Annotated in this window: 151 protein-coding genes and 1 pseudogene; 70 read left to right on the forward strand and 82 right to left on the reverse strand. The window is 32.1% G+C overall.

The features are described 5' to 3' along the window. Positions 1 to 312 precede the first annotated feature (312 nt). From LPB87_RS13580 to LPB87_RS13620, 9 genes are all read right to left on the reverse strand, one after another. Positions 313 to 1,512 (reverse strand): FAD-dependent oxidoreductase, encoded by a 1,200-nt coding sequence (locus LPB87_RS13580; RefSeq protein ID WP_230728236.1) that lies wholly within the window; start codon positions 1,510 to 1,512, stop codon positions 313 to 315. Positions 1,513 to 1,596: 84 nt separating this feature from the next. Next, entirely contained in the window at positions 1,597 to 2,388 is a 792-nt protein-coding gene (locus LPB87_RS13585; protein ID WP_230728237.1) for an MlaD family protein, read from the reverse strand. A gap of 20 nt (positions 2,389 to 2,408) precedes the next feature. After that, positions 2,409 to 3,185 (reverse strand): ATP-binding cassette domain-containing protein, encoded by a 777-nt coding sequence (locus LPB87_RS13590; protein ID WP_230728238.1) that lies wholly within the window; start codon positions 3,183 to 3,185, stop codon positions 2,409 to 2,411. A 1-nt stretch (position 3,186) separates the two neighbouring features. Continuing rightward, positions 3,187 to 3,948 (reverse strand): ABC transporter permease, encoded by a 762-nt coding sequence (locus LPB87_RS13595; protein ID WP_129538799.1) that lies wholly within the window; start codon positions 3,946 to 3,948, stop codon positions 3,187 to 3,189. 421 nt (positions 3,949 to 4,369) lie between these two features. Next, positions 4,370 to 4,894, reverse strand: a complete 525-nt coding sequence (locus tag LPB87_RS13600) for a GNAT family N-acetyltransferase (RefSeq protein ID WP_230728239.1) — start codon at positions 4,892 to 4,894, stop codon at positions 4,370 to 4,372. 38 nt (positions 4,895 to 4,932) lie between these two features. Next, positions 4,933 to 5,502: a pentapeptide repeat-containing protein gene (locus LPB87_RS13605; protein WP_230728240.1), complete on the reverse strand. Its 570-nt coding sequence runs from the start codon at positions 5,500 to 5,502 to the stop codon at positions 4,933 to 4,935. 103 nt (positions 5,503 to 5,605) lie between these two features. Next, positions 5,606 to 6,097 carry a DNA-deoxyinosine glycosylase gene (locus LPB87_RS13610; protein WP_230728241.1) on the reverse strand — a complete coding sequence of 164 codons (492 nt, stop codon included), beginning with the start codon at positions 6,095 to 6,097 and terminating at the stop codon, positions 5,606 to 5,608. Between the two features lie 4 nt (positions 6,098 to 6,101). Then, on the reverse strand, positions 6,102 to 6,959 hold the full coding sequence (locus tag LPB87_RS13615; RefSeq protein WP_230728242.1) for an EamA/RhaT family transporter: 858 nt from the start codon (positions 6,957 to 6,959) through the stop codon (positions 6,102 to 6,104). 117 nt (positions 6,960 to 7,076) lie between these two features. Continuing rightward, positions 7,077 to 7,526: a GNAT family N-acetyltransferase gene (locus LPB87_RS13620; RefSeq protein ID WP_129538794.1), complete on the reverse strand. Its 450-nt coding sequence runs from the start codon at positions 7,524 to 7,526 to the stop codon at positions 7,077 to 7,079. A 243-nt stretch (positions 7,527 to 7,769) separates the two neighbouring features. Here LPB87_RS13620 and LPB87_RS13625 point away from each other — a divergent pair, with 243 nt between their 5' ends. Further along, on the forward strand, positions 7,770 to 8,396 hold the full coding sequence (locus tag LPB87_RS13625) for a hypothetical protein (RefSeq protein WP_230728243.1): 627 nt from the start codon (positions 7,770 to 7,772) through the stop codon (positions 8,394 to 8,396). Positions 8,397 to 8,531: 135 nt separating this feature from the next. On the opposite strand, the gene LPB87_RS13630 is transcribed toward LPB87_RS13625, so the two are convergent. The 3 genes from LPB87_RS13630 to LPB87_RS13640 all read right to left on the reverse strand — a co-directional run bounded on the left by LPB87_RS13630 (position 8,532) and on the right by LPB87_RS13640 (position 9,604). After that, complete coding sequence (locus tag LPB87_RS13630) at positions 8,532 to 8,831, reverse strand: type II toxin-antitoxin system RelE/ParE family toxin (RefSeq protein ID WP_129538792.1); 300 nt, start codon at positions 8,829 to 8,831, stop codon at positions 8,532 to 8,534. Then, positions 8,821 to 9,048, reverse strand: coding sequence for a DUF2683 family protein (locus tag LPB87_RS13635; protein ID WP_129538791.1), 228 nt, complete (start codon positions 9,046 to 9,048; stop codon positions 8,821 to 8,823). The genes LPB87_RS13630 and LPB87_RS13635 overlap by 11 nt, the downstream gene beginning before the upstream one ends. 112 nt (positions 9,049 to 9,160) lie before the next feature. Further along, positions 9,161 to 9,604: a hypothetical protein gene (locus LPB87_RS13640; RefSeq protein WP_230728244.1), complete on the reverse strand. Its 444-nt coding sequence runs from the start codon at positions 9,602 to 9,604 to the stop codon at positions 9,161 to 9,163. 305 nt (positions 9,605 to 9,909) lie between these two features. On the opposite strand from LPB87_RS13640, the gene LPB87_RS13645 reads away from it, so the two are divergent. Next, the gene (locus tag LPB87_RS13645) at positions 9,910 to 10,149 is read left to right on the forward strand and encodes a hypothetical protein (RefSeq protein WP_230728245.1); all 240 of its coding nucleotides are present in this window, start codon (positions 9,910 to 9,912) and stop codon (positions 10,147 to 10,149) included. A 54-nt stretch (positions 10,150 to 10,203) separates the two neighbouring features. On the opposite strand, the gene LPB87_RS13650 is transcribed toward LPB87_RS13645, so the two are convergent. The 14 genes from LPB87_RS13650 to LPB87_RS13715 form a co-directional block, all read right to left on the reverse strand. Further along, entirely contained in the window at positions 10,204 to 10,710 is a 507-nt protein-coding gene (locus LPB87_RS13650) for a hypothetical protein (protein ID WP_129538788.1), read from the reverse strand. A 120-nt stretch (positions 10,711 to 10,830) separates the two neighbouring features. Then, on the reverse strand, positions 10,831 to 11,457 hold the full coding sequence (locus tag LPB87_RS13655; RefSeq protein ID WP_230728246.1) for a hypothetical protein: 627 nt from the start codon (positions 11,455 to 11,457) through the stop codon (positions 10,831 to 10,833). A 157-nt stretch (positions 11,458 to 11,614) separates the two neighbouring features. Continuing rightward, positions 11,615 to 11,962, reverse strand: a complete 348-nt coding sequence (locus tag LPB87_RS13660) for a DUF4160 domain-containing protein (protein ID WP_230728247.1) — start codon at positions 11,960 to 11,962, stop codon at positions 11,615 to 11,617. A gap of 1,107 nt (positions 11,963 to 13,069) precedes the next feature. Beyond that, the gene (locus LPB87_RS13665) at positions 13,070 to 13,504 is read right to left on the reverse strand and encodes a DUF6526 family protein (protein ID WP_129538785.1); all 435 of its coding nucleotides are present in this window, start codon (positions 13,502 to 13,504) and stop codon (positions 13,070 to 13,072) included. Between the two features lie 168 nt (positions 13,505 to 13,672). Next, positions 13,673 to 14,233 carry a YdeI/OmpD-associated family protein gene (locus LPB87_RS13670; RefSeq protein WP_230728248.1) on the reverse strand — a complete coding sequence of 187 codons (561 nt, stop codon included), beginning with the start codon at positions 14,231 to 14,233 and terminating at the stop codon, positions 13,673 to 13,675. Continuing rightward, on the reverse strand, positions 14,234 to 14,689 hold the full coding sequence (locus LPB87_RS13675; RefSeq protein ID WP_230728249.1) for an SRPBCC domain-containing protein: 456 nt from the start codon (positions 14,687 to 14,689) through the stop codon (positions 14,234 to 14,236). A gap of 184 nt (positions 14,690 to 14,873) precedes the next feature. Further along, positions 14,874 to 15,566, reverse strand: a complete 693-nt coding sequence (locus LPB87_RS13680) for an alpha/beta hydrolase (RefSeq protein WP_129538782.1) — start codon at positions 15,564 to 15,566, stop codon at positions 14,874 to 14,876. A 67-nt stretch (positions 15,567 to 15,633) separates the two neighbouring features. After that, entirely contained in the window at positions 15,634 to 16,107 is a 474-nt protein-coding gene (locus LPB87_RS13685; RefSeq protein WP_230728250.1) for a DUF1440 domain-containing protein, read from the reverse strand. A 1,357-nt stretch (positions 16,108 to 17,464) separates the two neighbouring features. Then, positions 17,465 to 18,205, reverse strand: a complete 741-nt coding sequence (locus LPB87_RS13690; protein WP_230728251.1) for a GNAT family N-acetyltransferase — start codon at positions 18,203 to 18,205, stop codon at positions 17,465 to 17,467. Positions 18,206 to 18,278: 73 nt separating this feature from the next. Further along, positions 18,279 to 18,884: a Crp/Fnr family transcriptional regulator gene (locus LPB87_RS13695; RefSeq protein WP_230728252.1), complete on the reverse strand. Its 606-nt coding sequence runs from the start codon at positions 18,882 to 18,884 to the stop codon at positions 18,279 to 18,281. A 538-nt stretch (positions 18,885 to 19,422) separates the two neighbouring features. After that, positions 19,423 to 20,841, reverse strand: coding sequence for a TolC family protein (locus LPB87_RS13700; RefSeq protein ID WP_230728253.1), 1,419 nt, complete (start codon positions 20,839 to 20,841; stop codon positions 19,423 to 19,425). Between the two features lie 131 nt (positions 20,842 to 20,972). Beyond that, positions 20,973 to 24,134, reverse strand: a complete 3,162-nt coding sequence (locus LPB87_RS13705) for an efflux RND transporter permease subunit (RefSeq protein WP_230728254.1) — start codon at positions 24,132 to 24,134, stop codon at positions 20,973 to 20,975. Between the two features lie 10 nt (positions 24,135 to 24,144). Further along, positions 24,145 to 25,287: an efflux RND transporter periplasmic adaptor subunit gene (locus LPB87_RS13710; protein WP_129538776.1), complete on the reverse strand. Its 1,143-nt coding sequence runs from the start codon at positions 25,285 to 25,287 to the stop codon at positions 24,145 to 24,147. Positions 25,288 to 25,666: 379 nt separating this feature from the next. After that, positions 25,667 to 26,260 carry a TetR/AcrR family transcriptional regulator gene (locus LPB87_RS13715; RefSeq protein WP_129538775.1) on the reverse strand — a complete coding sequence of 198 codons (594 nt, stop codon included), beginning with the start codon at positions 26,258 to 26,260 and terminating at the stop codon, positions 25,667 to 25,669. Between the two features lie 336 nt (positions 26,261 to 26,596). Here LPB87_RS13715 and LPB87_RS13720 point away from each other — a divergent pair, with 336 nt between their 5' ends. Continuing rightward, entirely contained in the window at positions 26,597 to 30,250 is a 3,654-nt protein-coding gene (locus LPB87_RS13720) for a hypothetical protein (protein WP_230728255.1), read from the forward strand. Positions 30,251 to 30,314: 64 nt separating this feature from the next. Here LPB87_RS13720 and LPB87_RS13725 read toward each other — a convergent pair whose 3' ends face one another. Then, a complete protein-coding gene (locus tag LPB87_RS13725) occupies positions 30,315 to 31,244 on the reverse strand; it encodes a 2-dehydropantoate 2-reductase (RefSeq protein ID WP_230728256.1) in 930 nt (309 codons plus the stop codon). Positions 31,245 to 31,345: 101 nt separating this feature from the next. Here LPB87_RS13725 and LPB87_RS13730 point away from each other — a divergent pair, with 101 nt between their 5' ends. Beyond that, complete coding sequence (locus LPB87_RS13730; RefSeq protein ID WP_230728257.1) at positions 31,346 to 32,173, forward strand: helix-turn-helix transcriptional regulator; 828 nt, start codon at positions 31,346 to 31,348, stop codon at positions 32,171 to 32,173. Positions 32,174 to 32,415: 242 nt separating this feature from the next. Here LPB87_RS13730 and LPB87_RS13735 read toward each other — a convergent pair whose 3' ends face one another. The 5 genes from LPB87_RS13735 to LPB87_RS13755 form a co-directional block, all read right to left on the reverse strand. Continuing rightward, a complete protein-coding gene (locus LPB87_RS13735) occupies positions 32,416 to 35,520 on the reverse strand; it encodes a CusA/CzcA family heavy metal efflux RND transporter (protein WP_230728258.1) in 3,105 nt (1,034 codons plus the stop codon). 37 nt (positions 35,521 to 35,557) lie between these two features. Next, a complete protein-coding gene (locus LPB87_RS13740) occupies positions 35,558 to 36,646 on the reverse strand; it encodes an efflux RND transporter periplasmic adaptor subunit (RefSeq protein ID WP_230728259.1) in 1,089 nt (362 codons plus the stop codon). Between the two features lie 52 nt (positions 36,647 to 36,698). Then, positions 36,699 to 37,985: a TolC family protein gene (locus LPB87_RS13745; protein ID WP_230728260.1), complete on the reverse strand. Its 1,287-nt coding sequence runs from the start codon at positions 37,983 to 37,985 to the stop codon at positions 36,699 to 36,701. A 97-nt stretch (positions 37,986 to 38,082) separates the two neighbouring features. Next, entirely contained in the window at positions 38,083 to 39,441 is a 1,359-nt protein-coding gene (locus LPB87_RS13750; protein WP_230728261.1) for a HAMP domain-containing sensor histidine kinase, read from the reverse strand. Positions 39,442 to 39,443: 2 nt separating this feature from the next. Continuing rightward, positions 39,444 to 40,115, reverse strand: coding sequence for a response regulator transcription factor (locus LPB87_RS13755; protein ID WP_230728262.1), 672 nt, complete (start codon positions 40,113 to 40,115; stop codon positions 39,444 to 39,446). 187 nt (positions 40,116 to 40,302) lie between these two features. On the opposite strand from LPB87_RS13755, the gene LPB87_RS13760 reads away from it, so the two are divergent. Together LPB87_RS13760 and LPB87_RS13765 are read left to right on the forward strand one after the other, a co-directional pair. Continuing rightward, positions 40,303 to 41,139: a sulfite exporter TauE/SafE family protein gene (locus LPB87_RS13760; protein WP_230728263.1), complete on the forward strand. Its 837-nt coding sequence runs from the start codon at positions 40,303 to 40,305 to the stop codon at positions 41,137 to 41,139. Positions 41,140 to 41,143: 4 nt separating this feature from the next. Further along, positions 41,144 to 41,533 (forward strand): DUF1634 domain-containing protein, encoded by a 390-nt coding sequence (locus tag LPB87_RS13765; protein WP_230728264.1) that lies wholly within the window; start codon positions 41,144 to 41,146, stop codon positions 41,531 to 41,533. Between the two features lie 20 nt (positions 41,534 to 41,553). On the opposite strand, the gene LPB87_RS13770 is transcribed toward LPB87_RS13765, so the two are convergent. From LPB87_RS13770 to LPB87_RS13795, 6 genes are all read right to left on the reverse strand, one after another. After that, positions 41,554 to 42,255 (reverse strand): DUF4328 domain-containing protein, encoded by a 702-nt coding sequence (locus LPB87_RS13770; RefSeq protein ID WP_230728265.1) that lies wholly within the window; start codon positions 42,253 to 42,255, stop codon positions 41,554 to 41,556. A gap of 301 nt (positions 42,256 to 42,556) precedes the next feature. Beyond that, entirely contained in the window at positions 42,557 to 42,949 is a 393-nt protein-coding gene (locus tag LPB87_RS13775; RefSeq protein ID WP_230728266.1) for a VOC family protein, read from the reverse strand. A 345-nt stretch (positions 42,950 to 43,294) separates the two neighbouring features. Then, positions 43,295 to 44,314, reverse strand: coding sequence for a TQO small subunit DoxD (locus LPB87_RS13780; RefSeq protein ID WP_230728267.1), 1,020 nt, complete (start codon positions 44,312 to 44,314; stop codon positions 43,295 to 43,297). A 55-nt stretch (positions 44,315 to 44,369) separates the two neighbouring features. After that, on the reverse strand, positions 44,370 to 44,750 hold the full coding sequence (locus tag LPB87_RS13785; RefSeq protein WP_230728268.1) for a hypothetical protein: 381 nt from the start codon (positions 44,748 to 44,750) through the stop codon (positions 44,370 to 44,372). 216 nt (positions 44,751 to 44,966) lie between these two features. Beyond that, positions 44,967 to 45,380, reverse strand: coding sequence for a hypothetical protein (locus LPB87_RS13790; RefSeq protein WP_230728269.1), 414 nt, complete (start codon positions 45,378 to 45,380; stop codon positions 44,967 to 44,969). Positions 45,381 to 45,405: 25 nt separating this feature from the next. Continuing rightward, the gene (locus tag LPB87_RS13795; protein ID WP_230728270.1) at positions 45,406 to 45,951 is read right to left on the reverse strand and encodes a DUF2199 domain-containing protein; all 546 of its coding nucleotides are present in this window, start codon (positions 45,949 to 45,951) and stop codon (positions 45,406 to 45,408) included. 264 nt (positions 45,952 to 46,215) lie between these two features. On the opposite strand from LPB87_RS13795, the gene LPB87_RS13800 reads away from it, so the two are divergent. Continuing rightward, positions 46,216 to 46,974: a phosphatase PAP2 family protein gene (locus LPB87_RS13800; RefSeq protein WP_230728271.1), complete on the forward strand. Its 759-nt coding sequence runs from the start codon at positions 46,216 to 46,218 to the stop codon at positions 46,972 to 46,974. Between the two features lie 285 nt (positions 46,975 to 47,259). Here the strand turns inward: LPB87_RS13800 and LPB87_RS13805 are convergent, their stop codons facing one another. The 7 genes from LPB87_RS13805 to LPB87_RS13835 form a co-directional block, all read right to left on the reverse strand. Next, positions 47,260 to 48,090, reverse strand: coding sequence for an AraC family transcriptional regulator (locus LPB87_RS13805; protein ID WP_230728272.1), 831 nt, complete (start codon positions 48,088 to 48,090; stop codon positions 47,260 to 47,262). A gap of 156 nt (positions 48,091 to 48,246) precedes the next feature. Further along, on the reverse strand, positions 48,247 to 49,128 hold the full coding sequence (locus LPB87_RS13810; protein ID WP_230728273.1) for a diacylglycerol kinase family protein: 882 nt from the start codon (positions 49,126 to 49,128) through the stop codon (positions 48,247 to 48,249). A 92-nt stretch (positions 49,129 to 49,220) separates the two neighbouring features. Further along, positions 49,221 to 49,964 (reverse strand): hypothetical protein, encoded by a 744-nt coding sequence (locus LPB87_RS13815; RefSeq protein WP_230728274.1) that lies wholly within the window; start codon positions 49,962 to 49,964, stop codon positions 49,221 to 49,223. Positions 49,965 to 49,973: 9 nt separating this feature from the next. After that, positions 49,974 to 52,388 (reverse strand): outer membrane beta-barrel family protein, encoded by a 2,415-nt coding sequence (locus LPB87_RS13820; RefSeq protein ID WP_230728275.1) that lies wholly within the window; start codon positions 52,386 to 52,388, stop codon positions 49,974 to 49,976. Positions 52,389 to 52,557: 169 nt separating this feature from the next. Continuing rightward, a complete protein-coding gene (locus LPB87_RS13825) occupies positions 52,558 to 52,986 on the reverse strand; it encodes a PepSY-like domain-containing protein (protein ID WP_129538750.1) in 429 nt (142 codons plus the stop codon). 70 nt (positions 52,987 to 53,056) lie between these two features. Continuing rightward, entirely contained in the window at positions 53,057 to 54,319 is a 1,263-nt protein-coding gene (locus LPB87_RS13830; RefSeq protein ID WP_230728276.1) for a HAMP domain-containing sensor histidine kinase, read from the reverse strand. Then, a complete protein-coding gene (locus LPB87_RS13835; RefSeq protein WP_230728277.1) occupies positions 54,312 to 54,989 on the reverse strand; it encodes a response regulator transcription factor in 678 nt (225 codons plus the stop codon). Before LPB87_RS13835 ends, LPB87_RS13830 begins: the two co-directional genes overlap by 8 nt. Positions 54,990 to 55,334: 345 nt before the next feature. Here LPB87_RS13835 and LPB87_RS13840 point away from each other — a divergent pair, with 345 nt between their 5' ends. The 3 genes from LPB87_RS13840 to LPB87_RS13850 all read left to right on the forward strand — a co-directional run bounded on the left by LPB87_RS13840 (position 55,335) and on the right by LPB87_RS13850 (position 61,096). Next, on the forward strand, positions 55,335 to 56,882 hold the full coding sequence (locus tag LPB87_RS13840) for a DUF6377 domain-containing protein (protein WP_347349794.1): 1,548 nt from the start codon (positions 55,335 to 55,337) through the stop codon (positions 56,880 to 56,882). Positions 56,883 to 57,102: 220 nt separating this feature from the next. Continuing rightward, positions 57,103 to 59,319, forward strand: coding sequence for a glycoside hydrolase family 3 C-terminal domain-containing protein (locus LPB87_RS13845; protein WP_230728279.1), 2,217 nt, complete (start codon positions 57,103 to 57,105; stop codon positions 59,317 to 59,319). Between the two features lie 310 nt (positions 59,320 to 59,629). Beyond that, positions 59,630 to 61,096 (forward strand): DUF1254 domain-containing protein, encoded by a 1,467-nt coding sequence (locus LPB87_RS13850; protein ID WP_230728280.1) that lies wholly within the window; start codon positions 59,630 to 59,632, stop codon positions 61,094 to 61,096. A 131-nt stretch (positions 61,097 to 61,227) separates the two neighbouring features. Here the strand turns inward: LPB87_RS13850 and LPB87_RS13855 are convergent, their stop codons facing one another. Both LPB87_RS13855 and LPB87_RS13860 read right to left on the reverse strand, forming a co-directional pair. Further along, a complete protein-coding gene (locus LPB87_RS13855; RefSeq protein WP_129538744.1) occupies positions 61,228 to 61,677 on the reverse strand; it encodes a GNAT family N-acetyltransferase in 450 nt (149 codons plus the stop codon). Between the two features lie 83 nt (positions 61,678 to 61,760). Then, positions 61,761 to 61,991 carry a DUF4287 domain-containing protein gene (locus tag LPB87_RS13860; RefSeq protein ID WP_129538743.1) on the reverse strand — a complete coding sequence of 77 codons (231 nt, stop codon included), beginning with the start codon at positions 61,989 to 61,991 and terminating at the stop codon, positions 61,761 to 61,763. A gap of 196 nt (positions 61,992 to 62,187) precedes the next feature. On the opposite strand from LPB87_RS13860, the gene LPB87_RS13865 reads away from it, so the two are divergent. The 3 genes from LPB87_RS13865 to LPB87_RS13875 all read left to right on the forward strand — a co-directional run bounded on the left by LPB87_RS13865 (position 62,188) and on the right by LPB87_RS13875 (position 66,098). Beyond that, positions 62,188 to 62,760: a Crp/Fnr family transcriptional regulator gene (locus tag LPB87_RS13865; protein ID WP_230728281.1), complete on the forward strand. Its 573-nt coding sequence runs from the start codon at positions 62,188 to 62,190 to the stop codon at positions 62,758 to 62,760. Between the two features lie 60 nt (positions 62,761 to 62,820). Beyond that, positions 62,821 to 63,609: an SDR family oxidoreductase gene (locus tag LPB87_RS13870; protein WP_230728282.1), complete on the forward strand. Its 789-nt coding sequence runs from the start codon at positions 62,821 to 62,823 to the stop codon at positions 63,607 to 63,609. Positions 63,610 to 63,839: 230 nt separating this feature from the next. Beyond that, on the forward strand, positions 63,840 to 66,098 hold the full coding sequence (locus tag LPB87_RS13875; RefSeq protein WP_230728283.1) for an acyl-CoA dehydrogenase: 2,259 nt from the start codon (positions 63,840 to 63,842) through the stop codon (positions 66,096 to 66,098). A gap of 184 nt (positions 66,099 to 66,282) precedes the next feature. Here LPB87_RS13875 and LPB87_RS13880 read toward each other — a convergent pair whose 3' ends face one another. From LPB87_RS13880 to LPB87_RS13890, 3 genes are all read right to left on the reverse strand, one after another. Continuing rightward, positions 66,283 to 66,768: an acyl-CoA thioesterase gene (locus tag LPB87_RS13880; RefSeq protein ID WP_129538740.1), complete on the reverse strand. Its 486-nt coding sequence runs from the start codon at positions 66,766 to 66,768 to the stop codon at positions 66,283 to 66,285. 53 nt (positions 66,769 to 66,821) lie between these two features. Then, positions 66,822 to 67,403 (reverse strand): TetR/AcrR family transcriptional regulator, encoded by a 582-nt coding sequence (locus LPB87_RS13885; protein WP_230728284.1) that lies wholly within the window; start codon positions 67,401 to 67,403, stop codon positions 66,822 to 66,824. 122 nt (positions 67,404 to 67,525) lie between these two features. After that, positions 67,526 to 68,947, reverse strand: a complete 1,422-nt coding sequence (locus LPB87_RS13890; protein ID WP_129538738.1) for a PLP-dependent aminotransferase family protein — start codon at positions 68,945 to 68,947, stop codon at positions 67,526 to 67,528. 107 nt (positions 68,948 to 69,054) lie between these two features. Here LPB87_RS13890 and LPB87_RS13895 point away from each other — a divergent pair, with 107 nt between their 5' ends. Then, complete coding sequence (locus LPB87_RS13895) at positions 69,055 to 69,969, forward strand: EamA family transporter (protein ID WP_129538737.1); 915 nt, start codon at positions 69,055 to 69,057, stop codon at positions 69,967 to 69,969. Position 69,970: 1 nt separating this feature from the next. Here LPB87_RS13895 and LPB87_RS13900 read toward each other — a convergent pair whose 3' ends face one another. The 7 genes from LPB87_RS13900 to LPB87_RS13930 form a co-directional block, all read right to left on the reverse strand. Then, positions 69,971 to 70,426 (reverse strand): DoxX family protein, encoded by a 456-nt coding sequence (locus LPB87_RS13900; RefSeq protein WP_230728285.1) that lies wholly within the window; start codon positions 70,424 to 70,426, stop codon positions 69,971 to 69,973. A 5-nt stretch (positions 70,427 to 70,431) separates the two neighbouring features. Beyond that, entirely contained in the window at positions 70,432 to 71,712 is a 1,281-nt protein-coding gene (locus LPB87_RS13905; RefSeq protein WP_230728286.1) for an acetyl-CoA C-acetyltransferase, read from the reverse strand. A gap of 165 nt (positions 71,713 to 71,877) precedes the next feature. Beyond that, on the reverse strand, positions 71,878 to 72,615 hold the full coding sequence (locus LPB87_RS13910) for a DsbA family oxidoreductase (RefSeq protein WP_230728287.1): 738 nt from the start codon (positions 72,613 to 72,615) through the stop codon (positions 71,878 to 71,880). Positions 72,616 to 73,032: 417 nt separating this feature from the next. Next, positions 73,033 to 74,139, reverse strand: coding sequence for an NADH:flavin oxidoreductase (locus LPB87_RS13915; protein ID WP_230728288.1), 1,107 nt, complete (start codon positions 74,137 to 74,139; stop codon positions 73,033 to 73,035). 11 nt (positions 74,140 to 74,150) lie between these two features. Continuing rightward, entirely contained in the window at positions 74,151 to 74,450 is a 300-nt protein-coding gene (locus LPB87_RS13920) for a metalloregulator ArsR/SmtB family transcription factor (protein ID WP_129538733.1), read from the reverse strand. Between the two features lie 394 nt (positions 74,451 to 74,844). Next, positions 74,845 to 75,552 (reverse strand): ATP-binding protein, encoded by a 708-nt coding sequence (locus tag LPB87_RS13925; protein ID WP_129538732.1) that lies wholly within the window; start codon positions 75,550 to 75,552, stop codon positions 74,845 to 74,847. 29 nt (positions 75,553 to 75,581) lie between these two features. Further along, positions 75,582 to 76,313, reverse strand: coding sequence for a YggS family pyridoxal phosphate-dependent enzyme (locus LPB87_RS13930; protein ID WP_129538731.1), 732 nt, complete (start codon positions 76,311 to 76,313; stop codon positions 75,582 to 75,584). Positions 76,314 to 76,737: 424 nt separating this feature from the next. Here LPB87_RS13930 and LPB87_RS13935 point away from each other — a divergent pair, with 424 nt between their 5' ends. From LPB87_RS13935 to LPB87_RS13945, 3 genes are read left to right on the forward strand one after another with little or no spacing between them, the layout of a single operon-like run. After that, positions 76,738 to 77,334: a TetR/AcrR family transcriptional regulator gene (locus tag LPB87_RS13935; protein ID WP_129538730.1), complete on the forward strand. Its 597-nt coding sequence runs from the start codon at positions 76,738 to 76,740 to the stop codon at positions 77,332 to 77,334. A 9-nt stretch (positions 77,335 to 77,343) separates the two neighbouring features. Then, positions 77,344 to 77,571, forward strand: a complete 228-nt coding sequence (locus LPB87_RS13940) for a hypothetical protein (RefSeq protein WP_129538729.1) — start codon at positions 77,344 to 77,346, stop codon at positions 77,569 to 77,571. Positions 77,572 to 77,591: 20 nt separating this feature from the next. Continuing rightward, positions 77,592 to 78,845 carry an MFS transporter gene (locus tag LPB87_RS13945; protein WP_230728289.1) on the forward strand — a complete coding sequence of 418 codons (1,254 nt, stop codon included), beginning with the start codon at positions 77,592 to 77,594 and terminating at the stop codon, positions 78,843 to 78,845. Positions 78,846 to 79,073: 228 nt separating this feature from the next. Here the strand turns inward: LPB87_RS13945 and nadB are convergent, their stop codons facing one another. From nadB to LPB87_RS13970, 5 genes are all read right to left on the reverse strand, one after another. Beyond that, on the reverse strand, positions 79,074 to 80,597 hold the full coding sequence (nadB, locus tag LPB87_RS13950) for an L-aspartate oxidase (RefSeq protein ID WP_129538727.1): 1,524 nt from the start codon (positions 80,595 to 80,597) through the stop codon (positions 79,074 to 79,076). 18 nt (positions 80,598 to 80,615) lie between these two features. Beyond that, positions 80,616 to 81,548: a quinolinate synthase NadA gene (gene nadA / locus LPB87_RS13955; protein WP_230728290.1), complete on the reverse strand. Its 933-nt coding sequence runs from the start codon at positions 81,546 to 81,548 to the stop codon at positions 80,616 to 80,618. A gap of 454 nt (positions 81,549 to 82,002) precedes the next feature. Further along, positions 82,003 to 82,629, reverse strand: coding sequence for an MCP four helix bundle domain-containing protein (locus LPB87_RS13960; RefSeq protein ID WP_129538725.1), 627 nt, complete (start codon positions 82,627 to 82,629; stop codon positions 82,003 to 82,005). Positions 82,630 to 82,799: 170 nt separating this feature from the next. Further along, entirely contained in the window at positions 82,800 to 83,555 is a 756-nt protein-coding gene (locus tag LPB87_RS13965; protein WP_129538724.1) for a metallophosphoesterase family protein, read from the reverse strand. Beyond that, entirely contained in the window at positions 83,552 to 84,718 is a 1,167-nt protein-coding gene (locus tag LPB87_RS13970) for an MFS transporter (protein ID WP_230728291.1), read from the reverse strand. Before LPB87_RS13970 ends, LPB87_RS13965 begins: the two co-directional genes overlap by 4 nt. A gap of 82 nt (positions 84,719 to 84,800) precedes the next feature. On the opposite strand from LPB87_RS13970, the gene LPB87_RS13975 reads away from it, so the two are divergent. Then, positions 84,801 to 85,649 carry a helix-turn-helix domain-containing protein gene (locus LPB87_RS13975; RefSeq protein ID WP_129538722.1) on the forward strand — a complete coding sequence of 283 codons (849 nt, stop codon included), beginning with the start codon at positions 84,801 to 84,803 and terminating at the stop codon, positions 85,647 to 85,649. Between the two features lie 82 nt (positions 85,650 to 85,731). On the opposite strand, the gene LPB87_RS13980 is transcribed toward LPB87_RS13975, so the two are convergent. From LPB87_RS13980 to LPB87_RS13995, 4 genes are all read right to left on the reverse strand, one after another. Continuing rightward, on the reverse strand, positions 85,732 to 86,292 hold the full coding sequence (locus LPB87_RS13980) for a DUF2911 domain-containing protein (protein WP_230728292.1): 561 nt from the start codon (positions 86,290 to 86,292) through the stop codon (positions 85,732 to 85,734). A gap of 75 nt (positions 86,293 to 86,367) precedes the next feature. Continuing rightward, positions 86,368 to 87,180 (reverse strand): SDR family oxidoreductase, encoded by an 813-nt coding sequence (locus tag LPB87_RS13985; RefSeq protein WP_230728293.1) that lies wholly within the window; start codon positions 87,178 to 87,180, stop codon positions 86,368 to 86,370. Positions 87,181 to 87,185: 5 nt separating this feature from the next. After that, complete coding sequence (locus LPB87_RS13990; RefSeq protein WP_129538719.1) at positions 87,186 to 87,854, reverse strand: bifunctional 4-hydroxy-2-oxoglutarate aldolase/2-dehydro-3-deoxy-phosphogluconate aldolase; 669 nt, start codon at positions 87,852 to 87,854, stop codon at positions 87,186 to 87,188. 4 nt (positions 87,855 to 87,858) lie between these two features. Next, complete coding sequence (locus tag LPB87_RS13995) at positions 87,859 to 88,308, reverse strand: YhcH/YjgK/YiaL family protein (protein ID WP_230728294.1); 450 nt, start codon at positions 88,306 to 88,308, stop codon at positions 87,859 to 87,861. Positions 88,309 to 88,541: 233 nt separating this feature from the next. On the opposite strand from LPB87_RS13995, the gene LPB87_RS14000 reads away from it, so the two are divergent. Then, entirely contained in the window at positions 88,542 to 89,603 is a 1,062-nt protein-coding gene (locus LPB87_RS14000) for a LacI family DNA-binding transcriptional regulator (protein ID WP_230728295.1), read from the forward strand. A gap of 52 nt (positions 89,604 to 89,655) precedes the next feature. On the opposite strand, the gene LPB87_RS14005 is transcribed toward LPB87_RS14000, so the two are convergent. Then, a complete protein-coding gene (locus tag LPB87_RS14005) occupies positions 89,656 to 90,600 on the reverse strand; it encodes an alpha/beta hydrolase (RefSeq protein ID WP_230728296.1) in 945 nt (314 codons plus the stop codon). 518 nt (positions 90,601 to 91,118) lie between these two features. On the opposite strand from LPB87_RS14005, the gene LPB87_RS14010 reads away from it, so the two are divergent. The 8 genes from LPB87_RS14010 to LPB87_RS14045 all read left to right on the forward strand — a co-directional run bounded on the left by LPB87_RS14010 (position 91,119) and on the right by LPB87_RS14045 (position 101,073). Then, on the forward strand, positions 91,119 to 92,564 hold the full coding sequence (locus LPB87_RS14010) for an MFS transporter (protein ID WP_129538716.1): 1,446 nt from the start codon (positions 91,119 to 91,121) through the stop codon (positions 92,562 to 92,564). Positions 92,565 to 92,647: 83 nt separating this feature from the next. Further along, on the forward strand, positions 92,648 to 93,484 hold the full coding sequence (gene kduI, locus LPB87_RS14015; RefSeq protein ID WP_129538715.1) for a 5-dehydro-4-deoxy-D-glucuronate isomerase: 837 nt from the start codon (positions 92,648 to 92,650) through the stop codon (positions 93,482 to 93,484). 6 nt (positions 93,485 to 93,490) lie between these two features. Next, complete coding sequence (locus LPB87_RS14020; RefSeq protein WP_230728297.1) at positions 93,491 to 94,273, forward strand: gluconate 5-dehydrogenase; 783 nt, start codon at positions 93,491 to 93,493, stop codon at positions 94,271 to 94,273. Between the two features lie 20 nt (positions 94,274 to 94,293). Next, positions 94,294 to 95,700, forward strand: coding sequence for a glucuronate isomerase (uxaC, locus tag LPB87_RS14025; RefSeq protein WP_129538713.1), 1,407 nt, complete (start codon positions 94,294 to 94,296; stop codon positions 95,698 to 95,700). A gap of 388 nt (positions 95,701 to 96,088) precedes the next feature. Beyond that, positions 96,089 to 97,111 carry a sugar kinase gene (locus tag LPB87_RS14030; protein ID WP_129538712.1) on the forward strand — a complete coding sequence of 341 codons (1,023 nt, stop codon included), beginning with the start codon at positions 96,089 to 96,091 and terminating at the stop codon, positions 97,109 to 97,111. 10 nt (positions 97,112 to 97,121) lie between these two features. Next, positions 97,122 to 97,790 (forward strand): bifunctional 4-hydroxy-2-oxoglutarate aldolase/2-dehydro-3-deoxy-phosphogluconate aldolase, encoded by a 669-nt coding sequence (locus tag LPB87_RS14035; RefSeq protein WP_230728298.1) that lies wholly within the window; start codon positions 97,122 to 97,124, stop codon positions 97,788 to 97,790. A gap of 198 nt (positions 97,791 to 97,988) precedes the next feature. Continuing rightward, complete coding sequence (locus LPB87_RS14040) at positions 97,989 to 99,437, forward strand: tagaturonate reductase (RefSeq protein WP_230728299.1); 1,449 nt, start codon at positions 97,989 to 97,991, stop codon at positions 99,435 to 99,437. 19 nt (positions 99,438 to 99,456) lie between these two features. After that, on the forward strand, positions 99,457 to 101,073 hold the full coding sequence (locus LPB87_RS14045; protein WP_230728300.1) for an altronate dehydratase family protein: 1,617 nt from the start codon (positions 99,457 to 99,459) through the stop codon (positions 101,071 to 101,073). Positions 101,074 to 101,649: 576 nt separating this feature from the next. Here LPB87_RS14045 and LPB87_RS14050 read toward each other — a convergent pair. Beyond that, positions 101,650 to 102,678: a LacI family DNA-binding transcriptional regulator gene (locus LPB87_RS14050; RefSeq protein WP_230728301.1), complete on the reverse strand. Its 1,029-nt coding sequence runs from the start codon at positions 102,676 to 102,678 to the stop codon at positions 101,650 to 101,652. Between the two features lie 268 nt (positions 102,679 to 102,946). Here LPB87_RS14050 and LPB87_RS14055 point away from each other — a divergent pair, with 268 nt between their 5' ends. From LPB87_RS14055 to LPB87_RS14110, 12 genes are all read left to right on the forward strand, one after another. Further along, entirely contained in the window at positions 102,947 to 104,404 is a 1,458-nt protein-coding gene (locus LPB87_RS14055; protein WP_230728302.1) for a glycoside hydrolase family 28 protein, read from the forward strand. A 108-nt stretch (positions 104,405 to 104,512) separates the two neighbouring features. Beyond that, complete coding sequence (locus LPB87_RS14060; protein ID WP_230728303.1) at positions 104,513 to 107,650, forward strand: TonB-dependent receptor; 3,138 nt, start codon at positions 104,513 to 104,515, stop codon at positions 107,648 to 107,650. An 18-nt stretch (positions 107,651 to 107,668) separates the two neighbouring features. Next, positions 107,669 to 109,480 (forward strand): RagB/SusD family nutrient uptake outer membrane protein, encoded by a 1,812-nt coding sequence (locus LPB87_RS14065; RefSeq protein ID WP_230728304.1) that lies wholly within the window; start codon positions 107,669 to 107,671, stop codon positions 109,478 to 109,480. A gap of 35 nt (positions 109,481 to 109,515) precedes the next feature. Next, positions 109,516 to 111,072 carry a DUF4957 domain-containing protein gene (locus LPB87_RS14070; protein WP_230728305.1) on the forward strand — a complete coding sequence of 519 codons (1,557 nt, stop codon included), beginning with the start codon at positions 109,516 to 109,518 and terminating at the stop codon, positions 111,070 to 111,072. A 673-nt stretch (positions 111,073 to 111,745) separates the two neighbouring features. Next, complete coding sequence (locus LPB87_RS14075; RefSeq protein WP_129538705.1) at positions 111,746 to 114,841, forward strand: TonB-dependent receptor; 3,096 nt, start codon at positions 111,746 to 111,748, stop codon at positions 114,839 to 114,841. Between the two features lie 11 nt (positions 114,842 to 114,852). Next, positions 114,853 to 116,508 (forward strand): RagB/SusD family nutrient uptake outer membrane protein, encoded by a 1,656-nt coding sequence (locus LPB87_RS14080; protein WP_129538704.1) that lies wholly within the window; start codon positions 114,853 to 114,855, stop codon positions 116,506 to 116,508. Positions 116,509 to 116,651: 143 nt separating this feature from the next. Continuing rightward, positions 116,652 to 117,590 carry an alpha/beta hydrolase gene (locus LPB87_RS14085; protein WP_230728306.1) on the forward strand — a complete coding sequence of 313 codons (939 nt, stop codon included), beginning with the start codon at positions 116,652 to 116,654 and terminating at the stop codon, positions 117,588 to 117,590. An 11-nt stretch (positions 117,591 to 117,601) separates the two neighbouring features. Further along, positions 117,602 to 118,570: a DUF4861 family protein gene (locus tag LPB87_RS14090; protein ID WP_129538702.1), complete on the forward strand. Its 969-nt coding sequence runs from the start codon at positions 117,602 to 117,604 to the stop codon at positions 118,568 to 118,570. Between the two features lie 62 nt (positions 118,571 to 118,632). Continuing rightward, positions 118,633 to 119,856, forward strand: a complete 1,224-nt coding sequence (locus LPB87_RS14095; RefSeq protein WP_230728307.1) for a glycoside hydrolase family 88 protein — start codon at positions 118,633 to 118,635, stop codon at positions 119,854 to 119,856. 265 nt (positions 119,857 to 120,121) lie between these two features. Next, positions 120,122 to 122,134, forward strand: coding sequence for a pectate lyase (pelA, locus tag LPB87_RS14100; RefSeq protein WP_230728308.1), 2,013 nt, complete (start codon positions 120,122 to 120,124; stop codon positions 122,132 to 122,134). A gap of 305 nt (positions 122,135 to 122,439) precedes the next feature. Then, positions 122,440 to 123,795, forward strand: a complete 1,356-nt coding sequence (locus LPB87_RS14105) for a glycoside hydrolase family 28 protein (RefSeq protein WP_230728309.1) — start codon at positions 122,440 to 122,442, stop codon at positions 123,793 to 123,795. Between the two features lie 323 nt (positions 123,796 to 124,118). Next, entirely contained in the window at positions 124,119 to 124,865 is a 747-nt protein-coding gene (locus tag LPB87_RS14110) for a rhamnogalacturonan acetylesterase (protein WP_230728310.1), read from the forward strand. 8 nt (positions 124,866 to 124,873) lie between these two features. On the opposite strand, the gene LPB87_RS14115 is transcribed toward LPB87_RS14110, so the two are convergent. Together LPB87_RS14115 and LPB87_RS14120 are read right to left on the reverse strand one after the other, a co-directional pair. Next, on the reverse strand, positions 124,874 to 125,560 hold the full coding sequence (locus tag LPB87_RS14115) for a VIT family protein (RefSeq protein WP_230728311.1): 687 nt from the start codon (positions 125,558 to 125,560) through the stop codon (positions 124,874 to 124,876). Position 125,561: 1 nt separating this feature from the next. Continuing rightward, positions 125,562 to 125,990 carry a hypothetical protein gene (locus LPB87_RS14120; protein WP_230728312.1) on the reverse strand — a complete coding sequence of 143 codons (429 nt, stop codon included), beginning with the start codon at positions 125,988 to 125,990 and terminating at the stop codon, positions 125,562 to 125,564. Positions 125,991 to 126,300: 310 nt separating this feature from the next. On the opposite strand from LPB87_RS14120, the gene LPB87_RS14125 reads away from it, so the two are divergent. Beyond that, positions 126,301 to 126,753, forward strand: a complete 453-nt coding sequence (locus LPB87_RS14125) for an Hsp20/alpha crystallin family protein (protein ID WP_129538697.1) — start codon at positions 126,301 to 126,303, stop codon at positions 126,751 to 126,753. 245 nt (positions 126,754 to 126,998) lie between these two features. After that, entirely contained in the window at positions 126,999 to 127,394 is a 396-nt protein-coding gene (locus LPB87_RS14130; RefSeq protein ID WP_230728313.1) for a DoxX family protein, read from the forward strand. A gap of 40 nt (positions 127,395 to 127,434) precedes the next feature. On the opposite strand, the gene LPB87_RS14135 is transcribed toward LPB87_RS14130, so the two are convergent. After that, on the reverse strand, positions 127,435 to 129,219 hold the full coding sequence (locus tag LPB87_RS14135; protein ID WP_230728314.1) for an ABC transporter ATP-binding protein: 1,785 nt from the start codon (positions 129,217 to 129,219) through the stop codon (positions 127,435 to 127,437). Between the two features lie 487 nt (positions 129,220 to 129,706). Between LPB87_RS14135 and galK the strand changes: the two genes are divergently transcribed. The 3 genes from galK (at position 129,707) to LPB87_RS14150 (ending at position 132,900) form a co-directional block, all read left to right on the forward strand. Continuing rightward, positions 129,707 to 130,879 (forward strand): galactokinase, encoded by a 1,173-nt coding sequence (galK, locus tag LPB87_RS14140; protein WP_230728315.1) that lies wholly within the window; start codon positions 129,707 to 129,709, stop codon positions 130,877 to 130,879. After that, positions 130,880 to 131,932 (forward strand): UDP-glucose--hexose-1-phosphate uridylyltransferase, encoded by a 1,053-nt coding sequence (locus tag LPB87_RS14145; protein WP_230728316.1) that lies wholly within the window; start codon positions 130,880 to 130,882, stop codon positions 131,930 to 131,932. Between the two features lie 212 nt (positions 131,933 to 132,144). Further along, on the forward strand, positions 132,145 to 132,900 hold the full coding sequence (locus tag LPB87_RS14150) for a dihydrodipicolinate reductase C-terminal domain-containing protein (protein ID WP_230728317.1): 756 nt from the start codon (positions 132,145 to 132,147) through the stop codon (positions 132,898 to 132,900). 101 nt (positions 132,901 to 133,001) lie between these two features. Here LPB87_RS14150 and LPB87_RS14155 read toward each other — a convergent pair whose 3' ends face one another. Both LPB87_RS14155 and LPB87_RS14160 read right to left on the reverse strand, forming a co-directional pair. Then, complete coding sequence (locus tag LPB87_RS14155; RefSeq protein ID WP_129538692.1) at positions 133,002 to 133,391, reverse strand: hypothetical protein; 390 nt, start codon at positions 133,389 to 133,391, stop codon at positions 133,002 to 133,004. Positions 133,392 to 133,491: 100 nt separating this feature from the next. Then, positions 133,492 to 134,295: a DNA alkylation repair protein gene (locus LPB87_RS14160; protein WP_230728318.1), complete on the reverse strand. Its 804-nt coding sequence runs from the start codon at positions 134,293 to 134,295 to the stop codon at positions 133,492 to 133,494. 163 nt (positions 134,296 to 134,458) lie between these two features. Here LPB87_RS14160 and LPB87_RS14165 point away from each other — a divergent pair, with 163 nt between their 5' ends. Beyond that, complete coding sequence (locus LPB87_RS14165; RefSeq protein ID WP_230728319.1) at positions 134,459 to 134,797, forward strand: helix-turn-helix domain-containing protein; 339 nt, start codon at positions 134,459 to 134,461, stop codon at positions 134,795 to 134,797. A gap of 55 nt (positions 134,798 to 134,852) precedes the next feature. On the opposite strand, the gene LPB87_RS14170 is transcribed toward LPB87_RS14165, so the two are convergent. Further along, entirely contained in the window at positions 134,853 to 135,374 is a 522-nt protein-coding gene (locus LPB87_RS14170) for a GNAT family N-acetyltransferase (protein WP_230728320.1), read from the reverse strand. A gap of 470 nt (positions 135,375 to 135,844) precedes the next feature. Between LPB87_RS14170 and LPB87_RS14175 the strand changes: the two genes are divergently transcribed. After that, a complete protein-coding gene (locus tag LPB87_RS14175) occupies positions 135,845 to 136,948 on the forward strand; it encodes a lipase family protein (protein ID WP_230728321.1) in 1,104 nt (367 codons plus the stop codon). 280 nt (positions 136,949 to 137,228) lie between these two features. Here the strand turns inward: LPB87_RS14175 and LPB87_RS14180 are convergent, their stop codons facing one another. Then, positions 137,229 to 137,840, reverse strand: coding sequence for a metalloregulator ArsR/SmtB family transcription factor (locus tag LPB87_RS14180; protein ID WP_230728322.1), 612 nt, complete (start codon positions 137,838 to 137,840; stop codon positions 137,229 to 137,231). Between the two features lie 434 nt (positions 137,841 to 138,274). Here LPB87_RS14180 and LPB87_RS14185 point away from each other — a divergent pair, with 434 nt between their 5' ends. From LPB87_RS14185 to LPB87_RS14200, 4 genes are all read left to right on the forward strand, one after another. Beyond that, positions 138,275 to 138,772, forward strand: a complete 498-nt coding sequence (locus LPB87_RS14185; RefSeq protein WP_230728323.1) for a DUF2480 family protein — start codon at positions 138,275 to 138,277, stop codon at positions 138,770 to 138,772. Positions 138,773 to 138,780: 8 nt separating this feature from the next. Then, positions 138,781 to 139,905, forward strand: coding sequence for an efflux RND transporter periplasmic adaptor subunit (locus LPB87_RS14190; RefSeq protein WP_230728324.1), 1,125 nt, complete (start codon positions 138,781 to 138,783; stop codon positions 139,903 to 139,905). A gap of 6 nt (positions 139,906 to 139,911) precedes the next feature. After that, complete coding sequence (locus LPB87_RS14195; RefSeq protein ID WP_230728325.1) at positions 139,912 to 143,061, forward strand: efflux RND transporter permease subunit; 3,150 nt, start codon at positions 139,912 to 139,914, stop codon at positions 143,059 to 143,061. Between the two features lie 405 nt (positions 143,062 to 143,466). Continuing rightward, positions 143,467 to 144,852, forward strand: a complete 1,386-nt coding sequence (locus LPB87_RS14200; protein WP_230728326.1) for an efflux transporter outer membrane subunit — start codon at positions 143,467 to 143,469, stop codon at positions 144,850 to 144,852. A gap of 93 nt (positions 144,853 to 144,945) precedes the next feature. Here LPB87_RS14200 and LPB87_RS14205 read toward each other — a convergent pair whose 3' ends face one another. From LPB87_RS14205 to LPB87_RS14215, 3 genes are all read right to left on the reverse strand, one after another. Next, positions 144,946 to 146,940, reverse strand: coding sequence for a TonB-dependent receptor (locus LPB87_RS14205; protein ID WP_230728327.1), 1,995 nt, complete (start codon positions 146,938 to 146,940; stop codon positions 144,946 to 144,948). Positions 146,941 to 147,003: 63 nt separating this feature from the next. Then, positions 147,004 to 147,855, reverse strand: a complete 852-nt coding sequence (locus LPB87_RS14210; RefSeq protein ID WP_230728328.1) for a hypothetical protein — start codon at positions 147,853 to 147,855, stop codon at positions 147,004 to 147,006. 78 nt (positions 147,856 to 147,933) lie between these two features. Then, the gene (locus tag LPB87_RS14215; RefSeq protein ID WP_129538680.1) at positions 147,934 to 148,305 is read right to left on the reverse strand and encodes a hypothetical protein; all 372 of its coding nucleotides are present in this window, start codon (positions 148,303 to 148,305) and stop codon (positions 147,934 to 147,936) included. Between the two features lie 238 nt (positions 148,306 to 148,543). Here LPB87_RS14215 and LPB87_RS14220 point away from each other — a divergent pair, with 238 nt between their 5' ends. The 4 genes from LPB87_RS14220 (at position 148,544) to LPB87_RS14235 (ending at position 154,893) form a co-directional block, all read left to right on the forward strand. Next, a complete protein-coding gene (locus tag LPB87_RS14220; RefSeq protein WP_129538679.1) occupies positions 148,544 to 148,930 on the forward strand; it encodes a hypothetical protein in 387 nt (128 codons plus the stop codon). A gap of 176 nt (positions 148,931 to 149,106) precedes the next feature. Continuing rightward, positions 149,107 to 150,189 (forward strand): efflux RND transporter periplasmic adaptor subunit, encoded by a 1,083-nt coding sequence (locus tag LPB87_RS14225; protein WP_230728329.1) that lies wholly within the window; start codon positions 149,107 to 149,109, stop codon positions 150,187 to 150,189. 110 nt (positions 150,190 to 150,299) lie between these two features. Beyond that, positions 150,300 to 153,467: an efflux RND transporter permease subunit gene (locus LPB87_RS14230; RefSeq protein ID WP_129538677.1), complete on the forward strand. Its 3,168-nt coding sequence runs from the start codon at positions 150,300 to 150,302 to the stop codon at positions 153,465 to 153,467. Then, positions 153,460 to 154,893, forward strand: a complete 1,434-nt coding sequence (locus tag LPB87_RS14235) for a TolC family protein (RefSeq protein WP_230728330.1) — start codon at positions 153,460 to 153,462, stop codon at positions 154,891 to 154,893. Before LPB87_RS14230 ends, LPB87_RS14235 begins: the two co-directional genes overlap by 8 nt. Before the next feature lie 250 nt (positions 154,894 to 155,143). On the opposite strand, the gene LPB87_RS14240 is transcribed toward LPB87_RS14235, so the two are convergent. Beyond that, positions 155,144 to 155,893 (reverse strand): DeoR/GlpR family DNA-binding transcription regulator, encoded by a 750-nt coding sequence (locus LPB87_RS14240; protein WP_129538675.1) that lies wholly within the window; start codon positions 155,891 to 155,893, stop codon positions 155,144 to 155,146. An 84-nt stretch (positions 155,894 to 155,977) separates the two neighbouring features. Between LPB87_RS14240 and LPB87_RS14245 the strand changes: the two genes are divergently transcribed. Next, the gene (locus LPB87_RS14245; RefSeq protein WP_129538674.1) at positions 155,978 to 156,511 is read left to right on the forward strand and encodes a 5'(3')-deoxyribonucleotidase; all 534 of its coding nucleotides are present in this window, start codon (positions 155,978 to 155,980) and stop codon (positions 156,509 to 156,511) included. Positions 156,512 to 156,611: 100 nt separating this feature from the next. Here LPB87_RS14245 and LPB87_RS14250 read toward each other — a convergent pair whose 3' ends face one another. Continuing rightward, positions 156,612 to 157,208, reverse strand: coding sequence for a methyltransferase domain-containing protein (locus LPB87_RS14250; protein ID WP_230728331.1), 597 nt, complete (start codon positions 157,206 to 157,208; stop codon positions 156,612 to 156,614). A gap of 178 nt (positions 157,209 to 157,386) precedes the next feature. On the opposite strand from LPB87_RS14250, the gene LPB87_RS14255 reads away from it, so the two are divergent. The 4 genes from LPB87_RS14255 (at position 157,387) to LPB87_RS14270 (ending at position 161,133) form a co-directional block, all read left to right on the forward strand. Next, on the forward strand, positions 157,387 to 158,259 hold the full coding sequence (locus tag LPB87_RS14255) for a helix-turn-helix domain-containing protein (protein ID WP_230728332.1): 873 nt from the start codon (positions 157,387 to 157,389) through the stop codon (positions 158,257 to 158,259). Between the two features lie 179 nt (positions 158,260 to 158,438). Continuing rightward, positions 158,439 to 158,855, forward strand: a complete 417-nt coding sequence (locus LPB87_RS14260; protein ID WP_230728333.1) for a cupin domain-containing protein — start codon at positions 158,439 to 158,441, stop codon at positions 158,853 to 158,855. A 191-nt stretch (positions 158,856 to 159,046) separates the two neighbouring features. Then, positions 159,047 to 159,454: a cupin domain-containing protein gene (locus LPB87_RS14265; RefSeq protein ID WP_230728334.1), complete on the forward strand. Its 408-nt coding sequence runs from the start codon at positions 159,047 to 159,049 to the stop codon at positions 159,452 to 159,454. Between the two features lie 623 nt (positions 159,455 to 160,077). Next, on the forward strand, positions 160,078 to 161,133 hold the full coding sequence (locus tag LPB87_RS14270; protein ID WP_129538669.1) for an NAD(P)-dependent alcohol dehydrogenase: 1,056 nt from the start codon (positions 160,078 to 160,080) through the stop codon (positions 161,131 to 161,133). 65 nt (positions 161,134 to 161,198) lie between these two features. On the opposite strand, the gene LPB87_RS14275 is transcribed toward LPB87_RS14270, so the two are convergent. Further along, on the reverse strand, positions 161,199 to 162,086 hold the full coding sequence (locus LPB87_RS14275) for an S-adenosyl-l-methionine hydroxide adenosyltransferase family protein (protein WP_230728335.1): 888 nt from the start codon (positions 162,084 to 162,086) through the stop codon (positions 161,199 to 161,201). Between the two features lie 199 nt (positions 162,087 to 162,285). Here LPB87_RS14275 and LPB87_RS14280 point away from each other — a divergent pair, with 199 nt between their 5' ends. From LPB87_RS14280 to LPB87_RS14295, 4 genes are all read left to right on the forward strand, one after another. Beyond that, positions 162,286 to 164,940 carry a TonB-dependent receptor gene (locus LPB87_RS14280; RefSeq protein ID WP_230728336.1) on the forward strand — a complete coding sequence of 885 codons (2,655 nt, stop codon included), beginning with the start codon at positions 162,286 to 162,288 and terminating at the stop codon, positions 164,938 to 164,940. A 333-nt stretch (positions 164,941 to 165,273) separates the two neighbouring features. Next, positions 165,274 to 165,696, forward strand: a complete 423-nt coding sequence (locus LPB87_RS14285; protein ID WP_129538661.1) for an MgtC/SapB family protein — start codon at positions 165,274 to 165,276, stop codon at positions 165,694 to 165,696. 321 nt (positions 165,697 to 166,017) lie between these two features. After that, positions 166,018 to 166,890, forward strand: coding sequence for an AraC family transcriptional regulator (locus LPB87_RS14290; RefSeq protein WP_230728337.1), 873 nt, complete (start codon positions 166,018 to 166,020; stop codon positions 166,888 to 166,890). 115 nt (positions 166,891 to 167,005) lie between these two features. Beyond that, the gene (locus LPB87_RS14295; RefSeq protein WP_230728338.1) at positions 167,006 to 167,860 is read left to right on the forward strand and encodes an MBL fold metallo-hydrolase; all 855 of its coding nucleotides are present in this window, start codon (positions 167,006 to 167,008) and stop codon (positions 167,858 to 167,860) included. Positions 167,861 to 168,037: 177 nt separating this feature from the next. Here LPB87_RS14295 and LPB87_RS14300 read toward each other — a convergent pair whose 3' ends face one another. After that, positions 168,038 to 168,583, reverse strand: a complete 546-nt coding sequence (locus LPB87_RS14300) for a DUF4494 domain-containing protein (protein ID WP_230728339.1) — start codon at positions 168,581 to 168,583, stop codon at positions 168,038 to 168,040. A gap of 322 nt (positions 168,584 to 168,905) precedes the next feature. On the opposite strand from LPB87_RS14300, the gene LPB87_RS14305 reads away from it, so the two are divergent. From LPB87_RS14305 to LPB87_RS14335, 7 genes and pseudogenes are all read left to right on the forward strand, one after another. Beyond that, on the forward strand, positions 168,906 to 169,898 hold the full coding sequence (locus tag LPB87_RS14305) for a helix-turn-helix transcriptional regulator (RefSeq protein WP_129538657.1): 993 nt from the start codon (positions 168,906 to 168,908) through the stop codon (positions 169,896 to 169,898). A gap of 8 nt (positions 169,899 to 169,906) precedes the next feature. Continuing rightward, positions 169,907 to 170,896: an AraC family transcriptional regulator gene (locus tag LPB87_RS14310; protein ID WP_230728340.1), complete on the forward strand. Its 990-nt coding sequence runs from the start codon at positions 169,907 to 169,909 to the stop codon at positions 170,894 to 170,896. 662 nt (positions 170,897 to 171,558) lie between these two features. Further along, a complete protein-coding gene (locus LPB87_RS14315) occupies positions 171,559 to 172,539 on the forward strand; it encodes a helix-turn-helix transcriptional regulator (RefSeq protein ID WP_230728341.1) in 981 nt (326 codons plus the stop codon). Between the two features lie 9 nt (positions 172,540 to 172,548). Beyond that, on the forward strand, positions 172,549 to 173,547 hold the full coding sequence (locus LPB87_RS14320) for an AraC family transcriptional regulator (RefSeq protein ID WP_129538654.1): 999 nt from the start codon (positions 172,549 to 172,551) through the stop codon (positions 173,545 to 173,547). Between the two features lie 310 nt (positions 173,548 to 173,857). Next, on the forward strand, positions 173,858 to 174,793 hold the full coding sequence (locus LPB87_RS14325) for a type IX secretion system membrane protein PorP/SprF (protein WP_230728342.1): 936 nt from the start codon (positions 173,858 to 173,860) through the stop codon (positions 174,791 to 174,793). Between the two features lie 21 nt (positions 174,794 to 174,814). Continuing rightward, positions 174,815 to 177,049: an OmpA family protein gene (locus LPB87_RS14330; protein ID WP_230728343.1), complete on the forward strand. Its 2,235-nt coding sequence runs from the start codon at positions 174,815 to 174,817 to the stop codon at positions 177,047 to 177,049. Between the two features lie 373 nt (positions 177,050 to 177,422). After that, positions 177,423 to 178,031, forward strand: a pseudogene (locus LPB87_RS14335) (hypothetical protein); the annotation flags it as partial.

Below are 178,031 nucleotides of genomic sequence, written 5' to 3' on the forward strand. Positions count from 1 at the left end.
AAATACCGCAAAGTACACCAAGAATAAAAACACAAAGGTTCGCAAAGTTTAATTAATAGGCTTTGCGCTCTTTGCGGTAAAATTATGGTTGTTTTGTGTTTAAACAAAGCCTTTGTGTCTCTGCTACTTTGCGAGAACGAAAGATCTATCCTAAGCTAGTGGAGTTATAAAAAACAAGATCTCATTTAAATCTTTTTAAAAGACATATAATTATTTTTGCTTACCAAGGAATCAATTTAGTTAAATAAGCGTTTTTAGAGTTTTATATTGGGCTTATATTTGATGATTCTGGATTTGTTACGACATTAAAAATTATCTATTAAATTTATAATACTCTAAATCTTGGTGAGGAGTGCCGTTTAATGAGGCAATAATAGAATTCATAGCCATTACACTAAAAGTAATTCCATTTCCGCCAAAGCCTAAAACGTAATGTTCTTTTTTTTGAGAATCAGGTTTGCCAAAATAGGGCAGTGCATCCTGAGTTTCTCCAAAGGTACCAGCCCATGAATAATCAAGTTTAAATTTTATATCCGGAAAGCATTTTTTAAATTGCTTTAAAAGGTAGCTTTCTTTTCTTGGTAATAGTTTATCCCGTTTTTCGGGGTTGTGGAATTCTTCATCTCCGCCACCCATTATTATTCTATTATCGGATGTTGCTCGAAAATACAAATAGGGTTCTGATGTATTCCAATAAATAGCATTCTTAAATACTTCTGGGACTTTTGTAAAACTCTCTGAAGCCAATGCATATGTACTTTTTAAATCTACTACTTTTTCAGTAAGTGTTTGGGTACTTTCATAACCACTACAATGAATACTATTTTCGGTTGTAATTGTGAACTTATCTTCTGTTATGGCAAGTGTTTTTCCGTTTTGCTGTTTAAATGCTATGATATTTGTGCGGTCATATATTTGCATTCCTTTTTGTGTGCAATATTTTAAAAGATCATAAGCCAGTTTATAGGGATCCATTACGGCTCCCGACTCAGATTCTATTGCTACAAAACCATTTATCCCTTGTTTTTTTAATTCAATTTCATCTAACCATTTTATTTTAAAACCGTTTTCTTTACGCGCTTTAAATTCTCTTTCTAAAAACGGAATATCTTTTTTTACAGAACAAAAATAAACGCTTTTTTTAAATTCAAATTGGCAATCACTTTTTATTGAATCTATTATTTTTTTGAGGTCAAAGATTGCTTTTTCACAATTCTTATAACTAGATACTGCACAATCAAAACCTCTTTTTTCTATTAGTTGATGCAAAGAAATATCAATTTCATATTGCAATAATGCAGTGCTTGCAGCTGTACTGCCATTACAGATATCACGTTTGTCTACAAGAGTTACTTTTTTCCCTTCGGTTATCAATTTATAGGCTATTAATGCTCCAGTAATTCCGCCGCCGATAATTAAAATTGGTGTGGTGATATCAGCATTCAAAGAGGGATAACTTGTATCCATAGCATTTTTGATTGGCCAAAAAGTTTCGGTTGAATGTAGTTTCATGATATTATCTTTTGATACTAATTATTATGACTGTTTTTAGAACTAATAATTTTATTTGAAGCCAAAGTAGAAATGTTTCCTATATTATTTTTTTACGTTGTCTTTTTCCTTCGGGGCTTCCTCTTTTTTATCTTTTTCTTTGGCTTTTTCTTTTTCCTTCTCTAATTTTTCATGTTCATCCTTAGCTTTTTTATCCGCTTCTTCTTTTTCCTTTTCCTTTTTTTTGAAATATCCTCTAAACAGGAAATTACTTTTGGCTGCTTCCATGTTTTGGCTAAATCCCTGCGTGCCACTTTCAAGATTGGTAATTGTTTTAGTTAATGTGTTTGCAAGCTTAGGATCGGTCATTAATCTTGATAATGCACCATCTCCATTATTCATATTATGAGTAAATACGGCAAGCTCCTCGGATATTATTCCTGCATTATCTACACTTTTCTTTACACTTTTCATAATGTCATCCATTTCGATGGCATCTATAGAGGCTATTTTTCCATCATCAGCAATAATTCTGTTAGATTTATTACCTGGAGAAATAGTTAGTACTTTGTCTCCCATTAATCCCTCAGAACCAATACTGGCTCTGGCGTCTGTTTTTATAAATTGTCTGACTTCATCTTTGATAATCAGTTTTACTACTACTGACGAATCATTTATTAATTGTATGTCTTCAACAGTACCTATATTAATTCCTGAGAAACGCACATTATTACCTACTTGTAAACCACTTACGGTTTTAAAAGTCGATGTTATATGGAATGTCGAACCAAATAAATTTTGTTGTTTTCCAATAAAATAAATGGTTAGCATAAAAAGGATTAAACCTATTGTTACAAACATTCCTAGTTTCCATTTAAATCCAGATTCCTTATTCATAATTTCTTATTGTTAAATGTTTATATAAAAAATGATCTTACCCATTCATCTTCACTTTTTTCTAATTCTTCGTATTTTCCTTCGGCATGTATTACGCCATCTTTTAATATCATAACCCGATCGGCCGTTAATTTGGCACAAGACATATCGTGTGTGATGATTATAGATGTTGTTTTGCGTTTCTTTTTGATATCTAATATTAGTTCGCTTATTTCTTTTGATGTAATTGTGTCTAGTCCGGTAGTAGGTTCATCATATAAAATAATTTCTGGTTTTAGAATTAATGTACGGGCAAGACCAATTCGTTTTCGCATACCGCCAGATAATTCTGAGGGCATCTTATCTACAGCATCTTCCAAACCCACACTATCAAGGACATCCATAACTTGGGATTCAATTTCCTGAGCTGTTAATTCTTTAGAATGTCGCTTTAATGTGAATTCTAAATTTTCTCTTACCGACATTGAATCATATAAAGCGCCACTTTGAAAAAGAAACCCAATTTTGATTCTTATTTTATTTAGTTCACTTCTTTTTAATCCAATTATTTCCTCTCCTAAAACACTTATATTTCCTTTATCTGGAATTACCAATCCTACAATACATTTTATTGTAATAGATTTTCCTTCGCCAGATCTTCCTAAAATTACTAAGTCTTCCCCTTTGTTTACAGTGAGATTTACCCCTTTTAAAACATCATTATCGCCAAAAGACTTATGCAAGTCTTTAATCTCGATTACGGGAGTTCGTTTATTAGGAGTAGTTTTTTTTGCTATATTTTCTTGTTCGGTTTTCATACTAAAAGAATAAATCTGTGATTTGTACTGCGAGCATATCTAAAATAAAAATGGTTAATGAGGCGGTTACTACAGCCGAATTTGCTGCTTTACCAACGCTCTCGGTACCATTTGAAGCATTAAAACCTTTATAACAGCCTATCATTCCTATAAAAAAACCAAAGAAAAAAGTTTTGATAGTAGCAGGAATGATATCTATAAAGTCTAATGATTCAAAAACTTGTGAGATGTATCGGTATGCATTTACATCACTATGAATTGTTATTCCGACATAACCACCTAATATTCCGATTGCATCTGCAAAAATCACTAAAATCGGAACCATTAGCGTTGTCGCCAAAATGCGTGTAACTACTAAATATTTAAAGGGATTTATGGCAGCAACTTCCATCGCATCTATTTGTTCTGTTACTTTCATAGAACCTAGTTCGGCTCCAATTCCTGATGAAATTTTCCCAGCACAAATCAATGCTGTAATTACGGGAGCAATTTCTCGAATTAATGATAAAGCAACCATACCAGGCAACCATGATTCTGCTCCAAAAGTAGCCAATGTAGGTCTTGTTTGTAATGTGAGTACTAATCCCATTATAAAGCCTGTAACAGCCACCAACGGCAACGATTTATATCCCATGAGATAACATTGCCTAAAGAATTCTTTGGTTTCGTAAGGAGGTATAAATACTTCCTTGAAGAACCTTTTAGTAAAAAGTGTTACATCACCTATATCTGTAAATGTATTTTTAAAGTATAAAGTTGGCATAATATATTTTTAATGGTGAAAATTATTTTATATTCTTCCTGAGTATAAAAAATGTAAAAAAATCTTGTGTTTATACTAAAGTATGCCCTTCTTAGAGATTCCTATAATTGAAGATTGGCTGCCTTTAAAAATCAAATTATTTTAGTTTGTATTTTAAATAATTGATTTGTGTGAGTTATGCTTAAAAGCATATTGATAAAGGTCAGTATTTTATATACGGTTTGCTTTATATAACTTTAAAAAATAGTTATATAATTAACATAATGCGAATATAATTGTTTGTAAAAACAGAATTAGAGTGTGCTAAATGCAAAATATGTTGACTTAGCTAAAAGTAGAATAGTAAAGAATTGTGATTTATAGAACGAGATAATTTCGTAATTTAAATCATATTAGGTGTTTAGGGAATGCTTTTTTAGGTTTAAAGCAATAGTCTAAATCCAAAAACAGGAAGCTCTCCTTGCATGAAATCTAAATCTTCGGATCTTTTAAAACCTAATCTTTCATACATTTTCCATGCAGTTTGCATTGCCATAGTCGAATGGATAATCAACTGTTGCTGTTTTTTTTCTTTTGCTTTTTCAATACAATCCTTTATTAAGAGCTTGCCAATGCCTTGTTCTCTGTTCATCGGATTTACAGCTAGTAATCTAAAACCCGAAGTGTTTTTTTCTTTGGTTGCAATTCCTCCTGAACCATAATATTGCATATCGCCAAAATAAACTACGCCACCAACTATCTTATCATCAGAAGTAACTGCAACCAAAAGTTCTGTATCGGGATTGGTAGTTAAGTCACCAATGTTAGCAAGCATTTTGTAATAATTGGGCTGTTCCGATTCTTTTGGAAAACCTTCTAATTGCGAATAAACCAGAACCATTAATTTTCCGATTTCCTCAAATTCATTTGCTTTAGCATTTCGGATGGTATGTTCTTGGTTGGTCATGATTTAATATGGTTTTGAATATTAGATAGGTAAATATATTAATTAACTATAATATCATGTTTAAAAAGCAATCCTTTGACTTCTTTTAAAGAAAAAATTGCTTTTTTTAGTTTTACTCTCGACGGGTCTAAGGTATAATTGTAACTGGTTTTAAAGTCGGTTTTGTTTGCAATTGCTTTATCAAATTCGGCGCGGTATAAGTCGCAATTATCAAAAACTACATTTGTGATATCGCTAGCCATAAAATCTACAGCTACCAAACTGCAATCGGTAAAGGAAGTTCCTTTTATTTTTAAGGTATAAAACTTCGAAAAATCTAAAACACAATTATTAAAATTTACTTCGAATATAAGTTTATCACACATGGCAAAATTTACATCTTTAATTTCGCAGTCATTAAAAGTAGCAGTTCTAAAAGCAACATAATTTATTTTGGCTTCGCTAAAAGTACAATTGTTAAATATACAATCGATAAAAGTAACGGCTAAGAAAGTACAGGCTGAGAAATTACAATTGCTAAAAGTACAGCATTCAAAATCCTTGAAATTCAGATCATCTCTGTTGTAAGTGATGTCTTTGTATTCTTTATCAAGGAAATAGTCTGTCATGTTTGTTGTGATGCAAAAAAGTAAATGGTTGTTGCAAATAAACAAAATTATTTAGTTGCGTATTCTAGATTTGAATTTAATTTTTTTGTGTTTTTTATTGAAATTAATCCTGTTGTAATTCTAAAATAACTTCCCATTCCTTACGTTTTATTTCAAATGATTTACTGGCATTGGCAGGACTTGTAGAGGGTAGGGTAATTAGTTTATAATCATCACTTACTGGAATGTATTTCTTGAAAAATGCAGCCGCTTTTTGTCCATTAAATAAGATGGTTTTAATATGGGAATGTTCTTTTAAGAATGCTTCAAAATCGTTTGTGATTTCATTTTTAATGGCGCTATCGAGACTTCCAACTCGGTCGCAATATTTTAAAACATCCCATAAAGCAATGTTGTTTTTTAAAAGAATTTCTTTTTTAGTTTCGTAATCATCCGTTACATCTTCTTTAAAAATGCTGAATACTAATTTCCAAAAGTTATTTTGTTTATGTCCATAGTATTGCCCTAATTCCAAAGATTTTATTCCAGGCATGGTTCCTAGAATTAAAATTGTGGCATTTGGTGACGCTATAGGTTCAAAGGAATAACTTTCCATTAGATTATTTGCTATTTTGAGAAATTACAATTAAAACTATTGCTATTAAGGCTAAGAAAAGACCAAGGTAATTCATCTTGGATTGTTTTTCTTTAAAGATTAAAATACCAATAAGACTTCCTAAAATGATGACTCCCATGTTCATTCCTGCAAAAACAGTCGATGGATTATCGGCAAACTCTTTATGTGCTTTTAGATAAAAGAGGATATTACCAAAATTAAGAATACCTACCAATCCGCCAAAAAGGATATTATTTGCAGTTAGTTTTACTTTCTTAAAAATGATTTCATAAATAACAACTGCAATCATTATAGTCAATGAGATTGCAAAAATAGCAAACAATGAAGTAGTGTAGGGAAGATCGGTATAGGTTGCAATTTGCTTAAAAAGAATATCGATTACTCCAAAACCTAACAATACAACTGCAGGATAAATCCATTTATTGGTTGTTTTATCAGTGGGTTTGTTTAGGATAAGCAATAAGGCAGGTAAGGCAATTAAAAGGGATATGATTTTAAGGATATTAAAATCTTCTTTAAATAATAACCAGGCGGCTAGAATAGGGATAAATAACGAAAGGCGCTGTGCAGCATCTGTTTTTACAATTCCCATATGTTTTATAGAAAGTGCCAAAAACAGAAATATAGAAGGCAATAAAATCCCAATTACAATATAAAGATTCCAAGGAGCAGCAACTGTAATTGCTGTAATATCTGGACTGAATGACAGGTAACAAAGTAATAGCGCAAAAATATAATTGTAAGCCACAATTTGTGTATTGCTGGTATTGTATTTTCGAGCTATTTTAAATAAAACACCAACACTCACACTGCATAAAATACTTAATATTAGAAATAACATATATTTTCGGGTTTATTTTCGACGAAATAATTCGCTCCCAAATTTACTTCTATTTTAATTAAAAAAGCCTTCAAAAATTGCTATTTTGAAGGCTTTGTATTTGGCTGAAAATCAGTTTTATTTAATGAAATCCATTTCAACATGATCGATTCCTGCATCTACAAAATAATTGTCGGTTACTTTAAAACCATTCTTTATATAAAATTGTTGAGCAACAACCTGAGCATGTAAGTATATTTTTTCTTCTGATTTTACATCATCTAAGATTTTAAGCAATAGCGCTTCTCCAATACCTTTTCCTCTATAGTTTTTTAATACTGCAATGCGCTCTATTTTGGTTCCTTTCTCTGTTTTTCTGTATCTGGCTGCACCAGCCGGTAACTCATTGTAAGTAGCTAAATAATGAACCGATTCGTTGTCATCCATCGATTCGCGTTCTACAGATACATGCTGTTCTTCTACAAAAACTTGTCTGCGAATAAAGAAAGCCAGATCTATTTGATCTTTGTCATTAACTAATTCTGTTTTGATTATATTGGGCAAAGTGTGATTTGATTTAGTCTCCATTTTATTGATTTTATACTGTCAAAAAATAATTTATATGCAAATATACGTAGTTGACTACATATATTCAAAATCAAAGATGAAATTTTAAGTTTTATTAATATTCAAAACCGATATCTTTTGATAAACGAATAAAAACAGAGAATAAACGAGGAATTTATTTTTTTGAATATTATAATTCTTTATTTTTGATTAGAACACTTTTGAATATGAATTATCAGAATTAGTCTGTAAAAAAGGATATAAATGAAAAAAGAAATTTTAGATAGAATTCAACAACTAGGAGGGAACATAAGTAAAGTAAAAGGATTGTCTTCGAATAACGATATTTTGTCTATTACTTTTGATACTGTTCTTTATAAAAGACCAATTGATACTCCATGGGAAAAAGCAGAGGATTCGGAGCCAATTTATGGAATTTCGGAGTTTATTAACGAAAATCAAGAACTATTTAAAAAAGACCCAAAAGCTTTTTATGATAAGATAATCGAAAAATATTATCGATTAACTATTGAAGGCTATGGGCAGATGTTTTGGGAAGGCCAGCCTTTTACCCCTTTTAAAGTAGGTACAGAAGACTATGAGGAATGGAATGATGAGTTTATAGATGAAGATATTGATCTAAGCGAAATAACTAAGGTAACGAATGATCCTGCTCCAGATTTTATTTACCTTTTTTCTAGTTATGGCTTTCCTGATAATTACTATATATGCTTATCAGATCCAAATCCAGAGAATCCTACATTATTTGGTACCGATCACGAAGTCTTTTTTAGAGAAGTTACCAATGAAGGAAATCTAGAAGATTTCTTAAATACTTTTATGACGAAAGAAGAACTTTTAGAAATAGTAAAAAAACGAATTGAAAGTTAAATAATCTCAATAGGTTTAGGCGATAAAAACGTGAGGTTTTTTTCGTGTCCGTTATGATAAGATGTTAGATAGTTTAAATCTGTGTATTAAAAACAACAACTTTGTTTGCGTACACGAAGATAATTTCTGTGCTATTTATTTTTTAGGATATTTTTCAGGACTTTGAGAAGTATGAAAAATTGCATTCAAAAATACAGTTTTTGATTGTTCATCAACAATAAAAAATGCTATATATGGAAATTTTTTAAAAGGTAAAAAGCTATAATTATTATCGTGAAATTGGTAAAAAGGGTTTCTTTGTATAGATTTAATAGTCTTTTTGTAATCATTAAGAAAATCTAATGCTACTTTTTTATTTGCTTTCAAAATATAATATTCAATTGCGTCTTCAATATTTTTGGAAGCTATAGGTGAAACAATAATCTTATAGCTCATACTTCTTTTTTAAATCAGTATAAAGTGATTCAGCGTCCGTGTAAAGATTTTTGTCTAAGTTTATTTGACTATCTAATATATCCTGTTGCTCAGAAGATAAGTTATAGGGTTTTGTATTTGCAATTTCGAATTTTATCTTTAATGCTTTCATAAAAGCTTTTACAGCTTCAATTTGAGAAGCATCCTCTGTGTATGCTGTGATGTTTATTACTTGCATGATATAAAATTTTAATAATGTTCATTGCTAACAAAGTTAAGACAAAATTATTTAATTAAGATTATAACAGAAAATAATAAGGGGAGGAGTTTTTATTATGACTTTACACATATTAAATTATTTTATGGACGCAAAGTGGTTCTTGAATAACTCTATATTCCATAAATACGCATCCAAAAGAAGTTCCTTCTATTCCTTCTATAACTAACCAACTTAATATCTCTCTATTTATAAGTTGATATAATTGATATTCAATATAATCAGGAGTATAATTTAATTTTTGATAATCAGGATGAGTTCGAATAAACTCTGAAAATCCCCATTGAGAAAATTGAATTTCATTGATTTCAATATCATAAGCATAAATCACTCCATTTTTTTGGGCTGTGCATCCAGCTCCGTGAAACCAATATTCAATTTCATTGATAGTACCTTTTCTTTCAAAAAAAGTTCTAGAAAATGAACATGGGTTTATGTCTTGTTTATATTTATTTTTTAGTAAAGCTTCAAAATCTCTTATGAAATTGATGTAGTCAGTTAAAATTGTTTCGATCATAATGTGGAGCAAATTTACTAATTACAATCCAATATAAATCATTTTATATGATGCTTAGAATTAATGGAGAAGTTTCTTTTTTTGCTTTTTAGTCGATATCAAAACTAACTGCTTTTTTATTGAAGTGGAAAGTCCTTTTGATTACAAGGGTTTTTCTTATATTTGCGGTTCTTAAACTACGACCTTAAGAACTAAATAAATTGCCCTTGTATTATGTGTGCGGTATCGGAAACGACTGTAAGCGCTGTCGTAGGCGTTAGAAACACTAACATGCAAGGGTTTTTATATTCTTAAATTACGACATTATGAGTACAAACACAAACCACCTTTCAGAAGAAGCCAAAACAAGGCTTATGAATTTTTTTAGCCATGTAATAGAACCAAAAGAGATGGCTAAAGTAATTAGGCAAGCAAACTATCTTCTTGCTATAAGTGCTATTAGAGAAAATCAAGATCTTCAGAACGAAATGATCAATTTTGAAAACAGCTTTTATTGGCTCAATGAATTAGCCGAAACTTTAAATCCTTATTTGAGTGTAGAATAAGTTTTAATTAGCATATTTTAAAAACCCTCGATTTTAAAAGTCGAGGGTTTTTGTTTATTTTTTATCATTTAGTGTTTTCAGAAGTAATCTATAATAATCGGGTATTGCTTTTTCAAGTAATGATTTTATTTCAATGAATTCTTTTATGCTATTATTTTTTTCAAGGAAAAAATCATTTCCGTAACTATCATTAATTATTTTTTTACAGGGTTCATAATCTAAATTTTTAAGATGATATGTTTTGACCTGTGATAAAATTGTTTCTAAGTTTTCTAATGAGAAATAATTATCTTCTTCATTTATTTTTGTAATTATGTTTTCAATATGATTGATTACAATATCTTTCATTTCATCTGAAAAAATAAATTCAGTAAAATTTAGAAAACCAAACGTATACTCTAATATATTATCAATATTTGTAACTAACTCATTTTGTAGATCAGTAAATTCTTTATTTTCATTTTTAAGTTGGTCAAAAAGGAAAATATAAAATGGCAACAAGAATGCATCATTGATCCAAAGTTGCCTGCCTCTAAATTTTAATTGACTTTCTGATGACATTTTACAGGATTTTTTTTTTTATTATTACTAGGATTTAGTAGTGTTTTTTGACTAAGCGTAAATAGAAATGCAAACTTTTTTCAGTACGAGACAGGTATATGAAGATTTCGTAGAGTTGGATTAAATATTCAGACCAGTAGGTAGTAGGGGGGTAAAATTATGATAATACGGATGATTATTCCATGAGAAGATATTCATCTCATCACTTACTAAAAATTCATTTAGTCTATAGTCTTCATCATGTACAAATATTGTTTCGATTTCATGATTTTCATAATTGAATGTATAATATGCATATTTAGAATTTATTCTTTTAAAGACATTTATATCTCCATAAAAATATTTTCTTTTTTCATCAATTTCATTCGTTATTAAATCTTTAATACAAGAAGCTAAAAGTTGCCCATTTTTATTATACACTTCTATACCTTTTCTTTCCAAAATACCGTTATAAAAAAACTGATATTCCCATTTTTCATCATTATTAGCATTGGTCTCTTTATTGTAATAAAAGAACCAACTTATTCCTATTGGGAGATATTGATTAATTATATTATCAAGATTTTCATCTGGTGACAAATAATATTCTCCACCACTATAGGATATCTCTCCTTTTCTCCCTTTAAACCAATATTTCTGAATTAATTTAAGTTCTCCATTTTCATAAGTTTCCTTATGATATTCTTTTGATTTATCAATTTGCTGTTGAGTAATCTCTTCAAAATCGGTGTTTGTATATTTAATCATTGCAGTAAGAATTATGAAGTTGATATTGTTTCATTAGTGAGATACTCGTGGTAGGGGAGGCTTAAAGTTGTTTTCTTTTGCTCTATTGAGAGATTTAAAAAATTTCGTTATCTTCCTAGGTCATAATTGATTTATAAATTAAAATTATTAATTCTGTTTAATTTTGATATTTCTTCCAAATAATTTCCATTAAAATTTTTCCTTTTGGACTTTGATAGAATGCTTTAATTTTTTTGATGTCTTTCGTATCAATTTTACCTTTATAAAATTCGCCTGTTTCAATTAAGAATTTAGCGTCAATTTTTAAATCTTTTGATTTTACGTGGAAATGAGGCGGATTATGGTCGTTAGGATAGATAATAATTTCGAGATGTTCAATCGTTTCTATTCGTTGTTTGTCCACTACATTTGGATTCTCTAGAAGAAATTCAATGAAAGAATCATCATAGCTTAAATAAGTACGAAGTGTTTGTGTTATTGCATTGAGTATAATTTCATTTGACATAATTTGATTTTAGACGTTTAGAAAATCATCTCTAATTCATAATTTATTCACTCATAAATGGCTACAATCTAATCAATTTAGACTGGCTTTATGTCACTAAATGTAAATATTTATTTAGCTAATATAGAGAAAATTTGTATAAATTATCATTTACTCGAGTAGGGAATCTAAATCGATGATGTCAAATATTATCTCTCTAAAAAATACCTTTTCGAGAAACTATTGATAGCTTTATTTTCTAAAAAAAAAAGCAAATTAATTTCCATTAAACACCATTTTCTAATATAAACAACCACGTATTTATACTTGTTTATTCTATATGGACACAAGATTTCTAGTCCTGTCTCGATAGCTAGCACAATAGCTCCTAAAGAAACTCTAAGAGCTTTCATTTGATTAAAAATTTTAAAAAAATATAACAGAAAGTATGTCATTTCGAGGAACGAGACCCGAGCGATAGCGAATAGACGAAGTAAATCTTGGAGAGTATCTCTACAAAGATTGACGATTTTCTATGCGGAGCTTCTAGTGGAGATTTCTCCTGTGTCGAAATGACAAAAAATGAGAATCCAACTTTCGTAGAGTTAGTTGGGAAGATTGTTTCGGCATTTCGTTATCGCTTGGGTTTCCGATTGTGCTCAGAACGGCAAAAAATGAGAATTTAATCTTTGTAGAGTTACTCGTGAAGATTTCTCGTTCCTCGAAATGACAAGATTGGGGAGAAACTTTGTGAATCTTTGCGCTTTTTCGCGAATCTCTGCGAAACTTTTAAATATAAAAAAAGGGCGATACTAAATAAAGTATCGCCCTTTAAGGCAAAATTTAATTTGCATTCTAAAAACAGATTTTAAAATGCGGGATTTAAAGATTGCGTACAGTTCCTGTTATCTATAAAAAGAAAGCTAGTTATTCTTTAATGACATCACCTTCTTTAATTTCTTCGCTGGCAATTTTTATCAGTTTATCATTGGTATTTAAATCGCTGTAGGTTTCGATTTTTAAAAGATTATATTTTTTTGTAAATGCAAGTTTTTAAATATTTGAATCATCTTCTTCATCAAAAGAGTTATTACTTTAATTTCTGAAAATTATTTAGTTTAATATAATCTAAACCCTTTCGTAATCGCCTTTCCAATCGTTGATTGATTTTTTTATAGAATTTCCAGAAAGATTTTCATTCAATGCTTTTTCGGTAAGTATAACCATTTCATTATCTGGACTAAATCGTAAAGCAAACAATTGTTCATCGGTTAATTGCTCTTCAAATTCTTCTAGTCTTTTACCTGTTATGACAAAATACCGATATCGAAGTTCTAATTTTACTATTCGGTTTTGTAATGTTAGTGCATAATGCTGACGTAGCATAAATGCTAATCCAAATAAAACTATAAAAATGAAACTAATAAATATCCAAATTAGTTTTTCTTCTGATGTAAACGAAAAGTAAATGCTAAATAGGAGCAAAATTAGTAGTACAGGATAATATACAAAATGATGGGGTGGGTAGTACTGAACATGATTCTTATAAGATTGAGTTTTCATAAGTATTAGTTTTTTTTAAAGGTAATCAAAACAGTAGTTTCCTAAGTGGTATTTATCAATACGTTAAGAGTTAAAAGTTTTGTTAAAAAAAACTAATCTATCATTTAATTAATTTGGGTATTGGTAAAGCAAGCTGAATTTGTGCTAAAGACTTATTGTTTTAAATTCCTATTTCCATTTATTCTTGAATGCTTCACTATCAAGAATAAGTTCATTAAGTCTTTTTATTCGGGTAATTTCTTGTTTGGCACTCATGACCCAATTTTTAGAAACTTTTTTATAAGACGGAGCTAGGGCCTGAAAGTAATCCCATGCTTTTTTATTGGCTTTAAAGATTTTCTCAAATTCTTCTGAAAAATGTACTTCGGGAATTTCGTGTGTATATATTCTGGATTTATCTTCTTTTCGTAATTTAAAACTAGCAATTCCTGCGGCTTGCATTAATCCTAGTTGGGTTAAATCTTCGACCTTTTTGATATTTATAGCACTCCAGATACTTGTTGCTTTTCTGGGTGTAAAACGTATAGAATAACTATCCTTGTCTATCGATCTGCGTACACCATCAATCCATCCAAAACAAAGTGCTTGATCTACAGATTGCGACCATGTCATACTCGGTTTATTGGTGTTTATTTTATAAAAACCTACTAGTAATTCGGTTTCGTGTAGGTGATTTTGTATTAGCCATTCTCTAAATTCAGATTGGTTTTCGAAAAATAATGGTATCATTTAATTTGTTTCTACTAGTTTTTTTATTTCTATCAAAATCGGATTCCATCCTTCTCCGTTATTTAATGCCTCGCAATATCTCCTTTGACCGTCTGCTACCTTAGAGTAATCGCCTTGCGAAACATTCAAAATTGTTTTCCCGCTATTTTCGGTCAATTCATAAGTTACATTCAGATAATTTTCTGGTATATCTGCTATTGTTGAATTTGGGTCGAAAGTAGAATAAATAAGTTTTTTATTAGGTTCGATGTTTACAATATGTCCTTTTACAAAAACTAAGTTTTGACCTTCGTAATTGGCTTGCCAAAGAAGTTCGCTTCCAATTTTCCAGTCGGATAAAGCTTCACAACCGAACATATAAACTTTTGTTTTCTCTGGATTTGTTAATGCATCCCATACTTTTAATGCGGGAGCATTTATCTCGATGCTGTTGTTAATCGTTAATTGATTCGACATGATTATTTTGTTTTAGCCTGTTGTCTGTGTAAAAAAATAACACATAGAAACATAAAATTTAAATTATAACCTAAGATGAGTTTCTAGAAACTTCTGGGTCATTTTATTTGAGCTATGTTGCTATGTGTTAAACTAAATTTCTATAACAGCTCACTATTTACTTTAAGTAAAATCTGTTATAAAATTATACTGCTTTTGCTGCTTCCAGAATTAGCTCTAATACTCCTTTTGGATGTGATGCTAATGATGCATGGCTTGCATCTAAATGAATTATTTTCTTCGGATTCATTCTGTTTGCCATTTCTATTTGAGTGGCAGGAGGAATCATATGATCGTTATTAGACACTTGATACCAACTTGGTTTAGTTTTCCATGCTGGTTCGCCAGATTCTGCTCCAAAGCAGCTGCCATGAATTGGTTTTTGTGCCAAAGCCATGGTTAAGGTTTCATTTTCATTGAGATCTTGACAGAAACTTTTGTGATATTCATCGTATTTAATCCATAAAAAACCTTTGCTATCTGGATATATGCTTGCTCCGCCCGCTGGTTGCTCTCTGCGTGCAAATATACCTCCCAGACTTTCACCTTTATCAGGTGCAAATGCTGCGATGTAAACTAAGCCTACTACTTTATCATGATGTCCTGCGCCACTTATTACCGAACCTCCATATGAATGACCTACTAATAGTACTTTACCATCTTGTGCATCGATTAAATCTTTTGTTCTCTGGATATCATCATCGAGAGATGTTAGTGGGTTTTGCACACTTCGAACTTTGTATCCTTCTTTATGTAAAGCAGGAATAATATGCTGCCAATGTGAGCCGTCGCCCCAAGCACCATGAACCAATACAATGTTTAAATCTTTTGTTGCCATGATAATAATTTTTTAAGTTATTTTTTTTTAAAGTACAGGTTTTATCTCATAGGGATTTCTTCGATAATCAGTTGTTTGATGTTTTTGGATAGTATTTTTTTGTTATAAAAGCAATGGGAAGTCCAATGCAAAAAACATGTATTAAAATGGATAATAATAAAGGGAAATCTAAATTTTTAGCTGGTAAAACGGGAAATACAATTGGAAGAACAATTAGGTTCATTACAATCCATACAAAAATGCCATATGCAAATCCTGAGATTATGGGTTTGGTTTTTAAAAACGGAATAAATGGATAAATTATAAAATAGAATAAAGCAAAGATAGTAGCAATTATAAAATGAAAAATCAATCCGTAAATTGCCATTTTTGGATCACCTGAGTAGGCATCTTGTTTAAAAACTCCACTTGCAATAGATTGTAAAATTTTAATTGCAGTAGTTTTTTGAAGTATAACTGCATAAATGAGAATAGGGGTAACAATATCCAATATACCAGCAACTAATCCTGATAATAAAACTGCTCCAACTTTTGATTTCATATAAATGATTGTTTTTAGCGCTTAAAAATACTGGATAAACTCACTGACTTGTTACAGCTCGGAAAATAGCATTTAATTGCTTTATATGTCTTTGCATATGAATAAGTGTGAAATTAATCCATTCGTAAATTGTAAATTTTCCAAATGATGGAATCTCAAAACTGAGACACGTTAAAGTTAAATCATAAGTTTCGGATATGTGTAATAAATCTTCTTCTATTTTTTGAAGAGATAAAGTTAGCGAATTCTTATTGTTTTTAAATATTCTGAAGTATTATAAATTCTATATGATTGTGTTTTTTATGTATTGTTGTAAGTAATTAAGTGTTTAGGACTTAATGGTTTTGCCACAGATTAAAAGGATTAGAAGGATTTTTATAAAATGGAGTATTTGCTCTATTGGTTTTATCGTAATCTTGTTTCTTTGAGAAGAACCGAAGAGTTGTATGGGGCTTCGACTCCGCTCAGCCTGACAAAAAGGAGAGAAGAAAGGATTAAGTTTTTTTACCATTAAGACATTAAGGGAAATTAAGTTTAATGCCAGAGATTAAAAGCATTAGAAGGATTTTTTATAAAATAGAGTATTTACTCTATTGGTTTTATAGTAATCTTGTTTCTCTGAGAGAAACCGAAGAGTTGTATGGGCTTCGACTCCGCTCAGCCTGACAAAATCCGCTCAGCCTGACAAATAAGGAGAGAAGAAAGGATTAAGTTTTTTTACCATTAAGACATTAAGGAAAATTAAGTTTAATGCTAGAGATTAATAGCATTAGAAGGGTTTTTATAAAATAGAGTATTTACTCTATTGGTTTTATCGTAATCTTGTTTCTCTGAGAGAAACCGAAGGGTTGTATGGGCTTCGACTCCGCTCAGCCTGACAAAAAGGATAGAAAAAAGGATTAAGTTTTTTTATCATTAAGACATTAAGGGAAATTAAGTTTAATGCCAGAGATTAATAGCATTAGAAGGGTTTTTATAAAATAGAGTATTTACTCTATTGGTTTTATCGTAATCTTGTTTCTTTGAGCGGAGCCGAAGAGTTGTATGGGCTTCGACTCCACTCAGCCTGACAAAAGGGAGAGTAGAAAGGATTAAGTTTTTTTACCATTAAGACATTAAGGAAAATTAAGTTTAATGCCAGAGATTAATAGCATTAGAAGGATTTTTTATCTTTTCACTCACATTTACTCACATTTTTTGTCACCCTGACGTAGGAAGGGTCTCCGCTAGTAGCTCGACATAGATTATGGAGTTTCTGGTGGAGATTCTTCGTTCCTCAGAAAGACAATATTATGAGAATTAGATTGTCAAAAACGTAGCGGTCTTTACAGTTAATTTTCCTTAATGGTTAAAAAAATCACTCGCTTTTTAAAATGTAATTTTTTATGATAAACAAGTCTTCAAAGCCAAGTTTGGTATAGATTCCTTTTCCCATTACAGATGCTTGCAATAAAGCATATTCGGCATTCAAATCTATAGCAAGATTGAGTGCATATTTCATTATTTCTTCGGCAAAACCTTTTCTTCTCATTTCTGGGATAACACCAACTCCATGGATTCCAATATTATTTTCGGTTTGGAATAACATAAAAGTACCGATTGGTTGGTTTTGGTATGTAACTAAATGAAATTGTACTTCATTGTAATTATGTACTAGAATTTCTTTACTAATTATATAACCAAATGCATTGGGATATAAGTCGGACCAGATTTTTGTATCTTCGTCATTCCATATACGTTTGAATTCTAGTGTGTTTTGTAGCTCAAATGGATTGTCTAGTCTTAATGCCATGGCTACTTGTTCTGTTTTTTTTACCAAACCTTTGGCTTCTAGTATTTCATTAGAACTTGTTCCGTAAATATCCCAATACGGAATTACCAAATTAGGGTTGGCTTGTAGTGTTTCAATTGCTTTATCGGCACTATGTTGATTAACATCCTGACTAAACCATAATTTATTTGGCCAACCTGAATTTTCTATTTTGCAATATTCGAAAGTATCATTTTTATGATTCGATTGAAAAGGAGTTCCTACTGTTTTCCATAAACTGGTAAGATTGTTAATGTTGTCTGTTATAAGATTTGTATTTTTTTCCATTTTCAATAAAGTTTAGAAGAATTTAAGTCAAAGATAAGTTTGGTATTTTATTTAAACCTTTACCTATGTTGATTTAGGTTTTCTGATCTAAACTTTTTCTTATTCGGCTTAATTGTGTTGGAGTAATTCCTAAATGTGATGCTATATGGAGTAGGGGGATTCTATGCGAAATATCTGGATGCTTTGCTAGTAAATCGAGGTATCTTTCGGTAGCATTTTCCATAACGAGCGAAATCTCTCTTTGTTCTTTTTCGATTACCCAATTTTTTTCGAGATAAGCAATATAATAGTTTTTTAAATCTTCATTTTGGTTAATTAACTCTCTGTATTTTTTGTAGTTAATAGCAATAAGAACACAATCTTCTAACGCTTCGATTGTAAAATTAGAAGGTGTTTGTTGTAATAATGAAACTGTTGACCCTGCCAAAAAGCCTTCTAAGAAAATGTTCTTGTTATAGATATTTCCTTCTTTATCGGTAATATAAGCTCTTAAAGCGCCTTTGCATATAAAGTAAATCTCTTTGGCAATTTGTCCATTCCGTAAAAGGATTTCGCCCTTTTCTAAAAGTTGAAATTCAGCAATGTTTTCTATTAATTTCCAAGAGGTTTCTGTAATAGGTGCATAGCTTTGGAGCTTTAATTTTAAATCGCTGCCATATTTATCTTTATTGATTGTCATTTTGTGGTTTTTTCGACTTATCAAAAGTAAGGAAATAAAATGGCTTGTGAGTAAATGGTACGTGGATGAGGCGGATTCGCTATCGCGAAAGCGCAGATTTGCGTGGATTTTTTTTATTGCTGGTTACTTAGATTGCGGAGTTTCTTGTGCGACTTCTCGTTCCTGGAAGTGACAAGTTTGGAGTGATCTTTGTCAAAGTTTTTTAACTTTGACAAAGATTTACGTATTCAAAGTCATTTGGATCTCTTTAGAAAGCTGCATGATGGCATATGTGATTAATAATTACGGAGTTTCTTGTGTAATTTTTCGTTCCTCGAAGTGACAAGTTTGTGAGGATATACTCTTTGTCTTTTTTAGCCCTGATGGAAACGGCATCCTTTTGTGGCGGTGTTCGCCATAAAAGATATAGTGAACAGCAGGTCCCGATAGCTATCGGGATAGCTCCTTATTCTGCTTAATTTTGGATAATAAAAAACGCTGCAAAACATAAGTCTTACAGCGCCTTCTCAAAAAATAAATAATTAACGGGTAACAGGTATTATTTCCATCCTCCACCGAGTGCTCTATATAATTCGGTATTGGCGGTTAATTGTTCGCGTTTGATGTTGGCTAGTTCCAACTCGCTTTGTAATATATTTGCTTGTGCTGTAATAACTTCCAGATAATCTGCCATTCCGTTTTTGAATAGCATATTTGAGTTGGTTGTTGCTTGCTGCAATGTTTTTACACGCTCTTTAAGAAAATATTGTTGACTTTCTAATTTTTCAATTTTAACCAAAGCATCTGATACTTCACTTACGGCAACGAGTACTGATTGTCTGAAGTTTAAGACTGCTTTTTCTCTCTCCGCTTTAGCAATATTGTACTGTGTTCTTATTCTTTTACTGTTTAACAAAGGTTGTGTCAATCCGCCAAGTGCAGTTCCGAATAAAGAAGCTGGGATATTAAACCAATTACTTGTTTCGAATGAATTTAATCCTCCGCTTGCTGTAATTTTAAGAGCTGGGTATAAGTTTGCTTTTGTAATTCCAACAGTAGCATTTGCTTTAACCAATGCTAATTCGGCACTTTTTACATCGGGTCTCTGTCTTACTAATGATGATGGAATTCCAGTTGTTAAATTTTGTTTTAATTCGATTGAATTCAGTGTAATTGTTCTTTCTTTTGAGCTAGGGAATGAACCTGTTAATACGCTTAATGCGTTTTCCTGAATGGCGATATTTTGCTCCAATAAAGGGATCAATTGTGCGGCAATTAGTTTTTGTGCCTCTGATTGCTGAATTGCTAATGATGTTACCTGACCTGCATCGTATTTTAATTTGATGATGAAAGTGGTACTATCATTTAATTTCAGGTTTTTTTTGGCAATTTCTAATTGTGAATCTAGCATCAAAAGATTGTAATATCCTTTGGAAACATTAGAAACTATAGTCGTTTGCAATGCTTTTTTTACTTCTTCTGATTGAAGATATCCTGCATAAGCTTCTTTTTTCTGACTGCGAATTTTGCCCCAAATATCTGCTTCCCATGATAGTCCTATTCCAGCGGAATAATCTTCGATATGACTTTTATTTAAAGATTGATTCAGATTATGTCCATTGAAACTATTCTTAGATGGATTATTGATGCTCCCGTTTATAAAAGCATTTACTTCGGGGATATTTCCCCATTTTGTCTGCGTTAATTGATATTGTGCAATTTCAATATTTTTAGTTGCGATTTGCAAATCATTATTTTTTGTAATTGCACTGTCTATCAGTTTTACGATGTCTTTCTCTGTAAAGAACGTTTTCCATTCCATAGTAGCAGTACTTGTAGTATCGCTTGAAGCGGATGCACCCCTGAAATTATCAGGAAATGCATCTTTTGGAACTTCAATATCCTTTGAAACTTTACAGGATATGAATGTTGTGATGAGTAACAATACCACAACAGTTTTTGTTATATAATTTTTCATTTTATATGGTATCATTAATTTTTTTGACATTTATCTTCTGGTGCTTCAAGTACTTTTGAAACTTTCCAGGATATTAATGTAAAGACAACAAATACTGTTATCAGAACTGATGTTATATAATTTTCCATTTTTTATTTTTCTTCGTTATGTATTACGGCTAATGATTTTCCAGAAACCTTTTCTTGTAAATGTTGGAATACGATAAACAGAACCGGTATGATTAATACCCCAAGAATTACTCCTGAAACCATTCCGCCTGCGGCACCAATACTGATAGAGTGGTTTCCTTTTGCAGATGGACCTGTAGCGCTCATCATCGGTATTATTCCTACGACAAATGCTAATGATGTCATGATAATTGGTCGTAGTCTTAGTTTAGCGGCTTCTATCGATGATGCCACTAACGATTTTCCTGCTTTTCTTCGTTGTGAAGCAAATTCGACAATAAGAATGGCATTCTTGGCGAGTAATCCTATAAGCATGACCAAAGCTACTTGTACGTAAATGTTATTTTCTATACCTGCTAATCCAATGGCTATAAATACTCCAAATACTCCAACCGGTATTGATAAAATTACTGCCAAAGGCAAGATGTAACTTTCGTATTGTGCAGCAAGTAGGAAGTATATGAATATAAGACAAAGTAAGAAAATCGTTGTTGATTGTCCTCCTGAAGATATTTCTTCACGTGTTTGTCCTGAAAATTCATAGCTATAACCTGTTGGCAATTGTTGTGCAGCAACTTCTTCAATTGCTTTAATGGCATCTCCTGAACTAAATCCTGGCTTTGGAATGGCATTAATTGAAATGGAGTTGAACAAGTTATATCTCGAAGCAGTTTCAGATCCATAAATACGAGTCAGTTTTACCAAAGTATTGATTGGAACCATTCCGCCATTTTTGTTTTTTACAAATACATTATTAATTGATGATGGTTCAGCTCTATCTGCAATATCTGCTTGTACAACAACTCTATAATATTTACCAAATCGGTTAAAATCGGATGCTTGTGCACTACCAAAGTAGGCTTGCATTGTTTGTAGAATGTCTTTTACATTAACGCCTAACTGATCTGCTTTTTCATCATCGATATCCAATTGTAATTGTGGATAATCGGCTTTAAAGGTGGTAAATGCTACAGCAATTTCTGGTCGTTTCATCAATTCACCGATAAAGGCTTGTGAGATTCCGCTAAATTTATCTAGCTTACCTCCAGTTTTATCTTGAAGTACTAAATCTAACGCTTCTACATTACTGAAACCTGGGACAGTTGGGAAGCTAAATACGAAGAAACTACCTCCAGAAATTGTACCTAGTTTTGCTTGAACATCGGCCATAATTTGATCGATATTTTTAACTGCTCCACGTTCTTCATTTGGTTTTAGTAATACGAAAATTACTGCAGATGATGGACTTGTTGAATTTGTTAATAGGTTAAATCCTGAAATCGCAGTTACAAATCTTGATGGATCTAAACCTCTTAATGTGTTTTCTGCCTCAGTCATTACTTTTTGAGTTCCATCTAATGATGTTCCTGATGGTGTATTAACTGCAATTGCAATAAATCCTTGATCTTCTGTTGGTATAAATCCTGCAGGAGTAGTTTTTACCATTAAGATAGTTGCTGCTGTTATTACAGCTAATCCTCCTAAACTAACCCATTTATTACGGATTAAGAATCTTAAACTTCCAACATAACGGTTGGTTAATGAGTTGAAGCTTTTATTGAATCCTATAAAGAATTTTTCTTTAAACCCTTTTTTAGCTTCAGGATCAGTTGCATGCGTTGCATGATTATTTTTTAAGAATAAAGCAGCAAGTGCAGGACTTAAAGTTAATGCATTAACTGCCGAAATTAGAATTGCAATTGCTAATGTAAAGGCAAACTGGCGATAGAAAACTCCTGTAGAACCTTCCATAAAACCTACTGGCAAGAATACCGCAGCCATTACCAAGGTAATAGAGATAATTGCTCCTGTAATTTCGTGCATTGCTTCATTTGTAGCTGCTTTAGCCGATAAATTCTTGTGTTTCATTTTAGCATGCACTGCTTCGACGACGACAATTGCATCATCGACGACAATACCAATTGCAAGAATCAAGGCAAATAATGTTAGCAGATTTATCGAAAACCCAAATAGCTGCATGAAGAAAAACGTACCCAAAATTGCAACTGGAACTGCAATTGCAGGAATTAATGTTGATCTAAAATCTTGAAGGAATATAAATACTACAATAAATACTAATATAAACGCTTCTACCAAAGTGTGTTTTACCTGATCGATAGATTGGTCTAATGAAACTTTTGTGCTATAGAATACATTTTGTTTTATTCCTGCAGGGAAGCTTTTAGCCGATTTTTCCATCAGCTTGTTAATTGCTACCTGAATATCATTTGAGTTCGATCCTGCTAATTGTATGATACCTATTACAACCCCTTTTTTACCATTTAAACGAGTTAAACTATTGTATGAATAAGCTCCAAGTTCCACTCTTGCAACGTCTTTTACACGAAGTATTGAACCATCGGCATTAGCGCGTATAGCTATTTTTTCATATTCTTCAGGTTTTGTTAATTTACCTTTATACTTGATAACGTATTCAAAAACTTCTTTACTGCGTTCTCCAAATTTACCTGGAGCTGCTTCTAAGCTTTTATCTTGTATCGCTTTCATTACTTCGTTTGGCGTAACCTGATAGGTTGCCATTTGTGTTGGATTTAGCCATACACGCATCGAGTAATCTCTTACTCCACCAAATATGCTCGCTGAACCTACTCCAGGAATACGTTTTATTTCAGGAATAATATTGATTTGAGCATAATTGGCAATAAATGTCTGATCATATTTAGCTTCGTCTTCGGTATATAAACCTATACCCATGATAAAGCTATTTTGTTGTTTTGCAGTTGTTACTCCTTGCTGCACTACCTCTGATGGCAATTGACTTGTTGCTTGTGAAACTCTGTTTTGAACGTTAACTGCAGCCTGATCTGCATCTGTACCCAATTTAAAGAAAATAGTAATGGCTAGCGTACCATCATTACTAGCTGTTGAGCTCATATAGGTCATGTTCTCAACACCATTTATAGACTCTTCTAGTGATGGTGCTACCGAACGTAAGACAGTTTCGGCACTTGCTCCCGGATATACTGCTGTTACCAAAACCGATGGAGGTGCAATATCGGGAAACTGTTGTAAGGGTAGTTTTGTAAGTCCAAGTACACCCAATATCACCAATAAAATGGAGATAACAGTTGCCAGTACAGGTCTTTGTATGAATATTTTGAACATTTTCGTTAAATTATTTTTTGTTAATTATTTGGGCAACTTTAGCAGTCGATTTCTCTGGCTGAATTACTTGACCTTCCTGAAGTTTATCGATACCACTTAATACAATTTGATCACCAGATTTAACACCATCTTTGATCAGGTAATCTGTTCCCATTTTTCCGATAATTGTGATCGGCATTTTGTTTACTTTGTTTTCTTTACTTAGTGTATAAACAAAAACTTTGTCTTGCATTTCTATAGTAGCCGATTGCGGTACTAAAATGGCATCATCATGCTGAATTCCTAAACGAATTTTCCCTGTATTTCCTGAACGTAATGTTCCATTTGAATTAGGGAAAGTTGCTCTAAGTGTTATTGCACCAGTATTTTTATCGAATTGACCATCAACCATATCGATTTTTCCTAATTGTGTATAAGCATTACCATCTGCAAGTATTAACGATACTGGTGGTAAGTTTTTGATTTTATCTCCAACAGTATTTCCAGAATATTGAGTTTTGAAATTGATAAAATCGGTCTCTCCTAATGAGAAATAGGCATATACTTCATGAACATCTGATAATTTTGTTAATGGTTCTATATCAGATACAGAAACTAAGCTTCCTTGTTTTTTTGGAAGTCTTCCGATGTATCCGCTTACTGGAGCTGTAATTGTGGTATAACTTAAATTAATTTTTGCAGATTCTACCATTGCTCTGGCTTGTTCAATATTTGCAGCAGCAATTCTATGAGAGGCTTTTGCCGTTTTTAATTGATAATCAGAAACTACTTTGTTTTGTACCAATGGAGTTAGTTTATCAATTTCTAGTTGAGCATTGATTAATGCTGCTTCGGCTCCGTGGAGGTTTGCTAATGCATTGTTAAGTTGCTCACGAAATGGTCGTTCGTTTATTTTGAATAGTGATTGTCCTTTTGAAACGTAAGCTCCTTCATCAACTAAAACCCGGTCTAGGTTACCGCTCACTTGTGGACGAATTTCTACATCAATCGTTCCTTGTATCGAAGCAGGATATTCAGAATCTGTTGTAGCATTTGTGTTTTTAATAGCAAGTATTGGTAATAATGGGGCAGTAGGAGCAGGCGCTTGAGCCTTATCTGCACATCCTATTACAACTAAGGCAATAAGGACACTGGTAATTATTATTTTTTTCATTTTAGCATTGATTTTAATTTGTTGAACATTTGAGTTATTTAAATTTGGATTGGGTTTTGTATTAATTTGATTCACATTTAATTGTATTAAACTATTTAACGATGTTAAGTATAAAAGCGTAAAAATTCATATAATTATTCCTTCCAGTTATAATGAATTATAATTGGTATTAAATTATTTATCACTGTTAAGTGAAGCCTTAAAAAAAATCCGATTCCGTTCAAAACGATATGATGGGATTCGAAAACTCTATTAAATTATTTATCAGTGTTAAGTAGAATGATGAAAAAAAAATTTTGGCTCCGCTTTGGATGACAAAATTTGGTTCAAATTTACTACATTAAATTATTTATCAGTGTTAAGTGGAGATTAAATTTTTTTAACGTATCGATTTTATGATTCCACCAATGGCGTCTTTTAAAATTTGAGTGTTAATTGTTTCTAAAACTTCACTTTTATTGATGATATTGATAGAGATTAAACCGTGTATTACTGAAAAGAATGTAAAATATTTTTGTTTTATTACATCTTCAGTAGGCTTACTTTCTTTCATTATTTCGGCAATAACGGCAGTAAATAGTTTGTAAGGTGCTTCTGAAGCCGAACATCGCTCATTACAGCAAGTCATTTGCACACCAAACATTAACTGATACATATCGGTATTGGTAAAAGCAAAGTCCCAATAAGCCATCCACATAGCTTCTAGTTGCTCTTCAGGGTTGTCAAATTTACTTTTTGCTTTTTCGAGTTCAATAGTTAACTTAACAAAACCTCTACCAGTTAATTCTTGTAATATTGCTTCTTTATTCGAAAAGTATTCATAAATAATAGGGGCTGTATATTCAATCTTGTCTGCGATTTTTCGCATACTAAGACCTTGCCATCCATCCTCTTTTACAATAGTACAGGCAGCGTCCAGAATGTTTTTTCTGGTCTCTTCTTTTTGTCTTAAAATTCGATCTTTGCTTGCCATTTTGATAGAGTATTAAATTGTTTAACACCGTTAGGCAAATGTATGGCAATTTTTAGGATTAAAAAATATTTCTCTCATAGTTTTTTCTTATTGCTGAATAAAGAAAATTTTTAGAATGTATTTTTTTAAGAAAATAAACATGTTAACTTGTTGATTGTTACTGAATTATATGTTTTATTGTTTTTAATTATGGCTTTCTAGGCTTGTTTGGTATAATTCATTTATAATCATTATGTTGGGTTATTTTTGGAGTAGTTTTATTCTAACAAAATAAAATGGTTTGGTGAATTTAAAATTGCTAATAATTCTTACATTTGGCGATTCTAAATTTAAACTATGGTAGGTTTTATTGTTTTTGCTTTAATTATATGTGTTGTTATCTTGTTTTATAATTTTTCTATATTAAAAAGGGAGAACGAATATTTAGATTCTCTTTATAGAAAAAATAACGGAGAGTACAACTCTTTGAAGAAAGAGATTGAAGACCTCAGAAAACAAATTATGCAACCTGATTTTGTTACTCGAGATTTAGCTTCAAAAGCTGATGAAGTCCAAATCATTTCAGAACCAATCCAAGAGGCTTCTCCTCAAATCATTCCAGATATTTTGAATGTTATTGATGATTCTCCTCAAGAAGAAGATGTCATTATTGATGAGCCTATAGAAAAAGCTGCTTTTAGCTTTGAATCCCGAACGATTCATATACTTGATAAAGAAGAAAGCGTTAACGATAAAGAAACTCCAGAACTAGAAGAAAACCTTGAAACACAAGCTGTTCACGAACCTGAACCTCAGCCTGAGTCTCAGGTTTATGAAGAAGAGGTTTATGTAGAAAGTGCTTTTTCTATCCTAATTAAAAAGATAGAACATCAATTTGCTGAAAATTGGACAGGTATTTTGGGTACTGCAATAATGGTTTTAGGAATTGGTTATTTAAGCATTTATACTGCTTTAAAAGTTTCACCAATGTTCCGAATCTTAATTCTTTGGCTTTATGCCGGAATTTTAGTTGGATCCTATTTCTTTTTAAAAACAAAAGAAAAATGGTTTAAAACAGGACTTTGGCTTCGCAGTGCTGGAGCGAGTTTGTTTTTGTTTGGCTGTTTTGGTGCTTCGCAAATTCCCGCACTTACTTTTATACATAGTATTCCAATTGCTTATTCACTCATCGGAATTGGAATTGCAATCAATTTATATGTTGGTTACATTATAAGGCAGCAAACTTTTTTATCGCTTCACGTAATTTTGAGCATTTTGATTTTATGTGTAATTCCCGAAAAACTCTTAATTACATTCTTACTGGCGTCGATTACAGCAACGGCAGGAATTATTCTATCCTATAAAGAAAAGTGGGAATATCATTTATTGATTGTTATTTCGTGCTTTATCATATTTGATATTTGGTTTACCCAAGGAACAAATACGTTGAGTGCTTCTCAAAATATTTTTGCAATACTTGGTATTATCTTGGTTTCAGTAAGCTGTATGTATATGCAGTATCGAAATATTTATGCTAACACCCATTTTGATAGAATTGCTTTCGTAACGCATCTTACTAACTGGGTTTTATTTGCTTTAGGCTTAATTTTACATTCAACAGGAAGTAAGATCAAAATTTTCGTTTTATTTATTGCGGGAGTTCTTTGCCTTTTTGCGGCTCTTTTTGCAAGAAAGAAAAAGATATTTTGGCTGTATCATTTAGACGGGATGGTTTCGTTTTTGCTTTTTGCATTGAGTATCATCATGCTTAATGATTGGAGAGTTGGCTCTGATATTATCGCTTGCGGATTGTATGCTTTAGTAATTACTTGTTTGTTTATTGTTTATAAAAATAAGGAAGTCTTGTTGTCTAAAATATTCTTAGGACTCAATCATATTTTCTGTTTGTTTATTTTCGGCTTTTTTGTTCTGCATATTAATCCATCTACTGAACAAACCAATATTACAAACTCTTTTGCTTGCTTGATTGTTATGATGTTCATGACGTTATTAGTTCCTGTTTTTTGCTCTATTAAAAAAGAGTTCTTAAAAATAGATTCTTTTATTGCTAAAAAAGATTTGAGTTTAAACGGAGTTTTCTCTGTACTATTTTCAATATTATTTTTCTTAAGTTGGTACCATACGATTGAAATTTCGTTTTATTACCCTCTTTTATTTATTGCTTTATTGTGGTGCTTTTTACGATTTAAGTTCAAAACAAATACTTTTGATTTTGGAAGATTCACTTTTTTAATCATTACCATTGCTACAGGACTAACATTAATTCTTACCGAACCAAAATCTAATTTAGATGTGGTATTTGCTTTAGGAATAGTTTCTGTAATAACATTCAACTGGTTTGTGAAATTATTATACACAGATGATTCTACCATCAAAACTATTGGAATCATTGGTGTAAACATTTTATTAGTTTCGTTATTGTATAAATATTTTGTTCTTTATTATATTATTCAAATTTTTGGATTGTTTGTTATAGCTCTGCTAAATCACGAATTTTTATGGATTCAATTTAAAAGAAATACGCTTTCAGTTAGCAACCAAATCTTGCTCTACGGATTTTGTATTGCTCTTTCGATATTTGGAAGTTTCTTATTTTTATACAATACCCAATTTTTAAATAATACTGAAATTGGATTAATTGCTATTGGACTTTCTGTAATCGAAACGTATATTTTATTTGCAGATAAAATCAGAAACAAATCAAATGCTATTATCTCTGGTTGGGGAAATTTAAGTGTTCTTAATTCAGAATTTATTCTTTTTAATGCTTTAGTTTTTGGATTTTCTTGCATCGAAATCGACTATATTCCTGTTTATTTAGGTGCTTTGGCATTGCTTACTTTTTGGGTTTATCAAAAAACTGAAAAAATTAAACGTTATAATATTTACTCCTTTATATTATTAATGAGTTCTATACTTGTAAGTGTTTATTTAGCTATTGATGAAGTAAATGCTGCTAATAAAACGATGCTTTATGTGACACAAGCTACATGCATTTTGTTGTCTGTTGTTTATAGTTATTTACAGATTAAATGCTTGAAAGAAAAAGGAAAAATGTTTATTGCTATTTTACCTATTCTTCAAAACCTATGGATTATAACTTTATTATTTATTCAGGTAGAGATGGCTTATTTACCGCTATTATTTATGCTTTTGGCAATTCTTAATTTTGGTTTAATCGCATACAAAAAAATAGATTTAGTCCCAGAATCGGTACTTATGATTGGGTTATTGTCTATTTTAATCTCCGTTTTATATAGTATCAAAGAACTAAATCAGTTTAGCTTGTTAGACTGGGTGTTACAACTTTCTAGTATTGCTTTATTGATTGTTTTAGTGCTTTTGATGAATAAAAAAGATTTTGTTAAATCATTTAAAATTGATTATCAAATTGTCATAAATATTTGGCTTTCGATTATTATGTTCTCTCAATTAGAACACAAATGGCTTCCTGTATTTTGGGCAGTAACAGCTATAATAAACTTATGTCTTTATTATAAAAAAATCGGCACTAAGAAAGAGATTAGTATTGTTTATTATTTATTAGCAAATTTTCATCTGGCGTTTATTAGTTTTAATTATTACGAATCTAAATTTGAATTTGTTTACCTGATTATATTTGCCTTATTAGCGCTATACATTTTTATTATCTATAAATATATTGAAGATTTCAAATTCAGAAATAGTATTATTATCTATCCTGCTACTTTTAGTATTGGATTGTTTTTGTTTCTTTCGTTTGACAAAGGAATCTTAACGTTCTTCTGGATTTTAGAATCTCTTGGATTACTAATACTCGGAATTATTTTGAAAGAAAAATATTTCCGTTATGTTTCGCTTTCCTTAGTAGGGGTTTGCGTAATTCGACTAATGTTTTTTGATTTATCGAATGCGGATTTCCTAATAAGAGCTTTAGTTTTATTGGGCGTTGGAGTAGTGCTTTTGATAATGAATACTTTGTTCAAAAAATATAAAGAGAGATTTGATTAAAAATAGGTGAATTTTATTTCTGCAAGATTTTTTTGACCTTGCAGAAATCTATTCAAAATTAATCTTAGTGCTGACTTTGCAAAATAATTCTTTCGTTGACACTTTCGTAAAAGGGAGTTGGGATTCCGTTTTTAGTGCAATTTTCGATGACGTAATCTACTAAGAAAGCTTTTTCAGTTTGATTGTTGTTTTCAAAATCCAATTGTAAAGATGATTTGGACTCAAATGGAAATTTAGTCAATAAATCTTTTGAGGTTTCGATATCTTCTTTCGTCAGGTTGATATTATTTTTGCGTGCAAGTGACTGAATCTCGATCATCATATTTTCTAGAATATGCATTAGATTTTTATCTTCTAAGAGTTGCCCAAAAGTGACTTTGTAAGCTGAAGTTATTGCAGCAACTGGAGCTACAAATAAGTATTTTTTCCAAAGTATCTGATTAATATCAGCTACATAAGCTATGTCTAAACCTCCTGTTGTTAATAGATCTATTAGCCATTTATTCTCTTTTTCTCCTCCAACGAAAATTTTTCCTGGTCCTCCAATATGCTGAATATGTCCTGGGTTTTTAACATTTGAGGCTACATAAATACAACCTTCCATAATTTGCCCTAATTCGGGCAATGTTTCATGAATAATTTCTCTAGCATTTACAACATTCTGCAAAGTGATTATTATGGTATTAGTACCTATGCAATCTTTATAAGTAGTTAGGATTTCGCTTAATGAATAAGATTTGCTGGTAACAATCAATACATCTAAGATTCCAATTTCTGTTGGATCATCTGATACTAAATCGGGAAATATAGTTTCTTTAGTCCCTTTAGATTCAAATATTAATCCGCTTTTTTGGATGGCATTTTTAGTTGCGCCTCTGCAAATGAATATAATTTGGGTTGTACTGTCTTTGTACTTTTTTGCCAATGGTGCGCCTACAAATCCGCCGATTCCACCAATCCCAAGAATTCCTATTTTTATTGTATCTGAGTTCATCTTTTAGTATTTACCGTTTTAGGTTATTGATACAAAGTAAATAGGTTTGTATTTATATATTGATGTAAAATTATAGGTTATATTTGTATAATTTAAGGATTATGAATAACACTTTTTTTATATATAAAGATTTCGAAATTTATTCGGTTGAAGAATTAACTTGGAAGAAAGAGGTGCATAGGCATAACTTTTTTGAGCTGTTATATATTGAGTATGGCACAGGCAATCATATTCTTAATTCAATTCATCATAATTATAAACAGCATGATATTTATTTGCTTACGCCAAAAGATTACCATTCTTTTAAAACATTAGAACCTACAAAGTTTCATTGCTTGCGTTTCTTGCCTAATTTTTTTTCGAATAGGAGTGAAATTGAAGAAATTGAAAAATTATTTTATTACCACAATCAGCTCAAAGGAAATTTGATTTTGCCAGATGATGATAAGACATTTTGTGAATTGGTGATTTTAAAAATATTAGATGAAGTAGCTAAGCAAAAGGGGCAGAACGAAATTATAATCAAGAGTTTGATGATGTCACTTATTCAAATAATTAGAAGGAATGCGAGCGTAAATGAAAGCGATATAAATATCCAAACTACTGAGGTTCTTAAGATAGATACTATTCTAAGCTATATTCGTTTTAATATTGCTAATCCACATTTGCTAAAGAAAAAAGAAATGGCCAGCTATTTTAATGTTTCTATACATTATATTGGTGAATATTTTAAAACTCATTTAAATATTACTTTAAGAGATTATATTGTACAAACCAAACTGAAGGTAGTAACTGAAAAATTGAGTAAAAGCAATTTGACTTTTTCAGAAATTAGCAATGATTTGGGTTTTATAGATAGCAGTCATTTTAATAAATTCATTATGCGAAGTACCGGAGTTTCTCCATCTGAGTTTAGGAAGAGGATTTAAGTATTTAAGGTTAAAAGGTTCAAAGGTGCAGAGGTGCAGAGTTACAAAGTTACAAAGGTTTTTTGTAGAGGTGTATAGCAGTGCATGTTTAGTATGCGATAAAGGAACACGATACGGATTTTTTAGTTTCATTATTAAAGAGATTCGTTTAATCCGCGTTTCATTTCTAGACAATCTAATTTTAAAAAAAACACCTTTAAACATTACGCTTAAAGGTGTTTTAGAAATTTAAATTATTGTGATTATGAATCTGTATTGCTCATATCTTTTTTGCGATACACTAGATAAAATACTTGTGGTAATACTGTTAAAGATAATATCATACAAACAATTAGCCCTCCTACAATCATAATTGCCAATGGTTTTTGTACCTCTGATCCCATTCCTGTAGATAATGCCGCAGGTAATAATCCAAGAGATCCCATAAGTGCAATCATTACAATAGGACGTATTCTGGCATAAATACCATTCGATATTGCATCCTTTAAATGCATTCCGGATCGCATATTCTCTTGGATGATTCCGATGAGGACAATACTATCAATTGCGCTGACTCCAAAGAGTATAATGAAACCGATTCCTGCTGATATTCCAAACACTGTTCCTGTTATCCATAACGATAAGAAACCTCCAATAAAAGCATATGGCATGGCACTCACTGCGACCATAGTATCTTTGAAATTACCGAAATTGAAATACAATAGACATAAAATCAGAATTAGTACTACTGGAACAATCATCGCTAATTGTTTAGATGCTCTTTCTTTACTTTCAAATTCTCCTGCCCATTTCATTACATTTTCTTTAGGTAGTTTTACTTCGGCGGCCACTTTTTTCTGTGCTTCTTCAATTGTGCTACCTAAATCTCTGCCCTCGATACTAAATCCTACTGCTATATAACGGCTGTTTCCTTCACGATATATAAACGTTGGACCCGTTTTATATTCTACAGTAGCGATTTCTTTTAAAGGGACCTTTTTTCCATTCATGGTTGGAATAAGAATATCTTCTATCTTTTCTTTTGAGTCACGGTATTCTTTTTCGAAACGTATGCTAATATCAAATATCTTTTCGTCATCATAAAACTGGGTTGCCGCTTGTCCTCCAATTGTCATTCGAATAACTGCTTGCGCATCGGCAGTTGTAATAGCATAACGCGCCATTTTTTCGTCATGGAGTTGAATTCTTAATTCTGGTAAACCTATATTTTTATATACATTTATATCTTCTATTCCTTTTACATCTTTGATTGACTTAGCAACTTTTGCTGCCATTTCTTCCAATTGAAATAAGTCATTTCCGAAAATCTTTATAACAAGAGGACTTTTTACACCTGCGACATATTCTTCTACATTATCCTGAATAGGTTGGCTAAAACCAAAGCCAATTCCAGGATACACATCCAGCTCCTTTTTAATCTCGGCGATTAAGTCCTCTTTGCTAATTTTACGTTTCCATTCATCCTGATGCAACAATTCGATATGCAATTCGATATTAAAAAAACCTGTTGGATCAGTTCCATCATTTGGTCTTCCTGTTTGCGTAAGTATAAATTTTACTTCTTCAAATTTTCTTATTTTCTCTTTCATCTCTTTTGTAAGACGTACCGCTTCATCAAGATTTATACTGTTAGGCAAAGTAGCTCTTACATAGATCGCTCCTTCATTTAATTTCGGGATGAATTCGGAACCATAAAAAGCAAATTTGGCACAACATACAGCAAGTAATACCAAGAATCCGTATAATGTTGCTTTACGATTTCGAGTACTCCATTTAAATAATTTAAATAGGTTTTCTCTAAAGAAACGCGAAATCATATTTTCTTTTTCAACGATATTTTTTGTCAACATTACTTTACACATTGCTGGTACGTAGGTAAGTGACAAAATTAATGACCCTAATAGCGCATAACTCAATGTAAAAGCTAGGGGAGAGAACATTTTTCCTTCTACTTTACTAAAAGAGAATATTGGCATAAGCGCTACAATCAAAATGATTAGAGCAAAGAAAATATAAGTAGCTACACTACCAATACTTTTCTTGATAAGCCCCATTTTACTCATTTTGTTAAAACGTTCCATACCTACTTTGTGTGCCTTCTTTTCCAGCGATACAAAGACCTGTTCGACTATGACTAGGGTTCCCTCGAGCAACAGCCCAAAATCCAGAGCTCCCATAGATATTAAGTTGGCTGGTAACCCTTGTATTCGTAACATTATAATTGCGAATAAGAATGAAAGCGGTATTACCGATGCAACAATTAATGATGTACGCCAATTGTAAAGGAAAATAAATACTATTAATGATACTAGTAATATTCCTTCAACAAGGTTTTTTGTTACCGTTTTTACAGTTGTGTTTACCAACTCGGTACGGTCTATAAACGGAACAATTTTTACATTATCCGGCAGTACTCTTTCATTAAGTTCGTTTAAACGATCTTTAAGTCGCTTTATAACTTCACCTGGATTTTCTCCACGAAGCATAATTACAATACCTTCTACAACATCATTTTCATCATCTAAGCCTACCTGTCCTAGTCTTGGTTTAGCCGCTATTTTAACTTCGGCTACGTGTTTTACCAATATTGGTGATGCCCCTTTGGTTTCTATTAGTATATTACCAATATCTTCTATTTTATTGATAAGACCAACTCCTCTTACTACATATGCCTGATCACCACGTTGGATTACATCACCACCAACGTTTACGTTACTTTTGGAGACAGCTTCGTAAACATCAAGTGCTGATAGATTATAATTTTCTAATTGTGTAGGGTTAATTTTTATTTCGAAGATTTTCTCTTCTCCACCAAAACTTACTACATCGGCAACTCCAGGAACTGATACCAGTTCTCTTTCGATCACCCAATCCTGAATGGCTTTTATTTCTTTAATTGGTAGGTCACTTTTTATGACATATCTAAATATTTCACCTGTTGCTCCGGATGGCGGTTCAATATCTACATCTGCACCTTCTGGAAGATCTAATCCGTTAAGGCGATTGGATGCATATTGCTGTGCGTAAAAATCCTCAACATCATCATCAAATAATACGGTTACAACTGATAACCCAAAAAGCGAAATAGAACGTACTTCGGATTTTTTTGGTATCGTATTCATTTGTTTGGAAATAGGAAGTGTAATAAACTTTTCTACTTCTTCGGCGCTTCTTCCTGGCCATTGTGTAATTATCCTTGCTCGGGTATTGGTTACGTCGGGAAAAGCTTCTATAGGCGTATTGATATAGCTTACTATTCCGGCTACTAGTAGTACTGCAGTCAAGAAAAACACTATGAGTGAGTTTTTTAACGAGAATGCTACTAAACCTTGTACAAATTTTTTCATGTCTTGTATTGTGTTTATCCGTTTTTATGGAGGATACTTAGTTTTTTAATCTTTCGTGAATTAACAAGTGATTTTTAGTAATAACCTTTTCTCCTTCGTTAACTCCTTTATCAAAATAAATCCAGTTGTTATTTTTTATGGTAGGATTAATTTCTCTGGTTTCGATTGTGCAGTCATCTTTATAGATTAAGATGTAATTACGATTATTATCAAAGATGGCCGCTTTTGCAGGAACTGCAGCAAGCATTTCTCCTCCTAAGCTTTTATCGATAACAATATCAGCTGTCATTCCTGGTTTTAATTTTAAATTTTTATTCTCCATTACAATTCTGGCTTTTAGTACATGCTCTTCGGCATCAAAAACTTTAGAAAGCATGGTTATTTTTCCTTTAAATATTTCTCCAGGGTAAGCTGGAGTAGTAACATCTACAAGCATGTTTTCGGTTACGTTTTTTAGATTACTGGTATAAACATTTACCAATACCCAAATTTCTTTTAAATCAGAAATTGTAAAAAGAGGTTCGCTGTCATCAGTTATCTGCATTCCAGGACTAATATTTTTAGCCACAACATATCCTTCTGTTGGCGCTTTTATCTGAAAAACGGCTCTTTCGCTGCTAGCACTAAACATGGCAAGGTTTGCTTTTACATTTTCTAACGAAGACTTTAAAACATCTAATTCGCTTTGTGCTTGCATTAAGTCTTTTTGCGAAGCAATTCCATCATCAAACATTGATTTTGTTGCTTGTAATTGACGTTGAGCAACGGATAATTGTGATTGCAATGATTTACTTTCTGATTGCATACCGTTTAGCTCTGTACTTTTTATTTCTGCTAGTACTTGCCCTTTTTTCACATAATCACCTAATGAAAAAGTAGTTTTGGTTATAATTCCTTCTACAAGGCTATTAAATTGTACTACATGATCATTATTATAGGTAATATTTCCTGTAAGATTTATGGATTCACTAACCGTACGTTTTTGTACAGGATCGATAGTAATTTTTTCTTTTAGATTTTTGTCAATACAAAATTTTTCATCTGTTGTATCTTTAATTGCTTCTTTTTTTTCACACCCGTAAACGAGCATTAATCCAAGGATAGGAAGTAAAATATGTTTCTTCATTATGTTTGTTGTTATTTTTAGATAATTTGTGCAGTATTCTGGATTAGGAGAATTAATTAATTTCCTGACCTGCTATATAGCGTAGTTCTTCAAGGTTTTTATTCAGATCTTTTTTAGAATTTAGCAGTATAGATTTGTTTTCTAAATAGGCTTCTACAAAATCTAGATATTCTAGTATACTAGTATTTCGTTGCATGAAGTTTTTACGATAACTTTCTAAAAGTTTGTCTAAATCTCCTTCATAACTAGAGTCCACACTATCATAAAGTTTTTTGGTTACAATTAAGTCTTCATAGGCTTGCAGTACCTCTGCTTGTACGCTTATTGCTTTCTCTTCGGTAAGTAGCTTGCCTTGGTCAATACTTATTTTTGCGGCTTTTATATTTCCTTGATTTCTATTTAAAAAAGGGAGATCCATAGAGAATCCTACTCCAACAAAATCCTTCATTATATTTGAAGCACGATCATACGTTACACCAAGAGTTACATCGGGCGTTCGCATGGCTTTTTCGTATTTGTACTTATTGGTATTATATTCATTTTCCAGCTTAAGCACTTTCATGTCTGGTCTGTTTTCTATAGCCGAAGCCAACAGATTGCCTAAGTTTATGTTATCGATGTTTTTATTATCGGGAACAAAGCCTTCATCGGTAATTTTGATATAACTTGTAGCAGGCATATTCATAAGAACTTTAAGTTCTTTTTGCAATGAATTATTTTCTTTTTTGAGTTCGCTTATTTCTTTTAAGAATTGCAATTCAGAAGCTTTTAATCTAATATATTCTCCTTTACCAATATTTCCTTGCGTAACTTGATTGCTATATGCTTTGAGTAATGTTTGCATTGAAGAAAGCTGTTTTTGATAAACGGCTTCTTGCGCTTGCACAAATTGTAGTTCGGTTAGATTTCCTCTGAACTCTATTTTTAGATTACGTAAAAAAGTTTTAAAATATTCTTTGGCGATATCTACACCAACTTTTTCCATGGCAATCATCTTTTTTCTTTTCCCTGCCGTTTGGATAAGTTGTTCTAGCTCAACATTAACTTGTGTTGTTCTTCCAAAATTCCCTAACATTGGAGGTAAATCTTCAACTGTAGCATTTTTCCAAAGATTTATCTCGCCTACGTTAAGAGTTGGATTTGGCCATAATTTTGCCTGAATAACTTGTGCATCGGCAATGTCGATGTTTAGTTTTTCGGAAATAAGAGAAAGGTTCTTGTCTAGAAACAAAGCCTCGGCCTGTGTTCGAGAAAGAACAATTGTATCGTTTATTGTAGTAATTTGTGCCACACCTCTGTGTGATACAATAACGAGTAGGGTTAAGATTATACGTTTCAAATTATATTGTTTTTAATATGATGCAAAGCTAGTTGCGGCATATTAAATCATAATTTGATATATATTAAAAGAGGATTAGACTAACATTAGAAAACGATTAGAGTGGCGGAAATAGTAATGTTACCGTTGTTCCTTCGTCTTTTTTGGAAGTAATTGCAAAATGAATATTATTTTGCTTGAAGATAATGTTTGCCAAAGAAAGTCCTACACCGCTGCCTTTTATATCATCAACATTTTTGCCTCTGTAAAAGGTTTGTTTGATAAACTTTAAGTCGTTTTCACTGATACCAGTTCCGTGGTCTTCGATTACAATTTTTAATTGATTATCCTGTTGTAATAAGCTTATTTTTATAGGATTACCATTCGAGTATTTCACGGCATTTTCTATGATATTATACAAAGCAATTTTAATTTCATTGCTATTTCCTTTTATCGAAAGTAATTTATCATTAGTAACTTCTAGTGCGATTTGAATTTGAGAATCCTTTAGTTTATGTACCTCTGGCAATTGGTCATTAATATCCCATACTAATTCATCGACTCTAAAAACTTCATTGAGTTCGGTATTGTCTCTGAGCCCGGATAGCATCATAAGCGTATTGAGAGTATCTTCTATTTGATAGACATTTTCTAATACTTTTTCAGACATTTCTTTGTACTCAGCACTTGTTCTTTCTTTTTGTGCAAATACTTCTAAATTTCCCGATATGGCTGTTAAAGGCGTTTTAAATTCATGGGAAACATAATTGATGAAGTTTTTTTGAATTACAAATGTATCCGATAAACGCTTAAATAAATTATTATAGGTTTCTATAAGCTCTTGTATTTCGTCTTTGGTATTTGGAGATATAATATGTCGATCTAGTGACGAAGCCTCAATTTCGTTTACCTGATCTACAATATTTTTAATCGGACTGTAAGCAAGGTTTGATAACTTACGGCTAACCATGTATATCAGTATGAGTCCAATGATTAAAACCAGTACCATGATGATTAACAATCGGTTGGTGATAGTTTTAAATTCAACATCGTTTTTTTTGACAAAAACTACAAAATCACCTTGATTGTCACGGTAATAGCTTCCAAAATAAAAGTGATGTTTTGATTTAAAACTTAATTTTCTATTCTTTCGAATATAATCGAGCCTTTCAGGAGTTATATTTTTATCGTGTTCTTTTTCACCATAAACTACTTCGTTTTGCTTGTTGTAAACGCGGGTTACTATTTCCAAAGAATTTTCTTTGAATTGCTGCCCGATGATTAAATGTTGATTTTCTGGCAGTTCATCTTTTTCTAAATAGAAAATTCCTGTAAGTAAACACGTTTTTTGCAGTTCGTTATACATTATCTTTTCAGAATAGCTATAAAATGATAAGTATGTTATAATCGAAGCAATTATAAATACAATGCTAAACGTAAATGAAGATATTAATGTAAATCGGTTGCGTATTTTCATGACTATTCTTTAATCATATATCCTGTTCCTTTTATGGTGTGGATAAATTTATGGTTTTGTTCGATTTTGTTTCTTAAATATGAAATATAAACATCAACCACATTGGTATTATTATCATAATTAATTCCCCAAACGGCATTTAATATTTGGGTTCTTGACATTACTTTATTTCTATTTTCTAGCAAAAACAATAGCAATTTATATTCTCTTGGCGATAAATCAATAGGTACATTATTTTCGGTAACTTTATGTTCTTCAGGATTTATGGTTAAGCTTCCACAGGTGTATAATGTTTCGACCTTGTTATAATTAAATTTAGTTCTTCGGGTTAGTGCATTAACTCTTGAGATTAACTCCTGAAAATGAAAAGGCTTCACCAGATAATCATCGGCTCCAGAATCTAAAGCATTCACTTTATCATCGGTATTACTAAGTGCGCTAAGCATCAATATGGGAGTATGGATTTTTTTAAAACGCATTAATTTGGTTAACTGAATGCCATCAATACCAGGAAGCATAATATCCATTAGGATAATATCCCAAGTATTTTCTTGAAGTAAGTCTCGGGCGATCTCTCCAGTTTCGGCTAAATGCACTGTGAAATTGTTTTCTTCTAAACCCTTTACTATAAATTCGCTTATGCGTTTATCGTCCTCAATAAGTAAAACATTCATATAATAGTTGTTTCTTGTATGTACTATAATTACAAAGATTATCAAAAATAGCACTTAATTGTGGGAATGTACTATTAAAATTCAACGTTATAATCACGCTGAGGTTTTTTTAATATTTTGTTATGAAATAGAATTCTTAAATAATTAATATCAATTCGTAAATTAGGGGCGATATAAATACATTCGAATGACAGTACTTACATTTACACTGATAATGCTTTTTGGTGCTTTTTTGGCAGGTTTTATAGGTTCATTATCAGGTTTAGGCGGCGGAATAATCATTATCCCTTTATTAACAGTTGTTTTAGGAGTCGATATCCATTATGCTATAGGAGCCGCTCTGGTATCGGTAATTGCAACTTCATCGGGTTCAGCAGCAGCCTATGTTAGAGAGGGAATTACCAATATGCGTTTGGGAATTTTTCTTGAGATTGCAACTACTATTGGTGCTGTTGGTGGCGCACTACTTTCTACAATTGCACCAACATCTTTTATTGCTGTTTTATTTGGACTTACATTAATTTTCTCGGCTATTAATTCATTGCGAAAAAAGGAAGAACATATTGTTTTAGAGTCAAGTCTATTGGCTAAAAAACTGAAATTGCAAGGAACTTATCCTGCACATGATGGAGAAGTGATTAGCTATGGAACAAAAAATGTTGTGGGAGGATTTAGTATGATGGGGATTGCTGGTATGATGTCAGGATTACTTGGAATAGGCTCTGGTGCTTTTAAAGTAATTGCAATGGATAATATCATGCGAATTCCGTTTAAAGTTTCTACCACAACCAGTAATTTTATGATGGGAGTTACAGCAATGGCAAGTTCAGTAATTTATATTCAAAAAGGATATATCGAACCCGGAATATGTATGCCTGTAGTAATAGGCGTGTTATTTGGGGCTATGGCTGGAGCCAAATTATTAGTTAAAACAAATCCTAAAAAGCTTCGTATCTTTTTTGCCTGTCTTATTTTTGTGCTTGCAATAAATATGATTTATAATGGACTTAATGGAAAAATCTAAGGTTATGACACACGAAAAATTTGGAGAAAAAGATTTTCAATCCATTATAGGGAACTTATTGCGTTACGGAGTATGGATTTCATTATCAGTAGCTTTTATTGGCGGAATTATTTATTTAATGAATCATGGCGGTGATATCGAAGACTATTCGGTATTTAAAGAAAATGACAGAAACATCTTTGAAGTAATTACAGAAATTTATAACGGAGTTATTCAGGGTAATGGTGAATCAATAATATTTTTTGGAGTAATACTACTTTTTCTTACTCCAGTATTACGTGTATTATTATCACTATTCTCTTTTTTATTAGAGAAAGATTATTTGTACGTAGTAATTACTCTAATTGTAATTTTTATTATTCTGGTAAGTGTTTCTTTAGGATTTTCTCATTGATGGTTTTAAAGAAGACATAACTAATTTGACTCTACCAAAATGGGTGTTGGTTCTAGCTGTTTTTTACTCTCTTCAGTTTCAATCAATAATGGCTCAATTTGAGAATAATCTTTGATAATTTTTATAGTAATTAAAGCCAATGGTATTTCGATAACTTTATCTATAATATTCAGAATTGTACTTGTAGTTAATTGATCTATAGATGTTGCATCTGCGGTATATCTATAAATGATTTGTCCTAGGACATTATTAATAATCCAGAGTGTCCACCATAGAGTCAATGCTCCAGTTGTGAAATTTTCACCAATGTTTATTCCTTTTTTAGATAAGTAAAAATCGGTATCATTATATAGTTCTTTCATTATTTGTAGCGGTCTATATAGAGATATAATTGGAACAAACCAACATCCTGCTGCCCAGCCTTCGCTATGTGATAAGTTGTCAACTTTTAAATGAAGATTATAATAAGCACGTCTAAACCATTGTATAAAAGTGACTCCAGAAATAATGAAAAAAATCAAGTAAATGATTAGAATAATTTGTTGGGTGCTATCATTTGCATTTGCTTCATCTGGAGTTATAAAACCTCCATTTGCTACAGTATGAAGTAAATTGTATTGTAGAAAGTTTGAAATTAATGAAACAATATTAATTGATAAAACAATCCATATTAATAACATTGCATTTTTTGCCCTTTGCTCATTAGGTCTTAATTCTTCCATTATTTTCACTTTGGTTTGGTTGGTTTTTTAACAGAGCGAATATATTCTATTTTGTATTATAATTACTAGTTAAATTTATTTGTTATTCAAATTTATGTTTTGAAATAACTTGATTTTAGATAATTTTGTCATTCCGATGAAAGAGACTCGAGCGGTAGTGAATAGACGTAGTAAATCTCCGTAAGAAACTCCATAATTTTTGTAGAGCTACTTGATGAGACCCTTCCTTCGTCAGGGTGACAAGATTGTGGCTATTTTGTGAGTAATTGATTGATGAATTAAAATTTTTTGTTACTAATATTTACCCCATCGGAGTACAAATCTCGATTAAAAACCCATCAATATCTCTTATATAAGCAACCGTTTGTCCCCAAGGTTTTTGCTTTGCTTCTTGCAAAATGGCAGCGCCAGCTTCTTTAGATTTTACAAGTACTTCTTCTACATTATCGGTTATAAAACCCAATTCGGTAGCAAAAGGTTTATTGGTTAAATCACTTTCTATAAAACCTTTTTTTAAATTAGAATTAGCTAATTCTTTTGATGCAAATGAAATTATAGTTTCCCCAGTACTAAGTTCTCCGTAATCATTTTCGGGAGTTATAAATTTTCTCGTAAAACCAAAGGCATTTTCATAAAATGAAATTGATTTACTTACATCGTTAACATATAATATTGTATAACCGAATTTTACCATTTTTAATTTTTTTTAATTTTTATAATAATGTGTTAAGTGTATCTCATTAAACACATAGAAACATAGTTTTTATACGTAAAATAGAATACAAAAAGAAATATATTTCTTCCACATAGCTAGCTCTAGCTTTGTATTTTTGAATAAGTGATACGTCTTTTCGAGAGTACAAAATCTATATTTCTATGCGTTGAAATTAATTTTAAATAACGAATTTATAATAGTTAAGACCAATACATCTAAATTAGAAAAAGCTTGACGGAAATAGAAATAAATAGATTTTTTAATGTACGAAAATACAAATAAAAAATAAGTTACCATTCCGCCAAACCTAAAATTATTTACAAATTAATTAGTCACTTTACTAGTCCATTCTGTTCCGCTAATGTCGGTGAGGATTATAGTATAATTAATGTTTTTTTGCAAATGATAATTCGTTAAATCAAAATTCAGAATTGCTTTTGCGCCAAGCGGAATTATCAAACTGTGTTTACCAGGTTTTACTTTTGTAACGTATTTGTTGGCTATGTCTTTTTTAGGAAATTTAGCCAAATCTTCTCCTTTTAAATCCAAGATAATTTCTCCTTGTTCATTCTTTAGCTGAATTCCAATTAAAAACGAACCATAAACATCAACACCTTCTGTACGATATATTTGAAATTGTAAGGCATTATTTTTTATAGTTGCATCGCTAATTTCTACTTTAGGCTTTACCGATTTGTTATGCAATTTTCCAAATACGCCACCGTGAAAGTATTGATTCGTAAATAATGTAAGTGCTAATATTAGTAATGATCCAACTAGAACAATTGGTTTAAGCTTAGGAATAGAAAGTGGTCCTGAACCAAGCCATGAGAACCATTTTGTTTTAGTGAAACCATAATTTTTATTCATGAAGTAATTGTCTAGAGAATAAGAACCGCTTCCGCTTAAAAAGAGAGTAAATCCACAAGCAATTCCTAAAACTCCAATTTGCCATTCGTCTAAGCAAGTGGTACCAATCCAGCCAGAACCTAATAAAATTCCCATGGCTAAACTAAATACTCCAAAGCTCATTAATCGGGTAAAGAATCCTAACATAATTAGTAATCCTACAATAGCTTCGATAATGGTGAAACTAACCATAGACCACCAGAGCGCTTCGGGATTTGTAACTAAATATTCGATTATGGGTTTTATTCCTAAAGCATTGGGAAGGAAATGATTGAATTTTTCACCAATATATCCTGCTTCATCTTGGATTAGTTTGTTCTCGAGAATAAGCCTTCTCCAAAACGCAGAAAAGTATGTCCAACCAATAACAAGCCTAATAGAAAGCGTAAAAAGACCAGCCAAATTATATGACTGATTCGTATGAATATTTTTCATAAGTGTATATTTTAATTTTAAAAAACGATAATAAATAAAACGCGATTGTTTGGGATTATGCCAAATCGGATTTTAATCGTTTGTATAAAATATACAAAGGGGGAGTGTTTACAGTGGCAACATTTACATAAATATGTTTTTTATGTAATGCTGTTGCTAATAAAATTTGATTTTGAGAAACAGAAACGGGTAAAACAGGAATTTGTTTCTTAAGCTTCTCAACGCTACTTTCAGATTGATTAACGCTTGATTCTTGTACTTCGCAATAAGAAACTCCTGTTGGGGTAGTTTGGTTCTTATTAAGCGTCTGAAAATACTCAATGTCAAAAACAGAAAACAAAGAACTTTTTACCGAACACGGAGCAAGCGCAAACACCACAGCAAGTAGTATTACGACAAGTCGCATTTTTTTAGGATAGGTTCGTTTGTTTTTCATATTTTTCAAAGATATGCTTTTGTTTTGCTTTTTGCTAAAGTATAAAAGCATTAAGTAAAAAAATGCTTTAAATATTGTACTGAATATATCTCTCGCAAAGGCGCAAAGACACAGAGAAAGTGTTGCTAACTTAACGACTTGGTGTCTTTGCATGAAAAATTTAGTAGAAATTTTAATGCATTGACTTAAAGCTTAAAGTTATCCAAAATAGATTTCTTATAATTGGATTTCATGAAAAAGTAAATACCCAGTTTTTAAATCTATAAAATAAATTGAACCTTGTAGATCTTCGGGAGATGAAAAAGCCTTTAAGCCGATTTTAGGTTGGAACCATGAAGGAGCATCATCGGGTAAATAAATTTCTGAGGTGTGAACTTCTAGTTTGTTTATTTTGATAAATTCTTTAAGCCATTCAGGCGTTGTATATAGTTCCATGTACATTTTATACTCTAGTGTAAAATGTGCTGACTGCCAATATTGTCCGTTCAGTATTTTTACATCCTTTTCGGGTTCGCGCCCTGACCACAATTGATATACTTCATTTGGATCATCGGAATTCTGTTCTATACATGATGTAAACAGAAATGAGAACAGGATGATTGTAATATAAAACACATGGTTTGTTTTCATGGAGCTAGTTTAGGGTGTGGTTGTTTTATTTATGTGACTCTCTCAATATATTTTCAACCATTTCTATTGCTCTTTCGTATGTTATTCCGTTTTCCTGGTCGATTGTTAACGGATGATTTTCTTCGATACATTTAATCTCAGGAATAAATCCAAGTTCTTGTTCGATAGAAATTGTTTTTAAGCTTAGCGTTTCACCATAATTAGGAACCATAGTCTGTAACCAGCCAAAATAAGGCTCTTGTTTGGTGCGGTTTTCATCTTCCCACAAATTTATTCTAGTTTCAAAATTCTCAGGACTAATAGATGTCCAAATATCAAAAGCAAAGTCTTCGGGATGATTAATAATAGGAATTGTTAATCTGCCACGATGAAAAAAGTATTTATCATCGATAACACATAAACTTTCATCAAGTTGAATTCTTTGTTCTCTTTCTTCAGGAGGAATGGAGAAATAATATTCGGGATAACCAGAGCCAAAACAAAGCGGAAGGTCATTATAAATTACATCACAACATTCGCATTTATAGGCTGTTTTGTTTGTTTCGGTATTTAAAAAAGGAATTAATTTCAATTTGTATGCTATTAGGTTTTGTTATTGATTGAGTTGGAATTCTAGTCTAGCGAAGATATTAATTAAAAAGATAAGAAGGTTTATTCAAAATACAGAATTAATTCAAAATTGGATATGAAATTTGTAGTATAATACAACATAGGTATTACTTAATATTTAGCATTAAATTTATAAAACCCAAAACATTTAAATAGCTGTTATGAAGAAAAATTACGCTTGTTTATTTATCCACTTGTGTATTATTAATTTATAATCTTTAAAAAAATGCTAAAAATCATTCTATTTTCATTGTTGAGCGTTATAACACTTAAAGCTCAAAATACTGTAAAAGATACCGTAACTGTGAAAAATGATACGGTACAGAATTTGAAATTCAATTATAAACAACTTATTATTCCAGGTGTTTTAATTGGCTATGGGCTTATTGGTCTTGAAAGCGATTATTTAAAAGGTTTCAATTCTCAAATTCATGATGAAGTAAAAGAGGATATTGATAGGAGAATTACCATTGACGATTTTTCGCAATATGCTCCGGCGGCTTCTGTGTATGCACTGAATGGATTTGGTGTTGAAGGAAAGAATAATTTAAAAGACAGAACGATAATATTGGGAACATCATATGTAATCATGACAGCTACAATATTAGCTCTTAAATCTATTACCAAAGTCGAAAGACCAGATGGAAGCTCGAATAATTCATTTCCTTCAGGACATACTGCAACAGCTTTTGCTGGGGCCGAATTCCTGTATCAAGAATACAAAGACAAATCAATATGGTACGGCATTGCAGGTTATGCCATTGCAACAGGAACAGGCGTTTTTAGGATGGTTAATGACAGGCATTGGCTTACAGATGTCGCAGCTGGAGCAGGAATAGGAATAATGAGTACAAAAATTGCTTATTGGATTAGCCCTTATGTGACTAAGAAAATTTTTGGAGAGAGAGAGAAAAATGTTTCTTCGGTAATCACACCTTTTTATAATGGCAAACAAATCGGATTTGGATTTGCAATGGCATTTTAAAATATTTTAGATTAAAATAATAATGCAAAAATAGCGCGGTTCTATTTTTGCATTTTTTCAATCTACTGGTTTTTCTGGTCTATTATGAGGTTAAATTTGTATGCGTTTTTGGAAATAACCTGATTAAAATGATTTTTTCGTTCTAAAACAGATTTAAAATAATTCTAAACAAGAACGTAATTAATGTTACAAGCATACTTATTGTTATTATAAAAGATGAGAATTATCTAACAAAAATATCTAGTTGAATTTATCTAAAATTGTAAAAATGTAACCTTAACGTAATTATATATATAACCAATTAATAATTCCATCTTCATGAGAGGTTATTTTATTGAAGAACGTTTTTGGTGTAAAACCTGTTATTGATTTAAAATCTTTGATGAGATGTGATTGGTCAAAGAAATCAAGCTGATAGGTAATATCTGAAAAATTAATCTTCGCGCGATCATTTATTTGTTGGTGCATGGCTTGGCGAAACCTAATGATTTTTCGAAGTTCAGAAGGTGTTTTTCCAATATGTATTTCAAAATGCTTACACAATGTTTTACGGCTAATTTTATATTTATCGGCAAGGTTCTTAATTGTATAATTACCTTCAGTGTGTTGCATATCTGTAAGTATAGAACCTAAAAAAGGGTGACTGAACCCTTTAAATTTACTGATGAGGTATTGTTCTAATTTTTTTATTTTCTCTTCTCCCAAAGTAGTATTCATGATTTCCGACATAGATGCAGTAAAATCATTAAAAGGATTAAAGTAAGAGAAAGATTTTCCGTTATAAAAATTCAGGTTCTTTTCTAAAAATGCATTTATTCCTAGAGGTTTAAAACTAATGGTGATTTCATGAATATACCCTGGAATATTAATTTCAATAGGTTTTGTATATCCACATATTAGTGTAGCAAGCAAAGGATTATTACTGTTTTTTCCGACTGTTAACTTGTTGTTTTCAAATATGAACTCAGGGTATTGATTAATAGAAACAATAGAATTTACATAAGGAAAAGTATAGTAACGTACGTTTTCAGAATCAGGAGATTTTTTGAGAATATAAAAATAATCGATATAATTTTTTAACAATTTATTTTGGGGAACAAAAAGTTTTAGATCCATAAATACAATTAAATGATTTAGTTGTTTTTAAATCGATTTGGGCTTCAAATATAGTCAAAAAACCTATGTAAGTTATTTTATATAAATGGATAAAAAATAAAAGCCTCATTAATTGAGGCTTTAGGTAAGAATAGTAAATATGCTACGATTTTTTCTCTAGTCTGTAATAACGGTAAGTCCATTTTTAATAATCGATACATTAATTTTATTTGTATTTAATACGTGTGATTCTCCATCTATTTGAGCATCCAGCTGCGTAACACCTGGAACTTCAATATCAAGATTTTGAATCAATGCATGTTCTGCTTTTTTAAATTTTTCAACACTATTACGCAATACATGATAACCTAAAGCCATCTTTTTGATAAATGATAATTTAGGAACAATAATTAAATCCAACCAACCATCATTAAGACTAGCTTTTGGCGTTAAGCTCATATTATAGCCCATTTCATTAGAATTAGAAATGAATAATAAAAACGGTTTTGCGTTTATCTTTTTATTATTAAAAGACAACAGGGTATCACGAGTTTTAAATTCTAAACTAGAAGCCAAAGAAGCTTTTACATAAGCAATAAGCGTACGATTTCCTGATTGTTCGTATTTCTTTATGATTAAAGCATCGATTCCAATTCCAGTATTGCTAAAGAAATAATGATCATTTATTTTACCCACATCTATAGTAGATGTAGCTCCTTTTCGGATAATTTCGACTGCCTTTTCAAATTTTCTAGGAATATTTAAATTCGAAGCTAAACCATTTCCAGATCCAACAGGGATAATTCCTAGTTTTATAGAAGTACCAATAAGGCAAGAAGCAACTTCGTTTATAGTACCATCACCACCACAGGCTACAATATAATCAGGAGTATTAGCAACAGCCGCCTTGGTTAATTCGATGGCGTGTTTTTTATGTTTGGTATAATCAACAACTGTTTTAAATTGATTATTTGGGAAATAATTCTGAATGAATGATGCAGATATGTTATGTTTTCCATTGCCCGAGATTGGGTTTACTATAAAATGGATATATGTCATTAGTTTTTTTAATTTTTTTGTAAAGATACTGTTTGCAATCTAATATTTTTTATCAATAAAATAGCTTAATATTTTAAATCAAATTCTGAATTTCAAATTGTATTTATTTTGTGTTTTGAATTTTTAAAAATAGAAAAAAATATTAAACTAGAAAGAATAATAAAAAGGACTAAAGACGAACCAATTGTCCCCAAATTTAAACCTCCTTTTTCGATAGGTTTCGTTAGTAGATCTCCAAATGTTGCTCCAAACGGGCGAGTTAGGATAAATGCCAACCAAAACAATGCAATATGTGAGACTTTAAGAAAATAATATGCCAGACCTATTACTAAAAGCAAGGTAGCTATTAAAACAGCTCCGCCAAGAAAACCTAGCCCTGTATCATCAGCGATGAAATCGCCTAAAGCAGTTCCTAGAGTATTTGAAAATAAGATTGCTGTCCAGTAAAATATTTCTCCTCGAAAACTACTTATAGTTGTAACATTTAATGAATTTTCAGTTTTTTTCCAAAGAAAAAGAACTACTAACAAGAGTATGATTAATATTGCAGATCCTTTGGCATAACCTAAACCAAGAGTACGATCCATAAAATCTGAAATAGTTGTTCCGGCTGTACTAGTTGCTAATATTACTGCCCAATAAAGTGGCGGAATATACTTTTTGGAAATTAATTGCCCTAAAAGTACAGCCATAAATATAAATAAAAGAATGATTGAACTTGCTCCATAGCCTATTTTTAGAGTCATAGACATTAAATCTCCAGCAGTTTCTCCTAATGTTGTAGCGCAAATTTTCATAATCCAAAATGCGATAGTGATTTCGGGTAATTTTTTCATCTTTAGTTATTAAAATTTATAACTGTATCCAAATCGAACAACTTGTGTTTCGTAGTAATCTCTACTATTATAACTAAAATCATTGCCTTGTATTTCTTTCTTAATTACAAGTGTATTCAGAATATCAGTAGCATTAATAAATACTTCGCCTTTCCCTTTTTGAATTGATTTTTTTGCTCCTAAATCTATTGAGAAACGAGAGTTTATTCTTCCTTGAGGGATAACATCAGGAGCGAGATATACTGCTGATAATTGACCGCTAACAGTTTTGTTAAATTGAAAAGTATTGTTCCATTTTACATTTCCAGAAACAATTTGCTGCTTTTCGCCAAAGTAGGTTGTTGGAACAGGATATAAATTTGTTACGGTAAATGCATCTATTTTATTTTGATAGGCATTTCCATTTATGTTAAAAGAGTACCATGAATTAACTTCTTTAGAATATACTATTTCTATACCTGTAGAAGAACTTTTATCTGCATTTTGGAAAACGGCATAAATAAGATTACTGTTTGGAGCTGTCGTTGCAATACGGCTAATTGTACCATTTACAAAACGATGATATAGAGATGTAAATAAATAGCCTTTGCCAATAGTTGCTTTATGACCAAGCTCAAATGCAGTGGTGAATTGCGGTTTAAGTGCAGGGTTACCAACTTTTATAATTTCGGCATCATCATATTTTGGAAAAATTCGAATATCAACTTCACTCGGTCTATCGACTCTGCGATTATAAAAAGCAGTTAATTTATTTTTGTCATTAATTTTATATCCGAATCGAAGGCTAGGGAAGGGCTGTGTATAATCATAACCATCACTTTTATATGTAGGATGATTAGGATTTACATCGTATTGTAATTTCACATATTCTACGCGAAGACCAACTTCAGCTTCAATTTTGTTATTTTCAAATATATAGTTTCCGTACAATGCAGGAATAATTTCTTTGTATGTTGCCCAGCCACCAGCATTAGGATCTAGCGGAGAATTTATACCAGGGAAAAATTGCATATTGGTAGGGATTTCTCTATTTCGGAATTTTAAACCAGTTTCAAAACGGCCGTATTTTAAAGGCTGTATATAATCGACATTTATATCGATAACTTTTTCATCAGAAAGTAGTTTAAAAGAATCTTTTCCTGTAAAAGTTGGCATAATGTTATCAAAGAAATACTTTTCGTCTTCTCTGTGGTAGGTATAATTAATTCCAGCATTTAATTTATGCCCAGCTTCTTTAAATTTATGTTGGTAAGATACCGATAGCATTGCGGTTGTTTTTAATTCATCTTCTAGAAATTGCCATAAGCGTAAGCGTTGCGAATAATCCTTATTAAAGAACGGCTGATCCCCATTATCAATGATTTTTTCGCTTCCAAACATGCCAGATATAGCAAATGTATTTTGGTCATTGTAATTCCAATCAACACCTGTTTTAATGGTTGTAAAATGAGTGTCGCGATTTCTTTTGGTTTGCTGGTTTACAATAGCGCCATCATTGTAAGTTCGGGTAATAAATTCGTTTTTATTTAAAGTTTCAGTATATAAATAATCAGCTTGTAAATAGGTATTTATTTTATTCTTTCGGTAATTTAAAGAAAGCGAAGGATTTATTTTAGGAGTAACTTCATATTGAGGGCGTATAGTCGGTAAATTAGTTTTGCGCCGCCACAAAGCACCATATCCAGATGCGATGCCTATTTTTCCGTTAAAACCTTCTTGTTTGTTTTTCTTATAGATAATATTAATAATACCAGCATTACCATTGGCATCAAATTTAGAAGAAGGATTGTTTATGATTTCTATTTTTTCAATTGCTGATGCAGGAATATTATCCAAGCCCGATTGATTACCGAAACCAGTTAATGCAGTTTGTTTCCCATCTATAAGAACCATTACTTTATCGTTACCTCGCAATTGAACTTTTCCGTCTTGAACTGTAACACCAGGGAGACTTTGCATAGACTGTAATACCGAACCACCGCTTTGGGTAATATTATCAGCAACAGAAAATACCTTTTTATCCATTTTGGCGCTTATTTCGGCTGTTTTAGAGGCAGTTATTAGTACTTCATTTAGTGTATTAATATCTTCTTCAAGTTCGATATTTGGTACAACCAAAAATTCTGATAACGAGCCTACAAATAATGCCTGTGTTTTGGTTTTATATCCTACGAAGCTAGTTTCCAGTATGTAATTTCCAGAGTTGATGTTCGAAAATGTAAAACGCCCCTCTTCGTTGCTAACTACTCCTGCAACAAATGCTTGATTCTTGGATGATTTTAAAATAATATTGACATAAGGAATTGATGTTTTTAAGTTCTTGTCCTTTATGATTCCCGAAATAGTGACCGATTTGGTTTGTGCTGTTGTCTTTGAAACTAGTAATAAAGCCAAAGTAAGCAACAAAAATATGTTTGCTTTCATAGATATTTAGAGATTTGCTTGCCAAAAAAATAGGCAAAAAGATTCCTGTGCTAGATATAGGTGAGTGTCCTATATAGCATTTATAAATTCAGTTATTAAAAATGTATTTAGATTAAATGTATCAGTATTAGTAATTTTGATACCTATCTAAGATGAAAGTCACGATAGTTTATTTGGCTATTTCTTTGACAAAATTTCCTTTATGATCGAATATTAAATCTTTTTTATAGATTTCTACTTCAAAAAAAACTTTACCATTAACATCTGTGATTTTAGCAACTTCTCTAATTTTTTTACGACGATAATTCACTTTAACGTATGGTAAAATGCTATTAGGTAATTGTTCTTTGGTTATTTTAACTTCTGTTTGAATAAGGTTTCCAGAACTATCTAGTATAGCCGATTGTACTTCCTTATCATAGGTAAAGGTAACTTCATAGTTGTCATTTTCTTTCTCCCACTTTGGATTGGTAGCATCTGGAAATTTTATTAAAAAAGTTGATTTTACAATTCCAGGAACCTCTTTTGGAGTTAAGTCCTGAGCCATTGCAAAAGTTGAAATTAATATTGCGAATAGTGCTATTATTGATGTTTTCATGTATTATTAGTTTCTATTAATAAATCTACAGTTCAAAATTAGAATAGAATTCTGTAGGAAGTTTGAATTTTTAGAATTTGACGGTAAAACGGTGTAAATTATTCTCAAATGCATAGTCTATTTTCCAATGACTTATCTCGGTAATTTTTTTTATGATTGCCATTCCCAAGCCGTTTCCTTGCGAAGATGGATTAGATTTAGAAAAACGATTAAATAATTTATCTACAATCAATGATGTTTCCTGACCCGTATTTAAAAACGTAATAGATTCACTAGTAATTATAATACTGATTTCCCCATTTTTGATATTGTGTCTAATAGCATTGAGAAACAAATTATTAATAAGCACTTCTGTTAGTGAGGGGTTGCCTTCTATTTTTAGTTTTTCTGCATATTCTATAACAATGTTGAGGTTCTTAGCCTTTGCCTGCTCAGTAAAAAAGTCAAGATGTTTTTTTAGATACTCATTTATAACGATGGGCTGTTTGTCTAGATAATTTTCATTTTCAATTTTAGATAATAACAAAAGGTTTTTATTTAATCTATTTAATCGAGAAACATCTTTATTTAGGGAACTTAAAACTTCCGATTGCTCTTTTGTTACGTCAAGCTGAAAGAGGGTATCTATTTTTGTTTGAAAAAGTGCCAATGGTGTTTGTAATTCATGAGCTGCGTTTTCGACAAATTCTCTCTGATTGTTATAAATGTCGGTATTTTTTTCGATAAGGCGATCCAAACTTTTGTTAAGTCCGTTAAACTCTTCAACATCAGTATGCATAAATTTTGGCTTATTGTTTTTATCTATTTCAAATCCCTGAATCTGATTTAGCGTATCATAAAAAGGAGCCCAAAGTTTTTTGGATAAAACTTTAGTAATTAGCAATATGCCTAAAAGTAAAATAATAATAACTACTAAAAACAATAACGCAATACTTACAATTAAATCTTCCTTTTCTATCAAATTAATTCTTCCAACGTAGGTGTAAGGTTGCCCATTTATTTCTATTGGAGAATTAAGTTCTCTGTAAGGTTCATTTTCATTTTCGAGTTCATCAAAATAAATCTTATCAAAAATGGTGTCTTTAGTAACAATATGAGACGGAATAATCTGAACATTTCGATTGTATTTATTCCACAATGAGATATCATTGCTGTTCATTTTAGGTAATTCTTCTTTTAAGAATTCATCTCTGTGTAAAGAGAGTGTTTCATCAGTTTCCTCAATGTATAACCGTTCTGTGATGTAGTAAAAAGCAGGAACTGATATTAACAGTATCAAAACTGAAAATAACAAAAAACTGGCAGTCGTTTTATTTAAAAGTTTTTTATTCATTATCCCATTTGTATCCTAAACCATAAATCGTTTTTATATAATCACCACTTTTAGCATTGTTTAGCTTCTTTTTTAGGTTTTTTATATGTGCATAAACAAAATCGTGATTATCCAGCATATCAGCCATATCCCCCGAAAGATGTTCGGCAATAGCTCCCTTTGAGAGTACTTTGTTTTCATTGCCTATTAAAAACAGTAATAAGTCTATTTCTTTTTTTGTGATGTCTAGTTTTGTATTGTTTACAGTGACTGTTTTAGATAAGATATCGATAACAATTTCATTAAAGATAACAGTATTATTTCCTTTAAAATTTTTACGGCGTATAAGTGCTTGGATTCGTACTAATAATTCAGATAAATGAAAGGGTTTTGTTAAATAATCATCAGCACCTAGATTGAATCCTTCAATTCGGGTATCTAGTGTTTCTTTGGCAGAAATAATAATAACCCCTTCAGTTTTATTTCTTTTTTTTAATTCTTTTAGTATATCAAATCCATCACCATCGGGAAGCATTAAATCTAATAATACACAATCATAATCATAAAGATTAATTTTGTCCAGAGCGTCTTTGTAAGATCCAGAGGTCTCACAATGAATCCCATTGGGCTTGAAATAACTTTTTATACTTGCAGCTATTTCTAATTCGTCTTCTATTATCAAAATTTTCATAACGCAATTTACTAATTCAATTCTGAATGAATTCTGAATTTTATTGATTTTAAATATTAAAATTTGGATTGACTCTTACCAAATACTTTGAAATATATGATATTAGTTTATTAAAGACTATCTGTTTTTTAGAAAAAATATGATTTGAGGTACCTTTTTACTAAAGGGTTTAATAGTATAAAAAATTATTTCTTTTGTTGCACTTTACTATCTTTGGCTATCGTAATTTTTATATTGAAAACGGTTTTGAAAAATACTCTATTGTTTTTTTTTCTGGTTATTGTTTGCCATTCTGTTTCTGCGGATAACAGCGCTGATTCTGTTTTTGTAAAATTGAATTTAGCTTTGAAAAACAAACAGAAATACGATGCCATAAAAGAAGAACGAATTGCTAATTTTAAGAAAATAAAATCTACGGATTTATCCGATTATCAAGAGTATAATTATAACCAAACGTTATATAAAGAATACCAAAAATTCAAATCAGATTCGGCAATTTTGTATGTCAAGAAGAATCTGAAGATTGCTTATGAGTTACATAAAAAAGATTTAGTAGAAACAGCCCAATTACAATTAGCAAATCTTTATTCCTCATCAGGGAGATACCGTGAGTCTGAAGAAATCTTAAAAAGTATAAATAAAAAGCTCCTATCACCGAAATTACTTCCAGATTACTACGAAGCATATCGTGAGTTTTTCTCGCATTATTCGACTAATAGTTACAATCCGATGTATGTTGAGCAAGTTGTAAAATATCGTGATTCACTGTTAGCAATATTAAATCCTCAATCGCTGAAGTATAAAATCAATCTTGCCGAAAAGAATATTTCAGAGGGGCAAATTGGTAGAACCGAGAAAGACCTGATTCAATTGCTAAAAGAAACAAAGGATGACAACCCGCAATATGCTATGATTGGCTACCTTTTGGGAAGCATTAATAAAAAGAAAGAGAATTTAGAATTAAAAAAAACGTATTTCGCTATATCTGCAACTGCTGATTTAAAAAACTCAATAAAAGACAATGCTTCAATTCAGGAATTAGCTTTGGTTTATTACGAATTGGGAGATGTAGATACTGCTTATAAATTGACAAAATCAGCTATCGAAGACGCTATTTTTTGTAATGTACAATTCCGTACACTTCAAATGTCTGAAGTATTTTCGATTATCAATACTGCTTATCTAGATAAAGAAGCCAAAAGCAAAAGTCAATTGCAATTGTATTTGATATTGATAAGTGTGCTATCAGTATTCCTCGTTTTGGCAGTGATTTATGTTTACAAACAGATGAAGAGAGTTTCCAGAATAAAGGAAGAACTTTCTAAAACAAGCGAAGAACTGGTAAAATTAAATGCAGACATCAGTAAAACAAATAATCAGCTACAGGAACGAAATGCTCAATTATCTGATTCCAATCATATTAAAGAGGAATATATTGCCCATTTCTTTAGTCTTTGTTCTACATATATCAATAAGCTCGAAACCTATCGTATTACTTTAAATAAGAAAGCAACAGCCAAACAATTTGATGAATTGTATAAGATTTTAAAATCAAATACTTTGGTAGATAATGAGCTAGAAGAATTATATAAAAACTTTGATACGATTTTTTTAAATCTGTATCCAACTTTCGTGAAAGACTTTAACTCGTTGCTTATTACCGAAGAACAAATTGTACTTAAGCAAGGAGAATTGTTAAATACAGAACTGCGAATTTTTGCTTTAATACGACTTGGTATTAATGACAGTGTAAAAATTGCTGCTTTCCTTCGTTACTCTTTGAGTACTATTTATAATTACCGTACAAGAGCGAGAAATAAAGCGGCAGTTTCTCGTAATGATTTTGAAGAAATGGTTGTTAAAATAGGATCAATTGCTGTTAAAACGCACTAATTTATTTTAATTCTACTACTTTTTTTATCATATAAAAATAGTTAACTATTTATTCTTTAGTTAATTATGTTTTTTTGTAGCTACTTTTCTTTAATAGCGCTTTCTAATTATACTATATCGTTTTAGTTTTACAATGTAATTACATGAATCTTAATTTAAGATTAAGTAAGATTTAAGTTTTGTCATTATATTAAAATAAATTATTAATAAATAAGTAGTTATGTTTAGAAACATTAAAGCAGTTGTTGTTTTGCTCTTATTAGGTACATTCGGAATGAATGCACAAAATAAAGTACCAGTTTATCTAGATGATAAAAAGCCAATTCAAGAACGTGTAGAAGATGCACTTGCGAGAATGACACTAGAAGAAAAAGTGGCAATGGTTCATGCGCAATCAAAATTTAGTTCGCCTGGAGTACCACGTTTAGGTATTCCTGAATTCTGGATGACAGACGGACCTCACGGTATTCGTTCAGAAGTTTTATGGGATGAATGGGATCAGGCCGGATGGACAAATGACTCTTGTATTGCTTTTCCAGCTCTTACTGCTTTAGCAGCAACTTGGAACAAAGAATTGTCTTCATTATATGGTAAATCTATAGGTGAGGAAGCACGTTACCGTAATAAAACAGTTTTGTTAGGACCGGGTGTAAATATTTATAGATCGCCACTTAACGGACGTAACTTTGAATATATGGGAGAAGATCCGTTTTTGGCTTCAAAAATGGTAGTGCCTTATATTAAAGGCGTACAGCAGAACGGTGTTGCAGCTTGTGTAAAACATTTTGCATTGAATAATCAAGAAACAAACCGTCATACTGTAAATGTAAATGTAGATGATCGTGCTTTGTATGAGATCTATTTGCCGGCATTTAAAGCAGCTGTTCAAGAAGGAGATGCTTGGACTATAATGGGGTCTTATAATAAATATAAAGGACAGCCTAATTGCCATAATGAGTTTTTGTTAAATGATATTCTTCGTGGAGAATGGGGATTTAAAGGAGCTGTTGTTGCCGATTGGGGAGGAGTAAGTAACACACGTCAAGCAATTACAAATGGTTTAGACATGGAGTTTGGAACATGGACAAATGGTTTATCTGCAGGAACAAGCAATGCTTATCAAAATTATTATTTAGCAAAACCTTATCTAGATTTAATTAAATCAGGAGAAGTAGGAACTAAAGAATTAGATCAAAAAATACGTAACATCCTTCGATTAGCTTTCCTTACTACAATGGATAAAAACAGACCATATGGTTCGTTTGGAACAGAAGAACATGGTCTTGCTGGTCGCAAAATTGCCGAAGAAGGAATCGTTTTATTGCAGAACAAAAATAATATACTGCCAATTAATCTTAACAAAACGAAGAAAATTGCTGTTATTGGAGAGAATGCAATAAAGATGATGACAGTAGGTGGAGGTAGTTCTTCATTAAAAGCTAAATATGAAATTTCACCATTAGATGGTTTAAAGAAAAGAGTGGGAACACAAGCTGAAGTTATCTATGCTCGTGGATATGTAGGTGATGCTGAGGGGAATTACAACGGAGTTGTTTCAGGACAAGATTTGTCAGAGAAACGTCCAGCAGACCAATTATTGGCAGAAGCTATTGATGTTGCTAAAAAAGCTGATATCGTATTGTTTGTAGGTGGATTGAACAAAAGTAATTATCAAGATGCTGAAGGTGTTGACCGTTTAGGATTAGAGCTTCCATACAATCAAGATAAAATTATAACTGAATTACTTAAAGTAAATAAAAACCTAGTATTCATCAATATCTCAGGAAATGCAGTAGCAATGCCATGGGTAAATGAAGTACCTGGAATTGTACAAGGATGGTTTTTAGGATCAGAAACAGGTAATGCATTGGCTTCAGTTTTAGTTGGAGATGCTAACCCTTCAGGAAAATTGCCATTTACTTTCCCAGTTAAATTAAAAGATAACGGAGCACATGCTTTGGGAGAATTTCCAGGAAAAGAAGAAGTAACATACAACGAAAGTATTTTTGTAGGATACCGTTGGGCAGATAAGCAAAAAGTAAAACCATTGTTTAGTTTTGGACACGGATTAAGTTATACTACTTTCCAATATGGAAAAGTTACTGCTGATGCAAAAACGATAACTGTCGCTGATAAAATTACATTTACAGTAAAAGTTAAAAATACAGGAACTAAAGATGGTTCAGAAACAGTTCAGTTGTACATAAGTGATTTAAAATCATCTTTACCACGTCCAATCAAAGAACTGAAAGGATTTGAGAAAGTAAATCTAAAAGCAGGAGAAGAAAAAACAGTTTCAATTACAGTTGATAAAGCAGCTTTAAGCTTTTTCGATCCTGTTAAGCATGACTGGGTTGCTGAACCAGGTGACTTCGAAGCGTTAATTGGAGCTTCTTCTACAGATATTAAAACAAAAGTGAAGTTTACTTTAAAATAGTTTCACAAAAGATGCTTTTGAAGCTTTATAATTAGTGCTTCAATGGTTGGTTAGTTAGTTTGCATAATCCCGATTACCTTTTGTGGTAATCGGGATTTTTTTGCTTAAATTTACTATACCATTTTTGGTTTTTTTAATAGAAACAAACTTCAAGTGTTTAGATAGATTAAAGTTATAAAGTAGGATTAGTTATAAGGTGTAAGAGCTTAATAGTAGGGAGAAATACATAATATAAAAGAGTCTAATTGATTGTTCTTAAAATATTTATTAATCGTAAAGTATCACTGCTTTACATTTAAATTCAAAAAACATGAAGAACTTTATGCTAATGATTTTTGTAATTTGCTTATTCACAGGTTGCAAAAAGGATCAAAAAGAAGCGACTACTGAAAAAAAAGCAGCTATTGTAAACGATGATAGTACGATTATAAAAACAGCCGAAATGGCTTATTTGTATGGTTTACCATTAGTATTAATGGATATTGCCCGCAGACAATCAACTAATGCGGAAGAGGCGGGGAGTATGGTAGCACCTATGAACCAGTTTATTCATAAATCAACGTTTCCCGATGCTACTCTTAAAAATGGTACACGACTTAATGCCGATACTTATTATTCATCAGCTTGGCTAGATTTAAGCAAAGAACCTATAGTGCTTTCAGTTCCTGATACATATGGAAGGTATTATCAGCTTTCTATGCAAGATGCGTATACCAATATTTTTTCCTCATTAAATAAAAGAACTACAGGAACAGGAGCAGCAAATTTCTTAATTACAGGACCAAAATCTACTGAGCCAGTTCCGATAGGAATGCAAGAAATTAAGTCTCCTACCAATATGGTACGTATTATTAACCAAATTCAAATGAATAGTTATGTTGATGGACTAAAAGTGTATAAGCTGCAACGACAATATAAATTAATTCCTTTGAGTGGTTGGGCTACAGATTATGTTGCTCCAAAAGGTAAAATTGATTCATCGGTTCCAAAAGGTTCGCCAAGTGAAATTGTTTCTAAAATACCTATTGGAGAGTTTTTTAATTATGTAAATCAGTTAATGGCTAATAATCCGCCAAGCGACAAAGATGCTGAAACGGTAAAAATGTTTGCTACAATTGGAATTAAACCTGGAAGTAAATTCAACTTAAGTGGCTTTAATAGTTCAGTGCAATCAGTAGTAAGGGCACTTCCAGATAAAATGCTAGGAGCACTTAATAAAGAGACAACAATGCCTCCAAAACTAGAGAACGGATGGACTCCAATAGATTTAAAATTAGGAGCATTTGGAACTGATTATAAGCACAGAGCAATGATTTCCTATAAAGGATTAGAAATTAATCTTCCTCAAGATATAATTAATTCTTCTTGTATGGTCGATGAGGGAGGTGATAAATTAATTGGATCCAATAAATATACGATTCATTTTAATCAGGATGAAATTCCATTAGCAAATGCCTTTTGGTCATTAACAGCCTATGATGCTAAAGGAGCATTTGTTGCCAATCCTATGAACCGTTTTACAATAGGTAATCGTGATTCATTAATTAGAAATGCCGATGGTTCGATAGATATTTATTTTCAAAGATCATATCCCGGAAAAATCAGAGAAAATAATTGGCTGCCAGTATCATCTGGAGAATTTAATATAGTATTGCGAGTATATTCTCCAAAAGAACAAATGTTAAAAGGAAAATGGATCATACCTTCAATAAAAAAAACAGTTCCAATAGCTCCAGTAACTGAATCAGTACCGGTTACAGTAGCTGTATCAGAATAACTTTAGTATAAAATATTTCAAAAGACAAAAGAGACACTAAATTCAAAATAGATGAATGGTAGTGTCTCTGTTTTTTAATAGCTTAAAAGCATTTTGCAAAGTTTTAAAAAGAAGAATTTAGCAGTAATAACTTATAAGCTTATCTGATAAATTCTAGATTCTTCTCCCCAAGGATGATGCCCTTGTCCTATATAATTAAAACCATATTTCTCATAAAAACCGACATGATCAGTGCATAGATGTAAGTTATTAAATCCTGCTTTTTTTGAATCTTGTTTTGCTTTTTCAATTAATAAGGAGCCATATGAATTTCCTCTGTGTTTTTCATCTATAAAAATGGCGCATACCCAAGGATATAAATCCATTCGGCTAATAAAGTCATTTGTAATAAGACCCGCGCAGCCAATAATAGTATTATCCTTTTCTAATATATACCACTGAGGCAATGAATCTTTAGCATTAATACTATGTGTAATACAATCTTCATAAATAACTGCAGGTACTTCTGGCCAGCTATCTTGAAAATAATGTATTGCCTTATCTTTATATTCGGGATTTTCCCTTACCGAAATTATTCTCATCTTAATTTTAAATTTATTGTATTTTGGTTATTTGGCAAAGAAAATTACATTTAGCAAAGTTATTAGCTTTGAACTTCAGAACCTTATAGACTATTTTCGTCCTTGATTCCTTTGAGCAGTGCATAAATCGCCATTGCGTGCCCTTGTCCTAAATCAAAATCTTCTTTAAGCCAGTTTGTAATATCGCCAGCTTTTATTTCAGGTTTAAGTTTCCCATTTAATGTAAAACCTTTTTGCTCTGCCAAAGTTCTAAATTCAGCTGGACCATTAGCTGTTTTTTCTTTAATTGTTTTTAAGTATCCTTGAAATGACATAAAATGTTGGTTTATTGGTTAATATTAAATTTTATTTCAGAAAACAACTATAAAAATATAGATTTTTATATTCTTTAGTTTATCTAAAAGAATATTTTTTCATTTTTAAAATTACTAATTCACTCTAATTGAATTACCTCTTAACTCAGAAAGAGTTTGTAGCTTTACAGTAATTTACCAAAAGAATAAAGATATAATGTATACAAAACTACTAGAGCTTGTCGCGGAGATTATTACCATTGATGATTCGGATGCAATCTTGGTTGAACGTTTTTTTGAGCCAGTAAGTTGCGGTAAAGGAGAAATTTTGGAAAAAGAAAACAAGATAGCTCAATATTTATATTTTATTAATTCGGGGTTTATCAGGGCTTTTTATAATAAAAATGGCGATCAGATGACTACGCATATTAATTGTCCTTCTGGATTCATTACCTCTTTTAATAGTTTTGTAACAGGTATTCCTGCGGTAGATAATATTGAATGTCTTACTGCATGTGAAGTGTTGCGAATTACCAAAAACGATTTGGATACATTATGCCATAAAAGCCAAAAGTGGGCAGATTTTGCCAGAATTATTTATGAAAAATCTTTAATTTATAATGAGCAGCGTACAAATGATATCATTGCGTTATCAGCTGAAAAACGCTATCTTAAAATCCTGAACGATAATCCTGCTATGATACAAAATGTCCCACTTCAATATATAGCGTCGTTTATAGGAATCAAACCCGAAAGTTTGAGTCGAATTCGTAAACAAATAATTTCCTAACATAGATCAAGTAGATTGCTTTGGTTATTACTGAATTTTGTGTCAGAAATAATTAAAGAAATGAAAACGATAAAAAACAAAACGGCATTTATTACTGGGGCATCCTCTGGTATTGGAGAAGCATTTGCTTATGAACTAGCAAAACAAGGAACAAATTTAATATTAACAGCTCGATCTGAAGATAAACTGCAAGTCATAGCTCGAAAAATTACTAAAGAGTATAATGTAAGAGTAACAGTGCTTACAGGAGATCTTTTGCAAAAAGAAACGCCAAAAAAATTATACAATCAGATAAAACAAGCTGAATTGTCTGTTGACTTGCTGGTGAACAATGCAGGATTTGGTAAATGGGTAAATTTTCTAGACGAAAGTATAGAAGATTATGAAGACATGATCGAAATAAATGTTAATGCATTAGTCAAATTATGCCATCTGGTATTACCAGATATGCTGAAAAAAGGGGATTGTGGAATAATAAATGTAGCTTCAACCGGCGCATTACAGCCATGCCCATATGTTGCAGTATATTGTGCAAGTAAATCATTTGTATTAGATTTTTCAGAAGCATTACAAGGAGAATATTCTAAGCATAGTATTACCATTACAGCACTATGTCCAGGGAATACTGCCACAGGTTTCCAATCGGTTGCAAAAGCAAATACTAAAGGTATGGCCGCAGACACTCCAGAGACAGTTGCTAAACAAGGAATTTCAGCATTATTAAAAAATAAAAGCTTTAAGATTGTAGGTACTGCAAATTATTTACAATCATTTTTACCAAGAGTATTACCAAGAAAAACAATGATTGATATAGTAAGTAAAATGATGAATGGAAAAGTAAATAGCTAAAGAGGTAAAAGAGAAAAACATCTTAATTTTTCTCACTTATAATGATATGAGACAGTTATTCCACATAGCTTCCCCAATAAATTCTAAGTTCCACGAAGCTTTTTAGCTTTGAACCTCAGAACCTTATTTATCTCAAATAGTTTTCTATGAAATAAACAATTGTGAGATTCTTAACGCACTTTAGTTGGTAAAATTCATTAATTTAACAAAAGTTAAAAAATAAGCTTACTATGGAAAATTCAAGACTCAAATCCTTTATACCACTTTTTTATCTTGTTTGGTCAGATGACCTTTTAACACAAAAAGAGTTCGTTACCTTGCAAGAATTCATTCGTTCGCAAAATTGGCTTTCCAAAGAAGAACAGGAAGAGTTACTTTCAAAAATTGATATTTCAACACCTCCATCTAGAGAACAGCTTACAAAATGGAAGATAGATATCGAGAAAAGTATTCAGGATAAACAGTCTGTTAAATCTATATTTGATATAGTTTTAGCTCTTTCAGGAGATGATAAAAGTCTAAAAGAATTAGAACCTGTTTTTACAAAACTAGAAAATGATCTTGGTGTATTTGGTGAAGAAGCTATAGGAGCTTTTAAAAAAACAGCGACTTCATTTACTTCAAATTATAAAACCGAGAGTAGTTTTGATACCAAAATACTTACTGAGATTTTGGATGGAGAACAAGCTTCAATTATAAAAAGAGTAAAAACGGTGATAAGCAAACCTGAATTTGCTTATGAAACTTCTACAGATACTACTGTTTATCGTGCAAAAGTATATGAATGGTGTAAAATCCTTGCTAAGGAAAACCTTGGTAATATGGCCTATCCGAAGCAATATGGTGGAGGAGAAAATATAGCCGATTATTTTGCCATTATGGAAACGCTAAGTTACCATGATCTAAGTTTGGTAATCAAGTTTGGTGTACAATTCGGACTTTGGGGAATGAGTGTGCAATCGTTGGGTACAGAAAAACATTATAGCAAATACCTAAAAGATATAGGTTCGCTTAAGCTACCAGGATGTTTTGCTATGACCGAAACGCATCATGGATCGAATGTTAAGGGACTTGAAACTACTGCAACTTACAATCACAATAACCAGACATTTACCATTCATACACCAAACGCAACTGCACAAAAGGAATATATTGGTAATGCGGCAGTACACGGGCAGATGGCAACTGTGTTTGCAAAATTGTTCATTAATGATGTTGATTATGGTGTAAACGCATTTATTGTGCCTTTAAGAGATACAGCTGGCAATACTATAAATGGTGTTACTATTGGAGATTGTGGGCATAAAATGGGGTTAAACGGAGTAGATAACGGAACAATTAGCTTTGACAATGTGGTTATCCCAAAAGAGAATATGTTAGATAGATTTGCTTCTGTCAACGAAAAAGGGGAATTCGAAAGCCCAATACCAAGTGATAACCGACGATTTTTTACCATGCTTGGAACATTGGTTGGAGGACGAATAGGGATTCCGCGCTCCGCATTGGCTGCAGCTAAATCAGGACTGGCAATCACGATTAGATATAGCGATCAACGCAGACAATTTGGACCTGAAGGTGGTTCAGAAGTTCCTATTTTAAATTATCGTATGCACCAACGCAGATTGATTCCACAGCTGGCAAAAACGTATGCAGTTCATTTTGCTTTGCAATATCTTACCAATCGTTTCCTGAATAAGAAAGAATCAGAAATGCAGGAAATCGAAGCACTTGCTGCAGGAATGAAATCCTATTCAACATGGAGTACGAGAGATATTTTACAAGAATGCCGTGAAGCCTGTGGGGGCAAAGGATATTTGTCTGAAAATAGAATCGATGCGTTAAAAAATGACACCGAAATTTATACCACTTTTGAAGGGGATAATACTGTATTAATGCAATTGGTAGCTAAAAATCGTTTATCCGAATTTAGAAAATCGTTTGGAGAAATGGGAACAATGGGAATTATTAATTATGTTTATGAAAATGCAAAAACAGTTATTTCTGAGAAAAACCCAATTGCAACTCGTAAAACAGACGATGTGCATTTGCTTGATAATGAGTTTCATTTATTAGCATTTCAGTACCGAGAAAAAACAACATTGGCATCAGCGGCTAAGCGTATAAAAAAACTTATTGATAGCGGATTGGAGCCTTACGATGCATTTAATGTGGTGCAACACCAAATGATTGATGTGGCTCAAGCCTATTTGGAACGAATCGTTTTAGAACAGTTTCAACTTGCAATAGAGTCAGTTAAAGATGTAAACGTTAAAGAGATTTTATCAAAATTATGTCACTTGTATGCTCTTGCTCAAATAGAAAAAAATAAAGGATGGTATCTTGAAGATGGATATATGGAAGCTGTTAAAACAAAGGCGATTCGTAAAATGGTTAATCAGCTTTGCTGGGATATCAGACCCGATGCAGTTTCGTTGGTCAATGCATTTGATATTCCCGAAAGTTGCCTCGCAGCACCAATATTGAGGTAGTCATTAATTGTTGATTTTGTTTGTGAATGTTGACATGAAGATTAAACAATTTTTAGCTCACCTTGTTATCTAATGTAACTCCACAAAGCAAAAGTTTTAAAAAATAAACCATTAAGAGATTAAGAATAAGAACTTAAATTTCTTAATCTCTTAATGGTTAAAAAAAGATAATGTTTCAAAACACTTAAGCTGTTTCTTTTAGCTTTTTAATGATTTCCATATAACGATTCTCAAAAATAGTTTGCTCAACAGGAACAACTACAGCCTGAAATAATTGCATTAAATCATCGGCGTGATTTGCTACTTTTTTAGTTTGAAAACTATAATGAATAAACTTAATCCATAGTACAGCTTTTAGTTCCGTTTCATCTTCATTCCACATTTTCATCTCTACCAATAGCACATTATCAGTATATTGAATTAATTGAGAATCTATTAGAACAGTTTCCATGGTAGATGCTGGTCTCATATAGCTTATTTGGTTTGAAGCAACAACCCAACTTAAGGCTGATGTTTTCATAAGTTTAAATATATCCAAACCATAATGCTCTGCAATTTGATCTTCACGAGTGTTAATGAAGTATTCCAAATATTTTGCATTGTTTAAATGATTGAATGGGTCACAATCCTGAAATCTGATTTTTCTTTTTGTTTTTAATACTTTTTCCATTGTTCGTTAAATTACACTGCATACCAATTGGTATTTAGTGAGTTAAATTTTTTTTACTTTTTTATAGTTTCTATTATCATGTTATCAATGCAATCCATTGCATTGGTTATGTAGGTTTCGTCATTGTGAGTGAAAGCTAGAAGTGAGCTACCTTCAATTAGTGATAAAATTATCTGGGCGTATTTATTTACATCAATGTCTGATTTTATTTCATTAAACTCAATCCCTTTTTTCAGTATATCTATTAGACCATTAATAAATTTTTGAGAAAGTTTTTCAGCGGCTTCAAACAGTAACGGATTAACAAATTTTGTATCCACACCAACCCTAAGCATCGGACAACCGCCTCTGTCTTTAACCAGATTATAATAACTGCGTTGGTAATTTGTTATTGTGTGGAGTTTGTTTATACTACCTTCCTTGGTAGCAATTAGTTTAAAGAGCGGTAGTATAGCTATGCTGATATTGAGTTGAAACGCTTTTAAAGCTAAATCTTCTTTATTCGAAAAATTACAATAAATAGCTCCTTTGGTAAGTCCAGTTGCATTTGTAATATCTGATAAACTCGTACCAATATAGCCTTGTTTATTAAAAATTGGGGCAACTTTATCTAATATAAATTCAGATGTATTCATAGCTCTGTTCGATTTTTGAATAAATTACAGTACAAATATAATAAACAAATACCAATCGGTATGAAGGAGGAATGTTTTATTTTAAATCGAGATTTCGAAGTTTTAAATATACTTTTTTAGAATTACATTTTAGCAATTAACATGCCTAATGTTTGTATTGATTGTCTTAATTCATTGCTCCATGGTAATCCAAAACTTAAGCGCATGCAATTAGAAAACTGATCTTGAAATGAAAATATACGGCCTGGGGCTATGCTAATATTATGTTTCATTGCTAGATGATAAAAAACGGCTGTATCTATTTTTTTATCCAATTCAAGCCAAAGAAAAAATCCTCCTTGAGGTTGACTCACCTTGGTTCCTGCTGGAAAAGATTCCAGTATGGTATTGATATAATTAATACTGTTGTGATGCAAAATTTGACGTATTTTTCGAAGGTGATTTTCGTATCTGCCATTTTTGAGGAAATCAGCAACTACTTCATGCGTTATAGTGGTAGAAGAGACAGTGTGATAAAGTTTGGTGTGTAAGATTTCTTTTTTAAATTTTCCAGGCGAAACCCAGCCCACACGATAACCAGGAGCTAGTGATTTAGATACTGAGTTACAACAAAGCACAATACCACTTTCGTCGTAGGTTTTACAATTAGTTGGTCTGCTAGTTCCAAAATACATATCACCATAAATATCATCTTCAATAAGCGGTATATTGTAATGTTCCATTAACCGAACGACTTCTTTTTTGTGCTCCACAGGCATCATGCTTCCTGATGGGTTACTAAAATTACTTATTAATAAACAAAGAGTAATCTTCTTGGTTGCAAGTGCTTTTTTTAGCGCATCAAGCTCTATTCCTGTGGTCATGTTGGTAGGTAATTCCATTATATATAGCCCCAATGATTTTGCCAGTTGTAAAATCCCAAAATATACAGGGCTTTCTGTGATAATTGTGTCACCAGGTTTAGTCAATGTCATTAAACAATGGGATATAGCACCTATACAACCAGATGTAGTAATTACATCGTCTTCGGTTAATGTACCTCCCCAAGTAAAAGACCATCTGGCAATTTCTTTTCTCAAATTTAGATTTCCTTGCACTTCATCGTAGCAAGTACCACTATTAGGAGACTGTCGCACTGCTTGTATCATTCCTTTGTTCAATTTGGTAATAGGAAGAAGTTCATTGGATGGGAAACCCAAAGAAAGCATAGTCACATTTTTATCCATCATACTGCCATAAACAAGATCAATTAAGTCTTCACGTTCAATATTGGCACTGCTAATTATAGGACTACTGGGTGAAGGCTCAGCTATCGTTCGTGATGAAATATTACTTACATAATAACCAGATTGTGGTCTGGATTCTATAAGTGAACGACTCTCCATCTCGTAATATGCTTTGCTTACTGTACTCATACTGTATCCAGTTTCGGCACATACTTCTCGTATTGAAGGAAGTTTATCTCCAACATTAAAAAGACCTGATTTTATTTGTTTTTCAATTCGGTCAGCAAATTGTAGATATAAGTAGTTGGAATTTTTCATTTTAAAAATGATAACTGTTATGCTGCAATTTAACAAAACTGTATCTGTATTGCTATTTTATTTTCTAGAAATTTGCAGTGTCACAAAAGGTAAACAAAAAATTCTCCATGAAGAACACAAAATATTACTTGGCAGCCATTACTGCGTATACAATCTGGGGTTTTTTTAGTTTGGTATTAAAACCAATACATTCCTATGCTTCGTTGGATATTTTGTTTTATCGTGTTTTTAGCTGTAGCATATTATTACTACTAATAACGTTTCTTTTTAAAAGAAAAAGATTTAAAGAAGCTGTTGTTGCTTTTAAAGCTTTGTCTGTGGAAAAAAAACGTAGAACTATTTTATTGAACATTGGGGGAAGCGTTTTTTTAACTGCCAATTGGTTTACTTTTATATATGTGATGAATCATGTGAGTGTTAAAGCAACATCACTTGCTTATTTAGTTTGTCCGATCTTGACGACCTTATTGGCATATTTTATTCTGCATGAAAAACTGTCTAAAACGCAATGGATATCAGTAGGGTTGAGTATTACAGGCTGTTTGCTTTTGTCTTATGCTAATATTATGGATATGTTTTTTAGTATAATTATAGGTTTAACTTATGCTTGTTATTTGGTTAGCCAAAGAGTTAATGTTGGTTTTGATAAATTTATAGTGCTTACTTTTCATATAACTTTATCGGCATTATTTTTATTGCCGTTTTTCCCTGCTTATAGCGGACCTGTTCCTACAGAATTTAAATTCTATTTCTGTATCGAAATAATTGCACTTGGTTTTACTATTTTCCCATTGTTGCTGAATTTATTTGCTCTTACAGGGCTTAATTCATCTACAGTTGGGATGTTACTGAACATTAATCCAATGATCGCTTTTGGGTTAGCAACTTTTGTATATCATGAACAAAGTGGACCATTACAGATTTTATCATACAGTATTATTTTTATCTCAGTACTTGTTTTTAATTCGCATCATCTTTTTAAAAACAAACAGAAGGCAATTCAAGTAACGAAATGTAGTTGATTTATAAAACGATCAATTTCATTTTAGATAGTAATTTGTCGACACTCCAATTGTAAAAAGGAATTGTAGCCAACAGTAAAGAAGCTGCACTTGCAGTAAATACAGAATAATTAAATGGCGCTCTGTATCCTGCAAAAATGAACATGCTTAAAGCAAATGATAATGTTAATATAAAACTTCCATAAGCGGAAAATTTAGTTTTAAAACCTATAATTAATAATACACCAAATAGTATCTCTGCTAATGTTGCAATTATACCCATGACATTAGCCATAGTATGGTTGAGGTAAGGCATTAAGGAATTTGTATAATCAACAAAATTGGTCCAATTTCCCCATCCTACGTTGGGTTCTCCTGCTTCCCCCAGCATACCAAATCTGTCCATTACAGGTAATATAAAACCAATTCCTAAAGCCAATCTTAGGAATATTTGTGCCAACTGTTGTGTGTTTTTCATTTGTTTTATTTTTCGATAATCATTGTGATTCCTTGTCCTCCGGCTGCGCAAATTGATATGAAACCTCTTCCAGAACCCTTTTCGTTGAGTAATTTTGCCATAACTCCAATTATTCTTCCGCCAGTAGCGGCAAAAGGATGTGCTGCTGCCAGACTGCTTCCTTTTACGTTAAGTTTGTTTCTGTCGATTGCTCCAAGACTTTTCTTTAACCCCAATTCTTTACTGAGATCAGAACTTTCCCAAATTTTTAGTGTGGCTAAAACCTGAGCGGCAAAGGCTTCGTGAATTTCGTAATAGTCAAAATCTTGTAGTGTTAGCCCTGCTTTATCAAGCATCCTGCTTGCTGCAAACAGGGGAGCTAATAGAAGATTCTGTTGATTTTTTACATATTCGATAGCGGCAACTTCTGCAAAAGTAATGTAAGCAAGAATAGGAAAGTTATTTTCTTTTGCCCATTGCTCACTAGCCAAAAGAATGCAAGAGGCGCCATCGGTAAGGGGAGTAGAGTTTCCCGCTGTGAGCGTACCATTGATTTTATCAAATGCAGGAGGAAGCTTTGCCAGTTTTTCGAGTGTACTATCTCTCCTTAAATTATTGTCTTTATCAAGACCTTGAAAAGGGGTAATCATATCATTAAAGAAACCTTCGTCATATGCTTTTGCCATATTTAAATGACTTTGTAGGGCTAAATTATCTTGATCTTCTCGGGATATTTTGTAATATTTGGCTGTAATTTCAGTATGACCTCCCATAGAAAGTCCAGTTTGAGATTCTTGATTTTGAGGAACTAGTGGTGTGAAATCTTTAGGACGTAGTTTAAAAAACTGTTTTATTTTACCTCCCAAGGTTTTTTCTTTTCTGGCATTGAGTATTATTTTTCTTAAATTTTCGCTTACTGCAATTGGTATGTCACTAATAGAGTCAACTCCTCCGGCAATTCCAGACTCGATTTGTCCGAGAGCAATTTTATTAGCAATATATATTGCACTCTCTATTCCTGTGTCACAGGCTTGTTGTAAGTCGCAAGCAGGAGTAGCTGGATCTAATGACGTTTTCATGACACATTCTCTTATAAGATTGCTATCGTAAGTATGTTTTATCACTGCACCTCCTGCAACTTCACCGAGTAGTTTTCCTTGCAGTTTATGTTTTTCTATGAGTCCGTTAAGAGCAGCAACCATCATATCTTGATTTCCTACTTTTGCGTATGCGGTATTTGCTCTCGCAAAAGGAATTCTGTTGTATCCTACTATTGCTACTTTTCTTATTTTATCACTATCACTCATATCAGAATTTTATTTGCATGAAAAGATTACTATTAAAGTTTCACTTTAGAATAATAAATTTAATGATTTAGATTTAAATGTATTGAGTTATCTATAAAAAAATAAGCCTTGCGTTTTATATTTAAAACAGAAGGCTTATTTATATCTAAATTATTGGAGTGCTAGTTAGATGCAATTCCCATCGGGAGTACAAGACTGACCATCGATTATATCCAATTTTGTAACTGGATTATCTTTTCTCCATTCTCCAAATGACTTTTCTAATGTTTGCAAAAATGTTTCAGGAGCTTGTGCGCCGTTAATTGCATATTTACGATTAAAGATAAAAAACGGAACTCCATTTATACCAAGATCTTGAGCTTCCTGGATATCACTTTTTACTTTATCAGCATATTGGTCATCAGTCAAAGATTGTTTTACATCTTCAGCTGTTAATCCGATATCTTTTCCTAATTCTTCTAAAACTTGTGAATCTCCAAAGTTTTTTCCTTCAGTAAAATAAGCATAAAATAAACGTTCTTCAGCTTGATCTCCAAGTCCTTTTGTTTTTGCTAATTGTATCATTCGATGCGCATTGAATGAATTAGCAATAACTGCATTATCAAAGTTATATTCTAATCCTGCATTTTTTGCAGTTTGAACAACTCCTTGATGCATTCTCACTGAATCTTCGTAGCTAAAGCCTTTTCTGTTAGCAAGGTATTGGTAAACGTTTTCTTTTTGGTCGAATTGTTCTGGAATGTTTGGGTCAAGTTGAAAACTTTTCCAAACAATTTCTATGTCTTTATTGTCAGCAAATTTGTTAAGTGCAGTTTCATAATTTCGTTTTCCAATGTAGCAAAATGGGCACATAATATCGCTCCAAACTTCTACTTTCATTTTAGGGGTTCCTATTATTTCCATGGTGTTTTATTTTAATATTTTGTATTTAGATTAACCACAAAGTTTTATAATCTGTAGGGTTAAAAAAGTTTTACCATTAAGGTATTAAGTTTCATTAAGGATAAAGCCTAGTTTTCTTTATTTTGAATGGTTAAATTTAACCGCAAAGGGCGCAAGGGTTTACGCAAAGTATGCAAAGTTTTTAAGCTGTAGGTTAAAAAAGTTTTACCATAAAGGCATTAAGTTTCATTAAGGATTAAGCTTAATCTTTCTTTATTTCTTAATGGTGAAAAATCATTTAATTTATGGTTAAATAAGATTTTTATACTCAATTTCTTAGAACCTTAGTATCTCAGTATCTCAAAAAAGATAAAAGCTGATTACTTAAATGGGTGAAAGTAATCAGCTTTCTTAAGAAACGTGTACAGGTTTCTATATTTATTCAATAACCAATTGGCCTAAAGCTTCTTTAGTAAAACCTTTTAGATCTTCGGTTTTTCCATGTTTTATTTTGGCAACCCAATTTGGATCTGAAAGCAAAGGTCTTCCAACTGCTACAAGATCAAAATCACCTCTATCCATGCGTCTAGTTAATTCGTCTAGAGATGTTGGTTGAGAGCTTTCGCCTGCAAATGCACCAAAGAAATCACTTGAAAGTCCAACTGAACCTACTGTAATTGTTGGTATTCCTGTTATTTTTTTTGCCCATCCAGCAAAGTTTAAATCACTACCTTCAAATTCTGGTTCCCAGAAACGACGTTGTGAACAATGTAAAATATCTACACCAGCATCTACTAAAGGAGCAAGCCAAGCTTCCATTTCTAGAGCATTTTTAGCTAATTTATACGTGTAATCAGCTGGTTTAAATTGTGAAAGTCTGATGATTATTGCAAAATCTTCTCCTACTTGTTTTCTTACTTCTTTGATAACTTCTACAGCAAAACGAGTACGTTCTGCAAGTGTTTTACCTCCGTAAGCATCGGTTCTGTGATTTGTTGCATCCCAGAAAAACTGGTCGATAAGATAATCGTGTGCTCCGTGTATTTCAACACAGTCAAAACCTAATCTTTTGGCATCGGCAGCTGCTTGTCCATATGCAAGGATAGTATCTTCGATATCTTTTGTGGTCATCGTATTACCATTGCTAAAACCTGGTCGGTTTAATCCTGATGGTCCTTCAAATGGTACAGGTGGTACCCATCCTGAATGATGATTATCCATGATACCCATATGCCAAATTTGTGGTCCCATTTTTCCATCAGCGGCATGAACACCATCGATTACTTTTTTCCATCCAGCTAATGCTTCATCCCCATAAAAGTGAGGTACATTGGCATCATTTGATGATGAAGGTCTGTTTATAACAGTCCCTTCCGATAAAATTAAGCCAACTTCACCTTCGGCTCTTTTTTGATAATATTTTGCTACTTCGTCAGTAGGAATTCCATTAGGAGAAAATGAACGCGTCATAGGCGCCATTACAATTCTATTTTTAAGATCTAACGTCTTTAATTTAAAAGGCGTAAATAAACTATCTGTACTCATATTAATTCTTTTTATAAATTCGATTCAATTATTTTGCTTAGTTCTACAAATGCTTTTTCATTGCGTCTGTAATAGGTCCATTGTCCGACACGAGTTGATTCTATGAATCCTGCACGTTGAAGAATGGATAAATATTCAGAAACAGTCGATTGTGTAAGTCCTGATTTGGCTTGTATTTCTCCCACGCATACACCATGCTCAAAGCCACAAGATTGTTGCTTCGGAAAGTTAATTTCGGGTTCTTTTAGCCATTCCAACATAAGTAGTCGGGACTTGTTTGATAATGCTTTAAATATTTCGATATGTTCCATAGTGCAAATATATCGACTTTTTCCGATATGTCAATATTAGAAAAAGTATTTAGGAAAATTTTATGATAGGGAATAGTGTGAAAACTTGTTGTAAGTCAGTGTTATATGGGGTATTTAAAGCCTTTTTGAAGTTTTAATGGGTTTTAAATCTTGTAGATTTGAATTGTATTGTCATAATTATTTTAAGATTTTATTGGTATCAAAAACCTCTTAAGGAAAACAACGCGAAATTTGTTGCCTTGTTTTTTGTAGATATAATTAGACCTGCGAGGTTTAAAAAAGGCCTTGCAGGATAGGGGAGCTTTATTGAAAAGAAATAAATACAAATTTGCACCAATCAATTAGTATGAATTCGTGCAATTGGTGTTTACTTATATCACTTATGTGGTTAAAATTATTTTTGGAGTTCTAATTCTTCAATGATTTGTTTTTTCATTGTAGTATGGATGTAATCTTTGGCTTCGGCATAAGAGATTTGATACTTACGTTGAATATCTTGCAGATGTACAGGAAATGTTACTAGTAATTTATCATAATATAAATCCAATTGTTTTTCATCAGGCATTTCAAATTTCAATCGTATCTGAAATCTTCTCAATAATGCAGTGTCTATGATATTATAATGGTTTGTTGCACATATCAATAGACTATCATCTGGAAAATAATCAATTAACTGAATGATTGTGTTTACAAGCCTGCGCATTTCGCCAACATCCTTATCGTCACTTTCTCGACTTTTTCCTATTTGGTCAAATTCATCTAAGAATAAAACAGCTTTTTCGCGAATGGCCTTATCAAATATTGCCTTTACATTTCTGGAAGTTTCTCCAATTCGGGCATTAATTAATGTGCTTAGATTTATTATTACGATATTTTTATTCAAAGCAGTTGCAATCGCTTTTGCTGTGGTTGTTTTTCCGCAACCTGTATGCCCGTATAAAAATATTTTATTATCTACTTTAAGGTTGTATTTTCTTAGTTCATCAATATATTGATGTTCTTTTATGGTTTGTGACAAAGCTACTTTGTTTTCTTCGCTAAAAAGCAAGTCATTTAAAGCTACTTTTTCGGTATCGTTTACAGTAAGTTCGTATAGATTCATCTGATTTTTATTTGATGCAAAATTATGGTTTATTCTGCAATATTCTCATTCCAGATTTCTTTTCCTAAAAAGCGGTTGCCAAAAATCGATGTGCCTATTCGTACTATATTAGAACCTTCGGCTATAGCTAGTTCCAGATCTTGTGACATTCCCATAGAAAGTAGTAATTTAGTCTGATTTTCTATTCCTTCAGCATAAATAGTATCTCTTATTTCTCGTAATAATCGGAGTGAAGGCTGCATTTTTTCTTTTTGTACATCTAGCAATCCAATTGTCATTAAACCTTTAATTTTCAGTCTGTCGTATTTTTTAATTTCTTTGATAAACGGAATGACATCATTTGGGGCAAGTCCGAATTTACTTTCCTCATACGAAGTATTTACTTGTACAAATACATCTATGTTTTTTCCTTGCTTTTGTAATTGCTTGTCTAATTCGTGAGCTAAACTAAGCCTGTCTAAAGACTGAATACAAGTTGCATATTTTAGGACATCTTTTATTTTATTGGTTTGCAGATGGCCTATAAAATGACGTTCGATATGCAATTCTTTTAATACGGAATCTTTATCTCGTAATTCCTGCATTTTATTTTCGCCTATCAGAGTTTCACCTGCTTCTATTGCTATGCGTATGTTGTCAGCAGGAACAGTTTTGGTAGCCAATAGCAATTGCACATCCGATTTGTTCCTGCCTGATAATATACAAGCATTCTCAATGCGGTCATGAATCTGTTTTAAATTTGAAATTATCGTGTCTTTCATAATTATGCAAAGGTAAGTAGGTGTGGATCATGATAGTAATCCAGTTTCAAGTTTTGCTTATGGTCCAGTTTTTTTTAAGGTTCTAAGTGACAAAGGTTCTGAGGTGCTAAGAAATTTAGACTTGAAGTTTTATTTAACTGCGAGTTAAATAATTTTTTACCATTAAGAAATAAAGAAAAATTAAGTTTAGTCCTTGTTTTTTACCACAGATTAAAAAGATTAGAAAGATTTTTTTCACCATTAAGAGATTAAGAAAGTTACGTTTTATCCTTAATGAAACTTAATGCCTTAATGGTGAAAACTTTTTAGCCATAGCTTTAAACTTTGTGCCCTTTACAGTTAATTTTTAAGCATAAATAAAAAAATAATTAATAAAAGAGCGTTCATTCACTTATTGTTTTATATTTGCTAAAAATTTGTAATAATGAGAGTAAGAGATATAGACAAAGAGAAGTTAGTTGTTACTAATGCGATTGAGTTAATTGTTCAGGATGGCTTTCAGGGCTTTAGCATGAATAAGCTAGCAAAAGCGTGCAAAATCTCTGTAGCGACACTCTATATTTATTACAAAGATAAAGATGATTTGATTAAAAAAATTGGGGCAGAAATTGCGATAGAATTCTTTACATCCACCATAGAGAATTTTTCGCCTGATATGAGTTTTGAGGAAGGTTTATGGATTCAATGGCAGAATCGTGCGGCTTTTACATTTAAGCATCCTAAGAAAGTAGCTTTTTTTGAAGTGATAAAGCAATCTCCACATGCTGAGGATATATTAAATTCTACTACCAAATTTTCTGATTTTAGAATAATCATGAAACAATTTATCACTAATGCATTGCAAAATAAAGAAATAGTTGAGATGCAATTTGAAGTTTTTTGGAGCATTGCCTACGGCCCTTTATATACGTTACTTAATTTTCATAATGAAGGGAAAAGCATGGGTGGAAAGCCATTTAAACTTACTCAAGAAATGATGAAAGAAGCCTTTCAGGCCTCAATAAGAGCATTAAAACCATAAAATAACACTATGGAAACAGATTTAGATAAAATCTATATTTTTAAAACAAACATAGAACAACTATGCACTGATTGTGAAGTGACTAAAACGCTAAATAATCACGTAAATATTCTGCAATGGAGCATCGATACTGAAGATGTAGATTGCGTATTACGCATTGTTTCGGAATCCCTTACTGCCGAAACGATAATCAATATTATAAATGGTCTTGGACATGAATGCCAAGAATTAAATTAATAAAAAATAGAATCATCAAAATGGAAAAAACAAAATTAGAAATCCCCCCATTTTCTTCTTATCAAAAATACATTATTGTCTTATTGGCACTTTTACAATTTACGGTAATCTTAGATTTTATGGTTATTTCTCCTCTAGGGGATATACTGATGAAAAAACTAGATATGACTACTGCAAATTTTGGGTTGACTGTTTCTGCTTATGCATTCAGTGCGGGTATATCAGGATTGCTTGCTGCGGGTTTTGCAGATAAATTTGACCGAAAAAAATTGCTGATTTTCTTTTATACAGGTTTTATTATCGGTACTGTATGTTGTGCCTTGGCAACGAATTATGCTTTGTTACTTGCAGCCAGAATTGTAACTGGTCTTTTTGGCGGTGTTATTGGTTCGGTATCATTGGCTATTGTAACCGATTTATTTGTGATTCATCAGCGAGGCCGTGTGATGGGATTCATACAAATGGCATTTGCATCAAGTCAGATTTTGGGGATTCCGTTAGGGATTTATTTTGCAAATCATTGGGGTTGGCATTCGTCTTTTTTAATGATTGCTGGATTAGGAATTCTTATCCTTGTTACAATTGTAATCAAGATGAAACCTGTAGTGAAACACCTCGAGTTACAATCGGATAAAAGCCCTTTTTTACATTTATGGCATACTTTAAGTAATAAAGACTATCAGGTTGGTTTTATGGCTATTGCATTCTTATCTATAGGTGGTTTTATGTTACAGCCTTTTGGTAGTGCATTTTTGGTAAATAATATAAAAATAAGCCAATTAGATTTGCCAATGGTGTTTTTCTATACCGGACTTTCGGTACTTTTCATCATGCCTATTATTGGAAAATTAAGCGATAAGGTTAACAAGTTTTGGTTGTTTACTGCGGGATCTTTATTGACGATTGTTATCATCATAATTTATACTAATCTTGGTCCTGTTCCTCTATGGCAGATTGTTGGTCTTACTATGATTATGTTTATGGGAATTATGAGCCGTATGGTTCCTGCAACGACTCTTAATACGGGTATCCCTGAAATGAAAGATCGTGGTGCTTATATGTCAATTACTTCTTCGATGCAACAAATTGCTGGTGGTATTGCCGCTGTTTGTGCTGGATTAATTGTTCATCAAGAAACCAAAACTTCTCCTTTAGAAAATTATGATATCCTGGGATATGTAATTTCAGTTGTTTCTCTTTTTTCTATATTTTTTATTTGGAGAGTGAATCAACTTGTTAAATCGAAAGAAAAGGCTTTGGCAGTGAAAAATTAGGGGCTTGATGGTGAAATGTGAGATGTAGGATGTAGGATGAGAGATGTGGGATGTGAAATGAAAACTGAATACTTATTTCTGCATACTGGTTTTTTATTGAGAGTAAATACTCAAATGATTATTATTGGTGTTAGTGAACACTGATTACTGTGACTAAACTAATCTGGGATATGGTATAAAAAAGAAAAGCCTCTTATGAAAATTTCATAAGAGGCTTTTTGTAGGGGTTTAATAACTTGCACTTTTTTCATAAAAATGTCGCATATTACTTTCAATGACAATTTTAGCAACTGTAAGCATATTTGTAAATTCTACTAGTTGCGTTGTGATTTTTTGTTTTTCGTACAATAATGAGACTGTTTTCATTTTCATCAACTCTATTTTATCTAATAGTTTTCGGAAATCGGTATCTTTATTTGTATAATAAATTGTCATTAACGATTGCAATTCAGACTTCAATCGAATAAAACTATCAGAATGGATATTAATTAGAGGTTCATTAAAATCTGACATGATCTTTTTTGATGAAAAAGAAACTCCATCGATAGTTTTTTCGATTTGATTTGAAGCCTGATGTGCAAAGACTAATGCTTCTAATAATGAGTTTGAAGCCAATCTATTTTTGCCATGTAATCCTGTTCTAGAACATTCTCCTATGGCGTACAGGTTTTTTATATTCGTTTCTGAATTCTCGTTAACATTTATACCACCACATTGATAATGGGCAACTGGAACAATAGGAATTAAATCTGTTTTTGGATTTAGTCCAATTATATTGCAATAATCTGTAATAGATGGAAAGTGGTTATAAAACTCTTCATAATTCAAATGACGGCAATCTAAATAAACATGTTGTTTCTCTGAAGTTTCCATTTCTTCGCTTATAGCTTGCGAAACAATATCTCTAGTTGCTAATTCTCCGCGGGTATCATGTTTGAATATAAAACGTTTTTCGTCTTCATTAACGATATGTGCTCCAAAACCCCTTACTGCTTCTGAAATTAAAAAGAATGGATTTTTGTCTCCTTCGTATAATGCTGTAGGATGAAATTGTATGTATTGTATATCTTTTATTAAAGCTCCTGCTCTTGATGCTATTGCGATACCATCTCCTGTTGCAATTTCTGGATTTGTAGTGTTTTTAAATAGTTGCCCGCATCCTCCTGTGCTCAATACAATCGTTTTAGCTTGAATGTATTTTATTTTATTATTTATTTTATCACAATAAAAAGCTCCTGTACATGAAGGGTTTCCTTTGTTTTTTTTGGTATTTATATCAATAACCAAATGATTTTCTAATAGTGTAATATTAGATAGTTGGTTTATAGTATGTATTAGTTTTTTTTCGATTTCAGCCCCAGATATATCTTTGTGATGTAAGATTCGATGTTGCGAATGACCTCCTTCTAAGCCTAAATTCCAAATTCCTGATTTATCTTTATCAAAAGAAACGCCAATATCGATAAGCTCTTTTAATCGCTCTGGTGCTTGGTTAATTACCATTCTTACGATTTCTTCATCACAAAGTCCTCCACCTGATTGTATGGTATCCTGAATGTGCTGTTCAAAACTATCCTCGATATGATCTGTAACAACTGCAATACCTCCTTGTGCCATTTGGGTGTTGGAGTTTTGCGCTTTTTCTTTTGTCATTATTACAATTGATAAATCAGGACGTTTTTTTGCCGTTTTTATTGCAAAAAATAAACCTGCTATTCCTGAACCAATTATAAGTATATCTGCTTTCTTCATTTTGATTAATTTAGATATTTATGATAAATTGAGCATTCTGTTTATAGGCTTTATGGCCTCTATTCTTAATTCTTCATTAATGCTAATTTCTGGACTTTCATTTTTTAGGCATAAATATAGTTTCTCTAAAGTATTGACTTTCATAAATGCACATTCGCTGCAAGCACAAGTATTATCCTCGTGTGATGGGGCTGGTATAATTATTTTTTGTGGCGCATCTTTTGCAAGCTGATGTAGGATTCCTGCTTCGGTTGCTACAATAAATGTTGTAGCAGAATCATTTTTGATAAAATTGAGCATTCCGGATGTTGATCCAATATAATGTGCAGTTTCTAATATATGTCTTTCTGATTCTGGATGTGCAACAATTTTTGCATCTGGATTAGTATTATATATTTCGATTAGTTTGTCTAATGAAAAAGCTTCATGAACGATGCATGAACCATCCCATAATAATAAATCACGGTTTGTTTCTTTTTTTAAGTACATCCCTAAGTTTTTATCTGGGGCAAAAATTATTTCTTGTTCTTTAGGAATCGCCTCTATGATTTTTTTTGCATTTGAAGAGGTGCATACCCAATCACTCATCGCTTTTATTTCTGCGGAAGAATTGATATAAGTTACTACTATATGCTTTGGAAATAATTCTTTCAGCTTTTTAAAATTATGTGGGGAACAGCCATCTGCAAGGGAGCATCCAGCGTTGAGATCTGGCAAGAGCACTTTTTTATTTGGATTGAGAATTTTGGCTGTTTCTGCCATGAAATATACTCCTGCAAAAACGATTATAGCCGCATCAGTATTAGCTGCCTTTTTTGATAACTCAAGACTGTCACCTACAAAATCGGCTATATCTTGTATGTCTTTTTCTTGGTAATAATGAGCAAGGATAATTGCATTTTTTTCTTGCTTTAATCGGTTTATTTCAGAAATTAAGAATGGTTGATCCATGTATTTATTTTTATCGATACTATTAAATCAGATAGGAAGAATATCTAAATTATATTTTTACTTTTTTTAGAAACGGAACTTTCAAATAAATAACTTCCAAACCGAAAAACGCATTATATGAATTGTTTTTGCTTTTTATGGGGGCTATTACACATTTTACAATTTCTAAATAGTGTATCCAGTTTAGAAGAAATTTATTCAATAATTTATACTACAATTGTTTTTATAACATCTTAAATTATAATTATTTAAAATATAATTTTAGGATTTTACAGTGTAAAGATATTATTGAGGCTAGTTCTATTTCATGATTTAAATCATGAAATACCTTTTTTTGATTTAATATTTAATTTCTTTAGAGGTAGAAGTAATAAAATAGGAAGAAAGCCTGTAAATGCAAAATGAATTTGTGCACTTACAGGCTTTAATAATTTAATGAATAAGTTTTTTGATACTAATTAAGACTAGGTCCTTCGGGAATTTTAATAACGCGTTTGTGTCTTTTGGTTAGTAATAAATAAATTATTGCAATACCTAAAACGATCAATAAGGCAATCTCTAGTTGTGCCAACATATTATATTGGTTATATGTTTTATTGGCATTCTCCAATTGTAATTTGGCTTCATCAACTTGAATTTTAGAAAGTGATTCTAAGGTAACTAATGCTTGATCTGCTGCTCTTTCTACTTCTTGCCATTGCTTTCCCTGTACTTGTTTGTTTATTTTGTCACAGATAGCAATAAAAACACCAAAATCTTCCTTTTCTTTTGGAGTTAAAACAGTGTTATGATATAATAAGTTTATTGCTTTAATATTATGAATGGATGTAATAATAGCATCGGCTTTTTCGGTGTCATCGTTATTTTTTACAGCATTTGCTTTTACAAGATTTAATTCATTAGCATAATGAAAGATATAGGTCGAAACAACTAAGCGATCTTTATAAATTGCATTGATGTTTTCGTTAGTAGTTTCGGCGTTTCGTAATGTATTAAAGGTACTTAGTATTATAATTAGCATTACAATTGCCAGTATAAACGCGGCTTTTGTTTTCTTACTACTGTTTTTTAAACCCATCATATTGTATTAATATATATTGCAATATAATTATTTATTTGGAACAATTTTGTTATTTCTATTCTAAATATGCTCGTTGGATATTTCTTAAAAAAATTATTTAAGACAAATTAAAAATAATATAATCATTTTAATTTGTTGTTTGATATCAGTTTAGCTTCTCTAGAAATCAATTAAATAGCCAAGTCTTTTTTTAGGAATTCTGCATAAAAATTTGGAATTGGACTTTTTTCTATAGCCTTTATTACTTCGTTTACTGGATATTCTAACTTGACAATCTCAGGAATAATTTTTTCTTCATCAATATGTAATATCAAGTAGGTAGCCAGCGGACTATTTTCTCTTGATCTCCCTACCGAACCACAATTTATCAGAATTCCAGCAGGAGAGTCTTTAGTCGCTTCTACTGGTCTTATGTAGGGTCTGTGTGTGTGCCCCATAATAATAATATCAGCTTTTTCTTCCGCAAGCATCGACTGTACATCTTTAAGATCATGATTCTCATAGATATATTCATCATTACTTCTTGTGCTGGCGTGTACCAGTAGTACTTTTCTGTTTTCTCCCGAAATAGTAAAATTTAATAAAAACCTTTCAGGAAGTGTTTTTAAGAATTCTTTGTTTTCTGGTTTTATGCTTTGTTTGGTATAGTTAATTCCGTTAACGCGTGCCGCTCTTTCCTCAGGATTGTGTTTCGGTAGCGGTGTTACTTCATAATCGAATGCAATGCGCTCATCATGGTTGCCCATTAGACAAGGAATTTCTAATTCTTTAATTTGTTCAATAACTTCATTGTGCCAAGGAGCAAAATCGACTAAATCGCCTAAGCAATATATTTCATCTATATTTCTTTGTTTTATATCTTCCAGAACTACTTTTAGTGCTGGTAAATTACCATGTATATCACTAATTATCGCTATGTTCTTCATGCTTTACGTTTATTTGAAAAAATTACTATTATTAATGCAATACTACTCCATAAAAGCATTTGCCATGTTGCCATATCCCATTTACCTATCTTCCAGCTTAAAAGTCCAAAATAAGTACCAATTGCTGCACCAATAAAATAGGTAGTCATGTATATGGTATTTAGTCTACTATGCGCTTCTTCGTGTAAACTATATATACGTGTAAAATTAGTGATTTGGGTTGCTTGTACACCAATATCTAAAAAGAAAACACTAAGTATTAAAACTGGAATAGAATAGGGGAAGAGTTTTAGGAGTACAATACTACCTATTATCATTGAAACTGTAGTAATTAATGAGTTTCTTACATTTCCTTTATCTGCTAATTTGCCAAAGTAAGGTGCAACTAATGCTCCACCAATAGCAATTAAACCGAATAGACCTATTATTCCTGAATGATAATTTAAAGGGGGACTGCTCAGATGAAAGGTAAGCGTTGTCCAAAAGGAGCAAAACACACCAAATGTAAAGGATCCTAAAAGTGCTGTTTGTCGTAAAACTGGGTATTTTGGAATAAGCGCTAATGTTGATTTTATGAGGTGGAAATAACTGCCTTTAAATTTTGAAGGTACTTCTGGCAAGTATAATTTTAGCATTAGCGTAACGGCAAGTACCATTACTCCTGATATTCCAAAAACATAACGCCAACCAAGCAGTTCGGTTATAAAACCACTAATAACACGTGCACCTAATATCCCCACTAATATTCCACTGAAGACAACTCCCACATTTTTACCTCTATTTTCTTTACCTAAAGTTGCAGCCATTGGAAGTATAATTTGTGCTGGAGTAGAAAATAAGCCAACAAAAAAGCTGAGTATATATAATGCTGTTAATGAAGATGTCAATGTTATAAAAAACAAAGTTAGCACCAGTAATGAACACAATAGCAGAATAAGATTCTTACGATTAACTTTGTCACCAAGCGGAAGTAAAAAGAACATTCCTAATCCATATCCTAATTGAGAAAGCATTGAAATTTTTCCAATTTGAGTTTCGGTTACTTTAAGAGATAAAGCAATTGCCTGGAGTATAGGTTGATTGTAATATATATTAGCAACGATTACACCCGCTGAGACTGCCATAAGCGGAATCACCGCTGGTTTGAAACTAGTTTTATTCATAAACTTTTTTTGCAAAGCTATTGTACGCTTAAAACTAAAAATTGTACATTTAAACTGTATTTTTGTAAAAAAACAACAATCAGTGGAACGATTTATTCAGCATACTCCTTTATTTATTCGGCATTTTACAACCGAAATATGGCCGTTTCCGGTTCATAATCACAATCATTTTGAGTTGGTTTTTATTCACTCAGGCAGTGGATTGCATCAATTAAACGGAGGAGAGGTTTCGTATAAAGGGCCTTGCATTTTTTTGTTATGTCCATCAGATTATCACCTTTTTATTATAGATAAAGAGACGGAGTTTAGTGTATTAAAATTTAATAACCGTTATCTCGATGGAACTTCATCGGATACTGCCAAAAGCGAATGGAATAAAGTCTTAGACCAATTGCTTGGTATAAGTAGTAATTTAGACGGGAAATTAGTTGATTCTCCTCAGGAATTAGATAAAATAAATCATCTGATGCAATTGATTGTCAGCGAGTGGGATGGTGGTAGTCAAAATGGTTCTCACGAAGTGCTTCTTTATTTAATACGAAGCGTATTTGCAGTAATCAAGAAAAATGCATTTCAGTCACTAGGCACCAATACGATTTTGAATGAAGGCTTGCTTGTAGGTATTATGAATTATATCCACAAAGAAATTCGTGTACCAGCTAATTTAAATCTGATGGTTCTCTCTGCTCATTTTAATATGGCGCCCAATCATTTAAGCAGTTTGTTTAAGCGGCAAACTGGTGGTTCTATAAAGAAATACATTGACGATTATAAATATAAATTGATCGAAAATCGTCTTAAACATAGTACTGTTTTAATGAAAGAAATAAGCAACGAATTTGGTTTTTCAGATGTAAGTCATTTTAATAAATTTCTAAAAAAACAAACGGGGCTTAATCCGAAGGATGTGCGAAGAAAGGCAATTTTGTAAAATGTAAAACTAAGAAATAAAATGTGTGAGAAGTGAAATATACATTTTACAAACAGCATTTCACTTCTCACACATTTTTGAATTATTTAATTGTTATCGGAACTTCAACTGTTGTTTTATCCCAGCCAATTACCAGATTTGCTACCGAACCTTGATTCGTAAAAGCAATCGATAAAGCTTCAATTGTATTTGGCACTGCTTTAACAGGAACAGTAACTCTTGCAATATCTTTACTTTCATCATAAGCATAGGCACCCCATAAATCTATTTCTTTATTGATGATAATAGTCCATTTGTCTTTTTCAGGGATAGCAAACAAACTATAAGTTCCAGCTGGAATGTTTTTACCTCCAATTGTAACAGGTTTGTAAAATTTAATTTCGGCATTTTCGTTAGCTCCAACACGCCAAACTTTACCAAATGGTATTAGTTCACCAAAAATAGCACGGCCTTTTGCAGAAGGTCTTGAATAAACTACTTTGATAACAGCAGACGGAGTATCAGTCTTTTTTGATTTAACTGCTTTATGCGGATAATAACTAATGTCAACTGGGCTAGTATCCAAAGGAGCGAAATTAACATCTTGTGCATTTACGGAAAAAACTGTCAATAAGATGATTAATAGTAGATAAGGGTTTTTCATAATTGTAATTATTTTTATAGTTTACACAAAGTAAGAGAAATATGTTTGAGGAATTACATTATATCTTTTTATTTTTTAAATACTTGAAGCTGCAAATCCACCATCGACTTTAATGATTGTTCCTGTTACAAACTTTGACATATCACTACATAAAAATAAGAGCGCTCCATTTATGTCTTCGGGAGTTCCAAATCTTCCCATAGGAGTCTGATCGATGATTTTTTGACCTCTAAGCGTTAGCTTTCCATCGGGATTCAATAGTAATGCTTTATTTTGTTCACCAATAAAAAAACCGGGTGAAATTGCATTTACACGAATTCCTTCACCATATTTGGAGGCTAGTTCAACCGCCATCCATTGTGTAAAATTATCAATAGCTGCCTTAGATGCTGAATAACCAACTACTCTAGTTAAGGGTCTTTGCGCAGATGCAGATGAGATATTGATAATATTTCCTGTTTTTTGTTTGGCGAAAAGTTCTGAGAATACTTGAGAAGGCAAGATGGTACCAATTATATTTAGATCTATTACTTTTTGTAAATCATCGGCATTCATATTATATATTGCCTGATCAGGATTTATAGTTGCCCCAGGCATGTTTCCACCTGCTGCATTTATAAGGATGTCGAGCTGGCCATATTTAGCAATAATAAAATCTCGGGCTTTTTCAAGATCTTCTTTTTTTAATACATTTGCTTGTATTGCAAAAGCTTGCCCGCCATTTTTTTGTATGTTTTCTACAATTTTGTTCGCCTTTTCAATAGATTGGGATACGATTCCTGTGATAACGCCTTGTTTAGCCAAAACATTGGCAAAATTACTTCCCAATACACCAGCACCACCTGTTATTAAAGCTATTTTACCTTTTAGATTAAATATCGAATCCATATTATTTATAATTGCTTTTGTATGATCTGTACTATTTGAAGAACTTTTCTGGTTTCATTTTCTATGCCATCATAATCTCCGTTGTCTGTACGTTCTTTGGTAATGAGTTTACTTCCCATTCCGACTGCTGAAACTCCAGCAGAAAACCAGCTATTGATACTTGCGTGAGTTGTGTCAACACCACCAGTAGTCATAAAATGTAGTGAAGGAAATATATCTTTAATGCTATTCATAAATTTTGGACTTAGAATGTTTCCAGGGAATAGTTTTATGAATTTTATTCCAGCATTTTCAGCGGTAATAATTTCTGTAGGTGTCATACATCCAGGGCAATAAAGCTTTTTTTTGCTTTGCAAAAATTGAGAAACTTCAGGAACGAAACCAGGGCTTATAAAAAAATCTGCACCAATTGCATCATATTGTTCGGCTTGCTCAATATTCTTTATTGTTCCGATTCCTAATAACATTCCAGGCATTTCTAGATCTCTAATAGCAACCATTTTCTTAAAATTAGTCACTGCTTCAGGACCTCTATTGGTATATTCTACTGCTTTTATTCCAGATTTATAAAGCGCTCTTAGAATTGCTAAACTAATAATTTCATCAGTATTGAAGTAAAGTGGAAGAATTCCTTGGTTTGTTATTGTGTCTATTGTATTCTGAATGTTGTCCATAGTGTTATATTTTTACTTTAATTACAATTTTTTTTAATATTCCATTGCCAATCATTGCTGCGTGAACATCTTCGGGATATAAAATAGCAAATTGTTTTTCGTGCAGCTGAAAAAACATATCTGGAGCATCATGAAAAAAGCGTACATCTTTTTCATCATTATAATCTCCGTTTGGCTTACTACATTTTTCTCTTGGTTTCCATGCAAAAACTTCTGGACCATTTATTGAAATTTGGATATCAATATTTTTATCATGACATTCAAAACCTTTGATACTTTCCTCTTTTGTAGCTCCTTCACCTATTATGACTATAGCTTTTAAACCTTCTGCAATTTCATGTATTCCTTCGGTAAGATTAGCTATGTCATTTTCGTATATGTAGTCAAATGCTTTTTTAAAATTAGGATGTAAATTGTAATATTTTGATGCATTATTTAATGTGTCTATTATCATTTTTATTTTTTTTGATTTCTAATTATTTAAACTGTGTTTTTTAAAATATAATGAAGAGGGATATTTTTTTTCGTATGTTTTAGATTAAATTATTGGAGTATATCTAATTTCTATTCTATAAAACGTTTGATTCTTATTGGTATAAAAGAAAATTACGTGTACGCACACGGATTGTAACAAATGTATGTAAAATGTTATCTAAAACAAGGTATCTTCAATAATAAAAATTAATTTTGCATTTATATAAAATTACTTTTAACTTAAAGATAATAAGTATCATAACTATAAAAAAAATAGCAGAATTAGCTAATGTTTCTACCGGAACAGTTGACAGGATTATTCATAATCGGGGGCAGGTTACTTTAGATAATGTTAGAAAAGTGAATGCTATAATCGAGGAATATGGATACGAAAGAAATATTCTAGCGAGTAATCTTGCTTTAAATAGAAAATTTCATTTTGCAGTGCTCTTACCTAAATATGAAAATTTAGAATATTGGAAAAGTCAAATTGCAGGAATTGAAAAAGCGGCTATCGAATTTGGTAAATTTGGAGTCGTATTAGATTATTTTTTCTATGATTATAATACTACATCTTTTAAAAAACACCTCAAAAAAGTAATGAATTTTAAATGTGACGGATTACTATTTGCTCCAGTTTTTTACAAAGAATCTGTTCATTTTCTTAGCGAATATAAAAAGAAAGGTATTCCAATTGTTATGATTGATTCTAATATAGTAAGAAATCAAAAATACGCTTATGTTGGTCAGGATGCATTTCAGAGTGGGTATTTAGCAGGTAGGCTTGTTAGTTTTTCTTTACAAAAAGAGAAGAAAGTTTTAATCTTTAAGATAACGAGAGAAATTGATAGTACATCGGCTTATTTACAGCGTATTGATGGGTTCTATTCTTTTTTTATCGATCGTGATGAGTTCTCAAATTTTAAATTTTCAGAAGTTACAATCAAAGATTCAGGAATTAGTCAATTGAATAAAGAGATGTTTACAGATGTTAATAGTGTTTTTGTAACGAATTCCAGAGCTTATATCATAGCTCGTTTTCTGCAAGAAAATGACATTAAAGGTGTTCGAATTATTGGTTATGATTTACTAAAAGAGAATGTAGAATATTTAAAAAGTGGTGTAATTGATTTTTTAATTAACCAAAAACCAGAGGAACAAGGGTATATGGGAATTAATTACTTGTATAAAAAATTAGTATTACAAGAACCTGTCGAAAACACACATTATATTCCGCTTGAAATTATTCTAAAGGAGAATTATTCGGAGAGGTAAAAGGGGTTTTGAGGCTTAAAGGGACTAAAATGTCTAGTATTTTTTAAATCTTTTATAAATATCCATTAGCTTTTAACCATTCTAGGCAATCTCTTGTCCAAAATTGACTAGTATCTTTTACGCCTAATCCAAAGCCATGGCCGCCTTTTTCGTATAAATGCAATTCTGCAGGTATTTTGTTTTTTTTGAGTGCCAAATAATAATTGATACTATTTTCTGAAGGAACTACCGTATCATCTGTTGCATGCACAAGAAAAGCTGTGGGAGTATCTGAAGTAACGGTTTTTTCGTTTGAGAACTTATTTATTAATTCCAGAGAAGGATTTGTCCCTAATAAATTAGTTTGTGATCCTTTATGAACCACTTCTTTAGTCATGCTTATTACTGGATAAATTAAAATTGAAAAGCTAGGACGAGCACTAATTGAATAATCAGTTTTATAAACAATATCATTGTAATGAGTTGACAAAGTTGATGCTAAATGGCCTCCTGCAGAAAAGCCAATAATACCTATTTTTGTTGAATCCAAATCCCATTGACTAGCATTTTTTCTAATAAATCGCATAGCTTCCTGAGCATCTTGTAATGGCCCGATAGTTTTATCTTTCATTATCAAATCGCTGGGTAATCTATATTTTATGACAAATGCTGTAATTCCTAAGGTATTCAGCCATTTTGCTACTTTTGTACCTTCTTTATCTATCGATAAATGTGAATATCCTCCTCCCGGAAAAATTAAAATAGCAGTTCCATTTGACTTGGTTTCATGTGGTGTAAATATGCTTAATGTTGGGACACTAACATGACTAACACTAGTTACGATTCCATCTTTTAGGACTTCTTTTTCTGTATATTCAGCATTATTTATTGCATTTGGAATAGGTGTAATCCAAAGCGGAATAATTTTATCCTGTGCATATATTGGTCCTGTTATTTTTAAGGTTACAATCAAGATTACAATTGTAAGGTGGTTTTTTAGATTCTTATTTTTTTTCATTTTTTAAAATTTAATGATATTAAGCTGTTAAGTACAGTAATATTTATTTAACACATAGAAATATAGTTTTTTTACCAATAATTAGCCGTTTCACTTAAAATTGGCCTCATAACTATTTGAAAAAATTTAGATTTTCTTTAATCATCTTTATGATTATTAATTCTATTCTGATAACCATCAGAACTATGTTTCTATGCGTTTGTTTTATTTTTTAAGTCTTAAAATACATATAACTACTTATTGTATTTATAGTGCTTGGCATCTTTCATTTTTAATTTTTTTTCGAAAAACTGTATTTAACAAATATATTGGTTAATGAGTATTTAAATATTATTTTTTTTGTGTGATATGTTTATTTAAGTGGTTTTTTTAAAAATATATTTAATTTATTTGCAAAGTTAGGATTAAAAACTATATTTGTGCAATCGATTACATAAATTTAATTTCTGTTTGAATTTATCAATTATATCGAAGGAATTAAAGCAAATAATTTTTAACTACCATAATAAACCAAAACCATGAATCAAACCACTAAATCCGCTGGAAAGTATCGCTGGAGTATATGTGCCTTGTTATTTTTTGCTACAACTATTAATTATTTAGACAGACAAGTTTTATCCTTAACATGGAGTGATTATATAGCTCCTGAGTTCCACTGGACAAATAATGATTATGGAAATATTACTGCTTTATTTTCTATTTTTTATGCCGTTTCTTTATTGTTTGCTGGAAGGTTTGTGGATTGGATGGATACTAAAAGAGGTTTTCTTTGGGCTATTGGAATTTGGTCTTTAGGAGCTTGTTTACATGCTTTTTGTGGTATTGCAACTTCAGGAATAATAACAGGACACTGGTTTGTAGGTTTTGAAGAATCTAAAGAAATTATCAGTACAATTAATGACACTGGAATGGTAATTAATGTGAGTGTTACCTTATTCATTTTTGCTCGTTTTATTTTGGCAGTAGGTGAGGCAGGTAATTTTCCTGCAGCTATTAAAACAACTGCTGAATATTTCCCTAAAAAAGACCGAGCATTTTCGACAAGCATATTTAATGCTGGTGCTACCGTTGGTGCATTGGCGGCCCCGATATCTATTCCGTTTATTGCAAAATCATTTGGATGGGAAATGGCCTTTATTATTATTGGAGCATTAGGTTTCGTTTGGATGGGATTTTGGGTTTTTATGTACGATAAGCCTGAAAAACACCCAAAAGTATGTCCTGCAGAATTAGAATATATACAACAAGATGATATTGCAGATAGCAAGTTAGCAGGATATGTTCCTGAGAATACGGATAAAGTATCTTTTATGGACTGCTTTAAATACAAGCAAACTTGGGCTTTTGCTTTTGGTAAGTTTATGACCGATGGAGTTTGGTGGTTTTTCTTATTCTGGACTCCTGCTTATTTGAGTTCTGTTTACGGAATGGATTCTACAGAAGCCGCTTTACCATTATTTGTTTTATACATGATTACTTTATTATCGATCATTGGTGGTTGGTTGCCAACATATTTTGTAGAGAAGAAAGGAATGAACCCATATGAAGGAAGAATGAGAGCGATGTTGATTTTCGCCTTCTTTCCGCTATTAGCTTTAGTAGCGCAGCCTCTAGGATATATTAGTTATTGGTTACCAGTAATCATAATTGGTATTTCGGGTGCAGCTCACCAATCTTGGTCTGCTAATATATTCACTACTGTTGGAGATATGTTTCCAAAAAAAGCCATTGCGACAATAACAGGTATTGGCGGTTTGGCTGGTGGAGTAGGCTCTACAATGATTAATAAAGGTTCAGGATTATTATTTGATTATAGTAAAGAAACGAATATGTCCTTTATGGGCTTTCAAGGAATTGAAGCGGGATATTTTATCATTTTCTCAATTTGTGCTATTTGTTATTTAACTGGATGGTCAGTAATGAAGCTTTTAGTACCTAAGTACGCACCTATAACAAACCTATAAATTGAAAATATTATTTGTTTATAGATTTAATTAGAATATAATTTATAAATTTGTAATCGATTACATTATTAAAAAAAGAAATTATGACAAACTTTGAATTTAGATACGCGACTAATCCAACAGATTTTAAAAAGTATGGTACTGACGAATTAAGAGCCCAGTTTTTAATTGAGAAATTATTTGTCGAGAATGAGATACAATTAACATACACTATGTATGACCGATATATTGTTGGAGGAATTATGCCTGTTGGAAAAGTGTTGAAATTAGAAACAATTCCATATTTAAAATCAGAAAATTTTCTAGACAGAAGAGAGTTAGGAATTATAAACGTTGGTGGAAAAGGAACTGTTACTGTTGATGGAGAAGTTTTTGAATTAGATAAGAAAGAGGCTTTGTATGTAGGGCAAGGCTGTAAAGAGGTTTTGTTTGCAAGTGTTACAGGAGAACAAGCTTTGTTTTATATCAATTCAGCTCCAGCACATGCTAAATTTCCAAATAAAAAAGTAGGCAAAGAAAATGCCGAAGTAATTCAGTTAGGAGAAGAAAAGACAGCGAATCGCAGGGTTTTAAATAAATTGATTGTGAATAGCATCGTTCAGACATGCCAATTACAAATGGGATTAACAGAGTTGTTACCAGGAAATGTTTGGAACACAATGCCAGCTCACACACACGACAGAAGGATGGAAGCATATTTTTATTTTGATCTAGAAGCGCCACAAACCATTTGTCATTTCCTTGGAGAGCCTCAAAATACACGTCATATTTTTATGCAAAACCATCAGGCAGTTTTATCACCAGAATGGTCTATTCACTCCGGCGCAGGAACGTCTAACTATTCTTTTATATGGGGAATGGCGGGAGAAAATTTGGATTACGGAGATATGGATATTGTTGCACCAAATGAACTTAAATAAAGCATTATGAAGTTATTTGATTTAACCAATAAAAGAGCGCTAATTACAGGAGGAACACATGGTCTTGGTATGGCTATGGCTGAAGGTTTGGCACAAGCAGGAGCCGAGTTAGTAATTAGTAGCACAACGCCAAGCAAATTAGAAGATGCACTTGCCTATTACGAAAGCAAAGGATATAAAGCATCAGGATATATTTTTGATGTAACTGATGAAAAAATTGCTGCGGAACAGATTGAAGCAATCGAGAAGAATCAAGGGCCAATTCATATTTTGGTAAACAATGCCGGAATCATAAAGAGAGAACCAGCTGTAAGCATGCTAATCGAAGACTTCCGACGTGTTATAGATGTAGATTTAGTTGGAGCTTTTATTATGTCGCAATTAGTGGGACGAAAAATGATTGAGCGCAACGAAGGTAAAATCATTAATATCTGTTCCATGATGAGTGAGTTGGGTAGAAACAGTGTTTCTGCTTATGCTGCTGCGAAAGGCGGTTTAAAAATGCTTACTAAAAATTTAGCTACTGAATGGGCTAAACACAATATTCAGGTTAACGGAATTGGGCCAGGTTATTTTGCTACTTCGCAAACAGAACCTATTCGCGTAGACGGAAATCCATTTAATGAATTTATCATAAGTCGAACACCTGCGGGACGTTGGGGAGATCCTGAAGATTTAGCAGGAACGGCAGTTTTCCTAGCTTCTGAAGCTAGCCGATTTGTAAACGGTCAAATCATATATGTTGATGGTGGAATTTTAGCCACAATCGGTAAACCATCAAACGAATAATCACTTTTTAAATCACTAACATGAGCGCTACTCAACCTTTTATAAACGATAACTTCTTACTCGAAAATAAATTTGCTGAAGAATTATATCATAATTATTCAAAGAATCAGCCGATAATAGATTATCACAATCATTTGAATCCACAATTTATTGCTGAGAATAAAATTTTTGAAAATACGACTCAGGTTTGGATAAATGGGGATCACTATAAGTGGCGTGCTATGCGTACATTAGGTATTAATGAGCAATTTATAACAGGAAACGGTTCTGATAAAGATAAATTCTTAAACTGGGCAAAAACAGTTCCATACACGATGCGTAATCCATTGTATCATTGGACACACTTAGAATTAGCTCGTTATTTTGATATTTATGATTTATTGGATGAAAAATCGGCTGAGAGAATTTATATCGAGACTTCTGAGAAAATAAATTCAGAAGCGTATAGCACACAAAATTTGCTTAAAAAAGTAAATGCCGAAGTGGTTTGTACGACTGAAGATCCAATTGATAATTTAGAACACCATCAAAAACTAGCCAAAAATCCAATTGGGACTAAGATGAGTACCGCTTTCAGACCCGATAAAGCGATATTAATTTCTAATGATGGTTACAATCAATATATAGATACTCTGGGGGAAGTTGCAGGAACTACAATTAGTTCTTATGCTGATTTATGTAGTGCATTAAAAAACAGAATTGAATATTTTGCTAATAATGGCTGTAAACTTAGTGATCATGGATTAGATCAAATTTACTTTGAAAACTACACTGAAAACGAGATTAATTCCATCTTCAAAAAGAAAAGAGAAAATCAAACAATTACGCCCGATGAAGCCTTAAAATTCCAAAGTGCTGTATTGTTGTTCTTGTCTGAAACCTATCATGAGTTTGGTTGGGTACAGCAATTTCATTTAGGAGCATTACGAAATAATAATGCGAGAATGCACCGAATTTTAGGACCAGATACAGGTTGGGATTCTATTGGAGATTATCCGCAAGCGCAAAAATTATCCTCATTTTTAAATGCATTAGATAGTAAAGATAAACTAACAAAAACAATAATTTATAACCTGAATCCTGCTGATAATGAAGTTATGGCAACGATGATAGGAAACTTTAATGATGGGAGCATTAAAGGGAAGGTGCAGTTTGGATCTGGATGGTGGTTTCTGGACCAAAAAGACGGAATGACCAAGCAATTAAATGCACTTTCTAATATGGGATTAATTAGTTGTTTCGTGGGAATGCTAACCGATTCAAGAAGCTTTTTATCGTTCCCAAGACACGAATATTTCCGACGTATTCTTTGTAATCTTTTAGGTGACGAAATAAAACGTGGAGAACTTCCTAACGACATGGAATGGATTGGTAAAATGGTTCAGGATATCTCTTATAATAACGCAAAAGAATATTTTAAATTTTAAAGGTTAGTTAACCGCAAAGGTATTAAGGAAAAATTAACCGCAAAGGAAGCAAAGGTTTACGCTAAGGTCGCTAATCTTAAAACCATTAAGACATTAAGAAAAATTAAGGGTTTGAGTTTGAAAGAATTGGATTGTGAAAAAATTAACCGCAAAGTTCACAAAGATTTACGCAAAGGTCGCAATGGTTTTAAAAATCTGTTTTTATCAGCGTCTTTGCTTTAGCAAATCAGCATCATCCGCGTTACTTTATGGACAATGTGGGAAATCCTTTTAATCATAATAATCTGTGGCAAAAAAAGCAGTTATAAGGCTAAATCTTAATTTTCCTTAATCTCTTAATGGTTCAAAACTTTGCGGTAAAATTATCTTAATGGTAAATAAAAACAATATGAATAAAGTAGTTGCATTCGGTGAAATTATGTTGCGTCTTTCAACAGAGAGGCATCTTCGTTTTTCTCAAGCTAAAACATTTGGATCAAATTACGGGGGAGGCGAATTTAATGTTTGTGTGTCTTTGGCTAATTATGGTGTAAATGCTGAGTTTGTTACCAGATTACCTGAAAATGAAATTGGTGCTTCGGCAGTGAAAGAAATGCGAAAAATGAACGTAGCATCGCAAAATGTAATTTATGGTGGAGAACGTTTAGGAATTTATTTTCTGGAAACTGGCGCAGGAACACGAGGGAGCAATGTCGTTTATGACCGCGCACATAGCTCGATGGCAACTATCGAAAAAGGATTAATCGATTGGGAGAAAGTTTTGGAAGGTGCTGATTGGTTTCATTGGAGTGGAATTACTCCAGCGATTTCAGATAGTGCAGCCCAAGCCTGTTTAGAAGCTATTAAAGTGGCGCATAAATTAGGGATTACTATTTCATGTGATTTAAATTATAGATCAAAACTTTGGCAATATGGAAAAACTCCATGTGATGTAATGCCAGAGATGTTACAATATAGCAATGTTATTTTAGGAGATATTGATACAGCGTATTTTATGCTTGGAATTCCTAAAGTAAATCCTAATTATCAGGATGAGAAATCACTTCCTGTTTTGTACAGTAAGTTATTCGATTTGATTCCAAATTTAAAAACTGTAGCAACCACGTTACGCTATTCTGTAAGTGCCTCTCATCAGAGAATTGGTGGTGTTTTATTTGATGGTAAAGCTATTTATAATGCTGCAGTGCAAGAGGTAACACCTGTTGTAGATCGTGTAGGTAGTGGTGATGCTTTTATGGGCGGGTTAATTTACGGATTACTGGAATACCCAAATAATAACCAAAGAGCATTAGATTTTGCTGTTGCGACTTGTTGCTTAAAACATACCATTGCAGGCGATTATAATTTGGTTACGTTAAAAGAAGTTGAAAATATGCTAGATGGTAATTCGGCAGGATTAGTATCAAGATAAATAATATAAAATGGCAAAATATTCAAGAATAGAAGTAGCTACAACAATGAAAGAAAATGGTATGATTCCGTTGTTTTTTCATTCGGATATAGCGCTAAGTAAGAAAGTATTAAAAGCTTGTTACGATGGTGGTTCCCGATTAATGGAATTTACTAGTCGAGGCGATTTTGCTTTTGAAGTATTTGGGGCTTTAAATAAATACGCTTTAGCTGAATTACCCGGAATGATTCTGGGTGTAGGATCGGTAACAGATGCGACCGCAGCTTCTTTATACATGCAATTGGGAGCTAATTTTATTGTAACGCCAGTACTCAGAGAAGATATTGCAATAGCTTGTAATCGCCGTAAAGTATTATGGTCACCTGGTTGTGGTACACTTACAGAGATTGCCAAAGCCGAAGAATTAGGTTGTGAAATTGTAAAATTATTTCCAGCAGATACCTATGGACCAGATTTTATAAAAGGAATAAAAGGCCCATCACCCTGGACGAGTATTATGCCAACGGGTGGAGTTTTTCCAACTGAAGAAAGTTTGTCTTCTTGGTTAAATGCAGGGGCAACTTGCGTAGGACTTGGTTCGCAATTAATCTCAAAAGAAATATTAGATAAGAATGATTTTGAAGGTCTAAAAAACAAAGTCAGTGAAGTTCTTGAGATTATAAAAAAAATTAGAAAATAAAATACGGAATAGCTATTCCTAAAGATTGTTTTTAAATGTTTTTTTGATTTTTAAGTTGTAATAGAGCATTATTCCTGCAGAATAAAACCTGCCAGTCCTCACAACAAGTTTTGTTTGTAATAGGCATAATGTTTCTTTTACAACTGAAAAGGATAAAGTATTTAATTCAATTATATACAACACTTTAAGTTATTAATAATGAAAAAACTAAATAGAGAAAATATAGGGTTATCTGATAAGCTTCCAATAAAAATTGTTCAATTTGGAGAAGGGAATTTTTTGAGAGCATTTGTAGAATTTGCTTTTCAGAAACTGAATCAGGATGCCAATTTTAATGCAGGAATTGCTGTTGTGCAACCTATCGATAAAGGATTGGTAAACATGATTAATGATCAAGATGGTTTGTATACATTATTCATGAAAGGAATAAAAAAAGGAGAAGAAATTCAAGAAAAAGAATTGATTACCAATATTGTAAAAGCAATAGATCCTTATGCTTCCTTTAATGAGTTTTTGGCTTTGGCCAAAGAAGAAGAATTAGCTTTTATTATTTCTAATACTACCGAAGCAGGTATAGAATACATTGCTAGTGATAAGCCTACAATGCAACCGCCAGTTTCATTCCCTGCTAAATTAACAGTGCTTTTATATGAAAGATTCAAGCATTTTAATGGTGATAAAACCAAAGCATTGACAATTATTCCTTGTGAATTAATCAATTATAACTCGGATACTTTAAAGGAAATTATATTAAAATATTGTGCTGATTGGAGTTTAGAAGTTGATTTTACATTATGGCTTTTAAATCATTGTAGTTTTCACAATACATTAGTAGACCGTATTGTTCCGGGCTATCCAAAAGATGAAATAGAAGAATATAACAAGCAGTTGGATTATTCAGATAATTTGATTGTAAGTGCCGAAACTTTCTTTTTATGGGTTATTGAAGGTGATGATAAACTAAAAGCTAAGCTTCCGTTTGAGAAAACCGATTTAGATGTAAAGATTGTAGCCGATATGCAACCTTATAGAACTCGTAAAGTTCGCATTTTAAATGGAGCGCATACAGCAATGGTTCCGTTTTCTCTACTTTATGGAAATGAAACGGTAAAAGAAACTGTAGATAATCTATTTACAGGAACGTTTGTAAATAAAGCTGTTTTTGATGAAATAAACGAAACATTAAATATGGATAAGGACGAACTAATAAGCTTCTCTGATGAAGTCTTAGATCGTTTTAGAAATCCATTTATCAAGCATTTATTATCTAGTATTGCATTGAACTCTATTTCGAAATTTAAAGTTCGTGTTTTGCCAAGTTTAGTCGAATATGTCGCAATTCACAACAAGCTTCCAGTTCATTTAACGTTTGCATTTGCTTGTTTGATTCGTTTTTATAAAGGCACTTGGCAAAACCAAACTTTGCCTGTTAATGACAGTGAAGACATAGTTAGCTTTTTTGCTAAAACATGGAAATCAGATAATTATTATGAAATCGCAACTCAGGTGTTGCAAAATAAAAATTTTTGGGATGAAGATTTAACATCGATTAAATCATTACAAGACGCGATTGCAATTGCCTTATCAGAAATTGAATTGAACGGAATTGAGCAAGGTTTTGTCAATTATGAAAAGAAATTAAAATAATAACCTCATACATTTTACGATGCAAAAAAAAATAATAAAAGTTAATCCTACTGATAACGTAGCTGTAGCCTTAGTAAATCTAGTTGCTGGAGAAACTATTCAGTTTGAGGGAGAAACTATTACAGTAGTTTCAGATACTAAATCGAAGCATAAAATTGCTTTGTCTGATTTTGCATCAGACGAAAAAATTATCATGTACGGTGTTTTGGTTGGTAGAGCAAGTCAAGTTATTGTAAAAGGCGATGTGCTTACTACCGGTAATGTAAAACATGAAAGTGCTAAAGTTTTTGAAAAAACAGAATCGATAGGTTGGACTGTTCCTAATATTGATAAATGGAAAGACAGAACTTTTGATGGATATCATAGAGAAGATGGACAGGTAGGAACCGAAAATGTTTGGCTGTTTTTTCCATTGGTTTTTTGTGAAAACAGAAATATAGAAATATTAAAAGATATTTTTGAAAAGGAATTGATGAAGCCTAAAGAGAATGATTATCAGTTGTTACTTCGTTCTTTGGTAAAGTCAGAAAGCGGTGGAGCCAGTAATGAAGCGGCTTCTAATGATTCTAATTTATTCAATAATATCGAAGTAAAATTTATCACGCATCAAGGTGGATGTGGTGGAATTCGTCAGGATTCGCATAGTTTGGCTAAATTGTTGGCTGGTTATGTAAATAATCCAAACGTAGCAGGAGCAACAGTATTGAGTTTGGGTTGCCAGAATCTACAAATTCAAATCTTTAAAGATGCATTAGACGAGATAAATCCTAATAGTAAAAAACCTGTTTTAATTTATGATCAACAGCAAATTGGAACTATAGAGGCGATGCTAAGTAGTGTTGTAAAAGATACTTTTGAAGCTATTAAAAAAGCGAATGAATTACAAAGAACACCAGCTCCATTATCTAAATTAACAATAGGTTTGGAATGTGGCGGATCTGATGGATTTTCAGGAATTTCGGCTAATCCAACCTTGGGTGTTACATCTGATTTATTGGCCGCTTTAGGAGGAACTACAATTCTTTCAGAATTTCCAGAATTATGTGGAGTAGAGCAAGAACTCGTAAACCGTTGCGTAGAGGATGAGAGCGGAAAACGTTTCTTGGAATTGATGAAATGGTATGAAAAAACAGTTGTCGATGCAGGTTCAGGATTTGATATGAACCCATCACCAGGAAATATAAAAGATGGTTTAATTACCGATGCCATGAAATCGGCTGGTGCTGCCAAAAAAGGAGGAACTTCTCCAATTGTAGGTGTTTCAGATTATGGTGAGTATATAACAAAACCAGGTTTGAACTTGCTTTGTACACCAGGAAATGATGTAGAATGTACTACGGCAATGGTTGGTTCAGGAGCTAATATTGTTTTGTTTACTACAGGATTAGGAACTCCAACAGGAAACCCAATTGCACCCGTTGTAAAAATTTCATCAAACTCTGAGTTGGCTGCAAAAATGTCTGATATTATTGACATTGACACTGGTGGAATTATCACAGGAGAAAAATCTATTGAAGAAATGGGTGATGAAATGCTTGAATTTATAATAAATGTTGCTAGTGGAAAAATTAAAACGAAAGCTGCAATTTTAAATCAAAACGATTTTATTCCTTGGAAAAGAGGAGTTTCTCTTTAAAATCTTTTCTTTTTTTACCATTAAGATATTAAGAATAATTATGAAAAAGACTATCAGAAATGATGGTCTTTTTTTGTTTAATTTCTATTCAGTCTTTTTACCCTGAGGAACGAAGGGTCTCCGTTAGTAGCTCGACAATCTAAAAATACTTTGTGTTAGTTTCTTGTGGAGACCCTTCGTTCCTCAGGGAGACAAGTTTGCGGTTGTTTGACTTAAAATAATAGCCCTTACAAATTGCTTCTTTATGAAACTTAATTTCTTAATGGTGAAAATGGTCCAAAAAGATGTCCATATAAGTTCATTTAAGCGAAGTGCTTACGAACCTTAATTTTGTTTAATTTCTATTCAGTTTTGTCACCCTGAGGGACGAAGGGTCTCCGTTAGTAGCTCGACAATCTAAAAACACTTTGTGTTAGTTTCTTGTGGAGACCCTTCGTTCCTCAGGGAGACAAGTTTGCGGTTGTTTGACTTAAAATAATAACTCTTACGATTTATTTCTTCATGAAACTTAATTTTACTTAATCCCTTAATGGTAAAAGAAAAAACTTAATGGTAAAAAATAATATTTTAAAAATTTTAATGGGTAGTTCTGGCAGATGATTTACGAATGTGTAACTCAGGTTTCAGGACTACCTTTTTTTCGATCATTATTTTATCAGTTTTGTCCATTTGTTCTAAGAAAACACGAGCGGCCATTTTTCCCATTTCTAATGGAGATTGATCCACAGAAGTAATAGATAATTCCATGAATTTAGTAAAGGGCTCGTTACTAAATCCTGCAACACAAAAATCGGCTGGAATATTAATTTCTCTTGCTCTCAATTCCTGAATAGCCCCTAAGGCTGCAAAATCACTTGAAGAAAATATGGCATCTGGTGGCGTATCATATTGCATCAAAGTATTTAATGCTATTTTACCTGCATCGACGCTACTTTTGGATTGAATCACGTATTTTTCATCAAATGGTAATCCATTGTCTAGTAACGCTTGCTTGTAACCAAGAAACCTATTTTTGAAAATTTCTAGCGATTGATCTCCAGAAAAATGAGCAATACTTTTACATCCTTGATCTATTAAATGCTTGGTCGTTTCGTATCCGCCTTTAAAGTCATCAATAGTTACAGAACTTACTCCGCTGATGTCTTTTTTTCTATCAAAAAATATTAAGGGAACATTATTATTGACGATGTGTCTAAAAGCAGCATCATTTTCGTTACTAACATCTGTAACCGACATTAAAATACCGTCTACTTGAGCATCGAGTAATGTATGTAGATTTTCGTTTTCTCTTTTTGGATCTTCATGAGTTTGGCAAATAATAACCTGAAAACCATGCGGATGTAGTTCTTCTTCAATACCTCTAATTACCGAAGCAAAAAAGTTACTATCAATGCGAGGAACTATAACACCTATATTATTGCTTCTTCCACTTTGAAGAGCCAATGCAAGTCTGTTTTGTTTATAGTTCATAGCAGCCGCAGTTTCTATAACTAACTTGCGCGTGCTCTCTTTTATCTTCGGATTGTTATTTAACGCTCTAGATACTGTAGCAGCAGTGATGTTTAATCTTTTTGCAATATCGTAGATAGTTATTTTTTCGCTCATGCTGTAGTAGTTTATTTATTAATGCGTTACAAAAATAAGAATTTTTTATCATAAACAACTTGTTGTTGTTATCGATTACTTTATTTCTTTAGTAACTGTTAGTAAATGAGTGTTATTATAATAAATTGTTAGTTTTTTTACACTAAATACATTTTTTTTTGTGATTAAAAATTAAATATATAATTTTTATCTAAATATATTTGGCGCATTCAATGTAATTATATATTTTCGTGTAATCGATTACATTATAATGTTTAATTTTTTCAAAATGAATTTTAAAAAACATACCGCAATGCTTATAAACAAATCAGTACTAGCGAATACTAAATATATTTATATAGTAATTACAGCTTTATTTTTATCGTGTCTGACTTCTTCAAAATTACATGCTCAAAAAAATCCTTGGAAGGAAATGGAAGAGATAATTAAAAAAATTCCTACTACAAAATTCCCTGATAAAAACTTTAACATAAATGAATATGGCGCAGTAGCTGATGGAGTTACAGATAACACCTTGGCGTTTAAAAAAGCCATTGCCGCTTGTGTAGCAAATGGAGGAGGGAAGGTAGTCGTTCCAAACGGAAAATACCTTACAGGAGCAATCCATTTAGATAGTAATGTGAATTTATTTCTGGATGATAATGCAGAGATTTTATTTAGCACAAATCCGAAAGATTATCCAATAGTTCACACTTCGTTTGAAGGTACAGAAATGATGAATTATTCTCCTTTTATATATGCCTACAACAAGACAAATGTTGCAGTTACAGGAAAAGGAACACTTAATGGGCAGTCTAGCACTAAAAATTGGTGGACATGGGCTGGTAAAGGATATGGGTGGGAAAAAGGAATGCCTAGCCAAAATGATCCACTGAATCGTCCGACTTTGGTCGAAATGGGAGAAATAGGAACTCCAGTATCTGAAAGAATTTTTGGAGAAGGACATTATATACGTCCGAACTTCTTAGAGTTTTTTGAATGTAATACCGTCTTAGTGAAAGATGTAAAAATTATCGATGTGCCTTCGTGGGTTATCCATCCAATGAAATCAAGAGATGTAATTGTAGATGGAGTAACTATTATAAGTCATGGTCCTAATAATGATGGATGTGATCCAGAATATTCTCAAAATGTAATTATTAGAAATTGCACTTTTAATACTGGTGACGATTGTATTGCAATAAAATCAGGGCGTGATGGAGATGGAAGAAGAGTTGGAATCCCGAGTAAGAATATTATAGTTCAAAACTGCAAAATGATAGATGGTCATGGAGGAGTTGTAATGGGAAGTGAAATATCTGCTGGTGTAAGTAATGTTTTTGTAGAAAATTGCATTATGGATAGTCCAAATCTTGATAGAGCGATTAGAATCAAAACCAATTCAAAAAGAGGAGGGCTTACTGAAAATGTTTATGTAAGAAATATTGAAGTTGGAACAGTAGCAGAATCAGTATTAAGAATAACAATGTTTTATAATATTTATGGTAGCCAGGTAGGCAATTTTATTCCAGGAATACGAAACATAAATCTAGAAAATATTAAAGTGAAAAACGGAGGAAAATACGGTATTCTGGCAGATGGTTATGAAGAATCTCCTATAGAAAATATAACGCTAACGAATGTTACAATCGAAAAAGTAGAAAAGCCCTATTCGCTTAAACATGTAAAGAATTTAAAATTTAACAATACCTATATCAATGGTACTAAAATGAAAAACATAAAATAATAACCAAAACAAACCTTAACTATAAAAACCAAATTTATGATCAATAACCATTTATTAAAAAAAGGGACAAGAAGTTATTTTGTCTGGACCTTTTTTCTGATAATTTTCATGAGCAATCAAATAGTTGCTCAGAATGTTACAGTTGAAGGTACTGTTAAAGATGCGGCGGGAATGACTCTTCCTGGTGTAAATATATTAGAAAAAGGGACAAAAAATGGTGTTTCTACTGATTTTGATGGGCACTTTAAAATTAAACTTATAAATCCAAAAGCAATATTAACTTTTTCGTTTATAGGGTTCAAAACCAAAGAAGTTACTGCAGCAGGAAAAAATAAATTAGAGATTGTATTAAATGAAGATGCTAATACTTTAAACGAAGTTGTTGTTGTGGGGTATGGTACAGTTAAAAAAGGGGATTTAACAGGAGCTGTTTCTACTTTATCAGGTAATGATGTGAGAAAGACACCTATTGCAAATGTAGCCGAAGCTCTTACAGGACGTATAGCTGGAGTTCAGGTGGTATCTTCAGAAGGATCACCAGATTCTGAGATTAAAATTAGAATTCGTGGTGGAGGATCATTAACTCAGGATAGCTCACCGTTAATTATAGTTGATGGTTTTCCTGTAAATAGCATGAGTGATGTTTCGGCTTCAGATATAGAAACTATTACGACCTTAAAAGATGCTTCATCTACAGCTATATACGGATCAAGAGGTGCAAATGGGGTTATTATTATAACTACTAAAGGAGGAAAAGAAGGGAAGATAGCAGTAAATCTGAATATGTTCTATGGTATGAAAAAGATGGCTAATGAAATAGATGTTCTGGATCCAGAAGATTTCGTAAAGTGGCAATATGAATATGCTTTGCTAGCAAAAGGAAATGCAGACTCTTATGAAAAATATTTTGGAGCATGGCAAGATTATGATATTTACAAAGGAATGAAAGGGGACAACTGGCAAAAGCAAATTTACGGGCGTAAAGGAGAAGTACAGAGTCGCGATTTAGGAATACGTGGTGGTTCGGATAAAATTAATTTTAATTTTAATTATGCACACTACGATGAGAAAGCGATAATGGTAGGTTCGGATTTTAAAAGAGACAACTTATCGCTTGCGTTAAAAAGTAAAGCAACTGATAAAATTGATTTAGCTTTTACAATGCGTTATTCTAATACTGAAATAAACGGAGGAGGAGCAAATGAGCAAAATGAAGTTTCATCAAATGATTCACGATTAAAGCATGCTGTGGGGTATTCTCCGCTTCCAATGCCAGGTTTAACAACAGATGATACAGATGAAGCTGTGTCAGGTTATTTAGTAAATCCTTTTGTAGCTGTGGCTGACAATGATCGCGAGCAGTTTAGAAAAAACTTCAATATGTTAGGGAGTTTTTCATGGAAACTAACAGATAAATTGGTTTTTAAAACGGATTTAGGATTAGATAATTATAACTATTTAGATAATCGTTTCTACGGGCGTTCTACTTATTACGTTGCTAATAAGCCTGCAGCTACTCTACAAGGGATGCCTGCGCTTACAATGACAGATCGTAAAGATGTTCGTTTTAGAAATGCAAATACATTAAATTATGATTTCAAAAAGTCATTAGGCGAAAATCATAATTTAAAAATCCTTGTAGGAGAAGAATCGATAAATTACCAAAGAAATGATGTAAATACTGTTTTGCAAGGTTTCCCGAAGTTTTTTGATTTCGATCAAGCAAAAAAGCTGACTTCACAGGCTAAGCCTTTCTCTGTAGATAATTATTATTTTGCGGATGATAAATTACTTTCATTTTTTGGACGTATAAATTACGATTATAAAGACCGTTACCTTTTTACAGCAACGTACCGTGCTGATGGTTCAAGTAAGTTTGCAAAAGGAAATAAATGGGGATATTTTCCAGCGGCAGCAGTAGCTTGGAAAATTTCAGAAGAAAGCTTCTTGAAAGAAGTATCTTGGTTGAACTCACTTAAACTTAGATTAAGTTATGGAGAGGCTGGAAATAATAATATTCCAACTGGACAAACAGTACAAAGTTTAGAATCAACAACATCATCTTGGATAAATGGTTCAGATAGTTATTGGGCAGCTCCTAATGTATTGACTAATCCAGACTTAAAATGGGAGACAACTGTAACACAAAATTTAGGATTAGACTTTGACTTTTTCAAGAGTCGTGTAAGTGGTTCATTTGAAGTTTATAAAAATGTAACACATGATCTTTTAATAAACTTTCTTATACCAGGATCTGGCTATGCAAGTCAGTATAGAAATATGGGAGAGACTCAAAATACAGGTTTTGAGGCTACATTAAATGTTGCAGCGATACAAAAAAAGGATTACGGTTTAAATTTCTCTTTTAATATAGGTGTAAATAAAAACCGTATTAATTCACTTGGAGTAATGGATAGTTTTAATCCATCAAGTACATGGAATTCAGCTATAGATGGAGATTATCTAGTAAAAGTAGGGCAACCAATAGGTACGATGTATGGCTTTAAGAATGATGGCCGTTATGAGGTATCTGATTTTGATTATGATGGAACAAAATATGCTCTAAAAGAAGGAGTTACAAATAGTTCAGGAATTGTAGGGACGGTACAGCCAGGAACTATGAAATTAAAGGATTTAAATGGAGACGGAGTTGTTACAATAGCAGATCGTGCAATAATTGGTAATTCAAATCCGAAATTTAGTGGCGGATTTGTAATCAATGGTAATGCATATGGTTTTGATCTTTCAGCTTCATTTAACTACAGTGTAGGTAATGATGTTTATAATGCAAATAAAGTTGAATTTACTACTTCTACACCAAATGGGCAATATAGAAATTTGAGCACAGATATGGCTGATGGCAGCAGATGGACAAATTTAAATCCTTCTACAGGACAATTAGTAACTGATCCGACAGAATTAACTACTCTTAATGCTAACACTACAATGTGGTCACCGTATATGAATCGTTATGTTTTTAATGATTGGGCAGTTGAAGATGGTTCATTTTTAAGACTTAATACACTTACATTAGGGTATACATCACCAAATTCACTTATTTCAGCATTGGGAGTTTCAAAATTAAGATTTTACCTTACTGCTACTAATGTTTTTCTACTTACAAACTATTCAGGGCCAGATCCAGAGGTTTCTACAAGAAGAAAAACACCATTAACTCCGGGTGTAGATTATTCAGCATATCCGCGTAGCAGACAATTGGTTTTTGGTTTAAACCTTAATTTTTAATTTAACACCTATCAAAAGATGAAACATAAAATAATAATAGCAGGATTGATTTTAGCAAGTCTTTTTAGTGCTTGTCAGGAATTTTCAGAAGAAGGTTTGGATGCTCCTGGAAAATCGACTTTAGAAGAAGCAGAAGTTTTTTCTAATGAAGGATTAACCAAAAGTGCAGTAGATGGAATCAAAATTGCATTTGCAGACACGAATGGGCATAGAGGTCGTTTTCTTCCTTTTTATGGATTTAATACAGATGTTGAGTGGTATAACGCTTCAGAATCAACCTCAGATGATAAACCTGATTTAAGTATTTATGATGCTAAGCCAAATAACGGTCAAATGAATGTAGCATTAACCGAGGGAGGAGGAGGTAATCCATGGACATCGATGTACACTGGAATTGAGCGTGCTAATATGTGCATACGTGGAATCCGTAAATATGCTGATCCAAAGCCGGGAACTGAATTCGGATATTTATTAGGAGAGGCTTTAACATTGCGTGCCGTTTATTATGCAGATTTGGTTAAGGCACATGGTGATGTACCCGCACGTTTTGAGCCTGTAAATAGTGAGACAATATATTTAGCAAAATCAAATCGTGATGTAATTTACAAACAGATTATTCAGGATTTGGGAGAAGCCGCTACGTTAGTTCCATGGCCAAATGAAAGCCCGGCGACTAGTAGTGTAGAACGAATTAATAAAGCTTTTGTAAAAGGATTGCGTGCTCGTTTGGCATTGGTTGCTAGCGGATTCCAGCAATATCCTGATGGGGTGCGCAGAAGTAATGATCCTGAGCTTTCGGTTGACAAAATGTATAAACTAGCATTAGATGAATCACGTTCAGTAATCCTGAGCGGAAAAGCGAATTTGGAGTCTTCATTTGAAACTTTTTGGAGAAAATACAACCAAGAAAATATTGCTGCAGGAGGAGAGTCGCTTTGGGAAATTCCTTTCGCAGATGGTAGAGGAAGAATGTTATATAGTTTTGCTGTTAAACATACAGATAGTGATCAGTTTCATAAAAACGGACCTAATCGTGGAGGTACAGCAGGACCGCTTCCTTTTATTTTTTATGATTATGATAAATCAGATAGCCGTAGAGATGTTACCTGCGTTCCTTACATATATGGTAAACCAGTAAACGGAATTGCTAAACAAGAATTAGGAGCATTAAATAAATGGTGTTTTGGGAAGTACCGTTACGAATGGATGAAACGTTTGGTTACTTCGACTAATGATGATGGTGTAAATAAAATTTACATGCGTTATGCCGAGGTACTTTTAATTGCTGCTGAAGCAGCTAATGAATTAGAAGGCCCTGCAGCTGCAGCTCCTTATCTAAAAGAAATTCGCAGAAGAGCTTTTTCTGCTGCTGATCATGCCCAAAAAGTAGATAATTATGTAAATAATTTAGGAGGTAAAACAGCCATGTTTAACGCTATTGTAGATGAAAATAAATATGAGTTTACAGGAGAAATGGAACGTAAACAAGCGCTGATTCGTTGGAATTTACTAAAAGTGAAACTAGATGAAGCCAAACAAAAAATGTTTGATTTACAAAAACACATAGGAGAGTATGCTGATGTGCCTACTACCTTGTATTATAAATATAAAGCGGATAATGTTAGTTTAGAAATTTACGGATTGAATCGTGGAGAAAATGTAAATCCGGGAGCAGATTATACCTCTTTTGCATGGAATGTGCTTACAGATAGCAAGATAAATTCTATTTACAAAGTAGGAATCGATCCAAATACGAGACAATTTTGGCCAATATGGCAAATGATTCTTGATGGAAGCAACGGAAAGTTGTTCAATGATTATGGCTATTAATAGGTACTAAAAACTAATTATAAATTATTCTGTTTATGAAAATAAAATATATACTAAAAGGATTAATAGCTACATTACTACTAGCATTAGCTGTTTCAAGCTGTGAAAGTTATAATGAAGGATTATTGGATGGAATAGGGGCAACAAGAGAATTCTCTCCTATAGGAATTAGTGCAGTAGTTAGAAATCAAACAGCAGTTGAATTAAATTGGACTGTAAACGAAAGTGCAGATCATTATGTTGTAGAATTCAGTGCAGATGATCCCGACTTCAAAACTATTTATAAAACAGTAAAAGTCAGTCCTAAAGAACTGCCTATTCGAGTACAATTAGAAGGAGAAACGGTTTACTCTGTACGTTTAAAAGCAGTAAGTAAAACAGGATTAGAAGATTCTAAATGGACAATTGGAAAAGTAACAACATTATCGGAGCAAATTTTCTTAGCTACTCAAGATGGAGATGTGGAGGCAAATAGAGTAACATTGAGATGGGGAGCCAATAGTAACGTAACGCAAATTATTGTTAATCCAGGGGCGATTAAGCATGATATTACTCCAGCAGAAAAGGCGAGTGGAATAGCAATTGTTGAAGGATTGAAAGGTGAAACATTATATACCGCAGAGTTGTTTAATGGTTCTAAAAAAAGAGGTTATTTTACATTTACAACAGGAATTGATATAGGAACAGGAATTTTGGTAAAACCAGAAGATGACTTAAGTGTTAAAATTGCCGATGCAGCACCAGGAGCAGTATTAGTATTGATGCCAGGTGACTACACTGCTTTTAAAGGAATGATAGCTGTAAATAAGCCAATAACAATTAGAGGATTATACAGTTTTAAGAAACCATTATTACATGTGAATTTCAATTTAGGCAATGGATCTTCAATGTTGAGTTTAATTGACTTAGATTTAAATGGAGATAAAACTTTATCTGATGTTGTTAAATATAATGAGGCAAATGTGACTTATGGTTCGCTTTTAATAAGTGGATGTGTCATTCATGATTTTGCAAAGTCATTGATTTCTTCCAGTCTAGCTAATACAAAAGTTACTTCTGCTATAATTGAGAATTCTATTGTTACAAATGTACTAACTACAGGAGGTGATTTTATTGATTTTAGAATTGCTCATATTGGACAGATTACACTTAAAAATAGTACGTTTAATAACTGTGCATCTGGACGTGATTTTATTCGTATAGATAATGCCGCTGGATTAACAGGAACAGGATTAACAACTAATATATTAATTGATGGATGTACGATTTACAATAAGTCTATGACAGCTTCAAATAGAATTTTATATGTTCGTTTTGTTTCCAATGCAACAACTATTCGTAATACATTGTTTGTGCAAACGGCAGCAATCTATACAAATCAAGGAGCAACAGTGGCTCCGACATTTGTAAATAATAATTACTATAATTCAGGAGCTCTTTATGCTACAGCGGCAACTCCTATAAAATTTGATAATTCAGGTAATTATACAACATTAGATCCTATACTGGCAAACGCGGCAGAAGGTGACTTTACAGTTGGAAATCAGACATTAAAAGATAATAATATTGGAGATCCACGATGGTTTAAATAGCGGTATCCTATAATTAGGTTTAAGGAAAAGAGGTGTGCATTTGTACACCTCTTTTTTTTGTTCACTTTTCACAGTCTCAGTTTACGGTTTACATCTCACAGTTTACATCTCACATTTCTCATTTCTCATTTCTCATTTCTCATTTCTCATTTCTCAGTTTATAACCACCTAATAAAGGTATTAATCATGTTACAATCGATTACTTTTATTTATTATTTAAACTTTGTAAGAATCATTATAGTAATAAATTGTTATTTTTTTTATACTTATTATAATTTTATTCTTATATATAAATCAATTATGCATTTTTTATTTAAATTAATTTGGCTCGTTGAAACTAATTTAATACTTTCGTGTAATCGATTACATGATTGTTGTTTTAAAACAATATAATTGATTTAGATGGTTGTAAATAAGTTTATAACATCTTAAATGGTTGTCATTTTAATGTGATCTGCAATGTTGGTTAACTCATATAAGAAATAGGTTGTACTATTTCTGAAACCCATCAATGAAAAAGAGGGATTAATCACATGAAAAGCAGATTAGGTTTATTTACTAAAGAATATTAAAAGCATAAGTTTTATTAATACCTATCAATATAAACAATAGAAGTAAAGTCAATTATGAATTAAGAGATATTGCCAATTAACCAAACCATTAAAACCAAACTATGAACATTAAACAATTATCAAAGAAAAAAATAAAATACAATCTTGTATTTTTATTTTTCCTGAATTTTCTGTTGAGTAATATAATGACGGCTCAATCGACTGTAATAGAAGGAAAAGTTACTGATGCTGCTGGATTATCCCTGCCAGGAGTGAATATTCTAGAAAAAGGGACCAAAAATGGAGCCTCAACAGATTTTGAAGGAAGTTTTAAAATAAATGTAACAAATAGTAAAGCTACCTTAGTATTTAGCTATCTGGGTTTCCAAACCCAAGAAGTCAGTGTTGCAGGAAAAAACAGAATTAATATAAGTCTTATTGAAGACACAAATTCACTAAAAGAGGTTGTAGTAGTAGGATATGGAACTGTTAAGAAATCAGATCTTACAGGATCTGTAGGTACATTGGATGCTAAAACTTTGACAGAGAGAAACACAACAAGTGTTATGGAATCCATACAAGGAAACGTAGCTGGTGTTCAGATCAGTGCATCAACAGGTCGTGTTGGAGATCCATTTACAATTGCAATTCGCGGAAAAAGTACAATGAGTGGTGATGCAGCTCCATTATTTATAGTTGATGGTGTTCCTACAGATGGAATTGATTTCCTGAATCCGCAGGATATTGCCAGGATAGATATATTAAAAGACGCTTCATCTACAGCTATTTATGGATCTAGAGGGACAAATGGAGTTGTTATTGTTACCACCAAAAGCGGGAGTAATATAAAATCGAGTATGACAGTTTCTTTTGATTCTTATATTGGAGGAAAAGAAGTTGCGAGATTACCAGAAATGATGGATGGGCAAAAATGGTGGCTATACCATCAATCGGCATATTTACCTACAGCAAAGAAAGACCCAATCACTGGAACAGTTACAGCAGCAACTTTAAACGCTACAGTAATTGGATCAGAAAACCCACTATTAGCTACAAGAATTGCAAATAATGATACTTTTAATTGGTACAACGCAGTATTAAAACCAGGTTTGCAACAAAATAATTATTTATCTATTGCTGGACGTTCAGATGGAGGTTTGTCATATACAATAGGATTAGGATTGCAAAATGAGACTGGAAATATTCAAAACGAATCATTAGATAAATACAATTTTAAAGTTGGTTTAACCCATAAGATAAATGATAAATTTACTGTAGGAGTAAATTTGAATATTGCAAGAACCGAACAAGAACTAGGTAGCGCACTTGCTATGCAAGAAGCATTTAGATTAAGTCCATTTTACAAACCGTATGATGAAAATGGAAATTTAATTCCGCTTCCTGGTAAGCCAACAAATGCAGCAGGAGCTTTTTTAATTAATAAAACAAGTACTTACAACCCATTGTTGGAAATTGATAACACAACCAATGAAATCAAAAATTGGAACGGTGTAGGAAATTTATTTGTAGAATATAAACCAGTTTCATGGCTGAGTCTTAAATCGACATATTCTGCGGGATTAAACCAGAGTAAACAAGGACAGGCATGGGGAGCTTTGACAAATACAGGAGTTGCAAATAGAAATTTACCATCGGCAAGCTTACTAGAAACAGAAAGGTTCAACTATACATGGGACAATCAGTTTACAATAAATTATAAATTAAATAATGATCACGCTTTTACAATTTTAGGACTTCAAAGTTTATATTCCAATACCTATAATGCTATGTCAGCTAGTTCTAGTGATCAGCCTTTTGATGTAGGATATCATAATTTAGGAACGGGAAAACAATCTACTTTTCTTTTAGGCTCTTCATATGATAAATTTACCATGTCATCTTATGCAGTACGTATAAATTATAGTTATAAAGATCGTTATTTATTGACTTTGTCAGACAGATGGGATGGATCATCAAAGTTTGCCGAAGGTCGTAAATGGGGATCATTTCCATCGGCTGCTCTTGCATGGAGAGTTATTGAAGAAGGCTTCATGAAAAATCAAAAAGTAGTTTCAGATTTAAAAGCCAGAGTAAGTTATGGTTTCACAGGAAATAATAAAGTAGCTTCTTATTCAACACTTAATAAATTAGAGCAACAAACTTATTACGATTTTAATGGTACATCTGCTAATGGTTTTGTACAGGGTTCGCCTAGTAATAAAGATTTGGGATGGGAAAAAATGAGAGAGCTAAATGTTGGACTGGATTTTGGATTTTTGAACAATAGAATTACTGGTAGTGTAGATGTTTATGACAGACTTTCAACAGATTTATTACTTCAACAAAAGACAGCAACAGAAAATGGTTATGCTAAGACCTATCCTAATAATATAGGTTCTGTAAGTAATAAAGGAATCGAAGCTATGCTAACAACCAAAAACATTAATACAGACTTTGTAAAATGGGAAACAACTTTCGTTTTTTCTAAAAATAAAAACAAAATTGTATCTATTTATGATAAAGAAAATGACGATGTTGGAAACAACTTGTTTATCGGACAATCTATTGATGCAATTTACAACTATAAGTTTATTGGTATATGGCAAGCAGATCAAAAAGCTGAGGCTGCATTGTATGGTCAATCTGAAGGACAAGCAAGAGTGGAGGATTTGAACGGTGATGGAAAAATCACTACAGCTGACAGGCAGATCTTAGGACATTCTAATCCAAACTGGACAGGAAGTATCACATCTAAGTTAACAGTTGGGAATTTTGACTTGGCTGCTTCATTAATTACAAGTCAAGGAGTTTATGTATATAGCCCATTTCACGCCAACTTTACAAATACCGACGACAGAGGTCGTCAAAAATTAGATATCAACTGGTATATTCCTGCAAATGATGCTGGTCTTCCTGCTCAGGTTTCTAACGATTATCCAATGGCAAAAAATGAAGGTACATATTGGAACGCCAATGGAGTTGGTTATTATAGAGATGCATCATTTGTTAAAATTAAAAATATAGCGTTAGGATACACATTTAACAAAAGCGTGATCGAAAAATTCAAAATGAAATACCTTCGTTTTTATGTAAATGTTTTAAATCCATTTGTATTTACTCATTATGATGGATATGATCCAGAGTGGGCAGGAGCAGGTTTGGGGATTGGTCGTGTATCATCAATTACCTATCAAATTGGTATGAGTATTAAATTTTAAAAAACAGCAAAATGAAAAAAATAATAGTAAGCTTATCAATAGCATTATTAGCACTTAGTTCTTGTAGTGATTATATAGAAGAAGAAAACCTTTCTTATGCCGAAAATACAGAATACCTTAAAGCATCTGGCTTTGAATCTCTAATCAATGCAAATTATTCTCAATTAAGAGAAATATACGGTGGAGAGCCATGGCTATTTGTTGCTGGTACCGATTTATATGCCGAAGGAAGAAATACTGAACCAATAGGAGTAAGCCAATACACGCAGTTAACGTCTTCATCGCCAAATGTAGATTATCTTTATAAAGAGTGTTATAAAGCAATTCAAAGAGCAAATACCGCAATTTATTATAGTGCATTAACAGAGAAAACGACAACTCTAAATTCTCGTATTGGAGAAATAAAATTTCTAAGAGCAAATGCCTATTTTTTATTAGTACAGACCTATGGAGGTGTAACTTTGGATACCGAATATCATTTATCCCCAGTAGTTTCTTTTAATAGAAATACTGCTGAAGAAGTATATACTTTTATAATTAAAGAACTCGAAGAGTCTTTATCATTGTTACCAACAGGTGCTTACACAGGGCGAGTAACAAAAAGGGCATCACAAGATTTATTAGCAAAAGTATATTTAACAAGAGCATACGAAAAGTTTGGTGCCACAGGCGATTTTGCAACAGCGGCCAAATATGCAGATGATGCAATTGCTGGAGAGCCCCTAACGCTTACTTACGCCGCTTTATGGTTACCAACTAAGCTAGCTGCAGATATTAACAAGGAAACCATTTTTTCGGCTCAGTTTAGTGCAGCTTCAAATACCTCACCAGCACAAACTACAGGAGGGTTACCAGGAACTCAAATTACAGGTAATGGCCAGGCAAGTTATTTCAGCTCTTATTTAGGAGGTTCAGAAGTATCAGGTAAAGCACCTTATCGAACTTATAATTTATTGCCAACAGATTATGCAATCGGATTATATGAAAAAGGAGATACCCGTTGGGAGGGAACTTTTATGACACAAACTTATACCAGATATTACGATTATTATGATGTAGCTAATAAAACAGGTTTAGCTGTAACTCATTTTTATGTACCTAAATGGATGACAGACGCAGAGTTAGCAACTTATAAACTAGCAAATCCTAAAACCACTATCCACTTATACGGAACTTATGGTGCAGCCAAAGGTTTAAGCAGTGATTATCAAACGATACCAGTGCGCAAATTTGATGATCCGATAGCGCCATTTGCGACAAGTGCAACAACCCCTAGAACAAGTACCCGTGACTTTGTAATTTCTAGATTAGGAGAAACATATTTAATTGCAGCTGAAGCTTATTTACATACAAATCCAAGTACAGGATTGGACAGACTTAATGAAGTCAGAAGAAGAGCGGGAGTGGCAAATGCAACTGCAGCACAATTTACGATAGACTATATTCTTGACGAAAGAGCAAGAGAAATGTTAGGAGAGTACACACGTTGGTTCGATTTGAAACGTACAGGAAAATTAATAGAAAGAGCATCGCTTTACAATTACAATATTAAAGCAAGTAATTTTGATGGAGCAAATGGTGAAAAGAAAATTTTAAGACCAATTCCACAAGAAGCTTTGGATTTGAATCAGAATAAATCATATCCACAAAATCCAGCTTATAATTAGGTAATAAAAAGTTGAGTATTTTGAATCGAATGATTATCGTATTCAATTTTATTATTTTTAGTTTTTTTTGACTTAGATTAGAAGCTTGATGAACTTTCAAGCTTCTAATTTTATTTAAATCACGACACGAATTAACACATGTGATGAAAAAGATATTTTTACTTGTTTTCGTTTTATTTATGAATGAGATTAAATCACAAACCCCCTATCGTATCGACACATCGTATACAGTAAAAAACACGTATACCAAATTAATTAAAAAATATCCTTTTATAACAATTGCTCAGGTAAAAGAGAATGAAAGTATTAATCTCATTTATAATTTAGTTTATGATAAAGAGAAAACGAGAGCATTACATTTGGATGCTTTTATTAATAAAAATCAAAAATTAAATCCAGCTGTAGTCATGATTCATGGCGGAGGTTGGAAATCAGGAAATAAAAATCAAATGCAAGTTTTAGGACAAAAAATAGCCTTGAAAGGATATTCTTGTTTTGCAATAGAATACAGATTATCGCTTGAAGCAAAATATCCTCAGGCAATTTATGATGTGAAAAATGCGATAAAATTTATAAAAGATAATGCAAAAAGATTCCATGTAGATCCAAACAAAATTGTTCTTTTAGGATGCTCCTCAGGAGGTCAAATGGCCGCTTTGATTGGTACAACAAACAATGATCCGACTTTTGAAGACACTTTAAATAAAAGTAAATCAACGGCCGCAGTAAATGCAATTATCGATATAGATGGAATTTTAGCTTTTAAACATCCAGAATCTGAAGAAGGAGAAATGGCAGCACTTTGGTTAAATGGTACTTATGAAGAAAATCCTAAAAATTGGGAAAATGCTTCGGCACTAACACACGCCAATAAAAACACACCGCCAATACTATTTATCAATAGTAGTTTCAATAGATTTCATGCAGGAAGAGATGATATGATTGCCATTTTAAATCAGAATAAAATATATAATGAGGTAAAAACAATTCAAAACTCACCTCATTCATTTTGGTTCTTTAATCCATGGTTTGAAGAAACAGTACAATACACAACAGAATTTTTAGCTACAATATTTAAATAAATTAGAATAAAATGAAAACAGTAATTACATTATCAGCAGCATTAATATTAGGATTTACGAGTTGTAAAGCACAAAATAAATACGACATAAAAACAGCCAAAACCTACGCCGAAATATCAGTGAAAACTGACGGAAAATGGGAAGGCCGCAAGTATATTGGCGGGACTGTTTTTAAAAATGTAGATAAGCTAAAATTAGCTCCTGAGCATACTGATCATTCATTTGATATTCGCTACGAAGGACCAGGATGGGAAAGTAATAGAATAGGGTACCGTTTATATTTAGATTGGAGAAATGCTATTGATATTTTTGGAAAGAAAACATCAGAAATGATTTTACCGCAAGTAGGTCAAGATAATTTTGATTCCTATCACGAAATGAGTGATTGGGGATCTGATATTTTAAAAGCTGGAAAAGGAATCGGAATAGGTTCAATAGACCGTTACTTAGATGGTAAAAAACTACATTTTTACGAAGTTGATTCAACTATAGCTTATGTAGAGAATAAGTTAAATGAATCAAATGTAAAAGTGAATTATTTTGGATGGAAAACAGCTTCTGACAAAATTGATTTTACATCAGTATTAACCATTAAACCAGATCAATTATATACGCAGCATACAATTAAGGCTTCAAAAGAAATTCAAGGAATTTGTACAGGGATAGTAAAACAGAAAAATGCAGAATTGCTTAAAAAAGAAAGTAAAAATAAAAAGTGGGCATACCTTGCTACTTATGGTACACAGTCATTAGTACCAGATAAATTGGGAATGGCAATTTTTTATGAAATAAGCACAATAGAAAATATAGCCGATACAGATTTAGATTATTTATTGATTTTTAAACCAACTACAAAGGCTAATTCATTTTATTTGTTAGGAGCTTGGGAGCAAGAAAAAGATGGTATTAAAACAAAAGAAGAATTTGTAAAATATCTAGATGAAAGATTAGAAATATTGAATAAAAAAGGCAAAATGTAAGTAGTGATTCTGAATATCTCCAACGATAAGTTGGATAAATAAAACATAAAGTATATTTTAAAATGAAAAATACAATAAAACGAAATTATTTTGGGTCAATAGTATTGGTTTGTGTGATAACATTAATGAGTTGCAAAACGATTTCACAAGAGCCTTCAAAGACGGCAGTTGTGATTTCTAAAGACTTAAAATGGTCAGAAAAAATGGCTTTGTCAATCATGAAACGTCATCCAGAATCGTATATGATAGATGATGTAAAAGAACCAAAATGGGATTATGTTCATGGTTTAGTATTGACATCTTTTGAAGAATTGTACAAAAAAACAGGCGACGTTAAATATTATGATTACATAAAAAAGTATGTAGATGCTTTGGTACAAGAAGATGGTAGTATTAAAAGCTATAAATTTGAAACTTATAATATTGATATGGTAACAGCAGGTCGATTGTTGTTTAATTTGTACGATACAACAAAAGATCAAAAATATTTAAAAGCTTTAGAGTTATTAAGAAAGCAGATAAAAGAACAACCAAGAACTGCAAGCGGGGGATTTTGGCACAAAAAAATATATCCAGACCAAATGTGGTTAGATGGATTATATATGGGAGAACCATTTTATGCACAATATACAACTCAGTTTGAAAAAGGCGCTGAGCTTAACGATATTGCGAAACAATTTGAATTAATTCAGAAAAATGATTTAGATAAAAAAACAGGATTACTTTTTCATGCTTGGGATGAAAGTAAAAAAATGCCATGGGCAAATTCAGAGACAGGAACATCTCCAAATTTTTGGTCACGATCTTTGGGTTGGTACGCAATGGCTTTGGTAGATGTTTTAGACTATTTTCCTAAAGATCATCCTAGACAAAAAGAATTAGTTACTTATTTAAATCAACTGTCAGAAGCCTTAGTGAAATTTCAAGATAAAAAAACAGGACTTTGGTATCAAGTTACTGATATGGGCAATAAAAAAGGAAATTATTTAGAATCATCAGGATCATCAATGTTTGCTTATGCTTTTGCAAAAGGAGCAAACAAAGGATATTTGCCTAAAAAATATAAAGACCTAGCTAATAAAGCTTTTGATGGATTAACTAAACAATTGATAAAAGTAGATTCTGATGGCGAAATTACGATAACTCAAGCATGTGCAGTTGCAGGATTAGGAGGAAAACCTTATCGTGATGGTTCATATGAATATTACATAAACGAAAGAAAAAAAGATAATGATCCTAAAGCTACAGGTCCGTTTATCTTGGCAGCATTAGAATTAAATAGATAATACATATCCTAATAGGTTCTGAATAGCCTCCTGCTTTAGCTGGAGGTTAAAGGATAGTAGATAAAGAATGTGGCTTTAGCCAAAATGACTTGGTGTTTTTGACTTTGTAGAATAAATCTCTCGCAAAGTCGCAAAGAGTCAGAATGAAAATTTAGAGTATTTGCGTCTTTACAAGAAAAATTATAGTTCGATAAATTTGATTTAATGATATTGAGTTAAAACTCAAAGTAGCAAATCAGGTTTTAATTCGCATATAAAAACAGAAATGAAATATATTAAATTCATAGCATTAAATCTAGTTGTATTATTGGGGTGTAGCGTAATGTTGCAGGCTCAAAATAATTATAAAAACTGGAGTGATATTATTCGCAAGAGCGATGCCTCTTGGTTTGCCACTCCCGAAGCACAAAATATAGCCGAAAATGTGTTGTTGTATCAACGTAATATTGGTGGATGGCCAAAGAATATCGAAATGCAAAAAACGCTTTCAGATTCAGAAAAACAACGTTTAATTGCGCTAAAAAGTAATTTGCACGATATTACAACTGATAATGGAGCCACTTATCAGGAAATGCTTTTTCTTGCAAAAATATACAAGCAAAAACCAGATGAAAGATATAAGAAAGCCTTTCTTTCTGGCCTTGATTATTTGTTAGAAGCACAATTCGACAACGGTGGTTGGCCACAATTTTATCCTTTAAAAAAAGGGTACTATACACATATTACCTACAATGATGATTCGATGTTTCATATCTTAACGATATTAAAACAAATCTCAGAAACATCAGATTATTATGGTATTCCTATTCCACAAGATTATGTATCAAAAGCCAAAGTTGCTTTTGATAAAGGAATAATTTGCATTGTAAAAACACAATACAAACAAAATGGCGTATTAACCGCTTGGTGTGCGCAACATGATGAAAATACCTTGACTCCAGCCAAAGCAAGAGCATATGAATTACCCTCTTTGAGCGGAAAAGAATCAGCAAAAATTGTATTGTTATTAATGACTATCGATAATCCATCTCCAGAAGTAATTACAGCTGTAAAAAGTGCTTATGCATGGTTTGAAAAGACAAAAATCACAAATCTTGAGGAAAAACGTATACTAAATAATGCAGGAAAAGTAATAGATAAAAAAATGATTGTTACTCAAAATGCTTTGCCAATTTGGGCAAGATTTATGGAGCTAGAGAACAATGAACCTTTTTTTTGTGATAGAGATGGAGTCAAAAAGAAATCTCTAGATGAAATAGGAGCCGAACGTAAAAACGGCTATGCTTGGTATACAGATGAACCAAAAGAGGTTTTAAAAAAATATCCAAATTGGGAAAAAAAATACGCTTTTGAAAAAAGCGAAAAAAAAAAGATTGAAGACAAAAATACAATTACCGTAGCCCAAGATGGATCAGGAGATTTTAAGCTTATTCAAGACGCTATAAATGCCACAAAAGCATTTCCTTATGAAAGAGTAACGATACATATTAAAAACGGAACTTATTATGAGAAAATTAGAATCCCAGAATTCAATAACAATATTTCTATAATAGGGGAAAGCAAAGAAAAGACAATCATTACGTACGATGATTATTTTGGAAAAATGAATTTAGGCAGAAACAGTACATTCTATACCTATACAATGCTAGTAGAAGGGAATGATTTTTCGGCATCAAATTTAACAATTCAAAATTCGTCTGGCGACATTGGTCAAGCAGTAGCATTATCGATTATGGGAGACAGGGCATATGTATTTAATTGTAATATTTTAGGAAATCAAGATACATTATATGCATCGGGAAATAATTCAAGACAGTATTTTAAAGATTGTTATATAGAAGGAACAACCGATTTTATCTTTGGAAAAGCAACAGTTCTATTTGAAAATTGTCAAATTCACAGTATCAAGAATTCTTATATAACAGCAGCTTCCACGCCTGAAGGTAAAGAATTCGGATTTGTTTTTAAAAACTGTACTCTTACAGCAGATAAAAATGCAACACAGGTATATTTAGGAAGGCCATGGCGCATTTATGCTAAAACGGTTTTCATAGAATGCAAAATGGGAAGTCATATTTTGCCACAAGGCTGGGAAAATTGGTCAAAACCAGAAGCAGAAAAAACAGCTTTTTATGCCGAGTATAATTGCAGTGGCGAAGGATACAAACCAGAGAAAAGAGTTTTATGGGCACATCAATTAAGTAAAAAGCAAGCTAAAAAATATACGAGTGAGAATGTCTTAGGATTCGAGGCTCAAAGAGGCAAAGAGACAAAGTAGCAAAGAGGCTTTTTAAAGGTTCAAAGTAACAATGGAGCAGAGCGACAAAGGTTTTTTGTAGAGACGTACCGCAGTGCGTCTACGCAATGTAGGTTTACCCATAAAGTAATCCCATGTCAGGCTGAGCGGAGACGAAGCCCCGTATGTCCTTCGACTCCGCTCAAGGTGACAAGATTGGGGAAATAAAGTAACAAAGGTGCAGAGCGACAAAGGTTTTCTGTAGAGACGTACCGTAGTGCATCTACATAATATAGGTTTGCTCAATCTAAGAAATCTAAAATCTAACAATCTAAGAAGTCTAAAAAATGAAATACAGCTTTCTTTTAGTTCTATTACTATCATTAAATAGTTTTGCACAAACAATTGATTATCCAACAAACAAAGTTGATTCAATTGTGAGCAGGATCAAGTTACCAGTAATTCCTTCATATCAAATAAATGTTGTTACGCTTGGTGCTAAAGGAGATTCGATAAGCGATAGCAAACCCGCTTTTGAAAAAGCAATGGCAATGTGCAAGAAAAATAATGGAGGAACAATACGAGTTCCTAAGGGTATTTACAAACTCAACGGACCAATCCATTTTGTGAGCAATGTAAAATTAGTAATAGAAAAAGATGCTAAAATAAAATTTAGTGATAATCCCAATCATTATCTGCCAATGGTACTTACAAGTTGGGAAGGAACCATGTTATATAATTACAGTCCGCTTGTGTATGCATATAATTGTACAAATATTGTTATAACAGGCGAAGGAACAATAGATGGAGAGGGAGGGAAAATATGGAAAAGTTTTAAAGCAAAAGAAGGAGCAGGGAAAAATTTAAGTCGTAAAATGAATCATAATAATGTACCATTAAAAGAACGAAAATTTGGAGATGGATATTTTTTGAGACCGCAAATGATTCAGTTTTTTAATTGTAAAAACATTTTAGTAGAGAAAATTAGAATCGAAAATTCCCCTTTTTGGTGTTTACATTTATTAAAATCAGAAAGTATAACCGTTAGAGATTTAACCTATAAATCATTAAATCATAACAACGACGGAATCGATCCAGAGTACGCAAAAGATGTTTTAATAGAACGAATTACATTTAACAATGGCGATGATAATATAGCAATTAAAGCAGGAAGAGATCACGAAGGAAGAGCAAATAGTGCTACGCCAAGTGAAAACATTGTGATTAGAGATTGCAATTTTAAAGGACTTCATGGAATAGTTTTAGGAAGCGAAATGTCGGCAGGAATTAAAAATATTTATGTTGAGAATTGTAAAACAGTTGGTTACTTAAAAAGAGGGATTTATTTAAAAACAAATGCCGATAGAGGCGGTTATATAAAAGATGTTTTTGTTAAAAATATTAAGCTAGACGAAGTTGAAGATTGCCTTTATATTACAGCTAATTATCATGGAGAAGGAAAAGGTTTTCCATCAGAAATATCAAATATTTCATTCTCAAATATCTCATGTAATAAAGCGACAGGAACAGGAATTGTTATTCAGGGATTTCCAGAGAAAAAAGTTAGAAATATTTCATTGAATAATATCGAAATCAAATCGGCGAAGAATGCAATTTCTAATAGTAATTCCGAAAATGTTACTATAAATGAGGTTTATATTGGAGAAAAAGCAACAGTACCTACAGCAGTTTCGAAGCATTAGTTTTTTTCAAGGTTCAAAGATTCAAAGACTCAAAGATTCAAAGACTCAAAGGTTCAATGTAGCAGAGGTTTTAAAAGGTACTGAGGAGCTAAGGTTCTAAGAAATTGAGTACTGAGACTGTCCTTCGGCTCCACCTCAGGACGACATAACGATTGTAAAATAAGAATAAAGAATAAAGAAGAAAGATGTAATGAGCAAGATGTAAGACTGTGACTGCAAACCGAGACTGAAACTGAGAGCTGCGACTACTATCTGAGAAGTCTAAGAATGTCTAAAAATCTAAGCAATCTAAGCAATCTAAGTAATCTAAAAAAAATAAAAAAATGAAATATTATCTATTAATCTTATTGCTAATTACTCTTAACGGGACAGCACAAAAAACAACTTTATATTGCATTGGAGATTCTACAATGGCAAATAAAAAAGACCCAGAACGAAATCCAGAATACGGTTGGTGTCAAGTATTGCAGCCTTTTTTTAATGAAAACATTGTCGTTGATAATAGAGCGGTCAATGGGAGAAGTACTAAAAGTTTTATAGCCGAAAAACGCTGGGATACGATATACAAACTACTAAAAAAAGGAGATTATGTATTTATTCAGTTTGGACATAATGATGAAAAAATAGGTGATTCTTTACGTTATACAAATCCGCATACGGCATATCGCCATAATTTGATCCGCTTTGTAAATGAAAGCAGAGAAAAAGGAGCAATCCCGGTATTATTTTCATCAATTGCAAGAAGAAATTTTAACGAACAAGGAGTTTTAATTGGGACACATGGAGAGTATCCATTAGAGGCTAGATTAGTCGCTCAGGAATTAAAAGTACCATTTATCGACTTAGAATATTATACTGAATTATTAGAGCAGTCTTATGGTCCAGAGCAATCTAAAAAACTTCATTTGCATTATAAGGCAGGGGAGATAGCATTTTACCCAGATGGTAAAGATGACGATACTCATCTTTCGTTATTAGGCGCAACTGAAGTAGCTAAATTGGCCGTTAAACAAATTAAAATTTCGGATAATATATTGCTTAAAAAACTTAAAAGTGTGCTAAAGAATTAATTGAAAAATTAAACATTTACCCCAAAAATGTATCCAACTAATGCAGATATTCCCATAGCAAAAGTTCCCCAAACGGAAATTCTTATTACAGCTTTTATTGTGCTAGAACCGCCAGCTTTGGCAGCTAAGGCACCAGAAAGAGCAAGGAATATAATAGCAAAAGCATATTGAAATAGCACAATATCTTTAAGAGGAGCAAAAATTGAAACAAGGAGAGGTAGAATTCCACCAGATATAAATGATGCGGCAGAAGCAAAAGCAGCTTGGAGGGGTTTTGCCTGAGTAATTTCGTTAATACCTAATTCATCTCTAGCATGTGATTCTAGAGCATTATGGGCAGTTAATTGCACAGCAACTTCTTTGGCAAGTTCAGGAGTTAATCCTCTATTTTCGTAGATATCGGCTAACTCTATTAACTCTAATTCAGGCACCGTTTCTAACGCAATACGTTCTCTTTCTAGATCAGCAGTTTCAATATCAGATTGGGAACTTACAGAAACATATTCGCCAGCGGCCATAGATAAAGCACCGGCTACCAAACCAGCTATAGTAGCTAAAATAATAGGTTCACGAGTAGTACTTGCCGCAGCAATACCAATGGCGAGACTAGTAGTTGATAAAATACCATCATTAGCACCAAGGACTGCTGCACGAACCCAACCACTTCTGTTTATATAATGGTGCTCTTTCTCCATACTATTTAGTTATTTTTGGAAGAGTCTTAATGTATTCTTCTTGGATTTTTTGCACACCACCAAAACTATCTTTTAAAGCATTTTTTACTTGCAAATGAGTTTTATTTCCAAAAGCTTTTTTCCAATCATTGAAATCGAAAATATGTATTTCTTTTGCGTAAATATTTGTAATAAAGGTAATTCTGGATATAGAATATTTATATGATTTTAGTTCATGCGATATTTGTCGGTTAGGTACAACAATAAGAATGGTTTCCCATTGTAAGTAATCTTTAGGAATATCTTTGCGTTTGTTTAAACCTATTGCATCAAAAAAAAGCTTAATTTTTTCATCGTTAAGCTTATTTATTTTTTCATCTATTGCAGCGAGTCCTTTCCTCAATAAGGCTTCATTTTCAACAGCACTCATGGTAATGATTTTATAATTCAATGAATAAAATTAGTATTAAATAACGGTAAAGCCCCCAGTTAGGTGGTTAGACTGGTTCTAAATTTTAGGTGATGATAATTTTACTTGATTTAAAAGAGGTTACAGTAAGAGTGATTTGTATAAAAATCATGATAACTGTCATTTTGACATTTATTATTACTTTATTTGGGTAGTTATGTGTCAAAAAATCATTTATTTGGGATAAAAAATCACTTTTTATAATTTGGTATTTATTTTGTTATATACATGGTGTTGAATGAAATTTTAATGATTATTAAATTATTTGTATAACTATTAAAACTAAATCATCATGTTAAGTATCAGAAAAAACGAAAATAATTCACAATCATTACCATCATTATTGGATGATATTTTTGGACGTGAACTTTTTAACTGGGAAAACAATAATTTTTCAGCTACAAGTACAACACTACCGTCAGTAAACGTTAAAGAAACTGACAATAATTTTGAGGTAGAACTTGCAGCACCAGGAATGGATAAAAAAGATTTTAAAGTTACTTTTGACAATGATTTATTGACAATTTCATCAAGTAAAAAAGATGAAAAAGAAACTGTTGAAGATAATTTTACTCGTAGAGAATTTAGTTATCAATCATTCCAACGCAGTTTTAAATTGCCTAACAATGTGGTTGATGAAGAAAATATAAAAGCGAATTACGATAACGGACTTTTACATCTTGTTATTCCTAAAAAGGAAGAAGCAAAGGAAAATAAAGCGCCGCGAGTGATTGAAATTAGTTAATTCTAAATTCGGTTACTTATATTTAATTACATTTAGTTTATTTAATAAGGGTTGTCTCAATATGAGGCAGCCCTTATTTTTTTAATACATACCAGTTTGAATTTGTATAAATATATGTGTTGTAGCTATTTGGTTATAAAATGATTGTTTTTTTTAAATTTAATTCACTAAATTTAAGGATTCCTATTATTTTAAAGTTTTTATTATAGAATGAAAAATATCAATTTAATTAATACTTTTTTACTATGAATTATATCCCTTTAATCGGCAGAATTTTGTTCAGTACAATTTTTATGTATTCTTCAATCGCAAATTTTTCAGATTATTATATTTATGAAGCGACAGCAAAAGGAATACCCTCTTCTTATATCTTAGTGCCCTTAGTTGGTGTTCTTGAATTATTAGGTGGATTAAGTATTTTAACTGGATTCATGGCCAAATGGGGAGCATGGTTGATAATTTTAATTCTTTTGCCCGTGACATTCATCATGCACGATTTTTGGAATGTTGAAGATCCTGTTCGTCATCAATATGTACTTATGACATTTATGAGAAACTTATCTATCATTGGAGCTGCATTAATGATTTCTTTTTTTGGTCCTGGACCATTTAGTTTCGATGAATATAAAGCGAGATTATAGTAAGATTTAGTTTTAAATAATAAAAAAAGCAAGATTTGGATTAAATCTTGCTTTTTTTATTTGTGTTTTTGGATGATGGCAAATCCTCTTTACGTTCACCAATTTGTTGCCTCCACATTGCATAATACAACCCTTTTTTATCAACAAGTTCATGGTGAGTTCCTTGTTCAATAATTTTTCCACGTTCGAGTACAAAAATAGTATCGGCATGCATAATAGTGGATAGTCGATGAGCAATTAGAATAGTAATTTGTTGTTTATCAACAGATATTTCTCTAACAGTTTGCGTAATTTGAGATTCAGTGAGGGAATCTAAAGCAGAAGTTGCTTCATCGAATATCAATATTTTTGGTTTGCGTAATAGAGCTCTAGCAATAGAAAGACGTTGCTTTTCACCACCCGAGAGTTTTTTTCCACCTTCACCCAAAACAGTATCAAGCCCTTTACCTGAATTTAATATTATTGGAGTTGCAGATGCTTTTTTTATGGCCGAAAGCATTTCTTCTTCAGTAGCATCTGGCTTAACAAATAATAGATTTTCACGAATAGTTCCTGAAAATAGTTGCGTATCTTGTGTTACAAAACCCATTTGTCTTCGAACATGATTGTATCGTAAATCTTTAATAGAAATATCATCATAAAGGATATCGCCTTCAACGGGGCGGTATAGCCCCACCAATAGTTTTACAAGAGTTGATTTTCCTGAACCAGATGGACCTACAAAAGCAATATTATCTCCAAGTTTAGCTTTAAACGAAATGTTCTGAATAGCATTATAAGTTGCATTTTTATGCTTGAAAACGACATTGTTAAAATGTAATTGACTAATTGAACCAACTTCTACAGGTTCTTCAGGACTATATTCAGGTTCTTTTTGCATTAATTCATTAAACAAAAATAAAGCAGTCTCAGCTTCACGATATGAGATAATTATACTTCCAAGATCTTGTAATGGGCTAATGATTCCAGAAGATATAAATTGCATTGAAATAAGTTCACCAGGAGATAAAACATTCTTAAAAATTAACCACAATAAAATAAACAGAATAGACTGTTTAAGAAATATCAAAATACTACCTTGAAGAAAAGTAAGCGTTCTCATTTTCTTGACTTTTTCCATCTCTAAGTCGTAAATTTCTTGAGTATGAACCTTTAAACGTCGAATTTCGGGATAGGTAAGCCCTAGACTTTTTACTAGTTCTATATTCCGTAGACTCTCCGTTATAGTACCACTCATTTGCCGATTTTGTCGAATGAGCGAACGTTGCAAGGTTTTAATTGATTTGCTTAAAATACTAGTCAATCCTCCCAAGATAACAACACCAATAAAAAAAACAGGAATAAGCGCCCAATGCTTAGTAACTGCATACCACATTAAGAAACCAATGCCTACTACCGAAGTAAATAAGATGTTTATAAATGCTGAAATAAATTTCTCAGTATCAGTGCGTACTTTTTGTAAAACAGACAATATTTCTCCACTACTTTGGTCTTCAAATTCCTGAAAAGGTAATCTAAGTGTTTGCCTTAGTCCGTCATTGAAAATTTGCATTCCAAATTTTTGTACTATCATTCGCAATACATAGTCCTTGAGTGAAAGAAATAAACGAGCCGCGAGAGCAATAACAACTGCTATTATTAATAGTTTTATGACACCATTTTCTTTACTATTGTCGCTTTGGTTGTTTTTTAAAGCATAATCATCTATAATTTTTCCGAAAATGATGGGATCATAAAGAGAAAGAATTTGTGAAATACCAGCAAAGATCAAAACTAAAACTATGAGCCAACTGTATGGTTTGAGATATTTCCAGAATAAAATCATATAAATTTTAATTGAAATGAAATATAAAGATATTAAATTAACCCATTAGATGTGATTCGCATTCGACGCAATAAAACCTAAGATTTATAAATTATATTTTATAGTGCAATTCGCAGGTAGCAATTTATTTAATAAGTAATAAAATCACGTAAAACTATACCAGTTAGTTAACTGGAGAAGGAGCTTAAATCTTTTTTAAGAATAAAAACTATTAAATGAATAATTAAATTATACCTGTATTTACTGTCGTTACACTCTTTTTATACCACAAATAAATAGACTTAGAGTTTCTTATTACTTTTAATTTTTTAGGCATTTTTTTTAAACCAGTAGGTACTAGTAGGATTATTTTGGATAAGTATATATTTTTGATTTTCTATAAAATGTAAATAATTATAAGATTGGTTTTTACTTAAAACATAAGTTCTGATTATTTACTTTTATAAGTCTATAATAATTAACCAACAAACTATATTAATAAGTAACAATGAATGAAATTTTAATCAAAAAAACAACCCGTTTTTTTACAGAAAAATTTGGGAATGAACCTCAAAAAATAATTCTTTCACCAGGAAGAATCAATATAATTGGTGAGCATATTGATTATAATGATGGATATGTATTACCGGCCGCTATAGATAAAATTATTTGTTTTGCTTTAGAAAAAAACAATTCTCAAAAATCAAAAATTTACGCAATAGATTTAAATGATGAATTAGAATTAGATTTAACAAAAGAAATTCAATTGAGCGATATTGTATGGACAAATTATATTTTAGGTGTTGTAAAACAGCTTCAGGATAATGGTTTCTCTTTAGAAGGATTTAATTGTGTTTTTAGCAGTAATATTCCAGTAGGTTCAGGATTATCATCTTCGGCAGCATTAGAATGTGGGATGATTTTTGGTATAAAAGAACTTTTTAATCTTACTATCAATAAAGTAGATATTGCATTATTAGGACAAAAAGCAGAACATTGGGTAGGAATTAATTGTGGTATCATGGATCAATTTTCCAGTGTTCATGGATTAGAAAATAAAGTAATTAAATTAGATTGCAAAACGCTTGAATTCGAGTACCACGAAGCAAATTTTAATAATTATGCCTTGGTGTTATTTGACAGTAATGTAAAACATTCGCTATTTACATCTGAGTATAATACGCGTCGTGAAGAATGCGAAAAAGGACTATCGATAATCAAAAAATATTTTCCAGAGATCAAGAGTTTTAGAGATTGTCAAGAAAGCCAATTATTAAGCATTCGAGACAAAATGGATGAAATTGTTTTTAAAAGAGTGCATTATGTTATAAATGAAATTAGACGTGTTGCACAAGCATGTGATGCTCTTGATAATGGAAATATAGAACTTTTAGGACAACTATTATTTGATACTCATAAAGGTTTGTCTGTTGATTATGAGGTTAGTTGCGAAGAGTTAGACATGCTTGTTGCAACAGCAAAAGAGGATGATGCTATAATAGGTTCTAGATTGATGGGTGGGGGATTTGGAGGCTGTACAATCAATTTAATTAAAAAAGGACAAGAAAATGAGGTGAAAAATAAGTTTTCGTCCCTTTATTTAGATATATTTGGGATTGAATTAAAATTTTATGACGTAAGAATAGGAAACGGAACATCACTTTACACCTTAGATAAATAAATGAGAAACTTTAACATTAATGAAGACCCCCACAGAAGGTACAATCCATTATTAAACGAATGGGTACTTGTTTCACCTCATAGAGAAAAACGTCCTTGGCAAGGACAAAATGAACTAGTTGTAACAGAACCTTTGCCGAAATACGATTCAACTTGCTATTTGTGTCCAGATAATGTAAGAGCTAACGGAATAAGCAATCCCAAATACGAAGGTAGCTTTGTTTTCGATAATGATTTTGCTGCGATGAAGCAAGATGAAATTATATATGAAGAAGATATCAAGTATACTTTTTTCTTAGCTAAACCAGAAAGAGGAATTTCAAGAGTGGTTTGTTTCTCACCAAGACATGATCTTACATTGCCAGAAATGGAAATTAAGGACATTGAAAATATTATTAAAACTTGGCAAAAAGAATATGCTGACTTAGGTGCAATTAAATACATCAATTATGTTCAGATTTTTGAAAATAAAGGAAGTGTTATGGGATGCAGTAATCCACATCCGCATGGACAAATTTGGGCACAAGCATCATTGCCAACTCAGGTAGAAAAAACACAAAATAGCTTAAAAAACTATTTTAACAAATACGATACCACGCTTTTAGCTGATTATCTTAAAGCCGAATTAAATAAAGAAACTCGTATTGTTATTGAAAATGATCATTTTGTAGCTTTAGTTCCTTTTTGGGCAGTATGGCCGTATGAAACGATGATTATAAGTAAGAGAGTTTTCGGAAGAATAACTGATTTTACTGCAGAAGAATCTGTTGCATTTGCGACTATATTAAAACAGTTAACAATAAAATACGATAACCTTTTTAACACCTCTTTTCCATATTCATCAGGAATTCATCAAGCTCCAACAGATGGAAACGAACACCCAGAATGGCATTTTCATATGCATTTTTATCCACCATTATTACGATCTGCTTCTGTTAAGAAATTTATGGTTGGCTACGAAATGTTAGGTGAGTCACAAAGAGATTTAACTCCAGAAAAAAGTGCAGCTCATTTAAGAGAGCAATCAAATATTCATTATAAAATGGAATCATAATTTTATATTGATAAAATACGATTTATCGTTCATTTTTATTTGTCTTTTCCCATTAGATAAATGAATATTGAATAAGATTAAGGAAGTTTAGGCTTCCTTTTTTTGTTTTTTTATCCTATTTTTACTTAAATAGTATTAATTATCAGTTTGTTTCGTAATGAAATCAAAAGATTATAAGCGAAATAAATTGAAAATCATTTAAATAAAAAGTTATGAAAATAGGATTAATAGGATTTGGAAAAACAGGAAAATCGGTTGCTTCAGTGTTACTAGAAAATAAGGCTTTTTGTTTAGAATGGGTTTTAAGGCAAAGTACAGTACTTGAACATCGATCAGTTCCAGAATTTTTTGGAGTTCCATCAGATGAGCCAGGATTAATATATTCAAGCTCAAAAACAACTATAAAAGAGCTCTTAGACAAGCATCCCGTAGATATTATAATTGACTTTTCTTCAAGCTTAGGTATTCATACTTATGGCGAGGTTGCAGCACAAAGAGGAATTAAAATTATATCTGCAATATCTCATTATACAGAAAAAGAGTTAAACCTTCTGAAAAAATTAGCCATTAAAACAACTGTATTTTGGTCTCCAAATATTACATTAGGGGTAAATTATTTGTTATTTGCCGCTAAATTTTTAAAGAAAATTGCTCCTTGGGTAGATATTGAAGTAAACGAAGAACATTTTAAATTAAAACAAGGAACGTCAGGCACGGCTATTAAAATTGCGGAAGCTCTAGATGTCGAAAAAGAAAATATAAATTCGGTTAGGGCAGGAGGTATTGTAGGAAAACATGAAGTAATATTTGGATTTCCATATCAAACGGTGCGACTTATTCACGAATCAATTTCAAGAGAAGCATTTGGAACAGGGGTTGTTTTTGTAGCTGAAAATATTGAAAATAAAGAAATAGGATTGTATAATTTTGAAGATATTTTAGCCCCTTATTTTCAAATGGACAATTAGAATTTATAGTTAAATAATTCCATAGAAATATTGATTTAAATGGATATTTCTATGGGATTTAGTGTTTCTCAATTTAGCATTTAAAGAGATTAAGTTTATATTTAAGTTTTTTTTGTTCCCACTTTATCAATAGGCCTAAAACGTAATGCACTCCAAGTTTCATCTATAGAAATAGCAGTTACAGTTTTAAGTCTAAATTCTTCTGCAGTTACTCGAATTGTATCTCTGTTTATATCGGTTTTAATTTTTGAAGTCCCTTTTGGATACGCAAACCATAAAACACTATCAGATTCGATATTTTCTAAATCATATTTAAGAAAGTTTAAAAACTCTTGGTTATTATTAATAAAAATCAAGGTGTTTGTGCTTTTTGTTTTTTTATCAAAAGTAATTTTCATTCCAAGTTTAATAAACTCTTCTTTTATTTCTTTAGGTGCATTAAGAACAATCCCGCTGTCCTTAAATTTTAATTTTTTAATAACGTCTTGCATTGTTTATACATTAGTTGGTTTTATGGCTAATGTATGTATTTTTTATTTGTTGTTAATTTAATTTTAGACATTCTAATGAATAATAAACGCAGATAAATAATTATTTTTCGATAGTTCTAAGTGCCTTTTTAACTATATATGTTGTTTGTTTTGTAGGGCTAATTTCTTTCCATTTTTTGCAAATCTCAATGACAAAATCAGGATCACTTTTGCTGGCATCATTTAGCCAGTTCCCAATGCTATCTTGTACGTATTTTGCATTATCTGATTTTAGAGGTTCTAAAATAATTAAGCCTAATTCAGGGTTATGTTTTAATATTTCAAGATGCTCACACCAAACTCCTCTGGGTCTTGTAGCTTCACTAGCAAACCTTCTTATATTCTGGTCAGAGTGTTTTGTCCATTCTGATAAAATGGTTAAGCTTTCGTTTAAATTTTTAGCTATAGAAGGTCTTACTGCTAGCCAGCAAATTTCTCTAACACCAAAATGGTTATCAGCTGCAAAAGGCTGAATTTGATCTAACATTTCACTAATTGATAGTTCTGCGTTCTTTCCAATAGTATAAGTTGCCCAACATCTAACTAAGTCTGATTTATGAGCTGAAATTATTGTAAAAAGTTCACTATCATTTTCCAGTTTAGCTAATCTAAAAAGACTAGTTCCAATAGTTTCATTTATAGTATTGACAGTTTGTTTTTTTAGTGCCTCAATATTTGTAATAATTGGCTCCAAATATTTAGAACGATTGGCTTGCTGAAGAACGTTTTTAAGTAACAGTTTTTGATCAATAGCTAACCATTCTACTAAATTGGCAGTTTCAATTTCCCCTTTATTAAGTTTATCTAAAATATCGACGGGTATGTCCTTAGTTGAGCGCGAACCTTTACGTTTTATTTCTGTCATAATAATTTATAAATTCTCTAATAAAGTATCGATTAGTTAGCACAAACATTGGCTTTGCTAAAATAGATGTTTATTATTTTATTAATTTTGTAAAGATTCAAAACATTATCTGTATCTGCAATAGCGCATAATTTTAGCACATAGGGATAAAAAAGTCACTATTATGAAAACAAAGGAAAGAAGTTCAGAAAATAAAATTTGTCCACTAGAAGTAGCAGTCAATTCTATTAGTGGAAAATGGAAAGTTCCTATTGTTTGGCAAATCAATGAAGGCAAAAAACGTCCAAGTGAATTTTTACGTGGAATAGCAAAAGTAGACAGGAGAGTTTTGAATCAACAGTTAAAAGAAATGGAACAAGACGGTATTTTGACTAAAGTGTCTTTTAATGAATTACCACCAAGAGTAGAATATTCACTTACGGAATTAGGAGAAAAATTGGTTACAATTTTATGGATGCTAAATGATTGGGGGAAATTAATGCTTCCTGTTGAGGAAGATTAATTTATTTTGCGAAAACGATTTTACAGACTATCAGCAAATTGTATTATTTATTAAATTAAAGTTGTTCTCTTTTAATTATAAAATAGGCTAGTTCTTCATTATCTCTTATCAGATTATCTCTTCTTTCAAAACCAGATTTTTGCAATACATTTTGTGAGCCACTGTTGTCAAGATCAGTTATGGCAACTACTTCAGGAATATTGGTGTTTGCAAAACAATATTGAGTCATAGCTTTGCATACTTCAGTAGCGATGCCTTTACCCCAATATTCTTTACTAAGAACATATCCAATCTCTATTTGAGTGCTGTTGTGTACAAAAATACGCGCAACACACATCCCTATAAAATTGTTGTTTGTAGTGTCAAATATTGCCCAACGGCTAAGATTACCCTTTTCATAATTTTCAAGTAATTCTTTAAACATTTCTATATACCTCTCAGCAGAAGTTTCTGGTAAGTATTGGATAACTTCAGCATCTTTAAACAAGTTTAAAAATGTTTGTTGCTCTTCTGGCAAAAATTCACGAATGATTATCCTTGGGCTTTGGTATAGGTTTGTCATGTTATTGATGTGCATTTATCAAAAGTAAAAAAATAAAATACATATATTCGCAAATAAGAAAATAGTTAGTGTTAAAATGGAAATAGAACAGATAATAAGATTTATTTTGCCTTTGGTAAGTATTGTCATGGGATTAGCAATAAGAAATTCAGATAATGAAAATTATGCCTCTATAAAAAAGTATTGGTGGTTTTTTGTTGTGATAGGGGTACTTTTATTCTCCTACAGATTATATAATTTTTTGAATTAATTAGCATAATGACTTGATGTACAATTTAGTTTATTGAGAATGATTATGTGATTAAAAATTATGTCGTAGTACTTAAATAATTGATTATATTTATTGTAAGATAAGTTTACAAATTAAATGCTTAGTAGTTATTGCTTTTTATTTTAAAGTAAAAGTTTATATTATTGTATTTAATGACTTTTAAATCAGTGTTTAGTTAGAATAATATTATTAATAATCAATCAATGTTTACGCTATGAAATTTCTAAAATTATTAGTCCTTATATGCTTCTTACTATTTAATTTTTTAGATGGTTTTTCGCAAAATTTAAAGCCAGGTTTCGATAAAGCTGAATATAGAGAATTAATATATTTAGCTACTCAATCGACAGAATCTCCTGAAAAAGCAAAACTAATTCCTCAGCCAGAACACTCAAAATTGGTGTATAGAAGTAAGCCAATAGGACTGGATAATCTTTGGGAGTTATGGCTAAAAGATGGAAATACAGCTGTATTATGCACAAGAGGAACTACTGAAAAAGGAGAAAGCTGGCTTGCTAATCTTTATGCGGCAATGACACCAGCAAAAGGAGAAATGAAAATTTCTAATTCAGAGACATTTGAGTATGAATTATCTACAAATAAAGACGCAGCAGTTCATACAGGATATCTGTTAAGTACCGCTTTTATATCTAAAGAAATGCTTCCAAAAATTGATTCTTGTTATAATTCAGGAATTAAGAATTTCATAATAATGGGACATAGCCAAGGTGGAGGTATAAGTTATCTACTTACGGCTCATTTTTATAGTTTACAAAGTAAAGGTAAACTACCTGCTGATATTCGTTTCAAAACGTATTGTAGTGCTGCACCAAAACCAGGGAATTTATATTTTGCATATGATTATGAACGTAAAACGCAAAACGGTTGGGCATTTAATGTAGTAAGCGCCGCAGATTGGGTACCTCAAACGCCTTTTTCGGTTGAAACGCCAGAAGATTTACCAATAGTAAGTCCAATTGCAATGGTAGAAGAAACTATTAAAAATCAGACTTTTTTTAAGAGAATGTTTTTAAATATGGTTTATGGAAAACTAACAGATCCATCCCGTAAAACTGTTAAGACATATCAAAAAATATTAGGTAAAGAAATGGCAAAAAGAGTGAAAGAATTTTTACCAGAATTTGTACCACCTCCATTTTATAATAGTAACAATTATGTGAGAACTGGAAATACGATTGTTCTATATCCGAACCCCAATGATATAAATTATTATGAAAAATTCCCAAATAATACAAAGGACATAATGATGCATCATTCTTTTCCACCTTATTTATATCTCTTAAATCAGCTAGAGTAAGTTAACGATCTTAGAATTAAATTGTTATTAAGTTACTCTTAATCACTTGATAAGTAAGTCCCATCGGACATTATGTTTATAGGAAAGATATTTTTTTCAAAAGAACCCCATCGGGGTGTTATATTTAATAATCTGAGATCGGTATCGCTCCACTAGAGCTATTAAAAACAATTTCTTGCGTCTCGTAACTTCGATATCGGCAAAAAATAATAACTAAAAATAGCGATTGCATAACCTGAAACTTGAAACCAAAAATTTAAAACCTGAAACTAAAAAAAAACTAATTAGAAGTAATCTGATACGCACATCTTCTGTCACCTCCGATGATATGGCTAACGCGATTAATTATAATATCGTTACCTAATACTGATCTAAAAGTATTTAATTCAGAAGAACAAAAACCTTGACATATAGTTGCGGCCGCACAAATTGGACAATGATTTTCGACCAAAAGATAGCCATCATCATTTTTTGAGTACTCGGCCATATAACCTTCTCGGGTTCTTATTTCGACAAGTTTTTGTAATTTTTGTTCAAGGTTATCGATAGTATCAATTTCTTCATGATACTTCTTTTTTCCTGTTTCTTCATAAACATCTATAACCGTTTGCAAAGCATTTTCACCCATTGCATTAATAATGTTTATCAACTTTAGAGTTAATTCAGCGTGCGTGTCTGGAAATTTTGCATTTCCATTTGAAGTTAGGCTAAATGTTTTTTGAGGTCTACCCACACCTTTGGATTCTTCTTGTGGATGAATAAGATCCTCTTCAACAAGTTTAAGTAGCTGTTGTCTAACCCCTTCCTTTGTTATCTTAAGTTCATGCGCAATTTCAAGAGCCGTAAGAGGACCTCGCATTTTGAGTAGCATTAATATCTTATTTGTAGTCATAAATCAATAAAACAAGTATTTAGTTGTTTTATTATGCAAAATTATTAATTTTGCATAACTTATCAAAGCTGATTGGAAGATTTTATCCACCTAAACTCAATCAATATTGTAAGTTACAGAATTTAAAAACGTAAAATTATAGATTATGTTATTAGAATTACAAGAGCTTCCCATTAGTTCATATAATATGATTGACTTTCCTGTATACATCGTTCCGTACTGGAATGTACTTATGAAATTTACAATTAGTATATATCCTCAACTATAGATTTTAGAAATCTCAAAAATCTTTAATTAAAATTAAAGCAGTTTTTACAATGTGCTCAGCAACCTAGAATAGTATTCAGATTGGGCGGGGGATACCTATGTCTAAAAATTAGCAATACACAAAAATTATAACGCAATAAATAACTCAATAATTTAATAATCAGAATATGGAAATAATAAATAAAATAGATGCTTCAGGCATACAAACACTAGATCTACGTAACTATAAATCTAATGGAGAAGATTTTATAGTATTTGATATTGTACCATTTCTAATAGAAGATTTTCTATTACAGGAAAAAATATTTCGATCAGAAATGGCTCAAATAGATTGGAATCAATTTACAGGAAAAGACGTTGTTATCTGTTGTTCTAATGATGCGATTATACCACTTTGGGCTTATGCATTAATTAGTTCACTCTTAGCTCCTCATGCATCTGTAGTGGTGTATTCAACAATAGGGAATCATGAAAATCTTTTATGGATGGAAAGAATAAGAAAGATAGAATTTTCGGCTTTTATCGGTCAGAAAGTGGTTTTAAAAGCAAATACAGCTATACCCGAAGAAATTCTTGTATTGGCTACAAGTCAGTTAATAAAATATGTACAAACCTTAATGTGGGGAGAAGCAGGTTCTCCTTTAATGATTTATAAAAGAAAATAAGAGATATAATGAAAAAAATAATAGCAATTCTGTTCATAGGAACTCTTTCGATAGTTTCATGTAATACAAAAAGTACAGAACAAATAGAAAGTCCGACAGCATATCCAACACTTATATTAAAGGCTCAAGAAGCAAATGTTTCTATTGAATTTCCAACAACATTAGAAGGAGAACAAACAGTCGAAATACGTTCTAAAATTGACGGATATATAGAGCAGGTTTATGTAGAAGAAGGTTCGGTTGTAACCAAAGGGAAGCCTTTATTTAAAATAGACGCTAATAGTTATTTACAAGAAGTAAACAACAAAAAAGCGGCAGTTCTAGCAGCCGAAGCCAGCTTGGAAACAGCAGTTATACAAACCAAAAGAACGGCAGCATTGGCAGAAAAAAAGATAATAAATAACTACGAATTAACATCTGCCAAGAATATAGAAAGAGTAAAAAGAGCTGAATTAAGTCAGGCAAATGCAGATTTGTCAGCTGCTAAATCAAAGCTTGCTTTCACCAATATAGTGAGTCCAATAAATGGAGTAGTAGGAAGCCTACCGTATAAGATAGGAAGTTTGGTGAGTAGTTCTGCACCAGATCCTATAACTACAGTTGCTAATACCAAAAACGTTTTTGCTTATTTCTCATTAAGTCAGCAACAATTAAATTCTTTTTTGAGTCAATATTCAGGAAATCAATTAGAAGAAAAATTTAAGAATATGCCAGCCGTTTCTTTAGTTACTGCTGATGGAGAAACATATCCACTAAAAGGAAAAATTCAAACTTTAAGTGGTGTATTAAATGCAAGTACTGGAGCTGCTAATTTTAAAGCAGTTTTTCCAAATCCAGATGCTAAACTTTGGAGTGGGGCAAGCGCTACGATTGTTATTCCAACACAATTAGACGGTGCAATTCTGGTTCCTAAAAAGGCAGTATTTGAATTGCAAGGGCGCTTTTTTGTCTTTACTGTAGATGCAAAAAACGTAGCACATAATACTGAAATAAAAATAAGAAACACTGCAACCGAAAAAGAATATGTAGTAACCGAAGGCGTAAAATCTGGAGATACTATAATTGTTGACGGAATTGGGAATTTAAGAGATGGAATGAAAATAGCACCGATAGCTTCTTTAGCTAAAAAATAATAAATCATGTTTAGAAAATTTATAGAAAATCCGGTATTATCCACCGTAATATCGATAATAATAGTGATTTTAGGATTATTAGGATTGGCTTCATTGCCTATCTCTCAATATCCCGAAATTGCTCCACCTACAGTTGTTGTAACAGCTTCGTATCAAGGAGCAAGTGCCGATGTGGTCATGAAAAGTGTGATTGTTCCTCTAGAAGAACAGATAAATGGAGTAGAGAATATGAGCTATATGACTTCTACTGCAAGCAGCAATGGTAATGCATCAATAACGATATTCTTTAAGCAGGGAACTAACCCTGATATGGCTGCAGTAAATGTTCAGAACAGAGTTACAAAAGCTACAAGTTTATTACCTAATGAGGTCATAAAATCTGGGATTACAACAAGCAAGCAACTAAGCAGTACTGCTTTTAGTTTTTTGTTATATAGCAAAGATGGAAAGTATGATGAAAAATTTCTTGATAATTATTTGAGAATAAATATTATGCCAGAGATGAAACGTGTCGAAGGTGTAGGTGGGACAGAAATTTATACGAGTCAGGAATATTCAATGCGTATTTGGTTAAAACCTGATGTGATGGCAAGTCAAGGTCTTGTTCCTGATGATATCATCGCGGCATTAAAAGAACAAAATATCGAAGCAGCCCCAGGGAAAATTGGAGAAAATAGTAAAGAATCAGTTCAATATGCTCTAAAATTTACAGGAAGATTAGAAAGCCCTGCTGCCTTTGAAAACATTGTTTTACGAAGTGGTAAACAGGGGAGTTTATTACGCTTAAAAGATGTAGCTGCTATTGAGTTTGGTGCTTTAGATTATACGACTTCATTAATTACCCAAGGAAAAGTTTCTTCGGGAGGAGCGATAAGTCAAATTTCAGGATCCAATGCCAGAGAGCTTATTATTGCTTGTGAAGACATCTTAAAAAAAGCATCTAAAGATTTCCCTCCAGGGTTAGAGTATCATACATTTCTAAATGCCAATGACTTTTTAGACGCTTCAATCGAAAAGGTGGTTTATACTATTATTGAAGCTTTTATTCTGGTTTTTATTGTTGTATTTATCTTTTTGCAAGATTTTAGATCTACATTAATTCCAGCAATTGCAGTTCCAGTATCGATTATCGGTACCTTCTTTTTCTTGAAGTTATTTGGCTTTACGATTAATTTATTGACTCTTTTTGCTTTGGTTCTTGCTATTGGTATTGTCGTGGATGATGCAATTGTAGTTGTTGAGGCCGTTCATGCAAAATTAGATCAAGGCGCAAAATCGGCTAAGAAAGCGACTATACATGCTATGAGCGAGATTAGTGGAGCGATTATATCAATCACCTTAATTATGTCGGCAGTATTTATTCCGGTTACATTCATTACAGGTTCGGCGGGTGTGTTTTACAAACAATTCGGATTAACATTGGCAGTAGCCATATTAATTTCGGCCGTTAATGCATTGACTTTGAGTCCTGCTCTTTGTGCTATATTATTAAAACCACACGATTCACAAAAATCAGATCATCCCAAAGGTTTCTTGCCTAAATTCTATGCGAGTTTTAATGTAGCTTTTGAAACGGTTACAAATAAATATATTAATGCAGTTCGATTCCTGATTCGTAGAAAATGGATATCCTTAGTTGCAATTGCAATTTTCGGAATAGTGTTCTATGTACTTATGAAAAATACGCCAACAGGTTTTGTACCTAATGATGATGGAGGAGCTATTTTTGGAAATGTAGTTTTACCACCATCTTCAACTCTGGAACGTACCGAAGAAATTACCAAAGAAATTGATAGTATTGCGAGAAGTATTCCTGAAATAGAACTTTCATCGACACTTTCTGGAATGGATTTAATTCATGGAAATGGAGGTTCTTATGGAGCATTGTTTATTAGGCTAAAGCCATGGAACGAAAGAAAAGGCAAAACTCAGGACGTTAACTCAATCGTTGGTCAGTTGTTTGCAAAAACAGCACATATAAAAGGGGCAAGTATTATTTTCTTTGCTGCACCAACCTTACAAGGATTTGGAAATAGTAACGGATTCGAAGTGCAATTGCAAGATAAAACAGGAGGCAGCTATCAGAATTTTGATAAAAATATCGGAAAATTTATGGCGGCGATCAATCAAAGACCTGAGATTATGTATGCAACAAGTCCGTTTAATATTGGATTCCCAGAAATGGAAGTCAATGTAAACGTAGCAAAGTGCAAAGACGCAGGTGTGTCTGTAAATACAGTGCTTAATACGCTCCAAGGGTATTTTGGCGGAATTTATGCTTCGGATATTAATAGATTTGGAAAACAATATCGGGTGATGTTACAATCGCATCCTGACTATAGAGCAAAAGAAAGTGATATCAATAAAATATTTGTTAGAACAGATAAAGGGGCAATGGCTCCAATATCGGAATTTGTAATGTTGAAAAAAACATATGGTCCAGAATTTCTAAATCGGTTTAATTTATTTACGTCTACTACAGTTACAGGCGCACCAAATGCAGGATATAGTTCTGGTGATGCGATAAAGGCAATCGAGGAAGTGGCTGCCCAAACATTAGACAGAGGATATACATATCAGTTTTCTGGTTTAACCAAAGAAGAACTTTCTAGCGGAAGCCAAACAACATTAATCTTTGGGCTTTGTTTGATCTTTATTTACTTTTTGCTAAGTGCGCAATACAAGAGTTATATTTTGCCATTTTCGGTATTGTTATCCTTACCAATAGGACTTGCGGGAGCATTTATATTTGCGAATCTTTTTGGGGTTGACAATAATATTTTCCTTCAGATAAGTTTGATTATGTTAATAGGTCTTTTGGCCAAAAATGCAATTCTTATTGTAGAGTTTGCACTATTACATCGCTTAAGCGGAAGAAGTCTAGTACAGTCAGCAATATTTGGAGCAAGAGCCAGATTAAGACCAATATTAATGACCTCTTTTGCTTTTATTTTCGGATTAATTCCATTGATGATTGCTACAGGAGCTGGAGCTTTAAGTAACAGATCAATTGGTACAGCTGCTGTTGGCGGAATGTTGATTGGTACATTATTCGGAGTTTTTGTAATTCCAGTGCTGTTTATCATTTTTCAATCTATGCAAGAAAAAATAGGCGGAGTAAAAGAACCAATTCATGAGCCGAGACAAATTGATTAAAGAAGGTTCAATGGTTCAGAGTAGCAAAGGGACAAAGGTTCAGAGGGAATAGTTTTGTGGTTATTTTACCGCGAAGGGCGCAAAGTTCCTTAACATGGATGGTTTTGTAAAACGCAAAGTTCGCAAAGTTTTGTGTTGAACCTGCTTTGTGGACGCTGTGAAAACCTTTGTGAAATCTACGGTTAAATTTTGACATAGACCATAATACTACAACAATCTTGTCACCCTGACGAAGGAAGGGTCTCATTAAGTTGCTCGACAAAGATTATGGAGTTTCTCGCGGAGATTTACTACGTCTGTTCGCTATCGCTCGAGTCTCCTGCGTCGAAATGACAATATTGGAGAGAGACTTTACTAGCGAACCTTGCGGTTAAAATTATAGATTAAAACAAAAAACATATTATAATGAATAAATACAATTATAAATTAATAGTTATTATACTGATTGTTGGCAGTATATGGAGTTCGTGTAAAATCACGAAACCTTATACAAAACCAGCAACAACAGTAACGTATCGTGAGCCTGATAATAAGGACACTACAAACATGGCAACAATGAAATGGTCAGAGCTATTTACAGATGTTAATTTGCAGCAACTTATTTCCGAAGGATTGGCGGCAAATCTAGATTTAAAGATTGCGGTAGAACGTATCAACCAATCAACAGCTAACCTTAGACTGAAAAAAGCTGCTTTTTTGCCTTCGGTAGATGGTAACGTTTCTGTAAAAGAATCCAGATTGGCTTTCCCGCAAGGGTTTGGGCTTTTTGACCAATCGACACAATATGATTTGGGTATTACTGCTGGATGGGAAGCAGATGTTTGGGGTAAATTAAAAAGTGCCAAAAAGGGAGCTATTGCCAATTTATTAGCTACAGATGCAGCTAAACGTGCCATTCAGACCCAACTTATTGCCAATATTGCTAATTCGTATTATGAGTTACTGATACTCGACGAACAATTAAAAGTACTTAAAAAGACAGCCAAAAATAGAGAAACCGATGCAGAAACGATTAAGGTTCTTTTCGAAAATTCGATTATTAATGGAGTAGCAGTGGTACAGAGCGAAGCCAATTTTTATGAAGCTGAATTAGCTATTCCGGATATCGAACAAAAGATAACTGAAACAGAACATGCTTTGTGTGTACTTCTGGCAAAATCTCCAACTAAGATTGAACGTAGTTCTCTAGAACAACAAAAACTTGTTTATGATTTAAAAATAGGAGTTCCGATGCAACTTCTTGCTAATAGACCAGATGTACAACAAGCCGAATATAATTTTAGAGCTGCATTTGAAGAAAGTAATGTTGCAAGAGCTTATTTCTATCCTGCTTTAACAATCAGTGGAGCAGCAGGTTTTTCTAGTTTTGGATTAAAAGATTGGTTTACAAATGGTGGACTTTTTGGCAATATAGCCGGAGGACTTACACAACCTATTTTTAATAAAGGAATCAATAAGGCAAGATTAGCTACAGCATTGTCTTTGCAAAAAGAAGCGCTATATAATTTTGAACTTTCGATGTTAAAAGCAAGCGAAGAAGTTTCGAATGCTTTGTCTAGATACGATAAAGCTACCTTAAAAGAAGAAAAAAGAAAAAAACAGTTAGAGGCTTTATTTAAAGCGGTAGATTTTAATAAAGAGTTATTAAATAATTCTACTACTAATTATACCGATGTATTAACAGCCGAACAGAACTTGCTAAATGCGCAACTAAAAGGAATTGATGATCAAAGCCAAAAATTACATGCAGTTGTAAGTTTATATCGCGCTCTTGGTGGCGGATGGAATTAGTTTAAGGTAATCTAAGAAAATAATAAAGCCCAATTCTATTTTTTTTAGAGTTGGGCTTTGGTTTTGTTTATAAGTCAATTAAGAACGTAGTCTTTAAAACAAAACACAAGCAACATTAATAAAGAAGTTTCGTCCTTGTCGCGGAATTTTATTCCAATCGGAGAATGTGCTATAATATTTATCAAGCATATTTTCTATTCCAGCCTGAATGTTTAGCTTGTTATGATTCCATGGCAATGTATATCCTGCATTTAAATTAAAAATCACATAATCAGGTGTTTTGTTTTCTCCATATACAGGAGCGAATTTTGTTTGTGTTAAATTTCCAGAGGCACCAAATCCTAGATTAAAGTGTTCTTTTTTGTATTGAATATTCCCCGAATAACGTAACGGACTTATAAATGGGAGATTATTGGTATGATTATCTTTTCCGTAGCTATAAACAAACATTGTTTTAAAGTTCCAATTTTCTGTAATTTTATATTCCAGATTCAAATCGGTATTAAAAATTGTAGCATAATTTAAAGCGTTATATACTTTTACTCCCGAAGCTCCAATAGTCATTGGTTGTATGTTGGTATCAATCTTGCCGACAATATAATCCTGAATATGAAAAAATGACGAAGTTAAACTAGAGGTAAATCTCTCGGTTTTAAATCCAAAAGAGAGATTCGCTTCAAATGATTTTTCATTTTCTAGATTAGGATTTCCGATATAATCATAAAAATCATTGCTGTTGTATAGATAATAGCCATAGCCTTCAGAAACTGATGGTGCTCTTTCGCCGTAGGCTAAACCCAAACCATATTCAAATTTATCATGATGCAAAATGTAATTTCCAGACAGACTTTTTAAGATTCTATTTTTGGATGCATTCATATCAGGATAAAATATCTGTAGGCTTTGCAAACCAAATTCATCTGCCACCTTATTTGATTGCATTCCGATATTTGCAGAAAGTTTGACGGTAGAGTTTGAGGAAACTTGTATTACATCTTCTAAATACACCCCGTTATATAATGTTCTAACATCGGGCCAAGTGTACATAAACATTGCGTTTTCACTAGGATTGTTAGGATACATGGTCATTTCGGCAATCGATTTATTGTAAAAACCATTAAGGTTTGTCATAAAGTGATGGTTTTTGAATTTCCCTTTTAATTTTGAATAGTATCCGTAGGTGTCTGACCAACCTGGCATATCCATATGAATGGGCACGTTTGGTCTTTTGGTATCGTCCATTCTGTGGGTTATGGTATTAAAATATACTTTCGTTTCCCAATTGGTGAAATGGGTAGAAGCAGGAATGTAATTGTAACGTAATGAGGTTATTGTGGCTTTTGCCAAAGAAACATCCATAGGTAGTGCAGGATAACCTACATCTGTAGCTTTATCATAAATTATAGAACCTTCTATTAAGCTTTTTTTGTTTAGATAATAGCCTGCCGTGGCTGATAGATTGTATTTTGTAAATTGAGAAAAATTAATCTCTTGATGATTTCCAGCTTTGTAATTTTCAGCATCGCGATAGGTAAAATCAGTATTGAAGTAAAATGAACTATGATTGTAGCCTATGGATGTTCCGATGATTTTTTGCTGATTATTAGTTTCGTAACCTGTTTTAAAAATTCCATTCCATCCAAGTTCTTTTTGAATAAGGTTAGACCGTTTCAGGTCAATAGCTCCACCAATTGTAGGTCCATGACAGCTTCCTTGCTGACCAGAAGCAATAGACGCTTCAGAAAGGTTTGACACTTCAACATAAGAGGTCACAGGATCCATTTTATCAGTACAAGCACCAAAAATCCGCATGCCATCTATTGTTATCACCGTTCGTTCGGTAGTCATGCTATTAATGATAGGTTCAAGAGCATATCCGCCTCTTCGTACCATATTTACTTTCGATGACTGCTGTAAGTATTCCTCGACTGTTGCTAACGATTTAGACTGTTTTTTGTATGTTGGTATTTTTTTACCAATAACAATTATTTCATTCAGACCTATTGGAGAAATACTGTCTTTTTCTTCTTTCTGTGCAAAACAAATACTTGTAAATGTTGCTAACAGAATTGTTGCTATAGTTTTCATAATATCATAAATAATTAGAACCAAGTGATAGCACTTGGTTCTTTCTTGTTAGTAATAAAATGATTAAAATTCAAGCTCAAAGAAGAGACTGCTAGATGCGTTTTCAGGAGTGACTACTTCTCCTTTTAATACCTCCCCAGAAGCATTTAAGAGTTGTATGTTGATTTTCCAATACCCAGTCATCGTTAAGGAAAGTTTTCCGTTATATAAATCTCCTGATACTGATTGTACTAAATCGGTATTGTTTGGCGAACTGTGATTACCCATACTAGGCATCCTAGGATCGATTTTTACTTTAAATTTATCAACTGTAGTAAATGTCATCATATCTTCCATTTTGTATAAACTTACAGTCATATTGTTTAAACCTATTTTAGGAGTTTTAGGAGAAATATATGCCAAAACATATCTTACACCATCTGTTCCTGTAAAAGAGTTTACGATACGTTTGTCTGAAGCAGTAACGCTTATCGGTGCCGTTACTGTATAATCAATAGCATTAATGGTATAATTAATTTTTAATTCCCAAAAATCAGAGGTGTTTTGAGCCATTTGAAAAATGATATTACCATTATATAGTGTTTGTTTATCGGAGACTTTTTCAATTAAAGATTTAGGGCAAGAATGTTTCATTGTAGCCATATTCATTATAGGCATCCAGTTAAGAGATGCATTGGTTACATATTTGTTGGTTGTTTTGTCTTTTATCCTTAATGAGATTTGATTGTAGCCTTGTGTAAGCTTTCCTGTTTCTGTATAAAGTTCAACAGTATGATTATCATTAGATAGTTCTTGAACTTTAATAAGTCCTGAAGTTTCGTTAATAGGGTTTTCTGGTGCTGAATCACTATCAGAGGAACAAGAAAAAAAGGAAATTGCTAAAATGAGGACTGATAAATATTTTAAATTTTTCATGAGTATTAAATTAAAAATGGATAATAAAATGCTTGTCGGTTGAAAGACCGAGAAGACAATTAAAAAAGATTTCAAAAATTAATACAGAAGGGCAGGTGGACGAAAGAGATGGTTAATATTAGAATAAGAATAGAAATTTCTAGGAAGTATGTCTTTCTTTACTATTGATTCAATAGCGAGGTTAAAATTAAAAGAATCCATTTTTTCAATAAATAATAAATCAATTCCTGTTGGGAAGATTTTTTTTTCTGTTGATGAAGGAGAATCATTCTCAGAGGCTTTGCTTAATTCTTTTTTTAAATAACATTTTCCTTTACAATCTAATTGTGGCAGGCTTTTGTTCTCACAAAGTTCTGTTGCTATATAATCATAATTAATGATGTAGTCCAAGACTGGAAATACTGGTCTTAAAATTATAGCTATTAAAAAGATGTAAGCAAGGCTTTTCATTATATTTCTTGAAACCACAAAGTTAAGAGCAACTTTTTTTGCAAAATATGATTCTTGTCATATTAAGTAAAAATTGAGATAAAGAGACTTTTTTTACTTTTATGAGGTCTTTTTTTTATTTATTTTAAGATAATAACTATTTGGTAACCAATAGAAAACGTTTTCGTTGGCTTTTACTTGTTAAAGCCTAGTGAAATTTCTTTTTTTGTTTCAATACTTTGTTTACTTTTGACCCCAAATGAGAAAATTAATTGTGCTATTTGTATATTTAGGATTGCTTCTGCTAGGCGGAGGGCAATACCTTAATGCGGGTACACATCAAAATTCTAATTCTTCTCATAGTTTAGAAAAAAAACACCGAGTAAAATTTACTAATCAAGATTCTGGCAGTTCATTAATTGAGGATGCCGACTTAGATATCGACGAAGAGCATCTTGGTGGTGATATCAAAGACGGAATTTCAGATAAACTTTTCACTGGAAATTATAGCTTATTAGATAATTGGTATTTGACAATCTCTTGTCAGTCACTTTTAAACCATTGTCAAAAGAATTTCAAAATCTTCACGCCATTTTGTGGCCAAACCAATCCTATTTATATTACTCAACGAGTATTAAGAATCTGATAAACAAGATACATCGGTTACCTAAAGTGTAATGATGCATATCTTGTGGTTGTATATTAAATTTACATCTTCTCGTATGACTGTTCATGCATAACTATGGCTACTGATGTTTTTTTTACATCTAAAGGAATCCTCGCATTCCAAGCATTCAATCGCTTAATTACCATTTTTATACCATGAAGAGAATAGTCGTGTTAACGGGCGTTATTGCCTTGTTGTACCTTACAAGTTGTACAACTAAAAAAGAAGAAAAAGAAGAAGCTGAAAAATTTACAGTGACCAATCCTGTAAAAATTGACACTTCATTTACTAAAGAGTATGTTTCGCAGATTAAGTCTGTACGAAACATCGAACTCCGCGCCCAGGAAAAAGGGTTTTTACAAAACATTTATGTTGATGAAGGACAGTTTGTAAAAGCAGGACAGGTGCTGTTTAGAATTCAGCCTAAAATGTACGAAGCAGAGTTGCTTAAAGCACAATCTGAGCAAAAAGCTGCAGAAATAGAATTACAAAATACAAAAACATTAGTAGCCAAAGACATCGTTTCAAAAAACGAGCAGGCGGTTGCTTTGTCTAAACTTCAAGCTGCAAAAGCCGAAGTTGCATTGGCAAAACTTCATTTATCATTTACTGAAATTAGAGCTCCATTTGATGGAACAATCGATCGTATTCCATTAAAATTAGGAAGTCTTGTCGAGGAAGGAGATCTATTGACGAGCCTTTCTGATAACAGTCAGATGTTTGCCTATTTCAATGTGTCAGAACCAGAATATTTACAATATCAAACTGATGTAAAAGATCGTGCAGCAACTAAAGTTAATTTGGTTTTGGCAAATGGTGAACTTTTTAAAGACAGAGGAAATGTTGAAGTTATCGAAAGTGAATTTAACAATGAAACAGGAAATATTGCTTTTAGAGCGAGATTCCCGAATGCTGCTAAATTACTTAGAAACGGAGAAACAGGACAAGTTCAGATGCTTGTACCTCTTAAAAATGCTATCGTAATTCCACAAAAAGCGACTTACGAAATTCAGGATAAAAAATATGTTTTTATAGTTGATAAAAATGATAAAGTTAGCTCTAAAGAAATCACAATTACAGGCGAAATTCCTGATTTATATGTGATTAAGAGCGGACTTACTGAAAATGATAAAATCTTACTTGAAGGTGTTCAGAAGGTAAAAGATAAAGACAAGATTAAATATGGCTATATCGCTCCTCAAAAGGTGATTAATAATTTACGATTAAAAGCGGAATAGGGCTAAGTATAAAGTAGCAGTGTGCAGTAACAGTTTGCAATATAGTAGTTACAGTTTACATTTCACATTGTGAAATTCCAATTTGGTTTAATCATTAAAAAAATAAATAAATGTTTAATAAATTTATACAAAGACCTGTACTGTCGATAGTAATATCGCTTATAATTGTCTTTTTAGGGATATTGTCTGTATTGAATTTGCCTATTACGCAATTCCCTACAATTTCACCACCAATGGTAAATGTTACCGCCGATTATCCTGGATCTAATGGAGAATTGATGGTAAAAGCAGTTGTTATTCCTCTGGAAAGAGCTTTAAATGGAGTTCCCGGAATGAAATATATGGCTTCTGATGCGGGAAATGATGGTGAAGCAACAATAAAAGTAGTTTTTAATTTAGGTACTGATCCTAATCAGGCTGCAATTAACGTTCAGAATCGTGTAGCTTCGGTTACCAATAAATTACCTCCTTTGGTAATTAGAGAAGGGATTAAGATTACGCGTGAAGTGCCAAGTATGTTGATGTATGTGAATCTTTATAGTACGGATAAAAATACCGATATGAAATTCTTGTACAACTATGCAGATATTAATGTACTTTCTGAATTAAAAAGGGTAAATGGTATTGGTTCCGGAGATATCTTAGGAACACGTGAATATGCTATGCGTATTTGGTTGAAACCAGACCGTATGTTGGCTTACAAAATTTCTGCCGATGAAGTAATGGAGGCTTTATCAAGCCAAAGTTTAGAAGCTTCTCCGGGTAAAACAGGAGAAAGTTCTGGTAAGCGTTCACAGGCATTTGAATATGTATTGAAATATTCTGGTCGTTTTACTACCAAAGAACAATATGAGAATATTGTAGTAAAATCAAATGCAAACGGAGAACTTTTACGTTTGAAGGATGTTGCTAAGATAGAATTTGGAAGTTCAATGTATGATATTTATTCAAACTTGAATGGAAGACCATCAGCAGCTATTGTATTAAAACAGTCTTTTGGAAGTAATGCCAATCAGGTTATTGAAGAAGTAAAAGCTAAGTTGGAAAAGATCAAAGAAAGATTTCCAAAAGGAATGGATTATGAAATTTCATATGACGTCTCTAAATTCTTAGATGCTTCTATCGAAAAAGTAATTCATACGCTTGTTGAAGCTTTTATTCTGGTAGGTTTAGTAGTATTCCTTTTCTTGGGCGATTGGCGTTCGACAGTTATTCCGGCAATTGCAGTACCTGTATCATTGATAGGAACGTTCGTATTCATGACATTTTTTGACATATCATTGAACTTGATTACGTTATTTGCTTTAGTTCTGGCAATTGGAGTCGTCGTCGATGATGCGATTGTGGTTATCGAAGCCGTCCATGCGAAGATGGAGGAAGAGCATCTTTCGGCATATAAAGCGACTAAAAAAGCGATGCATGAAATTGCAGGAGCAATTATTGCAATTACCTTCTTAATGGCTGCAGTATTTATTCCAGTTGCGTTTATGACAGGTCCTGTTGGAGTATTTTACAGACAGTTCTCTGTTACAATGGCAACAGCTATTATACTTTCGGGTATTGTGGCTTTGACATTGACACCAGCACTTTGTGCAATGATGTTAAAAAATAATCATGGTAAGCCTAAAAAGAAAACACCTGTAAATATTTTTATAGATGGTTTCAATAACAAATTTAATTTAGCTCAAGGTAAATATCAAAATCTATTAGCTAAAATTATTGACCGAAGAGTAGTAACTGTTGTTGCGCTTCTTGGTTTTTGTGCAGGAACATGGTTAATAAGCAGTTCGGTTCCATCAGGATTTATTCCTAATGAAGATCAGGGAATGTTTTATGCTGTTATTCAGACACCTCCGGGTTCATCATTAGAAAGAACAAATAATATTGCTGAAAAACTGCAAAAAATTGCTGAAAAAATAGATGGAGTTAAATCTGTTTCTTCATTAGCAGGTTATGAAATTCTGTCTGAAGGTACAGGTTCAAACTCAGGAACTTGTTTAGTTAACCTTAAAGACTGGAGTGATAGAAAGCATTCTGTACTTGAGATTATGGCTGAATTAGAAGAAAAATCTAAAGATATTGCAGGTGCTAATATCGAATTTTTTCAACCGCCAGCGGTACCAGGATATGGAGCTGCAGGAGGATTTGAGCTTCGTTTGTTAGACAAGACTGGTTCTAATGATTACAAAAAAATGGAGCAGGTAAATAACGATTTTGTTAAGGAATTAAACACGCATCCGGAATTATCTAATGTATTCAGTTTTTATAGTTCTAGTTTTCCTCAGTATATGATGAAAGTCGACAATGACTTGGCACAACAAAAAGGGGTTTCTATCGAGAATGCCATGAATACTTTGTCAACACTTGTGGGAAGTAATTACGAAATCAGTTTTATTAAATACGGAATTAACTATAAAGTAATTGTTCAGGCTTCTCCAGAATACCGTGCTCAGCCTGATGATATTTTAAAACTGTATGTAAAAAACAATCGTGATGAAATGGTGCCTTTCTCTGCTTTCATGAGATTAGAGAAAGTATACGGACTTTCGGAAATTACGAGACATAATATGTACACTTCTACACAAATTAGTGGTTCTGCTGCTGCGGGTTATAGCTCTGGTACAGCCATTAAAATAATTCAGGAAGTTGCGGCAAAAAAATTACCTAGAGGATATGATATTGACTGGGCAGGTATTTCTGCTGATGAGGTTGCTCAGGGTAATCAGGCCGTTTGGGTATTCATGATTTGTTTAGGGTTTGTGTATTTGGTTCTAGCTGCTCAATATGAAAGTTTTATTTTGCCATTATCTGTAATTCTTTCATTGCCAGCAGGTATTTTTGGAGCTTTCCTTTTATTGAAATTAACGGGATTAGAAAACAACATTTATGCTCAGGTTGCCATGGTAATGCTTATTGGTTTATTGGGTAAAAATGCCGTATTGATTGTAGAGTTTGCTATACAAAGGCATGCCGCAGGTAAGTCAGTACTTGAAGCTGCAATGGAGGGAGCAAAAGCAAGGTTCCGTCCAATACTTATGACTTCATTTGCGTTTATCGCAGGTTTATTACCACTTGCATTTGCCACTGGTCCAGGTAAAATAGGTAACAGAACCATTGGTACAGCAGCGGCTGGAGGGATGCTTATAGGAACTATTTGCGGAGTATTTGTAATTCCGGGCTTGTATTTCATTTTTGCTAAAATTGCAGAGAAATACAAACTGGTAAAACATGAAGAAGAAAATCCATTAACAGAAGAAATAGATAACAATCATGTATAAATTAAAAATATATAAATATAGTATTGTTTTAGTAGTATGTCTTGCTGTAGTAAGTTGTAAGACTCCACAAACAGTAGCTGACACTCCAAAGAATCCAATTCCGGAGTCTTTTGGCAGTAATAAGGATACGACAAATATGTCGGATATTAAGTGGAACAATTATTTTAAAGACAAGAATCTTGTAGATTTGATAGATACTGCATTGAAAAACAATCAGGAATTAAACATCACTTTGCAAGAAATAGAAATAGCTAAAAATGATATTCGTGTCCGTAAAGGAGCGCTTTTGCCTACAGTAGGTATCCGTGCTGGTGCTGGAGTAGAGAAAGTAGGGCGATATACTAGCCAAGGGTCAGGAGATGCGACTACCGAGATCAAGCCAGGTAAAGAAACACCTGATCCGTTAGGCGATTTTACTATAGCTGCTTCTGCAAATTGGGAAGTTGATATCTGGAAAAAACTACGCAATTCTAAAAAGGCAGCTGTAAGCAGATATTTAGCTACAGTTGAAGGGAAGAACTTTGTAATCACAAATCTGATCGCCGAGGTTGCCGATTCTTATTACGAATTATTGGCTTTAGATAGTCAGTTGGATATTGTAAAACAGACTATTAAACTGCAAACAAATGCATTAGAAATTGTAAAAGTTCAGAAGCAAGCAGCAAGAGCAACAGAATTAGGGGTTCAGAAATTTCAGGCTGAAGTTTTGACGTCAAAAAGTATGGAGTTTCAGATTCTTCAAAAGATAAAAGAAGCAGAAAATAAAATTAACTTTTTATTAGCTCGCTATCCACAGGAAATCAAAAGAGATAATACTGAATTTTTGACTTTACTGCCTGCATCAGTTAATTCTGGGATACCATCACAATTATTAACTAATCGTCCGGATGTTAAACAGGCTGAGTTAGAATTAGTAGCTGCGAAACTAGATGTGAAAGTGGCTCGCGCAGAATTTTATCCTTCACTTGATATTTCAGCAGCAATAGGAGTACAGGCATTTAAGCCTACTTATTTGTTTACTATGCCAGAGTCATTACTTTATTCATTAGCAGGAGATTTGGCTGCGCCATTAATTAATAGAAATGCAATAAAGGCAGAGTTTAGCAGTGCAAATGCAAGACAGCTTCAGGCATTGTATAACTATGATCGTACGGTTTTAAATGCTTATTTAGAGGTATCAAATCAGTTATCTAAAATAGATAATCTGCAAAAAGGATATGATCTAAAATCGCAACAAGTAGCTACTCTAAATAGATCAATTGATATTTCTAATGATTTATTTAAGTCTGCGAGAGTTGATTATTTTGAAGTGCTAATGACACAACGTGATGCATTAGAAGCTAAACTGGAATTGATTGATACAAAGAAAGAACAACTGAATGCTGCAGTCTATATTTATAAAGATTTAGGCGGTGGCTGGAAATAAAATTGGTTATTTGTAGTTAAAAAACCTCTTGGGAGTAAAATCCTAGGAGGTTTTTTTGTGTCTTAAATTTAATTTTGTAGATGTTTAAGAGTCAAATCTCTAACAACCTTTGACAAAGTTTTATATGTCTATCCAAAAGGGTTTCATGAAAACGGGAGTCCTAGCCCAGACAGTAACGGCATCCTTTGTTTGCCTTGTTTAGGCAAACAAAGATATAGTGTATGGCCGGATTAGCTCCTTATTAATAGCATTAAACTATGATTATGCCTGCATCTTTATATGGTTTTAATGGCTCATCTTCGGGGGATATATTTGTAACCAATATATTTATGTCTTTAATCGGGCATACAAAATAAGCTTCGGCAGTTCCAATTTTCTCAATCGAGCTTAATGCAATTACCGAGTTTGAGTTTTGAATCATATTCTTTTTAATTTGGGAATCATCGTATATGATACCAGTAATGCCGCGTTCATGATGTATGCTGCATACTCCTAAAATACACACATCTGCTCTAAAATTCCTAAAGAAATCGATGGTTTCGATACTACCCGTTGCAAACGAAGTTTTGCACATTTTACCTCCTGCAAATATTAATTCAACATTGGGTAAATCCTCTATTAATACGGCTACTGGAAAACTATTTGTTATAACCGTTATTTTTAAATCATATGGAAAACTGGCTACTAATGCTAAAGAAGTTGTTCCACCATCAATAAAGACTACTTGGCCATCTTTTAGAAATGAAATTGCTTTTTCGGCAATAATCTTTTTATTTTCTAGATCATGTTTTTCTCTATTTCTAAAATGCAACGGAATAGGTGATGGAGCGACTGCGCCTCCGCGAACCGCCTTTAATAATCCTTGATCAGAAAGTTCTTTTACATCTCTTCTTACCGTGTCTTCTGATACATTTAAATACTCGCTAAGCTCTAATAAAGTTACTCGATGCTCTTTTGATAAGTATTCTAAAATTACATTTTGACGTTCCTCTTTTTTCATTTGTTGCAAATTTATATTGCAAAAATAATAAAATATTGCAATATATTGCAATATTTGCGTAGATTTGTAGCAAAATAATTTGCAATGATAAAGAAGACTATTGCTGTCGATATGGATGGCGTGCTTGCTGACATAGAGGCTAGCTTGATTGAGTGTTATAATAAAGAATGCGGAACTACTATTTCAAGAGAAAGTATTCAGGGATTGAGCGAAGAAGAAGCTTTTCATGGAAGAGACATTTTGCGTAGCATTTTAAATTCGGAGAATTTTTTCAGAACATTGCCTGTAATGTCTGATGCAGTGGAAAGTTTACGTCAGTTACAAGAAAATTTTGAAATCTTTATCGTTTCTGCAGCTACAGAGTTTCCTATGTCGCTTCATGAAAAAATTGGATGGCTTGGAGAACATTTTCCTTTTATAAAATGGGAAAATATCATTCTATGCGGAAGTAAAAGAATCATTAATACTGATTACATGATTGATGATCACAGCAAAAATTTAGATTATTGTATGGGTAAACCTATTATGTTTACAGCATTTCATAACATTAATCAAACACATCATTTAAGGGTAAATAATTGGAAGGAAGTACTAGAGACGTTAGAAAAAACGCTTTAGATCTATTTGTTTTTTTGAATTTTGACAGCTTGAAAGAGCAACTAAACTGCCTATGAATATAATTCGGGCAGTTTTTTTATGTAGTATTGCAATCAAAAAATTATACCTTTTTTTTCCAGAAATTTAATATTCCATCGCAAGCAGATTCTTCTAAATCAAAACTTTCTGGAATTTCCTCCCAGGTACTCCAATAAGTAACAAGTTTTGTTCCTTTTGGGGTTTTAGCTAATTGTTCTTTTACATAGTTTGAGTAAGAATGAAACAGCTCTTTTTGAGGAAGTATTATTTTATCAATTGGGCATGTAATATCGATATTTTCATAAAAGGAGTTGTAAAAATAGAAAGCATCATAATCTGAAAAGGATATCTGATTGATATTTGAATGAATGAATTCAACATTTTTTACATTATGTTTTTCGGCTATTTTTTTAGACACTTTTATAAGTGATTCCCTTTGTTCAACACCATAGAATTTTCCTCTTGTAGAAGCTGCGCCTACCAAGCAAAACTTCCCAGCTCCAGCGCCTATATCCAAGACTTTCTTATTGGGTTTATCAACAAGATAATCGGCGGCGACTTTGGCTATTTCTACAGGAGTCCAATGACGTTCAGAGAGTCTTTTGATGCGGGTTGAGTACAGTTCATTAAATGTACTATCTTCAATATCAATGTTTAATCGTAGTTGTTTAAAAATCATTTAATTAGCTGTATATTTTCGATTCAATAAAAAATATAGTTTTATATATAATTATGACTCTTGAGAATCAGTGCTTATAATATAGATTGTAAGGGGTTTCAAGCAAGATAGTATTAGTTTTCGTAATTTCATAATTAATTCATGATAAGTTTATGTTTGATTTTCTTAACTTTGCCTCATGAATAATCATATCGTTTCTCAAGCTTCAGATTTTAATACCAACGACTTAAAACTAAAAGGCTTCAAAGTGTATGAGGTTAATAGTGGTGTTAATGCTATTCCGACCTATAACCGCAGAGATTTTTACAAGATTTGTATTAATACTAGCAAGAGTCTTATTCACTATGCCGATAGAGGTATTGAAACAGATGGTACTATATTATTTTTTGGAAATCCTCATATTCCATATTCTTGGGAAATTATTTCACCAATTTATAACGGCTATGCCTGTGTTTTTACCGAAGATTTTTTAAAAGTTAATTATCGTTCAGATAGCCTTCATGAATCGCCTTTGTTTAAGATTGGAGGAACTCCTATATTCTCGTTAACTTCTGCTCAAGAGGAATTTATAAACTCAATGTTTATAAAAATGATAGCAGAACAGGATACGGATTATATTTTTAAAGATGATTTAATTCGAAATTATATTAATTTGATTATTCACGAATCATTAAAAATGCAACCTTCAGAAAATTTCTTTAAACATAAGAATGCTTCTTCCCGAATTACTACACTTTTTATGGAACTCTTAGAAAGACAATTTCCAATTGAGACCAAAGATCAGCCACTTAAGCTTAAAACGCCACAAGATTATGCTCAAAATCTTGCAGTGCATGTAAATCATCTTAATCGTTCGGTAAAGGAAATAACAGGTAAATCGACTACTACTCATATTAGCGAAAGAATTATTAGCGAAGCAAAAGCGCTTTTGCAACATACCGATTGGAGTATTGCTGACGTAGGATTTTCGTTGGGATTTGAATATCCGAGTTACTTTAATAATTATTTTAAAAGACTAACCGGAACTGTGCCTAAAACCTTAAGGGTGTAAATTGTTTCATATTCTTAATTTTTTGTTTGATAATTGTTATCTAAGAATGTCTTTGCTAAAGTAAATTTGCACAGAAATAATTAGTATTAATCCATATCAGATTATTAGCTAGATAGTAAGGTTTTTATATTGACCGCTTCTTTAATTTAGTTTGTACTGATGTATAAAACAGAGCAATTATGAAAACAGCACAAAATGAATTAAACAATACTATTTTTCCAAAAGGAGATCCAGCTTCTGCAGATTATTTTACAGGGAATGCTTGGGTAAAACTACTTGTTCCAGATGACAGAATTTTAAATACCGTTGTAGGAAATGTAGTTTTTGAACCTGGTGCTAGAAACAACTGGCATACACATCCCGGAGGTCAAATACTTATTGTTACCCATGGAGTAGGATATTACCAAGAAGAAGGAAAACCTATTCAATTACTTAATATAGGTGATGTCGTTTCTATTTTACCCGATGTTAAACACTGGCATGGCGCATCTCCTGATAGCGAATTTACTCATATAGCTATAAGTACTAATACTCAAAAAGGTATTGTCGATTGGCTGGAAAGAGTTACAGACGAACAATACAATAGCTTTAAATAGACTTAAAGTATATAGGTGTTGTTTAGCCCCAACATTAATTTAAAAACGAATCTAAAAAAAGTAATCTTTATTTTTTTATCTCACGCTTGTAGTGATAAAATATTTTTGTAAATTACTGTCTTTAAGTTTGTTGTGTTTTTTTATTGGTGTTCATTGAATAATTTAAATCAAATTAGAATAAATAACGATTTATGTCGACACATTATACAACCATTATAGAAGAAGGAATAGTTCCTAATAAATATACTACTGGAGAAGTTTCTTTTAAAAAGCGAACCAGTGACATTCAGCCACGTAATACTACCATAAAAGAGGTTGCTTTTGAACCTGGATCGAGAAATAATTGGCATACCAATACGGGTTTGCAATTACTTGTTGCAACAGAAGGTATTGGTTATTTTCAGGAAAGAGGCAATCCAATTCGATTAATTCGTAAAGGAGAAGTGCTTACCATCCTACCAGATGTTGAACATTGGTATGGTGCAACACCTACTAGCCGATTCTCACATATAGCAATTATTACTGAGATTGATAGAGGTATCGGAATTTGGATGGAACAGGTGACAGATGAGGAATACAATAGTTTTACGGCATTGTAAAGAGTGGTAAAGATTTAAAAAGAGTAGGAAGTAGGGTTTTATAAATTTTGATTTTTCTTTCATGCAGATTTTACAGATTCATTATTGAGAGTAAACACTATAGTTTGTTTTTTTATGGTATTAATGGCTTGCTTTTTAAACCTGAAACAAAGAGAACCTGAAACAAAGAAACTCTGAGGCGAAGAAATTTAGTTTTTTTTTCCCGCAGATCTGGCAGATTTCGGAGATTCATTTATTGAGAGTAAATACTATAGTTTGTTTTTTTTAGGGTATTAATGGCTTGCTTTTTAAACTTGAAACAAAGAAACTCTGAGGCGAAGAAATTTAGTTTTTTTTTCCGCAGATCTAGCAGATTTTGCAGATTTATTATTGAGAGTAAATACTATATTTTGTTTTTAAACCTAAAACAAAAGAAACCTAAAACAAAAGAAACCTAAAACAAAGAAAACCTAAAACAAAGAAAACTTGAAACAAAGTAAACTTGAAACAAAGTAAACTTGAAACAAAAAAACTTGAAACAAAAGAAACTTGAAACAAAAGAAACTTGAAACAAAAGAAACTTGAAACAAAAGAAACTTTAACCCTAAAATAAAAAAACTTAAAACAAATAAATTAATAAATAGATGGAAACAAAGAACATAAAAGCCTTTGGTACAGTAGCTGCCGATGCACCTTTAAAGACATTAGATATCAAACGCAGAACCGTTACAGCACATGATGTTGAGATTGAAATCTTGTATTGTGGTATCTGTCATTCCGATTTGCATTCGGCTAGAAATGAATGGCATGGTACAACTTACCCAATAGTTCCTGGGCATGAAATTGTGGGTAGAGTAACCAAAGTGGGAGATCATGTTAAGAAGTTTAAAGTAGGCGATTTAGCTGGTGTAGGTTGTATGGTCGATTCTTGTAGAGAATGTGAACATTGTAAAGAAGATTTAGAGCAATTTTGTGATTCAGGAAGTACACTTACATTTGATTCTCCAGATAAACACCTTGGTGGACAAACTTTTGGCGGATACTCTGAGAGCGTTGTTGTTGATGAGAATTTTGTACTTCACATATCTGATAAATTAGATTTAGCAGGTGTCGCTCCTTTGCTTTGCGCTGGAATTACAACTTATTCTCCTTTAAAACACTGGAAAGTAGGGCCAGGTCAAAAAGTAGGTATCGTAGGTATTGGCGGATTGGGACATATGGGAATTAAAATTGCAAAAGCAATGGGCGCTCATGTAGTCGTTTTTACAACTTCATTATCTAAAACTGAAGATGCTAAACGTTTGGGAGCAGATGAAGTAGTATTGTCTAGCGATCCTGAAGAAATGAAGAAACATGCTAGAAGCCTTCACTTTATTTTAGATTGTGTATCGGCTCAACATGATATTGATGCATATTTAAATTTACTTAGAGTAGATGGTACACTTACATTGGTAGGTGCTCCTATGGATCCACTTCCGGTAACATCATTTAGCCTTATACTTGGCCGAAGAAGTTTCTCAGGCTCACTTATTGGTGGTATTGCAGAAACTCAGGAAATGCTTGACTTTTGCGCTAAGCACAACATTATTGCAGATATCGAATTGATTGGTGTAAACGATGTAAATAATGCTTACGAGAGACTATTAAAAGGAGATATAAAATATCGTTTTGTAATAGATATGGCTTCTCTTAAAAACTAGATTTTTAGAAACAAAAAAGGTGTTCATTATTACAATGAACACCTTTTTTATATTATATAATGAAATTATTTGCTAATTAGAATACTCCAGTCAGCTCCACTATAAATTTTATGCTTTTGAGAGAAACTACCTTGGTTTACAGCCAATGAAAAATTCAAAAGACTATTAAAGTAAACGACATCAGTTCCAACTGCTACTTCTCCAAAAGTATGTACTAATTTTAGTTTTCCATCATATACTTTTTTAGTTCCATTAAAAATCTGAACCTTAATAAAGTCTCCCGCTTTTACATTTAAATTAGCAAATGTTTTTTTGTCGATGTTTGTCCAAACATTACCATATTGAATATCTAAAATTGGAATACCGCCTTTGATGATTCCTTTTTCAAAAATTGGTTTTTGATACTCAATCTTTACCACTTCATTAGGTAATTTTGGTCCAACCTGATCAAATGTAATTGTTTTTGAAGCTAAACGTGCACCTGTATAGGCATATACATCACGACCATGAAAAGTATATGATTCATTTGAGTTCTGACGACGGTTTTTTACTTCGTCGATTTCACGAATTTCCTCGATACCCAATTGTTCTGCAACTAAAGTTAAAGTTCCATTATCAGGAGTTACAAAATAATGACCTGATTTAGTCAATAAAACAACCGAATGTCTAGCTGTTCCAACTCCAGGATCACAAACTGATACAAATACCGTTCCTGTTGGATAATATTGTGCTGTTTGCGACAAACGATAGGCTGCTTCCCAAATATTAAATGCTGGAATTTCATGTGTCACATCAAATATTTTCAAATCGGTAGAAACACCTATTGCAACCCCTTTCATAGCAGATACCGCCCCATCTTTCAAGCCAAAATCAGATTGAAAAACTAATACATTATTTTGAGAAAAACCATTAAAAGTAACTGCACACAAAAAAAGTAATAATCGTAATTTCATTTTTTTATTTTTAAAAATTTCTACAAATATATTTCATTAAAATTAGAATTTATCTTTTTAACTATATAAACTCTATTTAATAAGTAAAGTTTAACTTTTAAAAATTACATTTGCACTTTGTTAATCTTAACAGAATATTTAACAAGCCCATTTCATTTTTTCTAAATGAATTATTTACAATGTATTAAAATAACCAGCAATGAAAAAAAAATTAAAAATCCTAATTACAGCAGTTCTCACTTTATCGAGTACTTTATTTTTTGCACAAAGTCAAGATATAAAAGGAACTATTACTAATGAAAATGGAAGTCCTTTAGAATTTGTTACTATTCTTATAAAAGGAAGTCATGTAAGCGCTACAAGTGATGCTTTAGGAAATTTTACTATAGTATCAGCAGCAGTTAACCCCACTTTTGTTGTTTCGTTATTTGGTTATCAAACTAAAGAGGTGATAGTAAAAGGACGCATTATTGATGTTCAGCTTATTTTAGAAAGTAATAGCCTTGACGAAATTGTTGTGGTAGGAAGTAGAAATCCGAAGAAAAGTAAACTAGAAACTGTTGTTCCAGTTGATGTTGTGAACTTAGCTAAAATTAGGAACACGACTCCACAAACAACTACAAATGATATTTTAACCTATTTAATTCCTTCATTTAATTCAAGCCGACAGTCATCATCGGATGGTACAGAGCATATTGATCCTGCTTCCTTAAGAGGTTTAGGACCAGATCAGGTTTTGGTTTTAATTAATGGAAAAAGAAGACATACAACATCATTAGTAAACTATCAAAATACAGTTGGAAACGGTTCTGTTGGTACTGATTTAAGTGCTATTCCTGCTTCGGCAATTAAGCGTATTGAAGTTTTACGAGACGGTGCAGCAGCGCAATATGGATCAGATGCTATTGCGGGAGTTATCAATTTAGTTTTAAAAGATAATGCGGGTTTAGATGCCAATGTAACGTATGGCAGTACATCTAGAAATGATGGACAAACAACAAATTTGAACCTGAATTACGGTGCTAAAATTGGTAATAAAGGTGGTTTTATTAATTTAACTGCAGAGTTTAATAACCGTCAAAAAACGAATCGCTCACAAAATAACAACCTGATTATTTTTGATCAATCGGCTTACGATAATTATTTTGCTTATGATTTTGCTGCCGATCCAGCACAAGCACGTCAGATAGATGATAATTTATTAGCACAAAACGGATTGAAACGCGATGATTTTAATTTCCAGATAGGAGATGCGAAAATCAAAAATATCCAAGGATTTTTTAATGCATCGATTCCATTAAATGATCAAATAGAATTTTATGCTTCAGGTGGTGTAAGTCACAGAAATGGTACTGGTTATGGGTTTAGACGTTTGCCGAGTGAGACAGAAAATGTAGTGTTTTCTATTTTCCCATTCGGATTTCAGCCAGAATTAAATTCAGTTGTAACCGATCTTTCTTCTTCAGTAGGGTTTAAATTCAAATTTGGTGAATGGAAATTAGATTTGAGTAATACTATTGGTGAGAATAAATTTGTTTATGATGTTTCGAATACCAATAACGTTTCATTAGGTGCTAATAGTCCAACTGATTTTAAAGCTGGAAATCACTCTTTTTTACAAAATACAGTAAACGCAGATGTTACAAGATTATATAAAGATGTTTTTAATGGTCTGAATGTAGCTTTTGGTGGAGAGTATCGTTTTGAAAAGTATAAAATTGTTGCAGGTGAAGAAGCTTCTTATATTGATGGAGGATCACAATCATTCCCTGGGTTTTCTCCTTTGAATGCTGTAAACGAAAATAGAAATAGTGTAGGGCTTTACGCTGATGTAGAAGCTGATGTTAGCGATAAATTATTAATAGGAGTAGCGGGCCGCTATGAAGATTTTACAGATTTTGGAAATACTTTAAACGGAAAATTATCGGCTAGATATAAAATTCTAGACAACCTTTTTGTGCGTGGTGCAATAAGTACTGGATTTAGAGCACCATCATTGCACCAACAATACTTTAACAACATAGCAACTGATGCTGTTGATGGAAAAATTTTAAATTCAGGTATTTTTAGAAATGATAGCGATGTAGCAAAGCAACTAGGAATCCCGAAATTAAAAGAAGAAACTTCTAGAAATTATAGTTTTGGAGTAGTTTTTTCTCCAATAAAGAAATTAAATATTACAGCCGATTATTATCATATTAGAATTGACAACAGAATTATTTTGACTGGAAATTTAGGTAATGATGCCTATGGAGAACCTGTTCCGGAACTTCGTGATTTGTTTGCTGGTTATGGAGCTCAAACAGGGCGTTTCTTTACAAATGCAATTAATACAACTACAAACGGATTGGATGTGGTTATTGATTATGATATGAATGTTGGTGAAGGAAAAATGAATCTTTCATTATTGTATAACTATAATGATAATAAAGTCGACAAGCATTTAAACAATGTTCCAGCCTTATTTGCTGGTCAGGAAGATGTTTATTACGGACCACAAGAAAGAAGTCTGATTGAAACGAATACACCTAAACACAAAGGAACTTTTGCAATAAATTATAGTTTAAACAAATGGAACTTTTTATTAAGAAATACTTATTTTGGAGAAGTTATTCGTGATGGATTTCCATTTGGAGGAATTCAAAAACATGAAGGAAAAGTGGTTACAGATTTAACAGTTGCATATAAGTTAACTCCAAAAATTCAAGTTGCTTTAGGAGCAAACAACTTATTTGATGTGTTCCCAGACAAGCAAATCTATGAGAACAGTTATTATGGAGTGTTTAAATACGCCCCTGTACAAATGGGGACAACTGGCGCATACTACTTTGGAAGAATGAGTTTTAGTTTGTAGAAAGTGAACTGTGAGATGTAAGATGTAAGATGTAAGATGTAAGATGTGAGATGTGAACTGTAAATTGTAAATTGTAAACTTAAATAAAAAAACCGCCTAACTAGGCGGTTTTTTTATACTGTTAATTTTGTTAGCTTCAATTTGCAGTTCTGATAGCTATCGGAATTAATCACAGTCTTCCAAATTAAAATTTATTTAATGGTCTTGAAAATATTATTGAATCCTTTTTAGAATAATAATTTAATTATTTAAATTTATATTAGTTAAAGATCATTATATAAAGTTATAGTTTAGTATAATAAAACAAAAAGGTTTAATAAAAAAGTAATTATTTTGGATACAACAGAATTTTTAATACGTCTTATAACAGCAACATTTGCGGGATTAATCATTGGTTTTGAAAGACAGTGGCATCATAAAGAAACAGGTTTAAAAACCAATATGCTTGTAGCTACAGGAGCTGCAGCATTTGTGCTGTTGTCGATAAAAGTTTCGGATACGGCACCTAATATTGATGTAACTCGTATTACTGCTCAGGTTGTTATGGGAGTTGGTTTTCTAGGAGCAGGAGTAATTTTTAGAGAAGGACCTAATGTACACGGGTTAAATTCGGCAGCTACAATATGGTGTAGTGCAGCTATTGGTTGCATTGCTGCATCGGGTTATTTTATAGAAGCTTTAATCTGTACGTTTTTGGTGATTATAGTAAATACAGCTATTGAGCCTATAGACAGATGGTTAAGAAATAGAAAGTAATATAGATAGCTAAGAACCCACAACAAAGTTTTCGTTTAATTAAAAACTGGATATGTTGAAGTGGTACTGAATTTTTAGCCCCATATTTACCTGATTTAGGAGATTGTTATTGGGTGTTAAATTTTTATTCGTTATCAAAATGGTATTTATTTGGATTATTTTTGTATTAAACTAGGTATGTGTTATTCAGTTTTAAGACAATAATTTTATCTTAAAGTATTAATTTAAATTAGTTACCATAAACGGTATATAACTAGGACTTTTACTAATTACAAATAAGGTATTTTATCCATAAATATTCAAACAGATAATACGAATAAATTGAGAACAATTGAATTTAATAAGTCAGAATGTGGCGTTGAGGTACTTCTTAATGTTTTGCGAGGAGATCAGGTAAAGGAAAATTATGTAGATACAGCTATTTATAATACTGATTTTTTTGAAATATCACTTTTTAAAAAGGCTAAAGGATCTTTGATTTTAAATCAACAAAAAATAGATATTACTGATAATACGATTGTATTTATTTCGCCATTTCAGAAAAGGCAGTGGAACTTAGAAGCAGAAGGATTAGATTTCACTATACTCGCTTTTCAGGAAGACTTTCTAAATGATTTTTTCTCAGATAAGCTATTTACTTATCGGTTGTTATATTTTTATCAGTTGGAATATCTGTTAAGCATTTCAATTGATGAGGTTGATCTTCAGAAATTCTGTAATTTACTTACTGAGATTAAGACTGAACTTATAAATAACAAATCAGATAGTATTCATATAATCCGTTCGCTCATTTATTATCTTTTACAGAAATTCAATAGGGAGTATGCTGCTATAAATAATCTTTCTCTTGATAGACCTGAGAATAATTATGCGTATCAGTTTAAACAATTATTAGAACTGCACATTCGAGAAAAACAACGAATTGAGAACTATGTGCTTTTATTAGGGGTAAGCAGAATAACAATTAATGCAGCGGTAAAAAAGCAGTTTAATGTTACTGCGACACACCTTTTAAAACAACGTCTTCTTTTTGAAATAAAAAATGACCTTATACACTCTGGGAAAACTGTGACTGAGATTGCTTATGCACTTCACTTCTCGGAACCTAACCACATGATGCGTTTCTTTAAGGCACAAACCGGAATGACTACTGGTCAATTCTTGCTGAATTATCAAAATGGTATATTTTCATAGTTGTTTGGTAGCTTGATAAAATGGTACCCTATCTATTTTTGCATTATAGATTATCTCTCTACGCATCTCATACAAGAGGATGGAGGATATAGTAATAATTTAAATAAAAATAGTTATGAAAAGGATTGTTTTAGGTTTCGCATTAAGTTTATTTATGATCGTTTCTTATGGACAAGAAACTGCAAATAAAAAAGCAAGTATTCAGCTAATTAGAAATGCAACTTTGGTATTTAATTATGGAGGAAAAGAATTTCTTATTGACCCAATGTTGGCTAAAAAAGGAGCTTATGCGGGTTTTGAAGGAACAGAAAATTCACATTTGCGTAATCCATTAGTTGAGCTTCCAGTTGCGGCTAAAAGTCTTTTAAATCCTGATGCAATTATTGTGACACATCTTCACCCAGATCATTGGGATGAAGCTGCAATAAAAATGCTTCCAAAAAACAAACCTGTTTATGCGCAGAATGGACAGGATGCTACGGTAATTAAATCTGCTGGATTTAAAGATGTTCGAGTTTTATCGAATGAGTCACATTTTGAATATATTAAGCTGCAAAAAACAACCGCTCAACACGGATCAGATGAAGCTTACGCTATTCCTCAATTAGCGGAGATTTTGGGTGAGACTTCTGGAGTTTTCTTTAATCAGTTGGGACAAAAGTCAGTTTACATTGTGGGAGATGGAATCTGGACAGATGCTTTTGAGTCTAATTTGAAAAATTTAAAGCCTGATGTTATTGTTTTGAACGCTGGTTTTGCGCAGCTTATAGGTTTTGGGGCTATAATTATGGGAAAAGAAGATGTGCTCAGAGTTCATGAAATTTTGCCCGATGCAACAATAATTGCTGTACATATGGAGGCAATTAATCACTGTATTTTAAGTCGTAAAGAGCTTAAGGAATATGTTAAGAGTAATGGAATTTCAGATAAAGTGATTATTCCAGACGATGGGCAGATTATTAAGTTTTAATACTACTTTATAAAGAATGATAGTTTGATTCTTAATTTTAACTGCAATCACAATAAAACAAAACCACTCCGTAATAGGAGTGGCTTTGTTTTTATATCATTTCATCCGTTTGTATTCTACATAAAAAAGAGGACTATAAAAGTCCTCTCTGTATATGTGATCATAAAAGTGCAGTGATTATTCACTTTCTGCACCAACGAAATCATCTCCTGTTTCTCCTGTAGCTACCAATTCAGGTTTTGAAGCTTTAAGAGCATTGAATCTTTCTAGTTGTTCCATTTCTCCTTCTTCACCACTAAAATATGGAAAAACGTCCATAATTGGAGACTCTGCAATAGCAGGAATAGTGTAATCTCCCATCGTGTTTTTCATTATAGCGATTGTATTGTCATAAGCCTCTTTTACATCATTGGCTTGAACTAATATATGCATATTTGATCTTCGTTCTTTTCCACTTTCTTCGTCATATGCCATTAAAGAAACTTTTGATTTAAACCAGCGATCTGCATTTTCAAAAGGGTGAATTTCGGCATAATTAGCCATTTTTATATTTGTGATTTTAAATTCTTCACTAATATAGGCAGACATTTCTTCATTAATTCGGGTTTCTGCCTCTGTATAAGACAAAGCATCTACTAAATAAGGTTCAGTTGTAACTTTTTGTGTTCCAATATCATCTGTCTTTCTATATTTTACTTTGCATTCGTACCAAATTGTGCTCATTTGTTTTTTTTTAAGGGTGTCAAAGATAGATTTTAATGAAAAAGAAATCAACAATTCAAAAAATAGATATTCACAATTTAAAAGGATAGCAGTTTTTTGCACTTTTTATCTTTTATTTTTTTAGTTTGATTTAGTGTTTTTGTTAAAAAAAAGAAGAAAAATAATATTTTTTTATGGGTTATGTTATATTATTTTACAATATTTCTTATAAAAAAAGAGGTCTTTGCTCTTGTTTAATATATTGATATAGTGGTGATTATAGTTGTGTTTTGCGATTTTATTTGACTGTTTTTCATTAATTTTATAGTAAATAAAATTATTCATGAAAGTAATTACCCATCGTTACAATAAAGGTTTAAGTTGGACTCAAGTATTATCCGAAGCAATGGGAGGGACTATTAATGGGACTATTGATGGAAACTTTATTAAAGGGAATAATGAATTATACGAAGGAATACATTTTATCTTGCCATGGGAAAATAAAATTTCTGGAATGTTAATAGATGTAACTTTTAAAGAAAGCGCTTTATTAGAATATATTAATGATGTCGATGATTTTGTTGCATTGAATTTTTATGTATTAGATTATGATACCAACATTATCTCAAACAATGAGGCCACATTAATGGGGAAACAAGATTATAATTTATCTATTATAGATAGTGCATTAGATTTTGATTATGTAGTTGACGAAGGAACGAGAACATACGTTATTTGTATCTTCATTGATAAAATAGTATTAAAAGAGTATATGGACAAAATCCCTGAATTAAAATCTATCGCCAAGGATATTTTTAATTCAGAAAAGAATACTATTATTAACATGGATCGAATGAATGCGGAATGTGCCGCCTTAATTAATGATTTTATGAAAATATCGTATGATAATTCATTATTTAATTTTTATTTTAAGGGATTGGTATATAATTTACTCGGGAGTTATCTAGGGCAATTATTGAATAAAAAGTTTGTTATAAGTATGGTAATGAGTGATGATGTAAGGAGCATTCTTGCTTCCAAGGCTTTGTTGTTAGAATCTATAGACGAAGTATTTCCAGGGGTAGATTTTTTGGCAGATAAAGTGTTTATGTCTCCTTCTAAATATAAAAAACTCTTTACAAAGATTTCTGGATTGAGTCCTGGAACTTTTTTTTATGGCAAAAAAATAGAACGTGCCAAAGAATTATTAGAAACTGGACAATATACAGTTAGCGAGGTTGCTGATAAATTAAATTATGCTAATATTTCTTATTTAGCAAAACGCTTTAATAGCAAATATGGAATTTTCCCAAAAGAATACCAAAATTTATTATAAACATATTTATGAGTGATTTTACCCCCGAATTCAAACATATTTATTCTTTAACCCCTGAATGGCAACAAAAGTTTGTCGATGAGTTTGGTGGTATAATTGTAGATAATTATATGAGTTTCCCTTCTGAAGCAGCTAGTGGCTCTAGTTATTTTTTAGAAATTCTTCCAGATATGTCCGTTGATCTTATTGATTTGGTTTTAAATAGGCCGATTCACTTTACAAGAATGCCCACTGATGAAGATTTTTGGATTGTATATTATGATTTAAGCGAAAGCTACAGTAAGCATGTTGTAGATGATGTAAATCATAGAATAGGCTATAAGTCAAAGTTGAATTTTGCAATTGTAGATAATAATATTTCAAGTAGCTATACGCCAAATGTGGGTGAGCGATTTTATTCTTTAAGATTGTTTATTCGAAAATCGTATATGAAAACATTTTTTAATGATATCGAATTAGAGAAATATTTTAAAGATGTTTTTGATGATAAAAAGAAGAAGATGTTCTTTTATGGTCATATTGATAGCCGAAGCAAAGTAGTATTACATACTTTAAAACAACAGAGTATGGGTAATCCTAGTTTTGAATTTTTATTAAAAGGATCTGTTTTTACTTTATTAGGATATTTAATAGAAAGGTTAAAAGTAAAAATGCCTAATATAGCAACTTACTTTGAAAAAGATTTTGATGCAGTTATGCTCAGTCAACAATATTTATTGTCGAATCTTATAGCACCTTTTCCTGGTATAGAATTTTTAGCCAATATTGCTCATATGTCTTCTACAAAGTATAGGAGTTTGTATAATACTATATTTGGAATGAGTCCTGCATTGTTTTTTAAAAACGAGAAATTACTATTAGCAAAAGAATTATTAGAGAGTGGTGATTTTAAGTTAATTAGTGATGTGGCTTATGAGTTAGGATATAACAAGACTACCTATTTCTCTTCTATTTTTAGAAATCACTTCGGAGTTTTACCCCATACTTTACTTCGTTAATTTGAGTTTATAAACTTAATTTATTAAAAATTTTGTTTCCCGATTATTTTAAATAATCGGGATTTTTTTTTGCTTATAGAAATTTAAAAAGTACTAATGTTGTTTTATGACATGTAACTTTTCATGTTGATTTTATGACTCTCTGTGGTAGTTTAAAAAGCGATACCCGATATACTTTTGTGATATGTCTTTAATAATATTTGATTAAAATTAATTCCAAAGTATTGATTTAGTAGTGAATACATATTATGTAAGATTATTATTAATTAATTGAATATTTATTGTAGTACTAGTAGTATTTGTTTAACAGTAATACGAGCAATTTACTATGAATGAACATTTAACAGATAAAGATAACCTAAGAAATTAGGAATGCGAATATGATTTACCCGACAAGGTGCATGAAGATTTTAGTGTTTATGATAAGCTGGTTATAAATAAGCCAGCAATAAAAAATAAGAGTTACATACTTGAATTCCCAAATCTGCTTAAAGTATGTCGAAGATAAAAAAATCCTTACAAACTGGTTATACAAAAGTGAGTATAACAACAACCAATTTATTACTTAGTAATTAGGTTCACTTGTTTTATAATCAGTTAGTTGTGTTTTTGGAAGAATTTATCAAATCAAGGATTACAAAATTATAAGTTAAACTTTTAGTATGAAAACAATTACTCATAATAATAATGCAGAACACAACTGGATTGATGTATTAGCGAAAGCCATGGGAGGCTCAATAGAAGGGAATTTTATTAAAGGTGATAATGAAACTTACACAGGAACTCATTTATTTTTATCAATAGAAGAAGGAATTACTGCTTTGTTGGTTGATACAACATATAAAGAAGAAGTATTATTAAAATATCACAATGAAAACACCAATTTTATAGGACTGTATTTTTATCTAACTAATTCAGATGTTGAATTTATTTTAGGAGATCAATCAACTTTAATAGGGAAATTAAATTTTAATTTATCTGTTGTAGACTGTACTATAGACATGGATTATATAGTTAGAAACGGCACTCGAGTATTTGTTATTTGCATACTGTTTGATAAAGATGCATTAAAAAAATATTTTTCTAAAATAACTAAGTTAGCTCCAATAGCAAACATTGTGCTTGATGCTGAAAAAAACACAATTATTCGTTTGGATCGAATGTGTCTCGATAGTTTAATTTTAATAAATGATTTTAGAAAAATAACATATGATAATCCTTTATATGAAACCTATTTTAAAGGACTTATATATGGATTAATTGGAAATTATCTGAAGCAATTAGGAAGAAAGAAAATTATAATTGATAAAATAATTAATGAAGATGTAAAGAGGATTATTACCTCAAAGGCAATGATGCAAAAAAACATTGAAGGCCCTTTTCCTGGTGTGGTTTTTTTGGCAGAACAAGTCTCAATGTCACCTTCTAAATACAAAAAACTATTTGCTAAAATATCAGGAGTTAACCCAGGAACTTATTTTTATAATAATAAATTATATCGTGCTAAAGAGCTTTTGGAAACAGGAAAGTTTACAGTAAATGAAGTGGCTCATAAACTAAACTATGCTAATGTTTCTTATTTAGCAAAACGTTTTAATGAGATGTATGGCGTTTTTCCAAAAGAATATCAAAATTTATTTTAAAAAGAATATATGGATGTAACAATACCCGAGTTTAAACATACTACATCTTTAACATCAGAGTGGCAACAAGATTTTGCTGATGGATTGGGATGTACAAGAGTTAATAATAATTTAATGTATTTTCCAGAAAGCGAGGCCAGTGGTTCCAGTTATTTCATGGAGATTTGTTCTGATGTGTCAATACTTATTGTAGATGTAGTATTACACAAACCGATACGTTTAACGCGAATGCCATCTGAGGAAGATTTTTGGATAGTCTATTACGATATGAGCGATAGTTTTAGCAAACATTTTGTAGATAATGTTAAACATAATATAGGGTATAAATCGAAACTTGGCTTTGCTATTATAGATAGCCATCTTAAAAGTACCTATGTTTCTCAGGTAGGAGAAAGATCATTCTCTTTGAGATTATATATTCGTAAATCATTTATAAAAAAATACTTTAAAGATGCATTTTTAGATAAAAATTTCAAAAGAATCTTTGAAGATAAAAAAAGAAAAATGTTTTATTACGGACATATAGATAGCAGAAGTAAAATTCTGCTACATAATTTGAAACAGCTTAATATGAATGTTATGAATTATGAGTTTTTAATAAAAAGTGCGACTTATAAGCTCTTTGGTTATTTTGTTGAAAGACTTAATTCTAATATGCCAAGAGTTGGGTTGTTTTTAGAAAAAGATTTAACAGCTATTATGAAAACACAGAAATATTTATTATCAAATCTATTGGTGCCTTTTCCAGGGATTATAGTACTTGCTGAAATAGCTAATATGTCGATTTCAAAATATAGAAGTTTATATGCTAATGTATTCGGAATGAGTCCAGCAACTTTTTTTAAAAACGAAAAATTGATATTAGCAAAGGAGTTATTAGAAAGTGAAAAATTTCAATTAATTAGTGATATTGCCTATGAATTAGGATATCATAAGACTTCTTATTTTTCACTTGTATTTAAACAGTATCATGGATATTTACCCAATGTAGTATTTAGAGCAAAATAAATATAGTTTTCATTATGTTTTAATAGGTTCTTAATAAGTTGTTTTTTGTTTTACGGTTTGCCCGATTATGTAATGTAGTCGGGTTTTTTTGTTTTTAATTAGGAGTACATAGAAATATAAAGAATGAGGTTATTAAATTGATAAATGGCAACTTTTAGGAAAAAATAAAAGTTCATTTCATATGTAAACCAATTGATATATAGTAATTTATATACTATACCTTTTCATGATGATTTTATGAATTTATGTGGTAGTACCAAAAAAGGATGATACTATAATTTTGCCCATATTTTTAATAAATAGTATGAAAATGAAAAGATTAAATTTATTTATAGTAGTTATATTGTGTTGTTACTCTAGTGTGATGTTAGGACAGCAAGATGCTCAGTACACACAGTATATGTATAACACGATTAATATAAATCCTGCTTATGCAGGTTCACGTGGTACACTTAGTGTTTTTGGATTACATAGAACACAATGGGTAGGATTGGATGGTGCACCAGTAACCAACACTTTTTCAGTAAATACTCCTATTAATTCAAATATGGGATTAGGAGTTTCTGTAATTAATGACCGCATAGGACCTTCAACTGATAACAATCTTTCGGTAGATTTTTCATACTCAATTGATACTTCACCGTTTTATAAATTGTCCTTTGGGTTAAAAGGAACAGCCAATTTGTTAAATGTTGATTTTAATAAATTAAATATTCAAGATCCTTCAGATCCAAGATTTCAATATAATATTGACAATAAATTTTCCCCAAATATTGGAGCAGGAGTATATTTTCATTCTGATAAATCTTATATCGGATTTTCAGTTCCAAATATGTTAGAAAAAAAATATTTTAATACATCAGCAAATGACGAGTCAGAAAGTTATGTTGTAAAACAACGTATGCACTATTATTTGATGGCAGGTTACGTTTTTGATTTAGATTATAATTTAAAATTCAAACCTTCATTATTGACAAAAGTCGTTCAGGGTGCTCCATTACAAACGGATATTTCTGCAAATTTCTTATTCAATGATAAATTTACTGCAGGAGTTGCATATCGTTTGAGTTCTTCGGTTAGTGGTCTCGTTGGATTCCAGGTTTCAGATTCTTGGTTTATAGGATATTCTTATGATGCCGAAACAACGAAACTGGCAAACTATAATTCAGGATCTCATGAGATCTTTTTAAGATTTGAACTATTAAGTAGATCTAAATCTAGAATGATGTCACCAAGATTTTTCTAAATAAAACTAATTAAATTAATTATGGGAATAAAAATACGCAAAGTACTTGTTTTAGTTTTTTGTTTTAGTAGTGCTATCAGTTTTTCTCAAAAGCTGAACCAAAAGCTAGAAAAAAAATTGGCAATAGCTAATGAAAAATACGATGAATTTGCTTTTGTAAAAGCAGGAAGACTTTATGAGCAATTGATTGAAAGTGGATATAAATCTAAAGAAATATATGCTCGCTTAGGAGATACCTATTTCTTTAATTCTGATTATTCTAATGCCTTAAAATGGTATTCTAAAATGATGGAATGGAGTATTTATACCTCACCAGAGTATTATCACAGATATACTGTAAGTTTTAGAGCGAATGATAATAGCCAAGGATTATCAGTAATGAAAGCTAATTATGATAAGGCTTCAAAAACAGCTGATGAAAAAAAATGGGATAAAATAGAATATTTAAAGGCTATTGAGCTACAATCAGATAGATATGCTGTGTTGGAAGAGGCAGGGATAAATTCGATATATTCAGATTTTGGAATAGCATTAGTACCGAATGAAGAAGCAATTAAACAAGTTCTTGAAATTGCTAAATTCGAAAAGGAAGAAAAGGCAAGAATTATAAGAGAGAATGCTCAAAAAAGAAGAAAAGAGGATAATAACGGAGTAGTTGAGAGATCGATAGGTTCAAACAAGAGCAAAGTTGAAAATGAAAAAAAAATTGATTCTATAAAATCTTTAGGCAGTACAATCGGTAATAATAAAATTAATCTTTTTGAGAAACTTCCAAAGTACAAAGAAGTACTATTCGCTAGTGCAAAAGATTCTGGAACTTTCATTAAACGAAAACATAATTGGAACGAAAAGCCATATCTTAAATTATATTCGGCACAAATTGGTGAGGACGGAAAATTACAAAATGAGAAAAAATTACTTGGTGAGATCAATTCAAAATTCCATCAGAGCACACCAATAATAACAAATGATGGTTTAACAATGTATTTTACTAGATTGGTTCCTTATGATAAAATAAAGAACAAAACGGCAGTTGCAGGACTGAAGCTTTTTCAGGCGCAAAAAGAGAATAATAAATGGGTTAAGATAAAAGAACTTCCTTACCCAATAAACATGGAGGGAACTTCATCGGGACATCCAGCATTAAGTCCAGATAATAGCGAATTATATTTTGTGTCGAACAGAAACAAAAATAGGTACGATACCGATCTATATGTGGTAAGTAGAAAAGAAGGAGGTGGATTTTCTAATAAAGTTGAATCTTTAGGTGGCGAAATTAATACATATGGACGTGAAACATTTCCTTTTGTAGATAATAGTGGCATATTGTATTTCTCTTCAGATGGACATCCTGGTTTAGGTGGATTAGATGTTTTTGCCGCTGTAAAAAATAATGAAGGGAAATATACAGTCGTAAATGTGGGAAAACCTATAAACTCATCAAGTGATGATTTTGCTTATGTGATAGATAGAGATTCTAAAAAGGGATTTTTTTCATCTAATAGAATAGGGGGGAAAGGAGATGATGATGTATATCAATTTTTAGAATTGAAACCTGTCGTTTTTCCTTTTAAAGTTAATCCTGTTTATTCAGGAACAGTAAAAGATAGTATAACGGGGAAGCCATTGCGTGATGTTGAAATAACTATTTATAATAATTTAAATGAGAAAGTTGAAACAGTGACTACAGATGGATTGGGTAAATATTCATTGGATTTATTGCCATTAAAAGATTATAATTTCGAATTTAAAAAAGAAGGGTTTGGAGTAGAGCGAATAGCTGTTGCAGGACATAAAATTTCAGAAAATATAGAAATACCAATTGCTTTGTTTAATGAATTCTCGGTTATGGTTGATGATAAGGTCGTTACTCTGAAAGAAGGGGATGATCTTACAAATAAATTGAAATTAAGTCCGATTTACTTTGATTATGGAGGTTATGCAATTCGTAAATCATCAAAACTAGAATTGGATAAAATAATTGATATACTTAAGAGTCGTCCTAATATTTCGATACAGGTAAAATCGCATACAGATAGCAGAGGTAAAGATGATTACAATTTGCGACTTTCCAAAAACAGAGCTAAAACTACCATGGATTATATTATTCTAGAGGGAGGAATTTCTAAAGATAGAGTTTGGGGTGATGGTTACGGAGAATCACAGCTCATTAATAACTGTAGTAATGGTGTAAAATGTTCAGAGGCAGAACACGAATTAAACAGACGTTCGGAATTTATTATTGTAATAAAATAACAAAAGAGAACGTATCAATTTATAGTTAGGTTGTTTAGTAAAAAAGGGTTTGACTTTTATTAAAAGTCAAACCCTTTTTTTTATGTAAAATTATTTGATTATTAATCCTATTTAAGGTGTTTTTTATGATGTAATTAATTGGTTTATAGTTTGTTGTTCTGTTTTTAGGCATTTGTAACTTTTTATGCTGATTTTAAAAGTTTATGTGGCAGTTCCAAAAAAGACCTAGACTATAATTTTGCTAATATTCTAAACAGAGATTGTAAGCTGATAAATATTTGAATGTTAATGAACATGCAAGCTTACAAATTAAGTTTAGGATAGAATAACAAATTATAATTTATAAATGAATAACTCATAATTATTAAATCTTATGAAGAATAAATTACTCCCATTAATTTTTGTTCTAGCTAGTTACTCTGCTTACTCCCAGGTAGGTATAGGTACACCAATGCCCAATGCTTCATCTCAATTAGAAGTTGTAGCTAATGACAAAGGTATGTTGATTCCAAGAATTAAATTAACGAGCACAACAGATAAAAGTACTATTACAAACGGTAATATAAATAGTTTGTTGATTTTTAATACTATGGCTGTTGCAGATGTTAAACCAGGATACTACTATTGGTATGATAGTAAATGGAATAGAATTGTTGTATCGGGTGAAATTAATACTAATACAGGAAATGTTATTTATAATCCAACTAATCAACAATTTACTTACGTTGATGGTACTGGAGTTACTCAAATTATAACTCTTGACGGATTAAAAGGCGAAAAAGGAGATTCATTTAAATATTCAGATTTTACTCAAACAGAACTTGATGGCTTAAAAGGAGCAGATGGAAAATCATTCACATTCTCTGATTTCACCCAAGAACAATTGGACGGCTTAAAAGGAGCAGATGGAAAATCATTCACATTCTCTGATTTCACCCAAGAACAATTGGACGGATTAAAAGGAGCAGATGGAAAATCATTT

This window comes from Flavobacterium sp. EDS, assembly GCF_020991525.1.
Classification (GTDB): Bacteria; Bacteroidota; Bacteroidia; order Flavobacteriales; family Flavobacteriaceae; genus Flavobacterium.

Bases quoted from the DNA above. Each gene is read 5' to 3' on its own strand.
- LPB87_RS13580 (WP_230728236.1), bottom strand. From the start codon at position 1,512: ATGAAACTACATTCAACCGAAACTTTTTGGCCAATCAAAAATGCTATG.
- LPB87_RS13585 (WP_230728237.1), bottom strand. From the start codon at position 2,388: ATGAATAAGGAATCTGGATTTAAATGGAAACTAGGAATGTTTGTAACA.
- LPB87_RS13590 (WP_230728238.1), bottom strand. From the start codon at position 3,185: ATGAAAACCGAACAAGAAAATATAGCAAAAAAAACTACTCCTAATAAA.
- LPB87_RS13595 (WP_129538799.1), bottom strand. From the start codon at position 3,948: ATGCCAACTTTATACTTTAAAAATACATTTACAGATATAGGTGATGTA.
- LPB87_RS13600 (WP_230728239.1), bottom strand. From the start codon at position 4,894: ATGACCAACCAAGAACATACCATCCGAAATGCTAAAGCAAATGAATTT.
- LPB87_RS13605 (WP_230728240.1), bottom strand. From the start codon at position 5,502: ATGACAGACTATTTCCTTGATAAAGAATACAAAGACATCACTTACAAC.
- LPB87_RS13610 (WP_230728241.1), bottom strand. From the start codon at position 6,097: ATGGAAAGTTATTCCTTTGAACCTATAGCGTCACCAAATGCCACAATT.
- LPB87_RS13615 (WP_230728242.1), bottom strand. From the start codon at position 6,959: ATGTTATTTCTAATATTAAGTATTTTATGCAGTGTGAGTGTTGGTGTT.
- LPB87_RS13620 (WP_129538794.1), bottom strand. From the start codon at position 7,526: ATGGAGACTAAATCAAATCACACTTTGCCCAATATAATCAAAACAGAA.
- LPB87_RS13625 (WP_230728243.1), top strand. From the start codon at position 7,770: ATGAAAAAAGAAATTTTAGATAGAATTCAACAACTAGGAGGGAACATA.
- LPB87_RS13630 (WP_129538792.1), bottom strand. From the start codon at position 8,831: ATGAGCTATAAGATTATTGTTTCACCTATAGCTTCCAAAAATATTGAA.
- LPB87_RS13635 (WP_129538791.1), bottom strand. From the start codon at position 9,048: ATGCAAGTAATAAACATCACAGCATACACAGAGGATGCTTCTCAAATT.
- LPB87_RS13640 (WP_230728244.1), bottom strand. From the start codon at position 9,604: ATGATCGAAACAATTTTAACTGACTACATCAATTTCATAAGAGATTTT.
- LPB87_RS13645 (WP_230728245.1), top strand. From the start codon at position 9,910: ATGAGTACAAACACAAACCACCTTTCAGAAGAAGCCAAAACAAGGCTT.
- LPB87_RS13650 (WP_129538788.1), bottom strand. From the start codon at position 10,710: ATGTCATCAGAAAGTCAATTAAAATTTAGAGGCAGGCAACTTTGGATC.
- LPB87_RS13655 (WP_230728246.1), bottom strand. From the start codon at position 11,457: ATGATTAAATATACAAACACCGATTTTGAAGAGATTACTCAACAGCAA.
- LPB87_RS13660 (WP_230728247.1), bottom strand. From the start codon at position 11,962: ATGTCAAATGAAATTATACTCAATGCAATAACACAAACACTTCGTACT.
- LPB87_RS13665 (WP_129538785.1), bottom strand. From the start codon at position 13,504: ATGAAAACTCAATCTTATAAGAATCATGTTCAGTACTACCCACCCCAT.
- LPB87_RS13670 (WP_230728248.1), bottom strand. From the start codon at position 14,233: ATGATACCATTATTTTTCGAAAACCAATCTGAATTTAGAGAATGGCTA.
- LPB87_RS13675 (WP_230728249.1), bottom strand. From the start codon at position 14,689: ATGTCGAATCAATTAACGATTAACAACAGCATCGAGATAAATGCTCCC.
- LPB87_RS13680 (WP_129538782.1), bottom strand. From the start codon at position 15,566: ATGGCAACAAAAGATTTAAACATTGTATTGGTTCATGGTGCTTGGGGC.
- LPB87_RS13685 (WP_230728250.1), bottom strand. From the start codon at position 16,107: ATGAAATCAAAAGTTGGAGCAGTTTTATTATCAGGATTAGTTGCTGGT.
- LPB87_RS13690 (WP_230728251.1), bottom strand. From the start codon at position 18,205: ATGGAAAAAAATACAAATCTTATAACAGACAACATTAACAATCTTACC.
- LPB87_RS13695 (WP_230728252.1), bottom strand. From the start codon at position 18,884: ATGACAATCAATAAAGATAAATATGGCAGCGATTTAAAATTAAAGCTC.
- LPB87_RS13700 (WP_230728253.1), bottom strand. From the start codon at position 20,841: ATGAAAAATTATATAACAAAAACTGTTGTGGTATTGTTACTCATCACA.
- LPB87_RS13705 (WP_230728254.1), bottom strand. From the start codon at position 24,134: ATGTTCAAAATATTCATACAAAGACCTGTACTGGCAACTGTTATCTCC.
- LPB87_RS13710 (WP_129538776.1), bottom strand. From the start codon at position 25,287: ATGAAAAAAATAATAATTACCAGTGTCCTTATTGCCTTAGTTGTAATA.
- LPB87_RS13715 (WP_129538775.1), bottom strand. From the start codon at position 26,260: ATGGCAAGCAAAGATCGAATTTTAAGACAAAAAGAAGAGACCAGAAAA.
- LPB87_RS13720 (WP_230728255.1), top strand. From the start codon at position 26,597: ATGGTAGGTTTTATTGTTTTTGCTTTAATTATATGTGTTGTTATCTTG.
- LPB87_RS13725 (WP_230728256.1), bottom strand. From the start codon at position 31,244: ATGAACTCAGATACAATAAAAATAGGAATTCTTGGGATTGGTGGAATC.
- LPB87_RS13730 (WP_230728257.1), top strand. From the start codon at position 31,346: ATGAATAACACTTTTTTTATATATAAAGATTTCGAAATTTATTCGGTT.
- LPB87_RS13735 (WP_230728258.1), bottom strand. From the start codon at position 35,520: ATGAAAAAATTTGTACAAGGTTTAGTAGCATTCTCGTTAAAAAACTCA.
- LPB87_RS13740 (WP_230728259.1), bottom strand. From the start codon at position 36,646: ATGAAGAAACATATTTTACTTCCTATCCTTGGATTAATGCTCGTTTAC.
- LPB87_RS13750 (WP_230728261.1), bottom strand. From the start codon at position 39,441: ATGAAAATACGCAACCGATTTACATTAATATCTTCATTTACGTTTAGC.
- LPB87_RS13755 (WP_230728262.1), bottom strand. From the start codon at position 40,115: ATGAATGTTTTACTTATTGAGGACGATAAACGCATAAGCGAATTTATA.
- LPB87_RS13760 (WP_230728263.1), top strand. From the start codon at position 40,303: ATGACAGTACTTACATTTACACTGATAATGCTTTTTGGTGCTTTTTTG.
- LPB87_RS13765 (WP_230728264.1), top strand. From the start codon at position 41,144: ATGACACACGAAAAATTTGGAGAAAAAGATTTTCAATCCATTATAGGG.
- LPB87_RS13770 (WP_230728265.1), bottom strand. From the start codon at position 42,255: ATGGAAGAATTAAGACCTAATGAGCAAAGGGCAAAAAATGCAATGTTA.
- LPB87_RS13775 (WP_230728266.1), bottom strand. From the start codon at position 42,949: ATGGTAAAATTCGGTTATACAATATTATATGTTAACGATGTAAGTAAA.
- LPB87_RS13780 (WP_230728267.1), bottom strand. From the start codon at position 44,314: ATGAAAAATATTCATACGAATCAGTCATATAATTTGGCTGGTCTTTTT.
- LPB87_RS13785 (WP_230728268.1), bottom strand. From the start codon at position 44,750: ATGAAAAACAAACGAACCTATCCTAAAAAAATGCGACTTGTCGTAATA.
- LPB87_RS13790 (WP_230728269.1), bottom strand. From the start codon at position 45,380: ATGAAAACAAACCATGTGTTTTATATTACAATCATCCTGTTCTCATTT.
- LPB87_RS13800 (WP_230728271.1), top strand. From the start codon at position 46,216: ATGCTAAAAATCATTCTATTTTCATTGTTGAGCGTTATAACACTTAAA.
- LPB87_RS13805 (WP_230728272.1), bottom strand. From the start codon at position 48,090: ATGGATCTAAAACTTTTTGTTCCCCAAAATAAATTGTTAAAAAATTAT.
- LPB87_RS13810 (WP_230728273.1), bottom strand. From the start codon at position 49,128: ATGACATATATCCATTTTATAGTAAACCCAATCTCGGGCAATGGAAAA.
- LPB87_RS13815 (WP_230728274.1), bottom strand. From the start codon at position 49,964: ATGAAAAAATTACCCGAAATCACTATCGCATTTTGGATTATGAAAATT.
- LPB87_RS13820 (WP_230728275.1), bottom strand. From the start codon at position 52,388: ATGAAAGCAAACATATTTTTGTTGCTTACTTTGGCTTTATTACTAGTT.
- LPB87_RS13825 (WP_129538750.1), bottom strand. From the start codon at position 52,986: ATGAAAACATCAATAATAGCACTATTCGCAATATTAATTTCAACTTTT.
- LPB87_RS13830 (WP_230728276.1), bottom strand. From the start codon at position 54,319: ATGAATAAAAAACTTTTAAATAAAACGACTGCCAGTTTTTTGTTATTT.
- LPB87_RS13835 (WP_230728277.1), bottom strand. From the start codon at position 54,989: ATGAAAATTTTGATAATAGAAGACGAATTAGAAATAGCTGCAAGTATA.
- LPB87_RS13845 (WP_230728279.1), top strand. From the start codon at position 57,103: ATGTTTAGAAACATTAAAGCAGTTGTTGTTTTGCTCTTATTAGGTACA.
- LPB87_RS13850 (WP_230728280.1), top strand. From the start codon at position 59,630: ATGAAGAACTTTATGCTAATGATTTTTGTAATTTGCTTATTCACAGGT.
- LPB87_RS13855 (WP_129538744.1), bottom strand. From the start codon at position 61,677: ATGAGAATAATTTCGGTAAGGGAAAATCCCGAATATAAAGATAAGGCA.
- LPB87_RS13860 (WP_129538743.1), bottom strand. From the start codon at position 61,991: ATGTCATTTCAAGGATACTTAAAAACAATTAAAGAAAAAACAGCTAAT.
- LPB87_RS13865 (WP_230728281.1), top strand. From the start codon at position 62,188: ATGTATACAAAACTACTAGAGCTTGTCGCGGAGATTATTACCATTGAT.
- LPB87_RS13870 (WP_230728282.1), top strand. From the start codon at position 62,821: ATGAAAACGATAAAAAACAAAACGGCATTTATTACTGGGGCATCCTCT.
- LPB87_RS13875 (WP_230728283.1), top strand. From the start codon at position 63,840: ATGGAAAATTCAAGACTCAAATCCTTTATACCACTTTTTTATCTTGTT.
- LPB87_RS13880 (WP_129538740.1), bottom strand. From the start codon at position 66,768: ATGGAAAAAGTATTAAAAACAAAAAGAAAAATCAGATTTCAGGATTGT.
- LPB87_RS13885 (WP_230728284.1), bottom strand. From the start codon at position 67,403: ATGAATACATCTGAATTTATATTAGATAAAGTTGCCCCAATTTTTAAT.
- LPB87_RS13890 (WP_129538738.1), bottom strand. From the start codon at position 68,947: ATGAAAAATTCCAACTACTTATATCTACAATTTGCTGACCGAATTGAA.
- LPB87_RS13895 (WP_129538737.1), top strand. From the start codon at position 69,055: ATGAAGAACACAAAATATTACTTGGCAGCCATTACTGCGTATACAATC.
- LPB87_RS13900 (WP_230728285.1), bottom strand. From the start codon at position 70,426: ATGAAAAACACACAACAGTTGGCACAAATATTCCTAAGATTGGCTTTA.
- LPB87_RS13905 (WP_230728286.1), bottom strand. From the start codon at position 71,712: ATGAGTGATAGTGATAAAATAAGAAAAGTAGCAATAGTAGGATACAAC.
- LPB87_RS13910 (WP_230728287.1), bottom strand. From the start codon at position 72,615: ATGGAAATAATAGGAACCCCTAAAATGAAAGTAGAAGTTTGGAGCGAT.
- LPB87_RS13915 (WP_230728288.1), bottom strand. From the start codon at position 74,139: ATGAGTACAGATAGTTTATTTACGCCTTTTAAATTAAAGACGTTAGAT.
- LPB87_RS13920 (WP_129538733.1), bottom strand. From the start codon at position 74,450: ATGGAACATATCGAAATATTTAAAGCATTATCAAACAAGTCCCGACTA.
- LPB87_RS13925 (WP_129538732.1), bottom strand. From the start codon at position 75,552: ATGAATCTATACGAACTTACTGTAAACGATACCGAAAAAGTAGCTTTA.
- LPB87_RS13930 (WP_129538731.1), bottom strand. From the start codon at position 76,313: ATGAAAGACACGATAATTTCAAATTTAAAACAGATTCATGACCGCATT.
- LPB87_RS13935 (WP_129538730.1), top strand. From the start codon at position 76,738: ATGAGAGTAAGAGATATAGACAAAGAGAAGTTAGTTGTTACTAATGCG.
- LPB87_RS13940 (WP_129538729.1), top strand. From the start codon at position 77,344: ATGGAAACAGATTTAGATAAAATCTATATTTTTAAAACAAACATAGAA.
- LPB87_RS13945 (WP_230728289.1), top strand. From the start codon at position 77,592: ATGGAAAAAACAAAATTAGAAATCCCCCCATTTTCTTCTTATCAAAAA.
- nadB (WP_129538727.1), bottom strand. From the start codon at position 80,597: ATGAAGAAAGCAGATATACTTATAATTGGTTCAGGAATAGCAGGTTTA.
- nadA (WP_230728290.1), bottom strand. From the start codon at position 81,548: ATGGATCAACCATTCTTAATTTCTGAAATAAACCGATTAAAGCAAGAA.
- LPB87_RS13960 (WP_129538725.1), bottom strand. From the start codon at position 82,629: ATGATGGGTTTAAAAAACAGTAGTAAGAAAACAAAAGCCGCGTTTATA.
- LPB87_RS13965 (WP_129538724.1), bottom strand. From the start codon at position 83,555: ATGAAGAACATAGCGATAATTAGTGATATACATGGTAATTTACCAGCA.
- LPB87_RS13970 (WP_230728291.1), bottom strand. From the start codon at position 84,718: ATGAATAAAACTAGTTTCAAACCAGCGGTGATTCCGCTTATGGCAGTC.
- LPB87_RS13980 (WP_230728292.1), bottom strand. From the start codon at position 86,292: ATGAAAAACCCTTATCTACTATTAATCATCTTATTGACAGTTTTTTCC.
- LPB87_RS13985 (WP_230728293.1), bottom strand. From the start codon at position 87,180: ATGGATTCGATATTTAATCTAAAAGGTAAAATAGCTTTAATAACAGGT.
- LPB87_RS13990 (WP_129538719.1), bottom strand. From the start codon at position 87,854: ATGGACAACATTCAGAATACAATAGACACAATAACAAACCAAGGAATT.
- LPB87_RS13995 (WP_230728294.1), bottom strand. From the start codon at position 88,308: ATGATAATAGACACATTAAATAATGCATCAAAATATTACAATTTACAT.
- LPB87_RS14005 (WP_230728296.1), bottom strand. From the start codon at position 90,600: ATGAAAAAAAATAAGAATCTAAAAAACCACCTTACAATTGTAATCTTG.
- LPB87_RS14010 (WP_129538716.1), top strand. From the start codon at position 91,119: ATGAATCAAACCACTAAATCCGCTGGAAAGTATCGCTGGAGTATATGT.
- kduI (WP_129538715.1), top strand. From the start codon at position 92,648: ATGACAAACTTTGAATTTAGATACGCGACTAATCCAACAGATTTTAAA.
- LPB87_RS14020 (WP_230728297.1), top strand. From the start codon at position 93,491: ATGAAGTTATTTGATTTAACCAATAAAAGAGCGCTAATTACAGGAGGA.
- uxaC (WP_129538713.1), top strand. From the start codon at position 94,294: ATGAGCGCTACTCAACCTTTTATAAACGATAACTTCTTACTCGAAAAT.
- LPB87_RS14030 (WP_129538712.1), top strand. From the start codon at position 96,089: ATGAATAAAGTAGTTGCATTCGGTGAAATTATGTTGCGTCTTTCAACA.
- LPB87_RS14035 (WP_230728298.1), top strand. From the start codon at position 97,122: ATGGCAAAATATTCAAGAATAGAAGTAGCTACAACAATGAAAGAAAAT.
- LPB87_RS14040 (WP_230728299.1), top strand. From the start codon at position 97,989: ATGAAAAAACTAAATAGAGAAAATATAGGGTTATCTGATAAGCTTCCA.
- LPB87_RS14045 (WP_230728300.1), top strand. From the start codon at position 99,457: ATGCAAAAAAAAATAATAAAAGTTAATCCTACTGATAACGTAGCTGTA.
- LPB87_RS14050 (WP_230728301.1), bottom strand. From the start codon at position 102,678: ATGAGCGAAAAAATAACTATCTACGATATTGCAAAAAGATTAAACATC.
- LPB87_RS14055 (WP_230728302.1), top strand. From the start codon at position 102,947: ATGAATTTTAAAAAACATACCGCAATGCTTATAAACAAATCAGTACTA.
- LPB87_RS14060 (WP_230728303.1), top strand. From the start codon at position 104,513: ATGAGCAATCAAATAGTTGCTCAGAATGTTACAGTTGAAGGTACTGTT.
- LPB87_RS14065 (WP_230728304.1), top strand. From the start codon at position 107,669: ATGAAACATAAAATAATAATAGCAGGATTGATTTTAGCAAGTCTTTTT.
- LPB87_RS14070 (WP_230728305.1), top strand. From the start codon at position 109,516: ATGAAAATAAAATATATACTAAAAGGATTAATAGCTACATTACTACTA.
- LPB87_RS14075 (WP_129538705.1), top strand. From the start codon at position 111,746: ATGAACATTAAACAATTATCAAAGAAAAAAATAAAATACAATCTTGTA.
- LPB87_RS14080 (WP_129538704.1), top strand. From the start codon at position 114,853: ATGAAAAAAATAATAGTAAGCTTATCAATAGCATTATTAGCACTTAGT.
- LPB87_RS14085 (WP_230728306.1), top strand. From the start codon at position 116,652: ATGAAAAAGATATTTTTACTTGTTTTCGTTTTATTTATGAATGAGATT.
- LPB87_RS14090 (WP_129538702.1), top strand. From the start codon at position 117,602: ATGAAAACAGTAATTACATTATCAGCAGCATTAATATTAGGATTTACG.
- LPB87_RS14095 (WP_230728307.1), top strand. From the start codon at position 118,633: ATGAAAAATACAATAAAACGAAATTATTTTGGGTCAATAGTATTGGTT.
- pelA (WP_230728308.1), top strand. From the start codon at position 120,122: ATGAAATATATTAAATTCATAGCATTAAATCTAGTTGTATTATTGGGG.
- LPB87_RS14105 (WP_230728309.1), top strand. From the start codon at position 122,440: ATGAAATACAGCTTTCTTTTAGTTCTATTACTATCATTAAATAGTTTT.
- LPB87_RS14110 (WP_230728310.1), top strand. From the start codon at position 124,119: ATGAAATATTATCTATTAATCTTATTGCTAATTACTCTTAACGGGACA.
- LPB87_RS14115 (WP_230728311.1), bottom strand. From the start codon at position 125,560: ATGGAGAAAGAGCACCATTATATAAACAGAAGTGGTTGGGTTCGTGCA.
- LPB87_RS14125 (WP_129538697.1), top strand. From the start codon at position 126,301: ATGTTAAGTATCAGAAAAAACGAAAATAATTCACAATCATTACCATCA.
- LPB87_RS14130 (WP_230728313.1), top strand. From the start codon at position 126,999: ATGAATTATATCCCTTTAATCGGCAGAATTTTGTTCAGTACAATTTTT.
- LPB87_RS14135 (WP_230728314.1), bottom strand. From the start codon at position 129,219: ATGATTTTATTCTGGAAATATCTCAAACCATACAGTTGGCTCATAGTT.
- galK (WP_230728315.1), top strand. From the start codon at position 129,707: ATGAATGAAATTTTAATCAAAAAAACAACCCGTTTTTTTACAGAAAAA.
- LPB87_RS14145 (WP_230728316.1), top strand. From the start codon at position 130,880: ATGAGAAACTTTAACATTAATGAAGACCCCCACAGAAGGTACAATCCA.
- LPB87_RS14150 (WP_230728317.1), top strand. From the start codon at position 132,145: ATGAAAATAGGATTAATAGGATTTGGAAAAACAGGAAAATCGGTTGCT.
- LPB87_RS14155 (WP_129538692.1), bottom strand. From the start codon at position 133,391: ATGCAAGACGTTATTAAAAAATTAAAATTTAAGGACAGCGGGATTGTT.
- LPB87_RS14160 (WP_230728318.1), bottom strand. From the start codon at position 134,295: ATGACAGAAATAAAACGTAAAGGTTCGCGCTCAACTAAGGACATACCC.
- LPB87_RS14165 (WP_230728319.1), top strand. From the start codon at position 134,459: ATGAAAACAAAGGAAAGAAGTTCAGAAAATAAAATTTGTCCACTAGAA.
- LPB87_RS14170 (WP_230728320.1), bottom strand. From the start codon at position 135,374: ATGCACATCAATAACATGACAAACCTATACCAAAGCCCAAGGATAATC.
- LPB87_RS14175 (WP_230728321.1), top strand. From the start codon at position 135,845: ATGAAATTTCTAAAATTATTAGTCCTTATATGCTTCTTACTATTTAAT.
- LPB87_RS14180 (WP_230728322.1), bottom strand. From the start codon at position 137,840: ATGACTACAAATAAGATATTAATGCTACTCAAAATGCGAGGTCCTCTT.
- LPB87_RS14185 (WP_230728323.1), top strand. From the start codon at position 138,275: ATGGAAATAATAAATAAAATAGATGCTTCAGGCATACAAACACTAGAT.
- LPB87_RS14190 (WP_230728324.1), top strand. From the start codon at position 138,781: ATGAAAAAAATAATAGCAATTCTGTTCATAGGAACTCTTTCGATAGTT.
- LPB87_RS14195 (WP_230728325.1), top strand. From the start codon at position 139,912: ATGTTTAGAAAATTTATAGAAAATCCGGTATTATCCACCGTAATATCG.
- LPB87_RS14200 (WP_230728326.1), top strand. From the start codon at position 143,467: ATGAATAAATACAATTATAAATTAATAGTTATTATACTGATTGTTGGC.
- LPB87_RS14205 (WP_230728327.1), bottom strand. From the start codon at position 146,940: ATGAAAACTATAGCAACAATTCTGTTAGCAACATTTACAAGTATTTGT.
- LPB87_RS14210 (WP_230728328.1), bottom strand. From the start codon at position 147,855: ATGAAAAATTTAAAATATTTATCAGTCCTCATTTTAGCAATTTCCTTT.
- LPB87_RS14215 (WP_129538680.1), bottom strand. From the start codon at position 148,305: ATGAAAAGCCTTGCTTACATCTTTTTAATAGCTATAATTTTAAGACCA.
- LPB87_RS14220 (WP_129538679.1), top strand. From the start codon at position 148,544: ATGAGAAAATTAATTGTGCTATTTGTATATTTAGGATTGCTTCTGCTA.
- LPB87_RS14225 (WP_230728329.1), top strand. From the start codon at position 149,107: ATGAAGAGAATAGTCGTGTTAACGGGCGTTATTGCCTTGTTGTACCTT.
- LPB87_RS14230 (WP_129538677.1), top strand. From the start codon at position 150,300: ATGTTTAATAAATTTATACAAAGACCTGTACTGTCGATAGTAATATCG.
- LPB87_RS14235 (WP_230728330.1), top strand. From the start codon at position 153,460: ATGTATAAATTAAAAATATATAAATATAGTATTGTTTTAGTAGTATGT.
- LPB87_RS14240 (WP_129538675.1), bottom strand. From the start codon at position 155,893: ATGAAAAAAGAGGAACGTCAAAATGTAATTTTAGAATACTTATCAAAA.
- LPB87_RS14245 (WP_129538674.1), top strand. From the start codon at position 155,978: ATGATAAAGAAGACTATTGCTGTCGATATGGATGGCGTGCTTGCTGAC.
- LPB87_RS14250 (WP_230728331.1), bottom strand. From the start codon at position 157,208: ATGATTTTTAAACAACTACGATTAAACATTGATATTGAAGATAGTACA.
- LPB87_RS14255 (WP_230728332.1), top strand. From the start codon at position 157,387: ATGAATAATCATATCGTTTCTCAAGCTTCAGATTTTAATACCAACGAC.
- LPB87_RS14260 (WP_230728333.1), top strand. From the start codon at position 158,439: ATGAAAACAGCACAAAATGAATTAAACAATACTATTTTTCCAAAAGGA.
- LPB87_RS14265 (WP_230728334.1), top strand. From the start codon at position 159,047: ATGTCGACACATTATACAACCATTATAGAAGAAGGAATAGTTCCTAAT.
- LPB87_RS14270 (WP_129538669.1), top strand. From the start codon at position 160,078: ATGGAAACAAAGAACATAAAAGCCTTTGGTACAGTAGCTGCCGATGCA.
- LPB87_RS14275 (WP_230728335.1), bottom strand. From the start codon at position 162,086: ATGAAATTACGATTATTACTTTTTTTGTGTGCAGTTACTTTTAATGGT.
- LPB87_RS14280 (WP_230728336.1), top strand. From the start codon at position 162,286: ATGAAAAAAAAATTAAAAATCCTAATTACAGCAGTTCTCACTTTATCG.
- LPB87_RS14295 (WP_230728338.1), top strand. From the start codon at position 167,006: ATGAAAAGGATTGTTTTAGGTTTCGCATTAAGTTTATTTATGATCGTT.
- LPB87_RS14300 (WP_230728339.1), bottom strand. From the start codon at position 168,583: ATGAGCACAATTTGGTACGAATGCAAAGTAAAATATAGAAAGACAGAT.
- LPB87_RS14305 (WP_129538657.1), top strand. From the start codon at position 168,906: ATGAAAGTAATTACCCATCGTTACAATAAAGGTTTAAGTTGGACTCAA.
- LPB87_RS14310 (WP_230728340.1), top strand. From the start codon at position 169,907: ATGAGTGATTTTACCCCCGAATTCAAACATATTTATTCTTTAACCCCT.
- LPB87_RS14315 (WP_230728341.1), top strand. From the start codon at position 171,559: ATGAAAACAATTACTCATAATAATAATGCAGAACACAACTGGATTGAT.
- LPB87_RS14320 (WP_129538654.1), top strand. From the start codon at position 172,549: ATGGATGTAACAATACCCGAGTTTAAACATACTACATCTTTAACATCA.
- LPB87_RS14325 (WP_230728342.1), top strand. From the start codon at position 173,858: ATGAAAAGATTAAATTTATTTATAGTAGTTATATTGTGTTGTTACTCT.
- LPB87_RS14330 (WP_230728343.1), top strand. From the start codon at position 174,815: ATGGGAATAAAAATACGCAAAGTACTTGTTTTAGTTTTTTGTTTTAGT.